Raw genomic sequence first — 230,686 nt, 5'->3', positions numbered from 1 at the left:
GATTTTGGTCCCTCTTCACGAATACTTTGCCCAAACTTTAGACGACGAAGAAGTGGAATACTAATTGGTGCCAGGATAACTGTTACTATAAAAGCAAGAGCTAAAATGGTAAGTGTTGTTGCGAGTTTCATTGAAAAATCTCCTTTAAATCTTGTTTCACTTTCTTCTTTAAGAAAAAAGCATAAACTTTCATTTATTTATTACTACCCTTCATAATAATAGTGGTTCTTTCCCATTTTTTAAAGGTAAAGTTATTTTAGTTCTCCAAATATAAATGAATGGTACCATCTTGTTTGATAACACTATCCACTTCAGGTAATTGGTTACCAATTTTGGTCCCTTCCCCATGCCATTCTATGCGGAATGGATAAAATTGCTTGGCAATATCATCTTTTGTTTGACCAATAAAATTCGGTACCTTCACAGTAATTGGATCACCATAACGATAATCCTTTTCAAGCTGTTCCTTCGATTTTTCAATACCTACAAAAGGTGCAACATCCTCAATAATTTGCCCAACAATCGGTGCTGCTACAACACCGCCAAACTGTGTTGTCTTTTTCGGATTGTCAACAGCTACATAGACGACAATTTGCGGATTGTCTGCAGGCGCAAAGCCTATAAATGATACGATATATTCTCCACTTTTATAACGACCATTTTCAACCTTTTGTGCGGTTCCTGTTTTACCGCCAATTCGTAAGCCATCACGAAAGGCTTGTCGACCTGAACCATTCGCCACTACCGATTCTAATGCGCCTCGTACTTTGGCAGATGTCTCCTCACGAATCACCTGATTTTTAACAACTGGCTCCGTCTCTTGTATAACTTCCCCTGTATTCGGATTAAATACCTTTTTCACAACATATGGCGTATAGAGCTTGCCTCCATTGATTGCAGCAGCTACTGCCTGCACTTGTTGAATAGGTGTCACGGCTACCCCTTGCCCAAATGAAGTGGTGGCCTGCTCAACAGGTCCAAAGGCTTCCTTAGAAAATAAAATCCCTGAAGCTTCACCAGCAATATTAGATCCTGTCTTTTGACCAAAACCAAAATCTTTAATATATTGCAACAACCGCTCATTACCTAACCGCTGTCCTAATTCTATAAAACCTGGGTTACAGGAGTTTTCAACTACCTCTAAAAATGTTTCATGCCCATGCCCCTCACGCTTCCAACAGCGAAGCCTTGCACCAGCAACCATTGTATAGCCTGGGTCATAAAAAGTATCATGTTCTAAATCCACTAAATTTTCTTCCAAGGCTGCACTCAAGGTAATAATTTTAAAAGTTGAACCAGGCTCGTATGTCATCCATACAGGTAAATTTCGATTATAAATCGCAGGCTCTACTAATTGATATTCAGCTGGATGGAAAGTCGGATAGGAGGCTAATGCCAAAATTTCACCATTATTTGGATTCATAGCAATAGCCAATGCTTGGTCAGCTTCATAGCGCTTCATAGCTTGTGACAATTCACGCTCAACAACCTGCTGGACATCGACATCGATGGTTAACTCAATCGTTGCACCATCCTCTCCCGCTTTCCATGCACTCGAAACATTTGGTAAATTATTACCTTTTGCATCTGTAAAGAGGCGAATCGCAGAAGAATTAGCCTGCAATAATTTATCATATTCATATTCAATCCCAGCTAAGCCTTGAGCATCATAGCCAGTAAAGCCTAAAAATCGAGATAAGAGTGTGCCGTAAGGATAATCCCTAGAATAGTCCACACCACTGTATAATCCTTCAATTTGCATACCTTGTAATTCCACCGCTTTTTCATAGGGTATATTTTTCCCTTCCGGCGCTAACTTCACTAAATAGGCTTTTTTCTGCATTTTCTCTAGTAGCTTCTCTTTGTCTACTTCCAGAACTTGCGCAATTTTTTCTGCAGCCCCTTCAATATCCTTACTTTGTGAAGGCATGAAATACAAGGTTGGAGCTAGCTTATTGGTTACGATGCTTTCACCATCTCGATCTGTAATATGCCCACGTTCATTTGCAAATGGGATTTCTCGGTCCCAATTCTCCTCTGCCTTCGTTGTCAGTTCTTTTTGATCTAATACTTGCAAAAAGAGCAGTCTTACAATAATTGCCACAGCCACACACATAAACAACACATATAAAATACGTAAACGCTTTTTAGAATGGATAGAAATCCACTTCATTCGACATCACACCTTGTTTTTTACAACGTATGAAATAAAGTGGACTTCTATTCAGTATTATTCATCCTCTATTTCTTCAACTTCACCCTCAGCGGGGGCTTCAACATCTTGCACAAAGCTTTCTGCAGGTGTTTTGAGCTTGACAACAATCGGTGAACTATCAGTGATGATAGTTCCTGCGGATACACTTTGACTCGCTACAAAGCCTTCACCGAAAATTTCCATCTCTAGCCCTGTCATGGATTTAAAAACAAGTAAATTGCGTAATGACCAATTCGTAAAGTCTGGCAATGTTATTTCGCCATCTGTCTTTAAAAATATAAAACTACCTTTTACAAGTTTTTGAGTGTTCGTTGGATATTGTTCAATAATTTTACCACCAGCGCCAACAATGATTGGCTGTAAACCATCATTCGCTAATTCTACCTCCACGGCTTCAGCACTTTGACCTGTATAATCTTGTATACTAACTTTATTGACATGCTGTACATCATCTGGATTGATGTTAAGATGCTTTAAGCTATTTAACATAACTGGGTTAAATACTTTTGACACTGGTACAGATCCAAGCTCGTTGCTCAACTTAGGTTTTTTCACTGAGACATAGACAATTAACTGTGGATCGTCTACAGGAGCCAAGCCTAAGAATGAATAGAGGTATTGGTTTGAAAGATATCCACCACTAGCTTTTGGAATTTGGGCAGTACCCGTTTTCCCAGCAACCTCATAATCCTCCAGTATAAAATCCTTCGCCGTACCTTTTTCTGAGGTTAACGTTGAAGCAAGGATTTCTCGTACTTGTTTCGCTGTATCAGCTTTAATTGGTTGTCCTTTTTCCACGGGCTCGTGCTTTTGAATAACTTTTCCAGTTGATGAGTCGACAATACGATCAATAACATACGGCTGCATCATTTTTCCATCATTCGCAATTGCTGTCATCGCTTGGATTAACTGAATAGGCGTTACTGTAGAACCTTGGCCGTAAGTTGTTGTCACTCGTTGAATAGGATACTTCGATAAAATAGTACCTGCCGCTTCATTCGGTAAATCAATACCTGTTTTATGACCAAAACCAAAGCGGTCCAGATATTCAATAAAGACATCATCACCAATCTTCGTTAATAAATGGGCCATACCCGTATTGGCAGATCGTTGGAACCCTTCTAAATAAGTAATCGGTCCCCAACCATATCTATTGTGATCTCGAATCGTACGGTCAAATACTGTATATGATCCTGACATAAACCATTCATTCGGTGTCCATTTTCCTGTATCAATAGCTGAAGCAAGCGTGAATGTTTTCATCGTTGATCCAGGCTCGATTGTCTCCTCAATCACCTCATTCAACCACTTCATATTTTGACTTTCACGTGTTTCAGGGTTGAACGTAGGACGCTGAGACATCGCTAAAATTTTCCCTGTTTTCGGATCTGCTACGACCGCTGTCATAGATTCAGGATTATATTCCTGTTCAACCTTTGTCATTGCTTCCTCTAAAAAGCTTTGGATTGTTTTATCGAGCGTTAAATAAATGTCATTCCCGTTTTTGGCAGGTGTCACCATTTTCTCGCTATTTGGGAGTAAGTAATGGAATGCATCCGTCTCATATTTAATCTTGCCATTGACGCCTGTTAGCTCTTTATCGTACGTATACTCTAGGCCCATTTCTCCCTTTGTTGTAACTGTTCCATCTTCATTATCCTTTTTCAGTGCATAGCCTATTAAATGGGAGGCAAATACACCATTTGGATAATAACGTTTTAAGTCACTGACAAATAGGATTCCTGGTAATTTTTCATCCTTTATTTTACTCATGACTTCGTGACTAATGCCTCGTCCAGCGCTGCCAAACTCAACTTGGTATAAAGGCTCGCCATCACTTCTATATCGATTGTTCAGTTTTTTAACAATCTCTTCTTCATTGTCCTTCATTGCTGGAATATACTTAGCCAAAACCTCGGCCGTTTTTTCAGAATCTACTACATGTCTTGGTTTCTTAGGATCTGTCGTAGCCTTTTCGCTTACAATGGCAATTATGCGGTAACTTAATGTATCTTCCGCAATTACTTGCCCATTTTGATCATAAATCTTCCCACGATTTGCTGTAAGTACACTTTCTTTACCATACTTCGCTGCGGCTCTCGCTGCAAGCTCTTGTCCTTCTACTTCCCCTGTCGCCTGAATCGTCACCATTCTTGTAAATAATAGAAAAAAGAGCCCTCCATAAAAAATTAATAATAGAAAGGCTCCCCATTGGAATCGAAATCTCTTTTTTTTCATTCTCCCGGCACTACCTTTACATTTTTCTCATTTTGAGTTAAACCGAGTTCTTTCGCTTTTTTCCATATGTTTTCGTATGTAGAAAGTTCACTCACACGAACCGTCAAGTCAACATTCTGTTTCGCAATCTCTTCTGCTTCTGATTCAATGTTTTGAATGTCTATACTTGTTGTTTGAATAGCTGCTTGTTTATTTAACACTATTACTCCTAAAACTATAATAATGCCAACTAAAGCAAGTAGCATTGTCTTTTCAAACTTCTGGTTCGGTTTTTTACGACGTATGATAGTGGGTTGTGGACTAGGTGGTGTTATCGGTTGTTGCACTTGTTGATGTTGGTGCTGTTGCCTTACACGAACTGCTGCCATTTACTCACGCCCTTTGTCGTTAATTTTCTCCACCACTCTAAGCTTCGCTGAACGTGCACGATTATTGACTGCCAATTCTTCATCAGAAGGAATAATTGGCTTTCGTGTAATCAGCTTTAAAGTTGGCTTCATGTCATCAGGAATTACAGGTAAGTTTGGTGGTAATTCCGGTAATGATGACGCTTCCTTAAAGATTGTCTTACATAGGCGGTCCTCCAATGAATGGAACGTAATGACACTAATGCGCCCCCCTACGTTAATCATATCAATCGCATCGACTAATGAATCCTCTGCTGCGCCTAGCTCATCATTGACAGCAATTCGTATTGCTTGGAAAATGCGCTTTGCTGGATGTCCACCTTTTCGGCGTGCCGCTGCTGGAATACCCTCTTTAATTAATTCTACAAGGTGACCAGTTGTTTCAATTGGAGCTACTTTACGAGCTTCTTCGATTTTACGAGCCACTTGCTTTGAAAACTTTTCTTCCCCATAACGGAAAAATATCCGAACGAGATCTTCATATGCCCAATGATTGACAACATCAAATGCTGTCAGCGTTGCTGTTTGATCCATACGCATATCAAGTGGTGCATCATGGTGATAGCTAAAGCCTCGTTCAGGTGTATCTAATTGTGGAGAAGATACGCCTAAGTCATACAAAATGCCATCAACCTGCTCGAAACCATGAGCTACTAGTTCCTCTTTTAAATAACGGAAATTCGAATGAATAAATGTAACACGCTCAATATAGGGCGCTAATCGAATTTTCGCATTTTCAATGGCCGTCGTATCTTGGTCAAAGCAAATCAAACGACCTTTATCTGATAATTGTTGTACTAAATATTCACTGTGACCTGCACCACCTAGCGTACAGTCCACATATACACCATCAGGATCGATGTTCAACCCATCAACAGTTTCTTTTAATAACACGGTTGTATGATCGAACATACCACACGCTCCTTTCAGGCCTTAACCTCATACAACTATCGCGTTGTAATACCTATAAAAGTTAAAAATCAAAGCCAATCATATTTTCTGCAATTTCATTAAAAGATTGTTCAGACTCACTAAAGTAAGCTTCCCAAGCATCTTTTGCCCAAATCTCAATTCGATTTGAAACCCCTAACACCACACACTCTTTTACAAGATGTGCATGTTGCATGAGAGTAGTTGGGATATTGATACGCCCTTGCTTGTCTATTTCTACCTCTGTTGCTCCAGAAAAGAAAAACCTTGCAAATGCTCGGGTATCTTTTTTGGTCATTGGTAAACCTTTTAATTTTTCTTCGAGTTTTCGCCATTCATTCATAGGATAGCCAAATAGACAGTTATCGAGACCTCTTGTGACAACAAACGTTTCGCCTAAAGCTTCACGAAATTTTGCCGGTACGATTATTCGCCCTTTTGCATCAACGGAGTGTTGATATTCTCCCATGAACATACTACTCACCCCACTTTATTAAATAATGTACCACATCCCCCCACTTTCCTCCACTTTTTTTAAAAAAAACTTGACATTTTATCACTTAATATGCAATTTGGCCTTTAGGATTTTTTTTGATATATGCTAAAGGACATAAGAAAAGAGCTACCCTTAGTAGGATAGCTCTTTATATACTATTTTTCTCGACATTATTCACCAAATCCATATGGAGGTAAACAAATAATTAGGTAAAAAGAACTTATTTCATTATTTATAAATAGAGTAAATAGTGGTGCTTACCAATGCTGTAATTTTGTTTCAGCATTTCGGTAATTAGCATAGGTCCAAACTCATTGATATATTGGTATGGATTATAGGTTCTCTCTTGGAAACCATCATTTGGATACAATTCATGTTGCAGCGTCATAAATTTACGAATCGTCGCTTCATGCTTGCTTAGTACAGTTTGTTCAATTTTTTGCTGTAGATAATCAAATTGCTTCTCATGATTTTCTTGGTTTTTCACAAGGATCTTTTCTAAATGCAAATGCTGTTTTTCTAAATAGGAAGCTAGCTCCTCATATTTTTCTGTTACTATCTGCTGCATAGCTTGAATTTGTCGTTTTGCTTCACTGTCCTGCACGTCTGCAATAAAACGTTCTTTTAACTGCAATGCTTTGCCTTCCCATACATCCGTCACAGTTAGTTGATGCTCACGTAATAATTGCTCTGCGTGACGTGTAACAATTGTGATATGAAGACGAGGCGCAAAAATCGGCATTTGTAAATCTAATGCTGAAAATGCATTTTTCAGTGTTGCCCAATAAGCCAATTCACCTGGGCCACCAACAAATGCCAACACAGGCAGTGTCATCTCCTGCATTAACGGACGAGTCACTACATTATTACTTAAACGTTCAGGATGCTTGTCAGCAATTGCCAACAGCTCATCCTGTGTAAATTTGAGATTTGCCGCTAAATTAACAAATAGCTCATTTTTTCTTTCTAAAAGATGACGTTCTCCATCCTCTACATAAAATAAATTGGCCGCTTCATATGTCGCCAAAATAGGCTTACCATAGCCAGCACGCTCCAGTTCCTCTTCCTGTTCCGTTACTATTCTAGCAATTTCTTCATTGTAGTGGATGATTTGCGCAAAATATTTGCTTTCAAATTGACGGAATTGGAAGTTGGCTGCATCAATTAACAGCAGGCCTTCCTCTTTGAATAGTTGATTCATCAAACAGGCAAAGAAGTCTGTAAATGTTTCACTTTCGTTCAGCGCGTCTACTAGTTGCTTCATCAACGCTTCCGTATACTCTGTCTCACCAATATCCCGAACAATTGTATTAATCAATTGCGTCATCAACTCTTTATTTAGAACTGTTGCAGAAGCCATCGTTTTACGTCTAGAGCGCTCACTATACGCACGCTTTTTTAGTAATTCTCCATGTACTGTATAAGTGTGATTAATCTCTTCTAAGTCGTGATCCTCTCCAGCTATCCAAAAAACAGGAATGACAGGCTGTTGAAGCTTAGCACTTTGCTCTTTCGCTAATGCTATCACTGAAATAGCTTTATGAACGGAGTAAAGAGGGCCAGTTAAGATACCTGCTTGTTGTCCACCGACTACCACCATAGCTCCTTGCTCTAGTTGTTCTAAATGTTCATTCGCCTTGTTAGAAAGCCCAAGCGGCTCCATAAATTGACGAATGATGGCTGTTAATTCTTTTTGGTCTCGAGCATGTTGTGCTAAATGCTTCGCTCTTTCCTCAAAAGCTTGATCATTATACTCATACTCAAAAAATTGATGAATGGCGGTATTTGGCGACCAGTAATCTGCTAGCACATGATTTTTTATAGGTACTTGGATAGACTCCAGTTTCATTTAACATAAACTCCTCTACTCACTAAATCATTTTCTTACTCCATAATGAGAAATTAATTCCATTCATACTATGCACATGATGTCTTAAATGTTTTTAGCCCATCTTTCATCATTACATAAGCTAGCAACAGCACAAGATGACTAAACTATGCTTATAGCACTAAGATCTATGAATTTAATCAATATTCCCATTCATAAAGAATGATTTTTTTATAACTAATTTTGATGCTATTATTTTAACGCTTATAGCTTCAACATGAAAAGAAAATGCTTAGACAACCTGTAAATATTCTACAATGGATTGAATAACCCCCACTATCCAGATCACTACATAGGCTGTACTAAGTATTAAAAATAAAAAACGCCAAATTTTCTTTAGTAACGGCTTTACTTCTATTTCCTTTTTAGTTCTCCAATCAATATATGTAAAAATCATAGCCATCATTATCGCAAGCATGACTAAAAGTGCTCCTACATTCACGCGCCACAGCACCCCAATAGCTAATGGAACAGAAAAAAACAAGCACAATGTCGTCACATCAGATGCTGCTCCAAAAGCATGTGTGCCGCGAATTTTAACCTTTCTGCCAACAAGATAAACAATGACAAAAAGAACAATTGGACAAAAAATGATGATACTAATCAGTATATGTAAAAAGTCTTTCAACTTCGTTCACCGCTCTCCTCTATTGCAAGTACTTGGTGATATAAAGTACGCAAAGTAGGTAAATTATGACCGTTAGCTAAAGCTTTGTTTAGAATGACACCAACAATTGTTTCAATTTCACTTTTTCGACCCTGTAGACGATCTGTAAGCATAGATGATGTATTCTTGGCCGTTTTCCTACATAAGTCTACCACATCAGTAAAAGGTATAGTCTGTTCAATAGCTTGAAAAGCTTCTGTAAGCTCTTTATAAATAGTTTCCATAAGTAAAAACGCCTGTTGATTCGTTACCAACTCACCGTTCTTCACTTGCAATACAGCTGATAATGGATTAATTAAGCTATTTAGCACTGCTTTTTCAAAAAGCATTTGCTCAGCATTACGAACCAGCTCAACAGGAAACAAAGAATTTTGTAATTGTAATAGCTTTTGAAAGATCCGTTGATCCCCTCTTTCTACCGCAAGTTTACAGTGTCCCACTCCTCTATGTTGAACTGTTGCTTGCCCCATCATTTGAGCACCAAAAGAAATTGAACAAAAGGCAATATTTTTTTGTGGCAAGGTGAGTGCCTCCTCGAAATGCGCTAAGCCGTTTTGCATAAAAAGCAATGGCATATCACTCGATAATGCAGCAAATTGTTTGTAGAGCTTTTGCAAATGACCATATTTAACAGCAATCACAAGTAAATCTTGTGGTGGTAGAGTGGCCAAATCTGTAGTAGAAACAACATTTTGCACAGTTTTGGTACCATCAACATTGATACGTGTTAACTGCTTTGTATTTAGCTCATTGACCTGTTCCTGCCTCCTTGCAACCAACGTTACTGACATACCCGATTCCGCTAAAAAGCTCGCTGTTAGTTGACCTACCGCTCCTGCACCAATTACCGCTACGTCCATCTTCTCCACCCCTCCTTCGTTTGAATGTTTTCGGCACAAAAAAACAATTGCTAAACCAAAATAAAACTATAAGAATAAGGTGCCTCAGATTACTTCTAAGGCACCTTCTATGCAGGTTCTTTTATTATACAGGATAGACCGATTGTTGACGATACACTGAAAGGGTTTTATCGCCAGGAAAGAAAAATAATGTAGTCATCATACTTAGAACTTTAATCTTTCATCAATGAGTAGCCCTGTTGTAGCCATTTCACTAACTTATCATGCTCATTTTGCAATTCACGATGCTTCATCTCAAGCGTTTGATAAGCCTCCGTTAATTCGTCAAAACTTGTCAATGCCAATTTCAAGTGACTTCGCATAGATTGTTGGGGCTGATTTCGAACAGCTAATAGTGACTGACTATATTGACCACGCAATGTTTTATTCCAGCGGAAGCCACAAGCTTGCTTTGTACGACCCAATTCTACAGCCGCCATTTCAAAGGCTTCTAGCTGTGTTTTGCCATTTTGCACATTATGCAACACAATTTCTGCTAGTCTTTCATCGTCTTCCTTTGTCCATTGATCTTTTCTTTTTTTCAATTCCATAATCTATCACCCTCGCATTTTTTACTACTATATGCACAAGTGGGCAAAATAGAATCATTGCATGAAAAAAGACAGTGATGATGTTTCCCTCTCATCACTGCCTTTATACATTACTTATTATTCTTCTTGGTCAAGAAATTATTAACTGCTTGGTGATGCGCTTCACTTTCCCACAGCTTCGCGCAAGTACGAACTTCCTCCATCACACGCTCATACATATTGCGTTCACGCCACTTCCGAAGTTCAATTTCCTTATAGGCTTTATGAACAGCAGGATGAATTTTTCGCATATGTTCAATAAAATCATTTAAAGCCTCTTCTTTTGAGCCTTCAAATACACGCATCGCCCATCCAATTTCATATAGTAGTTGTGCAGGATACGGCTTTGCATCTACTAGCATCTTCATCGCGCGATCATGGCGTAAACCTCGTTCAAATAAATATGTACCGCCACCCCATCCACTTGTAATGGCTAATGTACCTTGAATAAAGCCACATTTCGCGTGACTTGCCACTAAACGGAAATCACAAGCTGTTGCAATTTCACAGCCGCCGCCAACAGCAGTACCATTTATAAGCGCTATAGTGGGCACAGGTAACGTAGCAAGATCGTATAATATTTTCCCCATCTTACTTAACATACCAAATGCCTCATCCTCTGTTTCCAGTGAATGAAACTCAGATAAATCCCCTCCTGAGCAAAATGATTTATCGCCTGCACCTGTCACTACCAAAAAACGCACATCTTCATGCTGACGAATATATGTAATGACTTCTTGAAGACCATTCATAACCTCATCATTGACAGCATTCCGCTTCTCTTCACGGTTAATGGTAAATGTCATAACGCCATCATGATTATCAATTGTGTAAGACATACTGTTACCCCCTTTATTCCTGTGAATAAATTGTATCACACAATTATTTTACTATTGTAAAGAACTTTATAATCAACGAAATATTCCGTCTTTTTAAGCTAACAAAAAGGCTAGTAAAGAGCCATGGTCTCTCTACTAGCCTTTTAAGTGAGCAAACACTGTATTATTTGCTTACTACTTCTTTACCTTTGTATTGTCCGCAAGCTTTGCAAACACGGTGTGATAATTTTGCCTCACCACAGTTAGGGCAAGCTACCATACCAGGTACAGATAATTTGAAATGCGTACGACGCTTTCTTTTTGCAGTTTTAGAAGTTCTTCTAAATGGTACAGCCATTGATGGCACCTCCTTACAGATCGTCTATTCGTCTGTTTGATCAAAATACTTAGCTAAAGAAGCTAGTCTTGGATCCACTTTTTGTTCGTCAGCTTTTTTGTGTAGCTTTACGTCTTCATCTGTTGCATAAGACCAGTTTTTACCGCCCTGCACTTGTCCTTCAGAATCTTCCTTGAACACTTGCATTGGTACCTCAAGCAATACTAATTCCTCGAGAATTGGTTTCATGTCGATGACTTCACCTTCTATATAGTGAATGTCTCCGTCATCGTCTCCTCGTTTATCTTCATCAATCCAGCTAAAAATTTCAACTGTTTCGACTTCAATTGGAAACTCAACATCCTCCCACGTGCGAGCACATGGCAGTGTTAACGTTGCTGTCACAGTTAACTGACATGTCATTTGCGATGCACCAAAAGTACATAGCCCTTTTACATGAACGGGCGAAATTGCTCGAATATCCTGGTTTCGCTCCATCACTTCGTCCAGCTGGACAAAGGCATCGATTGGCATCCCGTTTTGGCGGTATTTAGATAATTGATGAATTGACCATTTCATTCGTTTAATCACCTCGAGACAACAATGTTGATTATATAATGTGTAAAAATAGATGTCAAGATAATTTCTTGTCACCACTTAAAAACCCACTTATAATTAAATACTATGAGAAGTGTATTTGCTCCTAACAGTTTCAAATAATGACACAAATTATAAGGGGGAAAAGCATGCAAGCAGTTGGAATTGTCGTTGAATATAATCCTTTTCACAACGGACATGCTTATCATTTAAAACAGGCTAAAAAAGTAGCACAGGCGGAACTTGTTATCGCTGTTATGAGCGGCACATTTTTACAACGTGGAGAGCCAGCCATGGTAGATAAATGGACACGTACTAAAATGGCGCTTGCTGGTGGTGTAGATATTGTTATTGAGCTGCCCTACGTCTATAGTACAGCACCAGCCACAGATTTCGCAAAAGGTGCCATTTCCTTATTAAGCGCCGTTGGCTGTGACTCATTTGCCTTCGGAAGTGAAGAAGGCTCGATTCAACCCTTTTTAAACACATATGAGTTGATAGACCACAACCGTGCAGAATATGACATGCTTATTAAAAACAGCCTTAAAACAGGTGCAAGCTATCCGAAAAGCCTACATTATGCCTATGAACAGCTTTCTCAGAAGTTCCCTGCTCCATACATTGATCTCGCACAGCCAAATAATATACTAGGCTTTCATTATCTTGAAGCAGCGAAATCACTTAACAGTCACATCAAACCACTAACTATTTCTCGCGTAGCTGCAGGATACCATGATGCATTAAAGGAAGACACATCGATTGCAAGTGCCACTGGTATACGTAAAGCACTTGCGTCTACAAATTCTTTACAGAGTGTGCAAAATGTTGTTCCTGAGACTACTTATAGTTATTTAACAGACTGGCATAAACAGTATAGTCAATTTGCAAGCTGGGAAGCATTTTGGCCGTTATTACAGTTTACCATCATCAGACACACGCCTTCAGAACTGACTCGTTATGCAGAAGTAACAGAGGGAATTGAAAATGCTATTGTGAAAGCAGCCAAAACTAGCTCCTCCTTCAATAGCTTTATGGAAAAAATTAAATCTAAACGTTATACATGGACCCGCCTTCAACGCATGATAACACATATATACACGGGGTTTACAAAAGAGCAGCTTCAAAGTTTCGAAGCACCCTCTTATATTCGGCTATTAGGTATGAGCTCGGTGGGGCAAGCTTATTTAGGTAAGCAAAAAAAGGATATCCAATTACCTTTAATTAGCCGAGTGGCAGCTACCAATGATGCAATGTTAGCAATAGATATACATGCAGCAGAGCTATACAATTTAAGTATCGAACAAGGCACAAAGGATTGGACTCTTCCCAAAGATTATCAAACACCCCCTATCCGTTGTTAATGGCTATCAAAAGGGATGCTAGTAAAATTCTAGCATCCCTTTTTCGCTCTATTATTTCGGCTGTAGTTGCTTTAAATAGCTAATGGCATCGTCAACCGTTTTCACCGGAACGATTTTCATTTTAGTTTTGATCTCTTTGGCCGTTTTAACAGCCGTCGAATAGTTAGATTCTAGCTCTGGGTATTTCGCTTTCATTTCTTGAGAAATTTCATCATCGGGCGCGAAGAAGATTTCCATGTCGTCCCGATCAGCGGCAATGACCTTATAATCAATCCCGCCAATTCTACCAACCGATCCATCTACTAACATTTCACCCGTACCAGCAATAGCATAACCCTTTGTTAAATCTTCATCAAGAAGCTGGTCCAATATTTCAAGTGTAAACATCAAGCCAGCAGAGGGCCCTCCAATATCCTCTGTTTTCATCGTCACTTTTGGCATTGTTTCAATCGATTTACTTTCCGTATAAGAAATACCTAACCCTGCTCTATGTTCCTGTGTATTCGGAATCTCCTGTAAGGTAATCGTCTCCTGTTTTTGCTCTTCATTACGTATAAATTGTATTGTTACCTTATCTCCAAGCTGTTTAGGTTTTAAAAGGTCAACAAGCATTTGCTGACTAGTTATTTTTTGACCGTCAACCTCGATAATTTCATCCCCAGCTTTTAAAATGCCATCAGACGCTCCTCCATCTAACACATTTAATATAAATACACCGTTAAAATGAACTTTAGTCTCTAATCCTGCTCTTTGGAAAGCTACATATTTCGCATTAAATTGGGAATCAGACATTAATTTTAACTGTCGAATATTATATTCCTCATCATCCTCTAAAGGATTGCGTACTTGTTCAATATCCATTAGCTTTTGATATTTTTGAACTTTAGCCCACAAATACGAAAATGGGGTGGCTTGCTGCATCGCGACAGTCATTAAGCTTAAAGACCCCACACTATCAGCCTCTTTGCTATCTACCGTCACGAATTTACTGACATCATATGCACTTCCAGGTTTCATAATATACGCGTCTAGTCGGTATAACATCATAAAACAAATCACGACTATTAACACTGCATAAATACCAATTTTTTTCTTCACTTGAAAACACCTCCTAGGACGCTTGCAAAACCATACGTTCATGTTTTTGCCTTTCTCACATATATTGATTTTAGCATTTGCCTATGTGAATGACAAAAAGTTGAAACGAGTTGATAACATGTTTGCTACAATTCAAATAGTGCTCTGCGTAATTCTAATTCTCTTACTCTTGTTATTCCCACAAACCGCTCATAGTGGTACTGATTTAGGCGTTAACCTTTTCATGGAAGCACTTTTTCCGTATTTATTGCCGTATCTAGTATTAACACAATGGCTTCTGCGTTTAACTGCCCCTATGCGTACTAAAACGAAAAGGGCCTCATTATACGTACAAGCCTACATTATTAGCGCACTTGGAGGCTATCCAACAGGGGCAACAACCATTGTTTATTTAAAAAATAGTGGTCAATTACACCCCAAAGAGGCAAATTTTCTACTAGCTGTTTGTCATGCACCAAGTCCACTGTTCGTTTTAGGTTTTGTAAGTCTTGATTTACTACACAGTAATACGTTTGGATGGTTGTTTTTATGTTTACTACATACGTTTAATATTTGTTGCTTAGTAATTGGCTACTACTTATTTCGCAAAACTGACCCACCCACTATTTCCGTACACAACACACCACTGTATAGTGCACCATTTTCAGAAAGTATTAAAGAAACAGCTCCAACAATTCTGTTAGTTGGTACAACCATCATCTTTTTCACAACCATTCAGACCATTGTCCAACAGGGGCTAGATCAACTAATCCCTAAACTTCCCTATACGATTGAACTTTCTCTTGCAGCTATTCTTGAGGTGACGAATGGTCTTAAAATGACCGTTACAGCCTTCCCAGATCTTCCACATATCACCTTACTAGTTGTCATTTTATTAACGATGCAAAGTATTAGTATTCACTTACAAATCTTCGTTATCGCAAAATCAGCAAAACTTTCTGTCAGACCCTATATCAAATTCCGCCTCCTTAGCATAATCATTGTTCCGACTATTTATGCTCTATTTTTTCTGAAATAATGATCGCTCTATGTACCAAAAAGAGGATGTCACTTTGCTTTGACATCCTCTGCATAATTATTGCGCAAAATCATATTTATCTTGTAAAGCCTTTACGACACAAGTAGGAACTAGCTCACTAACATCGCTACCGTATTTCGCAACCTCTTTTACTATACTGGAACTTAGGAATGAATATTGGTTTTTCGTCATAATGAAAAATGTTTCAATTGTTTCATCTAGAAAACGGTTCATAGAGGTAATTTGCATTTCATATTCAAAGTCTGAAACAGCTCGTAAACCACGTACAATGGCCTTCGCCTTTTTTTCTTTAGCATAGTCTATTAAAAGACCTGAAGAGCTTTCTATACGGACATTCGGTAATGCTTTTGTTACTTCAGCCATTAAGGCCATGCGTTCCTCTACAGAAAACAACGGATTCTTTGCTGAATTGTTTAATACTGCTACATATACGATGTCAAACACATCTGCCGCACGTTTGATAATATCAAGATGGCCGAATGTGACAGGGTCAAAACTTCCTGGAACTACAGCAATTTTCTCAGACAACTTATTCTCCCTCTTCCTCTGTACAGCGATAAACAGAAATAATTGTTCCGCCATATGATTCTTGTCTTGTTAACACAAACTCACCAAAATTTCGAGGCAATTGTACCTCTTTCGCATGTTCACATAATATAATACCATCTCGTTGAACTTTATCATTGTCCACAAGAATCTGAACTAAATCATAGTATTCCTGTTGATGGTAAGGTGGATCTAAAAAGACATATTTAAACGTAAGATCACGTTTTAACAGCGCTTTCACAGCACGCTTTGCATCAATACGAAAAAGCTCTGTATCTTCTTCATAACGACATTTTTTTATATTTTCTTGTAGCACTTGGAATGCTTTTGCATCTTTTTCAATAAAGATTGCTTGCTCTGCCCCACGACTTAGTGATTCAATGCCCAAGCCACCGCTTCCTGCAAACAGGTCAAGCGCGATTCCTCCATCAAAAAACGGACCTATAATATTAAAAATCGATTCCTTCACTTTGTCCGTTGTAGGTCTTGTCGTATTTCCAGCTATTGCTTTTAGCGGCATTCCTTTGCGCTCTCCTGCTACAACTCTCATAACAGCATATCACCGTACTTTCATCCATATAAAGTATTTTTGCAGCGAAAGGATGACCCTCCGCTGCAAAAGTTATTGTTGTTCTTGTGTTAATACTTGAATTCGCTCGTCCTTCTTTTGTAGTTCAACTAGGAATAAACGTTGCAACCAAGCTTCTTCCACATAATAATGATCAGCAATTTTAATAATTGGCTCTGAAATTGTTGCATATCTCCGCTGATTAAATACATAGAAACCAGGCTCTTTCGGGAATCGGAATGTGCGATGCTCGCTATTTACGTAATAGCCATTCTTCCCTTCCTCAGCCGAATAGCCAAGATAAGGCAATAACGTATCTGCCGTATACAACACTTGACCCTCATATAGAATAACATGAACGTCTTCTTTTAATACATCATCCACATACACATCACGAGCATCCTCAAATAAGAGCGGATATGTTCCATCTTTCTGAGCTGCGTTTAATGTAAAATAAGATGTTTTCGCATCTAACGCTTGTGATAAATACTTGTCCAATGTATCAGGCGAAAGCGGTTCTTCCCCAAGGTTTTTCAGCTTTTCCTGCCAAGCTTGCTGTTGACTATCTGTCATATAGTCATTTAATGTCTTAACCATTTTCTTTGTTTTGTCTCCACCAATTGAATCGTTTACTAAATAGGATGCCACAACTTCAGGCAACCATTCTGGAGAATCTACAAATTTAAATTGTGATTTGATTTGTGATAAAATCACTTCCTGCTCAACGGCTTGTGCAGTAAGTGTTGGTAAAAATAACAATCTTTCATCATGAGCTGTTACCGGACTTTTTTCTTGAATAATAGCAATATGCTCATCATTCAAAAACTGCAAGCTTTCTAATGATTTTAGGAAATCATTAGGAATTGACTGCTGTGCATAGATAGATAAAATCGGTGTTTGCTCTTGTACTTTAAGTTTACCTGCTTGCCAATAAAGATCTTGAACGGTACCGTTTCCTTTAAACATTGTGTAATTCACAAGAGACAGTTGTTGTTGCCCTACTAAAGGTAAACCTGTAATCCACTGTCCATTCACTTTACTATCTGTAGAAATATGAACAATTGAATACGATGCTTCACCATTTATTAGTGTAGCAAAAACATTTTGAAGGAGCATCTTATTTTTTAAGCCGCCCTCAATTGGAATTATGTATGACACAGATTGTGATTTCGTTTCCCCTTTGGCAAAATAAGAGACCTCATCTGATAAACGATCACAGCTATTTTCGCTCTCGATAAAACAACTAGGATTTGTCGCTTTTTCTGGCCATTTAATTTTCACCTTTTGATTTGGTAAATTTTTAAAATGCTGGCGAATATCTAAGCTATTTTCACGATAGACAATCTCTATTTCTTGAGAGTAATGAAAATCCCCTATGCCTGTTTCTAAATCAGATGAATAAGCATGATACTGGAAAAATATCGTTCCTGTAATAATTAGTGCTAAAATAGAAAAAAAGCTTAATGCAAATTTCATGTGCTTGACCTCCCGCAGCATGATACTATGAGTATTGGAAAGGATGTGCAATTATTATGCCACAACAATTTATAGAATTAGGAGAAGGCTATGGTGATGTTTACGAGTTACTCGAAATTATCAAAACAAATCAGGAACGCTTTCATCAAGCCTTTATACTAACATCTACAAAAGAAGATAAAAAGGTGATCTCATTAGCTGTAGCTCTCAAACCAGTTGGTGAAAGTAAGTTCATGCCTATCTATATTTGCCGAGAAGGCATCCCATATAATGAAGAACAACCTACAATGCGACAAAAAATGTTTGAAGCACAAATAGAACAACTCGATCGGAAAGCAGTTGTTGTAGAAATAAAGCACTCATCTATATTTTCGGAATCAAAACTATTTTATCAATACTTAATCGGTATATTAAGACTAAATAACTATATACCTGCATTGACGTAAGATTATAGACCTACTTTGTAGTCATATTCCTTTGCTTTATCTGGTTTTGCATTTTCATATTCAGTTTTCACAAATGGACGATAAGACTCCACAACGTCTTTCACAAATGGAAGGCGTTGTAGTTTTGTTGTCATCATATCAATGTCCTCACGATTACAGTAAAGCACTACGTATTTTTGCCTTCTTGAAATATAAAGAACATGACCATATTTCCGAAGAGATTTAGCATGTTTTAATTGATGGACGTAAACGATTAGCCCTTGTCGTTCGTTCATATTGGATTCCCTCATTTCTTACATAAAAGAATACCATAGACCGGAAAATGATAGCAACAGAGTTTAGCTGACAGAAAGCTCAATTTTCCGTTATAATGGAAAAGCATACTGCGAGAAACATCGTAGAGATATGAATTAGTTGTTTTCATGGAACATTTACGCCTCCGCGTAATAGCTCCGTATTTTTTTGCTTTTGCATATATCAGCATGAAAAAAGCATCATTCACTTCTACTAGCTATTAGTTTTAGTAGGTACTTTAATTATCAATACTGACAATGAATTCACCATTACTTTTTATATGAAGATAATTGTTAAGGAGGACGAATATGGGTAAGAAAACAAAAATTGCCCTTGCTATTGCTGCGGCAAGTGCAGCGGCTTGGGCAGGTAGTAAAGCTATTTCTAAACCACAGCAACGTGAAGGCAAACAAGCATTGCAATTTGATCGCCCCATCATTCTGGCGCATCGTGGCGGGGCTCTTTTAGCACCTGAGCATACAATGATCGCATTTGAAAAAGCAGCACAGTTAGGAGTCGATGGCTTTGAAATTGATATCCGTTTAACAAAAGACGAGGAAATCATTGTTTTCCATGATGATACAGTTGATCGTACAACGGATGGCTATGGTCTCATTGCCGATATGACCTTAGCAGAAATCAATGCCTTAAATCACGGCTATCAATTTGAAGATTTGGATGGCGCTTTTCCATATCGAGAGGAAAAAATTAATGTAGTGACATTACGAGAGCTACTTGAAACTTATCCAAATATGCTCATCAATATTGATATTAAAGATGCTCCAGATACTTATGAGGGAAGTTTGATGCCTTCTAAACTTTGGCGCTTAATCGAAGAGCTAGGCGCTGAACAGCGTGTCGTTGTGACAAGCTTCTATGGTGAGCAAATCGATCGTTTTAATTTATATGCCCAAAATCAAGTAGCACTTGGTGCCGGTGAATCAGATGTGAGAAAAGCATTTGCCTCCTTCTCAAGTCAATTTGGGCACTTATATCATCCGAAAGTTGATGTTTTCCAAATCCCACCTAAATCAGGCGTTATCGCATTAGATTCACCTAAATTTATTCAATTTTTGAATCATCTCAACATACCTGTCCACTATTGGACAATCAATGATATCGACACGATGAAAAAATTAATCCATAATGGCGCCAAGGGGATCATTACAGATCGCCCTGATATAGCTGCTGAATTATTACAGGAACAAGAGTCGTTATCATGATACGAACATAAAGGGGAAGGACACTAGTTACGTGCCTTCCCTTCATTTGAATGTTCTACCTATATAATGAGCAGATATGGGCTTGTCTAATCTGATGGATTTCATGAGCAATAATATATTGAAGAATTACTGTATTCGTTTTCTTCCCCAGAAACCGTTACTAACTCGTCATGGTTCCCACGATAGCTCCTTAAAAATGGGCCAACTCCCTGTCTTAAATCTGAGGAAAGCCTCTAAATCTTAATAATCCTCAAATCGAGTATCCAATCCTTTTGACCTTGCATACCACGGATCCAACTAGACTATAATATAAAAGGATATTTGTAAGGCCATCCAATAAAGCTACTTGATTTAGAACCTTTTTAGCAGCCTAAACAACTTTTTTCCTATCCTGTCACCAGGGATGACAGCCATTCAAGTATGTTTCCTCCTATCAATTGAAAAAAGACTGTAAACAACCTCCTGTGAATACTTGGAGTTGTCTACAGTCTAGAAGAGATGTGTAACATACACATCGTATTTTATGCTGAGCAAGAGCATGAGCCGCCCGAGCCACATCCTCCTCCGCAAGATGAACCAGATGCAAAGAATGGGTTACTAACAGGAACTTTTACAGCTTCAGAGACTGTTTTACCTATTAATAGGCTAATCTCATCGAGTAAATCCTGAAAATCGTTTTCAGCAATTTTTAAAGCTGAAACTTTTTCATTCAAGTCAAGTGCCCTTTTCTGTTGGCGAATTGACTTCATGATTGTATGGTAGTCTGGATGATATTTTCCGAAACGTTGTACATCTTCGTACTGCTCTTTCATGCGATTAAATGCGTAAATAGCTTCTACAATTTGTGCATCACTATAGACTGCATCATACGCTTGCTGTAGCGCAATCGCAGGTTCTGAGGAAAGAATCATCTCACAAAGCGCTTCGGTCTCATCCAAAATGAGTACCCAGTCAGAGGTCATCATCATTTTTAATTCCCCCAATCTCTTTCCCATCATAACAGATTTTATGGTAATTTTACATTATTGATACTTTTAATGAAAGAGGTTTGCCAATTAATGACAACATCTAAAGGACAGATAGAACAATTACTAGCTGAAATTTTACAAGAAAGTACTGAGGAAGATGAAGAAGTTTTATTACATCTTTTAAATGGGCTAAGAGAGAAGCAGCAAGGCATTCATCGTCGTTATCTTAATGCTGCCCTACATATGGCAGGTAAATTTGAGCCTGAAATTAGTGAGGTTCGTATCCCTATTACACCAGTTATTCATAATACAATTAAGGTGCCTCATGGTGGCATTATTGCAACAATTGCCGATGCAGCTATGGGCGGACTTGCTTCACGCTCTGTACCAGAGGGATATAATGTGGTTACAACGAATATGAATCTATCGTATATTGCCACAACAACGAATAAAGAATTGATTGCGCGCGGTCGTTTTGTTCATAAAGGACGTCAAACACTCGTCATGGAATGTGATATCGAAGATGAGACAGGTCGCAAGCTGGCTATTGCTACAGGATCTTTCTTTATTATTCAGCGTCGTCTGTAATGAGACTGGCAAAATAATCTTTGATGCATTGTTGATCGGAAAAAGGCAATTTTTGATTTTTAATTTGCTGTGTTTGTTCATGCCCTTTTCCGGCCACAAGGACAATATCGCCCTTTTTCGCCTTTGCTAACGCTTGATGGATAGCAAGCTTCCGATCTAAGTAAATTTCATAATATTGTTGCTCTGTAAAGCCTGCAATAATGCTTTCATTTATCACGATTGGATCTTCATCTCGTGGATTATCTGTTGTTAAATAAATAACGTCCGCGTATTTACTTGCTACCGCTCCCATGGCGAAGCGCTTCGCCTTATCACGATTTCCACCACAACTAAAAACAAGGTAAATTGTTTTGGAACGATTAAAGGTTTGTAAAACGGCTTGTAAGGCTTCTGCTGTATGCGCATAATCTACATAAACCTCTATACCCAAAGGATTATCAATCTTCTCAAGTCGTCCTTCTGGTAGTTTTAAGGACCACATATGACCAACTAGATCTTCCATCGGGACACCTAGGCGCCATATAGCCATTAAGGCAGCAATAGTATTTTGTACATGATATTTTCCGACAAAAGGAATTTCCACAATATGCTCACTCGCTGTTGTTTGTAAGCAAAGTACGGTTTTTCCAACTGTTTCACTGACAATTTGAATATGTAGATCATTGTGATTATCAAAGCCAAATGAACAGGATTTTTTCTTATCATAAATCCCTACAGAACGACAAAAGTTATCATCTCCATTTAATACTAACTTTTTGGATAAATCGGCTAATCTTTTTTTTGCACGTTTATATGCTTCTAAACCACCATGATCTTCTAAATGGTCTTCTGATAGATTTAAAAATACACCACAGTCAATATCGCAATGGTCGAGTCTATGCTGCTGTAAGCCCATTGAAGAAGCTTCTAGCACAACATGTGTAACCCCTTTTCGTACACATTGCTTTAATATCGGATGCAATTCTTTGGCCTGCAATGTTGTTAGTTGCTCGTAAGCCGTTTGTTGTTTCTCGCCATTGATGAAAAAGCCAACCGTTCCAATAACTGCTGCTTTTTTATGTAAGGCATTTAGAAGCTGACTAACAAAATGGCTCACCGTGGTCTTTCCATTTGTACCGGTAATGGCAATAACCGTTAAAGCCTCTGCTGGAAAAGCAGCAAGCTTCGCACTCGCATACGATAAAAATAATGCTGTATTCGGAACCCACACAAAAGGAATTTCTTTATCCATAATCGGCAAAGAAATACTTTCTTCCGAAACAATGGCAGCAGCCCCCCGTGCCAACGCTTCTTTAACAAAACGACTTCCTGATGTTTTTTTGCCCTTTCGTACAATAAAAATGTCGCCGGGTTGTACGGCCTGTGCATAATCTTCTACGCCTGTAATTTCTGTTCGAATGGATCCTCCTGTCACACTACATGGCCAATCTTTTAATAACTCAGCTAGTTGCAAGCCTCATTCCCCCTTTCCGTTCTCTATCATATGACGGCGTTTGTAACGGTGTGACGAAAAATGTAGAAGCCCACAGTGAAAGTACTACCTTATAAAAAAATAAAGACAAGCTCGGCTATTCGAGCTTGTCTTCAAACTGATATTCTGTTGTTAGGATGAGGAGGATTGCTCTGTATTCTCTACAGGGTCCTCACTATCTGGTTCTTTATTTCTCTGTTCTTCGTTATCCTGTTCTTCAATATCTTGTTTTTTTCTATCTTGCTCTTCACTATCCATCGTCTGTGCAGTAGGCTCTATATAGATTTGCGTATAATAATCTACGAAAGCACCGGAACCAACGCGTGTATATCGATCATCCAATAACACCTTCCTATGTTCAGGCGAATTTGTCCAACCATGCATAGCTTCTATCGCATCAAAATAAGCAGTGGCAAGATTTTCATTCGCTGCACTATAGTCGATGTCATGTGCCTGTAATCTCTTTTTTAAATCTCCATTAGTTGGAGACTCATGTGATAAGAAATTTTGCACCTTCATATCTTCACTATGCATTTTTGCAGCTTCTTCTAATGATTCATCCATTGCTAAAGGTGGTAATTCATGATGTACCCTCGTAACATTTAAGAGATCATCAAGCTGTTTGGCGCTAGCTACATCGATTTCTTGCTGCAAAAATGAAGACGGTGGCGTACGTCTCACTAGTTCACCTTGATAACTCATTTCATATGGTTGATGAAGGACAAGTGTTTCACTGTCTGTATAACGTATTCCCTGTAGCTCACTTGTCTCCCTATCTATATAAAGCTGTGCATAAAGGCCATCAAATTTGACAAGCAACCTTGTTTGCATATCTTCTTCACTCATCGAGAAAATGAAAATATTTTCTCCCACAGTGGCCGCTACCTCATAATCAATAATCGTCATACGGTATATTTCATCGCGTTTTTGTCCAACTTTAAAAGGAAATGCATCGATTTCTTGTCCAGCTATGTAAACTTGCGTTACAATATTATTTTCAACACCAATCATAAAAAACGTAGCAACATCTTTATTGTAGACCCACCATTGATAGCCAAATGAAGACGGTTCTTTTCTCGTTGGTTCCCCATATTGCTCTAAAACGGTTTGAATGCCTTTTCCTACCAAAGTTGATATGCCTGTTTGAGGTCGTGTCATTGCTCCTACAGCAGACTGTTGCTTTAGTTGTGTTTGAGGGATTATATTAGAATTGGTATTTGGTCCTTCTAACGGCTCATTTTCCTGCGGGGTATTGAAAAACATAAAGCCAATTAATGCAATTGCGCCACAAACCATTAAAATGCGGAATAAAGCTTTCATACAGGACTCCTTTTCATCACCATTATTGTAAGTTATTATATCAATTGTAATTGGGTTGACACAATGTTGTCATTGCAACAATGTCGAATATGCTCTATTATAAAAATGAGCGTATACTTTGTACGAGAACCTAAAGGAGGACTATACATGTATTTTGAAAATACTAACCTTGAAAATTTAACAGCTGATCAAGAACTAATTGTCAGCATTATGAAAAAGCATGGTTTAGAATGTGATGGCGGTTGGGATTACGAACGTATGACATTCGATAAACGTTTCGATACTCGTGAAGGTCGCTATTACCTACGCGTATTCGCATATGCCATTTCTGGTGATGTAGGTGCACACGATGCCATCCTTACGTTAATGAAACCAGCCCTAGGTAAATACTATTACCCACATGGTGTTGAATATGGGGATGATGAAGTTTACCCAGCACATCTTGTAACAAAATGTGAAGAAATCTTAAAAAAGGTTAAATTAGAATTAGATCAATTCTCAATTGAGCCAACAAATAAAAATAACTTCGAACCTGTTAACGCACGCTAATCTTTATTAAACTAAAGTGACAGCAAGTATAGCGTAAGTAGCTTCATTTTATGAAAAGACTGGTGGTCCAGTCTTTTTTTATTTTGAGTAAAAAAATTTTTTCTCCTCATACTACCTATATCTATTACATGGATGTAGGTGAGAAAAATGTTATCTTTTTTTAATCGTCCTTTTTTTCGGCATCCCATAATCGTCATAGCGATTGGGCTTCTGCTTCTCTGGTTCATTTCTATATCGTTACCAATCCTCCTTGCCTACTTAACCGCGTTACTTTTAGAACCGATTATTGTTCGAATGTGCAAACGGTTTCGAAAAAAACGTAAAATAGTTGTTTTCATCTTTTTTTTATTTTTTCTCAGTATCTCTTTATTATTATGTACACTTATACTCTATATAAGCTGGAAACAATTTTCTTCTTTTATCATCGATATTCCTGAGTACCTTAATCAACTATCGGCCTTATGGATTCAAATGCAATCCAAGCTCAGTAACTACACCTATCATTTACCTGTAGAACTCGTTTTACAAATTCAATTCATGATTGAAAATGCTTTAGCCTCTATAGAAAAATTCGCCATATCCTTAACAAATGTGAATGTATTGTCTACTTTACTAACATATATCCCCTCCCTTTTATTTGATGTTTTTGTTTATTGGATTGTCTTGTATATGTTGCTCTTAGATTTGCCAGCCATTAATCGGAAATTATTAATGCCCTTTCCTTTTCACTATCATCAAAAAATCATTTTTATTGGGCAGCGCGTTAAACTAGCCTTATTCGGCTTTTTAAAAGCACAATTGCTTGTTGGTGCTAGTATCTTTGCGATATCCTTCGCAGCATTTTATTATTTAAAAACGCCATTTCCCATACTGTTAGCTTTATCACTCGTTGTATTAGATTTTATCCCTTTTCTCGATTCATTTATCCTTTTAGTCCCATGGGCCATTTATCAAGTATTTGCAGGCGACTATATATATGCTGTCGTTCTAACGTTACTAAATGTGGGGCAATTTCTAGTCCGCAGAATGATTGAACCAAAAATTATTGGTGATAAAATTGGCCTTTCCTCCTTAAATACCTTCATTGCCATGTTTATCGGCTTTAAAATATTTGGTTTTCTTGGGATATTAATAGGCCCTTTACTTGTTGTAGTGATACTTTCTATATTTCAACCAACTACAAAAAATCTCCCACCTTTACAATAATAAAGAGGGAGATTTTTTTTAAAACCCTAAAATGGCTTTAATAACGGATGTTGTTTCACCTGGTTCAAATAAAATATATAGCAATAAATAAACAAGTACACCAGTGATGGCAACAAAGAACCAAATAATACTTGTGATTGGTCCAATACGTCTGTGTAACTTAATATTTGTTTTCAAACCCGAAATAATGCTAACGATACCAAACACGGCTCCAGATGTCGCCAAAATAATATGGAAAATCAAAAAGAACGTATAATATGGTTTTAAATGTTCTCCACCGCCAAAAGCCGTATTTCCAATAAAGATTGTACGGGATGCATAGATAATAAAGAATATAAGTGCCGCAACACCTGCAGCAAGCATTACTTTCTTATGCCCCTCTACATTTCTTTTTATAATTAAGCCCCATCCTATCGCTACTAGTACAGCACTAATGACGATAAACGATGTACTAATAGTAGGCAAAATTTGCAATTCCATTGTCAAAACCCCTTATACAAAGTAAATTTCTATATTACAATTAATGTTGCTGTTGACTTTCCCATTTTTTTTGGTGTGCAGCTAATGCATCAGCCGTAATTTTATCTGGATCTTTTTGTTCAGAACGATACCATCTCGTAAAGATTGTCCCAATTAATACACCAAAAATAAGCTCTTGTAAGATTTTCATTAATACGCCACCTAATTGCTGGTCTGCAACAGGTTTCATGTCTGTAAACAGCTCTGGTCCTGATAATGATAAGCCTGATAATGTAGAGGCTGGTACACACAGCTCCATTGCTTTTAACCAGGCATCACCATTTGTATATGTCTCATACATTGCATTAGGAGCAAAAATGATTAATCCACAAGCAGGTGTAATTAACACAGCATTTGCAATAATATAGGCTAATTTATGCAAAGGCTTCATTTTAGCACTATTAGGCATATTTTGAATTAAAGGCCAGTACATAAAAATAGCTGAAAGAAATAATACAAATGTATAGGTACCATGTAATGTTTCATTTAATTTAATGTAATCTAATACTGAAGGCAAATGATAGAAGGAAAATAGACCAATAAACACAAAGACTGCAACAACTGGTAATGTCAGTACTTTAAACAACGTTCTAACAACCGGTGCTTCAATCGCAACTTTCCAAACCCACCAAGGGATTCCTTTAATTAAGAAAATCGGAACAAGCAATAATAAGATCGCCATTTGAACCATATGCATGGTAAACATAATGTGAGCCATTAAATCAACTGGAGAACCTTTAATGATATAAATAGTAATCATGGCTAACACGAAATAAATGGCTTCTCCCTTTTTCAGAGGTTCACTTACTTTAAAATCATTACGCCACTTTACTGTGACTAAAAAATAGATAATCGTTATAAAAACAAGAACTCCTATTAAATAGGGACTCCACAATGCTTGGAAACCAAATATACTAAGTGGCATATAGAACGCACTCCTTTAAACTTCAGTACTCCTATTATAAAACGCTTACAGCTATACTGCAATGAACGAAAGGTGAACAAATGTTAAGTTTAACAGTGTTTGTCTCTTTTTGAAACCTTCACAACTTTAAAACATAAGAAAAAGCACGTTCGTACAATTAACGAACGTGCTCTTTTGGTGATTACCACCAAATGATTGTTAAAAATGCTAAGAAGAATGTAAATGCGATTAACATCCCCATCCACATGAAGAAGCCAATAACACCACCAAAGTGTGTTTTTTTGTCCTCTAAGTGCATGAAAGAATAAAGCTGAAGTACAACTTGAACACCAGCCAATAATAATACGAATGGCATGATTAAGTATTTAGAAAAATCAGCTGCAACTACTGCGAATGCGATAAACGTAAAGAAAATCATGATCGCAAAGTTGATTACTTGTTTACGCATATGAACGGCATTATGATGACGATCATACTCATACTGTGCCTGTGACTTAGCAACTATAGGTGTATCGTGTGAAGACATTATCCGATCACTCCCATCAAGTAAACTACTGTAAAGATAAATACCCAAACAACGTCAATAAAGTGCCAATATAAAGCAGCTACGAAAAATTTAGGTGCATTGTACAAGTTTAAACCACGTTTCGCATTACGGATCATTAAAGTTGCAATCCATACAAGTCCTAAAGTTACGTGGAAACCGTGTGTACCAACTAAAGAATAGAACGCAGTTGCGAATGCAGATTGGTTAAATGTAAAACCAAGGTGCACATAGTGTTGGAATTCATAGATTTCAAGTGCTAAGAATCCAAGACCTAAAGCTAAAGTAATGGCTAACCAAGTTTGCATCCCTTTAAAGTTAAAGTTACGCATATGGTAAATTGCATAAACAGAAGTTAGTGATGATGTTAATAATAACATCGTCATAGCAAATGCTAATGGTAATTCAAATAAACCTTGAGTTGTGAACTCCATGCCAGCTGGCCCTTTGTTCTTAAGCGCTAAATAAGTAGCGAATAAACTTGCGAAAAGTACAACTTCACAGGCAAGGAAAATCCAGAAACCAACGACTTTATTTTTACCTTCCATCGTAGCTTGTTCAGGATGATCTGGCCAAGTATGAGGAGTAAATTTAGTATTGAAATCCATTATTTATTTCCTCCTTTGCCGTAAAGATGTTCTTCAATTTCAAGAATTTCTTCTTTGTGTAAGTGGAAACCATGATCGTCTTTAACTGAACGAACAATCATCGCCCCAAATGTAATAGCTAAACCAATGATTAATACATAGATAGACCATGGTTTATCTGCATCTGGATTGTAAAGTGCACCGAATGCTGCAATAAACATACCTAATGAAATAACGAATGGAATCGCTGAGTTATTTGGCATATGAATATCACCGATTGGCTCAGCAAATGTCACTTCTTTATTACCTTCTTGTTTTTCAATCCACCATGGATCTAAACCACGTACAAGTGGCGTTTGACGGAAGTTGTAGAATGGAATTGGTTGTGGAATTGACCATTCTAAAGTACGTCCATCGCCCCATGGGTCGCGACCTGCTGGCTTGCCTTTAATAGACATTAAACAGTTGATTACCATTAAGATAACCCCTACACCCATCATTAATGCACCGATTGTAGAGATATAGTTGAACTGATCCCAACCTTGACCTTCCATGTAAGTGAATACACGACGTGGCATACCCATTAAACCTAAGAAGTGTTGAACGAAGAACGTTAAATGGAATCCAATAAAGAATACCCAGAAAGTAATTTTACCAAGCGTTTCGTTTAACATACGGTTGAAGAAAATTGGCCAGTAGAAGTGCGCTGAACCAAATAATGCTGTAACGATACCACCAACGATTACGTAGTGGAAGTGAGCAACGATAAAGTAAGAATCGTGTAATTGATAGTCAAGAGGTGCAGATGCTTGCATTACCCCTGTAACACCACCCGCAACGAATGACGGGATGAAACCAAGTGCATAAAGCATTGGTGTTGTAACTTTAATAGATCCGCCCCAAATAGTTAAGATCCAGTTGAATACTTTCATACCTGTTGGAACCGCGATTGCCATTGTTGCAACAGCGAAGATTGCGTTTGCTGTTGGCCCAAGACCAACTGTAAACATATGGTGAGCCCAAACCATGAACCCTAGGAAACCAATTAAAATTGTTGCGAATACCATTGAAGAGTATCCGAATAAACGTTTACGAGAGAACGCTGGAATAATCTCAGAGAATAAACCGAACGCCGGTAATACTAAGATATAAACCTCTGGGTGTCCGAAGATCCAGAATAAGTGCTCCCAAATTACTGTGTTACCACCCATTGTATGGTCAAAGAAGTTACCACCGAACATACGGTCGAATAACATCATTAATAAACCAATTGTTAATGGAGGGAATGCGAATAAAATTAATGCACTTGATACAAGAGCTGTCCATGTGAATAATGGCATACGCATGAATGTCATACCAGGAGCACGCATTGTAATGATCGTAACGATGAAGTTAAGACCTGAAATTAATGTACCTGCCCCTGAAATTTGTAAACCAAGAACATAGAAGTCAATACCATGTCCTGGAGAATATAAAGATAATGATGCATAAGAAGTCCAGCCCGCATCAGGAGCGCCACCCATAAAGAATGACAGGTGAAGGAATACAGCACCTAGGAAGAATAACCAGAACCCTAAAGAGTTAAGGAACGGGAATGCAACGTCACGCGCACCAATTTGTAATGGTACAAGCATGTTCATAAATGCGAATAGTAATGGAGTAGCAGCTAGGAATAACATTGTTGTTCCGTGCATTGTTAATAATTCATTGAAAAAACCAGCTGACACGAAATCGTTATTTGGTTTCATTAACTGAATACGCATTAATAACGCTTCAAAACCAGCGATAGCGAAGAACAATGTGCCGGCTAATAAATACATGACTGCTAACTTTTTATGGTCAACAGTAGTAATGTAATCCCAGACAGTTGCTCCAAAGCCCTTTTTCTGTGTGTATGAGCTCACAACTTTTACCTCCCTCAAAATTTGTTACATAGAACGAAATTTATTTTTCAACTGATAAGCTCATGATATAAGTTGCAAGAGCTTCAATTTCTTCATCAGATAAATCACCGTAAATAGGCGCAGTGCCTTCAGCGTTCATCATTAAGTTACCTGGTTTAAATTCTTCTGGGTTTTTAATCCAAGCTTTTAAGTTTTCTTCATTGTGTTCTAAGAAACCAGCAACACGGTTACGGTCACCAAACGTAGTTAAGTTTGGACCTGGTGTACCGCCTGCTCCTGAACCTGAGATAGCGTGACAGCCTAAGCAGCTGTTAGCAAAAGTTGCTTCACCAAGATCTGTTGAAGCTTTGTCAGCAATTTGTCCTTCTGTTGCTTTCATTGCATCAACCCATGCGTCAAATGCATCTGGGCTTAATGCTTTTACTTTAAAGTCCATTAATGCATGTGAAGGTCCACATAATTCAGCACATTTTCCATAAAATACGCCATCTTTAAGATCTTTAGATTCTTTATCAAATACTAAGTAGAATTTGTTTAAGTTTTCTACGTTTGTATCCATTTTACCGCCTACAGCAGGAATCCAGAATGAGTGCTTAACATCGGCAGCTTTTAAATTAAAGTAAACCTTTTCACCTGTTGGTACTACTAGCTCTTGAGCCGTTACGATACCTTGGTTAGGGTATTCGAATTCCCACCAGTATAATTTTGCTGTTACATTGATCGTTAGGGCAGTTTTATTCCCTTCTTCATCTACCTCATCCATTGCAGCAACATCTGCAAATTTATAAGTAGTTGTAACAACTGGTACAGCGATAATTAATAATAAAATAATCGGTATAACTGTCCAAATCACTTCTAATGTGTGACTACCCTCTACTTGCTTAGGGATAACATTTTCACCAACGCGTGAACGACGGTATTTTAGGAATGCAAGTAAATAAATAACGGATACGATTACTACTACTAGCGTCATAATTATAGTAGTTAACAGTAATAAATTTAATTGTTGTTTACCTACTTCTCCAGATGGTTTTAGTGTAGAAAGATAATCTTCACCACAACCTGAAAGGAAAACCATCATCACTGCTAGAAGTGAAAAAAGACGCCATTTTTTAAGCCCTTTCATCATGCTTAATTAAACCCCTCTTTCTTTGTTGTATTTTCATGTGTTCCTAGGACATTAGTTCTGTCTATATGAATTCTTAAAAAAAAGAAAGAATTCCTAACTTTAGCTAAACAGCGCAAATATTATGATGGCTACAAATAGTATGGTCATATGATTCAACGAATAAATAAACATTTTATTTGCCCACTTCATATCATCTTTTGTTGTAAAGCCTTTCAGAGCTAGTATTAACCAACCCAAATTCAATGCAGTGGCAAGAGTTAAAAAGCCAATTCCAAGCTCTGGTAAAAGGAAAGGTAACGGTAATAATAAAAGAATCCAGAATAACATTGAGTACTTTGTACGTTTAAATCCCTTTACTACAGGTAGCATTGGTATTTTAGCTGCACGATATTCCTCCGTACGTTTCATAGCAAGCGCATAGAAATGTGGTGGCTGCCATGCAAACATAATAAGAAATAAGGCAAGTGCTCCTAGACCTAAAGCAGGTTCAACCGCTGCAAATCCAATAACTGGAGGTATAGCCCCTGAAATACTTCCTACAACCGTGTTACTAACATGCTTCCTCTTTGACCACATTGAATACAGAACGACATAAGCAAATATTCCTGCTAGTCCCCACATGCCGGCTGCAAACGATGCCGCAAATAACAAAATTTCACCTACAATTAAAAATGAGAGGGCAATGGTCAATACAAAATTCGGCTTGAATCTGCCAGTCACTGTCGGTCTTGCTTTTGTTCTTTTCATGATAGGATCAATATCCTGATCAATGAAGTTATTCATTGCACCTGAGCCACCAATGATTAATGCCGCACCCAGCATGGTGTAGAATATAACATCAAGCTCTTGCAAGAAATGTCTACTAGTAAACTGAAAAGCCAGCCACATCCCTGTAAACGTTGTGACAAGATTCGAGTTAACGATGCCAATTTTTATTAGTGCTAAGAAATCTTTTACAACAGATGTTGTTTCTGGGCCAGTATTTCTAGTAGCCGCCAGTGTACGACCGTTTGACATAATACCTCTCCTTTCATTTTTGTAAGCATATTCCGCTAACAATAACTATAGCGAAATTTGCGATTGATTTCTAGACATTAAGTGAAATTTAGATGAAGTTGTAAAAATTAGTTTTGTCTAGAAATATAAATAAAAACAACATATCTATAGTAAAACATTTTCTAAAATGAATTGTGAAGGTTAAAGCACGAAATTATGAACAATTTGTGAAATGGATTCGACATCTATTACTCCCTTCTCTTTACAAGTTGTTTTTTATACGTATTTTCGATATTATCTAGTAGCAGAAACATTACGCTCTTGTAATGTTGATAGATAAAGTAGGTGACTCATTTTATGCAACACAACAGGTATTTAAAGTGGTTTGCTGTTGCCGCTACAGTAGGGATGCTCCTTATATTACTAGGTGGGGCTCTCGTTACCAAAACAGATAGTGGCTTAGGCTGTGGTCGAAACTGGCCTGATTGTAATGGATCTCTTATTCCAAAGGAGATTACACCAGAAGTCCTGATTGAATTTTCACATCGTCTTGTAACTGGAGTCGTATCTATTTCAATTCTTGTGTTAACCATTTGGACATGGCGTAAACTCGGACATATTCGTGAAGTAAAGCTATTAGGTTTCTTAGCGATGTTTTTCTTAATCGCGCAAGCTCTTATTGGAGCAGCTCAAGTATTATGGGGACAAGGTGATTTCATCCTTGCACTTCATTTTGGAATTTCTCTTATTTCCTTTGCTGCGGTTCTTCTTCTTTCTATGATTGTATTTGAGGTCGATCGAAAATTTGATGCCGATAACGTATTTATTGGTAAAAAGTTACGTTGGCATACAATTGCTGTCACAATTTATTCTTATTTAGTTGTTTATACAGGGGCGTTGGTTCGTCATACAGATTCGAGCTTAATTTGTCCTGACTGGCCATTTTGCTATAATGAAACACCTTTCGCACTACCGAATAACATGTACGAGTGGGTGCAAATGGGACATCGACTAGCTGTTCTTATTATTTTCATTTGGATTGCATACATAACTTGGCACGCTGTGAAAGAATATAAAAATCAACGTGTTATTTACTATGGATGGGTTATTGCCTTTACTATAGTAGTTTTACAAGTGGTTGCTGGTATGTTAGTAGTCCTCACTAGACTGAATTTAACAGTCGCTTTACTGCATTCATTATTCATTTCCCTTTTATTCGGTCTATTATGCTACATGATCATGTTAGTTGCTCGTAGTAATTATAATGAAAAAAAGAAATAGGCTATCAAAAAAGATTCGCCACCTATTATGTGACGAATCTTTTTTCTATGATTCTTATTTTTGTTTCTTCAAGGTCTCCGTTCCTATAATTCCTACAATTAAAATAATCATAGATACTAGCGCATAGTCTTTAAAAAATGTTGTAAAAGGAATATCGAAATATCGACAAATAACCGTTACAAGACGACCTCCTAATAGAATTAAACCAATGACAAACATCCAATTAAATAGTGCTTTAAGCATTTTTATGTCCCTCTACTTTCATTGCTGTCCACATAATCTTAATTACTTCTTGACTATATTCCTCTGCCTCAACCGAAATCGGTCCCCCTATTAGCATATATTCACCAATAGCACCTTGAATCACTTTTGCCATCACCTGGACAGAGTCAACAGTAAATGTCCCCTGTTCTTTACCATCCTCTAATATTTTACATAAAGCCTTCAATAAAGGATCTTCACCATCATCCGAAATTTTATAATAAGGAACATCCTCAGCTGTACGAGCATTGAATATAATTTCTAATAATGCCGCATTCTCCTTCGGATGTGTCGCTTGATAAGCAATACTTGCCTCTATGAAATTTGCCAATTGTGTAGCTGGATCATCGGCAGCATATGTTTTTGTCAAAATAAATGTTGCGGATTGTTCAAGTAACGCTTGCAGGCTTTGGTCGATCAAATCTTGACGATCTGCAAAATGGTATGAAATTAATGCTGTACTGATAGTAGCCCGTTTAGCAATTTGTGCTAAACTTGCCTTGATATAACCAATATCATCTAGCGTCGTTATAGTTGCTGCAATAATTTGTTGCTTTCTAGCTTCCTGAATAAACGTGTTTTTATGGCTATCCATAGATCCTCCTTCTGATTAATTAATTATTTTTTTGATTACTTAATCAAATTTTAAAGGATTTAATATTTAAATACAATGAAAAAGGTTATGTAGATGCTCAAATAGCATCTCATAACCTTTTTCATGATTATTTATTCAATTTCAATCAATAAATCCCCTGTTGAAATGGCATCCCCTGCACTTGCATAAACCTCTTTCACAACGCCGTCTTTCGGTGCTTGAACGGTTGTTTCCATTTTCATTGCTTCTGTGATTAATAGGTGGTCACCGCGTTTAACTGGACTACCTTTGGAAACAACGACTTTTAACACAGTACCTGGCATTGTAGCACCAATTTGATTTGGATTGCTTGGATCTGCTTTTAAAGCTAGATTACCATCTACCTCTACGGTCATATCTTGAATAACCAATTCACGAGATTGTCCGTTTAACTCGAAGTACAGAACACGCGTCCCATTGTGCTGAGGTTCACCAATGGAAACAAGTTTAATAATTAACGTTTTTCCTTTTTCGATTTCGACTTCAATAATTTCCCCTAGCTTTAAGCCATATAGGAATGTAGGTGTGTCTAGAACCGAAATATTGCCAAAGGATTCTTCCGTTTTCGCATACTCTTCAAAGACTTTTGGATAGAGTGCATAGGCTAATACATCCTTTTTCGTAACAGGACGATTTAACTTATCCTCCAGTACAGTCTCTAATTGTTCAAACTGAATAGGCTCTAATAACTCTCCTGGACGAACTGTAATTGCTTGGCGGTCTTTGAGCACAACCTGCTGTAGTGCCTCTGGGAATCCGCCATGTGGCTGTCCAAGATAGCCTTGGAAGAATTCAATAACAGAATCTGGGAAATCAATCGTTTGCCCTCGAGTTAGCACTGTGTTTTCATCTAAATCATTTTGCACCATGAAAAGTGCCATGTCGCCTACCACTTTGGAAGATGGTGTTACTTTAACAATATCACCAAATAGTAGATTTACACGGGAATACATATGTTTTACTTCTTCCCAACGATCGCCAAGACCCACTGCTTTTGCTTGCTGCTGTAAGTTACTATATTGTCCACCAGGCATCTCATGCACATAAATTTCAGAATGTGGGCTGATCATACCACTTTCAAAATCTTTATAGTATTTACGTACATCTTCCCAGTAGTACGATAATTTCTCTAAAGCATCTATATCCGCACGTACCTCGCGTTTACCGCCCTTCATCGCATAGTACAAAGAGTTTGCACTTGGCTGAGATGTTAAGCCAGCCATAGAGCCAAGAGCTGTATCAATGATATCTACTCCTGCTTCAATGGCTTTCGCATATAAATAAATCCCGTTACCACTTGTGTCATGTGTATGCAAGTGGATTGGCAGACTTGTCGTCTCTTTTAACTCGGAAATTAAACGATAAGCTGCTTCTGGCTTCAATAAACCAGCCATATCTTTAATCGCTAAAATATGGGCACCTGCTGCTTCAAGCTCTTTCGCCATATCTTTATAATATTGCACCGAATATTTGGCACGACTGTCGTCCAGAATATCTCCTGTGTAGCAAACCGCCGCTTCCGCAATTTTTCCAGATTGACGCGCTGCATCAATAGCTACTTCCATGCCTTTAATCCAGTTCAAGCTATCAAAAATGCGGAAGACATCAATGCCTGATGCTGCCGATTCGGCGATAAATTCACGGATTAAATTGTCAGGATAGTTCGTATAACCAACAGCATTGGCTCCACGCAATAACATTTGGAATAACACATTTGGCACTTGCTCACGTAGTTTGGCTAAACGCTCCCACGGGTCTTCTTTCAAGAAACGATAGGCTACATCAAATGTTGCCCCACCCCACATTTCCAGCGAGAATAGTTGATGCATCATACGAGCTGTTGCATCAGCAATTTGATACATATCCTGTGATCGAACACGTGTAGCGAGCAGGGATTGATGAGCATCACGGAATGTTGTATCTGTTAGCAGTACATCATCCTGTGCTAAAATCCATTGTACTAAGCCATCTGCCCCTTGTGTGTCTAAAATTTGCTTTGTACCTGCTGGTGGCACAATAAGTGGATCGATTTTAGGTATGTTCGGTCGCACAAAAATGGGCTTAGATTTTTTCTCTACTCCAGGGAAGCCGTTTAATGTAACATTCCCAATATAGCTTAGCAGCTTAGTTCCTCGGTCCTTTCGAACAGGGAATTCAAATAACTCTGGTGTTGTATCAATAAAGCTTGTATCAAAAGCACCTGATAAAAATTTTTCATGTGTGACGACATTATTTAAAAACGGGATATTCGTTTTAACACCACGAATACGGAATTCTTTTAAATTACGATCCATTTTCGCAGCAGCTTCTTTAAAGTTCATGCCTGATGTTGAGATTTTCACTAGTAAAGAATCATAGTATGGTGTAACGACAGCACCTTGGAATCCATTCCCTGCATCTAAACGCACACCGAAACCGCCACTTGAACGGTAAACCATTAATTTTCCTGTATCCGGCATAAAGTCATTAGCAGGGTCTTCCGTTGTCACACGAGCCTGAATAGCATAGCCAATCATTGGCATATCCTCTTGCTTCGGCATATGAATTTCTTCACTGTGTAGACCATAGCCTGCTGCCACCTTAATTTGGGCATGGACAATATCGACACCTGTAATCATTTCTGTAATCGTATGTTCTACTTGAATGCGAGGGTTCACCTCGATGAAATAAAAATCTTCTCCTGCAACTAAAAATTCCACTGTCCCTGCATTTATGTACGAGACATTCTTCATTAATTTCACCGCAGCATCACAAATACGATTTCTTAACTCTTGTGAAATCGAATGGGATGGCGCAATCTCAACCACTTTTTGATGACGACGTTGAATCGAGCAATCACGTTCATATAAATGCACAATATTGCCCTGCTGATCGCCAATAATTTGTACTTCAATATGTTTTGGTTTGATGATGGCCTTTTCAACATACACCTCATCAGATCCAAAAGCAGCCTTTGCCTCTGATTTTGCCCTTTCATAAGAAGAAGCAAGCTCCGCTGGTGTATGCACAAGACGCATCCCACGCCCACCACCGCCAAGTGCCGCTTTAATCATAACTGGAAAGCCATAATCGTTAGCAAATGCCTCTACCTCTGCTAGATCGGCTACAGGACCATCTGTACCAGGAATAACAGGAATCTCAGCCGCAATAGCTTGCGAACGTGCTTTGACCTTATCCCCAAACATATCTAAATGCTGAGAAGTTGGTCCAATAAAGACAATCCCCTCTTCTTCACAGCGACGTGCAAATTCCACGTTTTCTGATAAAAAACCATACCCTGGATGAATCGCATCAACATCTGCATCTTTTGCGATGGCAATAATACCCTCAATATCTAAATAGGCATCAATTGGTTTCTTGCCAGCTCCCACTAAATAAGCTTCATCTGCTTTAAAGCGATGAAAGGCACCACTATCTTCCCTTGAATAGATGGCAACGGTTTGGATATTCAGCTCCGTACAGGCACGGAAAATACGAATTGCAATTTCTCCTCGATTGGCTACGAGAATTTTGTTGATTGATTCCATAGATATCCCCCTTTATGATTGTGTTTTTTTCCTCTCTACCTTTTCAAACATAGAAACATTGATTAATATTCCCATCGCTAAAGATAGAATGATTATAGATGTACCGCCATAGCTTATAAAAGGTAACGTTACACCGGTTAACGGGATTAACCCGGTTATCCCCCCAAGATTAATAAACGATTGCCAGCCTATCCAACTCGCAATACCAGCTGCAATCATGCGTGCCAACGGATCTTTTGTTCGTAATGCAATGGAAAAACCTTTATATACAATAAATCCTAAACCACCTAAGACAATTAAAACTCCCCATATTCCCAATTCCTCCATTATAATCGCCATTATAAAATCTGTTTGTGGTTCAGGTAAGTACCCTAATTTTTGAATCGATTGACCAAGACCACGTCCTTCTAAGCCACCTCCGCCAATGGCATAATAACTATTCACCACTTGGTGACCACTACCACTCTCATATTCAAACGGATTTAAATAAGATAGAATCCGTCCTTTACGGTTATCAGTTAGTAGTTCCCCCTTGAATAGCAAAAGGATACCAAGGATTGCTGCACCGAAGGCTACTAATACACCAAAGAACTTCCAAAATGTTTTAAAGGGAATGCCACTTGAAGCTACTACAGATACAGCTATTCCACACAGAATAATAACTGCTCCTAAGTCTGTTTCGAAAGCTACCCCAGCAACCACTAAAATCCATAGGAAAATGGGATAAAAAATTTCAGTTGGTTGTAGCTTTTCAAACGTATGTTTTTGCGCTTTTCTATAAAAAGCAGCTGCAAAATATAAAATAATAAATAGTTTCGCATATTCCGAAGGTTGAAAATTCCCTAATCCTGGAATAGCAATCCAACTCTGAGAGCCTACTTGATCTGCCCCGTGACCAAACAATTTTAACCATGTGAATAACACCGCTAGTACGATCGTTAGTAATAACATAATGTTCTTATTCGCATAATGCTTGTAGGGGAAAAAGGCTGCCACTATAAAACCAATAAATGCCACCAATAAATTGGTAACTTGTTTTTGATAAAAAAAATCAGGTGCTTGCTCTTTTTGCGCAATCGCTACCATCATACTTGAACTGTAAATCATTATTAACCCAAATAAACTTAATAATAGGACCGTAAAAAATAAGGGGTAATCAAAATTTTGTGCATATCTTTTTAAGTATTGTCTCATTAGAAAACCTCGTTCTAGTAAAAAAACTCAAAGCGCAAAGAAGCGTTTGAGTTTTTCTTTTTATTTGTCTGTATACGCGTCGTGCAACACAGACAGTTCCTTCTCGAGTGAATCGAGAATTTCTTTGCCTTTATCACGTTCAATCAGTCCAAGCTTCACAGCAAAATCGATTTCACGTGATAGGCCGAACATTTGTGTATCTAATACTTCCTCATATAAAGGGCATTGTGGCATTGTTAAATGATCCATTTGTACTCGAATAAGGCGAGCAATCTTGTCTGCATCAGCAACTAATAGCTCCAAAGCCTTCTCTTGAAAAGAAGTTTGTGATTTCGTATCCATGAGGACGCCCCCATTATCTGATATTTCTTCGATTCTATCTTAATAAAGTTTATCTTCTAGTCGTTAAAAATGCAAGTGTCTTCATTGGAAAATAGAGAATTCGGTTTATATTTCTTTATTATCTCTAGGCATTAGCGTTATACTATGTCATGGATATACAAGATTTAAGGAGGATTTCTATTATGGAAACAATAATTCCTATTACAGGTGCCGTCTCATACCAACTAACATTAGATCCCACTGTATGGATATTCGACGATCGTAAATTAGATTTAAACACTTACTTTACGACACAAAACATTGAGGAAGATTCTGACATCAAATATATGCGTGAGGTTGGTGCTCACTGGTCTCGTGAAATTATGGAGGGGGCCACATTCCCACCTACATTAAAATCAGAGCGTAAATTTGACCGTAAAGGAATGGAAACAGGTACTTTTGGTATCCAATTAAGTCATTTCTTGAAGAATGCTGAAATTAAACCTGAAGCGACAAAAATCGTTTTAGAATGCAAAGATGGACAAGAATTCCCATTCACAATTGAAGAAGCTTCAACACTAATATTAAAATATAGCCAAGACGGCAAGCCTCTTTTAGAAGATGGCCCAATCCATGTATTATTAAAAGATGGTTCAAATATTGACAATCCTATTAAAAACATATCAGCCATTCGCGCTGAATAGGAGGGAATGCAATGCGCGTAAAATGCGTTATTTGCGATACGATTGATAATTTAGATGATAATCTGCCTTTAGCAAAGAAGTTACGTAATCGTCCAATTCATACGTATATGTGTACAATTTGTCATGATCGTATTAAAGAAAATACGTTTGCACGAATAGAAACGGGCAATTTCCGTTTTTATCGTACTTCACCTCAAATGGATAAAGAATTTTAACTAAATGACAGATTAAAAAGAAGTGCCTCAACTATAAAGACACCTCTCAGACTGAAGACAAACTCAAAAAAATCGAGAGTTTGCCTTCAGTCTTTTTTCTTTTACTTTCCACTACAGGCGGACGCTTTTCGTGGGCGGAGTCACTGCCATTCGTTCCAATCAACTTTTACATAAAGTACTCCATCTACATGTATTGATGAAAAGTAAACCTTTGTGGTGATAATCCATGAAACAAACCAATAAACGTGAACAATTAGCGATTGATCCATTAATACCCAAAGTTTACTTAGTATGAATACTAGAGGCTGCTATCGATTGTCGTTTAACTTAGTAGAAAAACTCCCTTCAGCTTATGGACGTCCAAGTATGTTTTCTTACATTTATTCTATTTATCTTTTGCATTGGCTCCATGCCCAAACTATGAAAGAAACCACATTCAATGTGGAATATTACCCAAATAAACCAAATCCTTTGATTTGTATTAAGTGCCCTCGCCTAAGCCTTATTACAATGAACAAAAAGTAATAATCATCAGAAACTCATTCAACGTCCTATCGGGGAATCGTGGTAGCGGAAGTTGAATATTTACAACATCCTTATAATATTAAACAAATCTATGCAAAGCGCAGAGGAACCTTGAAGCATGTCTTTGCGAATGGAAAAAAAGGTATCAAAAATGACAAAAGGAATCGAGAAGTTCACACTCGATTCCTTTTGTCAACAGTCTGAGAAGTACCTCAACTATAGAGAACCTCTTTTATCCGTTATTTTTAATAATTATTTTTTCAACCAATTCAACTACTTGATACATAATGGTCGCAAAAAACGCAATGATCAGAAGCGACATGAGCACAAGGTTAAAATTAAATACTTGGAAGCCATAAATAATTAAATAACCAAGCCCTTTTGAAGCTACTAAAAATTCACCTACAATCACCCCTACCCATGATAATCCAACATTAACTTTCAAAGTTGAAATAATCGTAGGAAATGAAGCTGGCAAAATTACTTCACGAAAGATTTGCCATCTAGTTGCCCCAAATGTTTGTAAGACCTTACTATAATTTGGATCGACACCTTTGAAGGCTGTATACACAACAATGGTTGTAATAATGATGGAAATCAATGCACCCATGGCGATAATGGAAAAATAGCCTGGTCCGAGCGCAACGATCAAAATAGGGCCGAGCGCAACTTTTGGCATCGCATTTAAAATTACTAAATAAGGGTCGAGAACCTTTGATAGTAGCGGAGACCACCACAATACTATAGCGATTAATGTTCCAAGTAAAGTACCAGCAATAAAACCAATCACCGTCTCCATTAATGTCACACCAACATGTAATGTTAATGTACCATCACTTACTTTTTCAATAAATGTATGCCAAACATGTGTCGGTGAGCTAAATATTAAACGATCAATCCACTCTAGTCTTGAAAGAAGCTCCCACCCACCAAAGAATAGCAGTAGAATGATAAGCTGATATAACCGTACAAAGCGTTTTTCTTTTTTTAGTAATTGCTGATATTGTTTAAATAATGTGTTATCCAAGACTCTCCAGCTCCTTCCAAATGGTTTGGAAAACATCTGTATAGGCTGGATGCTGTCTTACATCAAAGGGTGACAGCTCACGAAGAGCATCAGGTATTTCAAACACTCTGTGCAATGCCCCTGGATTGGCTGAAAATAGAAAGACACGCTCACTCATCGCGATAGCCTCGCCAATATCATGTGTTACAAGAATAGCCGTCTTTTTATACGTTTTTAAGGTCTCCACAACTAAATCCTCAAGCTTTAATTTCGACTGATAATCCAAAGCGGAGAATGGTTCATCTAATAATAATATTTTTGGGTTTACGGCTAATGTGCGAGCAAGAGCCACACGCTGTCGCATACCTCCTGATAATTCTCGTGGATAATTATTCCCGACATGTGGTAAGCCAATTTCCTGCAACAGTGCATTGGCTGTCACTTTATGTGTTTTATTGCTTCGTTCCATAATTTTCAAACCGATTGTTACATTTTCCTCAATGGTCTTCCACGGAAATAAATAATCTTGCTGAAGCATATAGCCAATACTAGATTGATTATGTGCTGATAGCTCTTCACCATCTATATAGACCTTGCCTTCAGTTGCAGGAAATAATCCTGCAATAATTGATAATAATGTTGTTTTCCCACAGCCACTCGGTCCAATAAAGGATACAAATTCTCCTTCACGAATCGCTAGACTAATATCACGTAATACTTCCTTTGCCTGTGTGTTTGAAAAATAACTATGGTGAATGTTCTCCAGCTGTAAAAATTCCATATTACTCAGCAGCCTTTTTGGCAAAGGTTGTATTCACAAGTTTGTCATATTCCACTCGTTGAGGAAGTTCACCTGCTTCCTCCATAATTGTTTGCAAGTTATCCCACTCTCCTTCATCGAGAACTGGGTCAGTAGCATAAGAGCCCTGCGCTTTGTAACGCTCAATCACGGTTTCAATGATCGCTATATCGACATTTTCAAAATATGGCTGAATCATTTTTGCTACTTCTGCTGAACTCTCATTTTGTACAAAATCCTGTGCTCGTTGCAATGCATTTGTAAAAGCCTGAACCGTTTTCGCTTCATCCTTTAAATAACTACTTTTTGCCATAAAAGACGTGTAAGGAAGATTGCCAGACTCCGTTCCAAACGAAGCTACGATATAGCCTTTCCCCTCTTTCTCAAAGACGCTCGCAGTTGGTTCAAATAATTGTACATAGTCACCAGTACCTGAGGCAAAAGCAGTAGCAATATTGGCAAAATCAATATTTTGAATAAGTGTTAAATCATCTACAGGGTCAATGCCATGTTTTTTCAACACAAATTCTCCTGCCATTTGAGGCATACCGCCTTTACGTTGCCCCAAAAATGTTGAGCCCTTTAATTGATCCCACGAAAAATTATTCATTTTATCTCTTGCTACTAAAAAAGTACCGTCAGTTTGTGTTAACTGTGCAAAATTTTGAATGGGATCATTAGCACCTTGTAAAGTGACATAAATAGATGTCTCTGATCCAACTAAAGCAATATCAATCCCGTCTGACAGTAACGCCGTCATAGTTTTATCGCCACCTGCAATCGTTTGTAGCTCAACAGAAAGACCCTCCTCCTCGAAGAATCCTTTCTCAAGTGCTACATATTGTGGCGCATAGAAAATTGAACGAGTTACTTCTCCTACTTTGACTTTTTCTAGCTCTGCTTTATTACATGCTGTCAAAGAAAGGAGTAACAAAGCAATGACACCTAATAGCAAACCTTTTGTAAGCCCACGCATTCCCTTTCCTCCTTGATGTGATGAAAATAAGCCTATCGACATTAACTTATTCACATTAGAAGATTTCGGTGCCTACCAATTTATTTTGATTTAGCAATTATTTAGCGTCAGGTACATCAAATAATATTTTTGAGAAGGCACTTTTCGAGCAAGCTCGAGAATTGATACAAAAGAAAACAGCCTTAGCGTAATAATCGCTAAGACTGTATAAAAATTCTTATTATAAAATACATACTTGTTACTGATTGGTAGCTTGTTGCTCTTCTCTTTTTTCACGCCATAATCTTGTTTTATATACGATTAAAATTAAGGCTGCTACAATCAGACCCTCAATCATTGGCAAGAATAGGGCAAAAAACGTTAGCATGATACAACCTAAAAATAGGAACGCATAAATAATAATGTTTTGAGATAGTTTTAATTTCTTGGCAAAGCCTAACTTATAGACAATGGCAGAAAGTGCAAATACAAGAAGAAATACAACATAGCCTGCAATTTCATAGCTTGGTAAATTTTCGTATAAAAATCTAGTTATACCCGCCATTCTTCCATAAACTCTTGTTGTTTCATCGGAACTTGTCTGTGCAGCAACTTGAATAACATTTAGTTCACCCAATAAAGCGGACTTAATATCCAAGACTCCTCTTCCTTTCATGTCAGCGGAAAATTATTGTTCTGCGTTACGTAATTTTTTCGCTGCTTTCTCACGTTCATTTTTATCAAGAATTTTTTTACGCAGACGAATAGATTCTGGTGTGATTTCTAAGTACTCGTCATCACCTAGGTATTCAAGCGCTTCTTCTAAAGATAAAATACGTGGTTTTTTAATAACATTCGTTTGGTCTTTATTTGCTGAACGGATGTTTGTTTTTTGTTTCATTTTTGTGATGTTTACAGTGATATCAGCGTCACGAGTATTTTCTCCAACGATCATACCTTCGTAAATATCTGTACCTGGCTCCAAGAACAGTGTACCACGGTCTTCAATTTGCATCATCCCATAAGTTGTTGATTTACCAGTTTCCATTGAAACTAGTACACCTTGGTGACGTCCACCAATTTTACCTGGTAGTAATGGTTGGTAGCAATCAAACGTATGGTTGATGATACCGAAACCTTTTGTCATCGACATGAATTCAGTAGTATAACCAATTAAACCACGAGCTGGTACTAAGAACGTTAAACGAACTTGACCACTGCCGTTGTTCACCATATCAAGCATTTCACCTTTACGTGCACCAATTGATTCAATAATTGAACCAACATTTTCTTCTGGTACATCGATTTGAACACGTTCGAATGGCTCACATTTTACGCCGTCGATTTCACGCACGATTACTTGCGGTTTAGATACTTGTAATTCGAAACCTTCACGACGCATATTTTCAATAAGAATTGATAGATGAAGCTCACCACGACCTGAAACTGTCCAAGCATCTGGAGAATCAGTATCTTCAACACGTAAAGATACGTCCGTTTGTAATTGAGCACGTAAACGCTCTTCTACTTTACGAGAAGTAACCCATTTCCCTTCACGACCTGCGAATGGCGAATTGTTTACTAAAAATGTCATTTGTAAAGTCGGCTCATCAATACGTAATGGTGTAAGCGCTTCTTGGTGTTCAACAGGACAAACTGTTTCACCAACGTTGATGTCTTCCATACCTGAAACGGCGATTAAATCACCAGCTTTTGCTGTCTCTACTTCTTCACGTTTTAAACCGAAGAAACCAAAGATTTTCGTTACACGGAAGTTTTTCACTGTGCCGTCTAATTTCATCAGTGCAACTTGTTGACCTACAGAAATTGTTCCACGGAATACACGACCAATTCCGATACGTCCAACGAAGTCATTATAGTCAAGTAGAGCTACTTGGAATTGTAATGGATCTTCTGAGTTATCTACTGGTGCTGGAATAGCCTCGATCACTTTTTCGAATAGACATTTCATATTTTCTTCTTGTTTAGATGGATCAGCGTCCAAAGAAGCTGTACCATTTACACCTGAAGCATAGACAACAGGGAAATCTAATTGATCGTCATCTGCACCTAACTCGATAAATAATTCAAGCACTTCATCCACTACTTCTAGTGGACGAGCTGAATCTTTGTCTACTTTATTAACAACAACGATTGGTGTTAAGCGTTGTTCTAATGCTTTTTTCAGTACGAAACGTGTTTGAGGCATACAACCTTCATACGCATCGACAACTAGTAAAACGCCGTCTACCATTTTTAAAATACGTTCTACCTCACCACCGAAGTCAGCGTGTCCAGGCGTATCAAGGATGTTGATACGAGTTCCTTCATAGTTTACTGCTGTATTTTTAGCTAAAATCGTAATACCACGTTCGCGTTCAATATCATTAGAGTCCATTGCACGTTCTTCAACACGTTCGTTTGAACGGAATGTACCTGATTGTTTTAGTAATTGGTCGACTAAGGTAGTTTTACCATGGTCAACGTGGGCGATAATTGCGATATTGCGAAGATCTTGACGTAAGTTTGTCATTATTCCACTCCATATTCTTTTTTCGAATGTTTAACTGTGATATTATAGCACAAGAAGGATAGAAATGTCCTTATTAGAATTTCCATCATTCTAAAAAATATATTTGATTTACAAATTTTTTATATAGGAGGCTAGGCTATGAATCGTGCAAAAATCGTAATGGCTATCTATGCATTAGCAGCTGTACTAGCAATGTGCTCTATCGGCTATTCTGTTGCGGCTAGTAGTGTATTTGGTGCAATAGCAGGTATTGTGGCAACTTGTGTCATTTTCATGACAGCCTTTAAAATGAAGCGTAAACTACGTACACAAGGCTTACTTTAATCAAGTATGCCTTGGCAGATGTTAATTTAGCTGGTTGAAAACCCACTGAAAAAATAAGCAATCAACATGAAAAGGAGCTGTCTAGTTACTAGACGGCTCCTTTTTATTTAATCGTACGGCACAATATATTTTTCTAATAATTCTTTATGGATGGAAGGATTGGCGATGATAAAAGTATCTTGATGGAGGAAATCAAAGCCTTCTCCATGTAAATTTGTTGCAACTGCCCCAACCTCCTGAGCAATGATGGTTCCGCCTGCAATATCCCATGGTGCTAGTCGCATGGAGACATATGCATCTAGTTTGCCACTAACAACAAATGCAATTTCCATTGCCGCTGACCCGTAGGATCGTGTACCACGCACTTTGCGAACCATTTCTATCACCTTTTCATGGTGGATATGTCGATTGGGTGCCACCCAATGTGCATTAATGCCTATGACCGACTCCTCCATTGAGACAGACTGTAGTTTACGCAATGGTGAATCATTATACCATGCCCCTTGACCTTCAATGGCATTAAATAAATCCTCTCGCATAACATCAAATATGTACCCTAACTTTCCAACACCATTTACAAAAATACCGATAGAAATCATAAAATGACGATGTTGTTTGACGAAGTTCATCGTGCCATCAATCGGATCAATAATCCAGACAACACCATCTAATGATTCGACCTTTTCGCCCATTCCTTCTTCCCCTAAAATTTTATGGGTTGGATCAAAAGCTTTAATTTGCTCGATAAAAAATAATTCGGTCTCTCGGTCAATATTGGTAACGAGATCATTTGCACCTGATTTTGTCTCAATAACTAGATTATACGAAAAAGCCTCTCGAATACGTCTTCCAGCTTCAAAAATGATACTTTTTGCAAATTCATCAATTTGTTGTAAATGCACTCAAAACCCACCCTTCGAATATAAGAAAAGGCTCTCTCGCTCTCTTTATGCTCCTCATACCTTTTCCATCACTTAACCATTTGTTTCGACTATAAAAAAACAGAGGACTGCAATTTGATATAATTTCTATTTTACCCTTTGTCACAATAAAAATCACCTGCTGTCGGAATATTCAGCAAGTGATTTTTTAAATAGGTATTAAATTTTGATTACGCATAGGCGTGCAAGCTTTCAAGTTCCATCTGTATTTCAGCCAGACGTTTTTTACTTTTTTCAATTTCAATATCATTTTTTTCATTCATCGCCTCAAAGAGTGATGCTAATTCATAATCTAATTCTAATTGTAAAATGTGTTCATATTGCTTTTCAATGTCAACTTTACGTATAATTTTTACGATAGGTTTCATAAAAAACACTTCCTTTTTTAATTTTTTTTACAAAAACTTTTTTATTTCGATAAAGTTCTTGTTATAAGATTTTTTCCCAAAATCAGCGTAAAATAAACCTTATAAAACGAAAGGAGTAAAATAAAATTGCCAAAAACAAAGTGGACAAACAAAGACTTTAATGTTTTTACAATAGACGGTTTAGAACAAAGAATGGATGCTTTAACTTCCCTTGTACGTCCAAAATTCAATCAGCTAGGAGAAGACTTTTCTGCTTATTTCTCTAGCCAACTAGGTGAAGAATTCTTCCCTCATGTTGCCAAACATGCTCGAAGAACTGTCAACCCACCAAAGGATAGTTGGGTTGCCTTCGCTCCCTATAAAAGAGGTTATAAATCATTGCCTCACTTTCAGATTGGTCTATGGCACACACATTTATTCATCGTCTTAGCTATTATTTATGAAGCACCACAAAAAAATGTTATGGCTGAGCGTTTACTTGCCCATAAATCTTTATTGGAGCAACTTCCTACTGATTTTATTGTGTCAGGTGATCATATGTCCCCTGAGGCCATTTCTCTCGAAGAGGCAAAAGAAGACAAGCTTGAAGCATTACTTATACGACTGCGAGATGTCAAAAAAGGTGAGTTCTTGGTTGGTCGTCACATTCCAAAAGAGCAAGCGACAAAGCTAACAGCTAGCGAGTTACAACAATTAACAGAGGAAACATTTAATCGCTTACTTCCTCTTTACAACGTCATTGTTGGAAAATAGTTTTACTTAGATTCATTTAATGATGATTTTTATTGATGTAGTTTATGCAAAATGTCGTTTTTTAACACAAAAAATTAAAAAATGGATGTGAGTTGTGCTCACATCCATTTTTTATCGACCGTTTTTAGGGACAATTTTTATAAGCATCCCATCTTCGGCTTCCTTGGTTTGTTTGACGACAGGATAGCTAATATAGCCACTTGCCTCTTCGAATTCTCGAAAAATTGTTTTTTCCTCTGCTTGAGATGGAACAATCTCTTTAAAGCGACGATATTTAGCCAGCATGACTTCACGCTTGATGCCCTTTTCATAAGCTTTCTCAATTCCTTCAAAGAATTGAACGACATCCACAATTTCCTCTGTGGACCAATCAGTTGAAAACGGATAAGAATATTCCATTCGACAAAACCACCTTTATGTTATTGCCCCCATTTTAACCGGATACTTTCAGCTTCTGCAACCATTCGATTAATAAGTTCCGCTACGGTTGGGATATCGTGAATCATTCCCGTCACTTGACCAGCCCAGCCAAAGCCTTCATTTTGATTGCCATCGTAAATAAAACGCTTATTGGCTGAACCACTGATATAGTCTTTTAAAGCCTCATATGTTGGTGTTTTTTCCTCAATTTCTAAAATCTTTGTCGTAAATTCATTACGTAAAGCTCGTGCTGGCGCGCCGATAGAACGCTTAATAATCGTCGTATCAGCCTCCGTACTAGCAAGCAGAGCCTCTTTATAAGCCTCTGATGCATCGACACATTCTTTTGTGGCAATAAAGCGTGTGCCCATTTCAATACCTTCAGCTCCCAATGCGTGTGCAGCTAGCCAACCACGCCCATCACCAATGCCTCCAGAAGCAATGATTGGAATTTTCACACTATCAACCACTTGAGGAACTAGCACCATTGTGCCAACGTCATCTCGCCCAAGATGACCTCCCCCCTCTTGACCAACAACCATCACAGCATCTGCTCCTAGTTGTTCAGCTTTTTGGGCTTGTCTACGAGCAGCTACAAGTACCAATTTTTTGATAGCTGTTCCTTTTAGCAACTCAAAAATAGGTGCTGGGTTTCCTCCAGTCATCGTAATAACTGGTACTTCTTCCTCAACTGCAACGCGCACCATCTCCTCAAAGCCTATACCATGCAGACCAATCGCAAAATTTACGCCAAACGGTTTATCTGTTAATGTTCGGACTTTCTGGATCTCTGCTCGTAATAAATTAGGATCTCGTAAGCTCATGGCTGTTATTTGCCCTAGACCGCCAGCATTCGATACAGCTGCCGCTAAATCAGCATATGCTAAATAGGCTAACCCTCCTTGAATAATGGGGTATTTAACCTGCAAAAGCTCCGTCACACGTGTATTCCAATTCATAGTACCTCCCCTTTCGTTCGATACTAATTTCTCTTTATCCTGAAAAAAACCTTTTATTTTTATGAAAAGTCTATTTTTTCGTGTCGTTAGGTGCTATAATTCATTTGTTTTCTTAGATATTATAAAGTGAGGTGGTACCTGCGTTGTCACAACTAGAGACTCCATTGTTCGACGTATTACTTAAACATCGGAACAGACATCCAATTCAATTCCATATTCCAGGCCATAAGAAAGGGCAAGGGATGGACCCTGCTTTCCGAGAATTCGTCGGCGACAACGTTTTATCAATTGATTTAATTAATATTGCTCCACTAGACGATTTACATTCACCAAAGGGTGCTATTAAAGAAGCACAAAGCCTTGCAGCTGAAGCCTTTGGTGCTGATCATACATTCTTTTCCGTCCAAGGTACTAGTGGCGCCATCATGACGATGATTCTGACCGTCGTCGGCCCAGGTGATAAGATTCTAGTGCCACGGAATGTTCATAAATCTATTATGTCGGCGATTGTATTCGCTGGTGCAATTCCAATTTTTATTCACCCAGAAGTCGACAGTGAATATGGAATTTCTCATGGCATATCGCCTGAAGCTGTCGAAAAAGCGTTGAATGCTTATCCAGACACAAAAGCTGTACTTGTTATTAATCCAACTTATTTTGGCTTTACAGCTGATTTAAAGCGCATTGTCGAAATCGCTCATGATCGTCAGATTCCAGTAGTCGTAGACGAAGCACATGGTGTACACATAAAATTCCATGATGACCTACCGTATTCAGCAATGGAGGCAGGTGCAGATATGGCAGCAACAAGTGTACACAAGCTCGGTGGCTCCATGACGCAAACTTCCATTTTAAATGTCCGTGAAGGTCTTGTTTCAGCGAAACGTGTACAAGCTGTCTTTTCCATGCTAACAACGACATCGACTTCATATCCATTACTCGCTTCGCTTGACACAGCTCGTCGCCAGCTAGCCATTCATGGATATGATTTAATCGACGATGCATTGCGTTTAGCAAAAGATGCGCGTAAACGCATCAATCAAATAGCGCACTTAAAGTGTGCAGGTAAGGAAAAATTACATTCATCGGCGACCTATGATATGGACCCATTAAAACTGCTTATTAGTGTAAAAGATTTAGGTATTTCTGGTCATAGAGCTGAGGAATGGTTACGATATAATGCCAATATTGAAGTGGAACTGTCTGACCTTTACAATATTTTATGTTTAGTGACATTGGGAGATACGAAAAAAGAAATTAATCTTTTAGTAAATGCACTTACTCGTATGTCAAAAGCATTCGATTCTGAAGCGGCTATCACAGAAGCTGTAGTGAATGTACCAGAAATCCCAGCTCTTGCCATGTCACCACGTGATGCCTTTTATGCCGATACAGAAGTCGTTCCTCTTGCAGAAGCGGATAACTGTATTTGTGCAGAATTTATTATGGTCTATCCTCCTGGAATTCCGATTTTTATTCCCGGGGAAATAATTACACAAGAAAATATTCATTATATTCAAATGAATATTGAAGCAGGTTTACCAGTACAAGGACCCGAGGATACAACATTGAAAACAATTCGGGTAATAAAAGAACGAAAACCTATTTTTTAAAAATTAAAAGCTAGTTCTTCATTGTGAAGAGCTAGCTTTTTCATTATCTCTAAAACACTCATGTGAGCTTTGCTATGCTTGGATATCATTGCAGCTTTAGAAATTTCTCTTTACCTGTCCCAATCATTATTAATTACATAATAAATGGTACTTGAATATTACTTAAGAATTTATGATTTGCTTTTTGAAGCTTTCAACTAATAAGCTAAAAATTAGAATAAGCAATCTATATTATTTACAATATAAAAAAGGGAGTGAACTAAATGAATACTTGGGATCAACGTTTTCAAGGAGCAGAATACGTTTATGGCGAACAACCTAATGCCTTTATTAAAGATTATGTATATTATTTGAAAGATTCCCCTAATATCGCCGCCTATGCAGAGGGTGAAGGACGTAATGCTGTTTTTTTAGCCACAGCTGGACATACGGTTACTGCCTATGATTATGCACAGAGTGGCCTTCAAAAAACTGAACAATTAGCACTGAAGCATCAAGTGACAGTTCAAACTAAGCTAGCCGATTTACTGCTGGATGAGCTTCCCGTTAATAAATATGATGCGGCCATTATGGTATTTGGACATTTTCCAGCAAAGCAACAACAAACGGTCATACAAAAGATTATCGATTCAGTCAAACCAGGAGGGCGAATTATGATGGAGTTATATTCCATTTATCAGCTCCCTTATGCTTCAGGTGGTCCACAGCAACTCGATTTTTTATATAACCCTTTAGATGTCCTTCAATGGTGTCAAGCATATAAAATTATCCACTTTTTTACAGGTGAGCAAATTCGACATGAAGGAATGCTACACACTGGGCTAGCCCATACGATTCAATTGATTATTGAAAAAAGCTAAAGAGGTTGTCTCAAATAGTTTTTGAGACAACTCTTTTTTTGCACAAAGCGACAATTGGATTATAAAAATAAATAAACAAATAAAGGACAGAAAAATGCCCCAATAACAGCGGTTAAGCCCATCGATAATGAACCAACTGATAATTCCTGTTCCCCATATTCTCTTAATTTTACAAGACCTACACCATGTGAGGCACTGCCTACAGCCACACCTCTACTAACGGCCGAGTTGATTTTGCCATATTTAATAACGAATGGTCCAATAATAGCCCCTACAAATCCTGCAATCATCACAAAAACAGCAGTTAGAGGCGGGATACCCCCTATCGTTTCGCTTACCTGCATCCCAACAGGCGTGGTTAATGATTTAGGTAAGGCCGTCAGCATCCAGCTAGACTTTACACCAATCCATTTTAGTAATACAAAAATTGTCATTAAGCCTGTAATCATACCGATGAAAAGTCCTGATAAAATAGAATACTTATATTTTAGAATAATAGCTCGTTGATTATAGAGAGGATAGGCAAGTGCGACAACTGCTGGTCCAAGCATTTTCTGAAGCCATTCTCCACCTCTCATATATGTTGCATATGGAATATCGAATATAAGTAAAATCATCACACTGACCACTGTAGTAGTGACCAAGGGGATCATGATGGGATGTGGAAATCGCTGATAAAGCTTTGTGAACAATACAAACATAATGACGGTACTTAGGACAACAATTGCTTCAATCAACCGTTAACTCTCCCTTCCCTTCATCAACAGTGGTTTCCGTACCTTCTTTTTTCGCCAATTCTTTTTTCTCAATGATTTGTGTCAGTAAACCCGTGACATAAATAGAGATTAATGTACTAGCAATAACGGCTAAAATAATCAACAGGCCAGTGACTGACATGAGTTCTGGATAATCAATAACACCTACCGTTGCTGGTATGAAAAACAATGTTAACATACCAATTAAAAAACTGGCACCGTCTTGAATATATTCCACCTTAATGATTTTAAACATGAGTGAAAGTGCTAATAATAGTAATCCAATAACACTTCCTGGAAGAGGTATGTGTAAATATGTTACTATTCCCACCCCCATGTAATAAAAAATCGTCAGTATGCCAATTTGAGCAATGATACGAATAACTCGCAACAATAGCGCAGCAAAATTTTCGTTCAACATTTCGCCACTTTTCACCCCCTATATCGTTCATTCTACATCTGCAAGAATTTTCTGTCTATTATAATTTTAGGAAAATAATATAAAAAAAGAAAGCGGATGGCTTTCTTCTTTTAATTAAGAGAAATATAGGGGTTGTCTCATCATAATTTAATGAGACATCATTAAAATTATTTTCCTAAAAAAGATTATCCTATTTATAATGCGTGACCAGAGCCACCATCAATATTCACTGAAGTCCCTGTAACATAACTTGCTGCATCAGAAACTAAAAATGTGATGACGTTAGCGGCTTCTTGCGTATCACCTACACGTCCAAGTGGAATAGTTTTCCCTACCATACGAGAATATTCTTCCCACGATAAATTAGGTTCTTCCTTTTTCCAATTCTTTTCGATCTGATCACTGCGAATAAGCCCAATACATACAGAATTTACGCGAATATTATCCTTCCCTAAATCCTTGCTCATCGCTTTTGTCAAAGCAAGTCCCGCAGCGCGGCTAACTGTAGTAGGAAGCGAGCTTGCTGGAGGTGTCTTAGCCATCACCGCTGTCACATTAACGATTGCACCTGCACCAGCCTTACGCATATATGGTGCAGCATATTTGGAGCAATGTATAGCCCCAAATACTTTTAAATCTAAATCTGCTTGCCACAGCTCACTACTCACTGACTCAAAGGGATTCGCTGAAGCCGTACCTGCATTATTAATGAGAATATCAATGCGTCCAAAATGTTCTACTGTACGCTCAATTAAATACTTACAATCCTTTTCCTTTGTAACATCAGCTGGAACAATTAAAACATCCACATCCGTTTCATTTTTAATACATCCAGCCGCCACCTGTAGCTGTTTTTCTCCACGTGCGCAAAGTACAACATGAGCCCCCTCTTTGACAAGTTGCATGGCCGTATAATAACCAATTCCTTTACTCGATCCTGTAATAATTGCTACTTTCCCAGTTAAATTAAGCTCCACTATGAAATCCTCCCTTACTTTCTACAATGCTATCATTATACCATTTATCGATTATTCAGAATAATTAAAGGAGCTTGCAAATAATAGAAATAATATTTGAAGGCAATACCACTACCTGATTATCAATGTAGCCGACTCACGCACCAAGCTAATACAGTAAAATAGCTAAAAAGCATGTAGTTGGGAAAACAACTACATGCTACATAGTGTGGAAAAACAAAACTATCCATAGAATGTTTGTGAAAGGTGAAAATGGATTTCCGGCTACTTGCTTTCCTGTGGGCTCGCCTGTCTCGCTATCCCATCGGAGTCAAGTAGCCTTCCAATCCATAAAAAGGTTATCTTTTTAGCAAAGATTTCCACTACCCATTTTATGGAGGGGTGTTGTCACTCATCACTTCTCCATCTTGAAAATAAGGGTCTATCCTCTCTCTAATAAGACAAATAAAGGGTTATTTAGTCCCCAACGGCTAGTATGAAAGAGGAAAAGACACTTTTGCAGAATGGTTGATTGGAGTCAAGCCAGCGGCACTCCTTATTTTTCTGCACCTAATGCACGTGGAACCATTGTTTCTACCACATAATTCTCTTCTTCATACAGTATTTTTTTTAGCTCGATACCAAAAAACGACTGCATTCTTTCCTCCGTCATTATTTCACGTACAGCGCCATATACAACACCCTTATCCTTTGCCGTCATCAGGACCCGATCAGCTAAATAAAAGGCATGATTAGGATAATGCGTGTTAATAATACAAGAAATGCCACGTTCTCTCGCTAATTGCTTGATTGTTTGTAAAATAGTAATTTGTTTTTGAATATCCAAATGTGACTCTGGTTCATCTAAAATAAGTATTTCTGGATCGGCAACCAGTGTGCGAGCTATTAAAGCCAGCTGTAGCTCGCCGCCACTTACCTCATTGCATGATTTTTTTGCTAAATGGACGATACCAATTATATCTAATGCCAAATGCGCCGCTTCTAAATCTTTTTTTGATGGTTGGGCCAATGTACTAATAAAAGGGGCTCTTCCCATCACAACAAGCTCTTCTATTGTAAAACCAAATACCATTTTATGAGCTTGCGGTACATAGCCAATACGTTGCCAAAGCTCCTTACGCTTGACAGTAGACAATGGCTTGTCATCTATATAGGTTTCTCCCTGCTTCCACTCTAGTAACCCTGTAATACATTTGAGCATCGTTGTCTTTCCAGCTCCATTAGGACCAAGGATGGCCATAATTTGTCCTGGTTCCAGTGTAAAATTAATATTGTTTACATAAAGATTTTGGGATTTCTTACGATGCTTTTCATAATAAAAATTGCCATTTTTCACTTCAATTATCACGCCCATCCACCTCCAGATTTACGCAGTAAATAAGCAAAGAATGGTGCACCAATAATCGCTGTTAAAATCGATAAAGGTATTTCTGTTGCTGTTATAGAACGTGCTAAATTATCAATTACTAACAAATAGACGCTTCCAATAGCAATCGACATTGGTAATACATGCTGATTATTGTTTCCAACAAGCATACGAGCAACATGTGGAATAATCAAACCCACCCAGCCAACAATTCCTGCAACCGCAACAGACACCGCAGTAATCAAAGTGGCACCAAATATAATCATCCATTTCAAAGGCACTACAGAAATTCCCATTGATTTTGCCTCATCCTCTGGGAGGGTTAAAATATTTAATCGCCATCTTAGGAAATAAAGTATTAACATACCGATAATAATCAGTGGTCCACCTATATATAAATCTTTATAAGTAACCGTTCCTAAGCTACCCATCAACCAATAGGTAATCGCAGGTAGCTTTTCCTCTGGGTCAGCTACAAATTTAGTTAACGAAATAAGCGCATTAAACAGTGCCGATGTAATAACACCTGCTAAGACAAACATAAAAATAGGAGCATTTTTGCGTGCGCCAGCAATTAAAAACGTAAAGCCGATGGCACCTAATCCAAAAAGCAATGCCATTATCTGTGTGGCAAAATTTTGCCCAAACAATAATATCCCAAGAGAAGCACCAAAGCCAGCTCCCGCCGAAACACCTAAAATATCTGGTGATACTAGCGGATTACCAAACATTCCTTGGAAGCTAGCACCTGCAATTGCTAAACCTCCACCAATTAACAATGCGAGAAGAATACGTGGCAAGCGAATATTGATAATAACCGTTTCTTCCATCTCTGTCCATGTCGGCTCTATAGGGAAAATCTGTGAAGCAAGAATCTTTAATAGCTGCTCGATACCAACCTCAAAGCGTCCTACACCAAGAGAAATAACGGCAATCACCAAGGGGAGGAGCCATAAAATAATCTTTTTCCAGTTTTGCATTTACCAATCATCCCTTAATATTTAGCTGCTTCTGAAGACGGATTTAAAATAGCTTGAATATCTTCATCTGTCACATCGTATTCATAAAAATCTTTATAATATGCTTTAATCTCATCCTCTATTTTATAATCAAATAGCGCTGGGTGATTTTTTTGTGCAAGCCACTTTAACATTAAAGGTGCGTCTCCACTAGGTGGGAACCAACGATAAATGCCTAATGGAATCTTATACACTTTACCCTCCTGAACTGCCTTCACCTGACTCCAATCCTGCCCAGCTATCTTATTTTCAAGCAAATCAGCTGGCTGTGTCTCTGTAAAATTGGTAATAAAAATAATATCTGGATTCCAAGTATATACCTGTTCCATATTGACTTCTTTTTGTCCTTGGATATCATTTTCAGCTACATCAATGGCTCCCGTCGCATTGAGCCATTGATTACCAAAGAAGTTTTTCCCTCCAATTGTAATCGACTTTTCATTATGTCTAAACAACATCATCGCGCGAGGCTTATCTTTTTCTTCAATCGTTTTTAACTTTTCATCTAATTGAGCTTGTACTTTTTTGCCTTCCTCTAGGAAGCGATTAGCACGTTCTGTTGTGCCTGTTATTTGGCTTGTTATTTCTAACCAGCTATTAAAGGTAGCTAATGGCTCTGCCGCAGCTGCGTCAATTGCCTTGAGCGCAACCACAGGAATACCTGCCTCTGATACTTTATGGATTGATTTCTCATCTGTTGCAATCTCTATATATAATTGTGGATTTACTTTCATTAATTCTTCCACATTGACTTCACCATTCTGAATAAACGAAGTATCAGCCTTTAAAACATCTGGAGACATTTTTGCTAGCATCGAATGTTTTGCTGCATTATACGAATTTGGATGCATACCAGCAATTTCTTTTGTAGAATTTGTTGCTACATACCAAGTAGAGAAGTATGGAAGAATGCCTCCCATTACAACACGCTCAATCGAATTTGGTACTGTTACTTCACGTCCTAATTGGTCAACTACAAGCTTCTCTTCCTTTGTCGTTTGTAACTCTGATGATTGTTGCTCCACCTGAGGCTTAGTATTATTTTGCGTCTCTTCGTTGTTATTATTACAAGCTGCCAGCAACATTGTTAGTGCTACAGCAGCGACAAGTCCATACTTCTTCAATGTTTTTCTTCCTCTCTTAACCATTTTGCCATCCCATGTAAAAACGGCTTTGATTGATCAATAAAACCTAGTCCAATATGAAACATCGGATCAAGTGTAGTGACAACTAGTTCTCCATTAAAACTCACATTATCTACATAAAATAACGATCGTCCATTTGGAATATCTAATAACGATTGCGCTCCTTGTGGTGGTAAAAAAGAACCGTGATAATGCCATTTCATATCATGCAATGTCACGTATTTAAAAAGTGGATGCACATTATTTTGCATTTTCATCGGTAAATCACCGCCATCTCTCACCCACCAACTAAAATTGACCTCAGAATCTTCCCAATCAATTGTCGGAAACCAGCAATCCAATATTTCACCAAAAATAATCAGTCTTTTGCCAGCATTAACAAATTTCAGTAATTGTGACTGATACCGCTTTAAAGAACGGATATCTAAGCGACAAGATAAAATAAGTGTGTCATACTTTGTTAAATCATATTGATGAAAGTGGCGAATATGTAGCACTTCATCATATAAATAATGAAATTCTTGCTCTGCAAAAAAGCGATTTTGAAATGGTAAGCCATTCGTCACAATCCCTATCATTTGCCCATACCTCCACTTGCATAATTGCGGTTAGCTTCCTCACGAATACAATCTAGCATTTGCATACTAAGCTTTTTCGATGTATTTTCTTCATGCATAAATACCTTGTAAATATCGGTACCTGCCCCTGCAAAAATGGTGCCATTTGTTGAGTGTCGATCAACATAAAGTATCGGTACACCACTTTGATCTGTAATTAACACTTCCGCATGTGCTGGTAATTCTTCAAAATAGCCACGAGAAAAGAAGCCCCGTACACCTTTTCGATAATTAATATCATAAGGCTCTATCCCTTTAAATAAAGAACAATTAGCTTGTTCAATCATGATTTCGCGATCTTTCAATGGAATAGGAGAGCGTTTCCAATTAGCTACATTTGCTAACCATGGCAATGATATTTCTGTCAGTGAAAAGATAACACCACCCTGTAGCAAATATTCATCTAAAATCATTTTATGTTCTAGTAGAAATTGCTCTTCTACATGATTTGTGATAATTATTCCTGCATAGGCAGTTAAATCAACATAGGGTAAATCATATAAATATAAAAATACTAAGCCACGTTCACGATCCTCAGCCGTTAATCGAGTAAACTGAATATCAATGCCAACATAAGCAATAGGTTCCACTAGTTCTCCTACTTTCTTTTATCAAAAAATTTCCGTACCAATGACGAGCAAATTCCAAAATAATTAATTTAATACCACAAGCTTATTTTTCTACACTATGTACGGCAAGCTTTCCTGTCAAAACCTTGAACCAACATACTACTAACACTTGCGTCTCAAATAGAGCTATTAGTAATCATTTTGCGCACTTAGCATTCCTTATATTTGCCCTTTCTTTAGCCAAGGTAAAAATCCTCGTAAGAAGCGTTCTGTTGCCGGCATAAAATAAGATCCAAAATGATAATCTGGATCCAATGTTGTATTGACCCAAATCCCATTTGTGTTCACTCGATCAATATATAAGACGGCCCCACCATCATCTGTCGATACTAAAACTTCACAGCCCTCACTTGGCCAGTACACACCATGTTGATGCCAAGTTGCATCCTCCAATGTAAGGTAATTCTTAAATAAATCATGCGTTGCCTCTATTAAACGCAAGCCACTATCAGCATTAGGCTCTAGCCACCACCAAAAATTAGTTGGCCTAGATTCCCAATTATGCATTGGCAACCAATCTCTGTGCTGAGGGCCAAATGTGACCACTACTTTACCTGTATTCGCAAAATCATAGATCTTTTGAATATTTTTATCTAATAACCCTGTATGAGATTGAGAAGGGATGATTAATACATCAAAGGCATCTAAATTTTCTTCCTCTAACTGACGCACTGGAATCAATTGATCAATATACTGAGCGAATTCAGATGTCTTATATGTACGCCAATGTTGTGAACTACCACTATACATAACAGCTATTTTACGCACTACTTGACACTCCTTTCCGCTAAATACATGTATTCTTCTTGTACCCATTGCATTAGCTGTGTAGGAATACGACTGGTTGTTTTTGATGATGACGGTGTCATGCCTCCAATAGTTAAAAGATTATTACCTGCATGCATAAAAATAGTCCCATTTGTTGAGCTTCGGTCAATAAATGTCACAGGCTCACCGTCTGGCAAGGTTAATAAAATTTCCGCATCTGTAGGTGCTGGATGATGTCCACGAGCAAAAAATCCTTTCACACCTTTATTTATTGTCATATCTTCTTCCTTTACACCTGCAAAAATTCTGTGTTGTTTCGCAATTGAGATGTCATAATCCCAATGATTTCGAATTTCCTTTGCAATAAATGCCTGCTGTCCTGGCAACCAATTTGTGACTAAGTTACCGAAGAAGCATACAATCTTTTTACTTGCCAAAAAATCTGCGATAATTTGCTTCTTTTCTTGCAAAAATTCTTGATCGACAAACCCTAAAATTATCATACATTTATAAGAAGACAGCTCAATATTCGGTAAATCATACATATCTACAATTTCAAAATTTTCATCTGCTTTGCCTTGAGAAAAAATATTACATGGATGAACAACAATATAGTCTTTTGACATCTTCATACCTCCTTGCATTTCGAACTATATCACCATTGATAACGATTATCAATATCATGTAAGGTGTAAGATTTTAATTTTCGCTGTCCACTTATCCGTTTTTCTCGAATTATAAAAATCTCCTATTGTACTATTACATTTTCTTATAGAATGCTATAAACCTACAAATGAAGGATGATATTCTATCAAAAATGATTCTTGGAAGTCATCGCAAAAAAGCTATATAAATTCCTCCAAGTGCTACCATACTGCTGGAATAGATGCTCAATTAAGATAAAAAAACCCAAACAATTACGAATCAGTAAATAAAAGCTTCGTATATTGCTTGGATTAAATTAGAAAATATTTTAATAAATATAATAGAAGAAACACTATAAAGGATTTATTTACCATTATAAGTTTAGCTTACCTGATAGACTCTATCTTCAATTTCTTCTTTATACGTTCACAAAATGCTTGTTCTTGCTCATTTAAAATTTGGTTACGGTTAAATACAATACCATTTTTTCGTTTAATAGATAGACCTTTCACATATTTAAACGTTAATTTATCTAGACTATCCTCTATTGATTTATAAGGTAAAAAGGATACGCCCATACCCTGCTGCACAGCCTTCTTAATAATTTCAAAATTAGTCATCTGTATATAATAAACAGGTACTGCCTTCTGATGTAAAGCTTGTTTAATATGCTGATTCAAATAAGAACTTTGGGACAATAGCATCGATAAGTTTTTCAAATCTCTTGTATAAATGATTTGACGACTTGCTAAAGGATGATCATTTGTCATCACTAATACTAATTCTTCCTCAAATAAAATATCGATATCAAATGACTCGTGAACAATCTTATCAGCATCATAAATCGGCATCACAGCAAATTTGGCATGGTTTTCTACTAAACTACTTTTTAAATCTTCATAGCAATAGCTATTAATTTCATATGGATATTGTTTATATGTGCTATTATTTTTATCAAATAGCTCGTCAAAAAAGCTATCTGCAATATAGTGACTTATATATAATTTGATATTTTCCTGTTGTGTCTGCTTTACTGCTATTCGCAATTGTTGGTCCATTTCCTGCATCTTCTGCGCATAAGCCAACACCATTTCGCCTTGTGTAGTTAACTCGATTTGTCTTTTTTTCCGTGAGATCAGCTGGCAGCCTAATTCACTTTCCAATTGCTGAATATGCTGAGAAACTGTTGGTTGGGAACAAAACATCTGCTTCGCTGTTTCAGTAAATGATTTGTATTGTGCTAATAAAATAAATGTTCGGTAGCGCTCATTCATCGTAACCCATTCCTTCATTTTTAATTGATAATTATTATCAATTATAATACTATTTTTTATGCATAAAGTAAAATTTAATATCCATAGGGCCACATCTTCAAGTTATTACCTTTTATTTATTTTATTCAACGACAAGCTGCATTTAAGAAAACAATTGTAAATAAAAAAGGAGTGTAGATAAGCGAATGAACATCCGCTTTTTCTACACTCCTTTATTCAAATTATTTTTTCGCTACAATGTGGATTGGGTTGCCAAGTAATACTTCAGCAGTTTCCATTGTAATTTCACCTAATGTTGGGTGAGCATGAATTGTTAAAGCGATATCTTCAGCAGTCATGCCGCCTTCAATCGCTAAGCCCATCTCAGCGATCATATCAGATGCACCAGCACCTACGATTTGAGCACCGATTAATAAGCCATCTTCTTTACGAGCAACAAGCTTCACGAAACCTTCTGATTGGTTTAATGCAAGCGCACGGCCGTTTGCTGCGAATGGGAACTTCGCTGCAGTGTATTCAATGCCTTCTGCTTTCGCTTGTTCTTCGTTGTAACCAACTGTCGCCATTTCTGGATCTGTGAAACATACAGCCGGTACAGCAAGATAATCAACAACTGATTTTTCACCAGCAATCGCTTCAGCAGCAACTTTACCTTCGTAAGAAGCTTTATGTGCAAGCTGAGGACCTGCAACGATATCACCAATTGCATAGATGTTTGAAATATTTGTACGACATTGTTTGTCAACATTGATTAGACCGCGTTCACCGAATTCAACACCGATTTCAGCAAGGCCCATTTCATCTGTATTTGGACGACGACCCACAGTTACTAATACATAGTCAGCTTCAACTTTCTTCTCTTCTCCACCAACTTCATAAGTTACTACTACGCCGTTTTCAGTTTCTTCAACGCCTTTTGCAGATGCGTTAACTTCCATTTCAACGCCTTTCTTTTTAAGGCCTTTTTTCACGATTTGCGTCATTTGTTTTTCGAAGCCAGCTAAAATATCTTTTCCGCCTTCGATAATTGTAACTTGTGAACCTAGGTTTGCGTATGCTGAACCTAGCTCTGTACCAATATATCCGCCACCGATAACAACTAATTTACCAGGAACTTCTTGTAAAGAAAGTGCTCCAGTAGAGTTTAGTACGCGATCAGAGAATTTGAATGTTGGAATTTCAACTGGACGAGAACCTGTTGCAATAATGACATTGTTAAATGTGTAAGTTTGAGCAGATTCACCATTGATGATACGCACTGAATTAGCGTCAACGAAATAAGCTTCACCTTGTACAATTTCAACTTTGTTACCTTTAAGTAAGCCTTCAACACCGCCTGTTAATTTTTTAACAACGCTGTCTTTAAATGCTTGTGCTTTTGAGAAGTCTAATTTCACATCAGAAGCGATGATTCCCATGTCATCTGAATGTTTAGCTTGCTCAAAACGGTGACCTACTGAAATTAATGCCTTTGATGGGATACAACCTACGTTTAAGCACACACCACCAAGTACATTTTTTTCAACGATTGTTACTTTTTGGCCAGTTTGAGCTGCACGAATTGCTGCTACATATCCTCCAGGACCTGAACCAATGACAAGAGTATCTGTTTCGATTGGGAAATCTCCTACTACCATTTTGTTACGCCTCCATTAATAATAATTCTGGCTCACTTAACAAACGCTTTAAGTGATTTAAAGCATTTTGTGCAGTGGCTCCATCGATCATACGATGATCAAAGCTCAATGATAATGCTAACACAGGTGCGGCTACAATTTCACCATTTTTTATTACAGGTTTTTCTGAAATTCGACCAATACCTAGTATAGCTACTTCAGGATGATTAATTACTGGCGTGAACCATTGTCCTCCCGCAGAGCCAATATTCGTAATGGACATGGAAGCACCTTTCATTTCATGTGGCGCAAGCTTGCCTTCACGGGCTTTCGTCGCTAACTCATTGATTTCATTAGACACTGCAAATACAGATTTGCGATCTGCATGCTTAATAACGGGTACTAATAGGCCTCTTTCAGTATCAGCAGCAATACCAATATTATAGTAATGCTTTTGAATAATTTCTTGCGTTGCATCATCTAATGAGCGGTTAAATTCAGGGAACTCGCGTAAAGTTGAAATAAGTGCTTTTACTACATATGGTAAATATGTTAATTTGACACCTTTTTCAGCAGCGATATCTTTGAATTTTTTACGATGTGCTACAAGAGCTGTTACATCGACTTCATCCATAAGTGTAACATGCGGAGCTGTTTGTTTCGAGTGTACCATTGCTTTTGCAATCGCTTTTCGAATACCAGACATTTTCTCACGAGTCTCTGGGAATTCCCCTTCAAGAACTACAGGTGCTGCTGGAGCTGCTGCCTCTTGCTGAACTGTTGCATCAACTGTTTCAACAGTTGCCGTATCAGCCTCTACAGAGCCACCACCTTTTAAGAAGTTTTCAATATCTTCTTTTAAGATTCGACCATTTTTACCTGTACCCTTCACTTCACGGATGTTAACATCTTTATCACGTGCAAATTTACGTACAGAAGGCATTGCAATCACACGTTTTGTTTCATCAATCACTGTCTCCACTTTTTCAGGAGCTTTTTCTGGTGCCTTCTCCTCTTTAGCAGGAGCTTTCTCTACGTCCTGACCAGACTCTGCAGTTGCCTGAACTTGTGCTTCTGTTTTTTCTTCAGCATGATGATCACCTTTTAGCTTTATGTCCTCATAGCCAGGTGCATCCAAACGGATTAGGACATCGCCAACTACAGCAACTGTTCCTTCTCCTACTAAAACTTCCTCAACTGTTCCTTCAACTGGTGAAGGAATTTCTACTACCGCTTTATCATTTTGGACTTCACAAAGAATATCGTCTTCTTTTACTGTATCTCCAGCTTTAACGAACCATTTCACGATTTCGCCTTCGTGAATTCCCTCGCCAATATCCGGTAATCTGAATTCAAATGCCATGTGTACCCATCCTTTCTAGTTACTGTTGTTCAAGTTTAGAAGCTTTATTAGAATGTTAAAACTTTTTTCGCTGTTTCCATTACATCTTTGTAGTTTGGTAACCAAACACCTTCAGCTTGTGGGAATGGGTACACAGTATCTGGTGCAGCCACACGAAGAACAGGAGCTTCTAAGCTTAAAATTGCGCGCTCTGTAATTTCTGCTACTACGTTTGCAGCGATACCTGCTTGTTTTTGAGCTTCTTGGACAACGATTGCACGACCTGTTTTTTCAACTGATGCGATAATTGTTTCCACATCGATCGGTTGAATTGTACGTAGATCAATGACCTCTACAGAATGTCCTTCTTTTTCTAGTTCTTCAGCAGCCTTTAAGCTTTCATGAACCATTAAACCGTAAGCAACAATTGTTAAATCAGTACCTTCACGTTTTACATCTGCTTTTCCTAGTGGAATTTCGTATGCTTCTTCAGGTACTTCTTCACGGAATGAACGGTATAGTTTTAAATGCTCTAAGAAAATAACTGGGTTGTCATTACGGATAGATGAAATAAGTAAACCTTTTGCATCATATGGTGTTGATGGAACAACAACTGTTAATCCTGGTTGTGCTGTCATTAAGCTTTCTAAGCTATCAGAGTGCATTTCAGGTGTGTGCACACCACCACCAAATGGTGAACGGATTGTTACTGGTGCATTATATACCCCACCACTACGGTAGCTCATACGTGCTAATTGACCACTGATTGAATCCATTACTTCATAAACGAAACCGAAGAATTGAATTTCAGGAACTGGACGGAATCCTTGAAGAGAAAGACCGATTGCTAAGCCACCAATACCTGATTCTGCTAATGGTGTATCAAAAACGCGATCAACCCCAAATTCTTTTTGTAGGCCTTCTGTCGCGCGGAATACCCCACCGTTGACACCTACATCTTCCCCGAATACAAGAACGTTTTCATCATTCTTTAATTCTGTGCGAAGTGCATCTGTAATTGCTTGAATCATCGTCATTTGTGCCATAGGTTATTTCGACTCCTTCTCTTTATAGATTTCATACTGTTCTTTTAAATTAGATGGCATTTCGCCTTTATACATGTTTTCCATTAATTCTGTTACTTTTTGTTTTGGAGCAGCATCTGCTTTTTTAATTGCTTCTTTAATTTCTTCTTTTGCACGTTCGATTACTGCTTCTTCTTTCTTTTCATCCCATAAACCTTTTGCTTCTAGGTATTTACGGAAGCGAACAAGTGGATCTTTTTGTGCCCATTCATTATCTGTATCAGATGTACGGTAACGTGTTGGGTCATCCCCAGCCATTGTATGAGGACCATAACGGTAACACATTGTTTCAATTAATGTTGGACCTTCACCATTAACTGCGCGCTCACGTGCATCACGCGTTGCTACATAAACTGCAAGCGCATCCATTCCATCTACTAAAATACTTGGTAAACCAGCTGCCACACCTTTTTGTGCAATTGTTTTAGCAGCTGTTTGCAATTCACGAGGTGTTGAAATTGCATATTGGTTATTTTGTACGATGAAGATTGCTGGTGATTTAAACGCACCTGCAAAGTTAATTCCTTCATAGAAATCGCCTTGAGAAGAACCACCGTCACCAGTATAAGTTACTGCAACAGCTTTTTTCCCACGCTTTTGTATACCTAGTGCAACACCTGCTGCTTGGATATATTGAGCACCGATAATAATTTGTGGTGCTAGAACATTTACACCCTCAGGTACTTGGTTCCCCATAAAATGTCCACGAGAGAATAAAAACGCTTTATCTAAAGGTAAGCCATGCCATACAATTTGTGGTACATCACGGTAACCTGGTAAAATCCAATCTTCTTGTTCTAACGCAAAATGAGAAGCAAGTTGCGAAGCTTCTTGACCAGCAGTCGGCGCGTAGAAGCCTAAACGACCTTGACGGTTTAGTGAGATTGAACGTTGATCTAAAATACGTGTATAAACCATACGTGTCATTAGTTCAACTAGTTCCTCATCTGATAATTGTGGATCTGCCTCTTTATTTATAATTTCGCCTTCTTCATTCAAAATTTGAAACATTTCAAACTTATCTTCGATTTCAGTTAGCGTTTGTTTAGCATCAAAAATATTATTGTTTTTCTTGCTCATTTGTCACATCTCCCTTTCAGCTGTATTAAAATAAATCACCTTTTTAACTAGTACAACTTATTCTTGAAATTCAGTATACTGAATAAAATACTGTCGGTCAATCATCTATTACTGCTCTATACAAAGATTTTTTCTAGAATAACAATCAAACATTGCTGTCCTATACTGTATCAGTAATATTCAAATTCTGTATTACAACACCTTATTTACACCGTACAGCTCATACGTTTTCTCACAGCTTTTCCCCTAGTAGAATACCCCATTCTCGAAAATCTAATAGCATTAGAAAAATTTTTTGAGTATATTCAAATAAGGTCTTTTTTCATGTGATTGTTTTAAGACGTGATGTATACTTATTAATAAGGCACTACAAAGTTGAAAGGAAGATTACTATATGATTTTAATGGATGATATTATCCGCGAAGGTCATCCGACTTTACGCACAAAAGCAGAGGAAGTTAAATTCCCTTTAACTGATGAAACAAGAAAGCTTGCAGAGGATATGCTTCAATATTTAATCAACAGCCAAGATCCTGAAATGGCCGAAAAATATAATTTGCGTAGTGGCATTGGCTTAGCTGCCAATCAGGTAAATTGCTTACAGCGTATGTTTGCCCTTCATTTAAAAGATGAGGCTGGCGAACAATTAAGCTTTGTGGCCATTAATCCAAAGATCGTTAGCCACTCTGTCGAAAACACATACCTATCAGCAGGAGAAGGATGTCTTTCTGTTGATCGTAATATTCCTGGGTATGTGCCACGTCATGCACGCATCACAGTAAAATTTAAAACAATTGATGGTGAAGAGAAAAAGATGCGCCTTAAAGGATTGCCGGCTATTGCATTTCAGCATGAATTAGACCATCTGAATGGTGTTATGTTTTATGACCGAATTAATGAAAAAAATCCATTTGCCGAAATACCAGATTCAATCCCATATGAGCGAGACTAAAAACAAACCTCGGCAGTTATCCACATCTGCCGAGGTTTGTTTTGTTTATATTCTAGTTATACGTTCATTAATCGTTTCAATTAACGCAGGTAGCTCTGCCATAGTTTCAATCGTATAATGAGCGCCAGTTTCTTCAAAAATGCATTTCGTTTTCGCTATCACTTGCTGTTGTTCTTCAGCAGTTAATGCTTGGAACTCTGCTTCGGAAAGTCCCATTTCTGAACTTCCAATAATAACACCAACAGCCCAAACACCTGCATTCAAGGCCTCCATTATATCTGAGGTTGTATCGCCAACCTTCACAACTTGCTTTGTTGCTTTTGACCCTAATGCCTCCATATTTTTAAAAATCATGAATGGGTATGGTCGTCCTTTATCCCCTATCTGTGTAGGTGTTACGAGAAAATCAGGTTGATAACCCTTGTCAGCTGCATGTCTTGTCACTACTTCCATCATGGAATCAGTATAGCCTGTCGTTGAGCCAATTCGAATTCCCGCTTCTCTCAATTGCTGTACGGTCGCTTTCACATGCTGGATAGGATCTGTATAAGTTGCCAACGATTCCATTAACTTTGTTTCGAACTGCTTGTATAATGCACTTACATTTTCTTCTGTAAAGGCTTGTCCATGCACACGTTGCCATCCTTCAGCAATTCTTGGCATTTCCAGCATCGTACGGATATGGTCAATTTTCAGCATCCCCATTGGTTTACGAGCCTCTTCCAGTGTAACTGTGACACCTGCATCTTCAAAAATTGTTAAAAAAACATTTACAGGGGCAAAGCAACCAAAATCTACTGCTGTTCCTGCCCAATCCAAAATAACCGTTTCAATTTTCATTCGTTTTCACCACCATATAATTTTCTATAACCTCACATAACGTCAGCATATCTTCCTCATGAATATCACCAATATTGCCAATACGGAATGTATCCACATCAGTCAACTTACCAGGATAGATGACAAAACCCTCTTTTTTCATTTCCTGATAAAAATGCTCAAAAGTAAACTCGTTGTGTGGGAATAAAAATGTTGTAATAATAGGTGATTGAAGCTCTTTTGAAACGTACGCTTCAAACCCAAGCACTGACAAACGAGAGCGAAGTATATGATTATTATGCGCATAGCGCTTATGGCGGGCATCGATTCCACCTTCATCGATTAACTCCTCAAGCGCCTTCGCAAAAGCTGCCACTACATGAGTAGGTGATGTGAAACGCCACTTTCCATCTTGCTTCATCACTTCCCATTGGCTATACAAGTCTAATGCTACGCTACGGGCTTGTCCTTTACATTTTTCTAAAGCTTTTGTGTTCGCGATAACAAATCCAAAACCTGGCACACCTTGAATACATTTATTGGCACTACTAATGCAAAAATCAATATGCAAATTGGATACATCCATCGGTACACCACCAAAGCTACTCATCGCATCCACGATAAACGTTTTATCGAATAAATGAACAACTTCTCCTATTTCTTTTATTGGATTTAAAATACCAGTAGTTGTCTCACAATGCACTACGGCTACATGTGTAATACTTGCATCTTTTTCAAGAAAAGCTTGAACTTCTAATGAGGATGGCTGTTCATCGTAAGGGACACTATAAACAACATGTTGTAACTTTAAAACGTTAGCCATTTCAACAATTCGCTCACCATAAGCACCATTTGTTAGAATTAGTACTTTATCGTTATCACCAATCGCAGTTGTTAGTACAGACTCTACGACAAAGCTTCCACTTCCTTGCATAAGCACCGTAGTATATTCAGGCTCCTCGACATGAGCTAACGCTAAAAGTTGCTTGCGAATCACTTGTGTCACATTTTTATAGTCGTCATCCCATGTACAACGATCTTTTAACATTTCCTGTTTTACCGCTTCAGTTGTTGTCAATGGTCCTGGTGTCAATAATTTATAGTTACTCATCTGCTATAACTCCTTATCGCTGCGCTTCTTTAAAGAAGGCTTGATGTTTTTCTAATAAATCAACCGTTAATGTTGTATCCCATTTTTTTAAATAAGCTGGAACATACTCATCCTTTACCTGTTCCCCTTCATATAGAGCTACAGGATATTGCTCCAATAAACCACTGCGAGCCTCCGTTGCGATCACCTTTGCCATTTCTTTAGCTAAAGCCTCATCACCTTCTTTATCCACAACAGCCACAGATTCCGTTAAAGTGAAGTTTCCTTCTGTCGGGTCAATATATTCAATTGGCAATCCTTCGTTTTTAGCATCAATCGCTTGAATACGTAAACCAAAGCCTGCAGCAACCTCACCAGTTTTCACCTTTTTGATAGGGCCAGAACCTGAGCTTTCAATATGTGGGCCAGCATTTTTAATTAAATCAGCTAACACCTTTTGTCCTTCATCGTCACCATATTCCTTTATAATGGCTTGTACTAAAAGCCAGCCTGTTGAGGAATCCATAATATTTGGGAAGGATACTAATTCCTTGTAAGCAGGGTCTGTCAAATCCTTAATCGATTTCGGTATTGCTAGCCCTTTTTGTTGCAATACCTCTGTATTAATAAAGATGGAGCCAACATTGCCTAAAATCGGCAGTGCATATGTAACTCCTCCATCAAGTGGCTTTAAGTCCGAAGAAATATCTACAAACATGGCTTTAGAGGTTTGAGCACTTTCTATAAAATAGGAAGCCATCGTGACAACATCTGCTTCAATATCTGTCCCTTCTGCCATCATTTTGCCACCTAACTCAGAAGTACCGAATGATTGGATTAAATACTTCCCTTGATAGCCCTTATCATCTAATGTGGATTCCATTACTTCAATTGCTTCATCATCAGCATTTGAATAAATAATGACTTGCTCTTTGGAATCAGCTGCAGCCCCTCCACACGCAGCTAAAACAACCGCCGCTGCACTAATTGTCCCTAACATCATGCTTGTTGACTTGTTCATTTTGATATCTCCTCCGCTTTTTCTTTATGTGCTGTTATATAATCACAACCTAATTTCACAATGAGGTTTGTACATAAAATAAATATCGATAGTACAAAAATATCGGTGTACTTTGCGAAATGCTGAAGCTCTTTGATGCGTGTTGAGACAAGCATTGTCTTCGTGCTGACAAGGAAAATAACACCACTAACCGTGACCATAGCATTTAAAAAAAAGTAACTAAACATTTGATAAATCGTCGGTCTAATATTCGGCAAAATAATTCGTCTAACGGTTTTTAACCAAGAATCCTTTAATAGCTCAGCTGTCACTTCCCATGTAGGGTCCATCTTTTGTAATGAATTTTTCGCCATTAAATAAGGTGTCGTAAAAAAATGGACAATATTACATGCAACAATGATGAAAAATGTACCTTTTAATGAACTTCCATTAAAGAAAAACAAGTAGGACAATCCAAGCACCATTCCTGGTACTGTATTTGTAATCATGGAGGCTACATCTAAGCTTTTTCTTCCTTTTAACGGTGTTCGAACATTGAGTAGCGCTGACAGAAATGTAATGACCACGCCTAATATAGCCGTTAATACTGCCACGATAAGAGAATTGACATATACCTTTATTAAATCCTTCTCTGCTAGTACATTTTGAACATGCTCTAATGTAAAGCTGAAGTTATATGGATAGCCTTTCGTAAAAGGCACAATAAACATCGTTACAAAAATGATGAATACGATCGTCACACAGACAATTGAATAAATAGTAAACAACGTGTCACGCAGACGATGCTTTACAAGGTCACTTCGCCCACCTTGTTTATAGTGAAAATTGAAACGCTCTAAAATTGTTAATAGGGCAACACCAAGTACGGCAGGTACTAGCATTAACACTGATATCACTGCGCCACGCTCAAAATGGACAATGGAGCCTAACATCGCTTGATAAAGTTCAGTGGCAATCACTGTGTAATTTCCACCAACAGATGCGGGTATACCAAAGTCTGTGAAGCTTAAAATAAACGTTAAAATAAAAGCACCACCAATCGTACCTAACATTGGACGGAATACAGTATGATAAAAGCGACGAAGTGAATGATCATGCATTAACATGGAAACCAGTAAAAATCGTTTGTCGATATATTGCATGGAGTTTTGCATTAAAATAAAAGCGACTGGCAATGTGTATAAAACGTAACCAAGCACCAAACCGTTGTACCCGTAAATTGTAAAAAGGGGTTGCCCCACTAATTTCGTTAGAATTCCTTGATTACCAAATGTATAAATCAGCACAAAACCATAGGTGATGGTTGGCAGAAGCATGGGCAAAGTAATGCCTATTTGCACAAGCTTTTTCGCATGGCGATGCATCGTTGTAAAATGAACAGCATAGGCCAATAAAAAAGCTAAAATGGTTGTAATCACTGAGGCTACAAAAGAAACTTTAAAGCTATTGATAAAGGCTTCTCGAATTTCGGTATTTTGTAAAGCATCTATATAATTTTGAATGGTCACCACATTTCCTATTTTGAAAGACTGCCAAAACATATAAAGTAATGGCACAATTAAAAAGAATAGGAAAAAAATAAGAATCGGTAGAAAAATCAATTTCATCATTTTATTCGTTTTAAGCATATGTTTCTCCAAACAATTGATAGATGTTATGTCGCTTAATATGAAGCTGCCTTAAAATAAAATCCTCAATAAATTGATTTTTTGGTGCTGTTACTATTTCATGAGGTGTACCAAATTGAGCAACTGTTCCCTCATTAATAATCATGACTTTATCAGATAATGTGAGGGCTTCTTCTGGATCATGTGTCACGATAATGGTTGTCAATTTAAATTCACGGGCAATAGATTTAATACGCTCCTTGATGGATTCCTTAATGACGCCATCTAATGCACTTAGTGGCTCATCTAACAATAGTATTTTAGGCTGCATCACAAGTGTCCTCGCAATGGAAACTCGTTGTTTTTGCCCACCAGATAATTCGTGAATCTTTTTCTGCAGATGAGGTGTTAGCTCTAAAAAATCGATATATTCTTGTATCTCCTCTTTGGACATTTGCACGTTCTTATTTTTCAAACCATAAACGATATTGTCGTATGCATTTAAATGAGGAAATAACGCAAAATCCTGAAACACAATATTAAACCCTCTTTCTTGCATCGACTGCTTGGATATATCTTGTCCATTGTAGACAAGCTGTCCAGCCGTTTGATCTACAAGCCCTAAGATGATATTGAGCAAGGTAGTTTTACCACAACCACTTGGCCCTAGTAACGAAATGATTTCACCTGATTCGATGGTTACATTGATATCTACTAAAACTTTCTTATTTTTATAGCTTTTTGCGATATTTTTTAGCTCTAACAAATTGGTCACCTCTCTCAGTTCTTAGCTTTAGTATAGTGACCATTTGTAAAGGAAAATGCATTTTTGTGTAAATGTTGAGTAAATTCTGACTAAGTGTTGACAAAGTTATGATTATTTTGAGTAAATATCTAGTAGAGGTGATAACATGTATATGATAGAAAGACAACATCAAATTTTGCAGTATGTAAGACAACATAAGGTTGTTAAGTTAGTAACACTCACAAAAGAATTTAATGTTTCGATGGAAACAATTCGCCGCGATGTCCAACAGCTGATGCATGATAAGAAAATTGAAAAGTTTTATGGGGGTATTAAATATATTGAGCCTGTTGAGGGAATAATCGATCAAAGACTTCATGAGCAGTTAGCAGAGAAAATCGCCATTGCCAAAGCTTGTGCCTCACTCGTGGAAAATGGGGAGTGTATTTTTGTCGATAGTGGAACCACTACCTATCAAATGACCCCCTTTTTATTGAACAAGGAAAAATTAACAGTAGTAACAAACTCACTACCTATAGCATTTGATCTAATCGGCTCTAATATTGAGGTTATACTAATCGGTGGTAAAGTTCGTCATTCCGAAAAATCAGTGACATCGAATGAGTTTTTATTCCGCTTTGAACATTTGAATATCAATAAAGCGTTTATATGTGCTAGTGGCGTTTCCATTGAAAAAGGTATTTCTGATTTTAGTTTGGATGAGGCAATTACTAGAAAACAAATTATCTCTATCTCCCAAACAGTTTACGTTGCTACAGATTCCTCCAAATTTAATAAGGATGTAGCGATTCAAGTTTGTCCTTTGACTGACATAGATGTCATTATCACAGACAATGCACTTTCTAAAAAGACGATTCAGCATTTTTCCGATAAAAGCATTCAAATAAAAGTCGTCAACATTGAGGAAAACTAGTCATAATAAAAAAACAACTAGTTGAAATTTTTCCAACTAGTTGTTTTTTTATATAATTACTAGCTTGCGCATGATTTTTGCAAGACCATCCTCATCTACATGGTCGGCAATATGATGTGCCACCGCCTTCACTCTCTCATGACCATTCCCCATGGCAACACTTGTCCCAACAGCTTGCAGCATTTCAATATCGTTTATACCATCTCCAAAAGCAAAAGCATCTTGTAAAGTGATGCCCATTCTTTCTAGCACCTTTTCGATACCAGCAGCCTTTGAGCCACCTTTTGGTAAAATATCACAAGAATAGCGATGCCATCGTATGAATTGAACATTTGGGAATGTCTCACAATATAAAGATTCATCTTTTTCTTCCATAAAAATAAGTGTTTGATATACATTGTTCTGCATATAATAAGAAGAGTCTAATGCTGGATATGGATATTTCAGTGTATCTAAGCTCTCAGCTACCATATGATGATCGTTAATAGAGGCAATCATACGTTTATCATCTAAAAATACTACTGGTTCATTACGAGCCTCACCAAAGGCAATGATTTTTGCTAGTTCTTCCTTTTCAATGCCATTTGTATAGACAACTTCACCCTTGTATACAACATATTGTCCATTGAAAGTAACATACGTATCAATTTCTAATTCTTCTAGTAGTGACTCAATCATAAACGGAGCTCGTCCTGTTGCAATTGCCAGTTCATAGCCATTTCGACGTGCTGCCAAAAGCGCCTCTTTTGCAGATGCAGGTAATTTTTTTTCACTGTTATAAAGCGTACCATCTACATCAAAAAACAAAATTTTGTTCATTTTATTAACCATTTCCATAAATAGCATCCTTTCAAGGTAAATGACTTTACATAGACAATAATTTTTATTATAATGATCCTAAGGAGTGATGTGCCATGCTGAAGAAACTAAAACGGAAATTGTTGAAGCAACTTCGTGGCGTACTCGGAAAAAAATCAATTGCCTAACATTTGCCCTTCATTATTTGAAGGGCTTTTCTTTATTTTAGAGGAACTGCGTGATAATATAAAGGAAATGCATTTATTTGGCTATACGCAACCACTGTCTCACTACTTCCTATATAAATTTAAAACATAGTGCACAGCTGAAGCTTTGAGATACAAGAATTACAAACGTACATTTCTTTATGAAGGCTTTATGAAGGAAATTCGTTGTTTTCTTGTAGCACGTGTGTGGTAGTAGTCAAAGGTGCAAGAAAATTGTACGCAATTAAAGGAGAGCAAACTATGATTTACAAAGTTTATTATCAAGAAAATGCAAATGAGATTCCAGTTCGCGAAAACACTAAAAGTCTATACCTTGAAGCTGCTTCAGAACGCGAAGTACGTCAAAAGCTAAAAGACCGTAACTACAACATCGAGTTCGTTCAACTGCTTGAAGGTAACTATTTAGAGTACGAACAAGCAAGCCCGAACTTCGTCTTGGAGGAAATTTAACAAACATGAAGTTTGTTAAAAATGACCAAGCAGCTGTTTTCGCGCTCGGCGGACTGGGCGAAATCGGCAAAAACACTTACGGCGTTCAATTTCAAGATGAAATCATTTTAATTGACGCTGGCATTAAATTTCCAGAAGATGATTTACTCGGCATTGACTATGTTATTCCTGATTATACGTACTTAGTACGTAATGTCGACAAAATTAAAGGACTGTTTATTACACATGGACACGAGGACCATATCGGTGGTATTCCCTACCTTTTACGTCAAGTAAATGTCCCTGTCTATGGTGGTAAGCTTGCACTTGGCTTATTACGTAATAAATTAGAAGAACATGGCTTGCTACGTACAACAAAGCTAATCGAAATTAAAGAAGAGGATGTTATTAAATTTAGAAAAACATCTGTGAGCTTCTTTAGAACAACACACAGTATCCCTGATGCATATGGTGTTGTTGTGAAAACACCACCTGGTAATATCGTTCACACAGGTGACTTTAAATTTGATTTTACACCAGTGGGTGAGCCAGCCAACTTAACGAAGATGGCTGAAATTGGACGTGATGGCGTGCTTTGCTTACTATCAGATAGTACCAACGCTGAAAAGCCTAATTTCACAATGTCAGAGCGTACAGTTGGAAAGAGTATCGATGAGATTTTCCGTAAAGTGGATAGTCGTATTATTTTTGCTACATTTGCGTCAAATATTCACCGATTACAGCAAGCCACAGATGCTGCCATAAAATACGGAAGAAAAATTGCTGTCTTTGGTCGCTCCATGGACAATGCTATTACCATTGGTCGTGAGCTTGGCTATATTACCGCTCCAAAGGATACATTTATCGATGCTCAAAGTATCAACCGACTTCCTGCAAACGAAGTGATGATTTTATGTACAGGCTCTCAAGGTGAACCAATGGCAGCCCTATCACGCATTGCCAATGGTACGCACCGTCAGATTCAAATACAACCTGGCGATACGGTTATCTTTTCTTCTTCCCCAGTACCAGGTAATACTGTGAGTGTTAATAAAATTATCAATTTATTGTTCCGCGCAGGTGCAGAAGTCATTCACGGCGCTTTAAACAATATCCATACATCTGGTCACGGCTCACAAGAAGAACAAAAACTGATGCTTCGTTTAATGAAGCCTAAATTCTTTATGCCTATCCATGGTGAATTCCGTATGTTAAAAATGCATACACATCTAGCAGAAGATTGCGATGTTCCACTCGACAATACATTTGTGATGGAAAACGGTGATGTGTTGGCATTAAGTGCCAATGAAGCGCATGTTGCCGGTCGTATCCCTTCTGGAGATGTTTATATTGATGGTAATGGTATTGGCGACATCGGCAATATCGTATTACGTGATCGTCGCATCCTTTCTGAAGAAGGTCTGGTCATTGTAGTAGTTAGTGTAGATATGGAAAACCAAAAAATCGTTTCAGGTCCTGACATCATTTCACGTGGCTTTGTCTATATGCGTGAATCAGGTACGATGATTAACGAGGCACAGAAAATGCTAAATCGTCATCTGAATGCAACGATTCAAGGCAAAACACCTCAATGGACAGAATTGAAAAATGAAATAACTGATGTTTTAGGGCCGTATCTATTCGAAAAGACAAAACGTCGACCAATGATTCTACCGATTATTATGGAGGTTTAACCTCTTGTGAAGAAGCTATGTAAAGTTTACATAGCTTCTTTTTTATTTTTGAAATATTGAAACCTCCTTTTTTATTTTTACGTATATAGTTATAACAACATCTAAAGGAGCGTTTTTTATGCTAGATAAAATTCTTCATTCCTTGCTCAATGGTAAATCCAAACGTCGTTATTCTTCATCAAGTAGCCGTCGCAAGTATTCTAAACGACATAATTATTATGGTCATAAGCATTATAAACGTGGCTCTCGTAAAAGCTCACGTAGTCTTTTCAGCTCAATGAGTTTCTTTAGCAGTTAATGTGGTGGAAGCGACTATCCGAAAAAGGCTTCGATCAGGCTGTAGCACATTACATTGCCAAACATCCCAACTTCTCTTTTAAAAAATTGCTTGGCTATGGTGCATATGGTCGTGCATATTTGATTGAGGATTGTTCATCAAAGCTATTTGTCTTAAAATGCTTGCGTCCCAAACACCGTCACCACAAGAAAACCATCCAAAAATTTAAACAAGAAATACACATACTCCAACAAGTTTCACTGCCCTATGTTCCTACCATCCATTCAACAGGAACGATTCAAGAAAGTCCATTTTTTATTATGGACTATGTCAATGGGCAAACTTTTGAACAACTGATTTTTGAGGATGGTGCCAAGTTTACAGTTGTTCAATCACTTGCCATTACAAAGCAACTTTTAGAACAAATTATTGAATTACACAATCATGGTATTGTTCATCGCGATTTACGTATTCCTAATATATTGCTAGTCCATCAACAATTGCATATTATTGACTTTGGTCTCGCTACCACTTATCAGAAGCACATCGACCTCTCTGCTATTGAAAATCCTAAACGAGCAGAAAATCATATTAGCGATTTATATTTTGTCGGTCATTTTTTATTATTTTTACTGTACTCAAACTACAAGCCAAGCAAACGAAAAGAGCAAGCCTGGCAGCAAGAATTGAAATTACCGATTGAAGTCAAAGATTTTCTTGAACGGCTATTATGGATTCAAGTCCCTTTTAATAGTGCGTTAGAGGCTTGGCAATCTGTCCCCTCACTCACCCACTAAAAAATAGAATTGTTCACCTACATAACGTGAACAATTCTATCCAGTAGTTTAAATATTAAAGTATTTTGCGCTTACATAAGCAATCCAATGATAGGCTGTGTCTTGACGTAGATTTTCTATTAGCCCTTTAATGATGGCTTTACTGTAAGTAGGATTTTCTATTTCTTGTCTCAATAGCATAAGGGATTCTTTTACAATAGGATCCTCAGTAGGATCAATATTTTGCTCCAATAATTGTAGTAAAGCATCTTTTGAAACATCTTGTTCACAAGGTTTTGCAATAAATGGCACAAGATCTGCTGTAATAAAAGGAATGGTTGTATGGTGTGCAATAATATCTGTCTTCTCTGCTAAAGATTTTGCCAATTGCTCTAAATCTAGTGGCATATCTGAAAAAATAAAAAGCTCAGCATAACTCTTCATAAATCCTTTTATACAATACATCACATCATATTTCGTTTCTTGTAATTTATCCTGATAAAGTTGTTCAAGCATATAGATGATTGATTTCGACATTTCTGCTTCATACGCTGTTATTTTATGAAATAGCTCTTTTTTTGTTAGAAAGACCTTTTCGTTAAAGAACACACGAGCAGATGTAGAATGTGCTTTGAATGCTTGAAAGATGCTTTTATAAAATTCAACCAATACGGTTTCTTTACTATAGGTTCCTCTGACTACTTGGTCAATATCTGTAATGAACTGCTGTAAATAGTAATCCACCATTGAAATAACGAGCTCATCTTTTGTTTTGAAGGATAAATAAAATGCACCTTTAGAAATTCCACAGCGTTCTGTAATTTGTTGAACTGACGTAGCTTCAAAACCCTGTTCAGAAAATAGCTCTATCGCTTTCTCCATAATTAATTGCTTTTTTAACATATTTTTAAATCTCTCCTAATGCATTTCGTTGACAAATGACCGATTAGTCATTAGTATAAATAATTGAATTTAGATAGTCAATAAAGGGTAGGTGTGAAGGTGAAAGGTTTAGTTAATTTCGTATTAAAAAACAAATTGGCAGTTTGGTTACTAACAATTATCATCACTGTCTCTGGTATTTATTCCGGTACAAGAATGAAAATGGAATCAATACCCGATATTTCAATCCCATATTTAATTGTCATGGGAGTATATCCTGGCGCAACGCCTGAACAAGTAATGAATGAGCTTTCCATTCCATTTGAAAAATCCATAGAAAGCTTAGAAGATGTGAAAGCTGTTTACTCAACATCCTCTTCCAACGTAGCACAAGTTCAAGTAGAATACGACTACGGAATTGATATGGATGAGAAGAAACGTCAATTAGAAGCAGCTTTAGATAATCTTAAACTACCTGAAGGTGCTCAAGAGCCTACTATTATGGCGATTAGCATGAACATGATGCCAGTAGTTGCTTTATCTGTAAGTAGCTCTAAGGAAGATATTGTAGACTTAACTTCTACAGTAGAAGACGTGTTACTTCCAAAAATTGAAAAAATTGATGGTGTTGCCTCTGCGACCATCACAGGTCAGCACATTGAACAAGTATCATTTAAATATGATGAAGAAAAAATGGCTGCACTTGGTTTAACGGAGGATACAGTTAAACAAATGATTCAGGCAAGTGATATGTCACTGTCACTTGGTTTATATCAGTTTACTGTTGGCGAACAGGCTGTTTCAGTAGATGGTAAAGTACAATCTGTTGATGAGCTAAAAGATTTATTAATTCCAGTTACACCTTCAGCTACAAATCCTTCACCTTTCGTTCGTCTAGGTGATATTGCTAAAATTGAAGTAGAAGGTAAAGTACAATCTGTTTCACGTACAAATGGGCAAGATGCCATCGCCATTCAAATCGTGAAAGGTCAGGATGCGAATACGGTAACAGTTGTTAATGCAGTAAAAGACCTTATTAAAGATGAAGAAAAACGATTAGACGGCTTAAATGTAGATATTTCCCTTGACCAAGGAGCCCCAATTGAAGATTCTGTATTTACAATGATCGAAAAAGCAGTATTTGGTGGCGCTATTGCAGTCTTAATCATTTTACTATTCCTACGCGATTTCAAATCAACTATTATTTCAATTATTTCTATCCCAGTTTCTGTCTTCATGGCATTACTGCTATTAAACTGGATGGATATCACACTCAACATTATGACACTTGGAGCGATTACCGTCGCAATTGGGCGTGTGATCGATGACTCGATCGTAGTTGTTGAAAATATTTATCGACGCATTCACTTAAAACAAGAAAAACTTACGGGTCGTGCCCTTATTCGTGAAGCAACGATTGAAATGTTTAAACCAATTCTTTCGTCTACATTAGTAACGGTAGCGGTATTTGCCCCACTAATTTTCGTAGGTGGTATGGTAGGCGAATTATTCATGCCATTCGCCCTAACAATGACATTTGCACTAGGTGCATCACTATTAGTAGCTATCACCATCGTACCTGCATTATCTCACTTCTTATTCCGTAAAAAATTATACGGTGAAAAAACAGAAAGCCAACATAAAGAAGTTGGGAAACTTGCTACTTGGTACAGAGGTATTTTAGAAAAAACATTAAATCACAAAATTATTACTTCTATCATTGCGATTGCCCTACTTGCTGGTTCTCTTGCATTAACACCACTTATTGGCTTTAGTTTCATGGGATCACAAGAAGAAAAAGTAATGTACTTAACGTATACTCCTTCAACTGGAGAACTAGCTGATGAAACGGCAGCGAATGTTGAAAAAGTAGAAAAAGAATTAATGAAGCGTAAAGACGTTAATATTTTACAAGTTTCCATAACGGATGCAAATAATGTTGATCCATCAGCAATGATGATGGGTGGAGGCGCTGGTGGTGCCTTAATGTACCTTATCTTTGATCCAGATATGGAAGACTTCCCTAAAGCTCGTGAAGAAGTAGAAGACTATGTATTCAACATCGGTCAATCAGGAGAATGGAAGTCTCAAAACTTCTCTTCTATGTCTATGTCTTCAAACGAAGTCAGCTACACATTATATAGTGATGACTTAGATAAACTTCGAGATGCTGTGAAACAAGTAGAAGGTGTCCTAAAAGAAGTGGATGGCTTAGAAGATATTAAATCTGATAACGAAGATCCATACGTAGAGCATGTACTAAAAGTAGAACAAAAAAATGTCCTACAATATGGTTTAACAACAGCTCAAATCGTGATGGCATTAAATTCGAATACAACAAAAGAAGTATTAACTACCGTTAAAAATGATGGTAAAGATATTGATGTGATCGTTCAACGTGATGCTAAAGCAGCTGCTACTTCCTTAGATGATGTCTTAGCTACTGAAATTAAAACGGCTTTAGGCACAACCATGACAATCGGTGAATTAGTTGATGTCGAGGAAGGTACGACACTTAACTCGTTATCTCGTTCAAAAGGTGAATACTTTGCAACTGTATCTGGTACGATTATCGGAGACGATATTTCAAAAGCCACTTCTGCTGCTGATAAGAAAATTGATAAATTAGATTTACCAAAAGGTGTTACAACTGGTGTTGCGGGTGTTGCTGCCGATATGCAAGAAACATTCACTAAGCTTGGTATTGCTATGTTAGCGGCAATTGCCATTGTTTACTTCATCTTAGTAGTAACATTTGGAGAAGGTTTAGCTCCATTCGCTATTCTATTCTCCCTACCATTCGCCGTAATTGGAGCATTTATTGGTTTATTCGTTACAGGTCAAACTATTTCTGTATCTGTAATGATGGGTCTGTTGATGTTGATTGGTATCGTCGTAACCAATGCCATCGTATTAGTCGACCGCATCATTCATATGGAACATGATGGTCTTGCCATGCGTGAAGCGATCCTCGAAGCAGGAGCAACACGTTTACGTCCAATCCTAATGACAGCCATTGCCACAATCGGGGCAATGATTCCAATGGCACTTGGTTCTGGTGGCAGTGGTTTAATTTCGAAAGACTTAGCTATTACTGTAATTGGTGGTTTACTATCTTCAACACTATTAACATTAGTTGTTGTACCAATTGTCTATGAAATGCTGTCTAAAATGTTAAAGAAAAACCGTAAAGATATTGAAGAAAATTAATAAAAAACAGCTACTCATGCAGTTATATTGCATGAGTAGCTGTTTTTTTATCATAAGCTATTTACTGATTATCTTTCACCACAAAAACTTCCTTGCTTTCCACACCTGCAGCAGATACAGCCGTAATGCCGTATGTGTAGCTTTGCTTAGCAAGAGCTGTCTTGTCCACAAATTCAGTGATGCCATCCATATTATAAACAACATCCACTATATTTTGAGGATCATTATAAGAACCCTCTTTGTTCCCTGCAAAACGATAAATGACATACTTACGTGGTTGTGTTTCATTTTCGTCTATAATGTCAATTTTGCGACCAGTCGCTCCCTTTGTCACTTGTACAAAAGTCGGCTTATTCGGCCTAGTGTCATCATCCCAAGTTGTACCTGGTGTCAGTGCTGTATAATTATATAGTTGTTGATTAACAATCGTTGCATAGCCCAGTTTATTGTTTTGAATACTTTTTAAGGAGAAGTGCATTTGCCCTTTGGCTGCTACCTTTTCCGAACGATTCGCTAGTATTTGACTTGGTAATTCCATTTTGTTTTTCCATGCTGCATCACTGTCATTGCCAACCTTGTAATCAGCAAGTCCAATGTATAGATGAACAGGGTGTGTTTTTGCATATGTTTGTACCTCATGGCTCCACCAATCTAGCAATGTCCCATATTTCGCAACAGCTAATGTTCTTGACCAATAAATTTGTGGTGTAATGTAATCAATCGTGCCATTTTGAATCCATGTTCTGACGTCTGCATATAAATCATCGTAATTATTGACACCAGCTCGCGTATCGCTTCCTGTTTTGTCCAGTGATTTATTGCGCCATACGCCAAATGGAGAAATACCAAATTGAACATATGGTTTTGTATCTTTAATGGCTGTGTATAGATTTTCTACAAGTTGGTTGACATTATCTCGTCGCCAATCTTCCACCTTTTTAAAGGAACCACCATATTTTTTAAAAGCTGCTTGATCTGGAAAGACTTCATTTGCAATTTTATATGGATAAAAATAATCATCCATATGGACTGCATCAATATCGTAATTGGCTACTAGCTCTCTTACTGTTTCCACTAAATAGTCTTGTACTTCTGGTAAACCAGGATTTAAATAATATTGTTTGCCATATTTGACAACCCAGTTTGGATGGGTTCTTGCCACATTATCGGCAGCAAGGTCTGTTAGTTTTTGTCCAGACATTGTTACACGATAAGGATTCATCCAGGCATGCAGCTCCATCCCTCGTTTATGTGCTTCCTCTACCATAATTGCAAGAGGATCGTAACCAGGATTTGTACCTTGCTTTTTCCCTGTTATGTAGGATGACCATGGCGCTAGCTCAGACGCATACATTGCATCATTTGTTGGCCTTACTTGATAAATAACTGTATTCAATTTGCTGGCTTTTAATTGATCCAATGTTTGGCGTGTCCAAGCTGTATACTGCTCCTTAGTCATACCCGCTTTCATATCAATATTAAGAACCGTTGAAATCCAGACAGCCCGCATTTCCCTTTTCGGCTGTGTCGTGCTTGCCATCGCTGTCTTTTCAGGAATTGTCGATAGGCATAACACAAAAATCATCGCGACAAAAGTGATAAGTTTCCATTTACTATTATTCTTTCTCATATTTCCTCCATTTGCTATTTTTCTATTTTAGTATATGATAGGTTCTCGCTAAATGCACGTCTCCAAAGATACTTCACTGGATGAATGAAATAATGCGGTCATAAGTATTTCCGTCTATTTAAGAAGAAGCAGCTTAAAATCTATAAATTAATAGCACTATTAAATGATACTTTTTGTTGTCATTCATTTTATCAAATACTTTAGTTGATTCTAAAATCTGTATAATCAAAACAAAAAAACAGCCAAGAGAGCGGTGAAATGCTTTTCTCGGCAATTTGTTATTTTACTATCATTTCCCTTGTTATTAGCTCTGGTCCTAAAATGTTAAGGTGTTTGATTCGTTCTTTACGCGCAGATAAACTTTATGCTACAATCAACACAACTTATATAGAACGGAGGGTATTCCTAATGACAGCTTCAATCAGACTACGATTTCACATTATTAACTAAATATGTGTACACTTTGCCTGCTGTGCAAGGGAAATGGGATTAGTCTAGTCTGTTTTAGGAATACAGGAAGAGAGGGGACTGCAACACCCCCTCTTTTTTGTTGTCTTTCAACTTTCCACACAGGCACTACTGTTAGAAAGGGATGACGAATTTGGATCATTGGAAACGCAATACGATACTTTTTTTAAGCAGTCAAACCATTTCACTTTTTGGCTCTGCTCTAGTGCAATATGCCATTACATGGTATATCACACTTACAACGCAATCAGGCATCATGATGACCATTGCGATTATTTGCGGTTTTGTACCGACCTTCTTCTTAGCACCAATTGCTGGTGTTTGGGCAGATCGCTACAATCGTAAATGGCTTATTATTTTGGCAGATGGCATGATTGCCTTATCCACGTTAATTTTAGCTATTTTATTTTTAACTGGCTATGATGAGCTCTGGCTATTATTTGTTATATCAGCGGTACGTGCAGTTGGTGCAGGTATTCAAACACCTGCTGTAGGCGCTATTTTACCTCAATTTGTGCCTGAAGAGCATTTAATGAAGGTTAATGGGATAAACAGCAGTATTCAAGCTTTTATCATGATTCTTGCACCCATGGCAAGTGGGGCATTATTAACGATGGCTTCAATCGAATCCATTTTCTTTATTGATGTGACGACAGCTGCTATTGCCATCACCATCTTCTTATTATTTCTGCATATTCCTGCACATGCCAAAGCGAATCAGCCACAGACAACAAGCTATTTTAGTGATATGAAACAAGGCTTCATCTACATTAAAGAGCATGCTTTCTTAAAACAATTATTCTTGTTCTTTGCCTTTTTCATGTTGCTCGCTGCACCTGCTGCCTTTTTAACACCTTTGCAAGTTACACGTAGCTTTGGCGATGATGTATGGCGTTTGACTGCCATCGAAATGGCCTTTGCCATTGGTATGTTAATCGGTGGTATTGCCATCGCGACATGGGGTGGCTTTAAAAATAAAGTGCATACCATGACATTATCTGCTTTATTATTTGGTCTTTGTACAATGGCTCTTGGAATTATTCCTGTTTTTTGGCTGTATCTCGTGATAATGGCTGTTACAGGAATAGCTATGCCAATCTTTAATACACCCGCAACGGTGTTATTACAAGAAAAAGTAGAAAGTGATTATATGGGGCGAGTATTTGGTATTCTTAGCATGATTTCTACCTCTATGATGCCTTTAGGTATGCTTATTTTTGGTCCAATAGCTGATATAATTGCTATCGAATGGCTACTAATAGGGACAGGAATATTACTTTTCATTCAAGGATTTTTCTTACTTGGAAGTAAAGTCTTGTTAGCTGCTGGTAAGCCAACAAACGATTAGTCCACATATCACCTAAAACTAATATGTTTAAACTCTAGTAAAAAAGTGAAAGCTTATAGTAAGAGGTGATAATGAATGACTGAAAAAAAACAAGCGAAAACTCGTTATACAAACAACCCTGATGTACTGGATACAGATAAAAAAAGCATTTTCGATCAACACGAGGATATGAAAACAGTCGATCCAATACCTGTTGAAGAACTGAATGAAAAAGTGAAAGACGAACAACATAAATCCAACACAAAGGATTCCTCAGCTACTGCTAAACGTTATCCATAAAGTGAAGCTAGTAGGATTTTTCACCAGACAGCTCTTAAGGATATTAAGATAAAAAGTCGACCCAATGTATTAAGAAATTGGGTCGACTTTTTCAATTTAAAGAGGGAAATAAATGAAACATGCAATACCTATTTTGAAAACGGAAAGGCTACTTTTAAGACCTATTGCTCCACTAGATTTAGAGGCGATGTATGATTACACTTCTCGCGAAAATGTGGCACGCTATGTGACGTGGCAGGCCCATACAAGTTTAGAGGATACTAAAGCTTTTTTAAAACGAATATTAAATGGCTATCAGCAAGGTAATCTCCTACTTTTGGGCATCGAAGTACACTAATTGGTACAATCGATTTTGTTACGATTAGCAACACACATCAATATGCAGAAATTGGTTATGTACTTTCGGAGGATTATTGGAATAAAGGATTCACTACAGAAGCAACAAAAAAAACTGATTGACTTTGGCTTTAAGGAAATAAATTTAGTACGTATTCAAGCGCGATGTTTTGAAGAAAATATAGCCTCTTAAAAGGTTATGGAGAAATCAGGCATGCAATTTGAAGGAATTTTACGCAAAAGTATGTTTGTTAAAGGAAAATACCAAAATGTGAAAATGTACGTCATCACTGATGATGATTATAGAAATCTTTAGCAAACAAAGCCTTGCTCCATATGCAAGACTTTATCATTACAACCATTTTTCTACACAATATATCTTTTTAGCTGTTGCATCTAGCTTTACTCGTTTCCCTATCGCTATTGGATGCATAGGATGTGTATGGCAAATATCCACCTCTGCTAATAGAGGTATCTCTATTCCATCCAACTGTTCAAGTAGAATATCATAGGGTTGTCTGCCCGTTCCTAAATCATCATAACATTCATGTTTGCCCAAAATAATGCCCCTTACTTTATTAAAGACACCATGCAATTTCAGCATAGCAAAATTCTTTTCAACAATAGCAGCATTTTTTAAGCAGTCCTCCACTAATAAAATGTCACCTTCCAAAATTTCAGGGAAATAAGGCGTGCCAATAAAACCATACATTGCATTTACATTGCCGCCAATTAACCTACCTTCTACAACCCCTTCCTGAATCGTTAACCATTCATTTTTCTTGAGCTTTTTATCAACCGTCTTCTCGAGCCAGTTAACTGGTTCATCTGACCAGTAAGAGGGCATTGGCATTTCATAAGGTAGTGCTTGCGGTTTAAAGAAATAATCCTCAAAAAACTTGAAGGTGTCATTTACTAATGGTTCAAACTCGCCAAAAGAAGGGACAAACGCTGGACCATAAAAAGTTGCTATACCTGTCTTTGCATAAAGAGCAAGTAAAATGGCTGTTGCATCCGAATAACCTACGACTATTTTGGGCTGTTGACGAAACGCCTCATAATCAATGTAGGGCAGCATACTATTGGCATTTGTCCCTCCGATTGTAGACATAATGATATCCACATCTGGATTGCGTAGTAATTCATTTAATTCTTCCGCACGTTCCTTTGGTGAACCAGAGCGATAATAATCTGATTTGCCAGTAAGAGAACCTGTTACGATTTGAAAGTTTTTCTCTTCTAGAAACAATTTGGCACGTTCATAACGTTTCAACGCCGTCACCGTTGCTGGTGAGGATGGTGAATAAATGCCGATATTGATCTGTGTCGTCATACGTACATTCCTCTCCCTATCAAATTATAATAGCTTTGACATATAATATTCATTGATATATTGACCATCTACATATAAGGAATTTCGCTTTATTCCCTCTATGTCAAATCCCATTTTCTTATATAAAGCAATTCCAGCCTCATTATTTTCCATAACGGTTAACTCTAAACGATGGATACCATTAACTTTTGCCCAATCCTCTACATGATTAAATAATGCCGTCCCTATTTTCCTTCCTCGATAGTCACTATGTATGCCTATTACAAGATAAGCACGGTGAGCAATTCTAGATGGTTCATTGCCCTGTAAAATTAAATAAGCAACAATCTTTTGTTCCATTTCCGCCACGAATAAAGCTGAATGGTGGCTATGATATAGCTTTTCAATATAGCTTCCAAATTGCTCGGGCTCTAATTTTCGCTCACCTGGGCCAAATAGCATAAGATTGGATGCCTCTGCATTTGTCATAACAGCTATAATCTGTGTACTATCCTTGCGTGTTGCTTCTCGTATTAGCATGTAAAGTTCCTCTCTCTTTAAATTATAGTAATCTGCATTATTCGTTCTTAATGATGGCATGCTGAGTAAAACATATTTTGATTCGTTCATTTGATGCAAAATATAGTTAGCGATAAATGAAGGGATTTGCCGCGAAAATCCACTTGCTGATCGTGCAATAATTTATTTTGACCCTTTATGATTTTTCCTTATTTCGTACAGGGCTTGTTCATGACCAAACCTTTCTAACACCTGTACTTTGTGCATACCTAACTTTTCGAGTAAGTGACAAGATGCCTTATTAGCAGTTTGTGTTTCTGCCACAATCGATGATATATCTAAATAATTCAGGCCCTCTTCCATCACCGCTGTAAGGACTTCAAAAGCTAGCCCCTTTCCCCAATACTGTGGTAAAAATTGATAGGAAAGCTCATATAACTCTTTATCATGGTATTCATCGATAGAAACAAGTCCAATAAATTCACCTGTCGTCTTTAATGATATATATAAATATGTATTAGGAAATGGTGCTGCTAGCATACCTTTAAAGGATGCCTCTATATAGCTGTCCTGTGGCACACCTCCAAGATAGGTTCTAACTTGTCCATTGGAGTAAAGCATATGTATAGCTTTGTAATGTTCTGGTTGTAATGGCTCTATCACACAGTTACTTGTTATAAACTGCATTTTTCTACCTCCTTCTTTATGCAAAGTGTAATTCAACCATCAGACAGAAATCAAACATTTTTTCCAAATATTACTTTCCACTTTTATAAAAAAAGTAGTGACCAGCCCTTATTGCTGAATCACTACTTGCGTTATTGTCCGAATTGTTCGAGTAACCGTTGTGTATTGGTTGATTGTTCGAGGGCTTTTTTCTCATTGGCCCAATAAACCAAATATTGTGTATCGCCAACGGTGAAGACCATTTGTTGCAATTCTTCATCAAGCTCAGAACGAATGGCTACCTTTAAAATTTCCACCTCATAAAGAGGCTTTTCTTTCATTTTATAAACAATATGATAAGCTGGCTCTTCTTCAAAAATTGTTCTTTCCTTTTTAGAGAGATCTCTTACATGACTTAATGGATGTTTCTCTATAAAGTCTTTTGCTTCATCTCCTGTAGCTTGCAATAAAGATTGGTCCCCTTGCAATAATTCAATTGCATCGATTTCTGTGGCATGATCTAAAATTAGGGAGATTGCCTCATCTTCATTTTTTTCTCGATATTGCATGATAAAAGCACCAATTAGTAAAACAGCGGCAAAAATAACAAGTCTCCATCTTCTTTTAGTCATTTGCCATTACCCATTCAATGCCTTTTTAACAAAGCGATTTATATCAACGTCAGCACCTATCACAAGCATAATATCTCCTAGTAAAATCTTATCACTTGCTTGTGGAGACACGATAATATCAGCTCCACGCTTGATTCCTACAATGTTAATGCCATATTTTGCTCGAATATCTAAATCCATAATGGAGTATCCTGCAATCGCGTCATTTGCCTTTAACTCCATAATTGAATGTTCATCCGAAAGCTCTAAATAATCTAGCACTGTATTAGATAACATATTATTAGCAATACGAATCCCCATATCTCGCTCGGGATGGACAACAAAATCTGCACCAATTTTACGTAAAACTTTTTCATGATAGTCATTTTGAGCCTTTACTGTAATTTGCTCAACACCAATTTCCTTTAAAATAATCGTTGTTAATATACTCGCCTGGATATCTTCACCAATTGCTACAATAACATGCTCAAAATTACGGATACCTAATGAATTCAGTACCGATTCATCAGTTGAATCTGCAATGACAGCCTGGGTAGCAATGGAGGCAAATTCATCTACACGCTCTGAAGAATGGTCAATTGCCATCACCTGTGCACCCTGACTCATTAATTCACGAACAATACTTCCTCCAAAACGCCCAAGCCCTATGACCGCAAACTCTTTTTTCATCATAAAAAATCCCTCCGAAAACTACTATACCATCATTGTAGCTTATTCTTTATCATATGTATTGTTAAAACAAGAGTCTATTCGTCAATGTTGAATAACTAAAAAAGACGAGGATCTTGATCCCCGTCTAAACTTCTTTTTATTATTCAGCGTTACGCATCTCATCTAGCACGCGATTGACACGCTTTTCTAGCATTTTCATGCCACTTCCTCCAGCTTGCATATGACGCAGCTGACCATCTTTATCAAACACAAAATATGCTGGTACATATTGGTTTTCAAAAGCATCTGTTAGTTTCATTTCACTATCTACAAAGATTGGTTGCACAATATCATGTTCTGCTGCTACTGCTTTGATTGTATCTAAATCAGTGTCTGCCTCAGAACGCGGCATATGTACTGCTACAACATTTAATTCATCTTTAAATTGATCACGGAAATTGTTGACGTCCGGCATTGCTTCTTTACATAAATGACAGCTTACTGACCAAAAGTGGATTAATGTTGGTTTCTCGCCTACTAATTCAGCTTTTGTTACTTCCCCATTTAACCAAGTCGTTGCACCTACTAGCTCAGGCATTTGTTCACGAAGTTTCATAAAAATCCTCCTCTAATATATAGGTTGTTTTCAACTAGTTCGATAACAATTGAAAACCCTTCTCAAAAACAAAAATTCAGTTAAAAGTCCCCACAAACTTGTCGTGGGGACTTTTAATTTGTTCCATAATGACTCGACTCTATTTAGATTATAGAGTTGCTTGACCTGGACGCCAGTTTGCTGGGCAAAGACCACCAGTTTGAAGTGCTTGAAGTACACGTAACGTTTCATCAACATCACGGCCGATGTTGTTATCGAATACTGTTTGGTATTTTAATTCGCCTTCTGGGTTGATGATGAATAGACCACGTAATGCGATACCTTCTTCTTCAATTAAAACACCATATTCTTTCGAAACTTGGTGGTTTGTATCTGCAGCTAATGGGTATTTTAATTCACCAAGACCATTTTGAGTGCGGTCTGTGTTAATCCATGCTAAGTGAGTGTGGATTGTGTCTGTAGAAACACCGATTACTTCTGCATCTAAGTCTTCAAACTCGTCATAACGATCACTCATCGCAGTGATTTCAGTTGGACATACAAATGTGAAATCCATTGGATAGAAGAAAAGAACTGTCCATTTGTCTTGTGCTTTAATATCTTCTAATGATACTTTACCAAATGATTTGTCTGAAAGTACTGCTTCCATTGTAAAGTCAGGTGCTTGTTTACCTACCATGCGTTCTGCCATAATAAATCCCTCCGAATAAATATGTAGTTTATATATTCCATTCGCACAAGCGAACTCATCTTCTACGATAGCAGAGTAATCGCAGTTTTTCAAACAAGTAAACTCCGCTCGTTTGTACGTTTGAAGTGGCATGACAAGAAATCGTCAAATCCACAAATGAAATGACTGCTACAGCCTATTTATTCACTATTTTTAACAAAAATATTCTACCCTATACAAAATTTTTCTCCATTTTCTTTATGCCTGTTTTTTTAACATTTTATAGCTATTTTTTTCACGAAAAATGATTGCAAAAAAAAAATTATTATGTATAATTGTAATGGTTTTAGTAAACTAAAAGTTTCGTTAAAGTAAACTTCGTATTTCAAAAGTTTATGATTGCTAAACTTCTTCTAGGAGGGAAAAGATGCAAATAGGAGCAAAAATTAAAGCGCTTCGTTTAAAAAAAGGTCTTACCCAAGAGGAACTTGGAGAACGTACAGATTTAAGTAAAGGTTATATCTCCCAATTAGAACGTGATTTAAACTCACCTTCTATTGAAACATTATTTTCTATTTTGGAAGTGTTAGGTTCAACACCTAAAGATTTTTTTGATGATGACTCACCTGAACAAAAGGTTGTCTATACAGAAGAAGACCAATCTATCTATACAGATGAAGAAAAAAATTATGAAATTCAATGGCTAATCCCTACATCTAACGAAAAAGAGATGGAACCCATTTTCTTAACCTTTGCTGCTGATGGCGAATTCAAGCAATTTGAGCCGTCGCTCTCAGAAACATTTATTTATGTTGTCAAAGGACGTATTCGTCTTGTTTTAGGGAATGAACAGTATATCGCAAGTGAGGGCAATGCTCTTTATTTTGACGCGACAGATCATCATCAAATTTTCAATGCACATGCAGATGAAACTAAAATTTTACTCGTTGCAACAGATTCTTATTTATAGCTTAAGGAGGCGCATCAATGACAACGAATTCCATTATCCGCTTTGAAAATGTTTCAAAGTCTTATAGTGACGGTACCGTCGTCTTAAAGAATATCAACTTGGAGCTTGAAAAAGGTAAATTTTATACACTCCTTGGTCCATCTGGTTGTGGAAAAACAACCATTTTACGAATTATTGCTGGTTTCACAGAACCAACGACTGGAGATATATTTTTCCACGATAAAAAAATTAATGCAGTACCTGCAAATGAACGTCAGGTCAATACTGTTTTTCAAGATTATGCGCTATTTCCTCATTTAAATGTTTTCGAAAATGTCGCATTTGGACTACGCATTAAAAAGCTGCCTGAAAATGAAATAAAGGAACGTGTGGCTGAGGCATTAAAATTTGTCAATTTGGCAGGCTACAGCAACCGCGAAATCTCTGAAATGTCTGGTGGGCAGCGTCAGCGTGTGGCGATTGCGCGTGCCATTGTTAATGACCCCGAAGTCATTTTACTGGATGAGCCACTTTCCGCATTAGACTTAAAGCTACGTACTGAAATGCAGTATGAATTGCGTGAATTACAGCAACGTCTTGGCAAAACCTTTGTCTTTGTTACACATGATCAAGAAGAAGCACTTGCTATGAGTGATGAGATTTTTGTTTTAAGTGAAGGACAAATTCAACAATCAGGTACGCCAGTGGATATTTATGATGAACCGATTAACCGCTTCGTGGCTGACTTTATTGGTGAATCTAATATTGTACCAGGTGTGATGATTGAAGATTTCAAAGTTGAATTTGCTGGCAAAATTTTCGAATGTGTCGACCAAGGGATGAAACCAAATGAAAAAATTGATATTGTTATTCGACCAGAAGATTTAGAAATGACAACTATCGATAAAGGGAAACTTGTGGTGAAAGTGGATACACAATTATTCCGAGGCGTACATTATGAATTATCGACGTATGATAAAGATGGCAATGAATGGCTAGTCCATTCATTGAAAAAAGCAGAAGTAGGGACAGAAATTGGCTTAGGCTTTGATCCTGAGGCTATTCACGTAATGCGCTTAAATGAAACTGAGGAAGAGTTCGATAAACGATTAGAATCGTATGGAGACGATGAAGATGCAAACTAAGACATCGAAATCAGCGTTATTTCCGTATGTGTTATGGATTGCCTTTTTCGTTATCGCGCCGATTGCCCTCGTTGTTTATTATTCCCTACTTGATTTACATGGCAATTTCACGCTCGATAACTATAAAGCGTTCTTTACTTCTGTTTACTTAAAGATGACATTGAGCTCGTTTTGGTATGCCTTTTTAATTACATTCTTTACTTTATTAATTTCATACCCAACTGCTTATTTCTTAACGAAGACAAAGCATAAACAGCTTTGGCTTCTGCTCATCATTATTCCTTCTTGGATTAATCTATTGTTAAAAACATATGCCTTTATCGGCATTTTTGGATTGTATGGACCAATTAATGCATTTATTGAAGTATTTGGCTTCGATCCTAAGCAAATGCTCTTTACGGATATTAGCTTTGTCTTTGTATCGGTCTATATTTTTATTCCGTTTATGATTTTACCGATCTTCAACTCCTTAGATCGATTAAACCCAACGCTTATTTATGCAGCACGCGATTTAGGTGCCTCTGCTTTTACAACTTTTCGCCGTGTCGTTTTACCATTAACAATGGATGGCGTTAAATCTGGAATTCAAGTTGTCTTTATTCCAGCGCTATCCCTGTTTATGATTACACGCTTAATTGCCGGAAATCGCGTCATCACGCTTGGTACAGCGATTGAACAGCAATTTCTTGTAACACAAAATTGGGGGATGGGTTCTACTATTGCTGTGTTCTTAATTTTATTCATGGTGATTATTATGCTCATTACGGGACAAAAAGATAAAGGAGGTCGCGTACGATGAACAAACTATCTGCATCAGCTAAAGTCTATTTAACGATTGTTTTTATCGTTCTGTATGCTCCCATCTTCTATTTAATTTTTTACTCGTTCAATAGTGGCGGCTCCATGAATCACTTTGAATCCTTTACTTTAGAGCATTATAAAGCTGTTTTTGAAGATTCACGTCTTCTTGTTATATTAATTAATACTGTAATCGTGGCATTACTTTCTGCTTTGATTTCTACTATTATTGGCACACTAGGTGCAATCGGTATTGTGACTGTCAAAGATTCAAAAATGCGCAATACTTTACTATCCTTAAACAATGTCTTAATCGTCAGCCCAGACGTTATTATTGGTGCTAGCTTCTTAATTTTATTTACAATGGTTGGCATTAAGCTTGGCTTTGCGTCTGTCTTGTTAGCCCATGTCGCATTTAGTGTACCGATTGTTGTTCTAATGGTTTTACCTAAACTACTAGAAATGAATAAATCCTTAATCGATGCAGCATTAGATTTAGGGGCTACGAAAAAGGATATTATGATGCGTGTCATTCTTCCTTATATTCAACCAGGTATTTTTGCGGGCTTCTTCCTTGCCCTTACGTATTCTTTAGATGATTTTGCCGTGACATTTTTCGTAACAGGGAATGGCTTCAGCACATTATCTGTAGAAATCTACTCCATGGCCCGTGCAGGTATTTCTTTAACGGTTAATGCTATTTCTGGTTTGGTATTCTTTGTTACGGTGTTAGTCGTTGTTGGTTATTATTTCATTACAAGTCGTACGAGTAAAAGAATGGAGGGACAACGATGAAGTCATTAATTCAAGCTACCATCGCCATCCTTGTTGTTTCAGCCCTTTTATTCTATGCGGCTGACGCCTTAAGTGCAGGCGGCGGTAAAAGTGGAAAAGACACGTTGACAATCTTTAACTGGGGAGAATATATTGATCCTGACTTGTTAAAACAATTTGAAAAAGAAACAGGCATTCATGTCATCTACGAGACATTTGATTCCAATGAAGCGATGATGACCAAAATTCAACAAGGTGGAACAGCGTATGATATTGCCGTTCCATCTGAGTATATGATAGAAAAAATGAAGGAAGAAAATTTATTGATTCCTTTAGATAAAACAAAAATCCCTAATTTTAAAAATATCGATCCTTACTTTTTAGATTTACCATTCGATGATGACAATAAATATTCAGTCCCTTATTTCTGGGGAACAGTAGGCATTGTCTACAATCCAAGCCTTGTGGGAGATTTAGATTTCTCTTCTTGGGACGATTTATGGGACCCATCCTTAAAACGAAAAGTCTTTTTAGTAGATGGTGCTCGTGAAGTCATTGGAATGGGCTTAAACAGTCTCGGATATTCCTTGAACTCACTAGACAATCAGGAACTACGTAAGGCTACTGATAAATTAATCACACTTGCACCAAATGTAAAAGCCATCATTGGAGATGAAATTACACCATTAATGATCAACAATGAGGCCACTGTAGCCCTTACTTGGTCTGGGCAAGCAGCAGATATGATGTATGAAAATGAGGAGCTAGACTTTGCTGTACCTGAGGAAGGCTCGAATTTATGGTTCGATAATATGGTCATCCCTAAAACATCGAAAAATATCGACGGTGCCCATGCCTTTATCAATTTCATGCTAAGTGCTGAATCGGGTGCACAAAATGCCGATTATGTAGGCTACTCTACGCCTAATATCGCTGCTATGGACTTAATGGATGAAGAAGTTGTTTCTGATGAACGCTACTATCCTTCTGAAGAACAACGCGATACATTAGAAGTTTACAAAAATTTAGGACCAGACTATTTAGGGAAATATAATGAATTGTTTTTAGAATTTAAAATGAGTATTCGTTAAAGCATATAAAGGTCTATCGATGAATTTTTATTTTGTCGATAGACCTTTTTCTATTATCTTCCTGCTTCTGGCAGCACCTCACCTATTGTCTGTTTATTCTTTTCTACATCGTGGATTGGTATTGCTGCACTAGCAGGTATGTTTCATTTCAGACTTTCAACCGATATGATGATAGGATATCTTATGATAGACTTTAGTATATTTGATTATAAAAAGGGGGTTCATTCGATGACCCAGCAGAAGTCCAATAAGGCGGCTTTATATATTTTAATGTTTAATATGTTTATCGCAATGGGGAGTATTGGAATTATTATTCCTGTCATGCCAGAGTATTTAAAAATATTCGGTGCAGCAGGACAAGTTCTAGGTATGCTAATTGCAACGTTCGCCTTAGCTCAATTCGTATTTTCTCCAATTGCTGGGAATCTTTCGGATCAGTATGGTCGGAAAAATTTAATTATTTTCGGTCTTATTGTGACAGGTCTTGCACAAATCGGTTTTGGCCTAGCCACAGACGTCTGGATGCTATTTTTAGCACGCTTTTTAGGCGGTCTAGGTTCCGCATTTGTTGCACCTCCTATTATGGCATTTGTAGCTGACGTTACTACCTACGAGGAACGTGGAAAAGGTATGAGTATGTTGGGTGCTGCTATGTCACTTGGCTTTATGATAGGGCCAGGAATAGGTGGTTTCTTAGCAAAGGTTAGTTTACATTTTCCATTTTTCACGGCAGGAGTTGCTGCCATACTAGCATCTGTTTTATCTTATTTTTTATTACCATCTACTAAACCAAACACTTCACATGACAAGCAAAAGCAAGAAAATCTGGCGAAGCAAATGGCTCGTTCCATACATATGCCTTATTTCGTTATGCTCATTATCATGCTCGTGTTCTCGTTCGGAATTGCCAACTTCCAAACAACCTTGTCATTATTTGTGACAGAAAAGTTTAATTACACACCCGTAGATATTGCGATTATTTTAGTTGTCGGTGGTGCTTTTGGGGTAGTTGTACAAATGTTTGTGATTACACCACTTTTTAATCGCTTTGGTGAAATGAAAGTTGTGTTAGTCAATTTATTTATTGCATCTGTTGCTATTTTCTTAATATTGTTTGTATCTGGCTTCGCTCTTATATTAGTTGTAGCAACTATTTTCTCTACAGCAACAACACTAATTCGTCCTGCTGTAAATACACTAATTTCAAAGCTTGCAGAGAAAGAACAAGGGTTTGCTGCGGGCTTGAATAATGCTTACATGAGCCTTGGCAATATGATTGGACCAGCCTTAGCAGGTTTACTATTTGACTGGAATATGAACAGTCCATATATTTTCGGATCTATCATATTATTAGCCTGCTTCTTCCTTGCACTCATCTGGACATTGAAAAAAGCACCTCATCTAATGCATCCTGATACGAAATAGTCAGAAAAATCATTGACTATTTTTAACATTATGTTACAGTAATGTTGGTTAATAAAATTGAATGATATTTACCACTAGGGGAGCCTTTAAAAGGCTGAGACGTATATGATGATGTACGGACCCTTTGAACCTGATCTAGTTCATACTAGCGGAGGGAAGTGGCGCTACTTGCTATTGTCATTGTCTATGCAAGGCCGCTTCCTATTGTTTAAAGGAAGCGGCCTTTTAATTTCCCTCATGATTTTATTCAAGAGGAGTGAACCTTATGTCAATTCGTAAAATGACAATCATGGCTTTATTAGTAGCGATTGCTGTAGCAGGATCTACCTTTGTATCCATACCAACAGGCATCGCACGTGCCTACCCCATTCAGCATGCTGTTAACGTAATAGGAGCTATTATACTAGGACCCGTGCCAACAGTTCTAGTTGCCTTTGTGACAGCCATCATTCGTATCTTTACTGGTACAGGCTCTCTTTTAGCGATTCCTGGTAGTATTATTGGTGCATTGTGTGCGGCCCTTGCCTACAAATACAGTAGAAAACCATGGCTAGCAGGATTCGGCGAAGTTTTTGGCACTGGTATTTTAGCTTCACTTATTGCCGTACCCTATGCAAAATTGCTTATGGAGACATCCGTAGCTGCATTATTCTTCATGCCAGCCTTTTTAACATCAAGTACCATCGGGGCCATCTTAGGTGTTATGGTAGCTAGTACTTTGCGAAAATCGGTACTAGTAAAGAGTTTTAATTCTTCGCTTTATTGAGTGGTGCTGAGTGCTTTTTGATTTTGGAAATTCTTTAAGATGTGCGAGAAGATTCCTTTTCTAGTCTTTGAGCGGGGTTCGTTTCTTTATGAGCGTCTCTCTCCCCTGAGAAGCACTTTTCGAAGGCTGCACTTTGTCAATCACCTTTGCACCATTTTTTAAAACCTCAAAGCATTCAAAAAAGCAGTGCAAAATGGAATGATTTTGCACTGCCTTCACTCTATTATGATCGTTTTTTCATACCCTTTAATAGCTGGGCTACGTTCGTATCTTCTGCTTGTACAGGTTTCTCCTCAATTGGCTGCTCTTTTTTATTCGTTTTTGTTAAGAAACTCCACCCAAAACGTCTTATGGTAATATCCATAAAGAATAGAAGCATACTTGCTAAAAGAAGCCATGTAGCAATGTTTTGTCGATCCGCTCCTTTGGTTGTAAAGTCACGGAACACATCTTGTGGTTCTTTTAAAACGGCTCCCCCTGTTTGATTTGTTAACTCTTCAATCAGTTTTTCATTAACAGGGAGCAGTTCATACTCAGCACTATAAGGAACACTTAGACCTGCCTGATAAATGGCCTGCTGCTCATCCGCTATACGGAAGAAAATCAATCCAGGTTCGGCCTGTACAACAGCTCGAACTTGGGAGGCTGAAATGGTTTCTAACTGTGTTTCTAACTCCTCCCCTGCTTCATTAACCGCTACAATGTCTAAAAATGCGGCTTCATTTGTAGGGTCTGTAATCATAAAGGAGCCATCAGCTTCTAATCTCACATCATAGGCAACATCATTATAGCTTGGCAACATTTGTGAAATAAGCGTCTGCCAAAATGTTCCCCAGTCCTGCCATCTTGCCCAATCTCCTGTCCATTTACCCGTTGAATCGGATGTAAAAGCAAATGTTTTACCGAGTCCATATTGCCATTGTGCTAACACAGGATCTTCCTTCTCACTTTCTGCAATTACGGTTGTCCCTTGCTTAGCTGTCGTTCCAATATAAGCATTCATTTGAGGGACGCCATTGGCAAATAGCGAATTCCATCCTGCGGCATTATAAATTGCTGGATAAAACGGATTATCCTCAATATAGGTGCGAGAAATCATAGCTGTTTCACGAGATAAAATAGAAGGAATGGTTTGTTCATCAATGACATCATAGAACCGTCCACTACCCATATCACTAAGTGCTTCGAGTAAGTTAGCATCAGCATCTTGTCCAATCGCTACTGTTGATAAAGTGATACCATTTTCTTTTCCCTCAGCAATTAAATCCTCATAATTCCCAGACTGTGATTGCCCATCGGTTAAAAGAATAATATGTTTACGTTGAAGCTTTAAATCGGCGAGATTTTCATAGGCTTTAGCTAATGAACTATAGATTTCTGTTCCGCCTCCTGGTGTTACTGATAGAATGGTATCCACTGCCTCTTCTTTACTTTTAAGAGGCGCGGTTTCTATAATTTCCCAAGGACGATCATCGAAGGCGATAAAGCCTAATGTATCCTCATCTCGTAGCATTTCAACAGAACGTGCCGCTGCTTCCTTAGCTAGCTCTAGCTTCGAGCCATGCATACTGCCAGAACGATCCAGCACTATGACTAGCCCTAATGAAGGTAATTGCTCCTTGCCCTTAATTTCCATCTCCACAGGCAATAACGTTTCAATTGGCGTTTTAAAATAGCCTCCTAAACCAAAACTATTTTCTCCACCAACCATCGTGAAACCAACCCCAAAGTTTTTGACTGCTTGCTCAATCACACTCATTTTCGCCTCACCAACTAAATGACCAGGCACATTGTCAAAAATGATCGCATTATATTGTAAATAGCTGGACAGTTCATTTGGTAGGCTTTTAGGATCGACAACATCATAGGCAATGGATTGACTACCAAGTGCTGCCGCGATAGGTGAAGCTGTTTCATAGCCATTGACGATGAGTAAATGGGGTTCACTTTGTACCATTGTGACACTTGTTAATTTATTGTTTTCAAAAATAGCATCCTGCCCAACTTGAATAACTGCTTCGTATTTTACAAGTCCTTCAGCTGTTGCTGCGTGTTTATAGGTAAACACATTTGTACCTTCCGTCAGCTCAACTGCCTCGCGATGAATTAGTTCATCATTTTCATATAATAACAGCTCCCCTTGCCCTGCTGCTGTTGCATGAATTTCTGTTACTAATTGTTGCTGCTCTCCTACATAAGCAACCTGAGGAGAGACAAAGCTTTTGAGCGACACATCATGGACAACTGGTAGACTAAAAGGTACAACGTCCACACTAATATTGGCACCTTTCAATCTGGAGACAAATTCTAAAGCATCTCCTTTTGTCTCATTACCATCTGTTAATAATACAAGGCGAGTCGCTTTTTTTGGATCAACTATGCCTGTTGCAAGCTGTAGACTTTGTTCAATATTCGTTTGATCTGTTGCTTTGATTTCTGTAAGCTTCGGTACATCCTTTAATTCTTTAGACAAAATGGCTTCTGTTTGTAAAGTGGAAGAAAAAGAATAGATCCCTGCAAGTTGGGGTTCTTTTTTAGATTGTAGGCTCTCCTGTATAAACTGAGCCATCTCATCTTCTGTACCATTCATAGACGCAGATCGGTCTAGTAAATACACGATCTGTTCTTCTTTTATCGGTAATAATAAATACGGCCCTGCAAGTGCCAAAACTAAACAGCATATCGCTACTATGCGAATAGCAAGCACAACAATATGACTCTTTTTTAGTCGCTGCCGTTCTCGAAAATAAGTCCATCCAAAATACAAGAACAATGGAAGTAATAGCAACAATACTAATGGCGTATCAATTCGTAAATCCACGACGTCGTTGCACCTCCCACTCTGCAACAAGCAAAATTAAAACTATTACAATTAACCAAGGTACGAAGGAGGCCATCGATACCTCTTCCTTCCCATTGTCTGAAATGTCGCCTAATGTATAGCTTGTTCCTTGTTCAATAACACGTTCCTGGGCTTGCAATTGCACAATAAATTGTTTTTCTTCATTATTTGAACGTACCATATAAATACCTGGTTGTTTTGGTGCAATTAACATGCCCTGTGTAATAGAAGAAAGAAACTCATCTTCTTGCGAATAAACACTCCAGTCTCCTTGCGCTAAGGCTACTGCACGCTGTTCATTCGGTGTGAAAATACCAAGTGAACCGACTGATTCTGTTAACTGTTGCTCAGTACTCCATAAAAATAGCGGGAATGATGGATGCAATGGCCAATCTGTATCAGCAATATCCGCTAAAACAACGATATCTCCTTTAGGAGAGCGTTGGATAAACGGCTCATCTCCTACAGAAGCAATGGTTTCATAATCCGAAAATCCAGGATAAATAGCACTAACATAAATATCCTTTAGTTCGCTAAAAGCAAATAATGCATCACTTTTAGCACTTACTGTACCACTTGTTTCCACTTTTTCGGCATCATCACGTCCAAATAATACTAGCGGTTTCTCCATCTTCTCCAATAAGGCCGTTTGGTTTGTGATGACAGTTGCATCCTGATTGTCAGCTACTTGTAAAGACGGAGCGATTTTCACGCCGCTACTGACACTTTGAAAACCTTTTTGTATCAACTGATGCATACCCTGATCAACAACAATTTTTGAAGTAGTCGTTTGTAGTAAGACGGTTTGTTGATTGTCTACGGCATAATCATCCTTTGCATCAATAATAGCTGTCATCGATTTTGCTAAGGGTAAATCTTTGAAGGTTTTCGTAATGGCTTCATTTGGAGGCACAACGACACGTTCTGCTACCAGCTTTTCACCCTCTGCATTTTGTATCGCTAATGTCACCTTTTGTTCAGCAGTTGTATCATTATGGAGCTGTACAAGTGCCATCGTAACCTGACCATCTGTCGTTGCAGCAAAGCGTGTAATGGCGATATTTGTTAAGTCTTTTGCAGCACCTCTAACTAGCCATTTCACTGAATCTTTATCCATTGGTAATTGCTTTTTATCAAGCGTATCTGTAAAAACATAGATAGAAGTCGGTGTATCGCCCACAAATGCCTGTGCAACATCCAGTGCCTTCGTCATTTCAGCCGTTTCATAGGATACTTGTAAATCTTTAATCGCTTTTTCAATGTCATTCATATTTGTTTCTTGCTGCAAAACGGCTTTTGGAGCGGCACCTGTTGTAATCAATGTAACAGGTCGCCCATTCAACTCTTCCATCAATGTCAACATTTCTTGCTTATGTGTGTCAAAGGTTGATGAATCCTTTCCTGCTAGCATCGTGGCTGATGTATCAACAATAAATATCGTTTGCGCACCCACAATGGTTGATTTTTTCACATATGGATTCATCAGCGCCAATACAAGTAGCAGTAATGCTAGCAGCTGTAAATATAGTAAGGCATTTTTTTGTAAATGCTTTAAATAAGGTGATACACGGGTTTCCTGCATAATTTCAGACCAAAATAGAGTCGAAGAGACAGTTTGATCAGTATATTTTTTACGAAAGAAATAATAGAGTAGGACAATGACCGGGATGATGGCCGTCCAGCTAAATATAATTTGACTAAAGCCCAATACGGCTCACCTCACCTAATCCAATGTGCTTTTAATAATTGTTGAAAGATCGCATGTTGCAGTCCATCTTCCACTTTCAATTGTAATTTTCGAACGCCAAAGCGGCGGCAAATGGCTTCAAATTCTTCTTCATGTAATAATCGTCTTGCATGATAGGTGTCTAATACTTTAGTAGACATCGTCACATTGACACCATTGCCTGTTTCACGATCAAGAAGGCGGACATCCCCCAAATAATTTGGTGATAACTCTTCTTGCGTAACAATTTGCAAAATGCGAACATCCCCAGCATAGCGTGGTAGTCTTTTTAACAGCTGCTCCCATTCCTCAATTGGCTCTAACCCATCTGTAATAATGAAGAGTACGGTACTATCCTTAGGCATAGCTTTTAGTGCACCCTGTGCAAATCGATTAGCATAATTCGCTTCTTCTATATCTGTTACTACTTGTAAAAAAGCTCGACGATACATGGCACCCTTCCGTCGAAACGGTGGTTTCACCTCATCTTGGACAAACGAAAAAGACAAACGATCATCACGACCGAGCACCATTAAGCCGAGGGAGGCCACAATTTGACGAGCAAATAGCCACTTAGCGCTCTCCCCCATTGATTTAGTAGTATCGAGTAAAATGTGTACACGCATCTCTTGCTCGTCTAAAAACCTCTTGATAAAGTATTTATCTGTTCGAGCAAAAACGTTCCAATCTACTTGGCGTACATCATCACCTAAATGGTATTCTCTAAAATCTGAGAAATCGAGAGAAGCCCCGAAGCGTTGTGAACGGTGCGAACCCTTATGCTGCCCGCGTAGTTTGGAGGCCGTCGCTACTTGAAAGCGACTGATTTTTGCTAACCAGTCTTCGGGCAATAAGTATTTTGCTGTCACTTGCTAACACCTTGTTGAACTTTTTCTAAAATAACATCAATCACATCATCAGCTGTTTTCCCTGAAGCCTCCCCTTCATAATTCAACAGCATTCGGTGACGTAAAACCGGTTTTGCAACAGATTTTATATCAGCTACAGAAACATGGAAACGTCCGTTCATAAGTGCTCTAGCCTTTGCTAGTTTTATTAAGCTTTGCAAACCACGTGGACCACTGCCATACATGGCATATTGTTTAACTTCATTCAGAGCATCTGGTCTTTCAGGATGCGTAGCCACCACTAGATCTGTGGCAAATTCCAGCATTTCATCGGCAACCATTACTTCTTTCACCATTTGCTGAGCTTCCATAAGACCCTCAGTATTCATCATCTTCTGTAAACCAATTTCCTGCGCACCTGTCGTTCGCTTCATAATTTCCATAAGTTCACTTTTTTCAGGATACGGTACAAGAATTTTACAAAGGAAACGGTCCATTTGTGCTTCAGGTAATGGATAGGTTCCTTCCATTTCAATAGGATTTTGAGTCGCTAACACGAAAAATGGTTTCGCCATTTTTTTCGTATCCCCCAAAATCGTCACCGTTTTTTCTCCCATTGCTTCCAACAAGGCACTTTGTGTTTTCGGTGTTGCCCTGTTAATTTCGTCGGCTAACACCATTTGACTAAAGATTGGCCCAGGTTGAAATGTAAATTGTTGCTTGCCATCAGGCGTCCGTTCAATCATACTTGTCCCTGTTATATCAGCAGGCATAAGATCGGGTGTAAATTGAATACGTGAAAACGACAAATCTAGTACTTCAGAAATTGTACGGATTAACATTGTTTTCCCTAATCCTGGTAAACCTTCTAATAAGGCATGACCATCTGCTAGAACTGCATACAGCGTATAATCAATTGCTTCTTCCTGTCCAACAATGAAGCGATGAATTTCTTCTTTTACTTGGTGTAATTTCGCGCTCATCTCTACATACTGTTGCTCTGTAAATGCCATTTCTTTTCCTCCTACTGCGACTCAATTGACGTGAAATAAGATTGCACGACATTTTGTAAATCCTTTGGTAATTGTAAACGCTCTGAGCTTTCTAAATAGCTGTCTTTATAGGAGCCAATTACTTCTTCATATGGTCGAATAGAGCCCTTTGTTATTGGTCCATTTCCCTGTTGCTCAGATACATGAGAACCATCTCCTAACGCTCCACCATCTACTGATGTCTCACTTGATCCGCCAACTCGATTAGGTGTCGTTAATAAATTTCGACCGCCTTGGCCACTTCCTGCTCCTTGACCTTGTCCTTGCCCTTGTCCTTGGCCTTGTCCTTGCCCCTGTCCTTGTCCTTGCCCCTGTCCTTGTCCTTGTCCTTGTCCTTGTCCCTGTCCTTGTCCTTGTCCTTGTCCCTGTCCTTGTCCTTGTTGTTTGGAACCACTTTGAGCATTATTTTGACCAGACTGACTTGCTTGGCTTTGCTGATTGCTAGGTTGGGCATTGCCAGAAGACTGTTGATTGTTTTGTTTGTTACTGCTTGCATTATGATTGGCACTAGCAATAGCATTTTGTAAGGAATTACTTGCTGGCTTACCAAGCTTGCTCATAGCCGTTTGAGTAGCATTTGCATTTTCCGTTAGCCCTTGCTGCATTTGAGCAAGCTCTTTTAGCTGCTCAACCTCTTCCTTCGATAAGCTTTGTTCTTCTTCTGCCCCATCTTGACTAGCCGTTTGTTTATCCTTTAATTGCTGTTCCTTTAGGGCTAGTTCCTTTTGCTTTTTCACAACTTCCCGTAAAGCCTCTTCTGCCGTTTCAGCCTCTTTTAAAGTATTTTGAAGCTCTTGCAATTGCTCGTTAACTTCTTTTGTTTGTGCTTTTTTCTCTAGTTCAGCAACTTCCTTTTTCATATCTTCGATAACAGCTTGCTCTTTTTCAATCTCGATTGCTTCTATTTGCGTCGCTGCCGGGAACATATAAAGAATGGCTAGTACAACTGTTGTGACGAATAATCCGATAAATGCCTTTGGACGAAACAGATGTTTCTTTCGAGCCTTAAAGTCAGCAAAAGCTTTTTCAACATTTTGTATGGCTTTAGATAATAAAGATTGGACAAGAGGGTCCTGATCATCTTTAAACGATAATGCTGTCACTAACTCATTATGAGAAAAATAATGATCCAGAGTATGCAAAGCCTCTCTTTCGTTGACACGTTTCCACCATATGTAAACAGTAGTTGCAGCCATAACAGTAATGAATGCACCTAATGCTATTTGACGATAATATGGCCAAACAAATAGTCGGGAAATTAAAACGAGAGAAGCACTCGAAAGCAATGCCAAAAACAAACCGTACTGTGCAATGGGAATACTTCTTTCAAGAGTTAAGCTCGACTTTGCACGCTGAATATATTTTCGTAACTGCTTACGACGCTCCATACCAATTCCTCCTCATCGGTTACTTTTCATGTTGGCACGTAATTTTTTAATTGCAATCGTTAAACAAAGTACAATAATCAATACATAAGCAATTAAATACATAATCCATACAGGTAGTTCTATACCAGAAAGCTCAGCTAACGCATCACCCATCTCTGGTGAAATAAGCGTCAACATCAAGGCACCTGGATTGATAGACGCCCAAAAATAAGTCATAAAGGAGGTGCTTGTACCAATGGCATTACCCATTTGATGAAAGGCCATTGTTAAAAAGAAGAAGAATGCTGTAATACCACCTAAAAAAATAATCGATCCATATGTTGCAATCATGGCCACAATGGTTCTCTTTGTAATTGTTGAAAACATCACACCAATACTACCTATTGCTACTACAGTAACTAAATAAAATAAAAATATAGAAATAAGCTGTGAAGGTGATACACCACCGAATAGAAATACTAAGCTATATAGTGGTAATCCTGCTACCAGCATCAATACTAGAAATGCTACAGAGGATAATAATTTTCCAATAACAATTTGTGTAGAACTTTGTGTTGTTGTTAGTAAAATATTTAAAGTTTGCTTCTCACGTTCACTACTGATGGCACCTGCAGTTAAACTTGGAGTAATGAAAAGAACTAATGCCATTTGTAAAATGGTTAGCACAGCAAACATCATAAAGCTTGTTTCTGGTCTAAAGAAGCCCCTGCCAGTAAATTCAGTCGTAAGCAATAAAAATCCTGCAATGAAAATACACAGTACTGCTAAATAAAACATTAACCCTGAGAAGCTTTTAAAAGAACGGAAGCGCAACTTCAATTCTTTTACAAGTACCGGATTATAAAATCTTTCCATCATTGATTGTCCGCTCCCTTCGTGATTGCCATAAAGACATCCTCTAAATCTTTCTCTTCCTCACTTAATGCATAAATCGGTAAATCGGCAAGCATTGCCTTTTTTAATAATGACACTTGCTCTGCGTCTGTTCCACGGTAATTAAAGGCTATTTCTAAGCGATTGTCGATGACATCAATAGAAGAAATATGGGGATCTTCCTCTAAAAATGCACGTACTGCATCGAGTCGATCTGTCACTTTCATCACAATACGCTTTTCTCCCTGTAGTTGTGCTTGAATCGCAGCTACATTGCCATGTGCAATTAGCTTGCCATTATCAATGACGCCGATTTCATCACACATCTCAGCAAGCTCTGGCAAAATATGCGAGGAAATTAAAATGGTTTTCCCCATGGATTTTAAATTCCGTAAAATGTCTCGCATTTCCACACGAGCTCGCGGATCTAAACCTGATGCAGGCTCATCCAAAATCAATACCTTGGGATCGTGGATAAGGGCACGGGCTAAACATAAGCGTTGCTTCATCCCCCGTGATAATAAATCCACATATTCATAGCGTTTGTTTGTTAAATTCACTAGCTCTAATAGTTGTGGAATTAACACTTGACGCTCTGCTAGCTGAATACCGTAGCTCGCACCATAAAAATCTAAATATTCATCTACTTTTAGCTGGTCATAGACACCAAAGAAATCAGGCATATAGCCAATTTGCTTGCGCACTTCCTTCGGTTCCTTCACAACACTTTTGCCATTGATCAAGGCATCACCAGAAGTTGGCGACAATAGTGTGGCTAGAATAGAGAATGTTGTAGATTTCCCTGCCCCGTTAGCACCAACAAATCCAAATACAACGCCTTCTTCTAAGGACAAGTTTAAATGATCTAATGCTGTAAAGGAGCCATATCGTTTCGTTAAGTCACGAATTTCTATCATTATTTTGCCACTCCTTTCAGCTCTATATCTGGTAATTTCGTTTGTTCTCCAGATGGATCAGGACCATATTTTATTTCCATTCGCAGTTCTCCATCTTGATTAAAGTACTTTGAAATTTTATCCGTAAACACTTGCTTTGTATCTACCAGTGGTTCATATACGTTAGTTTCATTATTCCAGATCGCTATCTGCATACGTGCAACATCCTTATTGGAAACTGTGAGCTCATTAAGTGATTGAACAGCATCCATAAATTGATCTGGCATTGCCATTGTGACTTCGTATAAACCATCAGATAGGTACCAATTGTTCAATTCATCAATTTTTTCATAGTGTCCACTTGCTGAAAGTGGTACTAATGTATAAGTGAAGTTATTGCGCTTCATTGTAAATGGACCTGATAGCTCCACTTTTCCTTTAAACGGTTGAACAAGCGTAGTAATCGGTGACATATTAGCACTTGTTTCTAGTTCTACTCCTACAAGAGCTTGATCTGTCCAAGCTGTGAGTATTGGCTGGTTATCATTTTCTACAAGCGGTAATGCTAATGATTTCATTCTTTCAATACGCATTGGGTCTACCTCATCCTTCTTCGATGGGTAACTATAATTATAATTATTGAATATCGATGGTTTTTGAAGAACCGTTGTTTTCAGTTCCTTATTAACCTGTAACGTTCCATTCGCTTCAATATCCCCTAGCTTCACTTCTTTCACACCAGAAATTAATGTGACATCTTTTAATGTGAATGGGAAATTATTTTTAACCGTTCCTGTTAGCTTTTCATTTTTCAATGTTATATCAATATCCATCTTGCCCATATTTTGAGCTGACGTTTTTCCACCAAAGGATTGCACAGACCAGTAGCTTAAGTCGCGTAATGTTAACGTCGAACCGTTAGCATTTTCTTTTATATAAGAAGATTCATGCAAAGCTCCCATCGTCCCTGTGAAATTATTGTAATTTCTCAAAGCAATGGCAGTCGTATTTTGATCAGCATTGACCACAAAATCCCCACTACGATTTGTTAGAATCGACTCTACATAATAACCATTTACACTACTATCTTCGTTTACTTTATAGAATGCAGATTGTTGAACTTGTGGCTGAACAATACGATCCTTGGCTCCAACAATAAAGAGAACAATTGAAAGGACAATTGAAATCGATGGAATGATCCACCATGCATGCTCACGCTTGTCCATTTTTTTAAGAACAACGTAAAGCAGTGGCCCGATAATTAAAATATAAAGAATAATGACAATTAGCATATAGCTTACTGATACTTCAAAGGATGGAAATAATTCATTAATGTTACGAAGCTCATAAGAAATTTGGTCGAGTGATGATTGCCCCTGTCTCATCATCCCTTGCTGCGAAATGTTCTGAATATCAATCATTTTAGCTATAAGGGCAGCATAGCCGTCCATTGATGCAAGCGGTTGATCACCTAAAGAGAAAGCTGTTTGAATAATTTCTCCACTACCAATTTTTTTCTTTGCTGCTAACACTGTATTATTTTCTGTTAGTACTGGTAAACTTCCTTCACTACTAGTAGACGAGTAAACCGAAATAGGCTGTGTAAAAATGCCTCCACCCGATAATTTAGTTAATGCCTCTGCAGAAATAGAAGTCATCTCTTGTGATAATGATAATGGTAAATACTCTTTCAAAATACCTGCTGTGGCATCAATTTGGTCAGCAGCCCCTAAGAGTAATGTACCGCCATCTTGTACCCATTTTAGTAAGGACTCTTGTTGTTTTTGTGTTAAATCGGCTATCGCCACTTCATCCACTACAATGACATTGGCCATAGCAAGTCCCTGTGAATCTTCTGGGAATGTATAATCTTTTAATTGATTAATATTAAATACTTCGACACTGCTTTGAACAACAAATGTTGATAAACGTAAAAAGGCCGATAGTCGATCACTTTTATCTGTTAATGTATAAATAAACGTTGCTGAAGGATCTAAAAAATTAGATTGTAGGCGTTTAGTTCCTTTATAGGCAACCTTTTTTCCTTTCTCAATGCTTCCCTCATAAAAGGCAAATAAATCTGCGTCCGAATAACTATAGTCAGCTAACCCATCCTGATAGAAAGTAAATGTCTTTTCTTCTCCTGCTGCTATATCGATTGGCACGACGATTGCTGATGCAGCCTCATAAGAATTGGCAGAATTAATGGCCATATCTCCAGAAAAATCTGCACCATTATTTTTTACTGTTACTTGTAGTGGCACCACTGATTGATATTTAGCTTTACCTGAAATACCCGCTGTTGCTTTGACCTCTAATGTAGCAGCAGCACTTGCCTGTGTAGAAGGCAATAAAAAGCTAATTACAAGCATGACTAATAAGGTCAGTGCCGTCATTTTTGTCTTTTTCAAAAGCTCAACTCCTTTTTATGTAAATAGATGGTTACATAATTATACGATTTAAATTGCATTTTGTTCCATTTCTTATGATATCTTCATGAATATTCATAAACTCTTAAGAAATAAGCGATTTAATAATGAATACAAAAAGGCAATTCCGACATGACTTGGAATTGCCTTTTTGGCTATTTTGTATAATCAAACAAACAACGTGCATGATCCTGCACTACTTCAACAAAAGCCTCTACCTGTCTCAATTCAAAGGAGGATTCATAGCCAATTAACCAAGTATCTCGCGTAAGCCCAAATTCCTTTTCATCATTGGACAGCGGGATTTTATGAATGGCATCGTGGTCATTTAAAGTAATGGAAGGTAAAATAGCATAGCCGATGCCATTTAAGGCCATTTGCTTACAAATCTCAATTTGATCCACTAAAATTTGTTTTCTAGGATTTGATGCAAAATGCTGTTGCCACCATTGTTGAATTTCTTGATAGTAGTTAGAATCACTTTTATATTGTATAAATGGACGGTCTGTCTTCAACACATCTTCAATGGTCTTAACTTCTTTGTCCACTAAATAAAGAGTATCTCTGAAAAGGTGAATCTTTTCTCCCTTCCAGTCAACTTGGCCACGTACAATGCCTACATGTGCCTCGCCCTCATAGAGTGCCTTGACAATTTCAGAGCTCCAGCCCGTCATCAGTGATATTTTAGCTTCAGGATATTTTGACACAAAATCCTTTAAAATTTTAGGTAGCCAGTTTTGACCAACAATGGATGCACAGGCAATTTTTAATGTCCCGTTGACCTTTGTTGTTAAGGATTGAATGGTTTCAAAAATCTCTTCTTTTTTAGCTAGCATTTCCTTCGCATACGCAATCACCTGTTCTCCAGCGGGAGTTGCAGTTAGCCCCTTTTGTGAGCGAATAAATAACTGTGCACCCCAGTCCTTTTCAATCGTTTGTAATCGTTGAGAAAGGGCCGGTTGGGATAAGAATAGACGCTCTGCTGCTTTCCGCATATTGCGTTCTTCAGCTAAAATTTTTAATACTTCTGCCTCTGTTGCCATCAATCTTTAAACCTCCACTACAAGCAAAGAGGGCCTCATGATTTTCATCTGAGTTCCCTCTTAAGCTACTACTCTTTTTGATAAATATATTTTTTCAATTGCTTCAAAATAACACGTCTTGTTAAGATCCCTGCAAATGTACCGTCTTCGTCTACTACACATAAAAAGGCGTGGTTAATGACTAAATCTAAAGCTCGCTGGAACGTATCCGTCAACTTCAATACGGCAATTTCTTTGTCCATTATAGAGTCAACTTTAATATCAGGTAGCTTTTCGTATTCAATATGCTCAAGACCAAGAATCGATTCGGTAATCATTTTCATGCTAAGTAAACCTTGAAGTCGATATTTCAGATCTAATACAGGTATGGACGAGTACCCTGTACGCGTTAGTACAAGGAGTGCATGTTCTGCACTATTTCCACTTTGTACATGCGCAACTTTTTCAGAGGAAATAATAAATTCACTAATTGGCATTGCTAATAAGTCTTTGCTGTTAGTTGAAATCATGAACTTCTTCTCCTTTTCTGTTCTCGCTGTGGAGAACAGTCCTTCTCTTTCATCATATCATAACTTTTCTATGTATGACCATGACCAGGTCGGGAAGAGTTTTCATGAACAATGAATTATTTTGGTCTATCCTACAAAAGCTAAGTATATCTTCATTCAGTCAAGTTTCTACTTAACTGAATGAAGATGGTTTCTATCTAATAACCAGCCTTACTCCAGTAATAAAAAATCATAATCCCTAAAAAAAGCAAAAAAATCGCATAGACCCAAACAATGGGGTTCAACATCGTGGCATACTCTTCGACTGTTTCTGAAATCGGTGTATCATTTTCAGATTTCCGTTCAGAGGTCATTTTTGCAATTTTCAGCGTAGACACAAACGAAATTGCAGAAATGATCACAATGGCAATAATAGCTGGAATTAACCACATACCCATAGGTAACACTCCTTTCTTTACCCTTAGTATGCGTCAACCCAGCTCACTGTTATGCAAATATTTTTAGAATGGATATTGATTGAGCCATTGCCCACCATCCAGTGTTACACATTCTCCATTCATATAGCTTGCCTTGTTAGACATCATAAACGTAGCTAAATCAGCAATTTCTTCTGGTGTTCCTATACGACCTAATGGAACTGAATCTAGCGTACGAGCTGCTGCTGCTTCGGATTCCCAAAGCTTATCTGCCCCACCTGTTCGTTCAATTGGGCCAGGTGCAATCGCATTAACACGAATACCATACTGTTTTCCCCACTCGACAGCCAACGTTCTCGTCAGTGATAATACACCAGCTTTTGCTGCAGCTGAGTGAACAACACCAGCTCCAGCATTCCAAGCATAAGTAGCCACCATATTTAAAATAGATCCTTTTATATTATTTTTAATCCAATAATTCCCAATTACTGAAGAACAGAAAAATGTACCATTTAACACAATATCCACAACAGCCTTCCACCCATTCGGAGATAGATCCTCAGCTCGTACAATAAAATTACCTGCCGCATTATTTACTAGCCCATCCACCTGACCGAATTTATCAATAGCAAATGCGAGCATGGCCTCTGCATGCTCAGGTACACGCACATCCATTTGAAACGTCTCAATAGAGGGACCCGCCTCAGCAATAAATTTTTTAGCCTCTGCTAATCGTTCTTCGTCACGCCCTGTTATGACAACATTAGCACCTTCAGTGACGAATTGCTTTGCCATATAAAGCCCCATACCACTTGATCCACCCGTAATAATAATCGTTTTCCCCTGTAACATTCCATTTCCCCCTTAGTAAAAAATGAATGATGATTCATTAGAATTTTACTATATTTTCTCGAATATGTCATATTAATTCTATAGATTACTAGAATATTTTCTGTTTTTTCAAAAAAAGAGAGCTATTCAGCAGTTTGAATAACTCTCACAATCATTAAAACTCATACGTATAGGCAATTTTATATAGTTCCATTAATTCTTCTTTTGTTGGTATCTTCGGATTATTGCTAGGACTGCCACTTGCAAGAGCATCCTCAGCCATTTTAGGGATAGCATTGTAAAAAGCTTGTTCTTCTATTCCCCAATGTTTTAAATTGCCAATCTTCATATGCCTACACATTACCTTAATGGACGTAATGGCTAATTGTGCTAGCTCCTCTTGTGAATACGACTCTTTTGTTTTATTAAAAAACTGTCCTAAATCCGCTAGACGATCTATACAAGCTTCTTTTGAATAGTCCAATACAGCTGGTAAAAGCATCGCATTGGAGATGCCATGTGGAACATGGAAGAGTGCACCGATTGGACGCGACATTCCATGAACTAAGGCAACAGAAGCATTTGAAAATGACAGCCCTGCCTGCATGGAGCCTAATGACATCGCTTCCCTCGCATCCACATCATCTCCTTGCTCATAAACTTTAAGTATATTATTGACGATTAATTCCATGGCAGATAATGCAAGAACATTCGAATATGGATGCGCTAAACGTGATAAATAGCTTTCAATGGCATGACTTAAAGCATCAATTCCCGTTGCTGCTGTAATCGCAGGCGGTGATGTTATAGTTAAAACAGGATCGACTATTGCAACAGTTGGCATAAAAGCTGGCTGTTTAATCATCATTTTTACAGCCGTTTTTGTATTCGTAATAACAGTTGCATCTGTGGCCTCAGAGCCTGTCCCCGCTGTGGTTGGTATGGCTATATGCGGTATTGGTGCATGCGCTGCAACTTTGGCCATTTTCATATAATCTCCTATGTAGCCACCATTTGTAGCTACTACCGCAATCGCTTTTGCCGTATCAATACAGCTTCCTCCACCAACAGATATAATGACATCACAGTGGTGTTTCTGCAGCAGCTGTAGTCCCTCGGCTACATACGTATCATCCGGCTCAGTTGTCACTCCTAAGTATGAAACAGCCTCTATCCCTTGGATTTTTAACAAGGTATGACACTGCTTAACAAAACCTAAGCGATCCATGATTGGATCACTAACGATTAATGCCTTAGAGCCTAATGCTTTGGCATAGTCCCCTACTTCCTTAAAAGAATCACGCCCATATACAATGGTTCCTGGTGAATGAACGGTAAAGATTGTTTTCGTTTGAATCATATTTCACCCTCCTAAGCTATTGAGCCGTATAACCACCATCTAAAAGAATCGCCTGACCAGTTAACCCCTTTGCTACATCGCTTGCTAAATATAAAGCTAGCCCTGTAATTTCAGAGACATCCAACAGCCGTTTTTGCGGTACAAGTGGATAAAGCACCTGTTCTAGTACTTCCTCTACTTGAATACCTCGAGTCTTCGCTAAATCGCTAAATTGATTGTGCACTAATTCTGTATCCACATAACCTGGACAAATGGCATTAACTGTAATCCCATCATTTGCTACCTCCAGGGCTGCCACTTTTGTTAACCCAATAACACCGTGCTTTGCTGCGTTGTAACCAGCCTTACCGGCAAACCCGATAACCCCATTGATGGAGGCCATATTGATAATGCGACCAAATTGATTGTTCTTCATAGGTGGTAATGCATATTTCATCGCCACAAATGGTGCAACGACCATGACCTTTTGCATAGCCTCAAAAATCTCCGTTTTAAAGTCTTCAATCAATGAGACATGTTGAAATCCTGCATTATTAATTAAAATGTCTATTGTTGAAAATTTTTCAATCGTAAATGCAATAGCCTCTCGTATAGCTTGTTCTTCTGTCACATCACATGTATATATCGTTAAAGAAGGGTTTTGAGCAACCGCTTCCTTTAAAAGCTGTTCATTTTTATCCGTAATTACTACATTTGCTCCTTCCCTAGCAAATGCTTGGGCGATGGCAAGACCAATGCCACGAGCAGCCCCTGTAATGAAAACTGTTTTTCCTTGCATACACCATTCCCTCTCCTTTTTTAAGAAAAAGAGCTGTAAGAATCTACAGCTCTTTGTTTGTATTAGTCGTTATTACTTGGGAATGCAAATGTAGATGCTGTAGAGGCATTACCTGCCATCCAACGCTCTGAAATTGTCTTAGTTTTTGTAAAGAATCGTGCCTGATCTGGACCAAACATATGCCCTTCACCAAAACGAGAGCCTTTAAAACCAGCAAAATTATGGTAGCCAACTGGAATTGGAATTGGTACATTGACACCTACCATGCCAACATCTATTTCAGTCGTAAATTGACGAGCTGCTAACCCGTCATTCGTAAAGATTGTGACACCATTGCCTAGCTCATGTTTATTAATAAGTGTAATAGCCTCCTCCAGTGAATCTACACGTACAACATTACGAGCAGGTCCAAATACCTCTTGCTCATAAATTTCCATCCCTGGCTTTACATGATCTAATAATGTAGGTCCTACATAGAAGCCTTTAGATTCTTTGACAATATCAAGTTCACGGCCATCACAAATCACCGATGCTCCCTCAGTTTCTCCCCGCTCAATTGCAGCAAGAATCGCCTCTTTTGATTGTTGAGAAATGACAGGGCCAAAATCTGCATCAGGGTCTGTATATGGACCTACCTTCAGATTAGTGATTTTCTTTTTAAGAATCGCCACTAGACGGTCTGCTGTCTCTTTCCCTACAGGCATAATCGTAGATATTGCCATACAACGCTGAGAGGCTGCACCATATGCTGCCCCAATAAAGGCATTTGCTACCTGTTCAAGGTCTGCATCTGGCATCACAACCATATTGTTTTTACCACCACCAAGGGCAGTGACACGTTTTCCATACTTTGAGCCTGTTTCATAAATATACTTCGCCACCGGTGTTGAGCCAACAAATGAAATGGCTTGCACAGTTGGGTTTTCCAAAAGTTCATTAACGGCATCCTTATCACCATTTATCACTGTCCAAATACCATCGGGCAACCCAGCTTTTTTCCACAGCTCACTAACAAACAATGCAGTCATTGGCACACGTTCTGATGCTTTTAACACAACAGCATTCCCTACAGCAATAGCCATACTTGTTTGTGCTAAAGGCACCATAATTGGGAAGTTAAATGGCGAGATGGCCGCCACTACTCCTAATGGATATTTTGCAGAATAGGCATTAATTTGCCCGCCAACATTAACAGAGTATTCCCCTTTCATTAAGTGTGGGGCACCGATAGCTAAGTCAACAGATTCAAGTCCTCGGGTGATTTCTCCTTTAGCATCTTCAAGCGTCTTTCCGCTTTCTGTACAAATAATTTGCAGTAGCTCCTCCATATTTTCTGTAATAAGGTTTCGAAACCTTAAGACAATTTCTGCTCGCTTTGCCACAGATGTGTCACGCCATTTAGGAAATGCCGCTTGTGCTTGCTCAATTGCCTCCCGTGTTTCTGCTATTGTGGCAAGTGGTACTTTTGCAATGACATCACCTGTTGTAGGATTGAATACTGAACCATAACGGCCGCTTTTTCCTTCCACTAAATGTCCGCCAATAAAATGTGTTAATGTTTGAATTTCTTGTGCTGTTGTCATTTTTCTTTTCCTCCTCTTAAAATTGTTCTATTTTAGCAGTTTCTTTTAAACTTAAATAAGCAGCAGACATATCGTTTTCACCATAGCCTTGCTGAGCAATTTCACTATACAAATCCACCAATTTTTCCCCGATTCGCAGCGATACCCCTGCTTCGTCTGCCATTTCCTTCGCTAGCTTTAAATCCTTTAATAGTAGGTTTGTCGAAAAGCCTGGCTCATAATTATCGTTTTTCATATATTCCACATAATTGCGTTCATAAATACGGCTTTGACCATAGCTATTACTTAACACTTCATACAGCACATCAGCATGAATGCCCATCTTTTCACCAAGTACGATTGTTTCAGCTACGGCCTCTGTATAAAATCCAATCATTAAATTATTTAATAATTTAATACGTGTACCTACACTTGACGAAATTCCTAGATGGTAACTATTTTTACCGACTATTCCGAATATTTTTGCAGCACTTTCATAATCTTCCTTGTCGCCACCAACCATAATTGTTAGAGTAGCATTTACTGCTCCAATTACTCCCCCACTTACAGGTGCTCCTAAATATCGTAACCCTAAGGCTTTTGCTTCTTTATATAATGAATCGTTCAATTCGGGATTAACTGTACTAAAATCAATGAGTAAGCATCCCTTTTTAGCATGATGAATGATTCCTTGTTCTGATTGATACACCATTTCTACTACCTGAGGAGTCGGTAAGCTGGTCATCACCACATCACATTGCTGTGCAACTTCCTTTGCTGTTTCCACACCAATGCCACCCGCTGCTCTAAATTGCTCCATGGCCTTTGCATTTGTATCAAAGCCATACACTTGATAATTTGCCTTTAATAAATTGATAGACATCGGTAACCCCATATTGCCTAAGCCAATAAAACCTAATTTCTCCTTCATTTAAACTTCCCCCAATCTTTGAAAATACAGCAGACAAGCTGCATGATACACTAGCCAACGCCTATTTTTTGTCGTAACATTAATAACGAGATACTTTTGTTGACCATAGTCAGTGACTGCGGTCAATTAAATCATAATCAAAATAATTCCATCTCGTCAATTAAAAAAAAGATATTTTCAGAATATTTTTACAAAAAATATTTTACAATACTTTACTTTGGAGGTAATAAGCTACGATGGAATCATTAACGAGCAGACAGAAAAAGGCATTAGAAACACGGGAAAAATTATTAAAAACCTCGTTAGATTTATTTAACAAGTATGGTTTTGAACATGTCTCTGTTGAACAAATTACAAAAGCCTGCAATGTTTCGAAAGGGACCTTTTATACACATTTCCCATCCAAATATGATGTTATATTAGAAAAATTTATGGAGCTGGATCAATTTTATAGCACTGTAGAAAAAAATATTGATCCTTCATTATCAGCAAGTGAAAAAATTTTATTTGTCTATCAACAACAAATGAACTATTTAACGAAAGTTGTAGGAAAAGATTTATTGCGCACAGTGTATACAGCTGCCATGACAAACCAAGTAGAACAAGATCACTACTTAATCAATCCACAACGTAAAATCTTTCAAATTATGAATACATATATTGAGGAAGGAATTCGACAGGGGGAATTCAGACAAGATGTATCTGCTCCTAACATACAAGCAATTATTCGGCGCTGTATGCGTGCCAATGTTTATGATTGGTTAATTCATAGTGAGGATTTCGATTTGGCCTCCGAAATGGCCCAATTCACAACTATTGTCTTGGATGGTCTTAAAAGCCATAAATAAAAAAGTAGCACTTCACCCATTTTTGGCGATGAAAGTGCTACTCGTTGATTAGCTAACAAAATATTGTTGAACAATTGTTTCCACTGGTAATGGTTTATTATATAAATAGCCCTGTCCTTTTTGACAGCGATGACGTTTAAGAAAATCAACTTGTGAAGCCTCTTCAATTCCTTCAGCAATGACCTCTAATCCTAAATTATGAGACATCGAAATAATTGCCTTAATAATGGCTTCGTTTTTGTCATCTTTTGCAATATCTGCAATAAATGACTGATCGATTTTAATGATATCAATTGGATAGCGCTTGAGATAGCTCAATGAGGAATAGCCTGTCCCAAAATCATCCACTGACACATACACACCTAGTTGCTTCAACTCGGTCAAAATCGAGTAAGTTTCATGAACGTTTGTCATAGAACTTTCGGTTATTTCCACCTCTAATAATTCGGGTGGTACACTATATTTCTTCAAAGCCGCTTTAATTTTTCGAGCGAAATTTTCTTTTCTAAACTGCTTAGGTGAAATATTAACGGCTATCCGTACAGGACGATAGCCTTTCGATTGCCATTCTCTTTGGTAACGACAAACCTCATCAATAATCCAATCACCTATTTCGATTATTAAGCCTGAAGCCTCAGCAATCGGAATAAACTGTGCAGGTGACACAAAACCAAATTTACGATTATTCCACCGCAGTAATGCTTCAAAGCTATTGATGCTATTGTTTGCTAAATCCATTTGTGGCTGTAGATGGAGACTCAGCTCATTAAATTCAATGGCACGACGTAAATGTGCCTCCATTAATGCTTCATTTGGAAAGACAGCTGTCATATCTTCACGATAGTAACGGTAATGTGATCGGCCATGCTCTTTAGCAGAAAATAAAGCCTTATCAGCTTTCCGTACAAGTGTCTCTAAATCCCTTCCATCTGCTGGACTAAGCGAAATGCCAATCGACACGCTAATAAAATATTCCTGTCCATCTATCATAAACGGCTGTTTTAGAACATCCAAGATTGCATTCGCGGTATGCTCAATTTTTTGGATGGTTGCATCTTTTAGCACAAAGATAAACTCATCACTGTTATAGCGATAAAGGGAGCATTTTGAGTAACAAAGCTCACGAAGCCTATGACTAAACATACGCATAAGCTCGTCACCCTTGCTCTCGCCAAGAGATTCATTAAATTTTTTAAAGCGATCAATATCAACCAAAATTAGAGCAGCTTGCTTGTGTTCTTGCTTTTTGTCATTTAAATGGTGCAGCCAGTGTTCTTTAAAAGCCTTTCGGTTCCAAATACCTGTTAATTCGTCCATCAGCGCTAGGTAATAAAATGCCTCATGATCATTCATAAATGAATTGGCTTCTTTGACAAATAAATGTACCCCTATTACCTCACCATTATAATAAGTTGGATGCGTTCTTAAATAAAAAGGCTCTTTACTTAGCAATTGGCCCTTTAATAAACACCTAGGCATGCCAAAAGCTGAACCTTCAATGGTTTTGGCAAATAATAATTTAAATTCATTGCTATATCTATTTTCTAATAATGAAAAAATATCTAGTCCTATTAGGCTGTGCTGCTCTCTAGATAAGACAGAGGTAGCAGCAACGTTCTGATGGATAATACGACCTTGTATATCTGTCGTTAACACTGGGCTCACATGTTGCTCCACAAATTGTAAATATGGCGCTACTTCACTTTGTGTTGCACGAAGGATCATAGCAACCATAGAATTAGCTAAGTGCTGTACATGAATCACAAATGTTTTTTTTTGAAGATCAGTACCTAATGTTAGGACATGTTGTTGATTGACATCTTGATTTAGCAGTTCCGACAATTGCAGCCAGCATGGCTCTGAAAAAAAATGCTCCGCGTTCTTGGCTGAGCTATCCTGTAACTCAAGCAATAAAGATAGCTTATCATTAAATTCAACAACCTCAAACACGGCCGTATCCACTTTTTTCAAACAGACAACTGCATCAAATGGATTCAGTTGGATGAGCTGCTGATAATCTGCAAATGGCGCTACACTCTCTCTATATTTTTTCATTCTATCCCTCACTAAGTAGCGTGTTTGCTCTATTCTTCGTCTAGCGTAGGCTTTAATGCATCCTTTAAGAAAACTTCCTGGCTATTTAACGGATCTTCGCTACGATCAAACTCTTTGTAATGGTATTTACCATTCGAGTCTTGAATACGTGCTTTCGCAGTATCCATTAATTGTGCATTCATTATGTCAATAATACGAGTTTTTGCTTCACTTGCATATACAGGGAACAATATTTCTACACGTTTAATCATATTGCGTGTCATCATATCTGCTGACGATAAATAGACTTTATTTTCTCCATTATGATGGAACCAATAGATACGAGAATGTTCTAGGAAACGGCCAACAATACTTGTCACTGTAATGTTTTCACTTATACCAGGAATACCTGGTCTAATACAGCAAATACCACGTATAATGAGTTCCACTTTTACACCTGCAATAGATGCTTCATAAAGCTTCATCATTAAGTCTTTGTCTGTCAGTGAGTTCATTTTTGCCCTAATAAAACCATTACCATGTTTTTTATGACAAGCAATTTCTTCATCCATTAAACGAATAAATTCATCTCGAATATCAAATGGTGCCACGACTAAATGATTAAAGGTAGGCTTTTCTGTATAGCCGCTTAAGTAGTTAAAGAAGTTTGTCGCATCAATGCCAAACTCTTTATCTGTAGTTATTATGCCCATATCCGTATAAATTTTTGCAGTAGCATCATTATAATTTCCTGTCCCAAGATGGACAAAACGCTCAATTTTACCGTTACGACGACTAACAACTAGTGTTATTTTAGAGTGCGTTTTTAAATTATTCATGCCATAAATCACAAGACAGCCTGCTTGTTCTAATTGTTTTGCCCAGTGTACATTGTTTTCTTCATCGAAACGAGCCTTTAGTTCAACTAGCACTGTTACTTGTTTGCCATTTTCAGCCGCAAGTTTTAATGCTTGTATAATTGGTGAATTGCCACTTACTCGATATAATGTTTGCTTGATTGCTAATATATTTGGGTTAACCGCTGCCTCTGCAATAAAATCAACAATTGGAGCAAACGATTCATATGGATGATGGAAAAATATATCTTGTTGTAGAGCTTTTTCAAAAATATTTTCATCTGATTGTAAATCTAAAGGTGGCTGTGGAATAAAGCTTTCATATTCTAGATGCTCGCGACCAACAGAAATACCTTTAACAAAAGAGAACATAAAGGTTAAATCCAAAGGCCCATCAATATGGAACACATCTGTTTCTTCAATTTCAAATTCATCTAATAAATATTGAAGTACTTCCTCATTCATTTCTCCAACTCGAACTTCTAAACGGCTCCCTACGCCCCATTTTCGTTTTTTTAGTTCCTTTTCAATTTCAACTAGCAGATCGCGAGCCCCCTCTTCATGGATCGTTAAATCTGCATTTCTTGTTAGACGGAAAGCTTGTGCTGATTTTACACTATAGCCATAAAATAGCTTTTCAATATGCGCTACAATCACGTCCTCCAATAAAACAACAATTGTTTTCCCTTCTTCGGATGGCACTTTTATATAACGGTCTAGAACAGAAGGGACTTGTACGATGGCTACTTTTTCCCGACTTTCAACTTCGGTCTCATCCTGCTCTAACAGTACGAGTAAATTCAATGTCTTACCAAATAATGTTGGGAAAGGACGATACGCGTCTACTGCTACAGGGGTTAAAACTGGGAAGATTGTTTCCGCAAACATCTCATTGATAAATGCTTTTTGTGCTCTGTTTAAATCTTTCATATCTGCAATATGTACATTATGCTGTGGAAGCAAATCATAGATTAAATGACGATAAACTTCTGTCTGTCGACGAACTAATGCTTGTGTACGCTCTGCAATTTTCGCCAACTGCTCCTTTGGTGTTAATCCAGATTTATTTTCAGGTTTATGAAAGCCAGCTCGAACTTGATCTTGTAGCCCTGCAACACGCACCATAAAAAATTCATCTAAATTTGAGCTAAATATAGCTAAAAATTTCAAACGCTCTAGCAGAGGATTATTGATATCCTCCGCTTCCTCTAATACTCGTTCATTAAAGGCAAGCCAGCTCAATTCCCGATTATTATAGTACTGAGGCTTGGCAATCTCCTCTAATAACCGACTATGTTTTTCTGAAAAGTCTTCCTCATGTAGCTCGTTTTTCGTTACTTCAGTTGTCATCCATTGTTCCACCCTTCTTCAATAAAATTGATCCTCATTGGGATTTTTAATGCTCGTTCTAAATGTTTTCTATGGCGATTGGCTTGATACTTTTCAGCAGCTGCATTCTTTTTCACATAAATATCCAGTTGTACATGATCCTCTTCTGTGCGCATCTCAATGGCATGAACAACATTGCGCTTTGACACATTTAACGCATAGACAAATTTTAATAACGCTCCAAAATCTCGTAATTTGCGATATTCCTCACGATCCATCCATGTTGCAAACGGAGCGGCAAATCGTTCAAAATAATCTTTATTTTTATAGGATGCAAGAAGTGCTAGTTTTACTCGTTCTAAATGATTTAAACCATCAATGGATTGATTTGCGATTAAATAAAAAGTATGTTGGCTGGAAGAGCTTAATTCAATATACTCTCCAATATTAAAAACCTTGGCCGCTTTCGACAATAAATGCAAATCTTCTGGATGATATTGCAAATAACCTAAATGACAGCATTCACGATACAATTGGTCTGCTAAATTCATTAAATAATCAACTTCCATTTCAGTTCGACCATACTGACGTGCTAATCTTCTTGCATTCCCTTCAAATACATTGTATTTATCAAAGGCCTGTGCATCTGTTTGCAAAATCCGTTGAAAAATGAGTCCCTCACGTAAACCTCTCTTTGTCAGTTGGAATGTCCCACTACCAACCGCCTCCATTAACACTCTAAATACCTCTAATGCAGGTACAATAATATCTGCGCGATCCGATGAAAGCCCATCTAATTGTTTCAATTCCTGAAAGCTTAGTTGACCTAAAAATGAGCTTAAATCATCCAAATCTGCCTTAGACATTTCGTAGCCATGCACACTTGCAATTGGATAGTCATGCTTTTGCTGATGAATTTGTACAATATTCCGCGCACTACCACCAATTGCGATAATAGGTAATGCGACATTTTGTATCCAAGGGAGTGTTTGAAATTGCTCTTTAATAAAGGCAATGAGTTCCACTTTTTCACTACTATTCATAATGTCGCCTTTTACAAATCGTTGCTTTAAAGAAACTGTCCCAAATGGAAAACTATGTGATTGCTGAATTTCTTTATTTTCAAAGAGCGTAATTTCGGTACTTCCACCACCAATATCAATTGTTACGGCCGATTTTGTACCCATGGAATAGGCAACTGCAACATAGCCAAAATAGGCTTCTTCTTCTTCTGATAAAAGCTCAATTTGGATACCAGTTCGTTTTTTCATTTCCTCTATAATTTGATCTCGATTAGTGGCTTGTCGGATAGCAGCAGTTGCAGCTGCTTTGACATCAGTTATTTCAAAATCCTCTAGCATCGCTTTGAATGTGAATAAAGTTTCTGATAACACTTGAATACCTTCTTCAGACATTTCTCCTGAAGGCAATATATATGTACGCAAACGTGCTACCGTTTTAATATTTCCTAGCTCACGAAGCCCCTCTTCATTATCATACTGATATAATACTAATCGAATGGTATTGGAGCCGATATCAATAATGGCTGTTTTTAGTTCATTCAAATCATCACATCCTCCAAGCCTATTTTGTTCATAAAATGTGGACCTATACAAAAAAGTCGGCACCCTTTTAAGGCATCCGACTTTTCTTTCATTTATTTTTACTTTTAGGATACCCATTATTAAAATTGTGAAGTATCTTGTAAGTCATTACCATTACAGAATAAGTTGGTCAACACGTAAAATGAGCTCTGCAATTTCTGGCTTACTAATTTGATCTTCTGCTCCTACTTGATCCCCTTTATGGCGAAGATCGTCTGTAATGAGACTTGAGAAAATGATGACAGGAAGCTTTTGAAGATCAGGGTGCTCTTTGATTTTTCGTGTCAAATGATGACCATCCATTTGTGGCATCTCAATATCAGTTACCACTAATTGAATATGTTCTGCGATATCGCTACCACTATTCGCAATTCCTTCTAAGTATTCATAAGCATCGCGACCATTTTCAAAGAATTCTACATTGTCATAACCAGCTTCGCTCATTGTATCGAATAATAATTTGCGTAATAATGGTGAATCTTCTGCAATTAAAATACGCTTTCCAGAACGTTCACGTTTACCAAGCTTTTTAACAGATTCCACACTAATTCCTGATTCAGGATTGATATCCACCATAATTCTTTCGAAATCTAGCAATAGAATCATTTGTTCATTTTGTTTAATTACGCCAATTACTTGTGATGTCCCACCTTGATACATATCAGATGGCTTTTCAATTTGATTCCATGAAATACGATGAATTTGTGTCACATTATCTACATGGAAAACAACACGTTGCTTATTGAATTCAGCCACAATATATTTTTGTTGAGGATTACGCTCCGCACCTTGAATTCCTAATACTCGCAGCATATCTACAACCGGTAATACTTCACCTCGTAATTGAATAATTCCTTCTACATGCGGGTGCGCGTGTGGGATAAATGTTACTGGTATCGGTTGAATAATTTCTTTCACTTTAATGACATTGATGCCGAATTTATTGTTTGCTACTTCAAATTCAACGATTTCTAGCTCATTTGTGCCACTTTCTAATAATATTCCTTTATGTTCCAATGCAATCCCGCTCCTTTCTCTACATCTATTTATAATTCAATTGTATCATAGGCAATACATTTCTCCTACTTGCTATTTCCATTTTTATCATTAACTTTTAGATGTACCAATAGGCCGATTACTGTCATCACTATTAATGTTGATAACGCGACACGACTAGCAAGGGTGCCATAATCCTTCATCCATAATGTCACTGTTCCATATACGGCTGGACCGATAATCGATGATACTTTACCTGAAAAGGCAAATAAGCCGAAAAACTGCCCGCGTTTCTCATATGGTGATAATTCAATAATATAGGTCCTAGATGTCACCCACATGGATCCAAGGGATATCCCAAATAGACTACCTGCTAGCCAGAACATCCATTGTGCTGAGGCAAAAACAGCGAACACTAAAGCGATAATCATAATGAGCGCAACTATCGTAATGGCACGTTTAGCTCCTATGGATTTCGTTATATAGCCAAATGCAAGAGAACCAATGATTGTTGATACCGTAGAGACCAAATAAAGAACGATAAACTGACCAGAACTAAATCCAACAATTGCCGTAGCATAAACAGCCATCATGGCGATCGTCGTAGCAATGGCATCATTTAAAAAGAAATAAGCAATCATGAACGTAAAAATGGCCTTATATTGCTTCATATCCTTAAAAGTTTGAATGATTTCTTTATAGCCGTCTAAAAACTTTATGGACTTGCGCTGCGCTTTTGGAATAGGTGTATCTTTATTAATTAAAAATAATGGCAATGAAAATAATAAATACAAGATAGCTGTTGGAATAAACGCTCGGTGAAAATCGCTGTTACCGACATATAAATATACAAGTAATCCGAAAAGTGTGCCCAAATAACCAATTGCAACTCCATACCCTGAGATTAATGGCATCTCTTCTTTTGTTCCTAAATCACCCATCATAGAGTCGTAGAATACTAGACTTGAATTAAAGAAAAATTTTGCAATGACAAAGCTTGCAACTACTAAAAATAAACTAAGAGGGACACCTGAGTAGTTGGTTGTCGATTGTACATTTGCAAAGATCCCCATCATAAATGTAAAAAGAATGGAAATAGATGCAAACCATACGATAAACCTCTTTTTGTAGCCAGTGTTATCAATCCAAACCCCAAAAAGCGGTGAAAAGATAACGAGCAACAAGCTTGCAATCGCATTGGCGTAGGATATAAAGGTGCTTGCTACTTGTTGCATGACTTCATTCGTACCCAGCACTTCATCCATGTAAAACGGGAAAAAAATTGTATTTATATTTGAAGAAAAAATTGTATTCGCAAAATCATAAAATGCCCATGAAAGTATTGGCAATGATAAATAAATGGCTAACTGACTTCGATGCTGTACATCGATTGCTGTACCTTTCTTCATATAAAACCTCCCCTCTATTTTCTATAATAATCAATTAACCTCTCTCTGTAATAAAAAATATCTTTTTTTAAAGAAAATTAATATTATTTACAATATAACAGCAATTTCATTGAAAAATAACTGCCAAATGACCGATAAATGAACACTCATTTTCCATCGTTTTCCGTGTAAATCAAAAAAGATCTTTTGACAAGGTGAGGGGAGGTGATTTCCGTTCCGCCAGCGTCCTTTCCAGAGGGCGTCCGATGAGCCGCTGCGCTCACTGCGTTCGCTCCAGTGTCTTTTCCTGAACAAAATAGTCTTTTATTTATATTATTAGAGAGAGGATAGGCTCTTATTTACAATGTGGAGAAGTGATGAGTGACAACACCCCACCATAAAGAGTAGTGAATACCCTTCACTTTATTGGAAAACCTTTGCTAACAAGAAACATTTTTATAGATTGGAGTGGAAGGCTACTTGACTCCCGTGGGATAGCGAGACAGGCGAGCCCCCTAAACGGAGCGGTAGCGGAGGAAGCGGCTCGGCGCTCGCCCACAGGAAAGCAAGTAGCCTGCAACGGAAATCCATTTTCACCTTTCACAAATTCTATTGATTGTTTGTATTTCAACACGATAAAAAGGTATTCAAGCCCCTCACTTGAATACCTTTTTATCATTTTTCATTTAGTGTCACCCAGTCAGAAGACCATTGTTCAATTGCTTTTAGCACTGGCGCAATAGCATATCCCTTTTCCGTAAGCTCATACTCAATGACAACTGGTGTCGAAGGAATTACTGTACGTAACACGATTTGCTCTGTCTCTAACTCCTTTAATCGTTCTGTTAAAACACGACTGCTAATATTCAACTGATTTTTAATGGTTGAATAACGTTGTGGACCATCGAGCAACTGATAAATTAGCAAAGTATTCCATCGATGATTTAATATCATGAGTGCTTTTTCAAATCGTGGACAAATATTTTTTTGATCCAATCTACTAGCCTCCATTGTTGTTAGTTCCTATTTAACAGTATAGCACTTTTTCTAAAAAACCAATTCTAAAAATACATTAAGTTACTTGACAAAAGTTATTTTTAAAAATAAACTAGGTTACGAAATGTAAGTTAAAGAAAAGGAGTTATTTTATTATGCAAATGATTGGTTCAACTATTTTACGTGTCGTTCTTGGCATTATTTTTGCCGTACATGGTTTTCAAAAGTTTCAAGGTGGAATCAGCTACACAGCTGACTTCTTTGATAGTCTAGGTATACCAGGATTTATGGCGTATATCGTTGCGATTATTGAATTAGTAGGCGGAATTGCCATTATTTTAGGTTTAGCCACTAGAATCTTTGGCGCTTTACTAACGATTACAATGATCGTTGCTATCTTTACAGCAAAACTAAGCATTGGCTTTATCGGAGCTGATGGATTGGCTGGTTATGAATTAGATTTAGCTTTAGGCGCTATAGCTCTTTATTTTGCTTTAGCAGGAGCATCTAACTTCTCTTTAGATTCTCAACTTTTTGGTAAAGAGTAGTACTAAAAAACCTGAAGTCTCCCAAGAAATAAAGAGACTTCAGGTTTCCTATTCACGCCACTATTTATAATACTTTAGAAGAACTTGTGTACCATTATCACCATAGCCCTCTTCAATCAATTTCTCATACATGTCATATGCTAATGAAAGCCCTGGTAAAGAGATACCCATTTTTTTGGATTCATCTAAAGCAATTTTCATATCTTTGACAAAATGCTTAACATAAAAGCCTGGAGCAAAATCCCCTTGTATCATGCGTGGAGCTAAATTGCTTAAAGACCATGAGCCAGCTGCCCCTGATGCGATTGATTGTAATACCGTCGGTAAATCTAAACCTGCCTTTAAACCATATGCTAGTGATTCGCACACTCCAATCATACCTGAAGCAATGACAATTTGGTTGCACATCTTTGCATGTTGCCCAGCACCCGCTTCACCTTGATAAACAATATTTCCCCCAAAATGCTTCATAATTGGCAATACCTTATCATAGGTAGCTTGATCGCCACCAATCATAATGGACAATGTACCATTTTGTGCTCCTATATCACCACCTGAAACAGGAGCATCTAAAGCCTCTACACCCATTGAAAGGGCGTGCTCATAAATTCTCTTTGCCAAGGAAGGCTCTGAAGTCGTCATATCAACGACAATGTTACCTTGCTCTGCTGTTTGGAAAAGACCATTTTGCCCAAAATATACTTCCTCAACATCTGAAGGATATCCAACCATTGTGAAGGCAATGTCACGATTTTTAAATGCTGCTGCTGGCGAACTTGCCCAAGACGCTCCCAATGCCACAAGAGGTTCTGCTTTTTCCTTTGTCCGCGTAAACACAGATACTTCATGCCCATTTTTTATTAAATGTTTAATGATGCTAGCACCCATCACACCCGTGCCAATAAATGCTATACGTTTCTTCGTCATATGTACATGCTCCTTTATTTTAGAATATCTGCACTCTCTGTGAGAATCCAAACTCTGTATCTTTTCAGTTTAGGTGAAGGAAACATATAATTCAAACTCTTCCCATAACTTGTACTAAACTTTTTATGTATGACATATATACCGAATAAGCGAAAAAAAAGAGAGCAAGTGATTGGGGGATCACTGCTCTAAAGGGGGAAATGAGAATGTTGCTGTGTTCATAGTAAGTTATTCCCCATTGAAATGCATTTTAAACATATATGTTAAAATGTTTTTACTCTGAATACTGGAACAATCTTTTTAGTTTTCTTGGTCTTTTTCTTCCTCAAATGCCATCTGTCTATAATAAGTGTTCATTAACTGATCTAATCTGCGACTCAGTTGAATGGTTTTTGCATTTTGTAACCCGTTTTCTACACCTGAGCGAATCATCATCTCACGAGTTTGTTCCATTTGTTTCAAGAGTAGATTGACCATTCATACAACCCTCCACACACAAATAATCATACCATTATTATACATTTATATTTTATTTCTTACAGCATTAACTTACGACAATGTTCGACAAATTTTAACTTCTCGGAAGTTCAGTATAAGTATATATAATCCGTCCATTTTGTTTGGCCTCACCCCTATAATGTTTAAATAAAGGATGCTTTACAAGTATTTCGCGAAATTCATAAAAATCTTCCTTTTGAATTTCAATACTTTCTATTTCCCCGTTTTGTAATTGTTTAAGCATATTTTCGTATTTTTCCATTTATTTTATACCTCTCTTTTCATCTTTTGTGTAATAAATTATGAATTATTTAAAAAAAGCTTTACGTTTCCCAAATTTTCATGCAAACTGTATATTATTAGTCGATGAAGGAGCTGACTGTCTGTGAAAATAGCTGAAGTTGGAAATATTATCGAGTTTAAAAATGGTCTACAAGGTATTGTCGAAAAGGTAAATGAAAATTCGGTGATTGTTAATTTAACATATATGGAGAATTTTGATTCCCTTGAGATTGAAGAGAAAACGGTCGTCAATCATAAACGTTATAAAATTTTATATACTAATGAAGCTTAATAGTCCGAATAGTCCCTATTTGTCTTTATAGATGATAAGGGGCTATTTTTTTGATAAAATTAAAGTATGGAGGTCGAATATGCTAACAAATTCGAAACAAACACTACTATTTCTCCTTTCTTTATTATTCGTTTATGGCATGCTTGCTTTTACCTTTGCTAACCAAGCAGTATTTTGGTACATGTATGCATTTACTTTATTAGTATGTATTGCCATCGCCATCTTAGCTGGCTCCATTGAAGATAAATTACCTACATGGCAATTTTTACTCTTTGGTATTGGATACGGTACCATCACATATGGTATCATTCGCTTTGGTTACTGGCTCGCTCCATATATTAATAATAATTTAGTACAATCCGTTCAAAAGTTTTTAACAAACTATGGACCACAAAATATTTGGCACTATGTTTTACTCGTATTCATCGTTGCCATAGGTGAAGAACTATTTTGGCGTGGTTATATCCAACAGCAGTTAAAACGCTTTATGCGTCCATCGTTGGCTGTTATAGTAACTGCCATACTGTGTGCGATATCAATTGCTCTAAGTGGTTTTATACTTGGTGTTATAGCTGTACTTTTGGCAAGTATTATTTGGGGCTTCATCTATGAGTGGAAAAAAAGTATGCCACTTGTTATTGTAGCTCATGTCGTTTTTGTACTATTATTATTTTTAGTGTTGCCTTTAACATCATAACATTTAATTTTGGAAACATTTTATCTTTACAAACGTTTAATTTAGAAAAGGAGGGTTTTTTATGCAAAAAAAATTATTTTCAATTCTTGCATTAGTACTAACAGCCGTATTAGTTGTAGGTTGTAATACCTCTGATAAAACAGGGGATTCAGATGCTCAACAAAATGAGCCATCCAATACTGGTGTTGATCAAAAACCATCTGGAGATGAAACTGCAGGCGAATCACAAGAAGAAGAGGAAACTCCTGCATCAGATGATACAAATACAGAGGATACTTCTAAACAGCCACAACAAGATGTGAAATACGTACAAAAAGGCGAAAATAAAACGGAAACAGCCACTCAGTCTGAAAGTGTCAATCAAACCTACAAGCTACAACAGCTTCCAGGATTTACAATGACACAGGAAGAACCAGGTAAAGATATGTTAGTATCTAATGATGATGACGAAGTGTTTATGCGTATTGAAACAATTGAAGCATCACAATCAAGCTTTGATGAAGTGAAAACAACTATGCAAGATTATATGAATGCTGTAGGCGAAACAGTAGCTTTAACTACTGAAGAATTAGCAGCATTTAAAAATGTTCAACATATCGAGGGTTATGTCGTAGACTTTGACACAGAGAAAGTTATTGGGGTTGTTTTTGAAAAAGATGGTCTCATTACAAAATTAACAATTCACGATAACGATAAACAAGATTTAACAGATGCTATGCTTAATATGGCAGCCACTATCTCTAAAAAATAGTAAGACAATAAGGACGATAGACATTGTCTATCGTCCTTTTATTTCCATTATAAAAAAGTTGTCTCAAATCAATGAGACAACTTTTTTAATAAGATAAATCCTTAATAGAAAGGCCTATTTTCTTTAATAACGTAATTGCTTGTTCCTTTTCTTGCGGTGATAGCACACTCATTAATTCATGCAAATGCTGCTCGTGTTTTGGGAATAGCTCTGCCATAAAGGCTTCACCTTCTCCAGTGATTTCTGCATATGTCACACGACGATCTGAAGGACAAGAAACACGTAATAAATAGCCTCTCTTTTCAAGCTTATCAATGACATACGTAATAGACCCACTAGCGAGCAAAATTTTATTGCCTATTTGCTGTAAAGGTTGTCTCCCTTTATGGTAAAGAAGCTCTAGAACAGCAAATTCAGTTGGGTTTAAACCATTATCCTGAAATAATTGATGTGTTGTCTCATTGATCGCTTTCAATGCACGCGATAGTACAATATATAATTTTAAAGATTGTTTTAGATCTTCTGACTTCATATTCTTTTCCTCTCACTTCGCTCTTTATATGACATTATAGCGATATTAGAAAAGCATTGTCAAAAGCATTATATGATTTAGAAGGTTTTATTGTGAATTATCTCACCATTTTTACTCTATTTACGTTACTAAATAAGCAGAATCTTTTGAGGATACTTCCAATGTATCAAGTTGATTAAATGTGTAAATTGGGAACTGCAGATGGAAGCATGTCCCCTTCTGTAGTTCACTATTAACGCCTATTACCCCATCATGTTCTTCAATCACCTTTTTCACGAAAGCAAGGCCCAGTCCTGTCCCTGTTGATTTTGTCGTGTAAAAAGGCTGGAATAGGTTTTGAAGTGTCGTGCTGTCCATGCCAACCCCTTCATCTTTAATCATAAGCTCGACAATCGCACAGTCATTTGTCGCCATTTCAACTGTAATCGTGCCACCATTATTCATGGATTCCATTGCATTTTTAATTAGGTTCATTAACACCTGCTTTAAGCGATTCTCGTTGCCACCGATATAAATTTGGTTAGAAGGAGAAATGTACTGAATCATAATATTTTTCATGAGTGCATCTGGTAGCATAAACTCAATGACTTGCTTTACAATATGATCCAGTTCTAATAATTCAACTTTCATCGTCGTTGGCTTAGACAACACTAAAAGCTCGGATAAAATTTGTTCCATCCGTTGAAGCTCACTGTCAATAACAGAGAGATACATGCGTGATTCATCATCAGCATTTAACTTTAATAATTCAGTAAATCCCTTTAAAGAAGTTAATGGGTTACGAATTTCATGCGCAATACTTGCAGCCATCTGTCCCACAACATTTAATGCTTGCTGATGCTCGACTTTATGCTGAAGTTGTTTTTTCTCTGTTTCATCATTGATAACCGTGACAATAATATTATTGTATTCATCGAAAATACTGGAAATTTCATAATAGCAAGTTCTGCTTACTTGTGTTTCATCGACTACATGAATACTTGCATGCTTGTCACCCATCAGCTTAGACAGGTATGATGTAATTTGTCCCTTTTTCAATGTAAATGAATCGAATATATGTTGATGTGCTTTATGGAGCAACTGCGAATTTTCAACTTTCAGAAACATTTCCGCATACTTATTAAGCCCAAGAATAATACCGCTAGCATCACTTACAATAACAGCATAAGGTAAATAATCGTATGCATTAAAAGATTGTGATCTTTCATGCGCCTGACTCATGTATAATTTATGAGCAACATCATCATTTAGTGTAGAAATTTGCGCAACAATTTCTTCTGTATTAGGATCATAAAAACATTTAAAAGACAGCATTTCATAGTCGTTTCCAGTTGTACGAATATTAAAAATTTCTTCTGAACGTAAATCATTTTGTAATTGTTTGACGAATTTAGTCCATTTAAAATTAGATGGCTCGTCCATAGCTAAATAGCCAATATACGTTAAATTAAGATTAAAACGTTTAATAGCAGCCTCATTAACGTTCAAAATTTTCCCTGCTTTATTGAGTATAAGTGTTGGTGACGAAGTACTTTTCATAAGATTTCCAAAACATTGATTAATATCATTTTGCTTCAACTTTCTCACCGAACCTTTCAAAAGAGTAAAAAACCTCTAAATCGAATTTTGAGCCTTTACTATACTTTATGACAGCACGATTCTATTATTACAAAATTTAGTAAATTTAAGTATTTTAAATTATTTCACGAACCGTTCACAAAATAAATAGGTAAAAAGAATTATATTGTATGTCAGATACTTGACTGATACAATAAGATGTTGAAAGGAAGATTATTGCATGAATACTATTTTAACTACTTTAAATGCAAAGTATATTCACACAAATTTAGCATTGCGCTATCTTAAAGGCGCCGCTTTACCAGAATTTAATCCAATTATAGCAGAGTACACTATTAAGGATCCTGCTTTTAATATTGTATCAGATTTATTCCAAAAAAAACCTGATATTGTTGGATTTAGTTGCTACATCTGGAATATAGAAGAAACCATTCACGTTATAAAAATGTTAAAGACTGTCTGTCCAAATGTTAAAATTTTGCTAGGAGGTCCTGAGGTTTCTTACGATTCTCATCATTGGTTACGTCAAATACCCGAGGTAGATTTTATTGTCATGGGCGAAGGAGAAACTTCTTTCAAACAATTATTACGCTATTTCCACGGTGAAATTTTGTTAGAGGATGTTCCAGGCATTTGTTATTTAGAGGATGGAAAAGTCAAAATTCACGCTATGCCACCTAAAATTGATTTGCGTGAATTACCAAGTCCATTCCGCTTTGAGGAGGATCTTCCCCATTTAGGTAAACGCATTCAGTATATCGAAACAAGTAGAGGCTGCCCATTTAGTTGCCAATTTTGTTTATCTTCTATTGAAGTAGGTGTACGATACTTTAACCGTGAAAAAATAAAAGAAGATATTCGTTTTTTAATGGATAACGGAGCTCGGACAATTAAATTCGTGGATCGTACCTTCAATATTAGCCGTAGCTATGCAATGGAAATGTTCCAGTTTTTAATTGATGAACATAAACCTGGTGTTGTATTCCAATTTGAGATTACTGCAGATATTATGCGCCCTGAGGTGATTCAATTCTTAAATGACAATGCACCAAAAGGTTTGTTCCGTTTCGAAATTGGCGTACAATCTACAAACGATTTAACCAATACACTCGTGAAACGTCGTCAAAACTTTGAAAAGCTAAAACGAACGGTAACAATGGTGAAGGATGGCGGAAAAATAGATCAACATTTAGATTTAATTGCTGGTCTACCAGAGGAAGATTACGCAAGCTTCCGTCAAACGTTTAATGACGTTTTTGCGATGAGACCAGAAGAGTTACAGCTAGGATTTTTAAAGCTTTTACGTGGTACAGGCCTTCGATTAGAAGCGGAAAAGTTTGGTTATACCTATGTGGATGTCTCTCCTTACGAAATCTTTTCAAATAATGTGCTAACCTTTGATGATATCGTACGCATTAAACATGCAGAGGATGTTCTTGAGAAGTATTGGAATGACCATCGGATGGATCATACGATTGAATACTTAGTTACTGAGGTCTTTGACACACCATTTGATTTTTTCCAAAACTTTGGGACGTATTGGGAAACAAAAGGTTGGTCTCGTATTGGCCATCAGTTGGAAGATTTATTCCGCCGTTTATTAATGTTTTTGGAAACTGTGGAGGGCGTGAATTTAAATATTATCCAGAGTCTCATGCAGCTTGATTATCTAATGGCACAGCAGTTCCAACCACGTAAGCTGTGGTGGAATGAACGCCCAACAGAAGAGCAACAAAAAGCCCTTTATCAAGCATTACGCGAAGATCCTACTATCGCTGGCGAGGAATTTGCTAGCTTTAAGCTATCTGAGAAAGAGTTGTTTAAGCATACACTGATTATCCCTCATGGCCTTGACTATCACAATTTCCTAAATGGCAAAATTGTACAAAAAAATGGCTATCTGTTAACCTATTTCCGTCACGGTCAGCAACCATATTTTGCATCTATCCACTCTAGTTAATAATAAAAGCTAGTCCTGTGCTAACAGTCAGGACTAGTTTTTTTCTTTCTTAAACAATTCTTAAATCCTTTTCACAAAAATAACATGACTGTATATGTACTTTCTTCGACTAACTAAATGAGTTAGTCAAGTATTCATAGCCTCCCTCCAAAAGTTTAGGGCAAATGCCTTAAAGACAAGCTAGTTCTATTTTGTAAATAATACCCACAAAAATTTTAAAAATGCGGGAAAAACAATTTTAAATTTTTTGAAAATTGTATGACAATTTCGTATTTTTCACCTTTTTTAATGAAAAATACGCAGGAATGTTCTTTATTAAGTATCATTTTCTTCTAAAACATTCCCCATTATTACGCATTTATTCGTGTAGCCTTTTTATGTGTTTTTTATTGTATTTGAACTACCTATATTAAGGCAATTACTTTTTAATTCCTTAAAATTAACTTTTGATAGGGGACGCGAACAAAGGGTATTCCCTTATGTATATACACCTGTAATGACAACTTTCGACAAATTACTTCTTTTTATCTATATATAATAGAAGAAAGTCATTTACTATACTTATAATATTTACCAGTAAATTCGTTTTATTCATAAAATAATCTTTTACTTTAAACTATTATAAGATACCAATATTTAGAAACTATATATTAGTATTGATTGGTCAAAATAGAGTAATTATTTTTTTAGAATCATATTAATAGTAATGTGTTATGCTCCCTAGTTAGCATGAGTATTTCAAGATGCATACACACTCTCAGTTATGAAGTAAGAAGCTGATGTAGATATGTTAGTACCATTCTTGCTCACAAAAATAGAGAGATAACTGCAAATAGCTATTTACATGTAACCACTGAACATGAAAGAAGTCCCCTCAAAAAATTCAGTGATTATCTAGAAAATTGAACTTTCAGGGGCAAAAAAGGGCAATCTAATGATTGTCCCTTACAAAGCCCTTATATACCATCGTTTCTGTATAATTACCCAATGATTACGCGTTCCTTTGGATAATGGAAGCTTGATTTTTTCCCTCTACCCCCACCACCAAGTGTGTAAAGGAAGGAAATTAACCCTACTCGACCGATAAACATTAAAATAATGATAATGATTTTACCAATGACAGATAAGTCCTCGGTGATTCCTAACGACATACCACAAGTACCGAACGCTGAAGTGATTTCAAAAATGATCTGAATCAGTGATGCTTGTGGCTCTGTGATGAGTAAGATAAGTGTAGCAATTAACACCATAAAAAATGCTAATAAAATAACAACGAATGAGCGAAAGACATCTATTAAATGAATTTCTCGCCCAAATACTTGAATATCTTCTCTTCCCCTAGCAAAAGTAATTAAGAATAAAATAGCTAAGGCAAAAGTAGTTGTGCGAATCCCTCCACCAACTGAGCTTGGCGAAGAACCGATGAACATAAGGAAACTCATAAATATATCTGTTGCTTCACTAAATGTCGTAACATCGTATGTTGTCAATCCAGCCGATCTTGTTGATACTGAATGGAACATCGCCGAAAATAGCGCCTCGTGCCAGGACATTTCCTTGAAGGAATGGAAAGATTCAAGAAGTAAAATGACAAGTGCACCTACAACAAATAAAATAGCGTATGTGGATGTAGTAATTTTAGTAAATAAACTAAAACGAAAATTCTCACGTCGATTGAGCAAGAACGTTTTTAATTCGATTAATACTGGGAAGCCGATAGCACCTAACACGATCAGTACCATTGTAACCATTTGTACAAAGTAATCATCATGAAATGGCAGTAAGCTCATTCCAGTTATATCGAAACCACCATTTGTTGTAGCAGAGATGGAAGCAAATATCCCATGTAAAAAGGCTTCTTCTAATGTATCAAAATAATTGGTGAAATGTAGCGTTAAAATAATCGTACCCGCAACTTCAATGCCAAATAAAATCTTTATGATTTCACGAATTAGTTTCACAACACCGGACAAATTATACTGGTTATGGTCAATCATAATTAATTGACGCTCACGCATCCCAATTTTTTTCCCTACTAGCAGCCACACAAAGGTACCAAGTGACATAATACCAATGGCCCCTAACTGTAAAATAACAAGAATCATCACAAGCCCAAAGGTTGTATAGGTTTCCGAAATAGTAATCGTTGTTAAGCCCGTGACACTAACTGCACTTACTGCTGTAAACAAGCTGTCTAAAAAGGAAATTCTTACGCCCTCTTGATGAACGCCTGGAAGTCGTAATAACAGGAAGGAAATCGCTATAGCTATAAAGTAATAAGAAACAAGTACCTGAAATGGTGTGACAAGTCTATTTGATGATTTTTTCCAAGGCACTTTAACAACTCCTCCCACATATGATGCCCAACTAGATAGATAATAGTATAGAAAAGATACATAAAAAAAGAAAGAGAAATAGTAACAACTATTCCTCCCATTTAGATACTAATTATTTTTTTTATGACGAACTCCCACTAGGTAGCCCACAAATGCAATGCCTAGTAAGACTATCCAGAATGTTAATTCCCAGGCAGTTGAATGAGGAAACTCTACAGGTAATATCCCTACTTTTTCATGAGCTAATGTTAAGATAACGAGCTTCACACCGACCCAACCAACGATAAGAAATGCTGCCGTTTCAAGTGAAGGATAATCGTTCAATACTTTAACAAACCATTGTGCTGCAAAACGCATCATAATGACACCGATAAATCCACCAAGAAGCATGACAATAAATTGTCCTCCATTGATGCCACCAATATCAAAATTTCCTAAGTGAGGCAAAGTTACAGCGATCGCAACGGCTGCCAGCATCGAATCAATAGCAAATGCAATATCTGCTGCTTCAACCTTAAGAACCGTTAACCAGAATCCAGAACCCTTTTTCTCTGCTCTTTCAGCTGTTTCCTCTTCATCATCTTTATGTTTACGCAAATCATATATATTTTTCGCAGACATAAACAATAGGTAGGCCGCACCGACTGCTTGGATTTGCCAATAGTTTACCAATACTGTAATAACAAATAAGGCGGAAAATCTGAAAATCAGTGCTCCAAATAGTCCATAAAATAACGCCTTTTTTTGCTGTTCCTGTGGTAAATGCTTGACCATCACAGCCATCACTACCGCATTATCAGCTGCAAGTAATCCTTCTAATACAACAAGGACAATTAACACCCAGCCGTATTGTAATATAATTGCTTCCATTCTAGTGCCTCCTCTAAGCTCTATCCCTAAAACGACTATTTTATCTAAAGTACAAAAGAAAAAAGCCTCTGCCCTAATTCAGGCAAAGGTCTCGCTAAGTAAATTCGTACCTATTTCTTTTATGGTACATCAATCTACACGTCATTACGTATAGAGCCATTCACTATCACACCCGATGGTCATAACCATGTCTTGACGAATGTGAAACCAGGACATATCATTCCTGTTAGCTACTCCCCTTTGACAAATTGTCGAAGGTATCTTCTTTCCATCATTATAGCACTATCATTTACAACTGACAAAAATATCTATATTGTTTTTACTTAATCTGAATTTGATAGCTCTTCTCTTCCTTATGTGCTAAATAAAAGGCAATCATTTTTGGCATCGTCTGTATAAAATCAGGGCATGTAATACCACCTTTTTGTAAAATTTGCTGTGCTTCAGCTGTGTCAAATGTGGCATTCCATGTTAAGTAATCCAGCGTTTCTTGTTCAACTCCAAGTTTTTTTCGAATAAAAGGAACTTGTAACGATAGCTTTGCTAATATAAATGGGAAACGTCCCTTTGGATAGACATTCGTTATTAATTTCACCATAGTACGGTATACTTCCTGTACAGGGTGAGGATTGGGATCTGTTAAATGAAGTGTCTTGCCTTCTGCACCTTGTTCATTCACTACAAAAACTGAGGCATTTAAAATATAATCAACGGGCACGACATTAATCGTTGATGTCGATCGGCCGATGTATGGAATAAAGGGTAAACCCTTTATTCGTTCTACTAAATTTAAAAAGAAGTAAGGTCCATCAAATTTAATGGTTTCACCTGTCATTGAATGCCCTCGCACTATCCCAGGTCTAATAATCGTAAGTGGTATTTCTGATTTTAAATCTTCAACTCGAAGCTCGGCCTCATATTTTGTTTCCTCATAGTAGTTTTTAAATGCTGGAGGCCGAATGAGTTCATTTTCACGCAGTATCCCTTCACGTGTGCCTGCCACATAGGCTGTACTAAAATACATATAGCGTTTTAAATTCGGTAAGGTGCGCACAAAATCATTGACCATTGTTGTACCATGGACATTCACTTTCCATGCAAGATCACGTGGTACCGCTAAATCATAAATAGCGGCTAAATGCCAAAGCACTTCTATTTTTGGTACAATTCCACTGATTATTTGATCGTCTAAACCCAGATTTGGCAGCGTAATATCGCCTTCTACAATATGAATTGAACAGTCAGGGAAAGCTTCTATTATTTTGCTTTTTTCCTGCTCTGCCTTAATGGTTTCACCTGCCAACACAATCGCAATAACTTGTTGTGTCTGTCTCTTTTGGAATAATGTCCGAATGAGTTGACTTGAAATGAAACCAGGAAATCCAGTAAAAAAATGGACGTTCATCTCCTATTCCCCCTTGAAATCTAGCGCATCTTTCTTGTTTCTTTATCCACTAAACTATAGATAATCGGTACAATATACAATGTTAGCAATGTCGAGGTTACAAGGCCTCCAATAACCGCAATCCCCATCGGTTGGTTCATCTCTGTTCCTTCACCAATACCAAGCGCTAGTGGAAACAGTCCTAAAATAGTCGTTAATGCCGTCATTAAAATCGGTCGAAGACGATCTTGGCTAGCCAGTAAAATAGCTTCATAAGCAGACATGCCCTTCGCCTTTAGCTGGTTAATATAATCGACAAGCACAATGCCATTGTTCACGACAATCCCTACAAGCACTAAAATACCGATGACAGACGTCACACCGATTAAAGTATGTGTTGCGAACATAGCAATCGCCACACCGATGATCATTAATGGGACTGTAAACATGATGACAAACGGATATTTAAATGACTCAAATTGCGCAGCCATTACAATATAAACTAGTACGATTGCTAGCATAACTGCTAATAGCATATCGTCAATTGCACTATCATAAAGCTCTCGATCCCCACTAAAAACAATTTGAGTAGCAGGCGGTAAATGAACTTGGGTCAATGCTTTATCTACTTTTGCCGAAATGCCGCCCAATGATTCCTTTGTTTCATAATCTACAAAAAAGGCTACTGCTGCTGCCTGATCAGAACGACGAATGGACACGGGTCCCTCTTGTATAGATACAGTAGCAACATCCTCTAATTTCACAAACAATCCTGCTGGAGAACGAAGCTGCATGGCTTTTAGCGCATCTATACTCGTATTAAATACCTGTCCAAAACCCGTATAAACGGGTAATACAGCGCCGTCCTCAGTAAGTAGTTGAGACGTTAATTGTCCTTTTGTCATTTGGTTCACGGTTTGAGCAATTTGTGCTGGGATAAAACCGTAGTCTTTTGCTTTTTCTCGATCAACTTCAATTTGAATCTCTGGCACAGTCTGGTCTAGATCCGTTGAAACCTTTGTTACTTCTTGAATCGCTTGTAGCTCTTGCTGCACTTTTTTAACAGTGTGCTGTAGCCTTTGTTCATCTGAGTCTGTTAATCGGAACGTTAATGTATGTGGTGACGAACCCGTTGCTGTTGATACATTAAATGTAATATCAGCTTGCTCTCCAAGCTCTCCCTTTATATCTTGCTCTAGCTCTTCCACAAATTCAAAAATGGAACGTTGCCTTTCTGCTAATGGTACTAGTTTGACATACATTTCAGCTTGATTGGCGCTCGTTTGTCCACGCGCTTGCGATTGTTGCGTACCCCCAATTAAGCTAACATAAACATCCACATCTTTTTCCTGCTTCAAGCGCTCCTCAATATGCTTCACTACCTTTTCTGTTTCCGATACAGCGACACCTTTTTCAAGATTGACACTTATAGATGTGAATCCTTCATCGGTAGATGGTAAAAATTCTGTACCAATTCTAGTCAGCCCAAATAAGGATAAACCAAAGCACATCACCGTGAAAATTAGAATTAGCAGTCGATGCCGTAATACCCATACAATAGAGGATTTATAATGGTTGTAAAATTTAGAGCTACTGCGCTGCTCATAAAAATTGGTATTTTTCATTTTTAAAAGACGACTTGCTAGCATTGGGACGACAGTAAGCGCAACTACTAGAGAAGCGATTAGGCTGAACGAAATCGTTAGGGCGAATTCTGTAAATATTTGTCCAATCAATCCTTCGATAAACATAACAGGAATGAATACGGCTATAGTAGTTAACGTGGAAGCTGTAATAGCAAGTGCAACCTCCTTAGTTCCTTCCTGCGCTGCAGTGATAGGATCCTTTTCTAGCCCTAAATGTCTTTCGATATTTTCAATAACAACAATGGCATTATCCACTAGCATACCGATACCCAGTGCAAGAGCACCTAGTGTCATGATGTTAAGGGTAAAATCCGCAAAAAACATCAACACAAATGTCACAATAACCGAATAAGGAATAGCAATACCAATAATGATTGGACTCTTTACACTACGTAAAAAAACAAATAGGATGAACATCGCAAATAATCCACCTAAAATTAAAGAAGAGCCAATGTTATGAATGGCTAAATCTACATAATTACCTTGATCGACAAGAATGTCTGCCGTTATTCCCTTATATTGCTCTTTCTTTAGTAGTTCATCTAATGTTTGCTGAAACGCTTTGGAAACTTCTGCTGTATTCGCGCCAGATTCCTGTAAAACGGACATAAGGACTGCTGGATGCTCATTGGCACGAGTTGTCGTAATAGATTGTTGCTCTGTCCTCTCTACGGTTGCAAGATCGCTCACAATTAGCGCTTCATCTGTTAACGGGTTCACTGAAACGATCAAACTTGCAATACTTTCAGGTGACGATAATGTACTTACAATACGTGTTGTTAACAGCTTACCATCATCTGTTGAAACAGGTTCACCAGGGAGAGATACATTATTCGCTTGGATAATTTGTATAATGTCTGCTTGTGTTAAGCCTTTTTCCACTAGCTTTGCTTCGTCTAATATTATTTGAACTTCCTCGATCAACTTGCCAGAAACATTTACACTTGCAACACCCTCTGTCCGTCGCAGTTCTTTTTCTAAGTCCTCTGCTAATAAACGTACATCTACATCATTATTTTCTGCACGTAATGATAGTTGAATAATGGGAAATTGAGACGGATCAAACTTTAAAAAACTAGGCTTGCCCGCATCATTTGGCAGCGGTGTCATATCAATTCGCTGTAAAATATCGAGTTGGATATCTTCCATATTCGTGGACCAATTAAACTCAAGCATAATTAAATTAGAGCCTTCTTGTGAGGTTGACTGTAGTTTTTTTATGCCAGGTAAGGTGGCAAGTGTAGCCTCTAATGGTTTCGTTATCTTCTCATTCACCTCTGTTGGACTTGCCCCAGGATAAGAAGTGACAACAACACCTATGGGGGGATTTAACTCTGGAATTAACGTAATCGGTATTTTTAATAAGGAAACACCGCCTAACAGGATGACAAAAAGCATCGTAACAATTGTAAAGACGGGTCTTTTAATGGAAAAATGACTAATATTCATATAAACAAACTCCTTTTTCTACCTCTTCCTTTCTAGGATAGCCGATTTATAAATGAGCTAAGCCCCCTTCAATTAGTTCGTCGTGCAATATATTTCCTAATACTGTCTATATTCTACAAACAGTGTCAATTTTCCTTGCAAAAAAACACGAATCGCAAAATTGTCGATTCGTGTTTGGTAATTATAGAAGGCTATAAAGTTTAATGTTTTCGTTTTTATCAGCAAACCAGCGCATGGCAAACTCATTTTCAAATAGGAAAACAAGATTATCAAAGCGGTCTTTCACTAACATAGATCGACCAGAAGACATGGACTCTTTAACATCCTCTTCGTTTTCAATCCATCGTGCAATTTTAGAACCGATTGGCTCCATTCTTACTTCCACATTGTATTCATTTTTCATACGATGCTCAAACACTTCAAATTGTAATTGACCAACTGCACCAAGAATGACTTCCTCTGTATGCAGCGTTTTATAATATTGAATAGCACCCTCTTGTACCAATTGTAAAATCCCTTTATGGAATTGCTTTGATTTCATTACGTTTTTCGCTGTTACACGTACGAATAGCTCTGGTGTAAACTGCGGTAATTTTTCAAATTGGAATGTTTTCTTGCCACCTACAACAGTGTCCCCAATTTGGTAAGTTCCTGTATCATATAACCCAATAATATCTCCCGCAACCGCTTCATCTACGGTCTCACGATCATCTGCAAGGAATTGTGTAGATTGAGTCACTTTAAATGACTTACCTGTACGAGCTAATGTCATATTCATTCCGCGCTCAAATTTACCAGAAACAATGCGTACAAAGGCAATGCGGTCACGGTGGGCAGGATTCATATTGGCTTGAATTTTGAAAATGAAACCTGAAAACTCATCATGTTCAACAGGATCAATAAATTGCTCATCTTCGGTAATTCTAGGCTGAGGTGTCGGTGCAAATTGTAAATAGGTTTCAAGGAACGTTTGCACACCAAAGTTTGTTAATGCTGAACCAAAAAATACAGGTGTTAATTCTCCACGACGAATTTTTTCCTCAGAATAGGCATTTCCAGCTTCATCTAGCAGTAAAACATCATCCATTGCTTGTGAATAATAAGAAGTAACTTTCATTGGATGCTCCACAGCAAGCTCTCCATTGTCGTCAATTGGTAAGAATCGTTCAGCTTCATCTGTACGGAATTGCTCAATACGTTTATTATAACGATCGTAAATACCAAGAAACTCTTTCCCCATACCGATTGGCCAGTTCATAGGATAAGCGTTTATGCCAAGTACTTCTTCAAGCTCTTCTATTAACTCAAGTGGCTCTTTCCCTTGACGATCCAATTTGTTGATAAATGTAAAAATAGGGATACCACGCATTTTACAAACTTTAAATAGCTTTAATGTTTGGGCCTCGATCCCTTTGGCAGCATCCACTACCATGACAGCACTATCCACAGCCATTAATGTACGATATGTGTCCTCAGAGAAATCTTGGTGACCAGGGGTATCCAAAATATTCACACGAGAACCATTATAATCAAATTGCATTACGGATGAAGTAACCGAAATCCCACGTTGCTTTTCAATTTCCATCCAGTCAGACGTTGCATACTTACCTGTTTTTTTCCCTTTTACTGTCCCTGCGTCACGAATGGCACCACCAAATAGTAAAAGCTTTTCTGTAATCGTCGTTTTCCCAGCATCAGGGTGACTGATAATGGCAAAAGTACGACGTGATAGTATATCTTTTTCTAAATTTGAATTCATCTCGTCATTCTCCTTTTTTCATACTTAATAATAATAAAAGAAGACTTGCCTTTCATACAACCTTTTTACATGAAATCTCAAAAAAGAAAACCCTTTAGTTCAACTAAAAGGGTTTCCTAACATTTAATTTTTCATTAAACAAATTTTAATCGGCCAGCTTCTATTGCAATTTCTGCATCACTATGTGGAAATTTTGTATCTTCAATAATTTGATAATCCTCATGACCTTTACCAGCAAAAATAATCATATCTCCTGGTTCGGCAACCTCAATGGCATGACGTACTGCCTCTGCCCGATCCCCGATACAAGCATAATGGTCATGAAGCATCCCTTTGGCAAGATCGCCCGTAATGCTATCATAGTCCTCATAGCGTGGATCATCTGTCGTCAAAATGACATATTCTGCAGCAGACGCTTTTTCAGCCATCGCAGGACGTTTCGATTTATCACGATTGCCACCTGTTCCAACTAAGAAAATCAGCTTACCCTTTTTATAAGGCTGTGCCGCTTCAATCGCTTTTTCAATTGCATCTGGTGTATGGGCATAATCAATAAAAATTTGTACAGGTAAATCTGAACAAACTTTCTCCATACGACCTTTAACTGGCGGTAGTTGCTCTATTTGCTCAATAATGGACTCCATAGAATACCCACGACCGTAAAATGCAATCATAGCTGCCAACACATTGTAAATATTAAATTCACCAAGCAAATTCATTTTTACACGATAAATCCCTTCTGGCATTTCCACATCAAACAAAGTCATATAGTCGTGATATTCACAGTTAATGGCACGGAAATCGGCCTTTTCATTTTTTAAACCATATGTCCACACTGGAAATGGTGTCATTGCGGCATAGCGCTCTGACCATGCATCATCAGCATTTAAGACAACAAATTTGCTCTTTTCTAAATCTTGTCCAAGTTGGGAAAATAATAAGCCTTTAGCATGGCCATATTCCTCCATCGTACCATGGAAATCAAGATGATCATGTGTTAGATTTGTGAAAATAGCGATATCATAATCAACGCCTGCTAAACGTCCAAGTGCTAAGCCATGTGATGAAACTTCCATCGTCATTAAACGACAACCTTCCATTTTTGCTCGGAAAATCATTTGTTGTGTCGATAACGCATCACTCGTTGTATTGGCAGATTCATATAAAATACCATTTAAATTAAAACCGATTGTGCCGGATAAAGCAGATTTTTCGCCCATACCATGCATGATATTTTGAATAATTCCTGTTACGGATGTTTTACCATTCGTTCCGGTTACTCCAATCATCGTTATATCCTTAGAAGGATAATCAAAAAACTTTGCGGCTAATAAGCCTACCGCACGATCTGTATCTCTGACAATCACTTGTGCAATTGTCTCTCCTAACGGTAATTGACGTTCTGTTACAACGATTGTTGCGCCACCATCCACTGCCTTTTGCGCATAATCATGCCCATCCACTGTGTAACCTTTGATACAAACAAACATGCTATTTGGTTGCACACTTCTTGAGTCAATTACAATATCACTAACTTGATCTGGCAACACGCCAATTATTTTTTTCAAAGGTAATGCGCTTAACAATTCCTCTGCATACATTTCATAGTCCTCCAATCAATCTCTACACCCATATCATCATTTTTGATTACTCGACAAAAAACGACAAGATGAATACCCCCACGTTCTATTGAACTTATTTTACTACTTATTTCATGATAAATAAAATGCCTCAGATGTGTTTTTTCAACGAAAACGCTTTCATTTAAAGAAATAATTATGTTTTCTTCGAAATTTTCATTTATAATCACAAATCGACGATTTTCGACATAATTAGGAAGATTTTTTGAGGACAAAGAGGTTATTTTTCAAGGGAGACATCCTAAGATATCTCCCTTCTAATTTCTATTTCATAATGGACCGCACAATTTTCACTTTTTGTTTATATGGTGGGAACAATACATTTGTCTCAAGCTTAGAGGACTTCTTTAAAATGGATTTAGGATGTGTAAAGTTTTCAAAGCTTGCTTTGCCATGGTACGCTTTCACACCAGATGGTCCAACACCACCAAATGGTAAATGTAAATTTCCAACATGGGTGATAGTATCGTTTATACATCCACCACCGGAGGGTAATTCCTCCAAAAAGTATTGTATGGCCTTTTCATGTTCTGAGAAGAAATATGCCGCCAAAGGCTTTGGTAATTGACGAATTTGATGAATCGCCAGTGGTAACTCATTATACATCATAACAGGTAAAATAGGACCAAAGAGTTCTTCCTGCATAGATGTACTTGTCCATTTTACATACTCGATGATTGTTGGCTCAACATATAAATCATCACGATCAATTCGGCCGCCAAATGTAATGGCATCTCGTTCTTCCTTGATAATTTGTTGTAAACGATCGAATTGTCTCAAATTCACAATACGTCCGTAATCAGGGCTTTTTAAAGGATTTTTGCCATAAAACGATCGGATCGTTTCTTTTAAGATTTTCATAAAACGGTCATAAACATCTTTATGAACAAGTAAATAATCGGGGGCCACACATGTTTGCCCAGTATTTGTAAATTTACCCCATACAATCCGCTTTGCTGCTACTTCTAAGTTTGCAGTTTGATCGACAATCGCTGGACTTTTTCCACCAAGCTCTAAAGCAATTGGTGTCAAACGTTCTGCTGCTGCCTTTGCTATCACTTTTCCAACAGCTACACTGCCTGTAAAGAAAATGTAATCAAAGGACGCATGAATAAGAGCTGTTACTTCTTCTTTTTCACCTTCTACCACACGTACATAGGAGGAATGGAACGTTTCTTCAATTATTTTTTTCACAATAGCTGCTGTATGGACAGACGCTTCTGACGGCTTGACAATTGCTGTGTTCCCTCCAACAATGGCACCAATTAATGGTTCCATAACTAGTTGAAATGGATAATTAAACGGTCCAATAATTAATGTGACACCATAGGGTTCACGAACAATGAAGCTTTTGCCCATTTGATATTGTATCGGTGTTTTAACTGCTTCTGGCTCCATCCATTCTTCTACATGCTTTACCATATATGAAATACTATCTAAAACAATGCCAATTTCAGTTGCATATGCTTCAAATTCGCTTTTACGAAGATCTAAATACAGCGCATTCAAGATGTCTTTTTCGTATTTTAAAATGGAATTTTTTAACTTTTTTAATTGTTCTTTTCGAAACTTTACACTTTTTGTTGCACGAGAAAAATAAAATTGACGCTGCTCTGTAATCATATTTTCCACATCTTGTGACGTAAAATTCATCAATAAAGCACCCCTTTTTTTAAAATGCCATACATAGTTTTTTCATTTTGAAACAAACTATCATTGTCTATACGATACAACATCGGAGGACAAAAATCCTCTTTCTGCATCGGGGGTGAAATGGCTTTATGTGAAAATGAAATGTTTTAGTTTTTTTATCTCGGGAAATATACAACTACATATTAAAACTGAAATGGGGGCGTAGATGAATGACAACAACAACTGGGACATGGTGGGAGTCCATATTTTCTGGACCATTATCACACGGAATTTGTGAAGAAAAATTATTGCTATTGCAAGATGAAGCTTTTTTATATCTCTCTACAATACCTATGGAGAATGAAGAAAATGTTGAAATCAATTAAAGAAAGCGCATTATAGGATGCCCCTATAATGCGCTTTTACCACGTTAATTAACGATTAACACTTTCTGTAATTGTTCTAACACCGCTTCCAATCTGCTGCTAGCCTCTTCTTCAATCGCAAAGCCACCTTCCTCAAGGCGAATAATTTGTTTATCCACAATATAAACAGAATGGGTAATTGATGTTGCTCCAAGCACAGCTAAAACTGGCTTTAATGCATATTCTAATGCCAATAAATGACCGATTGAACCTCCTACAGCAATAGGAAGTACGATCTTCCCAAGCAAGGCTTTTTGAGGCAGTAAATCCAAGTAGGTCTTCAAAATACCTGTATAGGAAGCTTTATAAATAGGGGTTAGTATGACAATAAAATCAGCTTCCTCAACATGCGCATTTTCTGCTTGGATTTCCTTACTGGCAAAATTGGCAGTGAGTAAATCGGTAGCTGGTAGTTCATGTACATAATTGGAATGTACCTCTATTCCTCGCGCAATAAAATGATTTTCCACCTTTTCATGAATGGCTGTAACTCTAGAATTTTTCGAATTGCTCCCATTCAAAATAACTGCTTTTGTCATTTTTCCCACTCCTTTTAATCATTGTCATTAAAAAAGGCTTCTATTTTACAATCAGGCGGATTACCGTTTTGTAAAATAGAAGCCTCTAGTTGCCTAGTCAACTCTAATACCAAGTATTCTTATAAAATTAATCTAACATAAATTCTCTGAATGTCAATAGCTTTTTTATGATTGGTGAATTGCTTTCCCAAAAACAGCCTTTGCGGCATCTCCAATATGCTCCGACACCGTTGGATGTGGGAAGATCATCTGCGCAAGTGATTGGGCTGTACCACCTGCATTTTTTGTTGCCAATATAGCATTAAGCATTTCTGTGGCACCATCGGCTACAACACATGCACCTAAAATTTGACCACTTTCCTCTGCTGCAATTAACTTCACAAAGCCTTCTGTATTCCCCTCCATTAATGCCTTAGGATTTGTCTGTAGTGGCATTTTGGTTACGGTGTAAGGTATTGTGACCTGCTCCTCTAATAAACCAAATGTAGCAATTTCCGGATGTGTATAAACGCAACGAGGAATTGAAGTTTGGTCAATTGATGTTGGCTGTTTGCCCACAATATAATCGACAACGTAAATGCCTTCAGCACTGGCAGAATGCGCTAGCTGATAACCATCTACTAAGTCACCTATGGCATAAACATGTGGCTGACTTGTCTGTAAATGTTCATCCACTGCAATTAATCGACCATCTAAAGTTAAGCCTAATTGCTGAGCGATTTCTGTATTGGGACGACGACCAGTTGCAAATAAGAGATTTTCATATGTATAAGCACCTTTAGATGTATGGATGCTATTGCCTTCAAACTTTTCAAACTTGAAATCTGTCACAAGCTCGATATTAAGTTTTTTCATTTTTTCTCGAATCAGCGGTCTTGCTTCAGCCTCTTCCGTTTGTAATATGTCCTCACTATGATTCAGTAACGTTACCTTTGTACCAAGTGGCGCTAAACTAAAGGCCATTTCAACTGCAATTACCCCACCCCCAATAATGGTTAATTGAGCTGGTAACTCGTCTATATCAAAAAATGTATCCGTTGTAAAATAGGTCGAAGTTGCTAAACCCTCAAATGGGGGGACAAATGGTTTACTGCCTGTCGCTAAAATAATATCTGTAGCCATTATCGTCTCATTCCCAATTGTAATCGTTAAATCCTTTGCGACAGAGGCCTCACCACGATATAAAGTAATCTGATTGCTGACAATATAGTGCTCAATATTGTTTAACAGCTCTTGAATAATTGTATCTTTTCGCTGCATCAATCGAGGAAAATGAATTTCCACTTGAGGCACTGCAATTCCCCAGCTCGTCCCTCGTTTAATTTCCTGTACAAGCTTACTATGCTCTAATAAAATTTTTGAAGGAATGCAGCCAACATTATAACAGGCTCCCCCTAGCTTATCCCGTTCGATGAGAGCAACCTTTTTGCCATGTTTCGCTGCATGTATGGCAGCCACATAACCACCTGGTCCCGCTCCAATGATAGCAATATCAAATTTTTCCATAATTTTCACCTCATGTATCACCATATCATTCGCAAAATTTGAATGCAATGACAGACAGAGGAAAAGCCTCTCATTCAATGAAAGGCCTTTTGACATGCACAATATTTACTTACCTTTTGTGAGTATTTCACTTCTCGTTCCGAGAGTTTTCACTCCGTTCCGCGAGTATTTCACTTCTCGTTCCGCGAGTATTTCTCTCCGTTCCGCGAGTATTTCTCTCCGTTCCGCGAGTATTTCTCTTCGTTCCGCGAGTATTTCTCTTCGTTCCGCGAGTATTTCTCTTCGTTCCGCGAGTATTTCTCTTCGTTCCGCGAGTATTTCTCTCCGTTCCGCGAGTATTTCTCTTCGTTCTGAAAGTATTCACTACTCACCGATCTATTTAATAGATATTTCGTTGCCAAAATCGTTGCTGGGCAATGGCTGCTACGAACTTTTTAGCGAAATCCTTGTTACCTGTTGCTAACACAATGCCAGGGCCTACGTTTGCATTGGACATATTGAAGAAAGTTGTGCCAGTAGCAGCAAATCCTATTGGCTTAAAGTGACGATATGCTTCATTGATATAATTGACGATATAAGTATTGAATTTCGCTTGATTGCTTGCCTTTACCCCAACAACATATAACGAGTCGAATAATACAGCATCGGTTGTGATAAATGTGTCAGTAGCCGTTAATTGAACCCCATTATTCCCTGTCACAACACCTAGTCGATCGGAGATAATGCTGTAGCGTACACCTTGCCTTGTTAAATATTTCAATACTTCACCGACCTCATTTGCATCAAAGCCATCGCCAATTAAGACTCCGACCTTAAGTGTGTAAGGCAATTTAATGGTATTGGCTTGACTAAGTGCTGGTGAGGAGGCTGTGACCTTGGACTGTTCTCCTGTAGGGCGATTAACGCCAACATTGTCTGCCACTGTTGTAGCCATTGCTTTATCTACATGGACAAACATATCCACAACTTGCTGACGAACTGATTTACTCTTCACTTTTCCTACCTCGAAGCTAAATGCCTCTATAATATGTTGTTTTTCAGGCGGGGACATACTGTTCCAAAAGAGTCGTGCTTGTGAAAAATGATCATCAAAGGATTTACTGCGCGCTCTTGTGATGCGTCCCTCAACCTTTTCCTCATAATGAACATATCCCCCTTCCCTTGCAGTAGAAGTGGCGGGTGTATTATTAGCCAGCGAATTTTTATGATAACTCACTCTTCCTAAATTAATGGTCTGTCGACTAAAGCCATTCCGCTGATTGTTATGCACTGGGCAAATCGGTCGATTAATGGGGATTTCTGCAAAGTTTGGTCCACCTAGACGGATTAACTGTGTGTCTAAGTATGAAAATAATCGTCCCTGTAACAGGGGATCATTCGTAAAGTCTATGCCTGGTACAACGCTACCTGGGTGGAAGGCAACTTGCTCTGTTTCAGCAAAGACATTATCCACATTACGATTTAAGGTCATTTTGCCAATCTTCTTCACTGGCACTATTTCCTCTGGCCAAAGCTTTGTCGCATCTAAAATATCAAAATCAAATTTAAATTCATCTTCAGGTTCAAGAATTTGGACAGCTAACTCAAACTCTGGATAATCGCCAATTTCGATGGCTTCCCATAAATCCCGTCGCTGAAAATCGGGGTCCTTCCCAGCAATTATCTGGGCTTCATCCCAAACAAGAGAATGTACACCGAGTACAGGCTTCCAATGGAATTTGACAAATCTCGATCTTCCCTTGTCATTGACGAAGCGGAATGTATGCACGCCGAAACCTTCCATCATACGAAAGCTTCGCGGAATGGCACGGTCAGACATCACCCACATCACCATATGCGCAATTTCCTGATTATTGGCTACAAAATCCCAAAAGGTATCGTGTGCAGAGGCTGCTTGTGGCATATCATTGTGTGGCTCAGGCTTTACGGCATGAATTAAATCGGGAAACTTAATGGCATCCTGAATAAAAAAGACAGGAATATTATTACCGACTAAATCATAATTTCCTTCATCCGTATAAAATTTCGTTGCAAATCCGCGTACATCACGAGCTGTGTCCATCGATCCTAAGCTCCCTACCACTGTTGAAAACCTGACAAACACAGGTGTTTTCTTTTTCGGATCCTGCAAAAATTTCGCCTTCGTATACTCTGCCATGGATTCATACAATTCAAACTCGCCATGTGCTGCAAAACCTCTGGCATGTACGACGCGCTCTGGAATACGTTCATGATCAAAATGGGTAATTTTTTCTCTAAGATGAAAATCCTCCATAATTGTTGGCCCACGAACGCCTGCCTTAAGCGAATCCTCATCATTGGACACCCTTAGCCCCTGATTGGTTGTCATTCTCGTGCCTTCATTCTCGACACGGAATGGCTCTAGTTGCTGATCCTTGGCATTCTCCTCTAGATTTTTGCGTTGATTCGACTTTGAGTTATCCACACAATCCCCTTTCATCTATTTACTACTTTCGCTCCATATACACTATATGTTTTGGAAAAATAAACATGCTTTCATTTCGACAATGCATTGTGTAAAAATAAAAAAGCAGGTCTCTATTTGGAAATAGAAAACCTACTCACGCTTAAAATATGTATCGTATCATTTCATGTATGTTACAGTAAGGGTTGTCGCGGCTCTCCGTCTTTCGAAGAGCCATCATGTCTGTACAATTTTTAATCGCTACCTCATGTCGTAATGCGATGGGGGCAATAATGGATTCATCTGCCTTGTGACGGAAATAACGACTTACGCCAAGATGCTGTTCCATCTTGTCATTCAAGACAGCACGAGGATACTTTTCTGAACTGTCGACTTCCTCAAAATGCAGGAGTAGCCACAATTCAAATGCTTCATTGGTATAGGCAATGCGAATATTTTTTTCCTCGCAAAATTGATTGACTTCCTCTAATTGCTTTTCGGTTAAGTCATCCTTATCAAAAACAATCCAAACCTCATCAAAATATTGATAGCTGGAATCTCGATAAGCATGTTGAGCAAGCTTAATAGCTGAACGTTTAACGTTTTTTATTTTGACACTAACCATTTTAGAGCGCTTTAATATACGCATTTGTTCAAAATAAATACGTTCTGTCTCACCTTCACAATAAATTAAAATCGTTTTACGCAGTGTTCGGCTCCCTTGTTGACGTACTCTCAAGGCTCAGATACCTCCGCTTCTTCTAAATATTGTTCAGATAAATACTCATTGATAACAGGCATTGCACCAAACTCACCTTTTATATAGCGTTTCGCATAAGAAAGATCTCCACGCTTCTTTTGTAAATCTGCAAAATCAAATAAAGAGTAAAGCTCTGATTCATTTTTAAAGCTTTTATTAACAAACCAAATTTGATCTGAACGCAATGGCTGATCTAGCAATTCTATTTCATGACTTGTCACGATAAATTGATTATTTCGATTGCGTTTGCTGTTCATAATGGCCATTAAAAACTCACAAATCGACACATGGAATGCCGTATCGAATTCGTCTATAAAAATCGTTTTTCCTTTATTATAAGCATCCACCATCACGCATGCTAAATGTAGCATTCGTACTGTGCCTTTCGAATCCATTGTCCAATTAATCGTTTCCGTTCCTATCGGTGCACCTGCTTCATCAAATGATAAGTAATGTAGGTCAATATCTACTTCTTGAATCACCTCAGACGATTCATACTCATAACCAATTGTATTTTTCTCTCGACGTTCCACACGTCTGGCCGTGACATCTTGAATGGATAGGTCTGCAATTTTAAGGAGTTTGATCACTTCTTTTTTAAAGGGCTTCTCTTCAAGTTTACGAATTAGAGGATGACTTGATAACCGATTTGCTTCATCAAGAAATAGAATTTTATGTAAAAACCAATCGAATATCTTTAAAGCATCTGAATCATTAAAAACATGCAAGACAGACAAAAAGGCCGTATTGTTACGTGTATATTTTGTCAGCTCCTGTGCACTCGTTTGAGCTGTTTCATATGAATATTGTGTACCATCCCATTGTCTGACAAACAGCTCTTCTTTTTGCAACTTGTTCGTCTTCACAAGACGCTCATAGAGAACTTGAGAAGCATTGTACTGTATTTCATAATCATAAAGAGCACCATCTAAAAAAAGCGATATCATAAACTCTGTTGGTGTGCCCTGCTGTCTTCCTAACTTAAACGGTTGATAGGGTAAACGTAACTGCTTAACATTATTTAAATTTTCAAAATTAAAAAGCAAAGTACGTAATACTTTAATAGCCGTAAAAAGATTGGATTTCCCACTACCATTTGGTCCAAAAATAAATGCACTTTTCACAAGTCGAAGTGAATCAAATTGAATGGTATGAGTATCCTTCCATTTTCGCAGACGGCTGCCCGCTACCATTGAAAATAACGTATCATCTTTATAACTTAAACAATTTTTCACTCTAAAATCTACAAGCATCAATAAGCCTCCGTCCACAACCATTTCTTTAATGAATTATTATACTATAGACATAGAAAAAGACATATTACACGATGTAATATGCCTACATAATTTAAATGCCCTTTAGCCACTATTTTGTTGAATTTCTGCTAGTTTTTCATTTTGTAATGCATGCAATGTACGTTCGATTCCTTCTGCAAAAGAAGTTTTTGGCCTCCAGCCAATGGCCTTGGCTAATTTGTCGTTATTTAAAAATGAATGTTCGATATCTCCTTCTCGTGCAGGGGCATATTGAATTTCAAGTGGGTGATTTAAATGTTGCAGCAGTAAGATGACTTGGTGAATAGACCAAGCTTCATTTGTGGATACATTATACGTGCCTTGCAAACGGGCAGATACACCAGCGTAAATAGCATCTGCAATATCATCGACATAAATGAAATCTCGTGTTTGTTCACCGTCACCATAAATCGTAAAAGGCTTGCCTGCCATACTGCTTTTTAGCATACTTGGGATCACTGCTGCTTCCCCCTGCATTTGTTGCCTTGGACCAAAAACATTAGCAAATCTGTAGATGAGAATAGGTAAACGATAATCTTTATGCCATTTCTCACAGTAGGTTTCCCCAATGCTCTTATTGAGTCCATACATAGATATCGGTTCACAGACATCTGTTTCTTCTAATGGCGGATAATGACTATCTCCATACACCGATGCTGACGAAGCAAAAACAAAATGCTGTACATTATACTTAGAAGCTAAAAAAAGCATTTGGCTTAGCCCAACGATATTTGTCAAAATATCCTTTACTGGCTCTTGGATGGATTGTTGTACGCTCGTTTGTGCCGCACAATGGATGACTACATCAAAATGTATTTCTTTAAAAAGATGCTCACAAACCTCATCCTCTACATTTAAAAGATAGGATTTATGCTCAAAGTCAACATTTCGTAAATGACCCGTACTTAAATTATCAATAATATAAATTGTTGCACCTTCTTCGAAAAAACGCCTACCTACGGCACTGCCAATAAAACCATAGCCACCTGTCACTAATACATTCATCCTATCGCCCCCAAAAACAATATGATGATTTATATGCAGTAATTACTAAAAATATGCAAGAAACTTATTTGATGGTAATTTCTAACAGAATAGCATTACTAGAATGATTAACTAAAAAACGTCTATATTTTTCTATATAAAAAGCATGCTTGAAAATTACTTCAAGCATGCTCTATCATCTATTTTTAAGCTGGGTTTATTTCTAATTCAACAGTTACTTTAATATCTTTTCCAACAAGAACCCCACCCGTTTCTAACGCTGCGTTCCAAGTTAGGCCAAAGTCTTCACGATTGATTGTTGTTTCAGCTTCAAAACCATATACTTCTTGTCCCCATGGATTTGTACCTTTTCCATTGAATTCTGTATCAAACGTTACGGACTTTGTCACGCCTTTAATTGTTAAATCACCAGTTACTGCATATTCATCTCCTGCTTTTTTAGCAATGTTTGTCGATTTAAATGTAATTGTTGGATATTTTTCAGCATCAAAGAAATCTTCTGCTTTTAAATGATTATCACGATCTTCACTACGTGTATTAATACTCGCTGGATCAATTGTAAAGTTAATGTTAGCAGTTGTTAAGTCTGCAAGGTCTGTCGCTTCAATATCAGCTGAATAGCTATCAAATACGCCTTTAACTTTTGATACCATCATGTGTTTTACTTGAAAGTTTACTGCTGAGTGTCCTAAATCAATGTTCCATTTTGCCATTATAAATTCCTCCAAATAAGTTGATTTTATCTCGATTTCGAGATATATTTTAAAATATGAAGCAACTACAGTATTTATGTTACCCAAAACAGAATTGGATAAACATTTGTAGTTACTCGATTGGTTAAACATTATGATTACGAAAAGCGATCAATTACTTTCTGTAACTTACTATATATTAATAATCAAGTTACGTCAAGTAATTTTAAAAATAAAAAAGGATATCCAAATTATCGGTACATCCTTTCAGACAGTAGAGATCATTCTGTCTACTGATATAAGCTTTTATGAAGGTTTAAATATGAAGAGGTGACAATGAGATGAAGGCAAGCTCCAACTCGCTGTGAAAAATCAAGGTTGGAGCTATTCTTGCCAACAAGCTTAAAGGTTCACCCTTTACATTTCTTCCCCTCAACGCTTGACTAACTTGCCTTGCACGACAAAGCGATGGTCGTCACTTAAAACCGCATCCTTACAAGTAGATAACGTCAAAATTTTATCGTCTGGACTTAGATCGACATTCATCTGAATAGAAGATCGCTGTTGTATCTCCTCTATAAAGTTTTGGTAAGCTTCATTGTTGGCAAAGTCGGTCTCAATATAATAGAAATCAATCGTCGTCTCATATGCAGCAAAAACCTCAATATCATAGCCCTCATATAAGGTATCAAGATATAGGATGGGATGCTCATCTGCATAGTCTTGCTTTAAGTAATTTTTTAAACTACCGAACATCGTCTCGTTCTTCATGGCATGACCATATAAAATCGTATTTTTGTTCATGTCTAGTATTTGATTTCGATAATCCATAAAAACACTGCCTGCACGACTCTCCTTATTTTTAAAGTTATGATTTAAATAATAGTCATTATTGTCAGCTTGTAAAATTGGATTATTCAGCTTTGTTCCGTCTACTGAAATCCACCCAATAATTTGAGGATTAATCGCCAATAAATCAAGGAACTGTGGTCGTATAGTGAATGCTGATACATCATTTGTTGTTTCTGTCTCCTCGATTTGTTCTGCTGGTTGTTCTTCATTAGCTGCTAATGTGGCCTGATAAATATCCTGTACTTCTTTTAATGATTTTGACGTTTCGTAGTACGTATATAGATACTTTGCAAGTGAAAAAACAGAAAATAAAAATATGCCTAAATATAGCAGTGTTAGCAACTTGGATACTTTCTTCTTCATCGGATTACCTTCTTATATTCCCATTGGCATCATATAATAGCCAAGCTGTTTATCTTCATTAAAGATTGCATCCACTCCATACACTTCTTTAATCATATCTTTCGTAATCACATCACGTGGCACACCCTCTGCAAAAATTTGACCTTCCTTCATCAAAATAATATGGTCGCTATAGCGAATGGCTTGATTAATATCATGTAGTACCATGATAATCGTTAAACCATGCTGCTCGTTTAATGTTTTCACAAGTTCTAGCAATTCTATTTGATAGTATATATCCAAATAGGTTGTAGGCTCATCTAAACATAATATTTCTGACTGTTGTGCTAATGCCATAGCAATCCACACTCGCTGCCGCTCTCCACCTGATAACGCCTCTAAACTTGTTGTACCTTTATGCTGTAAATTTGTACAGACAAGTGCCCATTCAATGGCTTTTGAGTCCTCATCGTGATTCTTTTTTAGCATTGTTTGGTGTGGCAAACGACCAAACCCAACTAGTTTTTCAATCGTTAAATCTCTCGGTATGTCATTTTGTTGATACACAATGGCCAGTTTTTTAGCAAATTCTTTCGGCTTATAGTGCAGTAAATCTTTATTTTCTAACGAGACAGTCCCTGATTTAGGTGAATGAAGGCGAGAGATAACACTTAATAATGTAGATTTCCCACAGCCATTTGGGCCAATGATTGTCGTAATTTTCCCTTGGACAATCGTTGTTGAAACACCATTTAAATGGTTACGTGTATTATCATGCGATACAATGATGTCTTGTATATCCATATTTCGTCACTCTTTTCGTAATAAGAATATTAAGAATGGACCACCTATGATTGCCATAATGGTAGAGGCTGGAATTTCAATAGGTGCAATAATTGTCCGGCCAATCGTGTCTGCTACTAAAATTAATAAGGCACCAGCAAGTGCTGTAAAAGGAATAAGCACAAGATGGTCATGCCCAACCAATCTGCGTGCAATATGAGGTACTAATAGCCCCACAAACGAAATAACTCCAGCCACAACAACTGAAACAGCCGCTAATAGAACAGCGACAGCGGCAATCAGTAAGCGTGCCCGTGCTACTTGAAACCCTAAACTTTTGACTGTTTTATCTTGTAAAACAAGCAAATTACACCAACTATATAATGCAAATGCGCCAATTAATCCGATTGTCCCATAGGTCACAATCGTAGAGACATCTTTCCATGTACGCATCGTTAAATTAGAACCGATCACACTGGAAGCTGACGTATTCAAGGAACCACCTAAGCTAATAAGTGCCTCTGTTAATCCTGTAAACATGGCGTTAATGGCAATCCCGACTAAGATCAATTTAAGTGGACTCAAGCCGGATTTCCATGAAAGTGCAAATACGAGTGAACAAGCCAATGCACCACCCATAAATGCTAAGACAGGTGTCATAAAAAATAATGCGGGGAAAAAGGCAATGATAGAGAGCTGTACAAATGCTGCACCAGAAGATATCCCAATGACACCAGCATCAGCCAAAGGATTACGCATCACGGATTGTAAAAGCACCCCAGAGACTGAAAGTGCTGCACCTGCAAATAATGCCACAATGATACGTGGAAACCTTAAATCTCGTATAGCCTCCATTTGGCTATTCCCTTCCTCAAATAATGCCCCTATAAACTCGAAAAAGCCCATTTTTATACTACCTGTTGTAGCTGAATAAACGATTGTCACTAGTAATAAAACAGTTACAATTAAAAAACTGACGATTCTTTTTGTCATATTGGATTTCCTTTTTTTATGTTTATATTCTCTCAGGATAAGAAAAACGCTCTATGACGAGTAGTAATACATCATACGAGCGACAATTCTAGTTACTATTTACGATAGAAGATTTCCATCAGTTGTCCTAAAGCTTGAGGTACCTGTAAGGAGGCTGTCGTCCCGAATAATTCTTCCTCTAAATCATACACTTTACCGTTTTTCACTGCATCGAAATGTTTCCAAATATCATTTGTTTTAAATTCCTCATCAAACATTTTCACAACCTCATCAGGCATACCATGTGATAAGCGTAAAATAATATCAGGATTACTGCTATGTAAATGCTCCGTATTTGAAGATAAATACTCAGCATCTTGCCCTTCCATGACATTGATTCCTCCTGCTCGTTTAACAAGATCCCCTGCATAAGAGTTTTCAGTTGCGACTAAATAGCTTCCTGGAATGCCAAGTAAAATTAAGACACGAGGCCCCTCTTTATTCGCAGCAACACCTTGAACAGCTTCCATATTTTTCTGTAAATCCTGCACTAATTCCTCAGCTTGTGCTACACGATCATAGCGTTCACCAAGTGTTTTGATTTCCGTTAACATCGCATCAACACTTTGTAAATTTAAAAAGTCTACAGGAATATTCAACTGTTTAAACTTATCCTGTAAATCGTACTCTAAAGTCGATACCGATAATACTTCTGTCGGATTCAATGATTTCACAATTTCCATATCAGGCTCCATTGCATTACCAATGGTCGGCAAATCCTCAAAACGTTTGGCTAATTGCTTTTCCGTTTCTGGTACTGCGATTGCGTCAAGCTCCAACTTATCTAGAATATCTGCCACTACAACTGTTCCAGCAATGATTCGTTGCTCACTCTCTTCAGCTGCTTGTTCACTTACTGCAACTGTTTTATCCTTTGTTGCTGGTTTGTCACTGCCACTACAAGCAGCAAGAAGCAGTGATAGTAATGTCATTAACAGTATCCCAATTTTCCAATCCTTTTTCATTATGTCATCTCCTACTTATTTCTGCTCAGTACGATCTTTTTTGGCTTTTTTAATACGGCGAATGAGTAACCAACCTGATACAAGGCAAATAGCGATTAGCAACATAATTTTTACAATGTTTAGCGGCTCAATCTGCTGCTTTGCCGTAGAATGGTTCACTACCTTATCAATGGCAACCTCTTCTTTTTTGTTTTCCTCTGCTTCGTCCACTGATTCATCCAGTGTCCGATCAAATGCTAGTTTTTCTTCCTGTGGTACAACAAGCATCGATTGGGTAGTGGGTACTGTCGATGTAGCCGAGTTCGCTTCCTTCTTCACATTGTTTTGTTCCGACGGCGTTTGCACTTGCTTTTGCACTTGCTCTTTTCCTACTACTTCTGCTGTTTTATCACTGTCTTTGGGTTCGGAGGATACTTCTTCTGAAGGTTTATCTAAAATCTTTGCAACCTGTGCTGGATCAAATACTAATTGAACAAAATATTGATGATGATAAGAAATATCAGGAATATCGACCTTCACCCACAATCGTAATGGTTGTGTTAAATCTTCAACCTCAAATTCCACGATTCGTACATTATCTAAAAGTGAAAGTAGTTTAGGTTCAACTTGCTGTCCTTTATAATCTACCGTTAATCCTGTGATCCAAGCTGATTGTAAAATCGTCATTTGTGCGTAGTATCTACCATCTTTTTCGATCACCTTTGCCACTGGATTCACATAGCTATTCATAATAGAGGGCTCTTGTTTACCATCTACCATTAACTCATAATCCAATGACCATTCCTGGCCCATTGTTCCTTCTGAATTTATTCCCTCAGCCACTTCTTCATTACCTTCACCTTGTGGAATATTTGGTGACAGTGTCTGCACTTTGAGGCGAAGCTCTTGGGAAAACGAAGCATATTGTTCTTCTGTTGCAAGCTCTATATTGCCCTTTAGGACAATTGGTTGTTGTAAGGCTAAAACATCAAACTGAACTAAATTTTCTATTTTATCTAGTGTAAAAGAAAGCTCATTGCCTTGCTGCTCGATATGTATATCTCTTATAGGATTGAGTTCTTCAAGTTTCATCGTTAATTGATATTGCCCATCCTTAACTGCGAGCGTTGCTACTTGTTTGAAAATACTTCCTTCAAAGCCTTCGATTGGAGAAAAACTTAGTTCAACTTGATAACTACCATCTGCAATAACAGATTCCTCTGCTTCTGCTTCTAGAAAAATGAATGGAGAAAAAAAGATTAATAAAATTGTACAAACAGCCACTATGCAAAGGTTATTTTTTTTTAGAATCATTGCATCATAGCCTCCCATTTCTTTAAAAGCACAGGAACTTCCTTCCCCATCAATATGAGAAAGGAAGTTGCTGTGAAGATCATTATTTGTTGATGTATTGCAATGAACCATTTAAAATTTTTGCCATATGTGAACGTTTTAATGGGCTATTTGCATCAATAACTGTTTTACCATCTGCAGTAGGTGAACCAGTCATCACTTTACCTGCATATAGAAGTGCAAAGGCCTTTTTCGCTTCTTCATCTTTCACTTTTGCCCCATCAGCATAGTAAGAAAGACTTGGGTCGCCAAAGTTCATTTCTTTACCTGCTACATGTGTTACTGTGCGGTAAATCATCACAGCTGCTTGTTGACGAGTTAATGTGTCATTTGGATTAAAGTTTGTTGCTTTTTTAACAATCCCAGCTTCCGCTAATGCATTTATAGCTTGAACAGCTTCTGCACTAAGCTTACCTGTATCTTTAAATCCTGCATCTTTTGTAGAAGAGACGTTCAATGCACGTGCCACCATTAAGGCAAATTGAGAACGTGTAATGTTATTGTTTGGATTAAAGTTGTCTTGTCCTTTAACAATTCCTAAGCTGTAAAGTGATAGGATGGCTTCTTTATTCGCATCTTTACTAATATCTTTAAATGGATTTATAACTGGCTTTACTGCACCTTCGACAGCAAAACTAAATTGTACTGTATGATTCGAGTCATACTTCACACCTTGTGCTGGTTCATTAACAACGATGTGTAATTGAGCATTCACAAGTTTCTTTAAATCTGCTACTTCAAATGAGTATGTGCGTGCATTTGTAGCATCATCTTGTTTCACTAGTGTTGCTTCTTTCCCCTCTACAGTAAAACCATGTACATATTGGCCTTGAGGGAATGTCATTGTCACAATATTTTTACCGTCTTTAGCAGAAACGCCTACTTTCGGTGCAATATATTGTTTCATCATAGATTCTTCTGTTGTACCATTTTTGTAAACAGTAACAGCTACTTCATCCACTTTTACTTCTTCTTTTACTTCTTTCACTGCTTTTAAATCAAAATCATACCATTTGTCCATATTTGCAGAAGGAACAACCACATGGATTTTTGCTGATTTTACTTCATCAACAACAACAGGGAAACTGTATGTAATTGTGCCATCACTATTTTTCACTTCTGTAGCATCTACAAATTTATCACCTTGCTTTGTTTGTAGACCTGCAATCATTGGTGCTGATTTAGCTGTAATCGTTAAATTCGCTTCAAATTTTCCATCTTTTTCAACGATTGAACCCTGTGGTACTAGATGAGAGCTAATAGCAGGTTGTGCTTCTGTTGTACCAGGTTTGAAGATTTGGAAATTGATAACTGCTGCCGTTTTGTCAGCTTTTGTTGCTTCTGCCTTCACTTCAGTATTTGTAGTTACTACCTCTGCTGCCGATGCAAAAGATGGGACTGAAAGAGATGCCGCTAGCAATGAAGCTAGTACTATTTTAGTTGCGCGAGATTGACGTTTTTTAGTCATTTATTGACCCTCCGTTTTTGTTTGGTATTTTTTTTTATAAAGTAAAAATGCTGATCCCACTAAAGCAACAATTAATAGATAAGGTGTTGCGTCACCTGTCTGTGGGTTCGGCACTTGACTTTCTGTAGTAGATGCTTGGGGTGACTTTGATTCATTTTGTGTTGCTTGTTGCGTTGTAGCAGCTGGGCTAGCAGTCGATACGGCATCAAATACAAGCGATACACTGTATTCATGGTGATAATTAATATCATCAATATCAATTTTCATAGCTGTTACTACTGGTTTTGATAAATCATTAACTGTGAATTGTACAGTGCGAGTATCTGCTGCTTTATCTTCACTCACAACAGTTGCTCCACCAGGTGGTTGAAATTTCGTAATCCACGCACTGCTTTTTAAAGTAATTTGTACTGTAGCAGTACCATTTTTCACTGTTACATTTGCTGGTTTTACAAAATAATCGTTGGCAATGGATGCAGAGTTACTGTCAGGTTTATTGACCTGATATTTTATCGAATGTGTGCCATCAGCCAGTTGAGCAGATGCTTGTGTCAACCCTAAGTTAACGACAATAATACTAACAAGCATGATCAACATGAGCATTTTCTTCATGTATTGCACGCCTCCCTTGGTCATAGTAAAACATCATAATTGAAAAAATATCCTCATGAAAGCACTTTCACCTAAACGAAAATTATTCTCAATTACGATTCTACTCCCAAGAATAATCGTTGATACCAGTGTATGTCAACCGTTAAACCAAATTCGTCCTCAATATGTCAAATTTTCCTCCTAATAAAAAGAATATAACCAAAATATGGTTATATTCTCAAGCTGTAGACAAACTCGATGAAATAAAGTAATGCCGTTGATTTCCACTAGGAGCGGACGCTTTCCGCGGGCGGGGCCGAGCTGCTTCCCTTGCGTCGTTACTGTCGCTTCGCTTTCGTAGAAAAAACATCCGTTCAGTCCATCCCGCTTTTCCCGCTGGAGTCGCTGCTCTTCGTTCCAATCAACTTCTAGATTAAATACTCCATCTACATATGGTGTGGGGGTTACCCATTGTTTTCATATGTCATTTAGCAAAAATCTCGAAAATGCCAATCATAATTAGCAGCCATCCTGAGATCGCAGTTGAATGCTTACCAATATACGTTTTTGATAGTAAAGAGCCACATTGACTCCCCACTCCCACTGTAATAAACGAAAACACACCAATCGATATGACCGTCCAAAGGGCCGAAATGCCATTTGCCCCAATAGCAATGCCCCCTGCTAAACAGTTCGCTGATAAAACGAAGCCGAGTGCCATTGCCTCTCGCGTTGAAATCACTAAGTTTTTATCTTCATCAAATAACTCAGGGTTGCCAGCTATCTGTTGTTTAGAAAAATTATTGGACATTAAAGTCCAGAGCCCAATAATACACAACAGCAAGCTGCCTAATAAATTGGCAGTATGCGGTGAAATATACGCAACAACTGTGCTGCCTGCTGTTACTGCGATGTATGTGACAATCATTGACATGACAGCAATCACAGCATTGGATAAAATCGGAATTTTAACTTGTTTGACGCCATAAGCTAGGCCGATTCCCAAATTATCTAAATTCGCTGCAATTCCTATTAAAATAATGGTAATCCAATGCATACTAAGCCTCCTCAAATCACCGTTTCCATTTTCACCTATCATATGTGATCAATAGAAAGATTTTTGGGCAGCCCAATATAGACTGCACGGCTAATCCCATGATTCCCCTCATGATTTGTACAACATCCATTTGACAAAAGTAACAACTTGTCATTAAAATTAAGTTGTTACTTATTGATTTTTTAATTTTCGCAAGAATATAAGAATTGCTAGAGAGGGGAAATTTATGAGACATCTAAAATTATGGAAAATAGGTTTTTCTTTACTATGTCTACTCGTTTTAACTGCATGTAGTTCAGCAGATGCAGGATCTAAAAAAGAAGATCGAAAGACAATCAACCTAGCCTATGTTGAATGGGATACTGAAGTAGCTTCTACTCACGTAGTAGGACAAGTTTTAGAGGATTTAGGATATGAGGTAACATTAACGCCACTCGACAATGGCATTATGTGGGAGGCACTTGCAAACGGAGAGGTTGACGGTATGGTATCTGCTTGGTTACCGCAAACACATGCTCCGCAAGTAGAGAAATACAAAGATAAAATAGAGAATTTAGGTGAAAATCTAACTGGGGCTAAAATTGGCTTAGTTGTTCCAAGCTATATGGATGTCGATTCAATCGAAGACTTAACCACTGAAGCCAATAAAACAATTACAGGCATTGAACCTGGGGCTAATATGATGGCTACGACAGAAAATGCCTATAAGAAATATAACAATCTAGAAGGCTGGAATGTACTTACTTCTTCTGCAGGTGCAATGACAGCCGCCCTTAGTCAAGCCATTACTAATAATGAAGAAATTATCATTACAGGGTGGTCACCGCACTGGATATTTAATGCATACGATTTAAAATATTTAGATGACCCAAAAGGTTTATATGGGACAGAAGAATATATTGGCACATTTGCTCGTAATGGCTTGAAAGAAGATGATCCCGATGCCTATCGTGTCCTTGATCATTTCCATTGGACTTCCGAAGATATAGAAAGTGTGATGTTCGATATTATGGAAGGTATGAGTGCCACAGAAGCAGCAAAAAAATGGATTGAAAACAACCAAGACAAAGTCGCGGATTGGACAAAAGATGTAAAAGCATAACAACTACAAAAGATCCAATTACTCATCATTAGTCATTGGATTCAGACTGTAGACAAACTCAAAAAATTTGAGAGTTTGCCTACAGTCTTTTTTCTTTTACAATTAAATGAAGTAAAGCCACTAATTTCACATAAAGCACTCTATCTACATAGATAAATGAAAAATAAATCCTTTGAGGTGATGCTCCATGAATCAAAGCTTTACTTATTAACTTTTTTCCTAGCATTTATTATTACTAGTAATAGGAGAAAAATTTATATCACATATTTTTTGATTGTACATATTTGGAGTTTTATAACCCTTTTGAAATGCTTATATAAACGTTGTTTTTTTCCAACCTATGTCTTTTACAAAATTGTATGACTTTCATTTAGCGCTTTTTATATTTTTTACTATATATCGAAAGAAGAGGAATATTTAATGAACTTAAATCTCAAAGCATTGTTTCCTTCATATCGTTATTATCGAACAAAGCCAACTCAGCTATCATATGACTCTTATATTTTCTACCATCACCAAACAAAAGAATGGTTTTCCATCTCAAAGCATGAGGTTTCACAGCGAGACTACCAATGGCTTACTGTTTTTTATACTGAAGCTACCTCTTCACTATTTCAGGCATCGGATACTTGGTATGAATTTATCTATTCAAATGGTGATATACCATCCAATTTATCCTTTAATAAAGCTCGAGTTATTCAAATTACTTTTATAAATGAAAACCCTCCTTTAGAGGCTTTAAAAGAAGCTCTTTATAATTTTTTTCAGGAAGATACGATATTAATTCAAGTTACTACAAATCAATTTTTACTCATTGAACCTAAGAGTCTTTCTATGAATGAGAAAGAAGATTTTATTGCACTTATTCGTACAATTGAAGCAGATTTTTATGTCAGAATCCAATTATATCTTGGAGAATTTTATGAAATAGATAAGAAATTTCCATATAAATTCCAAAGAGAAGCACAATGGTTCAAGGAATGTTTACATTTAAGATTTGCTGAACCTTATTATTCATTTCAAACGATATTCCCTATTTTACTAACACAACAATTGCCTACTTCTATTCTAAAATTTTTAGAAGAGCAAATTATTATACCTTTAAAGTCTGATAGAGAATTACTTGAAACTGTTAAAACTTTTTATGAATGTGGTTTAAATATTTCGTTGACATCCAAGAAGTTGCACATACATCGTAATACATTAACCTATCGTTTATCAAAATTCCAGGAAATCACAAATATTAACATAAAAAATTTAGATGGTGCAATACTTGTTTACTTTGCTAGTTATCTTTGGTCATTTTTACAAAATGCACAAAAATAGTTAACTGAACATTATGCATTTTAGACATTGGTTTTCTTCCTCACTTTATTTAAACTGTAAAAAAGAACAAAGGGGATTAAATATGGAGAAAATCATACTTAATAATATTTATAAAATATACGATGGCGGTGTAACGGCTGTATCTGATTTTAATCTAACTGTTCAGGATAGAGAGTTTGTTGTACTTGTTGGTCCATCAGGTTGTGGGAAATCAACCACCTTACGTATGATAGCTGGCTTAGAGGAAATCTCGGAAGGCGATTTTTTTATTGATAACAAGAGAATGAACGATGTGCCTTCAAAGGAACGTGATATTGCGATGGTTTTTCAAAACTATGCACTATACCCTCATATGACGGTATACGACAACATGGCATTTGGCTTAAAGCTTCGAAAATTTTCAAAACAACAAATTAAAGAACGTGTCCACAATGCAGCCGCCATTCTTGATTTAGAAAAATATTTGGATCGCAAGCCTAAAGCTTTATCGGGTGGTCAGAGACAACGGGTTGCCCTTGGTCGAGCAATCGTCCGAGATGCACATATTTTCTTAATGGACGAGCCTTTGTCCAATTTAGATGCAAAACTACGCGTACAAATGCGTGCAGAAATTACCAAGCTTCATCAGCGCTTAAAAACAACGACAATTTATGTAACACATGACCAAACTGAAGCAATGACAATGGCAACGCGTCTTGTTGTCATGAAGGACGGTATTGTTCAACAAATTGGTACACCTGAAGAAGTATATGGCTTACCTGAAAATAAATTTGTTGGCGGTTTTATAGGCTCTCCATCCATGAACTTTTTTAAAGGGGTTCTCCATGAAGAAGGAATTCAGATCGGTCCTATTTCATTAACTATTCCAGCAGAAAAATCAAAATTATTATTAGACCAAGGCTACTTACAAAAAGAGCTGATTCTTGGCATTCGTCCTGAGCATATTTATGAAAATTCTTCTGTCATTTCTGAGCCTTTCTTCTCGTCCATCGAGGCAAATATTGAAGTATCAGAATTAACAGGTGCTGAGCTGATGTTACATGCCCAGTTAAATGGACAGCCTTATATTGCACGTGTTAACTCTGATACAAAAATTACACAAGGCCAAGTTGCACACCTACAATTTGATATGTCTCGGGCACATTTCTTTGACTTAGAAACAGAGAAACGCATTCGTTAGAAGCAAAAAGTACTGCAAATATTAATCCTCATAGAAAGGGATTCAGGCAAAGAGTCTGTTTCCCGCTTTTTTTACCTCCCACTCATAGTCCATACTCGATTATTGATTGACTTTAGATTCAACCAACTTCACTGATCTGATTAGATTTTAGAAGATCATCAGTGTTTCTGCATCCAACAATCGTATTTTACTTGGTGGATGTTATTTTGCTATTACTTTATATAAAACAAAGCAAAATAACCAAAAAAGATAGCTAGATGGAAAAATACACTGTCATTTCGCCACTAAGCTATCTCAACTATTTTATATGAGGTTTTCAACTATTACCTCCGTCTTGTAGAAATGAAACATTTCATGTCAAAAATTTCTCAATAGAATCTATAAGGAAGTTGGATTTTTTTTATCGATGTAAATCCCTATTTTCCTAACGGTACCGCTATTTTGGAGTAGAGATTTATAATATTAAGTATAAAAACGATTGCTCTTTTTATTTCATTGCTGCACCGTACAGTCCCGCCTCACCTTTACGAATACTACTGCCTATAATTTGCTCTTTCCCTTCAAAAGGTGTGTTTAACAAACGTTGCTGAATCACCTCTTTAATCTGCTCTATGATTTTCGGATGGTGATTAAAAAAGCCGCCACCTAACACTATGCAATGTGGGTCAAGCATCAAAATCATTTGATGCAATTGTTTTTCCATGCAGTAGATTAATTGCTGCAAAAGCTTATCCATGATGAGGTCTCCCTTGTAATAGAGCTCCATCATATCTTTTAATCGAATTTCCGAATTCCCCAGTAACGCTCTTCCTAACTTTTCTATAGCAGGTCCTGACACACTTTCTTCCAATGTTTCTCCATCATTACCAACGATATTAAAACCTATTTCACCAGCTAATCCTGTTCCTCTTATAAATTCGCCATTTACAACTGTACAACAAGATAATCCGGTGCTTAATGTTACATATACCATCACTTCTTTGCAGAACCCTCTAGCATTGTATTCTCCCCAGGTTGCCATGTTAACATCGTTATCCATCAATATTTGTGCATATGGAAAAAATTCAATTAAACGCTCAGAAATCGGAAAGTTACTCCACGGTATATTATTTTGATAAACTGCTAGACCTTTTTGAACATCCACAATACCAGGTACACCAATACATACCTTAGAGATCTCATTAATAGAGACTTCTTGCTCTATACATAGCTTTTCAAAACTATTAATTAAACAATGGAATAAAGTTTCTCTATTTGTAACATCACTTGGTACCTCTTTTTTGATTAACAACTGTTGCTGTTGATTGAATAAAGCCGTTGCTAATTTTGTTCCGCCAACATCTGCTACTAAAATATAACGCATCTTTCCACCACCAGTTTTCGCCACATGATCTACTCGAATTCGCAATTCTCAGAAAGTAAAGGTTATATATATGTCTATTCTTCATTGCATCTGCTTATGTTATGAAAGATTTACGACTTGCGTTAAATTACGTGGCTTATCAGGATCACAACCTTTAAATATTGCATTTTGATAAGCCAATAGTTGGAAATAAGGAATAGCTTCAACAAGTCGATTTAAATCATCTACTTCTTCTGATAACTTGAGAATTAAATCTGCTTCTAATTCTTCTGAAGCTATACCGATGACAACAACGAAACCTCCCAGCTTTTGAATATCTTTCACTAATGCGTGATCATATTCCTTCGTTTCATTTTGTGTAAATAAAATAACAACCGTTTCCTTATCGACAATAGAGATAGGGCCGTGACGGAATTCTAAATTGGAGTAACTTTCACATTCCGTTTGCGTCATTTCCTTTAGCTTTAATGTCGCTTCTTTAGCCAACCCATTATAAGCACCAGACCCTAAAAAGATAAAACGCTTTTTTGAGACATCTTCTGTCACCTGTGTTAATTGCTTTCCATTGCCTAATGCCGAATGAACAAGTGTAGGAATTTTCTCTAACTGTTTCATCATATCCGTTCGTCCACTAATTTTCGCTGCATATAATTGGAGAGCGTATAGCATATTAGAAAATGATTGAGTCATTACCACACTTTTTTCTGATATATCATTTAAAGCAATCAATTCATCAGTTAATTTAGCCATAGGTGTGTCCCCATTACATGTCACTGCCATAGTACGTATATTTCCCGCATCATTCAAATGTTCTAAAGACATAATGATTTCCGAAGTTGTCCCCGAACGTGAAATGCCAATGATAAGATACTTTTTATTTTTTAAAATATACGTTTCTGTGTGTAAAAACAACTCAGATGCTGGTACAGCAATAGCAAACTCTCCAGTTACAGCTTGATAATAACGTGCTGCAGCAATCGCTAAATAAAATGATGTTCCACACCCCGTGAAAAGAACGACATCTACAGCACTTTTATTGAATGCAATTGATTGAACAATGTCTTTTGTTTTTTCTAACTTTTGTCCTTGTGCCATAATCTCATTGTAAGTGTACATAAACAAATCCCTACTTCTCTTTAATTTTAGTTATTTGTATCTCGGCTAAGAGACTTTCAACAGTCACTTTTTGTACTTTTGCAATCTCTTTATTTTCTGCATTCGCTGAGCCACATGCAACAGCCCATTTATATGCCTCTGTAGGGTCTGCACCCTGTGAGAGCTTATAAATAAGTCCACCTAAAAAGGCATCACCACTGCCAACTGTATTAACAACATTTATCCGTGGTGCATTCACTTTGTAAACCCCTAACGAATTAACGAATAAAGCCCCTTGCTCGCCCAATGAAAAACACACATGTTCAATCCCTAATTCTTGTAATTTTACACCAGCTTGAACTAAGTCTTTCTGAGCTAGAACTGGCTTACCAATCAATTGAGTCATTTCATCCTCATTAGGTTTAATGATAGAGGGTATTGCCTTAATACCATGTTTCAACGCATCACCACTTGTATCAAGTGCAACTCGAATCCCTTTTTGCTTTAATCTATGAATAATCTCCGCATAGGCCGTTTTTGGGATACCTTTAGGTAGGCTTCCTGACAACACAAAATAGCTAGCATATTCGGCTTGTGCCTCAATCCAATTTAACATTTTATTCCATTCATATTCATAAATGGTTGGTCCTGTCTCTAAAAGCTCTGTCATTTCCTTCTTTTGCTGATTAATAACGGTTAAACAAATTCGGTTTTCTTCCTGTATTTGTATGAACTCTGTTTGTAAATTTTCTTCACGTAAAAGTTCCGTTATTCTACTACCATTTAATCCACCAACGAAACCGCCAATAATTACATCGCCACCAAGTGCCACGATAACACGAGCTACATTAACACCTTTCCCTCCACCTTGTTGTGACTTCTGCGATACACGATTGGTTTGACCAACCATTAAAGAACCTACCTCATATACTTGGTCAATGGCTGCGTTTAAGGTTAATGTAGTAATCATTTTTGTAACATCTCAATCTTTTGCTCTACTAACTTAATTAAAGATTCACGTGCTGGAAGGAAATACTTTCTTGGATCATTTTCAGTTGGATTATCCTTAAAATAATCTCTTAATTGCTCAGCAAATAAATCCTTCAGCTCAGTAGAAAAATTCACTTTTGCAATGCCATAATTCAAAGATTTACGCACATCCTCTTCTGGCACTCCAGATGCTCCGTGCATGACTAAGGGCACATTTGTAGAACAATGAATTTCTTGTAAAAGATCAAATTGTAATTTTGGCTTTTGTTTATACTTACCATGCGCTGTACCAAAAGCTGGAGCAAATGACTGGATTCCTGTAACCTTTACAAAATGTTCAGCCTGCTTGGGTTCAGTAAAAAATGCATTATCCTCATGGACACTTAAACGATCTTCGACACCACCAATTGTCCCAAGCTCTGCTTCAACAGGCACATTTAACGCATTTGCAGCTTCTACTACTTTTTTTACTAATAAGATATTTTCCTCAAAAGGTAAGGAGGAACCATCAATCATCACAGAGGTATAGCCTGCCCGTAAACATTCCATAACAATCTTATAAGATTCACCATGATCCAGATGTAATGCCACCGGTACTTTTGCCTGTTCAGCTGCTGTTTTTGCAAGTGCAATCATATAAGGCATCTCAACATATTTATAAGTGCTCGAAGTTGTTTGCAAAATGACAGGTGCACCTACTTTTTCTGCACCAGCAATTACTGCTTTTATAATTTCCAAATTATGTGCTCCAAAAGCACCGATTGCATAATTATTTTTATAAGCATCTTCTAACATAACTTTAGTTGTCACTAATGGCATAATAGAATTCCTCCCTCAATGGGTTGTTGGTATAATCTATAACGTAAAAAAATAGAGGGAATTACTCAATTAGTTTAATTCTGTATAAAATCGGCAACGATCCCCTCTTACAATCGAAATACAGAATTCAACTGGTTTTCCTGAAGTATCAAACGCAGTTCGTTCTAGTAATAAAGCTGGTTTTCCAGCATCTGTTTTCAATAAAGGCGCTTCATCTTTATTAATAAGGACTGGTTCAAAAGCTTCTCTCGCCCTTACAACAATAATGTTAAACCGTTGTTCTAATAAGCTGTATAAAGAGGAAGTAGTTACTTCTTTTAATATTTCACTATCCTTAATAATACTTAAAGGTAAAAATGATGATTCCAAAATAATAGGCTCATTATCTGCAAATCGTAAACGCTTCATTTCTACTACTTGCTCATTTTCCTCTAATGCTAAATTGGACCTAACCTTTGTTGAGGGATAAACCTTCTGTATTTCTAGCACTTCATCTCTTGGATTTAAACCTTTTTCTTGAATCATGCGACTAAAACTATAAAATCCTCCAAGCGATTGTTCAAGTCTAGGTTTCGAAACGAAGGTCCCTTTCCCTTGTATACGATATAATTTCTCTTCCTTTACTAATTCCTCAATTGCTTTTTTTACTGTATTTCGACTAACTCGAAACATTTCCATTAATTGGTTTTCTGAGTCAATTTTATCTCCTGGCTTCCATTCACCTGATTGTATTTTTGCAAATAATATTTGTTTCAATTGGTGATACAATGGGATTACACTGGATTGATCTAACAAATGCATCTTTTTTCCTTCCTTCTCTAGGTTTTGTAATCAATATACCATCTATATAAAAAGATGCCTATTGATATATCAACCCTTCTCAAAGGCAAGATTCCCTAAGCAAAAAGTTTTCTCCACTTCTCCTTCTTCATTCAACCAAACAACATCTGCATCTTTTCCTAGTGCAATAGACCCTTTTCGCTTATCGAACCCTAAATGTACTGCTTGATTCAAAGAAACAAGACGCATTTGTTCAACGATTGAAAGTGTAAGCCACTCTTCTATGTTTTTCCTTGCTGTATTCATATTCAACACACTTCCAGCTAAGGATCCTGTTTTACGTTGAATACATTGATTATTGATTACTTCTACTTCATTTCCACCTAAACTATACATACCATCTGGCATCCCCTTTGCACGTATACCATCTGTAATGACTAATAAACGATCTAAGCCCGTCATTTTGTAAACCATTGGTAGTAAATCTTTATGGAAATGAATATTATCTGGAATTACCTCAACATACACATCTTCAGCTAAAAGCACTGCTCCAACAACACCTGGATCACGATGATGAAGTCCACTCATACCATTAAATAGATGTGTTGCATGAGTGATACCAGCTTTTAATGCATGGATTGCCGTATGATAGTCAGCGTCAGAATGACCAATAGATGCAATAATTCCCTTACTAGTCAATTCTTTTAGTAATTCGAAATTGCTATCTTCCTCAGGTGCAAATGTGACAAGACGAATGGATTGTTGAGACTTATCGTATAAATCATTAAATTGTTGAACATTTGGCTTTAAGATATACTCTTCTGGTTGGGCTCCTTTTTTTGCCCCATTAATAAATGGACCTTCTAAATGAATTCCTAACATTTCAGCTACTGCTGTAGGTTGGTTTTTATAATAAGAAGAAAGTTCCTCAATAGTAGCTTCAATCTCTGACATAGGAGCTGTCATCGTTGTTGCTAAAAAAGCTGTTATGCCTTCACTAGCTAAATACTTCGCCATTTTCGAATAACAAATTTGATCAGCATCCATAAAATCATGTCCTAAAGCACCATGTACATGGATATCGATCATTCCAGGGATTATATAACCTTTTAGCTGACAGTCTATTACATTCTCTATCGAAGCTAGTGAAGGACAATTATCCATTTGATCAATTACTGTAATTTTCCCTCCCGACATTTCTAGAAATCCGTTATTTAAAATTTGATTTTCCAAAACGATATTAGCATTAATAATCCATATTTTATTCATGAGGTTATCCCTCCACCAGAATACTGTGGTAGATTCGTTTGTTCCTCTGCTTCAATTTCTTTCTTAAATATATGAGATGACATCCAAGTTAAAAATAATGCAGTTAAGCTAACACCGAAGAATGGTAATAAGCCAGGAATCCAACTATAAATTTTATATAGTATGGCAAGCCCTATAATGCTGCTAATCATCTGTAATGGATACGCAATACTAAATATGATTGAAGCCGCAAAGTAACGTAATGATGGTAAATTATAATGGGCATATAGTTGAAATATATTCACTAGAATAATACCGAATAGCATACTAATTGTGATGAACATTGTTAGCAAAAATAAACCAAGTATGCCATTAAATGTTATAATAATCTGAAAATTAATGATTAAAAAGTAGCCTAAACCCAGTAAGATAATACCTATTTTATTAGATGGAATAAATTCGACTTTATATGTATTCCAATATATTTTTACTAATCTTTTTAAGTCATCTTCTCCTAGTAATCTTTTACGTAAAGTAGTAAACATTGCAACAGTTGCTGGGGATAGTCCAAATAAAACCAGTCCAAGCAAAGTTAAGCCTGTCCATAATAACTGTAGCACTGCTAACAATGTGATCCACTCTACAATCCAGTATAATTTATTTTTCCACCCTTCAAATTCCAAGTACATTACCTCCCTACGATTCACATACAACTATATATCGTGCATGCTTCATTTTAAGTGTGAAGAGTTGGTTTCTCTAACTAGACACGTCATTAGAAAGAAGGTTTATAGAATGAGGGTCACATAAGCTTGGAATCAAAAGTGACTATTTAGCTTATGTGACCTTCTCCTTCTTATTAAACTTGAAGGAAATCCTAAATCTAATTATTTTGATCGGTCATATGCCCCTTGTGCTACTTCCAAATATTCTTGTAAGCCCATCTTCTCAATTGTTTTTTTATAATCATTCCATTTATCGAAGCTTTCTTTACCTGTAATAAAACTTGCCGTCATTTCATTTACATACGTTTGAATGTCTGTTAAAACGGCTGACACTCGATCATTTTCTTCTACTGTGTAATTCAATCCTGGAATAATTTCATCATCTTTCAATGCATATGGCATTACTTGGTTAGCATTGTTAATAGAATTTTCCTTAGCCTCTGCACCTTGGAAGTACTTTTTCGTTACAATCCCAGGGTAATAGCCGCCTGGCCATGTTAAATAATCACTTATCGCTTGATCTAAGTTTTTGCCATCTGGGTTATTCGTAATATTTTCTACATATTGAATAGTACCATCCGCATTTTCTTCATAAGTGACACCTTCAAAGCCCATAAAGAACATTTTAGCTCCTTCATCACCATATAAATGATCAATCCAACGAACCATCGCTTCAGGATTTTTCGCTTTATCTGTTAAAACAAACATGCCTAAATTACCAAGACCATTAGTCATCGCAGTAAATTGTCTATCCCCATTCGGTCCTTCTAAAACTTGTGCACCAGTATAACCATCTATTTTATATAACTCTTTCGGGTCTACTTCACTAAGCATACCAAACGTCCCTTTAGCTGCTTCTGCCGCAAATTTCTGAGGCTCTGTCGTAAATACATCTTTATTGATTAAACCTTCTTTGTAAAGTTTATTTAAAAACTCAAGTAATTGTTTATATTCGTCTGTCGTTGGCACGAAACGGAATTCTTCAGTTCCTTTTTTAAAGTCTAAATTCAGATTCATCGTTCCTTGTTTATTCAAGCCAAATGAACCTCTTAAATAAGAAATAATTTGTTCAATACCATAGCCAGTTCCCCAGCCTTGTTCATCTTGTAAACCATTGCCATTAGGATCATTCTCTTTAAATGCTTTCAGCACGTTATACAAGTCTTCTGTTGTTTCAGGTGATTGTAAACCTAGATTATCAAGCCATTTCTGGTTAATCCATGGAGCTCCGACGCGAAGTGATGAAAACTTCGGATCGTAAATTGTTGGGAAGCCATAAATATTGCCATCTGCCATCGTCACACCTTGTTTTACAGATGGGTATTCTTCTAATAGTTTTTTAAAATTTGGAGCATATTGATCAATATAATCATTCAACGGTAAGAATACACCTTGTTGTCCATACTTGATTAAATCAGTTTTTGAAAATGCTGATGCAAAAAATATTTCTGGATAATTTCCAGCAGCTAAAAGTAAGTTCTTTTTGTCCGCTAATACTTCAGTCTGAACAGTTGTCCAATTAATATGGATGTTAGACATTTTCTCGTATTCTTCCCATAACATTAGATTGTTCCAATCTTGTGATGCAAAAAACTTTGCTGCAAAACCGTCTACTTCAATTTTCTCTTTTGTAATAGGCATATCCGTTGGATTCAAATGATCTAGATTACCGCTTTTTTCTCCACCATTATCTTTATTATCTGAACATGCTCCTAGCAAACTTGCAGCTAACATCAGGCTTGTTACTAAACCGTAAACACGCTTTTTTTTCACTTTCATTTAAAATCGCCCCTATTCTTTAACCTTTTAATGAACCAATCATGACACCTTTTACAAAATATCTTTGTAAGAATGGATAAAGCATTAACATTGGTAGGTTAGCAACGATTAAAACTGCGTACTTTAACCCTTCAACGCTAAGTTTTTGAGCTAAAAAGCTTTCTGACGTCGCTTTAATCATATCGTCAGCTTGTCCTTGAATTAATATTTGCCTCAGAATAAGTTGTAGTGGAAACTTATCTTGGTCTTGCAAGTAAATCAATGCTTGGAAATAAGAGTTCCAATGTCCTACAGCGTAAAATAAAACCATGACTGCCATAACTGGTAATGATAGTGGTAGAACAATACTCCACAAAATACGGAAGTTCCCTGCGCCATCAATCATGGCAGATTCCTCTAGCTCATATGGAATGGACTGGAAAAATGTCCGCATAATAATGATATTCCATACAGCTACCGCGTTCGGAATAATCATGACCCAAAAAGTATTAATCATGCCCAAATCACGAATTAATAAATATGTAGGAATTAGTCCTCCACTGAAAAACATGGTGAAAACCATAAATGCCATAATAAAGCCTTTTCCTTTTAAATGTCTACGAGAAAGAGGGTAGGCTGCACAAATTGTCATCACGATATTTAGTAATGTTCCAAAGAATGTGTATTTCAAAGTGTTGATAAATCCATTCATAATATCTGGATTTTGGAATACCTTTTGGTAGGCCTCCACCGTAAATTCCTTTGGCCATAGCCATATATCCCCCGAGATTACGTACTCCGGATTACTAAGGGAAGCACTTAAAACAAAAATAAGTGGATACAAAACAACAACTGCTACAATTGTTAAAAAAATATAATTAAAGAGTGTAAACGCACGATCGCCCTTTGATTCTTTCATTTCAATCTCTCCTTTACCATAAACTTGTATCACTCACTTTTTTAGCTATTTTATTAACCATAATAAGGAGGATAAAATTAATGATAGAGTTGAATAAGCCAACAGCTGCTGAAAAGCTATATTGTGCTTCTAAAATCCCGCTACGATAAACGAAAGTTGATATAACATCCGATGCCGACATATTTAAATCATTTTGCATTAAAAATACCTTCTCAAATCCAATTGCCATGACAGATCCTACATTTAAGATAAATAAAATGACAATAGTCGGCATAATCGCAGGAATATTAATATGAATAATTCTTTGGAATTTTGATGCCCCATCTATCATTGCCGCCTCATGCTGTGCTGGATCTACGGCTGCTAAAGCGGCAATATATATGATGGAGCTCCATCCCATCGTTTGCCAAACATCAGATAGTACGTATATTGATTTAAACCATGCTGGTTCTGAAATAAAATCAATTGGTGTACCCCCAAATAACAAAATTATTTGATTAATCATCCCATCAGACTTTAAGAATAGTAACAGCATACCCACAACGACTACTGTTGATAGAAAATGTGGGGCATAAATAACTGTCTGTACAAATTTTTTAAAACGGAGACTTTTCACTTCATTTAATAGCAATGCAATAATGATTGGTATTGGGAAAGATATAAGTAAAGTGAATACACCAATCCCTATCGTATTTTTTATTAAGCGCCAAAAATAATAACTATCAAAAAAACGTTCGAAATGCTTAAACCCTACCCACGGACTTCCCATAATTCCCTTTGTAGCAATGAAATCCTTAAAGGCAATTTGCACCCCATATAGTGGATAGTAATGAAAAACCAAAAAGTAAAGTATGACAGGAGCTAGTAATAAATAAAGCTCCCAATTTTTTTTGATAGATTTTTTCCACTCTACCAAGTGATTTTTCTTTACTTTTGATTGCTTTTTGAAAAAACGTTGTGTTTTAGATGTTTTGTCCTCAACAGTTGTTTTATCTAAAAGCGTCATAATTACACCCCCAATTTATCAATGTTGCAGAATGGTAGATTCCTGTATGATCTCCATAACCTTGCCTCCGTTACGAATAGACTCTGTTGCTGCGCAGCCCACCGCAACACTCATTCGTCCTGCAAATGGCGTTGTTAAAGGTTCTTTATTGTAGAGAATGAGTTCTACAAAATCTTGGGCAATTTTTGGATCAGCCCCACCATGGCTTCCTTCCTCAGGCTTCATTTCGTAAACAACATCACTAAGTTCTTCCCAAGAATTTGATTTTCGTGTTTTTAAATAAATTTTATTATTGATATCATCATTTTCGATACGCCCTTTCGTACCTATGAATGTATAATTTCGTGAATAGTCTGGTGTGAAGTGACATTGTAAGTAAGAAGCTTTTATGCCACCTTCCAATTCCATAATGACCATATTATTATCCTCTACATCAATTTCTTCACGGAATGCACATTCCGTAAATGTATGTTCAACATATTCTGGACAAGTTTTTTTCTGGTCACATGTCGGACACGTTAACGTATTTGGCTGATTTCCACCATAATAATCTAAGCTACCAAATGCAGAGACTTTCGTTGCATATTTCCCAGAAATCCAATGAATGACATCTAAATCATGTGAGCCTTTTTGAAGTAGCAGAGATGTTGTATTTTTTGAATTACCATGCCAATCGTGGTAGTAGAAGTAACCGCCGAATCCAACAAAATGACGTACCCATATAGCCTTTAATTCTCCAATAGCTCCTGAGTCAATTAAGCCTTTCATCGTTTGATACATACTCATATAACGCATATTAAAGCCAACCATTAGATGCTTTCCTGACTTTTTCCATGCATCTAATATTCGATCGCACCCTTCCACAGTAATGGCTAATGGTTTTTCAGCATATACATGCTTGCCTGCACTTAAGCAAGTAATAATATGTTCTTCATGCAGATAATCTGGTGATAAAACCGCAATTGCGTCGATATCATCTCTTGTTAATAATTCCTTATAATCCTTTGTTAAAAATAATGGTGTATCGAATTTTTCCTGAAATTTTTCTAAACGTTCTTGAGAGATATCAGCTAATGCTACTATTTCTGATTCTCCAGTAGGTTTATGCCAGTATTGTGCTAAGCCCCCTCTTAAACCGGCTCCAATTACACCAATTCGTATTTTTTTCATTGTAATTCCCCCTCTTATCCTTGCTCCCCTGTATTTCGTAAACGTTTACAAATCAAATTAAACTATTCATAACAACACCACTACACGTCAACACGTTGTAGGTACAAGTTAAAGCGAAAAAATGTAATGAATATTCCAAAAATTCAACTGGAATAAATATATAATTCTAACACTTAATATGTCAATACCCTAGGTTTTGTTCGCTAGTATAAATTAAATAAAACGTATATGAGTTGACCTATCCGAAAATTCAGAAAATATATCACTTCTTCAATAGCTCAATCTACTACTCTATTTTCTTAAAATATTTTTCTAAAAATAAACAAATTTCGAAATGAATCATCTATATGTAAACGATGCTCTCTATATTTTGGTTTTTAATAATCCAATTTTGACTAATATCAAATAGTACCTGAAAATTAAAACTATATGAGCTCAGTAGACCACCTAGTTCATATATTTTATTAGTGCTTGAAGTATTAATTTTGCAGTATCTTTTATATAAAAACAATGAGAGACAGCTTGTTGAGTTACTATCACAGACTGTTTTTTATGCTCAAAACATAAAAAAACGACTCACCTATGATAGATGAGTCGTCTGAGATTTTCACGTTCCCAAAAAATGAGGGGGGTTTCAGGAGCGTAATCATGAACTAGCAAACTTCTGGAGAAAAGTAGCTAAAGTTCATCCTTGCTACACTGTATTGTAGTCAAGGAATATTCTTTATATGATAATGATAATCATTTTCATTTAACTTGTCAACAATAATCTTATAATTTGTTCAACTTCTTTTTTCATGCTAACAAATACTATATTTATTAGCAAAGTTCAATCAGTAACGATCTACCCTCATTTACTTTTATAAACTATCGTTGCTCCAATGAATATAAATAAGGTTACTAGGCTCATCATTGTTTCTATTGCTCGATATTATTGGAAGACCATCAACAATTGTTGCTGAAACTGTATCCCTTTATTGTAGTATAGTGTGTGCAAACTAACACAAATTATTTTAAAAGCTAGAACGGAAAACAGACAGTTGCTACTGCAAACGATTTGAACAGAACGAGCAACATCAAGGTTGTTCAATGGCTCGTCCAATAGTACATATTCAGTTTCTTGACACAAAACCATCGCTACATATGTCCTTTGTCTTTGACCACCAGAAAGTTCATCTAAATATCTATTCTCTAAATCAGTTAAGTCTAAGAAATCGATATATTTAGAAATAATCATCTCATCTTCTTTAGTTAATCTTCCCTTTGAGTAAGGAAAGCGACCAAATCCAACTAGTTGTTTTGGGATACATCTACTAACGAAAACCCCAACATCTTATTATGCTAAAATTAGGTTTGGTGATTTTAAGAGAATTAGGTTAAAAAAGCTACTGCCTGTAGAATACAGACAGTAGCTCATAGTGTTGAAAAACAAAACCATCCATAGAATTTATGTGAAAGGTGAAAAAGGATTTCCGTTGCAGGCTACTTGCTTTCCTGTGGGCGAGCGGCGAGCCGCTTCCTCCGTGCAGGGGCTCGCCTGTCTCGCTATTCCCACGGGAGTCAAGTAGCCTTCCACTCCAATCCATAAAATAAAAATGTTCACTTTTTAGCAAAAAAGTAAAGGTATTCACTACTCTTTTATGGTGGGGTGTTGTCACACATCACTTCTCCACATTGAAAGTAAGAGGCTATCCTCTCTTATACTATAAATAATGGGCTATTTTGTTCAGGAAAAGACACTTTTGCAGAATGGTTGATTGGAGTGGAGCCAGCGTCACTCCTAGGGGATTTAGCGTCACAGATGAGACCCTGGAGCGAAACGCAGTGAGTGAAGCGGCTCATCGGACGCCCCCTGGAAAGGACGCTGGCGGAGCGGAAATCAACCCCTCGCCTTAAAAAATTGCTTATTATGCCGTTGACATTACCTTTTTTCAACAACATAAGCTACTGCCTGTAGAATACAGACAGTAGCTTTTTTGAAATTGCCCTTTAAAAGGCGTATAGTAAAGGGATTTTTAGTTTATTGAACTACTTCAGGGTGGAAACCATCATTTTGGAAGTAGTCATCATATGACCAAATATTTAATTTAGCATCCTGTGTTTTTTGTTGAATAGCTCTAAATGCATCTTCAAATGTGTTGTTTGGCTTATGAATATAACGTACAACTGCAAGGCCTTCCTTTAATAAGGATTCCTGCAATAATACATCATCTACAAAAACATAGGCTAGAAGGCGATCATAATTGTCTGTTTCTGGCCCAACATCATAGACTGCTTCAATTTTTTTAGCCTTTTCCAATAAATTAATCGTGTAATCTTTTGCTTGTTCAGCATATGGCTGGGCATCGCCTTTGTTGTAATTCATTTCAGGTGTATCCACCATTAACAGACGAATTTTTCGTTTCTCACCATTAATTGTCGCCTGAATCGTATCTCCATCATATGCTTTAATATAGTCTAGCTCAAAGCGTTTATTTCCTGTTTTTTCTTCCACTTGTTCAATTGAAATAGTTCCTTGCTGATCTGTCACTGTTTTAGTATCTTGATCTTCGGCAGGTGATCTGCCAAATATCATGTACAATGCTACAGCCAGAATAATCGTACCACTTGTTATTAATGTTTTTATATCTTGCATTTTCATGTAGTAGGCCCCTCACAACTAATCATCTTTGCTTATACCTACGCTTGGTATAAGTTGTGCAACTCATCATTAGGAAAACAAAAAGTTGCACGATGTTTCTATTGTAAAATATCAAGCTACTACATTCAAGCTATCACATTGTCACAGCTACCCAATGGTTAGGAGAAACCTCTACTAGCTGACTATTTTCTACTTCATAGCGTACTTTTTTATCTTCGATATATTCGGCATCATTATATTTCTTCTTCTCTATTGCAGGATCTGGAATAGGTATTGAGCGTAATAATGCACGGGTATAAGGATGCTGTGGATTAGTATATAGTTCTTCACTTTCTGCCAATTCAACAATTTTCCCACCATACATGACCGCAACACGATCACTAATATGTTTCACCATTGACAGATCATGGGCAATAAATAAATATGTTAAACCAAGTTTTTGCTGTAATTCCTTTAATAAATCTACAATCTGCTTTTGAATAGAAACATCCAGTGCTGATAAAGGTTCATCACAAACAATAAAGTTTGGCTCGACTGCTAATGCTCTAGCAATCCCAATTCGCTGACGTTGCCCCCCTGAAAATTCATGAGGATAACGCATAGCATGTTCTTTCCTTAAACCAACAAGCTCAAGCAATTCCTCTACTCGTAGTCGTCTTTCTTCATGTGTCTTCACTAGACCATGAATATCCAGAGCTTCCCCGATAATATCTAAGATTTTTTTTCGAGGATTTAACGATGAATAAGGATCTTGGAAAATAATTTGCATATGACGACGCATTGCCTTTAACTGCTTTTTCGTTAGTCTTGTTACGGGTATGCCTTGATATAAAACCTCTCCATTTGTAGGCTGATGAAGCTGAAGAATCGTTCGACCTGTAGTAGATTTTCCTGAGCCTGATTCACCAACCAAGCCCAATGTTTCACCAGGATATATATGGAAGGATAAATCATTGACTGCTTTTAGCGTTTGACCACGACCTAGTGAAAATTCCTTCGACAGATGTGTCACCTCAATCAATGGCTTATGACGATTGATACCTGACTGAATATTGGCTATCTCTTTTGGCTGCTTTTTTTCATGCAGCTTTGGTAGCGCATTCAATAATTTTTGGGTATATGGATGCTGAGCATTCGCAAAAATCTCTTCCGTTGTGCCCTGTTCAACAATTTCTCCTTCTTTCATGACGATGATACGATCACACATACCTGCAACCACGCCTAAGTCATGTGTAATTAAAACAATAGACGTCCCCATTTTTTTCTGCATATCACGCATCAATTTCAGTATTTGCGCTTGAATCGTTACATCAAGTGCTGTTGTTGGCTCATCCGCAATAAGCAGGGACGGGTTACAAGCAAGTGCCATGGCAATCATCACACGTTGGCGCATACCACCTGAGAATTCGTGAGGGTATTGTCGATATCTTTCTTCAGCATCCTGAATACCAACCAGTTTTAATAATTCAATTGTTTGTTGGTAGGCCTCTGTTTTTGACATGGCCTGATGCTTGATTAAACTTTCAGCCACTTGATCTCCTATTCGAATGGTAGGGTTTGTTGATGTCATCGGATCCTGAAAGATCATACTAATATCTTGTCCACGAATCCCTTCCATTTGTTTTTCACTTAATTCCGTGAGTTCTTGGCCTTTAAACACAATAGTGCCAGATTTCAGAAATGAAGGCGGCGATGGTAATAAACGCATAATGGAACGAGCCGTTACACTTTTTCCACTTCCAGACTCTCCTACAATTCCGAGTGTTTCACCTTTATTTAGATGGAAGCTAACATCCTTAACAGCTTCGAATTCTGTCTCCCCTGTGATAAAGGACACGCGAAGATTATTGATTTCTAAAAGCTTTTCATTCATTCGACCCATCCTTTTTAAAATTTGTGATTGACTTACTTACAAGTATAATCCATACTTTACAATACTGATAGGAATTATACAATATGATGCTGAATATTTTATTTACGTTTGGAGGAAATGCATGGTTACTTCAAAAAATCATTTAAAACCTAAGGAATTTATTTTCTTTTCTACGGTTTATCAAAAACTAATGCATCAAAAGCCTTACCATTTGATTCTTTTTTTCTTAAGTATTTTAGTTCATCCCTTTACATACTTTATCTATCGGAAAAGAAATCATTCAAACAATTATGATCAGGCTTTTGCATTACGTAGTCAGTACTACCTAGAGAAGGCTTTGGTTGCTCACTGGCAAAAGGACTTTGAACAACAAGAAATAGCAAAAGCTACCTTTTTTAAAGAGACTGTATTACAGTCACAAATTCAAACAACAGCCAAGCAATTAGCTCAAAATAAACTACAACAGCAAGTGGATCAAGATTTACAAAAAGAGGGCATACAACAACTAACGTATAACCAATTTTTTAATCAGCTACTAACAAACAAACGCTTTATCGCTCTTACCTTTCTACCAGCTTTTTTATTTTATGTAGTACTTATCTTATTTGCGAATCCGTTCCTACAATTTATTATTGAACGTCTTTTACAAAGCTTCATTGTCATTGTTGGTGTAGCTACATTGGTGTTTACTATTTTGTATTTATCACCATTTGACCCAGCAAGAAACCTACTCGGAGTTGAAGCAACACCCGAGCAGATTGCGAATTTTAATCGTATTCACGGTTTAGATCAGCCTTATTTATCGCAGCTTTGGAACGCACTATCTGGCCTATTTACATTTGATTTAGGAACATCCTTTGCAGGTAAAGAAGATATTACCCACAGCATTGCGACAAAATTTCCTGTCACACTTGAAATAGCCGTATTGTCATTGTTAATGGCTATCGCCATTGCTATTCCGGTCGGTATTATTTCAGCTGTTCGTCCAAATTCATATTTGGATTATACATTTATGTTCATTGCTTTAATCGGTTTATCCATCCCAAGCTTTTGGCAAGGTTTAATTTTTATTTTAACGTTTGCTTTAAAGCTTCAATGGTTTCCAGCGACCTATAATCCTCACAATTGGTTATCGCTCATCATGCCCATTATCGTCTTGGGAACATCCATTACAGCATCCATCGCTAGGATGACAAGGTCGAGTATGCTTGAGGTGATTCATGAGGATTACATTATTACAGCAAAAGCAAAAGGCTTAAATGAATTTAAAGTCATTTCAAAACATGCCATTCGTAATGCCATGATTCCAATTATTACGGTGATTGGACTTCTTTTTGGGGGTATGTTGGGAGGCGCATCTGTAACAGAAAAGGTATTCAACATTAGTGGGATTGGTAGCTATATAGTCGATAAACAATTTATCCCTGATATTCCGGCCATTCTTGGAGGCGTTGTTTATATTGCCATTACTATTTCAATTGTCAATTTATTGATTGATATCATGTATGCCTTTTTTGATCCACGCATTCGCTCGAAAATGAAGAAGTCTTAAAGGAGGATCACCTGTGAAAAACATCTTACATGTCAAACTACTCTTGAAGATTACACAGGAATATGTCAATTCTCATTTCACTTTTGTCTTTTCCTTATTGTTTTCTTTCTTGTTTCTAGCCTATAGCTATAATTTTTCTACCAATAGCTGGCGACCAGTTATTATACTCTTTTTTGTTATTTATGCTATTACCACGGCATATGTTGCTTTCATCAATTTACGAATTAAAAAGGACTTAGCAAAGCACGGTGACATTCAAAAAAACACTCGAGTGCTGGGCTATCCATTGTTAATCACTATATTGTCAGGCAATATTTTTTCAACATCCTTTGCATTTATGCTTGTGTCGAAAAGAAAATCTGCAGAATATACTTTTGCAGCCTATGCCTTTATTACACAATTATTCATCATTGGTATTGCAGCATTGAATATATTTAAACCATATGTAACGGATACCTTTTTACTGGCGATGGGTGTTTTCTTAGTACTAGCGCTATTTTATATCGTGATGGCCATTTTATGTACGAAATATGTGACAGCTACTGAGGCACCTAAATGGATGATTATTCCCGGCGTTTTATTACTATTTGCAACTTTCACTGGTAATCTATTTGCGACATTACTAGGCTATAGCCTGATTCAAAAGGCTCGAAAGGCAAATCCGTCTTCTATAGAAAAGTGGCAAAAAATATGGGAAAAGATTTTACGTAATACGATGGCTGTATTCGGCTTATTCTTCATTATTTTCATGTTCTCATTGTCCGTCACAAGCTCTTGGACTTTTGACTATGATTTTGCTACAGAAAATAACTATGGTGCGTTACTGCAAACACCATCATTGGACTATCCGCTAGGCACAGATAATTACGGACGAGATTTATTTTCTCGCATTGTATTTGGTGCACAAATATCGTTAATCGTCGGATTTTTCTCAACGATTATTCCAGCAGTTGTGGGAGGGACATTAGGCGCTTTGTCAGGCTATTATGGAAAATCCACTGATAATATCATCATGCGAAGCCTTGATGTTTTATATGCTATCCCTGGCATTTTGTTAGCTATTGCTATTATCGCTGCCTTTGGTGCTAATACAGTGAACCTCATTATTGCGCTGAGTGTTGGGGCAATTCCAACCTATGCTCGTACAATGCGGGCTAATGTTATGCAGCTTGCTAATTTTGAATTTGTGGAATCAGCTAGAGCTTTAGGTGCATCTGATGCTGCTATTATTTTCAAGCATATTGTTCCCAATTCATTAGCACCAATGATTGTGAAAGCAACCTTAACGATTGGGGGAGCTGTTATTTCAACAAGTAGTTTAAGTTTTTTAGGGCTTGGTATTGAGCCACATATTCCCGAATGGGGCAATATTTTAAAAGTTGGTAGTACGTACCTGGAGACACATTCATATGTCGCGATTTTCCCAGGTCTTTGTATTATGCTTCTTGTCCTCTCCTTTAACTTCTTAGGAGATGGTTTACGAGATGCTTTAGATCCAAAAACAAATTAATTGGAGGTAACTATGAAGAAATTACTTGTATTTTTATTCGTTGCAGTACTAGCTTTAGCTGGCTGTGTACAAACAAAAACTGACGTAGAAGGCAGTAAAGATTCAAAAGATAATAACAAGAGCAATGGCAAAGTGGCCATTGAAGTATTAGGAATGGCGTCTGCTGAAGAAGATATGAATATTGTACGCGACCAATTGGTGAAAAATGGTTTTGATGTAAAACTAAATATTCAACCAGATTACGGTTCATTCTCTGCTCAAAAAGAAGCGGGTAACTATGATCTTGCTCTTTCAAGCTGGACGACAGTAACTGGGAACCCTGACTATGCTGTACGTGGTCTATTTAAAACAGGCGGTGACTACAGTGTTGTTGCAGATTCAAAATTAGATGCACTAATCGATGAAGCAAGCACATTGACTGGTGAAGAAGCAGCAGCTAAATACAAAGATTTAGAGCAATTACTAGTATTCGATCAAGCTTATATTGCGCCTTTATATATTTCCAATAAATATCAAGGGATCTACTCTGAATTAGTAAATCCTAAAACGGTCCTTTTACCAAAATCTCGTGCACAGGTTTGGGAAAAAATTGAATTTAATGATGCGGCTAAGAATGCAACAGAACCTTTAATCTTACACCAAACAATCAACTCCCTTACTTCACTTGACCCAATCAAAGGGAATGATGGTTCCATCAATACATTAAACACGAATATGTACGTTCGTCTTGTTAACTTAACAGATACAGATGAAGTTGTTTCAGATGGTTCATTATCTTATAACCATGTAATGGCTGAAGGTAATCAAGAATATTACTTCATTTTACGTGATGATATCCACTTTGCAGCTGTGAAAGATGGTGCAGCAATTGATACAGGTGAATTAGTGTCAGCTGAAGATGTTGTCTTCTCATTAAATCGTGCAAAAGATGCTAATTCAGTACCAGATCATCGTACTTATAGCATTCATGAAAATATAGAAACAGTGGAAATCGTTTCTGATTTAGCTGAATTACAAAGCAAAAAAGTAGCAGGCTCTGAGCAATCAGTGTTAGATGCCTTATCACAAAACCTACCTGCTTCAATAGCACAATTAACAAAGGAAAAAGGTGCTGTTCATAATGCAGCAGGTGCATACCAAGTTGTTAAAATTACAACGCCAACTCCATTCCCACAAGTATTAAATTATTTAGCACACCAATCTGGTGGTATCGTATCTGAAAAACAAGTAACAAGCATTAATACGTATGACGTGGCTAGCTATGATCCTGATAAAGACATTGCCTATGGTGATCAAGCTACTATAACGGAAGGTTCAGCAACATTTAACAATCAGCTATATGCAAGTGGTCCTTACATTTTAGTGAAGAAAAATGATTATGAAGCACAATTCGTGAAAAACCCTGCTTACCGTGCAGGTAGCGAATATGAACCAAAAATCGCCAAAATTAATGTTCGATTTATCTCTGATGTTGATAGTGCACTATCTGCATTACGTAATGGTGAAATACATGTTCTTCAAACAGTTCCAGAAACGAAGTTGGATATTGTGAAATCAGACGCTAAATTAACATTAAATACGGCAGATAGTAATGCTGTGTCTTACTTACAAATGAATACGTCTGGACGTGCAGTTTCTGATTCAGCAGATTTACGTAAAGCAATCCTATACTCCATTAACCAAGACGAATTCATTAGCTATTACCAAGGCAATAAAAAACCAGCTGTATCCACAGTATCTCCATTAATCGATACTGGTTTAAAACTGGAGGCAGATAGCGAGAAAGTAAAAGAATTTGTAAAAGCATATAACGATAATAAGTAATACTAATTTGAGCCTTCTCAAAATTTGAGAAGGCTCACTTAGTGTTGAAAAACAAAACAGTCAATTGGAAGGTAGAAATGGATTTCCGTTGCAGGCTACTTGCTTTCCTGTGGGCGAGCGCCCCGAGCCGCTTCCTCCGCTATCGCTCCGTTTAGAGGCTCGCCTGTCTCGTTATCACACGGGAGTCAAGTAGCCTCCACTCCAACCTACAAAAGTATTACCTTTTTAGCAAAGGTTTTCAAATAAGGCGAAGGTCTTCACTACTCTTTATGGAGAGGTGTTGTCACACATCACTTCCCCACATTGAAAATAAGAGCTTATTCCCTCTAAAAATAATGGGCTATTTAATCGCTATATTACTATGAAAAAAAGTAAAGACACTTTGCAGAATGGTTGATTGGAGTGGAGCCAGCGTCACTCCTAGGGGATTTAGCGTCACAGATGAGACCCTGGAGCGAGCGTAAGTGAGTGAAGCGGCTCATCGGACGCCCCCTGGAAAGGGCGCTGGCGGAACGGAAATCAACCTCTTACCTTGCAAATTTGCTTTTTCTGCCTTTGACATGATCTTTTTTCAACAACATGAAAGCCTTCTCAAAATTGAGAAGGCTCATTTTTAATAGTAGAAACTCATTTTATATTTCATTATGTGATTTTGGTTTTGGTCCTAGCTCTTCAGGCTCGATATCAGCAAATGTTTCGCCTTCCTCTTCTAGGTCACGCATGCGGTGTGCAATACGTGAAGCAGCTGAAGCTGCTATACTGCCAACTAAATCATCTAAGAATGTGTTGACATGATGTCCAGGTTCTGTATCGAGTTTTTTAATAATCCCTATTTTTTGCTTGTCTAAATGACCAAAAGTGGTAACGGCGATACTGCCATATGTAAAAACAGATCCTAGTGCGATTGTTTCGTCTACACCAAATAACCCCTCATCCGATTCGATAATTTGTTGCAGTGGTGAAGATAATAATTTTTTCTCTGCTAGTTCATCTAATTCAATTCCTACTAATAAAGCATGCTGTACTTCTCGCTTACGTAAAACACGTTCAACAGAATGAACACAATGCTCCAGTGTTAAACCTTCATTATAGGTTTTTTGCATTTCGTAAACAATTTTTGCGATATCCTCTATCGCTACACCTCTACGAATTAACGCGGCTTGAGCTGCCTTTGCTACTTCGTCAGAGTGCACACGAATACTTTTATTATGCATAATTAACCCTCATTTCGATTTTTATTGCTAGTATAAAGCTAGCCCAACCTATTATACCTTTACTTTCGTAATATGGTACAATTTTGTTACAAACACAAGAAGGAGTGTCATCATTGGATAAGGGAACAGTACAGGATTTAACATTTTATAGTGAAGCATTACAGGAAGAATTACAGCTCTATATTTATGTTCCTGCAAATTATTCTCCACTTTATAAATACAATATTTTAATCGCATCAGACGGTAAAGATTATTTCCAACTCGGCGGCATTACAAAGCTAGCTGATGAACTGATTGATGACTATGAAATCGAAAATTTAATTATAGCATTTGTTCCTTACAAAGATATTAAAGATCGACGTCATAAATATATTCCAAGCGGTGAGCAACACGAAGCCTATCTACGCTTTTTAGCTCATGAGCTAGTACCCTATTTAGACAATGAATATGCCACTTACCAAATGGGTATGAGTCGTGGCGTCATTGGAGACTCTATGGCTGCCACTGCTTCCTTAATGGCTGCCCTAAAGTACCCAAGCATCTTTGGCAAAGTCATTTTACAATCACCATATGTTGATGAGGATGTCTTACAGGCTGTTGAAAAATTTAAAGATCCTGGCGCGATTTCTATCTACCATATAGTAGGTAAGGGCGAAGATCAGGTAGTGACAATGGATAAAACCATCAAAGACTTTTTAACACCTAACCGTCAATTACATGAGCTCATGATTAGTAAAGGGTTCACTACATTTTATGACGAGTTCGAAGGCAATCATACATGGAAATATTGGAAACCAGACCTTCGACGTGCTTTAATTGAAAATTTCAATTAATATTGGGTGATTCAAATTACGAAAATTGAAATTTCTGTTATACTTAAATAGAAAAATTGTTTATTTTCGGGAGGTAATGGACTATGAAGTACGGTATTGTGGCATTTCCATCAAAAAAATTGCAAGATTTAGCAAACACTTATCGCAAACGTTATGATCCTCATTATGCAAAGATTACACCGCATATGACGTTAAAGGACAGCTTCGATGCATCTGAAGAAGAAATTCAAACCATCGTCAAGCAATTGGATGAACTTGCTGCTAAATATGCACCTTTAAACATTCATGCATCTCGCATAAGTTCGTTTTTCCCTACAACAAATGCGATTTACTTCCGCATTGAACCAACTGAACAATTAGTAGCATTCCAACATGAACTTCAAGACAACATCCCTCATGGGGAAATGAAACATGTATTTGTTCCTCATATTACAATCGCTCAAAAAATGTCAGCTTCTGAGCATGACGATATCTTTGGACAATTACGCATGACTGGCGTTGATGAAAAGGATACAATTGATCGCATCCATCTTTTATATCAATTAGAAGATGGCTCATGGACAACATATGAAACATTCCGTTTGTCTGGAGCTGAGTGATTCTTGTATCAGGTGAAAATTGTTGAAACAAAGCAAGAACACGATGATGCCTTTGCTATTCGGCAAAAGGTATTTGTTGAAGAGCAGGGTGTTCCGCTTCATCTAGAATGTGATGCTGAGGATGCCACTGCAACACATTTCATTATGTATGATAACGTTGAACCAGTAGGAGCAGCACGTTTACGTAGTATTGACGGCACAACAGCTAAAATTGAACGTGTTTGTATTTTACAATCTCAGCGTGGCAAAAAATTAGGAGCTTTAATGATGAAGGAAATGGAGAAGCATGCCATTTCTATCAACAAGGAAATATTAAAATTGCATGCACAAAGCTATGCCATTCCCTTCTACGAAAAGCTTGGATTTACAGTTACCTCTCCTGAGTTTATGGATGCAGGTATTCCACATCGTGCTATGAAGAAAAAAATGTAATCAAAGGGTGTTACGATATGCATTGCGCATTGTCGTAACACCCTTTTTAAATAGACACGAATTCGCTTGCCACCATTTATCTACTCCATCGTAACAAGCTACATTGCCAAGTAGATATGCCATACGCTACTTCATCATTCTAGTGATTTTATCTAAATCTAGTGATGCGCCATCTTGAATAATAGATTGTACAAGTTTATCTTCCAACTCTTGCGTAATCGATCTGTTAGAAATTTTAGCTACACGTCTTACAATTTTTCTTACTTGTTTTTCACTGGTAAAATCCGCATGTTGAATGGCATTGGCTAATGCGAAGATTTCATCCATCGATACACCTGTTTTTTGCTCAATCGAATTAAAAAACGAGCGATGCATGTTTTCCCTCCTATCATTAAAACTCAAATTGACCTTGCGTCTTGCACGAAACATTTCGCAAATGGTGGAGGCCTTAACCTTATTTAGATAGTCCTAAATAGAAGCTAAAGCCTTTATGTTCATCAAATTAGATGTAAGTAGCGCCAACAATAATTAATAGAATGAATAGGACAACAATTAGAACAAACGTAGAACCATAGCCATAGTTGTTGCCGCCTCCAGAGTAACCTCCGCAATAGCTATTGTTCCACCCACCAACATTATTTCCATAAGGTTGTGAGGACCAGCCTTGATATCCCATAAAAGCACCCCTCCCTTCTACAACCTATAATATGTTTCGGTTGTAAAAATGGGAGGGGTATTCGTCTAGTCAATATTTCCTTTTGGTTTAAAAATTAATGCACCGATAAAGCCAAATACGATAGCAGCACTGATCCCTGAGCTTGTTACTTCGAACATGCCTGTTAATACGCCAACAAGTCCATGCTTTTCTGCTTCCGCCAATGCCCCATGAGTTAATGAATTCCCGAAGGATGTAATGGGTACTGTAGCTCCTGCTCCAGCAAAATTGATTAGTGGCTCATATAAACCCATACCATCCAATACGGCACCGAGGACAACCAACGTACTTAGTGTGTGTCCCGGTGTTAAATTGCCAACATCCATTAATAATTGGCCTATGACGCAAATAATGCCTCCAATAATAAATGCAAATACAAATGTCATAACCATGGTTTTTGCCTCATTTCATTGTAATTTCTATCGCATGTGCCGTACATGGAATCGTCTCGCCTTGTTGATAGGATAGCGGCGATAATAATGCCCCTGTTGCCACAAGTAATACTCGTTTATAACTCCCTGCGCGCATTTGTTGAATAACATAACTAAAAAAAACAGCCGCCGAACAGCCTGCTCCACTTGCACCAGATTGGAATGCTTCATCCTGTCCATAAAATTCGGCACCTGCATCACGTAATAACGTTAGCTCTTCATTCTTCACACCATTTTCCACAAGCATTCCTTTCAACAGCTTTAATCCAAGCTGACCTAAATCACCCGTTAAAATTAAATCATAATGATAAATTTTTTGGTTTCTTTGCTGTAGGTGAGATTGAATCGTTTGAAAGGCGGCTGGTGCCATCGCTGCACCCATATGGAAAGGATCATCCATGCCATAGTCAACTGACTTGCCTATCGTTGCTGCTTCTATAGAAGGATACTCCTCACGATGCTTTCCAATAAGGGCATAGCCTGCAGCTGTCACAGTCCATTGTGCAGTTTGAGGTTTTTGAGCACCATAATTGATGGGATAACGAAATTGACGTTCAATGGAATTATGCTGACTTGAGGCACCAGCTAATGAAAAATTAGCCACACCTAACTCTGTTAATAGGCATGCAATAATGGCAGAGGATACAGATGTTGCACAAGCCGAAAATAATCCAATAAAGGGGATTTCTAAATCTCTAGCTGCAAAATTGGTCGGTGTCATTTGATTAACCAAATCCCCACCCATTAAATAATCAATATCTCCGTTTTGTATGCCCAATTTTTTCATAGCAAATTCACAGGCCTCTTCGATCATTTTGCGATGCCCCTGTTCATTTGTTTTCATCTGCCATCGTTCATCATCATAGACCGAGTCAAAATACTGACTAAAAATACTGCGATTCTCCAATGGGCCAGCTACTACTCCACCAGCTAAAAGAGATGGTTTCGATTGAAAAACGATTACCATGAAACCACTCCTATCGTCACAAGGATATATTTAATGAGAGCAACGAAAAATGCAGATACTACTCCAAATAATACAACTGACCCTGCCAATTTAAATAAATTGCCACCGACGCCCAGTACCAACCCTTCTGACCGATGTTCGATAGCCGCAGAAATAACGGCATTACCAAAGCCTGTTACTGGAACTGCTGAGCCTGCTCCAGCAAATTGACCAATTTTTTTATAAAGGCCCAAGCCTGTTAAAATCATGGCAAAGAATACCATTGTGGCAACAGTTGGATTTCCTGCTGTTGCTTCCGTAAAATTGAAAAAAATAATATAAAAAAGGGACACAGCTTGACCAATTGCACAAATCAGTCCACCAACAAAGAATGCCTTAGCTATATTCTTTAAATAAGGGGGCTTTGGTGTAACATATTGCTCTAACTGTTGGTATTGTTCTTTTTCCATTTATGTCTGCTCCTTTGCAAGCTCTTTTAGTTTTGTAATTTTATCGCTCAATTTATTATCTTCAATCTGATCCTTTTTTATTTTATTGGCTTCATAAAAAATTTTATAATCAGCTGAGACAAATACATCTTTGTTTGGATATTTCTCATCAAATTTCTTTTGCAATTTTTTCTCTAGCTTAGTCTTTTTCCACTTTTCCCATGGTTTGATTTGTACTGCAACAAGCATACTATCGTCATATTGGATAACCGTTGATCGTTCAACATAGTCTTCTTCTTTTATAAGGGCTTCGACTTCACTTTCATTTTGTGGCGACCCATAGACAATAAATTTTTCTTTTTCAGCACAACCATTTAACAGCGATAAAACGACTAAGAGAGGTAATGTCATTCCTAGTAGCCTCAAATGTTTTCCCCTCCTTTTCTTTACAGTTTCTCCACACATAAAAAAACTATTCATTCGAAGATATATACGAAAGCCCGAGTCCATTTTTCAAAAGTACATATTGTAGAAGTAGTAACAAGGAAAGGAGGTGACAATATGGGTTGTGGTAAGCCAACAAATCCTATTGGACCAATCCATTCAGCAGGCTGCGTTTGTGACGTAGTTCGCGCTATTTTAGATATTCAAAATCAAGCGGTGCGAGATGAGTGTTCTCCATGTACAGCGAACTGTTTCTTAGAACCACTAGGCGGAATTGTTAGTCCTGCACGCTCTCAAGCAGATACACGTGTATTCATGTTAATTACAAAAGATGGTACTCCTTTCAAAGCATTCTTTAACTCTCCAACAGCAGATCCTTGTATTTGTACATCCGTATTCTTCCGTGTAGAAGATATGTTTGATGAGTGCTGTGCAACTTTACGTGTTTTAGAGCCATTATGTACATTTGACTCTAGTGAAAGTACAGTAGACTTATTAAGTCGTGACGGCTGTTGCGTAAACATGAAGAAAATCTGTAAAGTAGATGACTGGAACTCAACAGATAGCTGTATTACTGTAGATTTATCTTGTTTCTGCGCTGTACAATGTATCGCTGATGTTGACTTAGGGATTTGTGATTAATTTCTTTCACCTTTGACACACACACATAAAAAAAAGTGTACAGCATCCTCTGCTGTACACTTTTTTTATAATGTTGGCAATTTTCTTCCACGCCACAGTATTTGTTGTATCTCTTCAAAATGAATGATTTCCTGTGTTTTTAATTCTAATGACGTTAGCATTAAAGAATCACTCTGTACTTCTGAGGCAGTTCCAGTTAATTTTCTACCATCTTTTAAGCAAACTAATAATGGCTGATAGGCCCTCTGACGAAATGGCTTTTCTAAAAATTGAAGTTGTTTTAGTAAGTACGGATCTATTTGTACATCTTCTACGATATCTTCTTTCCCATCAACTGTTTGCTCATCGAAAATGTTGTCCCTTACATATACGGATGTACTTTCATCCAAATCAAGTTCATGTAACGCCTTAGAAATATTTAAAAAATATGATGGTGATTTTATAAACAAGCGTGGCTCTCGATCCACTTTACTCACTTCCCTTTTTTCCATACAATATGCGAAAGTAAGTAAATTGGTTCTTAGCCTATTTGACTTAAAAAAACTGTCGCTAATCCTAAGTAAATTAAAATACTTGTTATATCATTTAAAGTTGTAATAAAAGGTCCTGATGCCACAGCAGGGTCTATTTTTAGTCGATGCATTAACAACGGAATAAAGGAACCCGCTAATGTCGCGACTAAAATAGAACCACAAAGTGCTGCTCCTACTAACATTCCTAAAACAAGTTCATGTTTCCAGAAATAAACAATGCCAATAACGATTAATCCACAAACAACGCCTGACATTAAGCCTGTACCTGCTTCACGTAGTAGTAACTTGAATTTACTATGTTCTTCCACGTCTCCTGTTGCAATACCTCTGATCGCCACGGCTAATGCTTGTGTTCCACTATTCCCTGATGTTCCTGAAATAAGTGGAATAAAGACAGCTAGTAAGGCTACCTTATCTAAAGTATCTTCAAATTGCCCCATTAAATTGGCTGTCAGCATACCTAAAAACAGTAGTACCACTAACCAAGGTAAACGTTTTTTAGCTGCTTGGAAAGGTGTTACATCAAACTTATCCATATCCGAAATACCGGCTAATTTTGAGTAATCCTCAGAAGCCTCTTCATCAATAACATCAATAATATCATCGACCGTGATAATACCGAGCAGTTCCCCTTTATCATCAATAACAGGTGTCGCTAAAAAATTATAGTCCTTCATAATTTGTGCGACTTCCTCTTGGTCATCATTTGCATGTACCATCACAACACGTTCATTCATAATGGATCGAATACGTGTATCCTCGTCAGCAATGATTAAATCTCGTAGTGATATAACACCTGTCAAACGGTGTTCTTCATCCACCACGAAAATATAATAAACAGTCTCTGCATCTGGTGCTTCTTTACGCAAAATGGCCATTGCTGAACGCACTGTTGAATTTTCTGGTATAGCAACGTATTCAGTTGTCATAATAGAACCGGCTGTATATTCATCGTAGCTTAATAGCTCATTAATTTCTTCAGCCGTTTCCTCATCCATCATTTCCAAATAGCTTTCACGCTGTGCCAAATCCAGCTCATTTAAGACATCTGCCGCATCATCAGCATACATATGCGAAAGCATTTCTGCCCCATATGAAGGATCCATTTCAGCTAGGTACGCTTTATATTCATCATCTTCGATATCGATTGCCTGAAAAATATCAGCCATTTCTGTCGGAGACAAGAACGAATAGATGATCTTCCTTATATCAGGTTCCACCTTTTCGTAAAACGTTGCCTGATCATATGGATGAAGTTCTAAAAACTCATCACGGAATGCATCAATATTATGTGCTTCGAGCATTCCTCGTAGATGTGCCTCATCAAATTGCACATCATCCTTTTCATTTCTTTCCTCTATCATGCTTGTCCCCTCCTTCCGAGCTTTCAATCATCTTTACGGGCAATGCCGTAAATCTACCTTCTATATAATAGAGTGTATTATACCTTTTCTGCAAACCCTTTTTTAAGTTATCCATCAGAGTCGGTGTACAGATTTTTATAAAATTTGATTTTAAGCGTAAAATCATGACGATTTCTATTTTACTATACATTAATTTTATGAAGTCGGTGTACAGATACTTCCTATACACTGTTATTACATCAAAAATGATAAGGAGATGCCCGTTTGTGCGAACATCTCCTTTCTATCAGTCAAAGACTACTTCAATAATCTCTGCATGTCTTCATTTAACATACTTGTAAAGTGTAATGGCCTACCGGTCAATGGATGCTCCATACTTAAGGAGACACAATGTAGTGCTTGTCGATCAATCAAATGACGGCTTCCACCATAAAGGTCATCACCAACAAGTGGATGCCCAAGGTACGCCATGTGTACGCGAATTTGATGTGTACGTCCTGTATGCAATTGCAATCGTACATATGTCACTGGTTCAGCATCAAGTAAAAACCGCTTTAGCACGGTTACATCTGTATGTGCATATTGCCCATCTTCTCGTACTTCTCTTTCAATAATACTCGTCACTTTACGCCCTATAGGAGCCACAATGGATTGAAAATTTTGTTCGACATGGCCATGCACAATCGCCTCATATTGCCTTGAAATGTTTCTACTACGCTGAGCAAGCCCTGTTAAATGATGAATGTGCGCATGCTTGGCAATACAGAGTAAGCCTGATGTATCTCGATCTAACCTTGTAACTATGTGGGCTGTGGAAGCTAATCCTTGTTGCTCAAAATAGCCACAAACTAAATTTGCAATGCTTTTGGTTGGATGCTCTCTTGAGGGAATTGTACTCTGGTGAGCTGGTTTATCAAGCACTAAAATTGCATCATCCTCAAATACGATGGTTAAATCACCATGCTCAATAGCAAGACCGTCACTTCTTTCCTCAGGAGGAAATGTCACTCCCACACAGTCACCCTCTTGAAGGACATGTCTCACATTACGTTCGACACCATTGACTGTTAATAAGCCACCATCAAACTTAATGGCGGTTAAGGCTTTCTTGGATATACGCCATTCCTGAAGGGCTTCTCGTAATAATTGCCCCTCTTTATCAGCCACAAAGTGCAATGTAAACCTTGTATCCATATTATTCATTAGCGACGAAAGATTCATGCACGCGCTCCCAAAATGGGAATGGTCGGAAACGGGCAAAACGTACTTTTTCATTTGCTACATTAAATGCAATAGCCTTGACATCACCTTGTGTAATTTGCAAGTGATCGACGGTCATATTAAAGTTCTGTTCATTTACCGGACGTAACACACAATGATGGTGTGCTGGTAATATTAATGGTGATCCTACTGTTCTGAAAACACGATTATTAATGGATGCAATTTCAGTGACTTGTAGTGCCGCTAATGTAGGATGGATAATTGCCCCACCAAGTGCTTTATTATAAGCCGTACTACCAGAAGGCGTTGATACACATAGACCATCTCCACGGAAACGCTCAAATTGATTGCCGTTCAGCTCGACATCCATAACAAGTGTTACATCTGGCGATTTGATTGTTGCTTCATTTAACGCTAGGTACGTATTCGAATCGGCATTGTGATGCTCTACTTTTACTTCTAAAAGTGGATACTCCACAACATTAAAGTCTTTTTTAGCAATGGATAAAACTAATTTTTCTAATTCAGATGGCTTCCAATCCGCATAAAACCCTAAATGCCCCGTATGAATACCAACGAATGCTACTTGGTCTAACAAATGAGAATATCGATGAAAGGCATGCAAAAGCGTGCCGTCTCCTCCAATAGAAACAACGATTTCTGGTGTTTCCTCATCATAAGTTAAGCCAAAATCCTGTAAATAAGTTTTAGCTAGCTCCATTAGCTCGTTAGATTGTGCATCTCTACGTGATTGAATCGAAAATTTCATTGGGCGTCACGCTCCTTCTCTGTTAGTAAATTAGGATTCGATGCTTCTTTGTATTCGCTAAAGTAGGCCTGTGCCTCTTGAATTTCACTACGAATCAATGACATTTCCTCATCCAATCGAAATGCTGCCTCTGCTGCACTTTGTAAACGATTTTTAATTTCCTCTGGGAACATGCCCTTATATTTATAATTTAAAGAGTGTTCAATAGATGCCCAGAAATTCATGGCTAGTGTTCGAATTTGGATTTCGGCTAACACTACTTTTTTTCCTTGAATCGTTTCAACAGGATATTCCACGATCATATGGTAGGAGCGGTAACCACTTGGCTTATTATGTGTAATATAATCGCGTTCTTCCACTACACGCATATCTTTACGCTGACGAATAAGCTCTGTTACCGTTGCGATATCATCAACAAATTGACACATAATCCGAAGGCCGGCGATATCACCAAGTTCATCACCAAGTTGTTTAGAGGGCTCAAAAGCTAATCCTTTTTCTAATGTTTTATCATATATACTTGCTAAAGGCTTAACACGTCCTGTTACAAATTCAATTGGTGAATTGGCATTAACAATACCAAATTGCGAACGCATGCCTTTTAATTTTACTTTTAACTCGTCTACTGCTTGTTTATAAGGACTTAAAAATATTTCCCATTGTCCCATTGTAAAAACCTCCCGACATTCGGTATCGAACACCACCGTCTGTTCGTTTTGTCTTTCTATTCAGCAAGAATTGCCTGAAAGTGTTGTTCCACGGTTTGGACAAATTCTGCCCCGTAATTGTAATTTCCTTCAATATTATACACGAGCATTTCCAATTCATCGTAGAAATTTGTCAGCTCAATCTCTTCTTCACCTATTCGTAGTATTGGATCTTTCTTTTTTTGTAAAATATGTACAAGATTCTCCCAACTACTCGGTGGAAAACGCAAGTAATGATAGTCTTCGCCTGCATCAAGTAAATAAATAAATGCAAACTCATCTGAATCTGCAATGAGTTGTCCAGCAGGTTTTAACTGTAAATTTACTTCATTGTCGTTTAAACTAAAATGAAGTTGATCTTGTTCAAAATTCGATGTTTCTATTGTATAAATTTTACGCACTGCGGTTCCCCTTTTCGTTGTACTCTTCCTCTTATTTTATCACACAGGGTAAATAGTTGCAGTGTGTAAATACTAAATCAAGCGAAACAACGAATGAAAAATAAAAAATTAAATAGGTGAATATAAATGACACAAGAAATTGAAATTGAGTTTAAAAATCTATTAACAAAACAACAATACGAGCAATTGTTACAAGACTTCCACATTAGCCAAAATGCTATTCATCGACAAGTAAATCATTATTTTGACACGCCTACACAGGCCATTCGTCAACTGCAAAGCGGGCTGCGAATTAGACAAATTGGTGATTATTACGAATGTACACTCAAAGAGAAAAATACCGAGCATGCTCATCTTGAAACAACAGATGAATTAACTGCAGTACAGGCACAGCAAATGCTTGATGGTAAAGGCTTTTTTGCTCAAGAAGTAGCAAAAAAATTAGCCAGCCACAGTATTCCTTTAGAACAATTACAAGTATTTGGCTCACTCACTACAGATCGTGTCGAAATTCCTTATAAAGAGGGGCTTCTTGTTTTTGACCATTCTTACTATTTGCAGTGCGACGATTATGAGGTAGAATATGAAGCAAAAGATGCAATAAAAGGAAATACAATTTTCGACGAATTTTTACAGCAATACGGAATTAAAAAACAGGCTACAGATAAAAAAATAGCCCGCTTTATGAAAGCTCTACAAGCACAAAATTCATAATAGTATAAAAAGGAAGGTGACTGACTCCTTGGATATTCAATCACTAAAATCTTTACTAGAAATTCAAGCATTGCAAACACTTGGAGCTACCGAAAATGCATCAACAAACAATCTGACAGACAATAATTCTATTTTTTCTGACATGATTAATGAATTATTAGGAGAAGCATCGACAGCAAGCAATGCCAAATTGTCTAGCTTATTTGCTTCTGGAACAGCAAATCATTCAGATTTCGTCAATCAGCTGACAATGTTAGCCAATAATTCAGAAGGTAGCTCACTCGAATCATTGCTTTATCAAGGCTCTAATGCTGTGTTTATCCCTGAATCTGTCAAACAAGCTTTAGCAAACAACTATACTGGCACAAAGCTTGATTCTTATGTTTCAGATGATGTTATAGGCTCTACAGCGTACGCCAATTCACTAACAGGAGCCAATCAATATGCCGCTATTATCGAAAAAGCTGCCGCTACTTATCAGGTACCCGAAAAGCTTATTGCGGCTGTCATCAAGCAAGAATCTAATTTTAATCCAACTGTAGTGAGTCATGCAGGAGCGCAGGGCTTAATGCAATTAATGCCCACAACAGCACAATATTTAGGCGTGACAAACGCTTTTGACCCAGAGCAAAACATTATGGCTGGGGCAAAATATTTGCGTCAAATGCTAGATAAATTTAATAATGACCCTACACTAGCTTTAGCAGCCTACAATGCTGGCGCGTCTCGCGTTACGAAATATGGAGGGATTCCTCCTTTCAAAGAAACACAGAATTATGTCAAAAAAGTGATGAATTACTACACAGTGTAATCGCATCTTTCCTTTTATCCATACTTTTTCCAACAAATTTCACCCATTGTGGTGAAATTTGTGCTATTTTAGCGAACAACAATTCGAAAGAGCTCTTTGTTTGTGTTAACGAAAAGACGTTGATAGAATGAAGGTAGTCACAAGAAATTCACATTTTGAGGATGACAAGTATATCAATAACGCTTCGGCTTAATTGCCGCTAACGATGTGTCTAGATTTTTCCGAGCAGAAAAGTAGAAGTTAACCTAAGAAAGTCACGTCCTGCGACAACTGCCGGAGGGCTCTGTGGCAACACTTTCATTGCCACAGGCGTAGCGCTTTTTGACGGTGTTCTAGATTCAGCAGTCGTTTGAACACTTGCTGAATGCGATAAAATGATACTTTAAGATATAAAGAAGAATTAAAGGAGCATATAACCTATGAGTCGAAAATACACTGTTCCTTATGAGGAGCTGGGAGCTGAAAAACTGTCAGAACTCATTCACGCGTTCTATAAAAGAGTGGCTCAGCATCCTGATCTTATTCCAATCTTTCCAAAGGATTTAACAGAGACAGCCCGTAAGCAAATTCAATTTCAAACACAGTATTTAGGTGGACCAAATCTCTTTACTGAGGAACATGGACATCCAATGATGCGTGCACGTCACATGAATTTTCCGATTACACCTGACCGTGCTCAAGCTTGGCTAGAGTGTATGTCAGAAGCAATGGATGAGGTAGGTTTGGAAGGGAAGTTCCGTGAAACTTATTATCAACGTTTAGTATTAACAGCTCATCACATGGTTAATACGCCAAATGACGATGAGGGGGAATTGTTACGTGAATAATATTCAAATGTTGCTGCAAGAGCCAACGCCGACGATTTCTACTGCCAACAAGCCTATTGAATTGTATATTTTCGTAGATCCACTTTGCCCTGAAGCTTTCAGTATGCAAGCAACTCTTCGTAAATTACAGCTTGAATACAACCACTATTTCACGTGGCGCTTTGTTTTAAGCACAGAGCTTACTTCTTTAAATTGCTTAAGTAAACGTGTCAAAGGTTGTATCTCGGGAGTCGAACTTGATATTAATCACCCTGTCTTACCTTCAATTGCTATTAAAGCAGCCGAACTACAGGGAAAACGTGCAGGTGCACGCTATTTGTCGAAACTACAAGAATATGTATTACTAAACCACCAAGATGTAAACTCCTATGCAACGCTTTTAAAAATTGCAGAGGATGTTCAACTAGACATGAATGAATTCACTGTCGACTTTGGCTCAAAGGAAGCAGCACGAGCTTTCCAATGCGATTTATATATTAAACGTGAAATGGAAGTTGACGAAGTCCCTAGTATCGTGTTTTTCAATGAATGTATTGAAGATGAAGGACTAAAAGTCAGCGGTAGCTATTCCTATGAAGTTTATGAACATATTTTACAAGAAATGCTGAACGAACAGCTTGTCCGTCAGCCATTACCATCAATAGAGGACTTATTTTCTAAATTCCATACACTTTCTACAAATGAAATAGCTTTTATCTATTCATTTACAGAGCAAGCAGCAGAGCGTGAATTAAAGAAACGCATGCTACAACAAAAAATCGAACGAATCCAGACAACTCACGCTACGTTATGGCGTCTTAAATAATACAAGAAACGACAGGGACTCCAATCTTTCATGATGGAGTCCTTTTCATGTTGTTGAAAAAAGGTCATGTCAATAGCAATAATACACCTTTTCACAAAGCCTGGGATAGATTTCCGTTCCGCCAGCGTCCGAGTCACTTCACCCACTGCGTTCGTCCCAAGGTATCAGTTGTGATGCTAATCCCCTAGGAGTGACGCTGGCTCCACTCCAATCACCATGTGGCAAAAGTGTCTTTTCCTTATCTTTCATACGAGCATAATTAGAGGAAGGATAGGCTCTTATTTTCAATGTGGAGAAATGATGCGTACCGCTCCTCCATAAAATGAGTAGTGAACACCTTCCCTTTATTTAAAAACCATTGCTAAAGAGAAATATTTTTATCGGTTGAAGTGGAAGGCTTGACTACCTTGGGATAGCGAGGCGGAAGCGGCTTTGCGCTCGCCCACAGAAAAGCAAGTAGCCTGCAACGGTAATCCATTTTCACCTTTCACATAAATTCTATGGATATTTTGTTAGATAAAGCAAAATACAAAGAAGCGCCTCTATCCTCGACCGATAGAGACGCTTCTTTTTCACAAAGGGGATGGGAGAAATGTTCACGTTCAAACAAAGGGGTGTATGTTTGTTTTGTGATTTATTTCACAAGAATTACTCTATCATGGAATAATATATTTAGCAATGCAACCAATACTAGATTCACAAATTTGTCAAATAGAAAGCGATTACAAACAGTATTTTTCCAAGATGCACACTTTTAAACTATTTAGAAATCAAAAAAAATCATTATTCTTTCATTTGAAATAACATGGACAATACATAAAAAAGAGCAGTAGGAATATTCCCACCGCCCTTTTAATTAGTTATTCAACAATAATTTTTCTAATTCATTTAAACGCTCTTCAAATACTTTACATGCATCTTCAATCGGCTTAGCAACGTTCATATCAACACCTGCTGCCTTTAATACTTCTATTGGGAAATCAGAGCATCCAGCTTTTAAGAAGTTATTAATATAACGTTCTACAGCTGGTGCCCCCTCCTCTAAAATTTGTTTACTCAATGCTGTAGCGGCTGATTTACCAGTCGCATATTGATAAACATAGTAATTATAGTAGAAGTGTGGAATACGAGCCCATTCTAAGCCAATTTCCTCATCTACAATCATATCATCGCCGAAGTATTTTTTGTTTAGTTCATAATAAACTTCAGTTAAACGATCAGCTGTTAATGACTCACCGTTCTTATCCATTTGATGAATAAGATGTTCAAACTCTGCAAACATTGTTTGTCTGAATACCGTACTTCTGAAACCATCTAACCAATGATTTAATAAGTAAATTTTTTGTTGAGGGTCATCAATTGTTTTTAGTAAATAGTCATTTAATAACTCTTCATTACATGTTGAAGCAACCTCTGCGACAAAAATAGAATAATCTCCATAAACGAATGGCTGATTGTTACGTGAATAATAGCTGTGAACACTATGGCCAAATTCATGCGCTAATGTAAATAGATTATTCACATTGTCTTGCCAATTCATTAAAATATACGGATTCGTACCATACGCGCCTGATGAGTAGGCTCCACTACGTTTCCCTTTATTCTCTAATACATCAACCCAACGGTTATCCAATCCACTTTGGACGATGCTTTGATATTCCTCGCCTAATGGAGCTAGTGCTTTCACTAAAATATCTTTCGCTTCATCATAAGTGACTTTCATTTCCACTTCTTTAACAAGTGGTGCAAATAAATCCCACATATGCAATTCGTCTACACCTAATAATTGCTTACGTAATGAAATATAACGCTGCATAGCTGGTAAATACTTATGAATTGTTTCAACTAATTGATCATACACATTTTCTGGAATGAAATTATTAGACATGGCTGCATGGCGTGCAGAATCATAATGACGAATACGAGCACTCACATTATGCTTCTTCACATTACCCGTTAGCGTTGCCGAGAACGTATTTTTAAACTTGCCATATGCTTCGTACATAGCTTTAAATGCACCTTCACGCACTGAGCGATCTTTGCTCTCTAAAAACTTAATATAGTTACCATGTGTAAGTTGTACTTCCTCTCCCTCTTCATTTTTCACATAAGGGAAAACCATGTCCGCATTGTTTAACATACTGAATGTATTAGAAGCTGTACCCGTTACCTCAGACATTTGCGCTAGCAATGCCTCCTGCTCAGCTGGTAATACATGTGGACGTGCCATTGTAATTTCTTTTAAAGATTGCTTATATAATTGTAGGTCTTGATTTTCTGCTAAGTAGCCTTCAATTGTTTCTTCACTTAATGCTAAAATCTCTGGTGTTAAATATGAAAGACCAGCTGAGATACTAGTTGCCAATGTTTGAATGCGACTGTTCATATCTTGATAAAAGCTATTTGTTGTATCTTGATCATAGCGCATATGGGCATATGTGTAGAGCTTCATCGCACGCTCATATAGATGATCATGATATTGTAAAGCTGTTAATAATGCCTCTGCCCCATTATTTAAAGTACCTGCATAGCTCGGTGCTTGTTTAGCAAGCTCTGCAACTTCCTTCAATTCCTCTTCCCAAGCTTTATCTGTTGCAAAGATATCCTCTAAGCGCCATGTTAATTCTGCGGGTACTTCATTTCTAACCAAAATCTGATTACTGTTACTAGCCATGTATGCCAGCCCCCTTTATATGTGCTTTTTTCCTTTTACTCTCATATTTTCTCAATATATTGTGGCAATTGCAAATAAATGTACATATACATGCTCACAAATATCTAGCAACTGCTCTTCTTGAGTCATATGCTTCAAGAGCTGTCCATAATACAGGACAGCACTTACCGACTGTGTTGTCACTTCTAGTTGATGCTTACTTAAAAAATGGTGAATCTCCTGCTTCGTTAACATAAAGGGCTGTCGACCTAATTGTTTACTAAAATGCAACAGCATCGTTTGCCATTCACTAGTAAACAAGGAGATAGCTTCTCCACCCTTCACTGGAATTCCAATGTAGGAAGGCATAGCAGTTAACGCAAAGTTTAATTCATAGCAATTTCGTAAAAATAAATCTTGCGCCCCCTTTTTACTATATAAAAGACGCGCAGATACAAATTGCCTACATGCTTGTTTATAAAGTTGCCAATACTGTTGAAATTCTTCTTGAGTAATTTGCTTCGGTATATAAAAAGGAAAGTGTTGTTGATTGACTGGTATTGTCTGAACTTTACCTATGAAAGTATGCCCATGTACATGAAGAAGATTCGTCCAATAAGTAAAATGGGCCGTCCTAGCGTTATACGTCATTAAATAAGGTACACCTGATGTAGTTGTCATAAACGATTTTTGCAGCAATGGGGAAATGGTAATTTTGCTGATGCCGTTGATTGCATCTTTGCTTTGAGGCGTTTGAAAAAGCCAAATTACTTGTATATCGTTTTTTTCGTAGCCAGCTGTACGTTGTTGCCATTTTTCATGGGAGATTGTGCTACATTGAAATTCAATTGCATAGTGACGATCATTTATTGTAATGAGCAAATCCGGGCGTTGAGCAAGCTGCTTTAAAAATGGCTCTAGCTCCACTTGATATCCATGCTTTGTGAGCCATTCAAATAATTGCATTTTACCTTGGAGATGAAGTTTAGATTCACCTTCAGCGAACAATTGTGGACAATGCTTTTTGGCGAAGTGTGAAAAATGGGGAATATTATGTTGACCTACTTTCAATTGAACTGGTTCTAGACATTGAGGACAAAAAAATTTCATTTGTCGCCTATATCGTTGTAAAGCTTTCCTCGTATATTGATATGGGAGAAATAGCTGCTGTTTGTTGTTATAAGCTACCAGCATTTAATCAACTCCTTTTTAGTCAACTATAATGGAGTTGGTTTGCCCTCACAAAAATTAAGCAATTATTTCTTGAAATTTTAAAAATGCCGTCTCATATATCTTCATTCAGCAGATTTCACAGCATGAGCAGAGAGGCCTGTACAACGCTGGTCAATTAACCGATGATAGCTTAAATATGAATGCAAAAAAAGGACTGTAGCAAAACTCAATAAATTTACGAGTTTTACTACAGTCTAAAAAATGAGGTATTTTAATGCTTATGCAAAGTATTTTCGAACTGTTTCAAAGCAATTAAATTCCATAATCTTTTCACCGTACTCCTCTAGACGGTGAATGGTTAAATTGGATGGTGTTAAAAATTCCTTGATGACCGCATTTCGATCATGACGATTTAAATCCTCATCTGCGTTCCCGAAATCAACAACTAAATAGTACCAATCTTCATATTTGAATAATGAGGAATCCACTAATTCGTCTGTCATTCGTTTTGCGACAGGGATTAACTCATCAATATCTTTAAATTTATAAACATAAATGTCTGTATCCATAAATAACTCTGACTCATCCATGTCACCAAGTTGAGTTAGCTGGCTAAGAAGATCTTCTCCAACTTCATCGAATGGTGCAAACATTTCTTTGTGTTCATCAAAACTCGAATGACCATCTAATGTTTCACCGTCTTTTAAAATATGTGCACGTGTGACAATGATTTCTAAGCCTACTTCAGATGCATTGATGTGAATCCAAATCGGACCCTCTACATCAAAGTAATCCTCCGTGTTTACTTCATCAATCATATCCCAAAAAAGTTGCTCACCCTTTGCTCGATTGTACCAAATTTCTTCACGACTATAGCCGCGATCCTCTATATCATTATACGTAATAAAGAGCTTGAGTGTATTTTCATTTACACGTTCGATGTCCACTAGACCTCATCTCCCTTCACTGTCATATGCTGAAAAACAGTTTTGTTTCATTAGTATGCTTTTATTCTTTGTTTTTAACCTTCATACTGCATTTGTTTTTCAACCTTTGACCACACTCAGTAAAACCATCGAGGAACCGCAAACATGATTTTTTTTGTTCACAGTTGTCTCTAACTCTATTGTATGCTGTTCTGTCATAAAATGAAAAGGATATACACCGTTTCACAGAAGATATTTGAATTATTGAAATTGTAGTAAACTATTTAACTTAAATCAAGTTTAACATACTTTTACGGAAATATATGACTTTTCCCTATCAATTATTATACTTCATATAGAAGGTTTTACATAAGTAAAACATAAAAAAATAGATGTCACAACATGCATTCCACATTTGTAACATCTACAATATATATTATTCAAAATGAGTAGGTTTAATTCACCATTCGTTGCGCTTCTTGAAGCTGATATGCTCGAACTTTTCGAGGTAGGAAGCGACGAATTTCATCTTCATTATAGCCAACTTGTAGACGTTTTTCGTCCAAAATAATTGGTCGGCGTAATAAACCAGGATACTCCTGAATTAATTCATATAAACGTTGTAGTGGTAAACTTTCAACATCCACATTTAATTTTTGAAATATTTTTGAACGAGTAGAAATGATTTCATCTGTCCCGTCTTCTGTCATACGTAAAATTTTTTTAATTTCACTAATACTTAGTGGCTCAGAAAATATATTACGTTCTGTATATGGAATTTCGTGCTCCTCTAACCAAGCTTTCGCTTTACGACAAGAGGTACAACTTGGTGATGTAAATAGGGTTACGATCATTCTGACACATCCTTTCATTTTGTAATCATTATCTATAAACCAGAACCAAAGTGTTAAATTAGAATTAATGTAAAGTAAAATACACAGTACCATTATACAGCACTCAGCTGTATTTGAATATAGTTCCAATAAAAAAAGACTGAACCCATCACAAATTATTCTGTCTCTTTATACAGCTTTTAATAAAGCGTATTTCCTTCTATCTTATGTGCTACTACTAACATTCCCACTTTCAGTGCATTTTAAACATCCAAGCATGTATCTTAGTTGTTCTCATTTAAAAAGATTAAACGAGAAAATTGTCAATTTGACGTGTACACCTAAACACAATTTTAATAAAAAAATTTATATTTATAACAAAATTACACAACAAAAAAAGCATATAATTTTTTCTCGAAAAAAACCACCGTCAAAAGTCTGACTTTACACAATGGAATCTTTATAATATAATTCTTTGCAATCAAATCAATTTGAATAATTTAAATTGAGAAAAACGCTGACGAAGAGTAGTACATATGTTCATTTCACGTTTAGAGAGTCTGTGGTTGCTGCAAACAGATCGTGGAGACATGTGGAATGGACTTCCGAGTTAGCTTTGTGAACGCTGTTAGAAGCTATTAGCAGAGCTCGTCCCTTCACGTTACGAAGCTGAGTGGCCTTTTAGGCAAGCTGGGTGGTACCGCGGATTCAAAACATCATTCGTCCCTTCATTAGAAAAAATCTAATGAGGACGCATGATGTTTTTTTGTCTTTATCGTGAGGTGGAAAAGTGAGCAAAACGCCGCTGACAACCATCACGGAATTTGAATTCGAGGAGGAACTTTTAATGACAACTATTTTTTCAGGCGTACAGCCTACAGGAATCGTTACTTTAGGGAACTATTTAGGAGCATTCAAGCAATTCCCTGCACTACAAGACGAAGGAAATGCTATTTATTGTATCGTTGATCAGCATGCGATCACGGTTGCCCAGGATCCTAAAGAATTACGTGAAAGCATTCGTAAGCTGGCAGCTACCTATATTGCTACTGGCATCGACCCTAAAAAATCTACGTTATTCATTCAATCAGAGGTGCCAGCGCATGCTCAGGCAGGATGGATGTTACAATGTGTTGCGTCTATCGGGGAGCTAGAACGTATGACACAATTTAAAGATAAATCACATGGTAAAGAAAGCGTTTCTGCTGCTCTTTTAACATATCCACCGTTAATGGCTGCAGACATTCTACTTTACAACACAAACATTGTCCCTGTCGGCGATGATCAGAAGCAGCATATCGAGCTAACTCGTGACCTTGCAGAACGTTTTAATAAACGCTTTGGTGACGTTTTAACAATTCCAGAAATTCAATTACCAAAAGCAGGCGCTCGTATTAAATCCTTACAAGAGCCAACAAAGAAAATGAGTAAATCTGACCCTAATACGAAAGCGACAATCCGTTTGCTAGATACTGCGAAGGACATTGAGAAAAAAATTAAATCAGCGGTTACGGATTCTGATGGTATTGTTGCATTTGATGTAGAAAATAAACCAGGTGTCTCGAATTTATTGACAATCGAATCGGCTATTTCTGGTATAGCCATTGAAGATTTAGTCAAAAAATATGAGGGAATTGGTTATGGTGGATTCAAGCAAGGTGTTGCAACAGCTGTTATCGAACATCTAACACCAATTCAAGAAAAATTCTATCATTTAGTAGAATCCTCTGAATTAGATGTCATCTTAGATGAAGGTGCTGAAAAGGCGAATGCGATTGCCAGTGCTACATTAAAACGCATGGAAGATGCAATGGGTCTCGGCCGCACACGTCGCTAATTTATGGCTTGTCTGTGGAGCGATCAAAGCCTAAATCAAGCACAACAGCGCAAATGATAATGCAGGCTCCTACCGCCATATAAAATTCTGTTGTTTGAAAAATAAATTTGAAAACAACCTTCCAGGAATAACCTAATGTTCGATAATTTAAATACAATATGAGATTCCCTACAGAGAGAATCATTAAGCCATAGCTTACTAAAAATAAAAAGAGACGAAACACAGTAGAGGCATCCTTTCTATTTCTTCTTACTTATCATTTATTCACAAAACTATAAAAAAAGACGTCAGCCGTTTAAATTTGGCTGACGTTTTTTAAGTTTATATATTATGCTTCATATTTTTTGAATAGAAGACTGGCATTGTGACCACCAAAACCAAGAGAATTACTCATCGCATATTGAATGTTTGCTTCTCTCGCTTCGTTTGGAACATAATCTAAATCACATTCTGGATCTGGATCTACTAAATTAATTGTTGGAGGTAAAATGCCTTCTTTTAAGGCTAATGCTGTGAAAATCGCTTCCACACCACCAGCTGCTCCTAATAAGTGACCCGTCATAGACTTTGTAGAGCTCATAGCAAGCTTATACGCATGATCACCAAAAGTAGTTTTAACAGCTTGTGTTTCAAATAAATCATTGTAAGGTGTGCTAGTACCATGTGCATTAATATAATCAACTTGTGATGGATCAACTCCACCATCTGTCAATGCTTGCGTCATTGCACGTGCTGCCCCCTCACCCTCTGGAGCTGGAGCCGTAATGTGATGTGCATCACCTGTTGCACCATAACCTAAAACTTCAGCATATATTTTAGCGCCACGAGCTTTTGCATGTTCATACTCTTCTAGAATAACGATACCAGCGCCTTCTCCGATAATAAAACCATCGCGGTTTTTATCAAATGGACGACATGCTGCTTGTGGGTCTGGATTTAATGATAAAGCTGTATTTGCACAGAAGCCTGCCACAGCCATTGTAACGATTGGTGATTCAGCACCACCTGAAATCATCACATCTGCATCCCCACGTTCAATTACTTTAAAGGCATCACCAATGGAGTTTGTTCCCGAAGCACACGCCGTTACAGAACATGAGTTAATACCTTTTGCACCAACGTGAATAGATACTTGCCCTGAAGCCATATCAGGAATCATCATTGGAATGAAGAATGGGCTGACACGTCTTGCGCCACGCTCTTGGAATGTTAAAAATTGTTGTTCATAAGTTTCCATACCGCCGATACCAGAGCCAATCCATACACCCGCACGTGGAGCTAGCTCTTCATCAATTGTTAATTGTGCATCTTCCATTGCCATAATGGAAGCGGCTAACGCGTAGTGCGTAAAACGATCCATTTTACGTGCTTCTTTACGATCAATATATTTTTCAATATCGAAATCCTTCACTTCTGCTGCGATTTTTGCTGCAAAAAGTTCTTTATTCAATCGTGTCAGCTCACCAATGCCAGATTTACCAGCCTTGATGTTAGCCCATGTTTCTTCGATACTATTTCCTAGTGGTGTCACTGCGCCAATTCCTGTAATTACTACTCGTCGTTTACTCATTGTCTTACTCCCCTCAAGCATTTTTCCTTCTTATTTTCCCCATCTCATGGCTACGGCACCCCATGTTAAGCCGCCACCAAAACCAACGAGGACTAATAAGTCATCCTCTTTAATCTTACCTGCTTCGAGCTCATCTACCAAGGAAATACCAATAGATGCTGCTGAAGTATTTCCATATTTATGAATCGTTTTTGACATTTTTTCAGGTGGTAGCTCTAATCGCTCACGAGCAGATTCCATAATTCGTATATTTGCCTGATGCGGCACTAAAAAATCTACGTCTTCTTTTGTTAATCCTGCTTTCTTTAACACATTAACAGCCGATTCACCCATTTGACGTACAGCAAACTTAAACACTTCACGACCATTCATTGTAATCGTGTCTTGCTGTGTTAAATAAAGGTTTTTACCGCCTGTACCATCAGCACCAAGTTCAAATGATACAATACCTCTGCCTTCAGATACTGGCCCAACAATGGCTGCACTAGCACCATCACCGAATAAAACAGCTGTATTACGATCCTTCCAATCAATGACTTTCGACAGCTTTTCTACACCTACTACTAAGACATATTTATAAGTATTTGCCTCTACAAAGTGCTTCGCTGTCACTAAGCTATATATAAATCCTGCACATGCCGCTGCTTGATCCATCGCCGCCGCATTCACTGCTCCGATTTGTTCCTGAACCATACATGCTACACTTGGAAAAGTTTGATCCTGTGTGACAGTTGCTACAAGTATTAAACCAATTTCCTCTGGCGTAATACCCGCTTTTGCAATAGCTTCTTTAGCAGCTGCTACTGCTAAATCTGAAGTTTCCTGATCCTCTGCCGCAAAATGACGTTCTTCAATGCCTGTTCGAGTTCGAATCCATTCATCTGAAGTATCCATTATTTTTTCCAAATCAAAATTTGTAACGACCTTCTCAGGAACATATTTGCCAATTCCTATAATACCAGCGTTCATATAGCAACCCCTCAGCTTTCTTACTATCAATTATTAGTAACTGGTCATAATTATAACGCATACGAAAGGAAGGACGCAAGATGATTTAAAATTAATGTGTTTTGGACGTGGTGGAGATTTTATTTTTGGTGAGGGCTGACTCTTTATTAGGTTAGGCGAGAGTTTTGGCATTATCGTCATTTTTAAGCGGGTGAACTTCTACGTCATAGTACTGTTCACCTTTTTATGAACGGAGTGTCTTACTTAGGGGCGCTTTCTACTAGCTCTGAGCCAAGTCCCTACTATAATTAGAGCGCTTCTTCACTCGTTACGAGCAAAAACCCTAATCGAGACAAATTCCCCTGACTCTTCTTCATTACAAAGCACACACTAACTTCCTATCATTAAACATCAGCATACCTTCTGCAATCAAATGCTACGATATACCGTTGAATATAAATTGCAGATCCTCGTATTTGTTGTGACAAATTCGCCATGTTTCACATAAAAGGTTCATTTTTTTTCGATTTATGTTATGATATGATAATGAATATGAGTAAAACCTTATAATGAAAAAAGTTCGGTTGAGGTGAAATTAATGCAATATATCGTAACGTTCATATGGTCATTCCTACTAGTTTCTATGTTAAACTACGTAGTCAGCTCTGTACTTGGTGTACCATTTGATTTTAAAACAGGGGCAATCGTTTCTGTTGTATTCTCCATTCTAATCTTTATTATTGGAGCAATCATTCCAAACGACCCTACACCAGAAGCTGCAGACCATCATTAATTTATCTAGAAAAAACCTGTTCAGCACATTGCCGAACAGGTTTTTTCTGTTATTTTTCCACAACACATTGACCATCACGCATTTTCACATGCAAAGTTTCTCCTGGTAAAACCTCACCACGAAGCAGTTCTCTAGCTACTGCTGTTTCGATATGTCGTTGTACAAAGCGTTTTAATGGTCTCGCTCCAAACTGAGCATCCGCTCCTTGCTGTACTACCCAGTCAATAACCTCTTGCTCGACAGATAAAGTAATTTCCTGTTCTGCCACACGTTTAATCAGTTGCTCCACGTACTTCCAAGCAATCGCAGTAAAATGCTTTGTAGATAAAGCATGGAAAAAGATAATGTCATCCATACGGTTTAATAATTCTGGTTTAAAATGTTGGCGTAGGGCCGTCATCACTAAGTCTTCAACAGCATTATCGCCTTCTTTTGCCTCCATTAAATAACTAGAGCCAATATTGGATGTTAGAATGACCACTGTATTTGTAAAATTCACCATACGTCCCTGACTATCTGTAATGCGGCCATCATCTAAAATTTGTAATAAAATATTCGCCACATCTGGATGTGCTTTTTCAATTTCATCTAGGAGGACCACGGAATATGGATTTCGGCGTACAGCCTCTGTTAATTGTCCGCCCTCCTCATAACCTACATAGCCTGGAGGAGCACCAACGAGACGAGACACACTATGTTTCTCCATGTATTCACTCATATCAATTCGAATAAAGTGATCTTCTGCATCAAATAACTGCGCAGCAAGTGCCTTAGCAAGCTCAGTTTTACCAACACCTGTTGGACCTAAGAATAAAAAGCTCCCAATCGGACGATGTGGATCTTTAATACCTGCACGTGCACGCCATACAGCTTCTGTTACTAATTGTACTGCTGTGTCTTGACCGACTACTCTTTCATGTAATGTATCCTTTAATCGTAGAAGTTTTTCACGCTCTCCTTCTACTAATTTTGTTACAGGAATTCCTGTCCAGCGGGAAACGATCGCAGCAATTTCATCTGCCGTTACTTCTTCACGTAAAATGCGGGATTCTGCCCCATTTTCTAACTGTTTTTCGAGTTCCTGAATTTCCTTTTCTAATGTTGGGATTTTGCCATGGCGTAATTCCGCAGCTTTATTTAAATCATATTTACTTTCTGCTTCATCTAAATCACGACGGTATTTATCTAATGTTTCCCGTTTTTTCTGAATGTCGTGTAACATTTCTTTTTCTGCTTCCCATTGTTGGCGCATGCCCTCTGAGGATTCTTTTAATTTTGTTAATTCCTCACGCAATTGCTCTAGACGTTTTTTACTTGCTTCGTCCTTTTCCTTACGTAATGCCTGTTCTTCAATCTCAAGCTGCATAATGCGACGTGTCACTGCGTCTAATTCCTGTGGCATCGAATCAATTTCTGTACGAATCATCGCACAAGCCTCATCAATTAAATCAATTGCCTTATCAGGTAAAAATCGCTCTGTAATATATCGGTTGGACAGTTCTGCTGCCGCAACAATTGCTCTGTCATGAATTCGTACTGCATGATGTAATTCAAAGCGTTCTTTTAAGCCCCGTAAAATGGAAACCGTATCCTCAATCGAAGGCTCACGTACAAGAACTTGCTGGAATCGTCGCTCTAAAGCAGGATCTTTTTCAATGTACATACGATACTCATCTAGTGTTGTAGCACCAATACAATGTAGTTCACCGCGTGCAAGCATAGGCTTGAGCATATTCCCTGCATCCATAGCACCGTCTGTTTTGCCTGCGCCGACGATGGTATGAATTTCATCAATAAATAAAATGATTTGTCCTTCTGAATCTTTCACCTCTTTTAACACACCTTTTAAGCGCTCTTCAAATTGGCCACGATAGCTTGCCCCTGCGATTAAAGCACTCATATCTAGCTCATATAACACACATTCTTTCAAGCCCTCTGGCACATCGCCTTTCACAATACGCTGTGCTAAACCCTCAACAATCGCTGTTTTACCAACTCCTGGTTCACCAATTAATACAGGATTATTTTTCGTTTTGCGTGTTAAAATACGAATGACATTTCGAATTTCCTCATCACGCCCGATAACTGGGTCCATTTTGCCGTTTTTAACTTCTTCAATCAAATTTCGTCCAAATTGCTCTAGTGGTTTTTTGTTATCTGTTTGTTGAAATTGCATAGCTAGCACTCCTTTACCATCATGTTTCTTATCATTGTTATACCCATTCTTGTTCTTTTAAAAAGTTTGACCTTTTTTGACTAACTTTATTTTACATCAATCGACATTGCTTCGCAAAGAAATCGCACTAAAATTTTTTCACGGATTATGGAAATTTACGTTATAATAATGATATGTTTCTATGTTTTAGTATCGAAAAATCCACTATCCTTTTGTAATAATTGCCGTTTATTACAAAAAGAAAGCGATGTGTTGGAGATATGGTTTTAATGGATAATATGTTTGAAAAAATGAAGGATCTATTTCAAAAGCATGGTGTTTTTATCAAAGTGAATAAAGGAAATAAAATTTTTCTAGAGGGTGAACGGGCAAAAGAAATTTATTACATCCAATCTGGTGTGATTTCGATAAGCCAAGAAACCGAAACTGGCAAGGAATTAACTATTCGTATTTGTGGTCCTGACAGTATAATTGGAGAGGGGTCATTATTTTGTAACCTAGTCTATAATTCCATGACTGCAAAGGTATTAGAGCCTTCTACGATGTATGTGTTAAGTCGTAAATCATTGGAGCATTTACTAGAAGATCAGCCTACTGTTATGGTGGAATATATAAAGTGGTTGCAAACAGAAAACTTAAAGCATCAAAGTCGTTTGCGTGATTTAGTGTTAAATGGTAAAAAAGGTGCTTTATTTTCAACGCTCATTCGGCTTTCCAATACGTATGGTAAACCTTTAGAAAATGGCTCAATTTTTATTGATTTCCAGCTAACAAATACAGAAATTGCGAATTTGTGTGCAACAAGTCGTGAAATGATTAATCGTATGTTGAATGATTTAAAAAAACACGACATTATCACCTTTGATAAAGGCTTTATTACAATTCATGATTTACAATTTTTAAAAAATGAAATTGCTTGTGAAAATTGTCCATTACAAATATGCCGTATCGATTAATTTCGTTACAAACGAAATCCCTGCCTATAAAATATAGCAGGGATTTTATCGTGTTGAAAAACAAAACCATCCATAGCATTTTTGTGAAAGGTGAAAATGGATTTCCGTTGCAGGCTACTTGCTTTCCTGTGGGCGAGCGCCGAGTCGCTTCCTCCGTGCAGGGGCTCGCCTGTCTCGCTATCCCACGGGAGTCAAGTAGCCTTCCACTCCAATCCATAAAAATGTTTCTGTTTAGCAAAGATCTTCAAATAAAGTGAAGGTATTCATTACTCTTTATGGAGGGTGTTGTCACTCATCACTTCTCCACATTGACAATAAGAGGCTATCCTTTCTCTAATCATACAAATACGGCTCGTATGAAAGATAAGGAAAAGACATTTTTGCAGAATGGTTGATTGGAGTGGAGCCAGCGTCACTCCTAGGGGATTGAGTGAACTGACCCCAAAAATTTGAACTTTTAAGAAACTCTTCGAAACTCAACTGGACTTTTTCCGTTGAGTTTTATTTTTATCCGTTCATGATTGTAGTAGTGGATATAGTCTACTAACGCTTTTTTGAATGCTTCGTAGTTCTTAAACGTTGTTGCGTATAGAAATTCTGATTTCATAATGCCAAAAAAGCTTTCTATCACGGCATTATCTAAACAATTTCCTTTCCGTGACATACTTTGCTTGATTTCATGTGTTGCCAATAACGCTTTAAAACGTGGTATTTGATATAACCATCCTTGATCAGAATGGACGATTAAGCCACTCTTTTTCGATAACTTTGTATACGTAAACGCCTTCTTAAAAGACTGTTGAACTAACTCAAAATTAGGTGATTTTGATACCTCATACCCAACGATTTCTCGATTGAATAAATCTAATACAGCGGATATATAGATTTTTTGACCGTTTATTTTAAACTCCGTTACATCGGTTACCCATTTCTGATTGGGTGCAGTGGCTTCAAAATCACGTTGGATGATATTCTCTGCGACATAGCCGACTGTCCCTTTATACGAACGGTATTTTTTAGGGCGTACCGTCCCTTTTAAGCCCAATTCTTGCATCAATCGTTGGACCGTTTTATGGTTGATGAAAAACCCTTCATTTCGGAGGGCTAAACAAATACGACGATAGCCATAACGCCCCTTATGGTAATGAAAAAGCGTCTGAATTCGTTCTTTGATCGCCTGATATTTATCTGGTTTTACCCATTTTTGGAGATGATAATAATACGTACTTTTCTTAAGTTTCGCGACTTTTAATAGAGCTTGAAGAGGAAAATCCAACCTTAGCTCATCAACAGCTCTTACTTTTTCTTGGATTTGAAGGCATCCTTTTCTTGAACTAAGGCTTTCAACTTTTTTAAATAGGCATTTTCCATCCGTAAATACTCAATTTCCGCTTTTAACTCATCCGTTGTTTTTCCATTTAAATCAGACGAAGGTGGTTGTTTTTTTGGCATTGATTGGCGCTCCTTTTCTACTTGATAGAGCACCTCACCAGCCGTTGACATCCATTGTTTTTTCCATCTCCGAATGGTTTCACGGGAAGGAATATTAAACTTCGCAGCAGTCTGAAGGAGCGAATCGCCCGTCTCTATCAGGTGTTGAATTACTTTTATTTTAAAAGAATCTTCGTAATTCGTGAACCCTTGAGGACGAATAATTCCTTCGATGCCATGATAGCGATATAATTCAATCCATAATCGAATGTACTGTTGATCCCTCTGTAATCGATTGGCAATCTGATACGTACTTTCTTTTTCTTCAAAGTAAGCTAGAACTGCGGCTAATTTTTGTTCATCAGAAATCACTACCTGCACCCCCTATAGTACATTTTTAAGTCCAATATTTTGGGTGCAGCTCATAGCGTCACAGTTGAGACTCTGGAGCGAACGCAGTGAGTGAAGCGGCTCATCGGACGCCCCTTGGAAAGGACGCTGGCGGAACGGAAATCAACCCCTCGCCTTGCTAAAGGTTCTTTTTCTACTATGAACATCATCTTTTTTCAACAACATGAAATCCCTGCCTATAAAATAAGCAGGGATTTTTAATGTTGCAATTTTAGCGTACGCCTAATGCCATTTTTGCATAGCGTGACATTTTGTCTTTTGACCAAGGTGGATTCCATACAATGTTAACATTTGTACTTTTCACTTCTGGAAGTTCCCCTAATGCCGTATTCACCTGATCCACAATAACTGGCCCAAGTGGGCATCCCATCGATGTTAATGTCATCGTAACAGTTGCTACACCTTCATCATCTAAATCTACATCATATACTAAACCTAAGTTGACGATATCAATCCCAAGCTCAGGGTCAATTACATTTTCTAAAGCACCAAACATGCTATCTTTCATATCTTGATCCATTCGTATTTCTCCTTCCATCATAGTGTTAACCTTATCATAGCAGATGCATCCTGTTATGCCAAATGCTGTGCAAGCCAGTCTGTTGCTGCTAGCATACCGTCACGTGGAACTGCATGTCCTGCCTTTTTGTTCACCATAAACTTTAAATATTCAGGGCTTGCTTGATAGTATTCCCGTAATGTCTCATAAAATTTATACGTTTCATGGAAAGGTACTGTTTTATCTAATTCTCCATGCCAAAAGAAAACCGGACGACCTGCGAATTTTTCTGGCGTTAAACTAACATCATATTTAGCTAAGAGCTCATTCACTTTTTGGACATCTTCCTCTGACATCGGCCAATTGATACCGCTTTTTGCAAATTGCTGCAATTGATATTCACCTAATTTAATAAAACCTGGTGCACCCATACATATTGACGCTGTTTTTATCCAATCATAAAGTTTTAAACAGCCGGAGGTCACGATGCCGCCCATTGAAGTACCTGCTATGCCAATATTATGACTGGCCAATAAATTTTTATTCCTTAATTCATCATATAATTGTTGCACTTCATGAATAGAATTTAAAACAATATCCCAAAATTTCAAGTTCATTTGTATTTCTGTAAGGCCTTCGCTACGGTCACCATGAAATTTTGCATCCGGTAATAGGACACGCACCCCCTTATGCACCAATTGGTATGCATAGTGTAAGTTATGTTCTTTCGCGCTCATAAAGCCATGCAAAAAAATCACTACTGGGGTTTCTTCATTCATCTTGTCTGTATGTATATGTAATAAAGGAATATTTCCCCACACTTCTTTTTCTACAAACATTTTTGTCACTCCCAACTATTGTCTCATCTTTATGTTAGCAAACTTTTTTCACTGTGACAAAATTTTGACGAATGAAAGACAAAGAGATACTATTCAAACTATAGGAAAGGGGCAACGAGCTATGAAACCGCATTTAATCGTACTAGACTTAGATGGTACTTTATTAACAGACCAACAACAAATCTCAGCAAAAACGAAAAAAACATTATTGCAGGCTAAGGAATTAGGGCATCAAGTGATGATTGCAACGGGGCGTCCATACCGTGCAAGTGATCTTTATTATCATGAACTTGGGCTCACTACACCCATTGTCAATTTTAATGGCGCATATGTACATCATCCCAAAAATGTATCTTGGCAACATATGCACACACCGATTGATTTAAGTGTTGTACATGATGTTGTTGGATCCATCAATAGTTACGAGTATGAAAATATTATCGCTGAGGTAAAAGATGATATTTATGTACACACAGAGGACGATCGTATCTTAAATATTTTTAATATGGGTAATCCCAAAATCACACTTGGGGATTTATACACACACCTCTTGGAAAATCCCACAAGTTTATTAATTCAAGCAAATGAAGCGAATTCGGTCATTATACGTGACCATTTACAGGCGGTGCACGCAGAAGTTATTGAGCATCGTCGATGGGGCGCGCCACTTCATATTATTGAAATTGTACGTCGCGGCTTAAATAAAGCTGTGGGTATTGCGCATGTGGCAAAAGATTTAGGTATTCCACGTGAGCGTATCATCGCGTTTGGTGATGAAGACAATGATTTAGAAATGATCGAATATGCTGGACTTGGTGTAGCGATGGGGAACGGTATTCCAAGTCTTAAAAACATTGCCAATGAAATTACAGCAACAAATAATGATGATGGAATCGCAAAAATCCTCATTGAACGCTTGAAATTATCATAGTTAAGTAGTAAGTTCAAGTTAACATTCCATTTTTACCAGTTTAACTTTATTCAGTGGTACCCCTTCCATTTACCTTAAGTGAGTACCGACTGAATAAAGTTAAAAATACTTGATGAGTAAGTTGAAATTAGGGGGACAAGAGAATGAAGATTTTTACGGATAGTGGATGCGATCTACCGAAGTCTTACTATGAAGAAAATGATGTCGTGTTACTCCCTTTACGAGTGCAATTGAACAACAAAGAATATGAAGATGTCATTACGATTGATTCCAAAGAGATTTACGATGCCATCCGCCAAGGTGCTCAACCAAAAACATCACAAGTGTCACCTGAGCTGTTTTTAAAGCACTTTGAGGAACTAGCTAAAAATGAAGAAGAAGGCATCTATATTGCCTTTTCATCGGAATTATCCGGCACATATAGTACTGCTCAAATGATTCGCAATCAAGTATTAGAGCAATATCCTTCATTAAAATTAGTCATTATCGACTCTAAATGCGCTTCACTAGGACATGGTCTAGTTGTAGAGGAAGCAGTTCGCCTTCGAAATATAGGGGTATCCTTAGAGGATATGGCCTCTAAAATGAGTGCATATGCACCTCAGATGGAGCATTTATTTACAGTAGAAGATTTAGATTACCTTGCCAAAGGTGGTCGTGTATCCAAGGCCAGTGCCTTTTTAGGTGGTCTTCTGAGCATTAAACCTATTTTAAATGTAGAGGATGGCAAGCTGATACCTATTGAAAAGTCACGTGGTCGTAAAAAAGCACTTAATCGTATGTTAGATTTAATGCAGGAGCGTGGCGGAAGCTTTACGGATAAAATTGTTGGTATTAGTCATAGTGATGATGTGGCCTTTGCCAATGAAGTAAAGGCTTCTATTCAGGAACGTTTTTCTCCTCAAGCTGTTCAAATTACTATGATTGGCTCTGCAATCGGTTCACATGTAGGACCAGGCACTATTGCAATCTTCTTTACGAACAAAAGCTATCAAGGCTAATAAAAAGCATGTTAGGATTGCTCCTAACATGCTTTTTCGTTGTGCTATGGTTGTTGGACGTCTTGTTCTTGACGACGAACTTTTCCTCGTTTAATGATGATAACAACAAAGCCGATAAAGATTACCCACACTAAACCAAGGGCAACCATGTAGGGCATGTTTAAGCCTTCATCATTGCGAACCTGATAAATCTCAACCATTTCTCGGTCTAAAATAACAGGATAAACCTCTTTTTCATTTATACGAACTTTTTCCTCATGTAAAATTCCGTTCAGCATTTTCCCTTCACCAAGTTGCGCTGGTGTTAAGTCCACACGTTGCGTTTTGCCTGTATTATTCACCATAATTACCCACTTTTCTTCGTCAGAGGTACGTGTGAAGACAAGTAGGCCATTGTCATTTGTAATTACTTCAAAATCACCTTTACGTAAAGTTGCAGATTGATTACGTAAGGATTGAACATTTTTAATATAATCAATCAATTCTTCGTCTGTTTTAAAGTTATACAACTGATGTGTATCTGGTTTTGCTTCCCCATTCATGGCGATTTCTGTACCATATTGTACAACGGGAATCCCAGGAAGCATAAATAAAGCACCCATCGCCATTTTTAAGCGTGTAGGCGGAAACATATTTTCAGTCGCAGAATCGAATGTAAAACGATGGGTTTCAAGTGAATCCACCATAATCTGTGTCGGCTTCTCTCCTGTAAAAGGCTCCATTAATTTAGACGAATCCATATCCACGTTTTTAAAAATATTACGATAAATATCCGCTGTTGCTGGTGAGAAGGTTGCATCAAAATCAGCATCACTTTCTTCATTAGCAATCACGTAAAGAGATGCTTTTGTCTCTTTTAATGCTGCAATCATCGCATTGACAAACGCTATATCAGCCTCTGCAATATTCGTTAAACGAATACCACCAACATCATATGTAGAAACAAATTCAGTGGCTGATTGAATGAGCGCCTCTTGCACAGCTTTGTTCGATAAATCCCATTGTACTTGTCCATTATTCGTAGAAGCAATCCAGTCAGCTTTTGATGAGTCCTTTGCCCATTCATGATTTGGACTCACATTATTGAGCGGGAAATCCACCATGATGGACATATTTTTAGCTTTATAGGCTTCTACAACACTTTGGAATTCTTCTGTTGTTCCAAAATGACGTTCGATTGTCGTGTAGCTTGTAAGTAGTGATCCATCATATTTCTCTGTAGAAAAAATAGGACCAATAGAAACAATTGTAAAACCCATCTCACCAATAAATTTTAGCTTATCTTGCAGACCTGTAAAATCGCCTCCTGCAAATTTCGAAGGGTCTTTCGTATTTGTATCAAAATCGTTTGTGCCCGAACCATTAAAGAAACGGTCAACGAGTAAATCAAAGATGCTTTCTTCTGCTATCGATGTTGTCGCTTTTTCATCCGCATGCGCTACTGGTGTAGTACTTACGAATGAAGTTGCTAATAAAAGTGATGCAGCCGTCGCACTTATCCACTTCTTAAATTTCACTGTTATTCCCTCTCTTTCAAACCAATCCATCGTCATTTTACCAAATAACACTGTCACGTCGCTATCTTTTCAAAAGATTTTACGAAAATGCGAAATGAATTAGGGCAAAAAGGTGTCAGTTCTCTCGTATTCACCCTTTTAGCAAAATAAAAGCCGTGAAGCAAATACTTCACGACCTTTAAGAAATTATTATGCTAGGAAATTAATGTTTAATGGTAGCTTAAAGCCTAAGAACAGCGTGATAAATAGGAATACTGCGAATAATGCCCAAAACATCCCTGTTGGTTTGTTTTTCTTTTGACGCACTAATACCATTTCCATCATACCAATTACTAAAATACCGAATAAAAATTTCAGTCCGTACATCATCGGGTCTCCAGCCTGATATTTAAAGAATAATGCCCCACCTGTGATGATAATTAATACGTAGAATAGACGTAAAGCCATATGTAAGCCCTTTGATTGCTTGCCCATTAGTGCAGCGATTAAAAAGATAACAATAGCAATAACCCACGTAGTAATATGCAAATGCGTTTGGCTAGTTAAAAAACTCATGTTTGTCCCACCTCATTCATTTTCTATCAAACTCTATCCTACCATGCGATGGAAAGGGTTTCAAACATTACAACAGTGTTCACATAATTTACATCAATTATAGCTCGACATCTCACAGCCTATCGAGTGTAGAAAGAAAAAATCCGCGGAGTAAAGACTCACGCGGATGGTTATCGTCATTATTCAAAATGGTTGACTAATGTACCAATGCCTTGAATAGATACTTTTACTGTATCCCCAGCCTTTAAGAACTGTGGCGGGTTCATCCCTTTTCCAACTCCTGCAGGCGTACCTGTTAAAATAACATCTCCTGGCTCTAATGTTACATGTTGAGATAGAATAGATACTAAGGTTTCAACAGAGAACATCATATCCTTCGTAGAACCGTTTTGGCGTACTTCATCATTGACCTTTGTCACCACTGTTAAGTCTTGTGGATTTGGAATTTCATCCTTTGTCACAAGGTATGGTCCAAGAGGGCAAGTACCTTCCAAGCTTTTACCTAAGAAAAATTGTTTATGCTTGTCTTGTAAATCACGAGCTGATATATCATTAGCAATTGTATAACCAAATACATAATCAAATGCTAAATTTTTAGGAATATTTTTACCACGTTTTCCAATAACAATCGCTAGCTCACCTTCATAGTCCATTTTGGAAGAAAGGTCAGCATGAATGGAAATTGTTTGTCCATCCGCTGCAATAGCAGTTGGTGATTTTGTAAATACCATTAAATCTGTTGGTGCTGCTTCTGCACCCATTTCTTTGGCATGTTCATCATAGTTTTTACCGATACACATAATATTTTTGGGTGTACGCGGAATTGGTGAAAGCCACTCGATATCTGTAAATTCACGTTTAAAACTATCGGCACGATCTGATTTTTCTGCTGCTTCTACTAATTTACGAATCTGTTCAACGAAATCAAAGCCTAAAGCAATGCCATCCACAATTGAACTTGAAAAAGAAGGGAGAACTTGAAGTTCATTTTGAATAGCGAGTACATCCCATACCGCTTCTTCTTTTTTTACTTTTGGTCCAAAGCTTACATGTCCACCTAATTTGAATGATAAAATTTTCATGATTTTAAGAGCTCCTTCTTTTTTCTACATAATACAACAATATGATAGAAATTGCCTTACTTTTGCGACAATAATTTTATAAGTTGTACTATCTTCATAAATTATGCATGTGAAGAGGCATATATTAACGTGATTCCACGTTTTGCTTATACGTTAATTTACGCCATATCGCCTCTAATGGTCCTTGTTTCCACTTAGATAACCAAACTTCAGCTAGGATCATTTGCACAACAATAATGCCGATAGCAATTAGTACCCCTGTTTCCACAGTGACTTTACCGTACCAGCCAAAGCCAAATTGGTAGAATAAACAAGTACCTATAATAGATTGAAGAATATACATCGTTAAGGACATACGACCAATTTTAGCAAAAGGACTAAGTAACTTCGGTACAATTGGCACTAAGCAAAGTAACACAATGACCCCGATATACCCTACTGCTAAAATTGGACCACCTATGTATACCTTTAAATAATCTAGTAAATATGTTCTTGTAAACATAATTGGTAAACTTTTAACACCGATACCAATGACCAACCCCGTGATCGCTAATGTCAGCCAGAGCCATTTCAATTCTTTAGCTCGTTCTACTAGACGCCATTTTGACGCTGCAGCACCTATTAACATATACGGTAAAATAGTGAACAGTGCTGCAAACCACATCCCTATGCCTGCCTGCGTCGATAAATCTGTTAAGCGTTGCATAAAGGCATCTACCCAATTGCCTGTACCATAAGCCGTAATAGCCTTCTCTACAGATACGATATCTAAATAATCATCTACCTTGGTATTAAAAAGAATAATTCCTACAACGAATAACATAAAAACTTGCATTAAACCGTTAATAATAAATGCACTAGCTACTAACCAAATAGGACTAAAGCGTAGGAATAGCACTAAAAAAACGCCACAGAACGCGTACATCATTAATATATCGCCCCACCAAATCAGCACAGCATGTAGAAAACCAAAAACAAACAATACAGACAGTCTGCGAAGACCTAGTGTGTAAAAATTTTGTTCACGGCTCTGTGCTTTTTGCCACTGCATGGCAAGCCCATAACCAAATAGCATTGCAAATAATGGGTAAAAGCTTCCCTGCACATATATGTCTATATTTTTTTGCCAAACGATATCAGATGGTGTTGTAAACCACGATGCCAAATCAATATGCGGCATTGGCAAATAAAAGGTATACATATTTACAAGTAAAATACCTACCAAACTAATGCCTCGTAAAATATCTAATGTTGCCATTCGTTCCTGCAACATGGTCGGTTTTGACTCCACGAAATAGCCTCCTCTTGACTAAATGCTATGGTGCAAGCAAGGCAAAAAAGGCTTGCCCTGCTTTGCCATAACAAGTTCTTTATGCCTGTACGGCCTGTTCATTATCGAATAAATATAATACTTTATCGCTCACATTGATGTGTAAAATTGATTCAATGGCCTCACTATAAACACGAAGCTGTACAGCATAACGATTTCGTATTTCCTTTGTCAGGGCAGGCTCCTGTGCAAAATGTGGCAGGATACGGTCAGTTTTATAATCTAGCAAGACCCAATCGCCATATTCATCTTCAAATAAGCAGTCAATGATCCCTTGTACAATTTGAGCATCGCCATCTTCATCAACTCTACTAATGGTAAAGGGCATTTCCCTGCGTATTTGCTTTGCCTTTTTGAACCGCTGCCCTATTTCTGTCTCAAAAAAATGAAAAATCTTCGCTAGTGGAACCATTTTTCCCTCTGCCTCAGTTAACAATTGTCTCGCCACTAAATCCTCTACAAAATCCTTCACATCTTGGATTTCAACAAAGCCATACTGTGGGACATGCTGCATCACTGTATGCACAGCTGTTCCAATTTCAGCACCTGTTAGCTGTTGTTCCTGTAAAAAGGCTGGTCGAGGTGCAATGGAAGTAGCTTTTTGCTTGGCAGGTGTGGCAAAGTAAAATTCAGGTTCCGCCTGGCGCTGTAAGTTTTCTAAGCGCTTAATCTCACTAACAGACGTTTTAGAACGTTTTTTTGTAGACCTTTGGTAGGCGTACTGCGCTTGAAAGCGTGACGTAATTTCATCTAGTAATGCCTCGTCCTCTGGCATCGTGAGCCATTGTTGTACT

Annotated in this window: 222 protein-coding genes, 1 pseudogene, 1 riboswitch and 1 other annotated feature (2 of these 225 running past the window's edge); of the genes and pseudogenes, 58 read left to right on the top strand and 165 right to left on the bottom strand. The window is 37.5% G+C overall.

What is annotated here, in order from left to right; genetic code table 11:
* The 13 genes from mraY to NV349_RS04500 all read right to left on the bottom strand — a co-directional run.
* Window positions 1–131, bottom strand: partial view of a phospho-N-acetylmuramoyl-pentapeptide-transferase gene (gene mraY, locus NV349_RS04560; protein ID WP_036125252.1) — the 5' end (the start) only. The gene continues 841 nt to the left of window position 1, outside the view; the window shows 131 of its 972 coding nt (coding positions 1–131); its start codon is at window positions 129–131; the stop codon falls past the left edge of the window.
* Window positions 132–256: 125 nt separating this feature from the next.
* Entirely contained in the window at window positions 257–2,173 is a 1,917-nt protein-coding gene (locus NV349_RS04555) for a stage V sporulation protein D (RefSeq protein WP_036125256.1), read from the bottom strand.
* Between the two features lie 57 nt (window positions 2,174–2,230).
* Complete coding sequence (locus NV349_RS04550) at window positions 2,231–4,453, bottom strand: penicillin-binding protein (protein ID WP_051891697.1); 2,223 nt, start codon at window positions 4,451–4,453, stop codon at window positions 2,231–2,233.
* Window positions 4,450–4,821, bottom strand: coding sequence for a cell division protein FtsL (gene ftsL2, locus NV349_RS04545; RefSeq protein ID WP_036125259.1), 372 nt, complete (start codon window positions 4,819–4,821; stop codon window positions 4,450–4,452). Before ftsL2 ends, NV349_RS04550 begins: the two co-directional genes overlap by 4 nt.
* A complete protein-coding gene (gene rsmH / locus NV349_RS04540; protein WP_036125261.1) occupies window positions 4,822–5,772 on the bottom strand; it encodes a 16S rRNA (cytosine(1402)-N(4))-methyltransferase RsmH in 951 nt (316 codons plus the stop codon).
* A 61-nt stretch (window positions 5,773–5,833) separates the two neighbouring features.
* Window positions 5,834–6,265 carry a division/cell wall cluster transcriptional repressor MraZ gene (gene mraZ, locus NV349_RS04535; RefSeq protein WP_036125263.1) on the bottom strand — a complete coding sequence of 144 codons (432 nt, stop codon included), beginning with the start codon at window positions 6,263–6,265 and terminating at the stop codon, window positions 5,834–5,836.
* A 253-nt stretch (window positions 6,266–6,518) separates the two neighbouring features.
* Complete coding sequence (bshC, locus tag NV349_RS04530; RefSeq protein WP_036125265.1) at window positions 6,519–8,135, bottom strand: bacillithiol biosynthesis cysteine-adding enzyme BshC; 1,617 nt, start codon at window positions 8,133–8,135, stop codon at window positions 6,519–6,521.
* A gap of 271 nt (window positions 8,136–8,406) precedes the next feature.
* Window positions 8,407–8,802, bottom strand: a complete 396-nt coding sequence (locus NV349_RS04525; RefSeq protein WP_036125267.1) for a DUF3397 domain-containing protein — start codon at window positions 8,800–8,802, stop codon at window positions 8,407–8,409.
* Window positions 8,799–9,701 (bottom strand): ketopantoate reductase family protein, encoded by a 903-nt coding sequence (locus tag NV349_RS04520; protein WP_089931935.1) that lies wholly within the window; start codon window positions 9,699–9,701, stop codon window positions 8,799–8,801. The genes NV349_RS04525 and NV349_RS04520 overlap by 4 nt, the downstream gene beginning before the upstream one ends.
* 212 nt (window positions 9,702–9,913) lie before the next feature.
* Window positions 9,914–10,291 (bottom strand): transcriptional regulator, encoded by a 378-nt coding sequence (locus tag NV349_RS04515; RefSeq protein WP_036125273.1) that lies wholly within the window; start codon window positions 10,289–10,291, stop codon window positions 9,914–9,916.
* Between the two features lie 110 nt (window positions 10,292–10,401).
* Complete coding sequence (locus tag NV349_RS04510; protein WP_036125279.1) at window positions 10,402–11,169, bottom strand: enoyl-CoA hydratase/isomerase family protein; 768 nt, start codon at window positions 11,167–11,169, stop codon at window positions 10,402–10,404.
* A 163-nt stretch (window positions 11,170–11,332) separates the two neighbouring features.
* Window positions 11,333–11,506 (bottom strand): 50S ribosomal protein L32, encoded by a 174-nt coding sequence (gene rpmF / locus NV349_RS04505; protein WP_010858320.1) that lies wholly within the window; start codon window positions 11,504–11,506, stop codon window positions 11,333–11,335.
* A 24-nt stretch (window positions 11,507–11,530) separates the two neighbouring features.
* Window positions 11,531–12,064, bottom strand: a complete 534-nt coding sequence (locus NV349_RS04500; protein ID WP_036125282.1) for a YceD family protein — start codon at window positions 12,062–12,064, stop codon at window positions 11,531–11,533.
* A gap of 167 nt (window positions 12,065–12,231) precedes the next feature.
* Here NV349_RS04500 and NV349_RS04495 point away from each other — a divergent pair, with 167 nt between their 5' ends.
* Window positions 12,232–13,443: a nucleotidyltransferase gene (locus NV349_RS04495; RefSeq protein WP_036125284.1), complete on the top strand. Its 1,212-nt coding sequence runs from the start codon at window positions 12,232–12,234 to the stop codon at window positions 13,441–13,443.
* A 51-nt stretch (window positions 13,444–13,494) separates the two neighbouring features.
* On the opposite strand, the gene NV349_RS04490 is transcribed toward NV349_RS04495, so the two are convergent.
* Complete coding sequence (locus NV349_RS04490) at window positions 13,495–14,541, bottom strand: SepM family pheromone-processing serine protease (RefSeq protein ID WP_036125288.1); 1,047 nt, start codon at window positions 14,539–14,541, stop codon at window positions 13,495–13,497.
* A gap of 118 nt (window positions 14,542–14,659) precedes the next feature.
* Here NV349_RS04490 and NV349_RS04485 point away from each other — a divergent pair, with 118 nt between their 5' ends.
* Complete coding sequence (locus NV349_RS04485) at window positions 14,660–15,559, top strand: hypothetical protein (protein WP_230593889.1); 900 nt, start codon at window positions 14,660–14,662, stop codon at window positions 15,557–15,559.
* A 57-nt stretch (window positions 15,560–15,616) separates the two neighbouring features.
* On the opposite strand, the gene coaD is transcribed toward NV349_RS04485, so the two are convergent.
* From coaD to NV349_RS04470, 3 genes are all read right to left on the bottom strand, one after another.
* Window positions 15,617–16,108, bottom strand: coding sequence for a pantetheine-phosphate adenylyltransferase (coaD, locus tag NV349_RS04480; protein WP_036125293.1), 492 nt, complete (start codon window positions 16,106–16,108; stop codon window positions 15,617–15,619).
* Between the two features lies 1 nt (window position 16,109).
* Window positions 16,110–16,676, bottom strand: a complete 567-nt coding sequence (gene rsmD / locus NV349_RS04475) for a 16S rRNA (guanine(966)-N(2))-methyltransferase RsmD (protein WP_271912480.1) — start codon at window positions 16,674–16,676, stop codon at window positions 16,110–16,112.
* 72 nt (window positions 16,677–16,748) lie between these two features.
* A complete protein-coding gene (locus tag NV349_RS04470) occupies window positions 16,749–18,170 on the bottom strand; it encodes a hypothetical protein (RefSeq protein ID WP_036125299.1) in 1,422 nt (473 codons plus the stop codon).
* Between the two features lie 56 nt (window positions 18,171–18,226).
* Between NV349_RS04470 and NV349_RS04465 the strand changes: the two genes are divergently transcribed.
* On the top strand, window positions 18,227–18,616 hold the full coding sequence (locus NV349_RS04465) for a DUF7147 family protein (RefSeq protein WP_036125301.1): 390 nt from the start codon (window positions 18,227–18,229) through the stop codon (window positions 18,614–18,616).
* 2 nt (window positions 18,617–18,618) lie between these two features.
* Here the strand turns inward: NV349_RS04465 and NV349_RS04460 are convergent, their stop codons facing one another.
* Window positions 18,619–18,891, bottom strand: coding sequence for a YlbG family protein (locus NV349_RS04460; RefSeq protein ID WP_036125303.1), 273 nt, complete (start codon window positions 18,889–18,891; stop codon window positions 18,619–18,621).
* 327 nt (window positions 18,892–19,218) lie between these two features.
* On the opposite strand from NV349_RS04460, the gene NV349_RS04455 reads away from it, so the two are divergent.
* On the top strand, window positions 19,219–20,133 hold the full coding sequence (locus tag NV349_RS04455; protein WP_036125304.1) for a glycerophosphodiester phosphodiesterase family protein: 915 nt from the start codon (window positions 19,219–19,221) through the stop codon (window positions 20,131–20,133).
* A gap of 521 nt (window positions 20,134–20,654) precedes the next feature.
* Here the strand turns inward: NV349_RS04455 and NV349_RS04450 are convergent.
* On the bottom strand, window positions 20,655–21,101 hold the full coding sequence (locus NV349_RS04450) for a YlbF/YmcA family competence regulator (RefSeq protein ID WP_036125306.1): 447 nt from the start codon (window positions 21,099–21,101) through the stop codon (window positions 20,655–20,657).
* Window positions 21,102–21,191: 90 nt separating this feature from the next.
* Here NV349_RS04450 and NV349_RS04445 point away from each other — a divergent pair, with 90 nt between their 5' ends.
* A complete protein-coding gene (locus tag NV349_RS04445) occupies window positions 21,192–21,689 on the top strand; it encodes a PaaI family thioesterase (RefSeq protein ID WP_058843458.1) in 498 nt (165 codons plus the stop codon).
* On the opposite strand, the gene NV349_RS04440 is transcribed toward NV349_RS04445, so the two are convergent.
* Both NV349_RS04440 and NV349_RS04435 read right to left on the bottom strand, forming a co-directional pair.
* Window positions 21,670–23,142: a UDP-N-acetylmuramoyl-L-alanyl-D-glutamate--2,6-diaminopimelate ligase gene (locus NV349_RS04440; protein ID WP_036125315.1), complete on the bottom strand. Its 1,473-nt coding sequence runs from the start codon at window positions 23,140–23,142 to the stop codon at window positions 21,670–21,672. The two genes, NV349_RS04445 and NV349_RS04440, sit on opposite strands and share 20 nt — an antisense overlap.
* A 150-nt stretch (window positions 23,143–23,292) precedes the next feature.
* Window positions 23,293–24,480 carry a CAP domain-containing protein gene (locus tag NV349_RS04435; protein WP_036125317.1) on the bottom strand — a complete coding sequence of 396 codons (1,188 nt, stop codon included), beginning with the start codon at window positions 24,478–24,480 and terminating at the stop codon, window positions 23,293–23,295.
* Between the two features lie 147 nt (window positions 24,481–24,627).
* Here NV349_RS04435 and NV349_RS04430 point away from each other — a divergent pair, with 147 nt between their 5' ends.
* Complete coding sequence (locus tag NV349_RS04430) at window positions 24,628–25,029, top strand: YugN family protein (RefSeq protein WP_051891699.1); 402 nt, start codon at window positions 24,628–24,630, stop codon at window positions 25,027–25,029.
* A 147-nt stretch (window positions 25,030–25,176) separates the two neighbouring features.
* Window positions 25,177–26,235 (top strand): sporulation integral membrane protein YtvI, encoded by a 1,059-nt coding sequence (ytvI, locus tag NV349_RS04425; RefSeq protein WP_080717108.1) that lies wholly within the window; start codon window positions 25,177–25,179, stop codon window positions 26,233–26,235.
* Between the two features lie 18 nt (window positions 26,236–26,253).
* On the opposite strand, the gene NV349_RS04420 is transcribed toward ytvI, so the two are convergent.
* The 7 genes from NV349_RS04420 to cyoE all read right to left on the bottom strand — a co-directional run bounded on the left by NV349_RS04420 (window position 26,254) and on the right by cyoE (window position 32,860).
* Window positions 26,254–26,715, bottom strand: a complete 462-nt coding sequence (locus tag NV349_RS04420) for a DUF420 domain-containing protein (protein ID WP_036125319.1) — start codon at window positions 26,713–26,715, stop codon at window positions 26,254–26,256.
* 40 nt (window positions 26,716–26,755) lie between these two features.
* Window positions 26,756–27,679 (bottom strand): cytochrome c oxidase assembly factor CtaG, encoded by a 924-nt coding sequence (gene ctaG, locus NV349_RS04415; RefSeq protein ID WP_036125321.1) that lies wholly within the window; start codon window positions 27,677–27,679, stop codon window positions 26,756–26,758.
* Between the two features lie 181 nt (window positions 27,680–27,860).
* A complete protein-coding gene (locus NV349_RS04410) occupies window positions 27,861–28,205 on the bottom strand; it encodes a cytochrome C oxidase subunit IV family protein (protein ID WP_036125323.1) in 345 nt (114 codons plus the stop codon).
* Window positions 28,205–28,831, bottom strand: coding sequence for a cytochrome c oxidase subunit 3 (locus tag NV349_RS04405; RefSeq protein WP_036125326.1), 627 nt, complete (start codon window positions 28,829–28,831; stop codon window positions 28,205–28,207). The genes NV349_RS04410 and NV349_RS04405 overlap by 1 nt, the downstream gene beginning before the upstream one ends.
* Window positions 28,831–30,714: a cytochrome c oxidase subunit I gene (gene ctaD / locus NV349_RS04400; RefSeq protein ID WP_036125328.1), complete on the bottom strand. Its 1,884-nt coding sequence runs from the start codon at window positions 30,712–30,714 to the stop codon at window positions 28,831–28,833. Before ctaD ends, NV349_RS04405 begins: the two co-directional genes overlap by 1 nt.
* Before the next feature lie 40 nt (window positions 30,715–30,754).
* The gene (gene coxB, locus NV349_RS04395) at window positions 30,755–31,843 is read right to left on the bottom strand and encodes a cytochrome c oxidase subunit II (RefSeq protein WP_036125330.1); all 1,089 of its coding nucleotides are present in this window, start codon (window positions 31,841–31,843) and stop codon (window positions 30,755–30,757) included.
* 99 nt (window positions 31,844–31,942) lie between these two features.
* Window positions 31,943–32,860, bottom strand: coding sequence for a heme o synthase (gene cyoE, locus NV349_RS04390; protein ID WP_036125331.1), 918 nt, complete (start codon window positions 32,858–32,860; stop codon window positions 31,943–31,945).
* Between the two features lie 336 nt (window positions 32,861–33,196).
* On the opposite strand from cyoE, the gene NV349_RS04385 reads away from it, so the two are divergent.
* Window positions 33,197–34,120 carry a COX15/CtaA family protein gene (locus NV349_RS04385; RefSeq protein WP_058843455.1) on the top strand — a complete coding sequence of 308 codons (924 nt, stop codon included), beginning with the start codon at window positions 33,197–33,199 and terminating at the stop codon, window positions 34,118–34,120.
* Window positions 34,121–34,174: 54 nt separating this feature from the next.
* On the opposite strand, the gene NV349_RS04380 is transcribed toward NV349_RS04385, so the two are convergent.
* The 5 genes from NV349_RS04380 to NV349_RS04360 form a co-directional block, all read right to left on the bottom strand.
* Window positions 34,175–34,363 carry a hypothetical protein gene (locus NV349_RS04380; RefSeq protein WP_036125343.1) on the bottom strand — a complete coding sequence of 63 codons (189 nt, stop codon included), beginning with the start codon at window positions 34,361–34,363 and terminating at the stop codon, window positions 34,175–34,177.
* Window positions 34,356–34,976 carry a TetR/AcrR family transcriptional regulator gene (locus NV349_RS04375; RefSeq protein ID WP_036125348.1) on the bottom strand — a complete coding sequence of 207 codons (621 nt, stop codon included), beginning with the start codon at window positions 34,974–34,976 and terminating at the stop codon, window positions 34,356–34,358. The genes NV349_RS04380 and NV349_RS04375 overlap by 8 nt, the downstream gene beginning before the upstream one ends.
* Before the next feature lie 131 nt (window positions 34,977–35,107).
* Window positions 35,108–38,542, bottom strand: a complete 3,435-nt coding sequence (pyc, locus tag NV349_RS04370) for a pyruvate carboxylase (protein WP_058843454.1) — start codon at window positions 38,540–38,542, stop codon at window positions 35,108–35,110.
* A gap of 12 nt (window positions 38,543–38,554) precedes the next feature.
* Window positions 38,555–39,736: an FtsW/RodA/SpoVE family cell cycle protein gene (locus tag NV349_RS04365; RefSeq protein WP_058843453.1), complete on the bottom strand. Its 1,182-nt coding sequence runs from the start codon at window positions 39,734–39,736 to the stop codon at window positions 38,555–38,557.
* A 60-nt stretch (window positions 39,737–39,796) separates the two neighbouring features.
* Window positions 39,797–40,078 (bottom strand): Fpa/YlaN family protein, encoded by a 282-nt coding sequence (locus NV349_RS04360; protein WP_036125355.1) that lies wholly within the window; start codon window positions 40,076–40,078, stop codon window positions 39,797–39,799.
* A 182-nt stretch (window positions 40,079–40,260) separates the two neighbouring features.
* On the opposite strand from NV349_RS04360, the gene NV349_RS04355 reads away from it, so the two are divergent.
* Window positions 40,261–40,761: a molybdopterin-binding protein gene (locus NV349_RS04355; protein ID WP_036125357.1), complete on the top strand. Its 501-nt coding sequence runs from the start codon at window positions 40,261–40,263 to the stop codon at window positions 40,759–40,761.
* Window positions 40,762–40,772: 11 nt separating this feature from the next.
* Window positions 40,773–40,976: a YlaI family protein gene (locus tag NV349_RS04350; RefSeq protein ID WP_036125360.1), complete on the top strand. Its 204-nt coding sequence runs from the start codon at window positions 40,773–40,775 to the stop codon at window positions 40,974–40,976.
* Window positions 40,977–41,733: 757 nt separating this feature from the next.
* On the opposite strand, the gene NV349_RS04340 is transcribed toward NV349_RS04350, so the two are convergent.
* From NV349_RS04340 to typA, 5 genes are all read right to left on the bottom strand, one after another.
* Window positions 41,734–42,528 carry an ABC transporter permease gene (locus tag NV349_RS04340; RefSeq protein ID WP_036125362.1) on the bottom strand — a complete coding sequence of 265 codons (795 nt, stop codon included), beginning with the start codon at window positions 42,526–42,528 and terminating at the stop codon, window positions 41,734–41,736.
* Window positions 42,521–43,288, bottom strand: a complete 768-nt coding sequence (locus NV349_RS04335) for an ABC transporter ATP-binding protein (protein WP_036125365.1) — start codon at window positions 43,286–43,288, stop codon at window positions 42,521–42,523. The genes NV349_RS04340 and NV349_RS04335 overlap by 8 nt, the downstream gene beginning before the upstream one ends.
* Before the next feature lies 1 nt (window position 43,289).
* Entirely contained in the window at window positions 43,290–44,282 is a 993-nt protein-coding gene (locus tag NV349_RS04330) for an ABC transporter substrate-binding protein (protein WP_058843452.1), read from the bottom strand.
* 238 nt (window positions 44,283–44,520) lie between these two features.
* Window positions 44,521–44,919: a YlaH-like family protein gene (locus NV349_RS04325; RefSeq protein ID WP_036125369.1), complete on the bottom strand. Its 399-nt coding sequence runs from the start codon at window positions 44,917–44,919 to the stop codon at window positions 44,521–44,523.
* Window positions 44,920–44,949: 30 nt separating this feature from the next.
* Window positions 44,950–46,794, bottom strand: a complete 1,845-nt coding sequence (gene typA / locus NV349_RS04320) for a translational GTPase TypA (RefSeq protein WP_036125372.1) — start codon at window positions 46,792–46,794, stop codon at window positions 44,950–44,952.
* 138 nt (window positions 46,795–46,932) lie between these two features.
* On the opposite strand from typA, the gene NV349_RS04315 reads away from it, so the two are divergent.
* The gene (locus tag NV349_RS04315) at window positions 46,933–47,118 is read left to right on the top strand and encodes a DUF5325 family protein (RefSeq protein ID WP_036125374.1); all 186 of its coding nucleotides are present in this window, start codon (window positions 46,933–46,935) and stop codon (window positions 47,116–47,118) included.
* Window positions 47,119–47,225: 107 nt separating this feature from the next.
* Here NV349_RS04315 and NV349_RS04310 read toward each other — a convergent pair whose 3' ends face one another.
* Window positions 47,226–48,020 (bottom strand): inositol monophosphatase family protein, encoded by a 795-nt coding sequence (locus NV349_RS04310; RefSeq protein WP_036125376.1) that lies wholly within the window; start codon window positions 48,018–48,020, stop codon window positions 47,226–47,228.
* Window positions 48,021–48,229: 209 nt separating this feature from the next.
* Window positions 48,230–48,427: a hypothetical protein gene (locus tag NV349_RS04305; protein WP_036125378.1), complete on the bottom strand. Its 198-nt coding sequence runs from the start codon at window positions 48,425–48,427 to the stop codon at window positions 48,230–48,232.
* Window positions 48,428–48,553: 126 nt separating this feature from the next.
* Between NV349_RS04305 and NV349_RS04300 the strand changes: the two genes are divergently transcribed.
* Window positions 48,554–49,180 (top strand): YktB family protein, encoded by a 627-nt coding sequence (locus tag NV349_RS04300; protein WP_036125380.1) that lies wholly within the window; start codon window positions 48,554–48,556, stop codon window positions 49,178–49,180.
* Between the two features lie 111 nt (window positions 49,181–49,291).
* Here NV349_RS04300 and NV349_RS04295 read toward each other — a convergent pair whose 3' ends face one another.
* Together NV349_RS04295 and NV349_RS04290 are read right to left on the bottom strand one after the other, a co-directional pair.
* Window positions 49,292–49,579, bottom strand: a complete 288-nt coding sequence (locus tag NV349_RS04295; RefSeq protein ID WP_036125382.1) for a UPF0223 family protein — start codon at window positions 49,577–49,579, stop codon at window positions 49,292–49,294.
* Window positions 49,580–49,599: 20 nt separating this feature from the next.
* The gene (locus tag NV349_RS04290; RefSeq protein WP_058843450.1) at window positions 49,600–50,559 is read right to left on the bottom strand and encodes an NAD(P)H-dependent flavin oxidoreductase; all 960 of its coding nucleotides are present in this window, start codon (window positions 50,557–50,559) and stop codon (window positions 49,600–49,602) included.
* 143 nt (window positions 50,560–50,702) lie between these two features.
* Between NV349_RS04290 and NV349_RS04285 the strand changes: the two genes are divergently transcribed.
* Window positions 50,703–52,172, top strand: coding sequence for an aminotransferase class I/II-fold pyridoxal phosphate-dependent enzyme (locus NV349_RS04285; protein WP_058843449.1), 1,470 nt, complete (start codon window positions 50,703–50,705; stop codon window positions 52,170–52,172).
* Between the two features lie 263 nt (window positions 52,173–52,435).
* Entirely contained in the window at window positions 52,436–53,032 is a 597-nt protein-coding gene (locus tag NV349_RS04280) for a class I SAM-dependent methyltransferase (RefSeq protein ID WP_058843448.1), read from the top strand.
* A 59-nt stretch (window positions 53,033–53,091) separates the two neighbouring features.
* Here NV349_RS04280 and NV349_RS04275 read toward each other — a convergent pair whose 3' ends face one another.
* The 15 genes from NV349_RS04275 to pdhA all read right to left on the bottom strand — a co-directional run bounded on the left by NV349_RS04275 (window position 53,092) and on the right by pdhA (window position 67,771).
* The gene (locus NV349_RS04275) at window positions 53,092–53,769 is read right to left on the bottom strand and encodes an LrgB family protein (protein WP_058843447.1); all 678 of its coding nucleotides are present in this window, start codon (window positions 53,767–53,769) and stop codon (window positions 53,092–53,094) included.
* Entirely contained in the window at window positions 53,762–54,208 is a 447-nt protein-coding gene (locus NV349_RS04270) for a CidA/LrgA family protein (RefSeq protein ID WP_058843446.1), read from the bottom strand. The genes NV349_RS04275 and NV349_RS04270 overlap by 8 nt, the downstream gene beginning before the upstream one ends.
* 194 nt (window positions 54,209–54,402) lie before the next feature.
* Window positions 54,403–55,185 (bottom strand): SDR family NAD(P)-dependent oxidoreductase, encoded by a 783-nt coding sequence (locus NV349_RS04265; protein ID WP_058843445.1) that lies wholly within the window; start codon window positions 55,183–55,185, stop codon window positions 54,403–54,405.
* A 535-nt stretch (window positions 55,186–55,720) separates the two neighbouring features.
* Window positions 55,721–56,533: an ABC transporter ATP-binding protein gene (locus tag NV349_RS04260; RefSeq protein WP_058843444.1), complete on the bottom strand. Its 813-nt coding sequence runs from the start codon at window positions 56,531–56,533 to the stop codon at window positions 55,721–55,723.
* Window positions 56,530–57,531 carry a FecCD family ABC transporter permease gene (locus NV349_RS04255; RefSeq protein WP_036125460.1) on the bottom strand — a complete coding sequence of 334 codons (1,002 nt, stop codon included), beginning with the start codon at window positions 57,529–57,531 and terminating at the stop codon, window positions 56,530–56,532. The genes NV349_RS04260 and NV349_RS04255 overlap by 4 nt, the downstream gene beginning before the upstream one ends.
* A 14-nt stretch (window positions 57,532–57,545) precedes the next feature.
* Window positions 57,546–58,694, bottom strand: a complete 1,149-nt coding sequence (locus NV349_RS04250) for an ABC transporter substrate-binding protein (RefSeq protein ID WP_058843443.1) — start codon at window positions 58,692–58,694, stop codon at window positions 57,546–57,548.
* Window positions 58,691–59,293, bottom strand: a complete 603-nt coding sequence (locus NV349_RS04245; RefSeq protein WP_036125464.1) for a hypothetical protein — start codon at window positions 59,291–59,293, stop codon at window positions 58,691–58,693. The genes NV349_RS04250 and NV349_RS04245 overlap by 4 nt, the downstream gene beginning before the upstream one ends.
* Window positions 59,290–59,922 (bottom strand): hypothetical protein, encoded by a 633-nt coding sequence (locus NV349_RS04240; protein ID WP_036125465.1) that lies wholly within the window; start codon window positions 59,920–59,922, stop codon window positions 59,290–59,292. The genes NV349_RS04245 and NV349_RS04240 overlap by 4 nt, the downstream gene beginning before the upstream one ends.
* A 198-nt stretch (window positions 59,923–60,120) precedes the next feature.
* Complete coding sequence (locus NV349_RS04235) at window positions 60,121–60,729, bottom strand: hypothetical protein (protein WP_058843442.1); 609 nt, start codon at window positions 60,727–60,729, stop codon at window positions 60,121–60,123.
* On the bottom strand, window positions 60,729–61,355 hold the full coding sequence (locus tag NV349_RS04230; RefSeq protein ID WP_089931916.1) for a hypothetical protein: 627 nt from the start codon (window positions 61,353–61,355) through the stop codon (window positions 60,729–60,731). Before NV349_RS04230 ends, NV349_RS04235 begins: the two co-directional genes overlap by 1 nt.
* Window positions 61,356–61,760: 405 nt before the next feature.
* Entirely contained in the window at window positions 61,761–62,648 is an 888-nt protein-coding gene (locus tag NV349_RS04225) for a LysR family transcriptional regulator (protein ID WP_051891703.1), read from the bottom strand.
* Window positions 62,649–62,869: 221 nt separating this feature from the next.
* Entirely contained in the window at window positions 62,870–64,285 is a 1,416-nt protein-coding gene (gene lpdA / locus NV349_RS04220) for a dihydrolipoyl dehydrogenase (RefSeq protein WP_036125472.1), read from the bottom strand.
* Between the two features lie 4 nt (window positions 64,286–64,289).
* Window positions 64,290–65,627: a dihydrolipoamide acetyltransferase family protein gene (locus tag NV349_RS04215; RefSeq protein ID WP_271912471.1), complete on the bottom strand. Its 1,338-nt coding sequence runs from the start codon at window positions 65,625–65,627 to the stop codon at window positions 64,290–64,292.
* A 47-nt stretch (window positions 65,628–65,674) separates the two neighbouring features.
* Complete coding sequence (locus NV349_RS04210; RefSeq protein ID WP_036125477.1) at window positions 65,675–66,652, bottom strand: alpha-ketoacid dehydrogenase subunit beta; 978 nt, start codon at window positions 66,650–66,652, stop codon at window positions 65,675–65,677.
* A 3-nt stretch (window positions 66,653–66,655) separates the two neighbouring features.
* Window positions 66,656–67,771, bottom strand: a complete 1,116-nt coding sequence (gene pdhA / locus NV349_RS04205) for a pyruvate dehydrogenase (acetyl-transferring) E1 component subunit alpha (RefSeq protein ID WP_058843438.1) — start codon at window positions 67,769–67,771, stop codon at window positions 66,656–66,658.
* Window positions 67,772–68,165: 394 nt separating this feature from the next.
* Here pdhA and def point away from each other — a divergent pair, with 394 nt between their 5' ends.
* Window positions 68,166–68,723: a peptide deformylase gene (gene def, locus NV349_RS04200; RefSeq protein WP_036125484.1), complete on the top strand. Its 558-nt coding sequence runs from the start codon at window positions 68,166–68,168 to the stop codon at window positions 68,721–68,723.
* A 45-nt stretch (window positions 68,724–68,768) separates the two neighbouring features.
* On the opposite strand, the gene phnX is transcribed toward def, so the two are convergent.
* Genes phnX through NV349_RS04175 form a run of 5 tightly spaced genes read right to left on the bottom strand, consistent with a single transcriptional unit; the run spans window position 68,769 to window position 74,026 of the window.
* A complete protein-coding gene (gene phnX, locus NV349_RS04195) occupies window positions 68,769–69,563 on the bottom strand; it encodes a phosphonoacetaldehyde hydrolase (protein ID WP_271912470.1) in 795 nt (264 codons plus the stop codon).
* On the bottom strand, window positions 69,553–70,653 hold the full coding sequence (locus tag NV349_RS04190) for a 2-aminoethylphosphonate--pyruvate transaminase (protein WP_271912469.1): 1,101 nt from the start codon (window positions 70,651–70,653) through the stop codon (window positions 69,553–69,555). Before NV349_RS04190 ends, phnX begins: the two co-directional genes overlap by 11 nt.
* Before the next feature lie 13 nt (window positions 70,654–70,666).
* A complete protein-coding gene (locus NV349_RS04185) occupies window positions 70,667–71,653 on the bottom strand; it encodes an extracellular solute-binding protein (RefSeq protein WP_271912468.1) in 987 nt (328 codons plus the stop codon).
* Window positions 71,650–73,281: an ABC transporter permease gene (locus NV349_RS04180; protein ID WP_271912467.1), complete on the bottom strand. Its 1,632-nt coding sequence runs from the start codon at window positions 73,279–73,281 to the stop codon at window positions 71,650–71,652. The genes NV349_RS04185 and NV349_RS04180 overlap by 4 nt, the downstream gene beginning before the upstream one ends.
* Complete coding sequence (locus NV349_RS04175; RefSeq protein ID WP_058843433.1) at window positions 73,274–74,026, bottom strand: ABC transporter ATP-binding protein; 753 nt, start codon at window positions 74,024–74,026, stop codon at window positions 73,274–73,276. The genes NV349_RS04180 and NV349_RS04175 overlap by 8 nt, the downstream gene beginning before the upstream one ends.
* Before the next feature lie 145 nt (window positions 74,027–74,171).
* Here NV349_RS04175 and NV349_RS04170 point away from each other — a divergent pair, with 145 nt between their 5' ends.
* Complete coding sequence (locus NV349_RS04170) at window positions 74,172–74,939, top strand: DeoR/GlpR family DNA-binding transcription regulator (protein WP_244504794.1); 768 nt, start codon at window positions 74,172–74,174, stop codon at window positions 74,937–74,939.
* A 48-nt stretch (window positions 74,940–74,987) separates the two neighbouring features.
* Here NV349_RS04170 and NV349_RS04165 read toward each other — a convergent pair whose 3' ends face one another.
* Window positions 74,988–75,758: a Cof-type HAD-IIB family hydrolase gene (locus NV349_RS04165; RefSeq protein WP_271913533.1), complete on the bottom strand. Its 771-nt coding sequence runs from the start codon at window positions 75,756–75,758 to the stop codon at window positions 74,988–74,990.
* Between the two features lie 446 nt (window positions 75,759–76,204).
* Between NV349_RS04165 and NV349_RS04160 the strand changes: the two genes are divergently transcribed.
* The 3 genes from NV349_RS04160 to NV349_RS04150 all read left to right on the top strand — a co-directional run bounded on the left by NV349_RS04160 (window position 76,205) and on the right by NV349_RS04150 (window position 79,161).
* A complete protein-coding gene (locus NV349_RS04160; RefSeq protein ID WP_012293082.1) occupies window positions 76,205–76,414 on the top strand; it encodes a DNA-dependent RNA polymerase subunit epsilon in 210 nt (69 codons plus the stop codon).
* A gap of 5 nt (window positions 76,415–76,419) precedes the next feature.
* Window positions 76,420–78,087: a ribonuclease J1 gene (gene rnjA, locus NV349_RS04155; protein WP_036125500.1), complete on the top strand. Its 1,668-nt coding sequence runs from the start codon at window positions 76,420–76,422 to the stop codon at window positions 78,085–78,087.
* Between the two features lie 297 nt (window positions 78,088–78,384).
* On the top strand, window positions 78,385–79,161 hold the full coding sequence (locus NV349_RS04150; protein WP_271912466.1) for a serine/threonine-protein kinase: 777 nt from the start codon (window positions 78,385–78,387) through the stop codon (window positions 79,159–79,161).
* Window positions 79,162–79,209: 48 nt separating this feature from the next.
* Here NV349_RS04150 and NV349_RS04145 read toward each other — a convergent pair whose 3' ends face one another.
* Window positions 79,210–80,043, bottom strand: a complete 834-nt coding sequence (locus NV349_RS04145; protein ID WP_036125506.1) for a TetR/AcrR family transcriptional regulator — start codon at window positions 80,041–80,043, stop codon at window positions 79,210–79,212.
* Window positions 80,044–80,142: 99 nt separating this feature from the next.
* Here NV349_RS04145 and NV349_RS04140 point away from each other — a divergent pair, with 99 nt between their 5' ends.
* On the top strand, window positions 80,143–83,232 hold the full coding sequence (locus tag NV349_RS04140; protein ID WP_058843430.1) for an efflux RND transporter permease subunit: 3,090 nt from the start codon (window positions 80,143–80,145) through the stop codon (window positions 83,230–83,232).
* 61 nt (window positions 83,233–83,293) lie between these two features.
* On the opposite strand, the gene NV349_RS04135 is transcribed toward NV349_RS04140, so the two are convergent.
* Window positions 83,294–84,862 carry a glycoside hydrolase family 10-like protein gene (locus NV349_RS04135; protein WP_036125511.1) on the bottom strand — a complete coding sequence of 523 codons (1,569 nt, stop codon included), beginning with the start codon at window positions 84,860–84,862 and terminating at the stop codon, window positions 83,294–83,296.
* Window positions 84,863–85,454: 592 nt separating this feature from the next.
* Here NV349_RS04135 and NV349_RS04130 point away from each other — a divergent pair.
* From NV349_RS04130 to NV349_RS23155, 4 genes are all read left to right on the top strand, one after another.
* Entirely contained in the window at window positions 85,455–86,678 is a 1,224-nt protein-coding gene (locus NV349_RS04130) for an MFS transporter (protein ID WP_036125512.1), read from the top strand.
* Window positions 86,679–86,753: 75 nt separating this feature from the next.
* Window positions 86,754–86,957: a hypothetical protein gene (locus tag NV349_RS04125; RefSeq protein ID WP_036125515.1), complete on the top strand. Its 204-nt coding sequence runs from the start codon at window positions 86,754–86,756 to the stop codon at window positions 86,955–86,957.
* 112 nt (window positions 86,958–87,069) lie between these two features.
* A complete protein-coding gene (locus NV349_RS23160; RefSeq protein WP_330493435.1) occupies window positions 87,070–87,294 on the top strand; it encodes a GNAT family N-acetyltransferase in 225 nt (74 codons plus the stop codon).
* Complete coding sequence (locus NV349_RS23155) at window positions 87,294–87,416, top strand: GNAT family N-acetyltransferase (RefSeq protein WP_312019010.1); 123 nt, start codon at window positions 87,294–87,296, stop codon at window positions 87,414–87,416. The genes NV349_RS23160 and NV349_RS23155 overlap by 1 nt, the downstream gene beginning before the upstream one ends.
* A 229-nt stretch (window positions 87,417–87,645) precedes the next feature.
* Here NV349_RS23155 and NV349_RS04115 read toward each other — a convergent pair whose 3' ends face one another.
* The 7 genes from NV349_RS04115 to NV349_RS04085 form a co-directional block, all read right to left on the bottom strand.
* A complete protein-coding gene (locus tag NV349_RS04115) occupies window positions 87,646–88,626 on the bottom strand; it encodes a S66 family peptidase (RefSeq protein WP_058843429.1) in 981 nt (326 codons plus the stop codon).
* Window positions 88,627–88,650: 24 nt separating this feature from the next.
* Complete coding sequence (locus NV349_RS04110) at window positions 88,651–89,145, bottom strand: GNAT family N-acetyltransferase (protein ID WP_058843512.1); 495 nt, start codon at window positions 89,143–89,145, stop codon at window positions 88,651–88,653.
* Between the two features lie 162 nt (window positions 89,146–89,307).
* The gene (locus tag NV349_RS04105; protein ID WP_231744981.1) at window positions 89,308–89,811 is read right to left on the bottom strand and encodes a GNAT family N-acetyltransferase; all 504 of its coding nucleotides are present in this window, start codon (window positions 89,809–89,811) and stop codon (window positions 89,308–89,310) included.
* A gap of 131 nt (window positions 89,812–89,942) precedes the next feature.
* Window positions 89,943–90,422, bottom strand: a complete 480-nt coding sequence (locus NV349_RS04100) for a hypothetical protein (protein ID WP_271912463.1) — start codon at window positions 90,420–90,422, stop codon at window positions 89,943–89,945.
* A 6-nt stretch (window positions 90,423–90,428) separates the two neighbouring features.
* Entirely contained in the window at window positions 90,429–91,091 is a 663-nt protein-coding gene (locus NV349_RS04095) for a potassium channel family protein (RefSeq protein ID WP_004224679.1), read from the bottom strand.
* A 142-nt stretch (window positions 91,092–91,233) separates the two neighbouring features.
* Window positions 91,234–91,689, bottom strand: coding sequence for a TlpA family protein disulfide reductase (locus NV349_RS04090; protein ID WP_036125531.1), 456 nt, complete (start codon window positions 91,687–91,689; stop codon window positions 91,234–91,236).
* 148 nt (window positions 91,690–91,837) lie between these two features.
* Entirely contained in the window at window positions 91,838–92,380 is a 543-nt protein-coding gene (locus tag NV349_RS04085; protein WP_004224676.1) for a peroxiredoxin, read from the bottom strand.
* A 406-nt stretch (window positions 92,381–92,786) separates the two neighbouring features.
* On the opposite strand from NV349_RS04085, the gene NV349_RS04080 reads away from it, so the two are divergent.
* The 7 genes from NV349_RS04080 to thiW all read left to right on the top strand — a co-directional run bounded on the left by NV349_RS04080 (window position 92,787) and on the right by thiW (window position 99,307).
* A complete protein-coding gene (locus NV349_RS04080) occupies window positions 92,787–93,329 on the top strand; it encodes a helix-turn-helix domain-containing protein (RefSeq protein ID WP_036125534.1) in 543 nt (180 codons plus the stop codon).
* 17 nt (window positions 93,330–93,346) lie between these two features.
* Window positions 93,347–94,453, top strand: coding sequence for an ABC transporter ATP-binding protein (locus NV349_RS04075; RefSeq protein ID WP_036125536.1), 1,107 nt, complete (start codon window positions 93,347–93,349; stop codon window positions 94,451–94,453).
* Window positions 94,443–95,252 carry an ABC transporter permease gene (locus tag NV349_RS04070; protein WP_058843427.1) on the top strand — a complete coding sequence of 270 codons (810 nt, stop codon included), beginning with the start codon at window positions 94,443–94,445 and terminating at the stop codon, window positions 95,250–95,252. The genes NV349_RS04075 and NV349_RS04070 overlap by 11 nt, the downstream gene beginning before the upstream one ends.
* On the top strand, window positions 95,249–96,046 hold the full coding sequence (locus NV349_RS04065) for an ABC transporter permease (protein ID WP_036125540.1): 798 nt from the start codon (window positions 95,249–95,251) through the stop codon (window positions 96,044–96,046). Before NV349_RS04070 ends, NV349_RS04065 begins: the two co-directional genes overlap by 4 nt.
* Window positions 96,043–97,116 carry an ABC transporter substrate-binding protein gene (locus NV349_RS04060; RefSeq protein ID WP_058843426.1) on the top strand — a complete coding sequence of 358 codons (1,074 nt, stop codon included), beginning with the start codon at window positions 96,043–96,045 and terminating at the stop codon, window positions 97,114–97,116. The genes NV349_RS04065 and NV349_RS04060 overlap by 4 nt, the downstream gene beginning before the upstream one ends.
* 228 nt (window positions 97,117–97,344) lie before the next feature.
* Window positions 97,345–98,541, top strand: a complete 1,197-nt coding sequence (locus NV349_RS04055) for an MFS transporter (RefSeq protein ID WP_036125545.1) — start codon at window positions 97,345–97,347, stop codon at window positions 98,539–98,541.
* A gap of 66 nt (window positions 98,542–98,607) precedes the next feature.
* Window positions 98,608–98,715, top strand: a riboswitch (TPP riboswitch).
* A gap of 91 nt (window positions 98,716–98,806) precedes the next feature.
* Complete coding sequence (thiW, locus tag NV349_RS04050) at window positions 98,807–99,307, top strand: energy coupling factor transporter S component ThiW (RefSeq protein WP_101966415.1); 501 nt, start codon at window positions 98,807–98,809, stop codon at window positions 99,305–99,307.
* A 223-nt stretch (window positions 99,308–99,530) separates the two neighbouring features.
* Here the strand turns inward: thiW and NV349_RS04045 are convergent, their stop codons facing one another.
* From NV349_RS04045 to NV349_RS03970, 16 genes are all read right to left on the bottom strand, one after another.
* Window positions 99,531–102,128 (bottom strand): VWA domain-containing protein, encoded by a 2,598-nt coding sequence (locus NV349_RS04045; RefSeq protein ID WP_089931902.1) that lies wholly within the window; start codon window positions 102,126–102,128, stop codon window positions 99,531–99,533.
* A complete protein-coding gene (locus NV349_RS04040) occupies window positions 102,112–103,857 on the bottom strand; it encodes a vWA domain-containing protein (protein WP_271912461.1) in 1,746 nt (581 codons plus the stop codon). The genes NV349_RS04045 and NV349_RS04040 overlap by 17 nt, the downstream gene beginning before the upstream one ends.
* Before the next feature lie 11 nt (window positions 103,858–103,868).
* Window positions 103,869–104,744, bottom strand: a complete 876-nt coding sequence (locus NV349_RS04035) for a DUF58 domain-containing protein (RefSeq protein WP_271912460.1) — start codon at window positions 104,742–104,744, stop codon at window positions 103,869–103,871.
* The gene (locus NV349_RS04030) at window positions 104,741–105,736 is read right to left on the bottom strand and encodes an AAA family ATPase (protein ID WP_089931900.1); all 996 of its coding nucleotides are present in this window, start codon (window positions 105,734–105,736) and stop codon (window positions 104,741–104,743) included. The genes NV349_RS04035 and NV349_RS04030 overlap by 4 nt, the downstream gene beginning before the upstream one ends.
* 11 nt (window positions 105,737–105,747) lie before the next feature.
* Window positions 105,748–107,163: a DUF8809 domain-containing protein gene (locus tag NV349_RS04025; protein ID WP_271912458.1), complete on the bottom strand. Its 1,416-nt coding sequence runs from the start codon at window positions 107,161–107,163 to the stop codon at window positions 105,748–105,750.
* Between the two features lie 12 nt (window positions 107,164–107,175).
* Window positions 107,176–108,021 (bottom strand): ABC transporter permease, encoded by an 846-nt coding sequence (locus tag NV349_RS04020; RefSeq protein ID WP_036125707.1) that lies wholly within the window; start codon window positions 108,019–108,021, stop codon window positions 107,176–107,178.
* The gene (locus NV349_RS04015) at window positions 108,018–108,953 is read right to left on the bottom strand and encodes an ABC transporter ATP-binding protein (RefSeq protein WP_036125709.1); all 936 of its coding nucleotides are present in this window, start codon (window positions 108,951–108,953) and stop codon (window positions 108,018–108,020) included. The genes NV349_RS04020 and NV349_RS04015 overlap by 4 nt, the downstream gene beginning before the upstream one ends.
* The gene (locus NV349_RS04010; RefSeq protein ID WP_036125712.1) at window positions 108,953–111,343 is read right to left on the bottom strand and encodes a DUF8725 domain-containing protein; all 2,391 of its coding nucleotides are present in this window, start codon (window positions 111,341–111,343) and stop codon (window positions 108,953–108,955) included. Before NV349_RS04010 ends, NV349_RS04015 begins: the two co-directional genes overlap by 1 nt.
* A 173-nt stretch (window positions 111,344–111,516) precedes the next feature.
* Window positions 111,517–112,404 (bottom strand): transcriptional regulator CcpC, encoded by an 888-nt coding sequence (locus NV349_RS04005; protein ID WP_036125714.1) that lies wholly within the window; start codon window positions 112,402–112,404, stop codon window positions 111,517–111,519.
* A gap of 68 nt (window positions 112,405–112,472) precedes the next feature.
* On the bottom strand, window positions 112,473–112,913 hold the full coding sequence (gene cbpB / locus NV349_RS04000) for a cyclic-di-AMP-binding protein CbpB (RefSeq protein WP_036125716.1): 441 nt from the start codon (window positions 112,911–112,913) through the stop codon (window positions 112,473–112,475).
* Between the two features lie 197 nt (window positions 112,914–113,110).
* Window positions 113,111–113,350, bottom strand: coding sequence for a hypothetical protein (locus NV349_RS03995; RefSeq protein ID WP_036125717.1), 240 nt, complete (start codon window positions 113,348–113,350; stop codon window positions 113,111–113,113).
* A gap of 63 nt (window positions 113,351–113,413) precedes the next feature.
* Window positions 113,414–114,181: a 2,4-dienoyl-CoA reductase gene (gene fadH / locus NV349_RS03990; RefSeq protein WP_058843419.1), complete on the bottom strand. Its 768-nt coding sequence runs from the start codon at window positions 114,179–114,181 to the stop codon at window positions 113,414–113,416.
* Between the two features lie 154 nt (window positions 114,182–114,335).
* Entirely contained in the window at window positions 114,336–115,520 is a 1,185-nt protein-coding gene (locus NV349_RS03985) for an iron-containing alcohol dehydrogenase (RefSeq protein WP_036125723.1), read from the bottom strand.
* A gap of 16 nt (window positions 115,521–115,536) precedes the next feature.
* A complete protein-coding gene (locus NV349_RS03980; RefSeq protein WP_271912457.1) occupies window positions 115,537–116,298 on the bottom strand; it encodes a 3-hydroxybutyrate dehydrogenase in 762 nt (253 codons plus the stop codon).
* 62 nt (window positions 116,299–116,360) lie between these two features.
* Window positions 116,361–117,881, bottom strand: coding sequence for a CoA-acylating methylmalonate-semialdehyde dehydrogenase (locus tag NV349_RS03975; protein ID WP_271912456.1), 1,521 nt, complete (start codon window positions 117,879–117,881; stop codon window positions 116,361–116,363).
* Window positions 117,882–117,897: 16 nt separating this feature from the next.
* Complete coding sequence (locus NV349_RS03970; protein WP_058843416.1) at window positions 117,898–118,791, bottom strand: NAD(P)-dependent oxidoreductase; 894 nt, start codon at window positions 118,789–118,791, stop codon at window positions 117,898–117,900.
* A gap of 236 nt (window positions 118,792–119,027) precedes the next feature.
* On the opposite strand from NV349_RS03970, the gene NV349_RS03965 reads away from it, so the two are divergent.
* On the top strand, window positions 119,028–119,639 hold the full coding sequence (locus NV349_RS03965) for a TetR/AcrR family transcriptional regulator (protein ID WP_058843415.1): 612 nt from the start codon (window positions 119,028–119,030) through the stop codon (window positions 119,637–119,639).
* A 48-nt stretch (window positions 119,640–119,687) separates the two neighbouring features.
* Here NV349_RS03965 and NV349_RS03960 read toward each other — a convergent pair whose 3' ends face one another.
* From NV349_RS03960 to NV349_RS03935, 6 genes are all read right to left on the bottom strand, one after another.
* A complete protein-coding gene (locus tag NV349_RS03960; protein ID WP_036125735.1) occupies window positions 119,688–121,694 on the bottom strand; it encodes a putative bifunctional diguanylate cyclase/phosphodiesterase in 2,007 nt (668 codons plus the stop codon).
* Window positions 121,695–121,723: 29 nt separating this feature from the next.
* Window positions 121,724–123,880, bottom strand: coding sequence for an RNA degradosome polyphosphate kinase (locus NV349_RS03955; protein ID WP_036125738.1), 2,157 nt, complete (start codon window positions 123,878–123,880; stop codon window positions 121,724–121,726).
* Window positions 123,877–125,424 carry a Ppx/GppA family phosphatase gene (locus NV349_RS03950; protein WP_036125740.1) on the bottom strand — a complete coding sequence of 516 codons (1,548 nt, stop codon included), beginning with the start codon at window positions 125,422–125,424 and terminating at the stop codon, window positions 123,877–123,879. The genes NV349_RS03955 and NV349_RS03950 overlap by 4 nt, the downstream gene beginning before the upstream one ends.
* 153 nt (window positions 125,425–125,577) lie before the next feature.
* A complete protein-coding gene (locus tag NV349_RS03945; RefSeq protein ID WP_036125743.1) occupies window positions 125,578–126,480 on the bottom strand; it encodes a chemotaxis protein in 903 nt (300 codons plus the stop codon).
* 65 nt (window positions 126,481–126,545) lie between these two features.
* Complete coding sequence (locus NV349_RS03940; RefSeq protein ID WP_058843413.1) at window positions 126,546–127,868, bottom strand: MFS transporter; 1,323 nt, start codon at window positions 127,866–127,868, stop codon at window positions 126,546–126,548.
* Between the two features lie 654 nt (window positions 127,869–128,522).
* On the bottom strand, window positions 128,523–128,843 hold the full coding sequence (locus NV349_RS03935; protein ID WP_036125834.1) for a winged helix-turn-helix transcriptional regulator: 321 nt from the start codon (window positions 128,841–128,843) through the stop codon (window positions 128,523–128,525).
* A 155-nt stretch (window positions 128,844–128,998) separates the two neighbouring features.
* Here NV349_RS03935 and NV349_RS03930 point away from each other — a divergent pair, with 155 nt between their 5' ends.
* Window positions 128,999–129,391, top strand: coding sequence for a DoxX family protein (locus NV349_RS03930; protein ID WP_036125836.1), 393 nt, complete (start codon window positions 128,999–129,001; stop codon window positions 129,389–129,391).
* Window positions 129,392–129,451: 60 nt separating this feature from the next.
* Here the strand turns inward: NV349_RS03930 and NV349_RS03925 are convergent, their stop codons facing one another.
* The 3 genes from NV349_RS03925 to NV349_RS03915 form a co-directional block, all read right to left on the bottom strand.
* A complete protein-coding gene (locus NV349_RS03925; RefSeq protein WP_058845177.1) occupies window positions 129,452–130,318 on the bottom strand; it encodes an NAD(P)-dependent oxidoreductase in 867 nt (288 codons plus the stop codon).
* Window positions 130,319–130,618: 300 nt separating this feature from the next.
* Window positions 130,619–130,795, bottom strand: a complete 177-nt coding sequence (locus tag NV349_RS03920) for an aspartyl-phosphate phosphatase Spo0E family protein (protein ID WP_080717115.1) — start codon at window positions 130,793–130,795, stop codon at window positions 130,619–130,621.
* Between the two features lie 94 nt (window positions 130,796–130,889).
* A complete protein-coding gene (locus NV349_RS03915) occupies window positions 130,890–131,078 on the bottom strand; it encodes a hypothetical protein (RefSeq protein ID WP_036125841.1) in 189 nt (62 codons plus the stop codon).
* A gap of 123 nt (window positions 131,079–131,201) precedes the next feature.
* Here NV349_RS03915 and NV349_RS03910 point away from each other — a divergent pair, with 123 nt between their 5' ends.
* The 3 genes from NV349_RS03910 to NV349_RS03900 all read left to right on the top strand — a co-directional run bounded on the left by NV349_RS03910 (window position 131,202) and on the right by NV349_RS03900 (window position 132,838).
* The gene (locus tag NV349_RS03910; protein ID WP_004224583.1) at window positions 131,202–131,390 is read left to right on the top strand and encodes a YkvS family protein; all 189 of its coding nucleotides are present in this window, start codon (window positions 131,202–131,204) and stop codon (window positions 131,388–131,390) included.
* Between the two features lie 79 nt (window positions 131,391–131,469).
* Window positions 131,470–132,087, top strand: coding sequence for a CPBP family intramembrane glutamic endopeptidase (locus tag NV349_RS03905; RefSeq protein WP_036125844.1), 618 nt, complete (start codon window positions 131,470–131,472; stop codon window positions 132,085–132,087).
* 61 nt (window positions 132,088–132,148) lie between these two features.
* The gene (locus NV349_RS03900) at window positions 132,149–132,838 is read left to right on the top strand and encodes a DUF8580 domain-containing lipoprotein (protein ID WP_058845178.1); all 690 of its coding nucleotides are present in this window, start codon (window positions 132,149–132,151) and stop codon (window positions 132,836–132,838) included.
* A gap of 85 nt (window positions 132,839–132,923) precedes the next feature.
* Here NV349_RS03900 and NV349_RS03895 read toward each other — a convergent pair whose 3' ends face one another.
* Complete coding sequence (locus NV349_RS03895; RefSeq protein ID WP_036125858.1) at window positions 132,924–133,370, bottom strand: MarR family winged helix-turn-helix transcriptional regulator; 447 nt, start codon at window positions 133,368–133,370, stop codon at window positions 132,924–132,926.
* Between the two features lie 120 nt (window positions 133,371–133,490).
* Window positions 133,491–134,858, bottom strand: coding sequence for an ATP-binding protein (locus tag NV349_RS03890; protein ID WP_244504793.1), 1,368 nt, complete (start codon window positions 134,856–134,858; stop codon window positions 133,491–133,493).
* 310 nt (window positions 134,859–135,168) lie between these two features.
* Between NV349_RS03890 and NV349_RS03885 the strand changes: the two genes are divergently transcribed.
* Window positions 135,169–136,908 carry a B12-binding domain-containing radical SAM protein gene (locus NV349_RS03885; RefSeq protein WP_036125863.1) on the top strand — a complete coding sequence of 580 codons (1,740 nt, stop codon included), beginning with the start codon at window positions 135,169–135,171 and terminating at the stop codon, window positions 136,906–136,908.
* 980 nt (window positions 136,909–137,888) lie between these two features.
* Here the strand turns inward: NV349_RS03885 and NV349_RS03880 are convergent.
* The 7 genes from NV349_RS03880 to NV349_RS03850 form a co-directional block, all read right to left on the bottom strand.
* Window positions 137,889–139,244, bottom strand: a complete 1,356-nt coding sequence (locus tag NV349_RS03880) for a TrkH family potassium uptake protein (RefSeq protein ID WP_036125865.1) — start codon at window positions 139,242–139,244, stop codon at window positions 137,889–137,891.
* A 108-nt stretch (window positions 139,245–139,352) separates the two neighbouring features.
* Window positions 139,353–140,114 carry a TerC family protein gene (locus NV349_RS03875; protein ID WP_058845180.1) on the bottom strand — a complete coding sequence of 254 codons (762 nt, stop codon included), beginning with the start codon at window positions 140,112–140,114 and terminating at the stop codon, window positions 139,353–139,355.
* 319 nt (window positions 140,115–140,433) lie between these two features.
* A complete protein-coding gene (locus tag NV349_RS03870) occupies window positions 140,434–141,519 on the bottom strand; it encodes an SDR family oxidoreductase (protein ID WP_058845181.1) in 1,086 nt (361 codons plus the stop codon).
* Window positions 141,520–141,539: 20 nt separating this feature from the next.
* Window positions 141,540–144,593: an efflux RND transporter permease subunit gene (locus NV349_RS03865; RefSeq protein ID WP_271912451.1), complete on the bottom strand. Its 3,054-nt coding sequence runs from the start codon at window positions 144,591–144,593 to the stop codon at window positions 141,540–141,542.
* 181 nt (window positions 144,594–144,774) lie between these two features.
* Window positions 144,775–146,352 (bottom strand): peptide chain release factor 3, encoded by a 1,578-nt coding sequence (locus tag NV349_RS03860; RefSeq protein WP_058845183.1) that lies wholly within the window; start codon window positions 146,350–146,352, stop codon window positions 144,775–144,777.
* Window positions 146,353–146,486: 134 nt separating this feature from the next.
* Window positions 146,487–147,953 carry a UDP-N-acetylmuramoyl-L-alanyl-D-glutamate--2,6-diaminopimelate ligase gene (locus NV349_RS03855; protein WP_036125930.1) on the bottom strand — a complete coding sequence of 489 codons (1,467 nt, stop codon included), beginning with the start codon at window positions 147,951–147,953 and terminating at the stop codon, window positions 146,487–146,489.
* Window positions 147,954–148,256: 303 nt separating this feature from the next.
* The gene (locus NV349_RS03850; protein ID WP_271912450.1) at window positions 148,257–149,645 is read right to left on the bottom strand and encodes an aldehyde dehydrogenase; all 1,389 of its coding nucleotides are present in this window, start codon (window positions 149,643–149,645) and stop codon (window positions 148,257–148,259) included.
* Window positions 149,646–149,854: 209 nt separating this feature from the next.
* On the opposite strand from NV349_RS03850, the gene NV349_RS03845 reads away from it, so the two are divergent.
* Window positions 149,855–150,010, top strand: coding sequence for a hypothetical protein (locus NV349_RS03845; protein ID WP_186436192.1), 156 nt, complete (start codon window positions 149,855–149,857; stop codon window positions 150,008–150,010).
* 44 nt (window positions 150,011–150,054) lie between these two features.
* Here NV349_RS03845 and ssuE read toward each other — a convergent pair whose 3' ends face one another.
* The 15 genes from ssuE to NV349_RS03770 form a co-directional block, all read right to left on the bottom strand.
* Window positions 150,055–150,588, bottom strand: a complete 534-nt coding sequence (ssuE, locus tag NV349_RS03840) for an NADPH-dependent FMN reductase (protein ID WP_271912449.1) — start codon at window positions 150,586–150,588, stop codon at window positions 150,055–150,057.
* Window positions 150,589–150,753: 165 nt separating this feature from the next.
* Window positions 150,754–152,094 carry a dihydrolipoyl dehydrogenase gene (gene lpdA / locus NV349_RS03835; RefSeq protein ID WP_271912448.1) on the bottom strand — a complete coding sequence of 447 codons (1,341 nt, stop codon included), beginning with the start codon at window positions 152,092–152,094 and terminating at the stop codon, window positions 150,754–150,756.
* A 379-nt stretch (window positions 152,095–152,473) separates the two neighbouring features.
* A complete protein-coding gene (locus NV349_RS03830; RefSeq protein WP_170829776.1) occupies window positions 152,474–154,555 on the bottom strand; it encodes a catalase in 2,082 nt (693 codons plus the stop codon).
* Between the two features lie 127 nt (window positions 154,556–154,682).
* Complete coding sequence (locus NV349_RS03825) at window positions 154,683–155,258, bottom strand: RloB family protein (RefSeq protein ID WP_036126467.1); 576 nt, start codon at window positions 155,256–155,258, stop codon at window positions 154,683–154,685.
* Window positions 155,255–156,532: an AAA family ATPase gene (locus tag NV349_RS03820; protein WP_058844161.1), complete on the bottom strand. Its 1,278-nt coding sequence runs from the start codon at window positions 156,530–156,532 to the stop codon at window positions 155,255–155,257. Before NV349_RS03820 ends, NV349_RS03825 begins: the two co-directional genes overlap by 4 nt.
* A gap of 105 nt (window positions 156,533–156,637) precedes the next feature.
* Window positions 156,638–157,579: an NAD-dependent epimerase/dehydratase family protein gene (locus NV349_RS03815; RefSeq protein ID WP_036126473.1), complete on the bottom strand. Its 942-nt coding sequence runs from the start codon at window positions 157,577–157,579 to the stop codon at window positions 156,638–156,640.
* Window positions 157,580–157,764: 185 nt separating this feature from the next.
* Window positions 157,765–158,292, bottom strand: coding sequence for a YceI family protein (locus tag NV349_RS03810; RefSeq protein WP_036126475.1), 528 nt, complete (start codon window positions 158,290–158,292; stop codon window positions 157,765–157,767).
* 411 nt (window positions 158,293–158,703) lie between these two features.
* Window positions 158,704–159,486, bottom strand: coding sequence for a class B sortase (srtB, locus tag NV349_RS03805; RefSeq protein WP_036126477.1), 783 nt, complete (start codon window positions 159,484–159,486; stop codon window positions 158,704–158,706).
* A 12-nt stretch (window positions 159,487–159,498) separates the two neighbouring features.
* Entirely contained in the window at window positions 159,499–160,269 is a 771-nt protein-coding gene (locus NV349_RS03800; RefSeq protein WP_271912445.1) for an ABC transporter ATP-binding protein, read from the bottom strand.
* A gap of 6 nt (window positions 160,270–160,275) precedes the next feature.
* The gene (locus tag NV349_RS03795; RefSeq protein WP_271912444.1) at window positions 160,276–161,241 is read right to left on the bottom strand and encodes a FecCD family ABC transporter permease; all 966 of its coding nucleotides are present in this window, start codon (window positions 161,239–161,241) and stop codon (window positions 160,276–160,278) included.
* Between the two features lie 95 nt (window positions 161,242–161,336).
* The gene (gene isdE, locus NV349_RS03790; protein WP_271912442.1) at window positions 161,337–162,245 is read right to left on the bottom strand and encodes a heme ABC transporter substrate-binding protein IsdE; all 909 of its coding nucleotides are present in this window, start codon (window positions 162,243–162,245) and stop codon (window positions 161,337–161,339) included.
* Between the two features lie 15 nt (window positions 162,246–162,260).
* On the bottom strand, window positions 162,261–163,538 hold the full coding sequence (locus NV349_RS03785) for an NEAT domain-containing protein (RefSeq protein WP_271912441.1): 1,278 nt from the start codon (window positions 163,536–163,538) through the stop codon (window positions 162,261–162,263).
* Window positions 163,539–163,620: 82 nt separating this feature from the next.
* Window positions 163,621–165,045 carry an NEAT domain-containing protein gene (locus tag NV349_RS03780; protein WP_271912440.1) on the bottom strand — a complete coding sequence of 475 codons (1,425 nt, stop codon included), beginning with the start codon at window positions 165,043–165,045 and terminating at the stop codon, window positions 163,621–163,623.
* A complete protein-coding gene (gene isdC, locus NV349_RS03775) occupies window positions 165,046–165,657 on the bottom strand; it encodes a heme uptake protein IsdC (protein ID WP_231745045.1) in 612 nt (203 codons plus the stop codon).
* A 463-nt stretch (window positions 165,658–166,120) separates the two neighbouring features.
* Window positions 166,121–166,693 carry a manganese efflux pump gene (locus NV349_RS03770; protein ID WP_036126492.1) on the bottom strand — a complete coding sequence of 191 codons (573 nt, stop codon included), beginning with the start codon at window positions 166,691–166,693 and terminating at the stop codon, window positions 166,121–166,123.
* Between the two features lie 226 nt (window positions 166,694–166,919).
* On the opposite strand from NV349_RS03770, the gene NV349_RS03765 reads away from it, so the two are divergent.
* The 3 genes from NV349_RS03765 (at window position 166,920) to NV349_RS03755 (ending at window position 170,301) form a co-directional block, all read left to right on the top strand.
* Complete coding sequence (locus NV349_RS03765; RefSeq protein WP_058844167.1) at window positions 166,920–167,795, top strand: glycine betaine ABC transporter substrate-binding protein; 876 nt, start codon at window positions 166,920–166,922, stop codon at window positions 167,793–167,795.
* Window positions 167,796–168,215: 420 nt separating this feature from the next.
* The gene (locus NV349_RS03760; RefSeq protein ID WP_058844168.1) at window positions 168,216–169,121 is read left to right on the top strand and encodes a PucR family transcriptional regulator; all 906 of its coding nucleotides are present in this window, start codon (window positions 168,216–168,218) and stop codon (window positions 169,119–169,121) included.
* An 82-nt stretch (window positions 169,122–169,203) separates the two neighbouring features.
* Entirely contained in the window at window positions 169,204–170,301 is a 1,098-nt protein-coding gene (locus tag NV349_RS03755; RefSeq protein WP_271912438.1) for an ABC transporter ATP-binding protein, read from the top strand.
* A gap of 487 nt (window positions 170,302–170,788) precedes the next feature.
* Here the strand turns inward: NV349_RS03755 and NV349_RS03750 are convergent, their stop codons facing one another.
* The 14 genes and pseudogenes from NV349_RS03750 to NV349_RS03685 form a co-directional block, all read right to left on the bottom strand.
* Window positions 170,789–171,664, bottom strand: a complete 876-nt coding sequence (locus NV349_RS03750; RefSeq protein WP_089931850.1) for an ROK family protein — start codon at window positions 171,662–171,664, stop codon at window positions 170,789–170,791.
* Between the two features lie 99 nt (window positions 171,665–171,763).
* Window positions 171,764–172,780: an SIS domain-containing protein gene (locus tag NV349_RS03745; protein WP_271912437.1), complete on the bottom strand. Its 1,017-nt coding sequence runs from the start codon at window positions 172,778–172,780 to the stop codon at window positions 171,764–171,766.
* 10 nt (window positions 172,781–172,790) lie between these two features.
* Entirely contained in the window at window positions 172,791–173,729 is a 939-nt protein-coding gene (gene pfkB, locus NV349_RS03740) for a 1-phosphofructokinase (protein WP_271912436.1), read from the bottom strand.
* On the bottom strand, window positions 173,726–174,568 hold the full coding sequence (locus tag NV349_RS03735) for a class II fructose-bisphosphate aldolase (RefSeq protein ID WP_271912435.1): 843 nt from the start codon (window positions 174,566–174,568) through the stop codon (window positions 173,726–173,728). Before NV349_RS03735 ends, pfkB begins: the two co-directional genes overlap by 4 nt.
* A 69-nt stretch (window positions 174,569–174,637) precedes the next feature.
* Window positions 174,638–175,369, bottom strand: coding sequence for a GntR family transcriptional regulator (locus tag NV349_RS03730; protein ID WP_058844171.1), 732 nt, complete (start codon window positions 175,367–175,369; stop codon window positions 174,638–174,640).
* A 69-nt stretch (window positions 175,370–175,438) separates the two neighbouring features.
* On the bottom strand, window positions 175,439–176,617 hold the full coding sequence (gene nagA, locus NV349_RS03725; protein ID WP_089931848.1) for an N-acetylglucosamine-6-phosphate deacetylase: 1,179 nt from the start codon (window positions 176,615–176,617) through the stop codon (window positions 175,439–175,441).
* Entirely contained in the window at window positions 176,614–177,285 is a 672-nt protein-coding gene (locus NV349_RS03720) for a YesL family protein (protein WP_271912433.1), read from the bottom strand. The genes nagA and NV349_RS03720 overlap by 4 nt, the downstream gene beginning before the upstream one ends.
* 198 nt (window positions 177,286–177,483) lie before the next feature.
* Window positions 177,484–179,100, bottom strand: coding sequence for an extracellular solute-binding protein (locus tag NV349_RS03715; RefSeq protein WP_271912432.1), 1,617 nt, complete (start codon window positions 179,098–179,100; stop codon window positions 177,484–177,486).
* A gap of 19 nt (window positions 179,101–179,119) precedes the next feature.
* A complete protein-coding gene (locus NV349_RS03710) occupies window positions 179,120–179,998 on the bottom strand; it encodes a carbohydrate ABC transporter permease (RefSeq protein WP_036126512.1) in 879 nt (292 codons plus the stop codon).
* A gap of 13 nt (window positions 179,999–180,011) precedes the next feature.
* Window positions 180,012–181,004 (bottom strand): ABC transporter permease, encoded by a 993-nt coding sequence (locus tag NV349_RS03705; protein WP_036126514.1) that lies wholly within the window; start codon window positions 181,002–181,004, stop codon window positions 180,012–180,014.
* A gap of 18 nt (window positions 181,005–181,022) precedes the next feature.
* On the bottom strand, window positions 181,023–182,174 hold the full coding sequence (locus tag NV349_RS03700) for a Gfo/Idh/MocA family protein (RefSeq protein WP_271912430.1): 1,152 nt from the start codon (window positions 182,172–182,174) through the stop codon (window positions 181,023–181,025).
* A gap of 1,051 nt (window positions 182,175–183,225) precedes the next feature.
* A pseudogene (locus NV349_RS03695) lies at window positions 183,226–183,477 on the bottom strand (ATP-binding cassette domain-containing protein); the annotation flags it as partial.
* Between the two features lie 717 nt (window positions 183,478–184,194).
* Window positions 184,195–184,815, bottom strand: a complete 621-nt coding sequence (locus NV349_RS03690) for a thermonuclease family protein (protein ID WP_058843231.1) — start codon at window positions 184,813–184,815, stop codon at window positions 184,195–184,197.
* Between the two features lie 133 nt (window positions 184,816–184,948).
* Complete coding sequence (locus NV349_RS03685; RefSeq protein WP_036126538.1) at window positions 184,949–186,688, bottom strand: ABC transporter ATP-binding protein; 1,740 nt, start codon at window positions 186,686–186,688, stop codon at window positions 184,949–184,951.
* A gap of 121 nt (window positions 186,689–186,809) precedes the next feature.
* Between NV349_RS03685 and NV349_RS03680 the strand changes: the two genes are divergently transcribed.
* The 4 genes from NV349_RS03680 to NV349_RS03665 all read left to right on the top strand — a co-directional run bounded on the left by NV349_RS03680 (window position 186,810) and on the right by NV349_RS03665 (window position 192,191).
* Window positions 186,810–188,240 (top strand): ABC transporter permease, encoded by a 1,431-nt coding sequence (locus tag NV349_RS03680; protein WP_058843230.1) that lies wholly within the window; start codon window positions 186,810–186,812, stop codon window positions 188,238–188,240.
* A gap of 13 nt (window positions 188,241–188,253) precedes the next feature.
* Window positions 188,254–189,750: an ABC transporter permease gene (locus NV349_RS03675; protein ID WP_058843229.1), complete on the top strand. Its 1,497-nt coding sequence runs from the start codon at window positions 188,254–188,256 to the stop codon at window positions 189,748–189,750.
* Window positions 189,751–189,762: 12 nt separating this feature from the next.
* Complete coding sequence (locus tag NV349_RS03670) at window positions 189,763–191,574, top strand: ABC transporter substrate-binding protein (RefSeq protein ID WP_089935045.1); 1,812 nt, start codon at window positions 189,763–189,765, stop codon at window positions 191,572–191,574.
* 464 nt (window positions 191,575–192,038) lie between these two features.
* The gene (locus tag NV349_RS03665) at window positions 192,039–192,191 is read left to right on the top strand and encodes a hypothetical protein (protein WP_244504895.1); all 153 of its coding nucleotides are present in this window, start codon (window positions 192,039–192,041) and stop codon (window positions 192,189–192,191) included.
* 15 nt (window positions 192,192–192,206) lie between these two features.
* Here the strand turns inward: NV349_RS03665 and NV349_RS03660 are convergent, their stop codons facing one another.
* The gene (locus tag NV349_RS03660; protein WP_036126573.1) at window positions 192,207–192,788 is read right to left on the bottom strand and encodes a phosphatidylglycerophosphatase A family protein; all 582 of its coding nucleotides are present in this window, start codon (window positions 192,786–192,788) and stop codon (window positions 192,207–192,209) included.
* Between the two features lie 113 nt (window positions 192,789–192,901).
* Between NV349_RS03660 and NV349_RS03655 the strand changes: the two genes are divergently transcribed.
* The 3 genes from NV349_RS03655 (at window position 192,902) to NV349_RS03645 (ending at window position 194,652) form a co-directional block, all read left to right on the top strand.
* Window positions 192,902–193,621: an alpha/beta hydrolase gene (locus tag NV349_RS03655; RefSeq protein ID WP_058844600.1), complete on the top strand. Its 720-nt coding sequence runs from the start codon at window positions 192,902–192,904 to the stop codon at window positions 193,619–193,621.
* Window positions 193,622–193,704: 83 nt separating this feature from the next.
* The gene (locus NV349_RS03650; RefSeq protein ID WP_036126625.1) at window positions 193,705–194,220 is read left to right on the top strand and encodes a YjcG family protein; all 516 of its coding nucleotides are present in this window, start codon (window positions 193,705–193,707) and stop codon (window positions 194,218–194,220) included.
* Window positions 194,221–194,223: 3 nt separating this feature from the next.
* Entirely contained in the window at window positions 194,224–194,652 is a 429-nt protein-coding gene (locus tag NV349_RS03645) for a GNAT family N-acetyltransferase (protein ID WP_058844599.1), read from the top strand.
* Between the two features lie 126 nt (window positions 194,653–194,778).
* Here NV349_RS03645 and NV349_RS03640 read toward each other — a convergent pair whose 3' ends face one another.
* The 6 genes from NV349_RS03640 to NV349_RS03615 form a co-directional block, all read right to left on the bottom strand.
* A complete protein-coding gene (locus tag NV349_RS03640; protein WP_036126630.1) occupies window positions 194,779–195,027 on the bottom strand; it encodes a stage VI sporulation protein F in 249 nt (82 codons plus the stop codon).
* A gap of 127 nt (window positions 195,028–195,154) precedes the next feature.
* On the bottom strand, window positions 195,155–195,328 hold the full coding sequence (locus NV349_RS03635; protein ID WP_080717135.1) for a YjcZ family sporulation protein: 174 nt from the start codon (window positions 195,326–195,328) through the stop codon (window positions 195,155–195,157).
* 65 nt (window positions 195,329–195,393) lie between these two features.
* The gene (spoVAE, locus tag NV349_RS03630) at window positions 195,394–195,753 is read right to left on the bottom strand and encodes a stage V sporulation protein AE (protein WP_170829916.1); all 360 of its coding nucleotides are present in this window, start codon (window positions 195,751–195,753) and stop codon (window positions 195,394–195,396) included.
* Window positions 195,754–195,769: 16 nt separating this feature from the next.
* Window positions 195,770–196,765, bottom strand: coding sequence for a stage V sporulation protein AD (locus NV349_RS03625; RefSeq protein ID WP_036126636.1), 996 nt, complete (start codon window positions 196,763–196,765; stop codon window positions 195,770–195,772).
* Window positions 196,759–197,214 (bottom strand): stage V sporulation protein AC, encoded by a 456-nt coding sequence (spoVAC, locus tag NV349_RS03620; protein ID WP_036126638.1) that lies wholly within the window; start codon window positions 197,212–197,214, stop codon window positions 196,759–196,761. Before spoVAC ends, NV349_RS03625 begins: the two co-directional genes overlap by 7 nt.
* Window positions 197,215–197,619, bottom strand: a complete 405-nt coding sequence (locus NV349_RS03615; protein ID WP_230593937.1) for a YhcN/YlaJ family sporulation lipoprotein — start codon at window positions 197,617–197,619, stop codon at window positions 197,215–197,217. It lies immediately after the preceding gene.
* Window positions 197,620–197,754: 135 nt separating this feature from the next.
* Between NV349_RS03615 and NV349_RS03610 the strand changes: the two genes are divergently transcribed.
* Window positions 197,755–198,279 carry a CotY/CotZ family spore coat protein gene (locus tag NV349_RS03610; RefSeq protein WP_008174263.1) on the top strand — a complete coding sequence of 175 codons (525 nt, stop codon included), beginning with the start codon at window positions 197,755–197,757 and terminating at the stop codon, window positions 198,277–198,279.
* A 65-nt stretch (window positions 198,280–198,344) separates the two neighbouring features.
* Here NV349_RS03610 and NV349_RS03605 read toward each other — a convergent pair whose 3' ends face one another.
* From NV349_RS03605 to NV349_RS03580, 6 genes are all read right to left on the bottom strand, one after another.
* Complete coding sequence (locus tag NV349_RS03605) at window positions 198,345–198,746, bottom strand: hypothetical protein (RefSeq protein ID WP_230593938.1); 402 nt, start codon at window positions 198,744–198,746, stop codon at window positions 198,345–198,347.
* A gap of 53 nt (window positions 198,747–198,799) precedes the next feature.
* On the bottom strand, window positions 198,800–200,176 hold the full coding sequence (gene mgtE / locus NV349_RS03600; protein ID WP_036126643.1) for a magnesium transporter: 1,377 nt from the start codon (window positions 200,174–200,176) through the stop codon (window positions 198,800–198,802).
* A 297-nt stretch (window positions 200,177–200,473) separates the two neighbouring features.
* Complete coding sequence (locus NV349_RS03595; RefSeq protein ID WP_058844601.1) at window positions 200,474–201,370, bottom strand: RluA family pseudouridine synthase; 897 nt, start codon at window positions 201,368–201,370, stop codon at window positions 200,474–200,476.
* 1 nt (window position 201,371) lies between these two features.
* On the bottom strand, window positions 201,372–202,166 hold the full coding sequence (locus tag NV349_RS03590; protein ID WP_036126648.1) for an NAD kinase: 795 nt from the start codon (window positions 202,164–202,166) through the stop codon (window positions 201,372–201,374).
* Window positions 202,163–202,834, bottom strand: a complete 672-nt coding sequence (locus NV349_RS03585) for a GTP diphosphokinase (protein ID WP_036126650.1) — start codon at window positions 202,832–202,834, stop codon at window positions 202,163–202,165. Before NV349_RS03585 ends, NV349_RS03590 begins: the two co-directional genes overlap by 4 nt.
* Before the next feature lie 56 nt (window positions 202,835–202,890).
* Complete coding sequence (locus NV349_RS03580) at window positions 202,891–203,274, bottom strand: UPF0738 family protein (RefSeq protein WP_036126652.1); 384 nt, start codon at window positions 203,272–203,274, stop codon at window positions 202,891–202,893.
* 126 nt (window positions 203,275–203,400) lie between these two features.
* Here NV349_RS03580 and NV349_RS03575 point away from each other — a divergent pair, with 126 nt between their 5' ends.
* From NV349_RS03575 to NV349_RS03560, 4 genes are all read left to right on the top strand, one after another.
* Window positions 203,401–203,988 (top strand): CYTH domain-containing protein, encoded by a 588-nt coding sequence (locus NV349_RS03575; RefSeq protein ID WP_036126653.1) that lies wholly within the window; start codon window positions 203,401–203,403, stop codon window positions 203,986–203,988.
* 28 nt (window positions 203,989–204,016) lie between these two features.
* The gene (locus NV349_RS03570; RefSeq protein ID WP_036126656.1) at window positions 204,017–204,799 is read left to right on the top strand and encodes a lytic transglycosylase domain-containing protein; all 783 of its coding nucleotides are present in this window, start codon (window positions 204,017–204,019) and stop codon (window positions 204,797–204,799) included.
* Between the two features lie 419 nt (window positions 204,800–205,218).
* Window positions 205,219–205,626, top strand: coding sequence for a globin domain-containing protein (locus NV349_RS03565; protein ID WP_004227447.1), 408 nt, complete (start codon window positions 205,219–205,221; stop codon window positions 205,624–205,626).
* The gene (locus tag NV349_RS03560) at window positions 205,619–206,431 is read left to right on the top strand and encodes a DsbA family protein (protein WP_036126658.1); all 813 of its coding nucleotides are present in this window, start codon (window positions 205,619–205,621) and stop codon (window positions 206,429–206,431) included. Before NV349_RS03565 ends, NV349_RS03560 begins: the two co-directional genes overlap by 8 nt.
* A gap of 856 nt (window positions 206,432–207,287) precedes the next feature.
* On the opposite strand, the gene pepF is transcribed toward NV349_RS03560, so the two are convergent.
* From pepF to spxA, 4 genes are all read right to left on the bottom strand, one after another.
* Window positions 207,288–209,105: an oligoendopeptidase F gene (pepF, locus tag NV349_RS03555; RefSeq protein WP_058844598.1), complete on the bottom strand. Its 1,818-nt coding sequence runs from the start codon at window positions 209,103–209,105 to the stop codon at window positions 207,288–207,290.
* 51 nt (window positions 209,106–209,156) lie between these two features.
* Window positions 209,157–210,278, bottom strand: coding sequence for a competence protein CoiA (locus NV349_RS03550; RefSeq protein WP_089934869.1), 1,122 nt, complete (start codon window positions 210,276–210,278; stop codon window positions 209,157–209,159).
* Window positions 210,279–210,535: 257 nt separating this feature from the next.
* Window positions 210,536–211,204, bottom strand: coding sequence for an adaptor protein MecA (gene mecA, locus NV349_RS03545; RefSeq protein ID WP_036126663.1), 669 nt, complete (start codon window positions 211,202–211,204; stop codon window positions 210,536–210,538).
* Window positions 211,205–211,638: 434 nt separating this feature from the next.
* Window positions 211,639–212,034 (bottom strand): transcriptional regulator SpxA, encoded by a 396-nt coding sequence (gene spxA / locus NV349_RS03540; RefSeq protein WP_025116803.1) that lies wholly within the window; start codon window positions 212,032–212,034, stop codon window positions 211,639–211,641.
* A gap of 490 nt (window positions 212,035–212,524) precedes the next feature.
* Window positions 212,525–212,747, top strand: a binding site (T-box leader).
* Between the two features lie 116 nt (window positions 212,748–212,863).
* Here spxA and trpS point away from each other — a divergent pair.
* Window positions 212,864–213,853 (top strand): tryptophan--tRNA ligase, encoded by a 990-nt coding sequence (gene trpS, locus NV349_RS03535; RefSeq protein WP_036126679.1) that lies wholly within the window; start codon window positions 212,864–212,866, stop codon window positions 213,851–213,853.
* A gap of 1 nt (window position 213,854) precedes the next feature.
* On the opposite strand, the gene NV349_RS03530 is transcribed toward trpS, so the two are convergent.
* The 3 genes from NV349_RS03530 to NV349_RS03520 form a co-directional block, all read right to left on the bottom strand.
* Window positions 213,855–214,076 (bottom strand): YuzI family membrane protein, encoded by a 222-nt coding sequence (locus NV349_RS03530; RefSeq protein WP_036126664.1) that lies wholly within the window; start codon window positions 214,074–214,076, stop codon window positions 213,855–213,857.
* A 105-nt stretch (window positions 214,077–214,181) separates the two neighbouring features.
* The gene (fabF, locus tag NV349_RS03525; protein WP_058844655.1) at window positions 214,182–215,423 is read right to left on the bottom strand and encodes a beta-ketoacyl-ACP synthase II; all 1,242 of its coding nucleotides are present in this window, start codon (window positions 215,421–215,423) and stop codon (window positions 214,182–214,184) included.
* Between the two features lie 30 nt (window positions 215,424–215,453).
* Window positions 215,454–216,392: a beta-ketoacyl-ACP synthase III gene (locus NV349_RS03520; RefSeq protein ID WP_058844656.1), complete on the bottom strand. Its 939-nt coding sequence runs from the start codon at window positions 216,390–216,392 to the stop codon at window positions 215,454–215,456.
* A 577-nt stretch (window positions 216,393–216,969) separates the two neighbouring features.
* On the opposite strand from NV349_RS03520, the gene NV349_RS03515 reads away from it, so the two are divergent.
* Complete coding sequence (locus NV349_RS03515) at window positions 216,970–217,164, top strand: YjzD family protein (protein WP_004227469.1); 195 nt, start codon at window positions 216,970–216,972, stop codon at window positions 217,162–217,164.
* Between the two features lie 49 nt (window positions 217,165–217,213).
* Here the strand turns inward: NV349_RS03515 and NV349_RS03510 are convergent, their stop codons facing one another.
* The gene (locus NV349_RS03510) at window positions 217,214–219,340 is read right to left on the bottom strand and encodes an ATP-dependent Clp protease ATP-binding subunit (protein WP_271912423.1); all 2,127 of its coding nucleotides are present in this window, start codon (window positions 219,338–219,340) and stop codon (window positions 217,214–217,216) included.
* A 269-nt stretch (window positions 219,341–219,609) separates the two neighbouring features.
* On the opposite strand from NV349_RS03510, the gene NV349_RS03505 reads away from it, so the two are divergent.
* Window positions 219,610–220,296 (top strand): Crp/Fnr family transcriptional regulator, encoded by a 687-nt coding sequence (locus tag NV349_RS03505; protein WP_036126671.1) that lies wholly within the window; start codon window positions 219,610–219,612, stop codon window positions 220,294–220,296.
* A gap of 457 nt (window positions 220,297–220,753) precedes the next feature.
* Here NV349_RS03505 and NV349_RS03500 read toward each other — a convergent pair whose 3' ends face one another.
* The 4 genes from NV349_RS03500 to NV349_RS03485 form a co-directional block, all read right to left on the bottom strand.
* A complete protein-coding gene (locus NV349_RS03500; protein WP_249646172.1) occupies window positions 220,754–221,608 on the bottom strand; it encodes an IS3 family transposase in 855 nt (284 codons plus the stop codon).
* Window positions 221,593–222,099: a helix-turn-helix domain-containing protein gene (locus tag NV349_RS03495; RefSeq protein ID WP_271912421.1), complete on the bottom strand. Its 507-nt coding sequence runs from the start codon at window positions 222,097–222,099 to the stop codon at window positions 221,593–221,595. The genes NV349_RS03500 and NV349_RS03495 overlap by 16 nt, the downstream gene beginning before the upstream one ends.
* Window positions 222,100–222,349: 250 nt before the next feature.
* The gene (locus NV349_RS03490) at window positions 222,350–222,658 is read right to left on the bottom strand and encodes a metal-sulfur cluster assembly factor (protein ID WP_036120908.1); all 309 of its coding nucleotides are present in this window, start codon (window positions 222,656–222,658) and stop codon (window positions 222,350–222,352) included.
* Window positions 222,659–222,711: 53 nt separating this feature from the next.
* A complete protein-coding gene (locus tag NV349_RS03485; RefSeq protein ID WP_249646030.1) occupies window positions 222,712–223,476 on the bottom strand; it encodes a prolyl oligopeptidase family serine peptidase in 765 nt (254 codons plus the stop codon).
* Window positions 223,477–223,597: 121 nt separating this feature from the next.
* Here NV349_RS03485 and NV349_RS03480 point away from each other — a divergent pair, with 121 nt between their 5' ends.
* Together NV349_RS03480 and NV349_RS03475 are read left to right on the top strand one after the other, a co-directional pair.
* Window positions 223,598–224,407: a Cof-type HAD-IIB family hydrolase gene (locus NV349_RS03480; protein WP_036120914.1), complete on the top strand. Its 810-nt coding sequence runs from the start codon at window positions 223,598–223,600 to the stop codon at window positions 224,405–224,407.
* Window positions 224,408–224,550: 143 nt separating this feature from the next.
* Window positions 224,551–225,408: a DegV family protein gene (locus NV349_RS03475; RefSeq protein ID WP_058843814.1), complete on the top strand. Its 858-nt coding sequence runs from the start codon at window positions 224,551–224,553 to the stop codon at window positions 225,406–225,408.
* 44 nt (window positions 225,409–225,452) lie between these two features.
* Here the strand turns inward: NV349_RS03475 and NV349_RS03470 are convergent, their stop codons facing one another.
* The 5 genes from NV349_RS03470 to addA all read right to left on the bottom strand — a co-directional run.
* Window positions 225,453–226,982, bottom strand: coding sequence for an alpha-amylase family glycosyl hydrolase (locus tag NV349_RS03470; protein ID WP_230593788.1), 1,530 nt, complete (start codon window positions 226,980–226,982; stop codon window positions 225,453–225,455).
* Window positions 226,983–227,114: 132 nt separating this feature from the next.
* Window positions 227,115–227,480, bottom strand: a complete 366-nt coding sequence (locus tag NV349_RS03465; RefSeq protein WP_036120921.1) for a YisL family protein — start codon at window positions 227,478–227,480, stop codon at window positions 227,115–227,117.
* 179 nt (window positions 227,481–227,659) lie between these two features.
* Window positions 227,660–228,562, bottom strand: coding sequence for a fumarylacetoacetate hydrolase family protein (locus tag NV349_RS03460; protein ID WP_036120924.1), 903 nt, complete (start codon window positions 228,560–228,562; stop codon window positions 227,660–227,662).
* Between the two features lie 124 nt (window positions 228,563–228,686).
* Window positions 228,687–229,853: a DUF418 domain-containing protein gene (locus tag NV349_RS03455; protein ID WP_101966431.1), complete on the bottom strand. Its 1,167-nt coding sequence runs from the start codon at window positions 229,851–229,853 to the stop codon at window positions 228,687–228,689.
* A 79-nt stretch (window positions 229,854–229,932) separates the two neighbouring features.
* Window positions 229,933–230,686, bottom strand: the final stretch of a protein-coding gene (gene addA, locus NV349_RS03450) for a helicase-exonuclease AddAB subunit AddA (protein WP_271912420.1). The gene runs 2,966 nt beyond the window's last position; 754 of the gene's 3,720 nt are visible here — the last part of the coding sequence; its start codon lies beyond the right edge, outside the window — the gene reads right to left on this strand; its stop codon occupies window positions 229,933–229,935.

It is taken from the genome of Lysinibacillus sp. OF-1 (genome assembly GCF_028356935.1).
GTDB lineage: Bacteria > Bacillota > Bacilli > Bacillales_A > Planococcaceae > Lysinibacillus > Lysinibacillus fusiformis_D.
Note: the sequence above shows the minus strand (reverse complement) of the source record. Positions and strands in the feature narration are given on the sequence as shown.

What these genes read in the sequence shown, in the direction of transcription:
- NV349_RS04555 (WP_036125256.1), bottom strand. Translation starts at nt 2,173, where the DNA reads ATGAAGTGGATTTCTATCCATTCTAAAAAGCGTTTACGTATTTTATAT.
- NV349_RS04550 (WP_051891697.1), bottom strand. Translation starts at nt 4,453, where the DNA reads ATGAAAAAAAAGAGATTTCGATTCCAATGGGGAGCCTTTCTATTATTA.
- ftsL2 (WP_036125259.1), bottom strand. Translation starts at nt 4,821, where the DNA reads ATGGCAGCAGTTCGTGTAAGGCAACAGCACCAACATCAACAAGTGCAA.
- rsmH (WP_036125261.1), bottom strand. Translation starts at nt 5,772, where the DNA reads ATGTTCGATCATACAACCGTGTTATTAAAAGAAACTGTTGATGGGTTG.
- mraZ (WP_036125263.1), bottom strand. Translation starts at nt 6,265, where the DNA reads ATGTTCATGGGAGAATATCAACACTCCGTTGATGCAAAAGGGCGAATA.
- bshC (WP_036125265.1), bottom strand. Translation starts at nt 8,135, where the DNA reads ATGAAACTGGAGTCTATCCAAGTACCTATAAAAAATCATGTGCTAGCA.
- NV349_RS04520 (WP_089931935.1), bottom strand. Translation starts at nt 9,701, where the DNA reads ATGGACGTAGCGGTAATTGGTGCAGGAGCGGTAGGTCAACTAACAGCG.
- NV349_RS04515 (WP_036125273.1), bottom strand. Translation starts at nt 10,291, where the DNA reads ATGGAATTGAAAAAAAGAAAAGATCAATGGACAAAGGAAGACGATGAA.
- NV349_RS04510 (WP_036125279.1), bottom strand. Translation starts at nt 11,169, where the DNA reads ATGTCTTACACAATTGATAATCATGATGGCGTTATGACATTTACCATT.
- rpmF (WP_010858320.1), bottom strand. Translation starts at nt 11,506, where the DNA reads ATGGCTGTACCATTTAGAAGAACTTCTAAAACTGCAAAAAGAAAGCGT.
- NV349_RS04500 (WP_036125282.1), bottom strand. Translation starts at nt 12,064, where the DNA reads ATGAAATGGTCAATTCATCAATTATCTAAATACCGCCAAAACGGGATG.
- NV349_RS04495 (WP_036125284.1), top strand. Translation starts at nt 12,232, where the DNA reads ATGCAAGCAGTTGGAATTGTCGTTGAATATAATCCTTTTCACAACGGA.
- NV349_RS04485 (WP_230593889.1), top strand. Translation starts at nt 14,660, where the DNA reads ATGTTTGCTACAATTCAAATAGTGCTCTGCGTAATTCTAATTCTCTTA.
- rsmD (WP_271912480.1), bottom strand. Translation starts at nt 16,676, where the DNA reads ATGAGAGTTGTAGCAGGAGAGCGCAAAGGAATGCCGCTAAAAGCAATA.
- NV349_RS04470 (WP_036125299.1), bottom strand. Translation starts at nt 18,170, where the DNA reads ATGAAATTTGCATTAAGCTTTTTTTCTATTTTAGCACTAATTATTACA.
- NV349_RS04465 (WP_036125301.1), top strand. Translation starts at nt 18,227, where the DNA reads ATGCCACAACAATTTATAGAATTAGGAGAAGGCTATGGTGATGTTTAC.
- NV349_RS04460 (WP_036125303.1), bottom strand. Translation starts at nt 18,891, where the DNA reads ATGAACGAACGACAAGGGCTAATCGTTTACGTCCATCAATTAAAACAT.
- NV349_RS04455 (WP_036125304.1), top strand. Translation starts at nt 19,219, where the DNA reads ATGGGTAAGAAAACAAAAATTGCCCTTGCTATTGCTGCGGCAAGTGCA.
- NV349_RS04450 (WP_036125306.1), bottom strand. Translation starts at nt 21,101, where the DNA reads ATGATGATGACCTCTGACTGGGTACTCATTTTGGATGAGACCGAAGCG.
- NV349_RS04445 (WP_058843458.1), top strand. Translation starts at nt 21,192, where the DNA reads ATGACAACATCTAAAGGACAGATAGAACAATTACTAGCTGAAATTTTA.
- NV349_RS04435 (WP_036125317.1), bottom strand. Translation starts at nt 24,480, where the DNA reads ATGAAAGCTTTATTCCGCATTTTAATGGTTTGTGGCGCAATTGCATTA.
- NV349_RS04430 (WP_051891699.1), top strand. Translation starts at nt 24,628, where the DNA reads ATGTATTTTGAAAATACTAACCTTGAAAATTTAACAGCTGATCAAGAA.
- ytvI (WP_080717108.1), top strand. Translation starts at nt 25,177, where the DNA reads ATGTTATCTTTTTTTAATCGTCCTTTTTTTCGGCATCCCATAATCGTC.
- NV349_RS04420 (WP_036125319.1), bottom strand. Translation starts at nt 26,715, where the DNA reads ATGGAATTGCAAATTTTGCCTACTATTAGTACATCGTTTATCGTCATT.
- ctaG (WP_036125321.1), bottom strand. Translation starts at nt 27,679, where the DNA reads ATGCCACTTAGTATATTTGGTTTCCAAGCATTGTGGAGTCCCTATTTA.
- NV349_RS04410 (WP_036125323.1), bottom strand. Translation starts at nt 28,205, where the DNA reads ATGTCTTCACACGATACACCTATAGTTGCTAAGTCACAGGCACAGTAT.
- NV349_RS04405 (WP_036125326.1), bottom strand. Translation starts at nt 28,831, where the DNA reads ATGGATTTCAATACTAAATTTACTCCTCATACTTGGCCAGATCATCCT.
- coxB (WP_036125330.1), bottom strand. Translation starts at nt 31,843, where the DNA reads ATGATGAAAGGGCTTAAAAAATGGCGTCTTTTTTCACTTCTAGCAGTG.
- cyoE (WP_036125331.1), bottom strand. Translation starts at nt 32,860, where the DNA reads ATGTCAAACGGTCGTACACTGGCGGCTACTAGAAATACTGGCCCAGAA.
- NV349_RS04385 (WP_058843455.1), top strand. Translation starts at nt 33,197, where the DNA reads ATGCAACACAACAGGTATTTAAAGTGGTTTGCTGTTGCCGCTACAGTA.
- NV349_RS04380 (WP_036125343.1), bottom strand. Translation starts at nt 34,363, where the DNA reads ATGCTTAAAGCACTATTTAATTGGATGTTTGTCATTGGTTTAATTCTA.
- NV349_RS04375 (WP_036125348.1), bottom strand. Translation starts at nt 34,976, where the DNA reads ATGGATAGCCATAAAAACACGTTTATTCAGGAAGCTAGAAAGCAACAA.
- pyc (WP_058843454.1), bottom strand. Translation starts at nt 38,542, where the DNA reads ATGGAATCAATCAACAAAATTCTCGTAGCCAATCGAGGAGAAATTGCA.
- NV349_RS04365 (WP_058843453.1), bottom strand. Translation starts at nt 39,736, where the DNA reads ATGAGACAATACTTAAAAAGATATGCACAAAATTTTGATTACCCCTTA.
- NV349_RS04360 (WP_036125355.1), bottom strand. Translation starts at nt 40,078, where the DNA reads ATGGATACGAAATCACAAACTTCTTTTCAAGAGAAGGCTTTGGAGCTA.
- NV349_RS04355 (WP_036125357.1), top strand. Translation starts at nt 40,261, where the DNA reads ATGGAAACAATAATTCCTATTACAGGTGCCGTCTCATACCAACTAACA.
- NV349_RS04350 (WP_036125360.1), top strand. Translation starts at nt 40,773, where the DNA reads ATGCGCGTAAAATGCGTTATTTGCGATACGATTGATAATTTAGATGAT.
- NV349_RS04335 (WP_036125365.1), bottom strand. Translation starts at nt 43,288, where the DNA reads ATGGAATTTTTACAGCTGGAGAACATTCACCATAGTTATTTTTCAAAC.
- NV349_RS04330 (WP_058843452.1), bottom strand. Translation starts at nt 44,282, where the DNA reads ATGCGTGGGCTTACAAAAGGTTTGCTATTAGGTGTCATTGCTTTGTTA.
- typA (WP_036125372.1), bottom strand. Translation starts at nt 46,794, where the DNA reads ATGACAAACTTACGTCAAGATCTTCGCAATATCGCAATTATCGCCCAC.
- NV349_RS04315 (WP_036125374.1), top strand. Translation starts at nt 46,933, where the DNA reads ATGAATCGTGCAAAAATCGTAATGGCTATCTATGCATTAGCAGCTGTA.
- NV349_RS04305 (WP_036125378.1), bottom strand. Translation starts at nt 48,427, where the DNA reads ATGAAACCTATCGTAAAAATTATACGTAAAGTTGACATTGAAAAGCAA.
- NV349_RS04295 (WP_036125382.1), bottom strand. Translation starts at nt 49,579, where the DNA reads ATGGAATATTCTTATCCGTTTTCAACTGATTGGTCCACAGAGGAAATT.
- NV349_RS04290 (WP_058843450.1), bottom strand. Translation starts at nt 50,559, where the DNA reads ATGAATTGGAATACACGTGTGACGGAGCTTTTGCAGGTTAAATACCCC.
- NV349_RS04280 (WP_058843448.1), top strand. Translation starts at nt 52,436, where the DNA reads ATGAATACTTGGGATCAACGTTTTCAAGGAGCAGAATACGTTTATGGC.
- NV349_RS04270 (WP_058843446.1), bottom strand. Translation starts at nt 54,208, where the DNA reads ATGTTGAACGAAAATTTTGCTGCGCTATTGTTGCGAGTTATTCGTATC.
- NV349_RS04255 (WP_036125460.1), bottom strand. Translation starts at nt 57,531, where the DNA reads ATGCAAAACTGGAAAAAGATTATTTTATGGCTCCTCCCCTTGGTGATT.
- NV349_RS04245 (WP_036125464.1), bottom strand. Translation starts at nt 59,293, where the DNA reads ATGATAGGGATTGTGACGAATGGCTTACCATTTCAAAATCGCTTTTTT.
- NV349_RS04230 (WP_089931916.1), bottom strand. Translation starts at nt 61,355, where the DNA reads ATGTCAAAAGACTATATTGTTGTTCATCCATGTAATATTTTTTCTCAA.
- NV349_RS04225 (WP_051891703.1), bottom strand. Translation starts at nt 62,648, where the DNA reads ATGAATGAGCGCTACCGAACATTTATTTTATTAGCACAATACAAATCA.
- lpdA (WP_036125472.1), bottom strand. Translation starts at nt 64,285, where the DNA reads ATGGTAGTAGGAGATTTCCCAATCGAAACAGATACTCTTGTCATTGGT.
- NV349_RS04215 (WP_271912471.1), bottom strand. Translation starts at nt 65,627, where the DNA reads ATGGCATTTGAATTCAGATTACCGGATATTGGCGAGGGAATTCACGAA.
- NV349_RS04210 (WP_036125477.1), bottom strand. Translation starts at nt 66,652, where the DNA reads ATGGCACAAATGACGATGATTCAAGCAATTACAGATGCACTTCGCACA.
- pdhA (WP_058843438.1), bottom strand. Translation starts at nt 67,771, where the DNA reads ATGAGCAAGAAAAACAATAATATTTTTGATGCTAAACAAACGCTAACT.
- def (WP_036125484.1), top strand. Translation starts at nt 68,166, where the DNA reads ATGATTTTAATGGATGATATTATCCGCGAAGGTCATCCGACTTTACGC.
- phnX (WP_271912470.1), bottom strand. Translation starts at nt 69,563, where the DNA reads ATGAAAATTGAAACGGTTATTTTGGATTGGGCAGGAACAGCAGTAGAT.
- NV349_RS04190 (WP_271912469.1), bottom strand. Translation starts at nt 70,653, where the DNA reads ATGAGTAACTATAAATTATTGACACCAGGACCATTGACAACAACTGAA.
- NV349_RS04185 (WP_271912468.1), bottom strand. Translation starts at nt 71,653, where the DNA reads ATGAACAAGTCAACAAGCATGATGTTAGGGACAATTAGTGCAGCGGCG.
- NV349_RS04180 (WP_271912467.1), bottom strand. Translation starts at nt 73,281, where the DNA reads ATGCTTAAAACGAATAAAATGATGAAATTGATTTTTCTACCGATTCTT.
- NV349_RS04170 (WP_244504794.1), top strand. Translation starts at nt 74,172, where the DNA reads ATGTATATGATAGAAAGACAACATCAAATTTTGCAGTATGTAAGACAA.
- NV349_RS04165 (WP_271913533.1), bottom strand. Translation starts at nt 75,758, where the DNA reads ATGAACAAAATTTTGTTTTTTGATGTAGATGGTACGCTTTATAACAGT.
- NV349_RS04160 (WP_012293082.1), top strand. Translation starts at nt 76,205, where the DNA reads ATGATTTACAAAGTTTATTATCAAGAAAATGCAAATGAGATTCCAGTT.
- rnjA (WP_036125500.1), top strand. Translation starts at nt 76,420, where the DNA reads ATGAAGTTTGTTAAAAATGACCAAGCAGCTGTTTTCGCGCTCGGCGGA.
- NV349_RS04150 (WP_271912466.1), top strand. Translation starts at nt 78,385, where the DNA reads ATGTGGTGGAAGCGACTATCCGAAAAAGGCTTCGATCAGGCTGTAGCA.
- NV349_RS04145 (WP_036125506.1), bottom strand. Translation starts at nt 80,043, where the DNA reads ATGTTAAAAAAGCAATTAATTATGGAGAAAGCGATAGAGCTATTTTCT.
- NV349_RS04135 (WP_036125511.1), bottom strand. Translation starts at nt 84,862, where the DNA reads ATGAGAAAGAATAATAGTAAATGGAAACTTATCACTTTTGTCGCGATG.
- NV349_RS04130 (WP_036125512.1), top strand. Translation starts at nt 85,455, where the DNA reads ATGACGAATTTGGATCATTGGAAACGCAATACGATACTTTTTTTAAGC.
- NV349_RS04125 (WP_036125515.1), top strand. Translation starts at nt 86,754, where the DNA reads ATGACTGAAAAAAAACAAGCGAAAACTCGTTATACAAACAACCCTGAT.
- NV349_RS23160 (WP_330493435.1), top strand. Translation starts at nt 87,070, where the DNA reads ATGAAACATGCAATACCTATTTTGAAAACGGAAAGGCTACTTTTAAGA.
- NV349_RS04115 (WP_058843429.1), bottom strand. Translation starts at nt 88,626, where the DNA reads ATGACGACACAGATCAATATCGGCATTTATTCACCATCCTCACCAGCA.
- NV349_RS04110 (WP_058843512.1), bottom strand. Translation starts at nt 89,145, where the DNA reads ATGCTAATACGAGAAGCAACACGCAAGGATAGTACACAGATTATAGCT.
- NV349_RS04105 (WP_231744981.1), bottom strand. Translation starts at nt 89,811, where the DNA reads ATGCAGTTTATAACAAGTAACTGTGTGATAGAGCCATTACAACCAGAA.
- NV349_RS04100 (WP_271912463.1), bottom strand. Translation starts at nt 90,422, where the DNA reads ATGACTAAAAGAAGATGGAGACTTGTTATTTTTGCCGCTGTTTTACTA.
- NV349_RS04095 (WP_004224679.1), bottom strand. Translation starts at nt 91,091, where the DNA reads ATGAAAAAAGAGTTTGCGGTCATAGGGCTTGGGCGTTTTGGAGGAAGT.
- NV349_RS04090 (WP_036125531.1), bottom strand. Translation starts at nt 91,689, where the DNA reads ATGAAACTTCGTGAACAAATGCCTGAGCTAGTAGGTGCAACGACTTGG.
- NV349_RS04085 (WP_004224676.1), bottom strand. Translation starts at nt 92,380, where the DNA reads ATGGCAGAACGCATGGTAGGTAAACAAGCACCTGACTTTACAATGGAA.
- NV349_RS04080 (WP_036125534.1), top strand. Translation starts at nt 92,787, where the DNA reads ATGCAAATAGGAGCAAAAATTAAAGCGCTTCGTTTAAAAAAAGGTCTT.
- NV349_RS04075 (WP_036125536.1), top strand. Translation starts at nt 93,347, where the DNA reads ATGACAACGAATTCCATTATCCGCTTTGAAAATGTTTCAAAGTCTTAT.
- NV349_RS04070 (WP_058843427.1), top strand. Translation starts at nt 94,443, where the DNA reads ATGCAAACTAAGACATCGAAATCAGCGTTATTTCCGTATGTGTTATGG.
- NV349_RS04065 (WP_036125540.1), top strand. Translation starts at nt 95,249, where the DNA reads ATGAACAAACTATCTGCATCAGCTAAAGTCTATTTAACGATTGTTTTT.
- NV349_RS04060 (WP_058843426.1), top strand. Translation starts at nt 96,043, where the DNA reads ATGAAGTCATTAATTCAAGCTACCATCGCCATCCTTGTTGTTTCAGCC.
- NV349_RS04055 (WP_036125545.1), top strand. Translation starts at nt 97,345, where the DNA reads ATGACCCAGCAGAAGTCCAATAAGGCGGCTTTATATATTTTAATGTTT.
- thiW (WP_101966415.1), top strand. Translation starts at nt 98,807, where the DNA reads ATGTCAATTCGTAAAATGACAATCATGGCTTTATTAGTAGCGATTGCT.
- NV349_RS04030 (WP_089931900.1), bottom strand. Translation starts at nt 105,736, where the DNA reads ATGGCATTTACAGAGCAACAGTATGTAGAGATGAGCGCGAAATTACAC.
- NV349_RS04025 (WP_271912458.1), bottom strand. Translation starts at nt 107,163, where the DNA reads ATGGAGCGTCGTAAGCAGTTACGAAAATATATTCAGCGTGCAAAGTCG.
- NV349_RS04020 (WP_036125707.1), bottom strand. Translation starts at nt 108,021, where the DNA reads ATGATGGAAAGATTTTATAATCCGGTACTTGTAAAAGAATTGAAGTTG.
- NV349_RS04015 (WP_036125709.1), bottom strand. Translation starts at nt 108,953, where the DNA reads ATGATAGAAATTCGTGACTTAACGAAACGATATGGCTCCTTTACAGCA.
- NV349_RS04005 (WP_036125714.1), bottom strand. Translation starts at nt 112,404, where the DNA reads ATGGCAACAGAGGCAGAAGTATTAAAAATTTTAGCTGAAGAACGCAAT.
- cbpB (WP_036125716.1), bottom strand. Translation starts at nt 112,913, where the DNA reads ATGATTTCAACTAACAGCAAAGACTTATTAGCAATGCCAATTAGTGAA.
- NV349_RS03995 (WP_036125717.1), bottom strand. Translation starts at nt 113,350, where the DNA reads ATGGGTATGTGGTTAATTCCAGCTATTATTGCCATTGTGATCATTTCT.
- fadH (WP_058843419.1), bottom strand. Translation starts at nt 114,181, where the DNA reads ATGTTACAGGGGAAAACGATTATTATTACGGGTGGATCAAGTGGTATG.
- NV349_RS03985 (WP_036125723.1), bottom strand. Translation starts at nt 115,520, where the DNA reads ATGATTCAAACGAAAACAATCTTTACCGTTCATTCACCAGGAACCATT.
- NV349_RS03980 (WP_271912457.1), bottom strand. Translation starts at nt 116,298, where the DNA reads ATGCAAGGAAAAACAGTTTTCATTACAGGGGCTGCTCGTGGCATTGGT.
- NV349_RS03975 (WP_271912456.1), bottom strand. Translation starts at nt 117,881, where the DNA reads ATGACAACAGCACAAGAAATTCAAACATTAACACATTTTATTGGCGGA.
- NV349_RS03970 (WP_058843416.1), bottom strand. Translation starts at nt 118,791, where the DNA reads ATGAAGGAGAAATTAGGTTTTATTGGCTTAGGCAATATGGGGTTACCG.
- NV349_RS03965 (WP_058843415.1), top strand. Translation starts at nt 119,028, where the DNA reads ATGGAATCATTAACGAGCAGACAGAAAAAGGCATTAGAAACACGGGAA.
- NV349_RS03960 (WP_036125735.1), bottom strand. Translation starts at nt 121,694, where the DNA reads ATGAAAAAATATAGAGAGAGTGTAGCGCCATTTGCAGATTATCAGCAG.
- NV349_RS03955 (WP_036125738.1), bottom strand. Translation starts at nt 123,880, where the DNA reads ATGACAACTGAAGTAACGAAAAACGAGCTACATGAGGAAGACTTTTCA.
- NV349_RS03940 (WP_058843413.1), bottom strand. Translation starts at nt 127,868, where the DNA reads ATGAAGAAAGGTACAGCAATCGATGTACAGCATCGAAGTCAGTTAGCC.
- NV349_RS03930 (WP_036125836.1), top strand. Translation starts at nt 128,999, where the DNA reads ATGCAAATGATTGGTTCAACTATTTTACGTGTCGTTCTTGGCATTATT.
- NV349_RS03925 (WP_058845177.1), bottom strand. Translation starts at nt 130,318, where the DNA reads ATGACGAAGAAACGTATAGCATTTATTGGCACGGGTGTGATGGGTGCT.
- NV349_RS03920 (WP_080717115.1), bottom strand. Translation starts at nt 130,795, where the DNA reads ATGGTCAATCTACTCTTGAAACAAATGGAACAAACTCGTGAGATGATG.
- NV349_RS03915 (WP_036125841.1), bottom strand. Translation starts at nt 131,078, where the DNA reads ATGGAAAAATACGAAAATATGCTTAAACAATTACAAAACGGGGAAATA.
- NV349_RS03905 (WP_036125844.1), top strand. Translation starts at nt 131,470, where the DNA reads ATGCTAACAAATTCGAAACAAACACTACTATTTCTCCTTTCTTTATTA.
- NV349_RS03900 (WP_058845178.1), top strand. Translation starts at nt 132,149, where the DNA reads ATGCAAAAAAAATTATTTTCAATTCTTGCATTAGTACTAACAGCCGTA.
- NV349_RS03895 (WP_036125858.1), bottom strand. Translation starts at nt 133,370, where the DNA reads ATGAAGTCAGAAGATCTAAAACAATCTTTAAAATTATATATTGTACTA.
- NV349_RS03885 (WP_036125863.1), top strand. Translation starts at nt 135,169, where the DNA reads ATGAATACTATTTTAACTACTTTAAATGCAAAGTATATTCACACAAAT.
- NV349_RS03875 (WP_058845180.1), bottom strand. Translation starts at nt 140,114, where the DNA reads ATGGAAGCAATTATATTACAATACGGCTGGGTGTTAATTGTCCTTGTT.
- NV349_RS03870 (WP_058845181.1), bottom strand. Translation starts at nt 141,519, where the DNA reads ATGAACGTCCATTTTTTTACTGGATTTCCTGGTTTCATTTCAAGTCAA.
- NV349_RS03865 (WP_271912451.1), bottom strand. Translation starts at nt 144,593, where the DNA reads ATGAATATTAGTCATTTTTCCATTAAAAGACCCGTCTTTACAATTGTT.
- NV349_RS03860 (WP_058845183.1), bottom strand. Translation starts at nt 146,352, where the DNA reads ATGAATTCAAATTTAGAAAAAGATATACTATCACGTCGTACTTTTGCC.
- NV349_RS03855 (WP_036125930.1), bottom strand. Translation starts at nt 147,953, where the DNA reads ATGTATGCAGAGGAATTGTTAAGCGCATTACCTTTGAAAAAAATAATT.
- NV349_RS03850 (WP_271912450.1), bottom strand. Translation starts at nt 149,645, where the DNA reads ATGAATTTTACGTCACAAGATGTGGAAAATATGATTACAGAGCAGCGT.
- NV349_RS03845 (WP_186436192.1), top strand. Translation starts at nt 149,855, where the DNA reads ATGACAACAACAACTGGGACATGGTGGGAGTCCATATTTTCTGGACCA.
- ssuE (WP_271912449.1), bottom strand. Translation starts at nt 150,588, where the DNA reads ATGACAAAAGCAGTTATTTTGAATGGGAGCAATTCGAAAAATTCTAGA.
- lpdA (WP_271912448.1), bottom strand. Translation starts at nt 152,094, where the DNA reads ATGGAAAAATTTGATATTGCTATCATTGGAGCGGGACCAGGTGGTTAT.
- NV349_RS03830 (WP_170829776.1), bottom strand. Translation starts at nt 154,555, where the DNA reads ATGAAAGGGGATTGTGTGGATAACTCAAAGTCGAATCAACGCAAAAAT.
- NV349_RS03820 (WP_058844161.1), bottom strand. Translation starts at nt 156,532, where the DNA reads ATGCTTGTAGATTTTAGAGTGAAAAATTGTTTAAGTTATAAAGATGAT.
- NV349_RS03815 (WP_036126473.1), bottom strand. Translation starts at nt 157,579, where the DNA reads ATGAATGTATTAGTGACAGGTGGCTATGGTTTTATTGGCAGTGCCGTA.
- NV349_RS03810 (WP_036126475.1), bottom strand. Translation starts at nt 158,292, where the DNA reads ATGGCAAAATGGAACATTGATTTAGGACACTCAGCAGTAAACTTTCAA.
- srtB (WP_036126477.1), bottom strand. Translation starts at nt 159,486, where the DNA reads ATGAAGAAGAAAGTATCCAAGTTGCTAACACTGCTATATTTAGGCATA.
- NV349_RS03800 (WP_271912445.1), bottom strand. Translation starts at nt 160,269, where the DNA reads ATGGATATACAAGACATCATTGTATCGCATGATAATACACGTAACCAT.
- NV349_RS03795 (WP_271912444.1), bottom strand. Translation starts at nt 161,241, where the DNA reads ATGACAAAAAGAATCGTCAGTTTTTTAATTGTAACTGTTTTATTACTA.
- isdE (WP_271912442.1), bottom strand. Translation starts at nt 162,245, where the DNA reads ATGAAAAAGGATTGGAAAATTGGGATACTGTTAATGACATTACTATCA.
- NV349_RS03785 (WP_271912441.1), bottom strand. Translation starts at nt 163,538, where the DNA reads ATGATTCTAAAAAAAAATAACCTTTGCATAGTGGCTGTTTGTACAATT.
- NV349_RS03780 (WP_271912440.1), bottom strand. Translation starts at nt 165,045, where the DNA reads ATGACTAAAAAACGTCAATCTCGCGCAACTAAAATAGTACTAGCTTCA.
- isdC (WP_231745045.1), bottom strand. Translation starts at nt 165,657, where the DNA reads ATGAAGAAAATGCTCATGTTGATCATGCTTGTTAGTATTATTGTCGTT.
- NV349_RS03770 (WP_036126492.1), bottom strand. Translation starts at nt 166,693, where the DNA reads ATGCATTGGATTACCATTATTTTAATAGGAATTGCAGCGAATTTAGAT.
- NV349_RS03765 (WP_058844167.1), top strand. Translation starts at nt 166,920, where the DNA reads ATGAGACATCTAAAATTATGGAAAATAGGTTTTTCTTTACTATGTCTA.
- NV349_RS03760 (WP_058844168.1), top strand. Translation starts at nt 168,216, where the DNA reads ATGAACTTAAATCTCAAAGCATTGTTTCCTTCATATCGTTATTATCGA.
- NV349_RS03755 (WP_271912438.1), top strand. Translation starts at nt 169,204, where the DNA reads ATGGAGAAAATCATACTTAATAATATTTATAAAATATACGATGGCGGT.
- NV349_RS03750 (WP_089931850.1), bottom strand. Translation starts at nt 171,664, where the DNA reads ATGCGTTATATTTTAGTAGCAGATGTTGGCGGAACAAAATTAGCAACG.
- NV349_RS03745 (WP_271912437.1), bottom strand. Translation starts at nt 172,780, where the DNA reads ATGTACACTTACAATGAGATTATGGCACAAGGACAAAAGTTAGAAAAA.
- pfkB (WP_271912436.1), bottom strand. Translation starts at nt 173,729, where the DNA reads ATGATTACTACATTAACCTTAAACGCAGCCATTGACCAAGTATATGAG.
- NV349_RS03735 (WP_271912435.1), bottom strand. Translation starts at nt 174,568, where the DNA reads ATGCCATTAGTGACAACTAAAGTTATGTTAGAAGATGCTTATAAAAAT.
- NV349_RS03730 (WP_058844171.1), bottom strand. Translation starts at nt 175,369, where the DNA reads ATGCATTTGTTAGATCAATCCAGTGTAATCCCATTGTATCACCAATTG.
- nagA (WP_089931848.1), bottom strand. Translation starts at nt 176,617, where the DNA reads ATGAATAAAATATGGATTATTAATGCTAATATCGTTTTGGAAAATCAA.
- NV349_RS03720 (WP_271912433.1), bottom strand. Translation starts at nt 177,285, where the DNA reads ATGTACTTGGAATTTGAAGGGTGGAAAAATAAATTATACTGGATTGTA.
- NV349_RS03715 (WP_271912432.1), bottom strand. Translation starts at nt 179,100, where the DNA reads ATGAAAGTGAAAAAAAAGCGTGTTTACGGTTTAGTAACAAGCCTGATG.
- NV349_RS03710 (WP_036126512.1), bottom strand. Translation starts at nt 179,998, where the DNA reads ATGAAAGAATCAAAGGGCGATCGTGCGTTTACACTCTTTAATTATATT.
- NV349_RS03705 (WP_036126514.1), bottom strand. Translation starts at nt 181,004, where the DNA reads ATGACGCTTTTAGATAAAACAACTGTTGAGGACAAAACATCTAAAACA.
- NV349_RS03700 (WP_271912430.1), bottom strand. Translation starts at nt 182,174, where the DNA reads ATGAAAAAAATACGAATTGGTGTAATTGGAGCCGGTTTAAGAGGGGGC.
- NV349_RS03690 (WP_058843231.1), bottom strand. Translation starts at nt 184,815, where the DNA reads ATGAAAATGCAAGATATAAAAACATTAATAACAAGTGGTACGATTATT.
- NV349_RS03685 (WP_036126538.1), bottom strand. Translation starts at nt 186,688, where the DNA reads ATGAATGAAAAGCTTTTAGAAATCAATAATCTTCGCGTGTCCTTTATC.
- NV349_RS03680 (WP_058843230.1), top strand. Translation starts at nt 186,810, where the DNA reads ATGGTTACTTCAAAAAATCATTTAAAACCTAAGGAATTTATTTTCTTT.
- NV349_RS03670 (WP_089935045.1), top strand. Translation starts at nt 189,763, where the DNA reads ATGAAGAAATTACTTGTATTTTTATTCGTTGCAGTACTAGCTTTAGCT.
- NV349_RS03660 (WP_036126573.1), bottom strand. Translation starts at nt 192,788, where the DNA reads ATGCATAATAAAAGTATTCGTGTGCACTCTGACGAAGTAGCAAAGGCA.
- NV349_RS03650 (WP_036126625.1), top strand. Translation starts at nt 193,705, where the DNA reads ATGAAGTACGGTATTGTGGCATTTCCATCAAAAAAATTGCAAGATTTA.
- NV349_RS03640 (WP_036126630.1), bottom strand. Translation starts at nt 195,027, where the DNA reads ATGCATCGCTCGTTTTTTAATTCGATTGAGCAAAAAACAGGTGTATCG.
- NV349_RS03635 (WP_080717135.1), bottom strand. Translation starts at nt 195,328, where the DNA reads ATGGGATATCAAGGCTGGTCCTCACAACCTTATGGAAATAATGTTGGT.
- spoVAE (WP_170829916.1), bottom strand. Translation starts at nt 195,753, where the DNA reads ATGACATTTGTATTTGCATTTATTATTGGAGGCATTATTTGCGTCATA.
- NV349_RS03625 (WP_036126636.1), bottom strand. Translation starts at nt 196,765, where the DNA reads ATGGTAATCGTTTTTCAATCGAAACCATCTCTTTTAGCTGGTGGAGTA.
- spoVAC (WP_036126638.1), bottom strand. Translation starts at nt 197,214, where the DNA reads ATGGAAAAAGAACAATACCAACAGTTAGAGCAATATGTTACACCAAAG.
- NV349_RS03610 (WP_008174263.1), top strand. Translation starts at nt 197,755, where the DNA reads ATGGGTTGTGGTAAGCCAACAAATCCTATTGGACCAATCCATTCAGCA.
- mgtE (WP_036126643.1), bottom strand. Translation starts at nt 200,176, where the DNA reads ATGATAGAGGAAAGAAATGAAAAGGATGATGTGCAATTTGATGAGGCA.
- NV349_RS03595 (WP_058844601.1), bottom strand. Translation starts at nt 201,370, where the DNA reads ATGGATACAAGGTTTACATTGCACTTTGTGGCTGATAAAGAGGGGCAA.
- NV349_RS03590 (WP_036126648.1), bottom strand. Translation starts at nt 202,166, where the DNA reads ATGAAATTTTCGATTCAATCACGTAGAGATGCACAATCTAACGAGCTA.
- NV349_RS03585 (WP_036126650.1), bottom strand. Translation starts at nt 202,834, where the DNA reads ATGGGACAATGGGAAATATTTTTAAGTCCTTATAAACAAGCAGTAGAC.
- NV349_RS03575 (WP_036126653.1), top strand. Translation starts at nt 203,401, where the DNA reads ATGACACAAGAAATTGAAATTGAGTTTAAAAATCTATTAACAAAACAA.
- NV349_RS03565 (WP_004227447.1), top strand. Translation starts at nt 205,219, where the DNA reads ATGAGTCGAAAATACACTGTTCCTTATGAGGAGCTGGGAGCTGAAAAA.
- pepF (WP_058844598.1), bottom strand. Translation starts at nt 209,105, where the DNA reads ATGGCTAGTAACAGTAATCAGATTTTGGTTAGAAATGAAGTACCCGCA.
- NV349_RS03550 (WP_089934869.1), bottom strand. Translation starts at nt 210,278, where the DNA reads ATGCTGGTAGCTTATAACAACAAACAGCAGCTATTTCTCCCATATCAA.
- trpS (WP_036126679.1), top strand. Translation starts at nt 212,864, where the DNA reads ATGACAACTATTTTTTCAGGCGTACAGCCTACAGGAATCGTTACTTTA.
- fabF (WP_058844655.1), bottom strand. Translation starts at nt 215,423, where the DNA reads ATGAGTAAACGACGAGTAGTAATTACAGGAATTGGCGCAGTGACACCA.
- NV349_RS03520 (WP_058844656.1), bottom strand. Translation starts at nt 216,392, where the DNA reads ATGAACGCTGGTATTATAGGAATTGGCAAATATGTTCCTGAGAAGGTC.
- NV349_RS03515 (WP_004227469.1), top strand. Translation starts at nt 216,970, where the DNA reads ATGCAATATATCGTAACGTTCATATGGTCATTCCTACTAGTTTCTATG.
- NV349_RS03510 (WP_271912423.1), bottom strand. Translation starts at nt 219,340, where the DNA reads ATGCAATTTCAACAAACAGATAACAAAAAACCACTAGAGCAATTTGGA.
- NV349_RS03505 (WP_036126671.1), top strand. Translation starts at nt 219,610, where the DNA reads ATGGATAATATGTTTGAAAAAATGAAGGATCTATTTCAAAAGCATGGT.
- NV349_RS03490 (WP_036120908.1), bottom strand. Translation starts at nt 222,658, where the DNA reads ATGGATCAAGATATGAAAGATAGCATGTTTGGTGCTTTAGAAAATGTA.
- NV349_RS03485 (WP_249646030.1), bottom strand. Translation starts at nt 223,476, where the DNA reads ATGTTTGTAGAAAAAGAAGTGTGGGGAAATATTCCTTTATTACATATA.
- NV349_RS03480 (WP_036120914.1), top strand. Translation starts at nt 223,598, where the DNA reads ATGAAACCGCATTTAATCGTACTAGACTTAGATGGTACTTTATTAACA.
- NV349_RS03475 (WP_058843814.1), top strand. Translation starts at nt 224,551, where the DNA reads ATGAAGATTTTTACGGATAGTGGATGCGATCTACCGAAGTCTTACTAT.
- NV349_RS03465 (WP_036120921.1), bottom strand. Translation starts at nt 227,480, where the DNA reads ATGAGTTTTTTAACTAGCCAAACGCATTTGCATATTACTACGTGGGTT.
- NV349_RS03460 (WP_036120924.1), bottom strand. Translation starts at nt 228,562, where the DNA reads ATGAAAATTTTATCATTCAAATTAGGTGGACATGTAAGCTTTGGACCA.